Annotated in this window: 200 protein-coding genes and 2 tRNA genes (2 of these 202 only partly in view); 102 read left to right on the top strand and 100 right to left on the bottom strand. The window is 59.0% G+C overall.

Annotation, left to right across the window (positions count from 1 at the left end; translation table 11 throughout):
* Together QPL98_RS08865 and QPL98_RS08860 are read right to left on the bottom strand one after the other, a co-directional pair.
* Positions 1 to 126 carry the start of a hypothetical protein gene (locus QPL98_RS08865; RefSeq protein ID WP_011783800.1) on the bottom strand. Its footprint begins 486 nt before the window's first position, so the window shows 126 of its 612 coding nt (coding positions 1-126); it begins with the start codon at positions 124 to 126; its stop codon lies off the left edge, out of view.
* A 142-nt stretch (positions 127 to 268) separates the two neighbouring features.
* Positions 269 to 1,756: an amidase gene (locus QPL98_RS08860; RefSeq protein WP_303293105.1), complete on the bottom strand. Its 1,488-nt coding sequence runs from the start codon at positions 1,754 to 1,756 to the stop codon at positions 269 to 271.
* A gap of 97 nt (positions 1,757 to 1,853) precedes the next feature.
* Between QPL98_RS08860 and QPL98_RS08855 the strand changes: the two genes are divergently transcribed.
* Complete coding sequence (locus tag QPL98_RS08855) at positions 1,854 to 2,621, top strand: sulfite exporter TauE/SafE family protein (protein ID WP_141066765.1); 768 nt, start codon at positions 1,854 to 1,856, stop codon at positions 2,619 to 2,621.
* Here QPL98_RS08855 and QPL98_RS08850 read toward each other — a convergent pair.
* Entirely contained in the window at positions 2,618 to 4,972 is a 2,355-nt protein-coding gene (locus QPL98_RS08850) for a diguanylate cyclase (protein WP_303293104.1), read from the bottom strand. The two genes, QPL98_RS08855 and QPL98_RS08850, sit on opposite strands and share 4 nt — an antisense overlap.
* Before the next feature lie 169 nt (positions 4,973 to 5,141).
* Here QPL98_RS08850 and QPL98_RS08845 point away from each other — a divergent pair, with 169 nt between their 5' ends.
* The 11 genes from QPL98_RS08845 to QPL98_RS19445 all read left to right on the top strand — a co-directional run bounded on the left by QPL98_RS08845 (position 5,142) and on the right by QPL98_RS19445 (position 13,256).
* Positions 5,142 to 5,939 carry a MotA/TolQ/ExbB proton channel family protein gene (locus QPL98_RS08845; protein WP_303293103.1) on the top strand — a complete coding sequence of 266 codons (798 nt, stop codon included), beginning with the start codon at positions 5,142 to 5,144 and terminating at the stop codon, positions 5,937 to 5,939.
* Entirely contained in the window at positions 5,926 to 6,321 is a 396-nt protein-coding gene (locus tag QPL98_RS08840) for a biopolymer transporter ExbD (RefSeq protein WP_286893655.1), read from the top strand. Before QPL98_RS08845 ends, QPL98_RS08840 begins: the two co-directional genes overlap by 14 nt.
* The gene (locus QPL98_RS08835) at positions 6,318 to 6,728 is read left to right on the top strand and encodes a biopolymer transporter ExbD (protein ID WP_222447491.1); all 411 of its coding nucleotides are present in this window, start codon (positions 6,318 to 6,320) and stop codon (positions 6,726 to 6,728) included. Before QPL98_RS08840 ends, QPL98_RS08835 begins: the two co-directional genes overlap by 4 nt.
* A complete protein-coding gene (locus QPL98_RS08830; protein ID WP_303293102.1) occupies positions 6,725 to 7,486 on the top strand; it encodes a TonB family protein in 762 nt (253 codons plus the stop codon). The genes QPL98_RS08835 and QPL98_RS08830 overlap by 4 nt, the downstream gene beginning before the upstream one ends.
* A gap of 316 nt (positions 7,487 to 7,802) precedes the next feature.
* Positions 7,803 to 8,651, top strand: coding sequence for a formate/nitrite transporter family protein (locus tag QPL98_RS08825; RefSeq protein ID WP_303293101.1), 849 nt, complete (start codon positions 7,803 to 7,805; stop codon positions 8,649 to 8,651).
* Positions 8,652 to 8,709: 58 nt separating this feature from the next.
* Positions 8,710 to 10,449, top strand: a complete 1,740-nt coding sequence (locus tag QPL98_RS08820; RefSeq protein WP_141066760.1) for a bifunctional protein-serine/threonine kinase/phosphatase — start codon at positions 8,710 to 8,712, stop codon at positions 10,447 to 10,449.
* 207 nt (positions 10,450 to 10,656) lie between these two features.
* A complete protein-coding gene (locus QPL98_RS08815) occupies positions 10,657 to 11,175 on the top strand; it encodes an Hcp family type VI secretion system effector (protein ID WP_199451567.1) in 519 nt (172 codons plus the stop codon).
* 320 nt (positions 11,176 to 11,495) lie between these two features.
* Positions 11,496 to 12,005 carry a hypothetical protein gene (locus QPL98_RS08810; protein ID WP_199451566.1) on the top strand — a complete coding sequence of 170 codons (510 nt, stop codon included), beginning with the start codon at positions 11,496 to 11,498 and terminating at the stop codon, positions 12,003 to 12,005.
* Position 12,006: 1 nt separating this feature from the next.
* The gene (locus tag QPL98_RS08805) at positions 12,007 to 12,342 is read left to right on the top strand and encodes a hypothetical protein (RefSeq protein WP_199451565.1); all 336 of its coding nucleotides are present in this window, start codon (positions 12,007 to 12,009) and stop codon (positions 12,340 to 12,342) included.
* Between the two features lie 180 nt (positions 12,343 to 12,522).
* Entirely contained in the window at positions 12,523 to 12,981 is a 459-nt protein-coding gene (locus QPL98_RS08800; protein ID WP_228285423.1) for a hypothetical protein, read from the top strand.
* Complete coding sequence (locus tag QPL98_RS19445; RefSeq protein ID WP_199451564.1) at positions 12,978 to 13,256, top strand: type II toxin-antitoxin system HicB family antitoxin; 279 nt, start codon at positions 12,978 to 12,980, stop codon at positions 13,254 to 13,256. The genes QPL98_RS08800 and QPL98_RS19445 overlap by 4 nt, the downstream gene beginning before the upstream one ends.
* On the opposite strand, the gene QPL98_RS08795 is transcribed toward QPL98_RS19445, so the two are convergent.
* The 5 genes from QPL98_RS08795 to QPL98_RS08775 form a co-directional block, all read right to left on the bottom strand.
* Positions 13,231 to 16,500, bottom strand: a complete 3,270-nt coding sequence (locus QPL98_RS08795) for a type I restriction endonuclease subunit R (RefSeq protein WP_303293100.1) — start codon at positions 16,498 to 16,500, stop codon at positions 13,231 to 13,233. The genes QPL98_RS19445 and QPL98_RS08795 overlap by 26 nt on opposite strands.
* Positions 16,501 to 16,554: 54 nt before the next feature.
* Entirely contained in the window at positions 16,555 to 16,824 is a 270-nt protein-coding gene (locus QPL98_RS08790) for a CopG family transcriptional regulator (protein WP_303293099.1), read from the bottom strand.
* Positions 16,825 to 16,954: 130 nt separating this feature from the next.
* Entirely contained in the window at positions 16,955 to 17,596 is a 642-nt protein-coding gene (locus tag QPL98_RS08785) for a type IV toxin-antitoxin system AbiEi family antitoxin domain-containing protein (protein ID WP_303293098.1), read from the bottom strand.
* Positions 17,597 to 17,650: 54 nt separating this feature from the next.
* Positions 17,651 to 18,880: a restriction endonuclease subunit S gene (locus QPL98_RS08780; protein WP_303293097.1), complete on the bottom strand. Its 1,230-nt coding sequence runs from the start codon at positions 18,878 to 18,880 to the stop codon at positions 17,651 to 17,653.
* Positions 18,880 to 20,988 carry an N-6 DNA methylase gene (locus QPL98_RS08775; RefSeq protein ID WP_303293096.1) on the bottom strand — a complete coding sequence of 703 codons (2,109 nt, stop codon included), beginning with the start codon at positions 20,986 to 20,988 and terminating at the stop codon, positions 18,880 to 18,882. The genes QPL98_RS08780 and QPL98_RS08775 overlap by 1 nt, the downstream gene beginning before the upstream one ends.
* Positions 20,989 to 21,178: 190 nt before the next feature.
* Here QPL98_RS08775 and QPL98_RS08770 point away from each other — a divergent pair, with 190 nt between their 5' ends.
* Entirely contained in the window at positions 21,179 to 21,841 is a 663-nt protein-coding gene (locus QPL98_RS08770) for a hypothetical protein (protein ID WP_303293095.1), read from the top strand.
* 1 nt (position 21,842) lies between these two features.
* Here QPL98_RS08770 and QPL98_RS08765 read toward each other — a convergent pair whose 3' ends face one another.
* Entirely contained in the window at positions 21,843 to 24,518 is a 2,676-nt protein-coding gene (locus QPL98_RS08765) for a nitrate reductase (RefSeq protein ID WP_303293094.1), read from the bottom strand.
* Positions 24,519 to 24,994: 476 nt separating this feature from the next.
* On the opposite strand from QPL98_RS08765, the gene QPL98_RS08760 reads away from it, so the two are divergent.
* From QPL98_RS08760 to QPL98_RS08750, 3 genes are all read left to right on the top strand, one after another.
* Complete coding sequence (locus tag QPL98_RS08760; protein WP_273030805.1) at positions 24,995 to 26,359, top strand: CmpA/NrtA family ABC transporter substrate-binding protein; 1,365 nt, start codon at positions 24,995 to 24,997, stop codon at positions 26,357 to 26,359.
* Positions 26,360 to 26,372: 13 nt separating this feature from the next.
* Positions 26,373 to 27,365, top strand: coding sequence for an ABC transporter permease (locus tag QPL98_RS08755; RefSeq protein WP_113879596.1), 993 nt, complete (start codon positions 26,373 to 26,375; stop codon positions 27,363 to 27,365).
* A 233-nt stretch (positions 27,366 to 27,598) separates the two neighbouring features.
* Positions 27,599 to 28,459 carry an ABC transporter ATP-binding protein gene (locus QPL98_RS08750; protein ID WP_113879597.1) on the top strand — a complete coding sequence of 287 codons (861 nt, stop codon included), beginning with the start codon at positions 27,599 to 27,601 and terminating at the stop codon, positions 28,457 to 28,459.
* 44 nt (positions 28,460 to 28,503) lie between these two features.
* On the opposite strand, the gene QPL98_RS08745 is transcribed toward QPL98_RS08750, so the two are convergent.
* Positions 28,504 to 29,802 (bottom strand): nitrate regulatory protein, encoded by a 1,299-nt coding sequence (locus QPL98_RS08745; protein ID WP_113879598.1) that lies wholly within the window; start codon positions 29,800 to 29,802, stop codon positions 28,504 to 28,506.
* A 346-nt stretch (positions 29,803 to 30,148) separates the two neighbouring features.
* Here QPL98_RS08745 and QPL98_RS08740 point away from each other — a divergent pair, with 346 nt between their 5' ends.
* The 3 genes from QPL98_RS08740 to nirD all read left to right on the top strand — a co-directional run bounded on the left by QPL98_RS08740 (position 30,149) and on the right by nirD (position 34,458).
* Positions 30,149 to 31,378 (top strand): NAD(P)/FAD-dependent oxidoreductase, encoded by a 1,230-nt coding sequence (locus QPL98_RS08740; protein ID WP_303293093.1) that lies wholly within the window; start codon positions 30,149 to 30,151, stop codon positions 31,376 to 31,378.
* Positions 31,379 to 31,405: 27 nt separating this feature from the next.
* Positions 31,406 to 33,919 carry a nitrite reductase large subunit NirB gene (gene nirB, locus QPL98_RS08735; RefSeq protein ID WP_303293108.1) on the top strand — a complete coding sequence of 838 codons (2,514 nt, stop codon included), beginning with the start codon at positions 31,406 to 31,408 and terminating at the stop codon, positions 33,917 to 33,919.
* A gap of 170 nt (positions 33,920 to 34,089) precedes the next feature.
* The gene (gene nirD / locus QPL98_RS08730) at positions 34,090 to 34,458 is read left to right on the top strand and encodes a nitrite reductase small subunit NirD (protein ID WP_222447481.1); all 369 of its coding nucleotides are present in this window, start codon (positions 34,090 to 34,092) and stop codon (positions 34,456 to 34,458) included.
* Between the two features lie 19 nt (positions 34,459 to 34,477).
* Here nirD and QPL98_RS08725 read toward each other — a convergent pair whose 3' ends face one another.
* On the bottom strand, positions 34,478 to 35,143 hold the full coding sequence (locus QPL98_RS08725) for a nitroreductase (RefSeq protein WP_199452023.1): 666 nt from the start codon (positions 35,141 to 35,143) through the stop codon (positions 34,478 to 34,480).
* 136 nt (positions 35,144 to 35,279) lie between these two features.
* Between QPL98_RS08725 and QPL98_RS08720 the strand changes: the two genes are divergently transcribed.
* Both QPL98_RS08720 and QPL98_RS08715 read left to right on the top strand, forming a co-directional pair.
* Positions 35,280 to 37,157, top strand: coding sequence for an MFS transporter (locus QPL98_RS08720; protein WP_303293092.1), 1,878 nt, complete (start codon positions 35,280 to 35,282; stop codon positions 37,155 to 37,157).
* Positions 37,158 to 37,258: 101 nt separating this feature from the next.
* Positions 37,259 to 38,626 carry a wax ester/triacylglycerol synthase family O-acyltransferase gene (locus QPL98_RS08715; RefSeq protein ID WP_011783747.1) on the top strand — a complete coding sequence of 456 codons (1,368 nt, stop codon included), beginning with the start codon at positions 37,259 to 37,261 and terminating at the stop codon, positions 38,624 to 38,626.
* On the opposite strand, the gene QPL98_RS08710 is transcribed toward QPL98_RS08715, so the two are convergent.
* Positions 38,627 to 39,034, bottom strand: a complete 408-nt coding sequence (locus QPL98_RS08710; protein ID WP_011783746.1) for a TM2 domain-containing protein — start codon at positions 39,032 to 39,034, stop codon at positions 38,627 to 38,629. It abuts the gene before it with no gap.
* A gap of 107 nt (positions 39,035 to 39,141) precedes the next feature.
* On the bottom strand, positions 39,142 to 40,248 hold the full coding sequence (locus tag QPL98_RS08705) for an AraC family transcriptional regulator (protein WP_011783745.1): 1,107 nt from the start codon (positions 40,246 to 40,248) through the stop codon (positions 39,142 to 39,144).
* A gap of 219 nt (positions 40,249 to 40,467) precedes the next feature.
* On the opposite strand from QPL98_RS08705, the gene QPL98_RS08700 reads away from it, so the two are divergent.
* Positions 40,468 to 41,361: a metal-dependent hydrolase gene (locus QPL98_RS08700; RefSeq protein ID WP_011783744.1), complete on the top strand. Its 894-nt coding sequence runs from the start codon at positions 40,468 to 40,470 to the stop codon at positions 41,359 to 41,361.
* 13 nt (positions 41,362 to 41,374) lie between these two features.
* On the opposite strand, the gene QPL98_RS08695 is transcribed toward QPL98_RS08700, so the two are convergent.
* The 7 genes from QPL98_RS08695 to QPL98_RS08665 all read right to left on the bottom strand — a co-directional run bounded on the left by QPL98_RS08695 (position 41,375) and on the right by QPL98_RS08665 (position 51,767).
* The gene (locus QPL98_RS08695) at positions 41,375 to 44,122 is read right to left on the bottom strand and encodes a LuxR C-terminal-related transcriptional regulator (RefSeq protein WP_303293091.1); all 2,748 of its coding nucleotides are present in this window, start codon (positions 44,120 to 44,122) and stop codon (positions 41,375 to 41,377) included.
* On the bottom strand, positions 44,119 to 45,189 hold the full coding sequence (locus QPL98_RS08690; RefSeq protein ID WP_303293090.1) for a DUF2156 domain-containing protein: 1,071 nt from the start codon (positions 45,187 to 45,189) through the stop codon (positions 44,119 to 44,121). The genes QPL98_RS08695 and QPL98_RS08690 overlap by 4 nt, the downstream gene beginning before the upstream one ends.
* Positions 45,190 to 45,309: 120 nt before the next feature.
* A complete protein-coding gene (locus QPL98_RS08685; protein WP_011783740.1) occupies positions 45,310 to 46,086 on the bottom strand; it encodes a class II glutamine amidotransferase in 777 nt (258 codons plus the stop codon).
* 53 nt (positions 46,087 to 46,139) lie between these two features.
* The gene (locus QPL98_RS08680; RefSeq protein ID WP_303293089.1) at positions 46,140 to 47,246 is read right to left on the bottom strand and encodes a GGDEF domain-containing protein; all 1,107 of its coding nucleotides are present in this window, start codon (positions 47,244 to 47,246) and stop codon (positions 46,140 to 46,142) included.
* A gap of 91 nt (positions 47,247 to 47,337) precedes the next feature.
* Positions 47,338 to 48,153: an SDR family oxidoreductase gene (locus tag QPL98_RS08675; RefSeq protein WP_114434373.1), complete on the bottom strand. Its 816-nt coding sequence runs from the start codon at positions 48,151 to 48,153 to the stop codon at positions 47,338 to 47,340.
* 129 nt (positions 48,154 to 48,282) lie between these two features.
* Entirely contained in the window at positions 48,283 to 48,888 is a 606-nt protein-coding gene (gene yfbR / locus QPL98_RS08670) for a 5'-deoxynucleotidase (RefSeq protein ID WP_303293088.1), read from the bottom strand.
* 26 nt (positions 48,889 to 48,914) lie between these two features.
* Positions 48,915 to 51,767, bottom strand: coding sequence for a DUF748 domain-containing protein (locus QPL98_RS08665; protein ID WP_303293087.1), 2,853 nt, complete (start codon positions 51,765 to 51,767; stop codon positions 48,915 to 48,917).
* 178 nt (positions 51,768 to 51,945) lie between these two features.
* On the opposite strand from QPL98_RS08665, the gene pdxH reads away from it, so the two are divergent.
* From pdxH to QPL98_RS08640, 5 genes are read left to right on the top strand one after another with little or no spacing between them, the layout of a single operon-like run.
* Positions 51,946 to 52,581 carry a pyridoxamine 5'-phosphate oxidase gene (gene pdxH, locus QPL98_RS08660; RefSeq protein ID WP_303293086.1) on the top strand — a complete coding sequence of 212 codons (636 nt, stop codon included), beginning with the start codon at positions 51,946 to 51,948 and terminating at the stop codon, positions 52,579 to 52,581.
* Complete coding sequence (locus QPL98_RS08655) at positions 52,550 to 53,314, top strand: 4'-phosphopantetheinyl transferase superfamily protein (RefSeq protein ID WP_303293085.1); 765 nt, start codon at positions 52,550 to 52,552, stop codon at positions 53,312 to 53,314. Before pdxH ends, QPL98_RS08655 begins: the two co-directional genes overlap by 32 nt.
* An 18-nt stretch (positions 53,315 to 53,332) precedes the next feature.
* The gene (locus tag QPL98_RS08650; RefSeq protein ID WP_011783733.1) at positions 53,333 to 53,917 is read left to right on the top strand and encodes a DNA-3-methyladenine glycosylase I; all 585 of its coding nucleotides are present in this window, start codon (positions 53,333 to 53,335) and stop codon (positions 53,915 to 53,917) included.
* A 57-nt stretch (positions 53,918 to 53,974) separates the two neighbouring features.
* A complete protein-coding gene (locus QPL98_RS08645; protein ID WP_022992293.1) occupies positions 53,975 to 54,280 on the top strand; it encodes a DUF6482 family protein in 306 nt (101 codons plus the stop codon).
* Positions 54,277 to 54,732 carry a DUF3429 domain-containing protein gene (locus tag QPL98_RS08640; protein ID WP_022992294.1) on the top strand — a complete coding sequence of 152 codons (456 nt, stop codon included), beginning with the start codon at positions 54,277 to 54,279 and terminating at the stop codon, positions 54,730 to 54,732. Before QPL98_RS08645 ends, QPL98_RS08640 begins: the two co-directional genes overlap by 4 nt.
* A 1-nt stretch (position 54,733) precedes the next feature.
* Here the strand turns inward: QPL98_RS08640 and QPL98_RS08635 are convergent, their stop codons facing one another.
* The 8 genes from QPL98_RS08635 to QPL98_RS08600 form a co-directional block, all read right to left on the bottom strand.
* Positions 54,734 to 55,726 (bottom strand): RNA polymerase sigma factor RpoD/SigA, encoded by a 993-nt coding sequence (locus QPL98_RS08635; RefSeq protein WP_022992295.1) that lies wholly within the window; start codon positions 55,724 to 55,726, stop codon positions 54,734 to 54,736.
* Positions 55,727 to 55,964: 238 nt separating this feature from the next.
* A complete protein-coding gene (locus QPL98_RS08630) occupies positions 55,965 to 57,422 on the bottom strand; it encodes an aspartate kinase (RefSeq protein WP_023011982.1) in 1,458 nt (485 codons plus the stop codon).
* Between the two features lie 50 nt (positions 57,423 to 57,472).
* Positions 57,473 to 58,741, bottom strand: a complete 1,269-nt coding sequence (gene ectB, locus QPL98_RS08625; protein WP_303293084.1) for a diaminobutyrate--2-oxoglutarate transaminase — start codon at positions 58,739 to 58,741, stop codon at positions 57,473 to 57,475.
* A gap of 181 nt (positions 58,742 to 58,922) precedes the next feature.
* Entirely contained in the window at positions 58,923 to 59,438 is a 516-nt protein-coding gene (ectA, locus tag QPL98_RS08620) for a diaminobutyrate acetyltransferase (protein ID WP_011783727.1), read from the bottom strand.
* Between the two features lie 149 nt (positions 59,439 to 59,587).
* Positions 59,588 to 60,544, bottom strand: coding sequence for a hypothetical protein (locus tag QPL98_RS08615; protein WP_286714169.1), 957 nt, complete (start codon positions 60,542 to 60,544; stop codon positions 59,588 to 59,590).
* A 21-nt stretch (positions 60,545 to 60,565) separates the two neighbouring features.
* Complete coding sequence (locus tag QPL98_RS08610; protein WP_199452029.1) at positions 60,566 to 61,969, bottom strand: sodium:solute symporter; 1,404 nt, start codon at positions 61,967 to 61,969, stop codon at positions 60,566 to 60,568.
* Positions 61,970 to 62,000: 31 nt separating this feature from the next.
* Positions 62,001 to 62,972: a radical SAM protein gene (locus QPL98_RS08605; protein WP_286714170.1), complete on the bottom strand. Its 972-nt coding sequence runs from the start codon at positions 62,970 to 62,972 to the stop codon at positions 62,001 to 62,003.
* Complete coding sequence (locus tag QPL98_RS08600; RefSeq protein ID WP_153739745.1) at positions 62,938 to 65,148, bottom strand: FAD-dependent oxidoreductase; 2,211 nt, start codon at positions 65,146 to 65,148, stop codon at positions 62,938 to 62,940. The genes QPL98_RS08605 and QPL98_RS08600 overlap by 35 nt, the downstream gene beginning before the upstream one ends.
* Positions 65,149 to 65,397: 249 nt before the next feature.
* Between QPL98_RS08600 and QPL98_RS08595 the strand changes: the two genes are divergently transcribed.
* The 3 genes from QPL98_RS08595 to QPL98_RS08585 all read left to right on the top strand — a co-directional run bounded on the left by QPL98_RS08595 (position 65,398) and on the right by QPL98_RS08585 (position 66,972).
* Entirely contained in the window at positions 65,398 to 66,015 is a 618-nt protein-coding gene (locus tag QPL98_RS08595) for an RNA polymerase sigma factor (protein ID WP_226596846.1), read from the top strand.
* On the top strand, positions 66,009 to 66,269 hold the full coding sequence (locus tag QPL98_RS08590) for a zf-HC2 domain-containing protein (protein ID WP_199452033.1): 261 nt from the start codon (positions 66,009 to 66,011) through the stop codon (positions 66,267 to 66,269). Before QPL98_RS08595 ends, QPL98_RS08590 begins: the two co-directional genes overlap by 7 nt.
* A 94-nt stretch (positions 66,270 to 66,363) precedes the next feature.
* A complete protein-coding gene (locus QPL98_RS08585; RefSeq protein ID WP_222534194.1) occupies positions 66,364 to 66,972 on the top strand; it encodes a TetR/AcrR family transcriptional regulator in 609 nt (202 codons plus the stop codon).
* A 1-nt stretch (position 66,973) separates the two neighbouring features.
* On the opposite strand, the gene QPL98_RS08580 is transcribed toward QPL98_RS08585, so the two are convergent.
* The gene (locus QPL98_RS08580) at positions 66,974 to 67,825 is read right to left on the bottom strand and encodes a UDP-2,3-diacylglucosamine diphosphatase (RefSeq protein WP_153739741.1); all 852 of its coding nucleotides are present in this window, start codon (positions 67,823 to 67,825) and stop codon (positions 66,974 to 66,976) included.
* Between the two features lie 133 nt (positions 67,826 to 67,958).
* On the bottom strand, positions 67,959 to 68,585 hold the full coding sequence (locus tag QPL98_RS08575; protein ID WP_121208084.1) for a YbhB/YbcL family Raf kinase inhibitor-like protein: 627 nt from the start codon (positions 68,583 to 68,585) through the stop codon (positions 67,959 to 67,961).
* Positions 68,586 to 68,833: 248 nt separating this feature from the next.
* Here QPL98_RS08575 and QPL98_RS08570 point away from each other — a divergent pair, with 248 nt between their 5' ends.
* On the top strand, positions 68,834 to 70,144 hold the full coding sequence (locus QPL98_RS08570) for an NAD(P)/FAD-dependent oxidoreductase (protein WP_014420117.1): 1,311 nt from the start codon (positions 68,834 to 68,836) through the stop codon (positions 70,142 to 70,144).
* 1 nt (position 70,145) lies between these two features.
* On the opposite strand, the gene QPL98_RS08565 is transcribed toward QPL98_RS08570, so the two are convergent.
* Entirely contained in the window at positions 70,146 to 70,946 is an 801-nt protein-coding gene (locus QPL98_RS08565) for a class III extradiol ring-cleavage dioxygenase (protein ID WP_153739740.1), read from the bottom strand.
* A 15-nt stretch (positions 70,947 to 70,961) separates the two neighbouring features.
* Positions 70,962 to 71,405, bottom strand: coding sequence for a DoxX family protein (locus QPL98_RS08560; RefSeq protein ID WP_153739739.1), 444 nt, complete (start codon positions 71,403 to 71,405; stop codon positions 70,962 to 70,964).
* Between the two features lie 165 nt (positions 71,406 to 71,570).
* Here QPL98_RS08560 and QPL98_RS08555 point away from each other — a divergent pair, with 165 nt between their 5' ends.
* Entirely contained in the window at positions 71,571 to 72,479 is a 909-nt protein-coding gene (locus QPL98_RS08555) for a LysR family transcriptional regulator (protein WP_114434384.1), read from the top strand.
* A gap of 122 nt (positions 72,480 to 72,601) precedes the next feature.
* Here the strand turns inward: QPL98_RS08555 and QPL98_RS08550 are convergent.
* A tRNA-Gly gene (locus QPL98_RS08550) sits at positions 72,602 to 72,675 on the bottom strand.
* 72 nt (positions 72,676 to 72,747) lie between these two features.
* Between QPL98_RS08550 and QPL98_RS08545 the strand changes: the two genes are divergently transcribed.
* From QPL98_RS08545 to QPL98_RS08535, 3 genes are all read left to right on the top strand, one after another.
* Complete coding sequence (locus QPL98_RS08545) at positions 72,748 to 74,460, top strand: potassium/proton antiporter (protein ID WP_153739737.1); 1,713 nt, start codon at positions 72,748 to 72,750, stop codon at positions 74,458 to 74,460.
* Between the two features lie 119 nt (positions 74,461 to 74,579).
* On the top strand, positions 74,580 to 75,137 hold the full coding sequence (locus QPL98_RS08540; RefSeq protein WP_153739736.1) for a murein L,D-transpeptidase family protein: 558 nt from the start codon (positions 74,580 to 74,582) through the stop codon (positions 75,135 to 75,137).
* Positions 75,138 to 75,349: 212 nt separating this feature from the next.
* Entirely contained in the window at positions 75,350 to 75,631 is a 282-nt protein-coding gene (locus QPL98_RS08535) for an Lpp/OprI family alanine-zipper lipoprotein (protein ID WP_011783700.1), read from the top strand.
* A 65-nt stretch (positions 75,632 to 75,696) separates the two neighbouring features.
* On the opposite strand, the gene QPL98_RS08530 is transcribed toward QPL98_RS08535, so the two are convergent.
* The 8 genes from QPL98_RS08530 to QPL98_RS08495 all read right to left on the bottom strand — a co-directional run bounded on the left by QPL98_RS08530 (position 75,697) and on the right by QPL98_RS08495 (position 83,945).
* Positions 75,697 to 76,485: a slipin family protein gene (locus tag QPL98_RS08530; protein ID WP_153739735.1), complete on the bottom strand. Its 789-nt coding sequence runs from the start codon at positions 76,483 to 76,485 to the stop codon at positions 75,697 to 75,699.
* Between the two features lie 27 nt (positions 76,486 to 76,512).
* Complete coding sequence (locus QPL98_RS08525; protein ID WP_153739734.1) at positions 76,513 to 77,979, bottom strand: nodulation protein NfeD; 1,467 nt, start codon at positions 77,977 to 77,979, stop codon at positions 76,513 to 76,515.
* Positions 77,980 to 78,000: 21 nt separating this feature from the next.
* Positions 78,001 to 78,753, bottom strand: coding sequence for an SDR family oxidoreductase (locus QPL98_RS08520; RefSeq protein ID WP_041654424.1), 753 nt, complete (start codon positions 78,751 to 78,753; stop codon positions 78,001 to 78,003).
* A 24-nt stretch (positions 78,754 to 78,777) separates the two neighbouring features.
* Positions 78,778 to 79,827: a L,D-transpeptidase family protein gene (locus QPL98_RS08515; protein WP_153739733.1), complete on the bottom strand. Its 1,050-nt coding sequence runs from the start codon at positions 79,825 to 79,827 to the stop codon at positions 78,778 to 78,780.
* Positions 79,828 to 79,879: 52 nt separating this feature from the next.
* Positions 79,880 to 80,449: a TMEM165/GDT1 family protein gene (locus QPL98_RS08510; protein ID WP_011783695.1), complete on the bottom strand. Its 570-nt coding sequence runs from the start codon at positions 80,447 to 80,449 to the stop codon at positions 79,880 to 79,882.
* Between the two features lie 229 nt (positions 80,450 to 80,678).
* Positions 80,679 to 82,070: a DHA2 family efflux MFS transporter permease subunit gene (locus QPL98_RS08505; RefSeq protein WP_023008080.1), complete on the bottom strand. Its 1,392-nt coding sequence runs from the start codon at positions 82,068 to 82,070 to the stop codon at positions 80,679 to 80,681.
* A gap of 3 nt (positions 82,071 to 82,073) precedes the next feature.
* Positions 82,074 to 82,499 (bottom strand): MarR family transcriptional regulator, encoded by a 426-nt coding sequence (locus QPL98_RS08500; RefSeq protein ID WP_303293083.1) that lies wholly within the window; start codon positions 82,497 to 82,499, stop codon positions 82,074 to 82,076.
* Positions 82,500 to 82,661: 162 nt separating this feature from the next.
* A complete protein-coding gene (locus QPL98_RS08495) occupies positions 82,662 to 83,945 on the bottom strand; it encodes an MFS transporter (protein WP_023008081.1) in 1,284 nt (427 codons plus the stop codon).
* A gap of 245 nt (positions 83,946 to 84,190) precedes the next feature.
* Between QPL98_RS08495 and QPL98_RS08490 the strand changes: the two genes are divergently transcribed.
* From QPL98_RS08490 to QPL98_RS08475, 4 genes are all read left to right on the top strand, one after another.
* Positions 84,191 to 85,093 (top strand): YafY family protein, encoded by a 903-nt coding sequence (locus tag QPL98_RS08490; protein WP_153739873.1) that lies wholly within the window; start codon positions 84,191 to 84,193, stop codon positions 85,091 to 85,093.
* 9 nt (positions 85,094 to 85,102) lie between these two features.
* A complete protein-coding gene (locus tag QPL98_RS08485; protein ID WP_303293082.1) occupies positions 85,103 to 86,863 on the top strand; it encodes an ExeM/NucH family extracellular endonuclease in 1,761 nt (586 codons plus the stop codon).
* Between the two features lie 96 nt (positions 86,864 to 86,959).
* Positions 86,960 to 87,850 carry an alpha/beta fold hydrolase gene (locus QPL98_RS08480; protein ID WP_153739731.1) on the top strand — a complete coding sequence of 297 codons (891 nt, stop codon included), beginning with the start codon at positions 86,960 to 86,962 and terminating at the stop codon, positions 87,848 to 87,850.
* Between the two features lie 124 nt (positions 87,851 to 87,974).
* Positions 87,975 to 89,018: an AraC family transcriptional regulator gene (locus QPL98_RS08475; RefSeq protein ID WP_022991831.1), complete on the top strand. Its 1,044-nt coding sequence runs from the start codon at positions 87,975 to 87,977 to the stop codon at positions 89,016 to 89,018.
* A 1-nt stretch (position 89,019) separates the two neighbouring features.
* Here the strand turns inward: QPL98_RS08475 and queE are convergent, their stop codons facing one another.
* Both queE and queC read right to left on the bottom strand, forming a co-directional pair.
* Positions 89,020 to 89,676: a 7-carboxy-7-deazaguanine synthase gene (gene queE, locus QPL98_RS08470; protein ID WP_114434682.1), complete on the bottom strand. Its 657-nt coding sequence runs from the start codon at positions 89,674 to 89,676 to the stop codon at positions 89,020 to 89,022.
* Positions 89,676 to 90,341: a 7-cyano-7-deazaguanine synthase QueC gene (queC, locus tag QPL98_RS08465; protein WP_272998915.1), complete on the bottom strand. Its 666-nt coding sequence runs from the start codon at positions 90,339 to 90,341 to the stop codon at positions 89,676 to 89,678. The genes queE and queC overlap by 1 nt, the downstream gene beginning before the upstream one ends.
* A 152-nt stretch (positions 90,342 to 90,493) precedes the next feature.
* Here queC and QPL98_RS08460 point away from each other — a divergent pair, with 152 nt between their 5' ends.
* On the top strand, positions 90,494 to 91,006 hold the full coding sequence (locus tag QPL98_RS08460; RefSeq protein WP_022991828.1) for a hypothetical protein: 513 nt from the start codon (positions 90,494 to 90,496) through the stop codon (positions 91,004 to 91,006).
* Here the strand turns inward: QPL98_RS08460 and QPL98_RS08455 are convergent.
* A complete protein-coding gene (locus QPL98_RS08455; protein ID WP_153739730.1) occupies positions 90,975 to 91,211 on the bottom strand; it encodes a hypothetical protein in 237 nt (78 codons plus the stop codon). The genes QPL98_RS08460 and QPL98_RS08455 overlap by 32 nt on opposite strands.
* A gap of 553 nt (positions 91,212 to 91,764) precedes the next feature.
* On the opposite strand from QPL98_RS08455, the gene QPL98_RS08450 reads away from it, so the two are divergent.
* Positions 91,765 to 92,037: a hypothetical protein gene (locus tag QPL98_RS08450; protein ID WP_031209774.1), complete on the top strand. Its 273-nt coding sequence runs from the start codon at positions 91,765 to 91,767 to the stop codon at positions 92,035 to 92,037.
* Between the two features lie 34 nt (positions 92,038 to 92,071).
* Here QPL98_RS08450 and QPL98_RS08445 read toward each other — a convergent pair whose 3' ends face one another.
* The 3 genes from QPL98_RS08445 to QPL98_RS08435 are packed head-to-tail and all read right to left on the bottom strand — an operon-like array spanning position 92,072 to position 96,595.
* A complete protein-coding gene (locus QPL98_RS08445; protein WP_011783682.1) occupies positions 92,072 to 92,485 on the bottom strand; it encodes a response regulator in 414 nt (137 codons plus the stop codon).
* 26 nt (positions 92,486 to 92,511) lie between these two features.
* Positions 92,512 to 93,057 (bottom strand): hypothetical protein, encoded by a 546-nt coding sequence (locus QPL98_RS08440; RefSeq protein ID WP_011783681.1) that lies wholly within the window; start codon positions 93,055 to 93,057, stop codon positions 92,512 to 92,514.
* Entirely contained in the window at positions 93,047 to 96,595 is a 3,549-nt protein-coding gene (locus QPL98_RS08435) for a 7TM diverse intracellular signaling domain-containing protein (protein WP_303293081.1), read from the bottom strand. Before QPL98_RS08435 ends, QPL98_RS08440 begins: the two co-directional genes overlap by 11 nt.
* Before the next feature lie 101 nt (positions 96,596 to 96,696).
* Here QPL98_RS08435 and QPL98_RS08430 point away from each other — a divergent pair, with 101 nt between their 5' ends.
* A complete protein-coding gene (locus QPL98_RS08430; protein ID WP_011783679.1) occupies positions 96,697 to 97,701 on the top strand; it encodes a hypothetical protein in 1,005 nt (334 codons plus the stop codon).
* A gap of 4 nt (positions 97,702 to 97,705) precedes the next feature.
* On the opposite strand, the gene QPL98_RS08425 is transcribed toward QPL98_RS08430, so the two are convergent.
* The 3 genes from QPL98_RS08425 to QPL98_RS08415 all read right to left on the bottom strand — a co-directional run bounded on the left by QPL98_RS08425 (position 97,706) and on the right by QPL98_RS08415 (position 100,680).
* Positions 97,706 to 97,936, bottom strand: a complete 231-nt coding sequence (locus QPL98_RS08425; protein ID WP_041656059.1) for a hypothetical protein — start codon at positions 97,934 to 97,936, stop codon at positions 97,706 to 97,708.
* Positions 97,937 to 98,098: 162 nt separating this feature from the next.
* A complete protein-coding gene (locus QPL98_RS08420) occupies positions 98,099 to 99,385 on the bottom strand; it encodes a serine hydrolase (protein WP_153739728.1) in 1,287 nt (428 codons plus the stop codon).
* Between the two features lie 71 nt (positions 99,386 to 99,456).
* Complete coding sequence (locus QPL98_RS08415) at positions 99,457 to 100,680, bottom strand: sensor domain-containing diguanylate cyclase (protein ID WP_303293080.1); 1,224 nt, start codon at positions 100,678 to 100,680, stop codon at positions 99,457 to 99,459.
* A 135-nt stretch (positions 100,681 to 100,815) separates the two neighbouring features.
* Between QPL98_RS08415 and QPL98_RS08410 the strand changes: the two genes are divergently transcribed.
* The 5 genes from QPL98_RS08410 to QPL98_RS08390 are packed head-to-tail and all read left to right on the top strand — an operon-like array spanning position 100,816 to position 105,644.
* Positions 100,816 to 101,196: a cytochrome c5 family protein gene (locus QPL98_RS08410; RefSeq protein ID WP_041654417.1), complete on the top strand. Its 381-nt coding sequence runs from the start codon at positions 100,816 to 100,818 to the stop codon at positions 101,194 to 101,196.
* Between the two features lie 2 nt (positions 101,197 to 101,198).
* Positions 101,199 to 102,608: a D-arabinono-1,4-lactone oxidase gene (locus QPL98_RS08405; protein ID WP_303293079.1), complete on the top strand. Its 1,410-nt coding sequence runs from the start codon at positions 101,199 to 101,201 to the stop codon at positions 102,606 to 102,608.
* Between the two features lie 2 nt (positions 102,609 to 102,610).
* Positions 102,611 to 103,915, top strand: a complete 1,305-nt coding sequence (locus QPL98_RS08400; protein WP_222180480.1) for a DSD1 family PLP-dependent enzyme — start codon at positions 102,611 to 102,613, stop codon at positions 103,913 to 103,915.
* A 60-nt stretch (positions 103,916 to 103,975) separates the two neighbouring features.
* A complete protein-coding gene (ybaK, locus tag QPL98_RS08395) occupies positions 103,976 to 104,446 on the top strand; it encodes a Cys-tRNA(Pro) deacylase (RefSeq protein WP_011783672.1) in 471 nt (156 codons plus the stop codon).
* A 4-nt stretch (positions 104,447 to 104,450) separates the two neighbouring features.
* Positions 104,451 to 105,644, top strand: coding sequence for a cation:proton antiporter (locus tag QPL98_RS08390; RefSeq protein WP_121208062.1), 1,194 nt, complete (start codon positions 104,451 to 104,453; stop codon positions 105,642 to 105,644).
* A gap of 75 nt (positions 105,645 to 105,719) precedes the next feature.
* On the opposite strand, the gene QPL98_RS08385 is transcribed toward QPL98_RS08390, so the two are convergent.
* The 9 genes from QPL98_RS08385 to QPL98_RS08345 all read right to left on the bottom strand — a co-directional run bounded on the left by QPL98_RS08385 (position 105,720) and on the right by QPL98_RS08345 (position 119,029).
* Positions 105,720 to 107,963: an NADP-dependent isocitrate dehydrogenase gene (locus QPL98_RS08385; protein WP_011783670.1), complete on the bottom strand. Its 2,244-nt coding sequence runs from the start codon at positions 107,961 to 107,963 to the stop codon at positions 105,720 to 105,722.
* 465 nt (positions 107,964 to 108,428) lie between these two features.
* The gene (locus QPL98_RS08380) at positions 108,429 to 110,417 is read right to left on the bottom strand and encodes an acetoacetate--CoA ligase (RefSeq protein ID WP_199452048.1); all 1,989 of its coding nucleotides are present in this window, start codon (positions 110,415 to 110,417) and stop codon (positions 108,429 to 108,431) included.
* A gap of 16 nt (positions 110,418 to 110,433) precedes the next feature.
* Positions 110,434 to 111,213 carry a 3-hydroxybutyrate dehydrogenase gene (locus QPL98_RS08375; RefSeq protein WP_199452049.1) on the bottom strand — a complete coding sequence of 260 codons (780 nt, stop codon included), beginning with the start codon at positions 111,211 to 111,213 and terminating at the stop codon, positions 110,434 to 110,436.
* 56 nt (positions 111,214 to 111,269) lie between these two features.
* Positions 111,270 to 112,640: a TRAP transporter large permease subunit gene (locus tag QPL98_RS08370; protein WP_022991812.1), complete on the bottom strand. Its 1,371-nt coding sequence runs from the start codon at positions 112,638 to 112,640 to the stop codon at positions 111,270 to 111,272.
* A 17-nt stretch (positions 112,641 to 112,657) separates the two neighbouring features.
* Positions 112,658 to 113,275: a TRAP transporter small permease subunit gene (locus tag QPL98_RS08365; protein ID WP_014420064.1), complete on the bottom strand. Its 618-nt coding sequence runs from the start codon at positions 113,273 to 113,275 to the stop codon at positions 112,658 to 112,660.
* A gap of 78 nt (positions 113,276 to 113,353) precedes the next feature.
* Positions 113,354 to 114,439, bottom strand: coding sequence for a TRAP transporter substrate-binding protein (locus QPL98_RS08360; protein ID WP_014420063.1), 1,086 nt, complete (start codon positions 114,437 to 114,439; stop codon positions 113,354 to 113,356).
* A gap of 322 nt (positions 114,440 to 114,761) precedes the next feature.
* Positions 114,762 to 116,174, bottom strand: a complete 1,413-nt coding sequence (locus QPL98_RS08355; RefSeq protein ID WP_199452087.1) for a sigma-54-dependent Fis family transcriptional regulator — start codon at positions 116,172 to 116,174, stop codon at positions 114,762 to 114,764.
* A gap of 136 nt (positions 116,175 to 116,310) precedes the next feature.
* Entirely contained in the window at positions 116,311 to 118,413 is a 2,103-nt protein-coding gene (locus QPL98_RS08350; RefSeq protein ID WP_303293078.1) for a 3-hydroxybutyrate oligomer hydrolase family protein, read from the bottom strand.
* A gap of 253 nt (positions 118,414 to 118,666) precedes the next feature.
* Positions 118,667 to 119,029, bottom strand: a complete 363-nt coding sequence (locus tag QPL98_RS08345; RefSeq protein ID WP_141066730.1) for a DUF6164 family protein — start codon at positions 119,027 to 119,029, stop codon at positions 118,667 to 118,669.
* Between the two features lie 87 nt (positions 119,030 to 119,116).
* Between QPL98_RS08345 and QPL98_RS08340 the strand changes: the two genes are divergently transcribed.
* The 4 genes from QPL98_RS08340 to QPL98_RS08325 are packed head-to-tail and all read left to right on the top strand — an operon-like array spanning position 119,117 to position 123,616.
* A complete protein-coding gene (locus QPL98_RS08340) occupies positions 119,117 to 120,529 on the top strand; it encodes a DUF2868 domain-containing protein (protein ID WP_141066729.1) in 1,413 nt (470 codons plus the stop codon).
* On the top strand, positions 120,526 to 121,956 hold the full coding sequence (locus QPL98_RS08335; protein ID WP_303293077.1) for a GTPase/DUF3482 domain-containing protein: 1,431 nt from the start codon (positions 120,526 to 120,528) through the stop codon (positions 121,954 to 121,956). The genes QPL98_RS08340 and QPL98_RS08335 overlap by 4 nt, the downstream gene beginning before the upstream one ends.
* 50 nt (positions 121,957 to 122,006) lie before the next feature.
* On the top strand, positions 122,007 to 122,402 hold the full coding sequence (locus QPL98_RS08330; protein ID WP_114434665.1) for an ectoine synthase: 396 nt from the start codon (positions 122,007 to 122,009) through the stop codon (positions 122,400 to 122,402).
* 11 nt (positions 122,403 to 122,413) lie between these two features.
* The gene (locus tag QPL98_RS08325; RefSeq protein WP_199452054.1) at positions 122,414 to 123,616 is read left to right on the top strand and encodes a CynX/NimT family MFS transporter; all 1,203 of its coding nucleotides are present in this window, start codon (positions 122,414 to 122,416) and stop codon (positions 123,614 to 123,616) included.
* Positions 123,617 to 123,646: 30 nt separating this feature from the next.
* Here the strand turns inward: QPL98_RS08325 and QPL98_RS08320 are convergent, their stop codons facing one another.
* Positions 123,647 to 124,822 carry a type III PLP-dependent enzyme gene (locus QPL98_RS08320; protein WP_023008100.1) on the bottom strand — a complete coding sequence of 392 codons (1,176 nt, stop codon included), beginning with the start codon at positions 124,820 to 124,822 and terminating at the stop codon, positions 123,647 to 123,649.
* A gap of 170 nt (positions 124,823 to 124,992) precedes the next feature.
* Positions 124,993 to 125,811: a RimK family alpha-L-glutamate ligase gene (locus QPL98_RS08315; RefSeq protein WP_199452055.1), complete on the bottom strand. Its 819-nt coding sequence runs from the start codon at positions 125,809 to 125,811 to the stop codon at positions 124,993 to 124,995.
* Positions 125,812 to 125,964: 153 nt separating this feature from the next.
* Here QPL98_RS08315 and QPL98_RS08310 point away from each other — a divergent pair, with 153 nt between their 5' ends.
* Entirely contained in the window at positions 125,965 to 126,330 is a 366-nt protein-coding gene (locus tag QPL98_RS08310) for a DUF6746 family protein (RefSeq protein WP_113879427.1), read from the top strand.
* Positions 126,331 to 126,393: 63 nt separating this feature from the next.
* Here QPL98_RS08310 and hrpB read toward each other — a convergent pair whose 3' ends face one another.
* The 7 genes from hrpB to QPL98_RS08275 form a co-directional block, all read right to left on the bottom strand.
* A complete protein-coding gene (hrpB, locus tag QPL98_RS08305; protein ID WP_303293076.1) occupies positions 126,394 to 128,868 on the bottom strand; it encodes an ATP-dependent helicase HrpB in 2,475 nt (824 codons plus the stop codon).
* A 43-nt stretch (positions 128,869 to 128,911) separates the two neighbouring features.
* A complete protein-coding gene (locus QPL98_RS08300; RefSeq protein ID WP_199452058.1) occupies positions 128,912 to 130,114 on the bottom strand; it encodes a YbfB/YjiJ family MFS transporter in 1,203 nt (400 codons plus the stop codon).
* 82 nt (positions 130,115 to 130,196) lie between these two features.
* Positions 130,197 to 130,853, bottom strand: a complete 657-nt coding sequence (locus tag QPL98_RS08295; RefSeq protein ID WP_141066722.1) for an SCO family protein — start codon at positions 130,851 to 130,853, stop codon at positions 130,197 to 130,199.
* 32 nt (positions 130,854 to 130,885) lie between these two features.
* Complete coding sequence (gene cyoE, locus QPL98_RS08290; protein WP_141066721.1) at positions 130,886 to 131,806, bottom strand: heme o synthase; 921 nt, start codon at positions 131,804 to 131,806, stop codon at positions 130,886 to 130,888.
* Positions 131,803 to 132,909: a heme A synthase gene (locus QPL98_RS08285; protein ID WP_014420046.1), complete on the bottom strand. Its 1,107-nt coding sequence runs from the start codon at positions 132,907 to 132,909 to the stop codon at positions 131,803 to 131,805. The genes cyoE and QPL98_RS08285 overlap by 4 nt, the downstream gene beginning before the upstream one ends.
* 15 nt (positions 132,910 to 132,924) lie before the next feature.
* Entirely contained in the window at positions 132,925 to 133,566 is a 642-nt protein-coding gene (locus QPL98_RS08280) for a hypothetical protein (protein WP_141066720.1), read from the bottom strand.
* Entirely contained in the window at positions 133,547 to 134,296 is a 750-nt protein-coding gene (locus QPL98_RS08275) for an SURF1 family protein (RefSeq protein WP_141066719.1), read from the bottom strand. The genes QPL98_RS08280 and QPL98_RS08275 overlap by 20 nt, the downstream gene beginning before the upstream one ends.
* 97 nt (positions 134,297 to 134,393) lie before the next feature.
* Between QPL98_RS08275 and QPL98_RS08270 the strand changes: the two genes are divergently transcribed.
* Positions 134,394 to 134,597, top strand: coding sequence for a twin transmembrane helix small protein (locus tag QPL98_RS08270; RefSeq protein WP_011783646.1), 204 nt, complete (start codon positions 134,394 to 134,396; stop codon positions 134,595 to 134,597).
* An 11-nt stretch (positions 134,598 to 134,608) separates the two neighbouring features.
* Here the strand turns inward: QPL98_RS08270 and QPL98_RS08265 are convergent, their stop codons facing one another.
* From QPL98_RS08265 to coxB, 4 genes are read right to left on the bottom strand one after another with little or no spacing between them, the layout of a single operon-like run.
* A complete protein-coding gene (locus QPL98_RS08265; RefSeq protein ID WP_011783645.1) occupies positions 134,609 to 135,496 on the bottom strand; it encodes a cytochrome c oxidase subunit 3 in 888 nt (295 codons plus the stop codon).
* Between the two features lie 16 nt (positions 135,497 to 135,512).
* Positions 135,513 to 136,109, bottom strand: a complete 597-nt coding sequence (locus QPL98_RS08260) for a cytochrome c oxidase assembly protein (protein ID WP_199452064.1) — start codon at positions 136,107 to 136,109, stop codon at positions 135,513 to 135,515.
* Between the two features lie 13 nt (positions 136,110 to 136,122).
* Positions 136,123 to 137,706: a cytochrome c oxidase subunit I gene (gene ctaD / locus QPL98_RS08255; RefSeq protein ID WP_014420041.1), complete on the bottom strand. Its 1,584-nt coding sequence runs from the start codon at positions 137,704 to 137,706 to the stop codon at positions 136,123 to 136,125.
* A gap of 57 nt (positions 137,707 to 137,763) precedes the next feature.
* Entirely contained in the window at positions 137,764 to 138,888 is a 1,125-nt protein-coding gene (coxB, locus tag QPL98_RS08250; protein ID WP_303293075.1) for a cytochrome c oxidase subunit II, read from the bottom strand.
* 188 nt (positions 138,889 to 139,076) lie between these two features.
* Here coxB and QPL98_RS08245 point away from each other — a divergent pair, with 188 nt between their 5' ends.
* The 3 genes from QPL98_RS08245 to QPL98_RS08235 all read left to right on the top strand — a co-directional run bounded on the left by QPL98_RS08245 (position 139,077) and on the right by QPL98_RS08235 (position 141,729).
* Positions 139,077 to 140,423 carry an MATE family efflux transporter gene (locus tag QPL98_RS08245; RefSeq protein ID WP_303293074.1) on the top strand — a complete coding sequence of 449 codons (1,347 nt, stop codon included), beginning with the start codon at positions 139,077 to 139,079 and terminating at the stop codon, positions 140,421 to 140,423.
* 191 nt (positions 140,424 to 140,614) lie between these two features.
* Entirely contained in the window at positions 140,615 to 141,262 is a 648-nt protein-coding gene (locus QPL98_RS08240; protein ID WP_031211724.1) for a hypothetical protein, read from the top strand.
* An 80-nt stretch (positions 141,263 to 141,342) separates the two neighbouring features.
* Entirely contained in the window at positions 141,343 to 141,729 is a 387-nt protein-coding gene (locus QPL98_RS08235; protein WP_014420036.1) for a DoxX family protein, read from the top strand.
* A gap of 2 nt (positions 141,730 to 141,731) precedes the next feature.
* Here QPL98_RS08235 and QPL98_RS08230 read toward each other — a convergent pair whose 3' ends face one another.
* Positions 141,732 to 143,528 (bottom strand): diguanylate cyclase, encoded by a 1,797-nt coding sequence (locus QPL98_RS08230; protein ID WP_303293073.1) that lies wholly within the window; start codon positions 143,526 to 143,528, stop codon positions 141,732 to 141,734.
* A gap of 160 nt (positions 143,529 to 143,688) precedes the next feature.
* On the opposite strand from QPL98_RS08230, the gene QPL98_RS08225 reads away from it, so the two are divergent.
* Entirely contained in the window at positions 143,689 to 143,919 is a 231-nt protein-coding gene (locus tag QPL98_RS08225; protein ID WP_011783637.1) for a DUF1653 domain-containing protein, read from the top strand.
* A 114-nt stretch (positions 143,920 to 144,033) separates the two neighbouring features.
* On the top strand, positions 144,034 to 145,356 hold the full coding sequence (locus QPL98_RS08220; RefSeq protein ID WP_153739717.1) for a Na+/H+ antiporter family protein: 1,323 nt from the start codon (positions 144,034 to 144,036) through the stop codon (positions 145,354 to 145,356).
* A gap of 58 nt (positions 145,357 to 145,414) precedes the next feature.
* Here QPL98_RS08220 and QPL98_RS08215 read toward each other — a convergent pair whose 3' ends face one another.
* Positions 145,415 to 145,666 (bottom strand): YheV family putative zinc ribbon protein, encoded by a 252-nt coding sequence (locus tag QPL98_RS08215; protein ID WP_153739716.1) that lies wholly within the window; start codon positions 145,664 to 145,666, stop codon positions 145,415 to 145,417.
* A gap of 56 nt (positions 145,667 to 145,722) precedes the next feature.
* Positions 145,723 to 147,768: an oligopeptidase A gene (gene prlC, locus QPL98_RS08210; RefSeq protein ID WP_153739715.1), complete on the bottom strand. Its 2,046-nt coding sequence runs from the start codon at positions 147,766 to 147,768 to the stop codon at positions 145,723 to 145,725.
* 282 nt (positions 147,769 to 148,050) lie between these two features.
* Here prlC and QPL98_RS08205 point away from each other — a divergent pair, with 282 nt between their 5' ends.
* Positions 148,051 to 148,590, top strand: coding sequence for a gamma carbonic anhydrase family protein (locus QPL98_RS08205; protein WP_014420031.1), 540 nt, complete (start codon positions 148,051 to 148,053; stop codon positions 148,588 to 148,590).
* Positions 148,591 to 148,620: 30 nt separating this feature from the next.
* Here the strand turns inward: QPL98_RS08205 and QPL98_RS08200 are convergent, their stop codons facing one another.
* The 8 genes from QPL98_RS08200 to QPL98_RS08165 form a co-directional block, all read right to left on the bottom strand.
* Positions 148,621 to 148,938 carry a PA4642 family protein gene (locus tag QPL98_RS08200; protein WP_011783631.1) on the bottom strand — a complete coding sequence of 106 codons (318 nt, stop codon included), beginning with the start codon at positions 148,936 to 148,938 and terminating at the stop codon, positions 148,621 to 148,623.
* 124 nt (positions 148,939 to 149,062) lie between these two features.
* Positions 149,063 to 149,896, bottom strand: a complete 834-nt coding sequence (locus tag QPL98_RS08195; RefSeq protein ID WP_153739714.1) for a flagellar motor protein MotB — start codon at positions 149,894 to 149,896, stop codon at positions 149,063 to 149,065.
* 3 nt (positions 149,897 to 149,899) lie between these two features.
* Complete coding sequence (locus tag QPL98_RS08190; protein ID WP_014420028.1) at positions 149,900 to 150,673, bottom strand: motility protein A; 774 nt, start codon at positions 150,671 to 150,673, stop codon at positions 149,900 to 149,902.
* Positions 150,674 to 150,711: 38 nt separating this feature from the next.
* Positions 150,712 to 151,539 (bottom strand): shikimate dehydrogenase, encoded by an 828-nt coding sequence (gene aroE, locus QPL98_RS08185; protein ID WP_278351391.1) that lies wholly within the window; start codon positions 151,537 to 151,539, stop codon positions 150,712 to 150,714.
* Positions 151,532 to 152,458 carry an oxygen-dependent coproporphyrinogen oxidase gene (gene hemF, locus QPL98_RS08180; protein WP_303293072.1) on the bottom strand — a complete coding sequence of 309 codons (927 nt, stop codon included), beginning with the start codon at positions 152,456 to 152,458 and terminating at the stop codon, positions 151,532 to 151,534. Before hemF ends, aroE begins: the two co-directional genes overlap by 8 nt.
* An 8-nt stretch (positions 152,459 to 152,466) precedes the next feature.
* Positions 152,467 to 153,039, bottom strand: a complete 573-nt coding sequence (locus tag QPL98_RS08175; RefSeq protein ID WP_011783626.1) for an L-threonylcarbamoyladenylate synthase — start codon at positions 153,037 to 153,039, stop codon at positions 152,467 to 152,469.
* 15 nt (positions 153,040 to 153,054) lie between these two features.
* On the bottom strand, positions 153,055 to 154,272 hold the full coding sequence (dprA, locus tag QPL98_RS08170) for a DNA-processing protein DprA (protein ID WP_206854251.1): 1,218 nt from the start codon (positions 154,270 to 154,272) through the stop codon (positions 153,055 to 153,057).
* Positions 154,273 to 154,305: 33 nt separating this feature from the next.
* Positions 154,306 to 155,322: a LysM peptidoglycan-binding domain-containing protein gene (locus QPL98_RS08165; protein ID WP_011783624.1), complete on the bottom strand. Its 1,017-nt coding sequence runs from the start codon at positions 155,320 to 155,322 to the stop codon at positions 154,306 to 154,308.
* 464 nt (positions 155,323 to 155,786) lie between these two features.
* Here QPL98_RS08165 and def point away from each other — a divergent pair, with 464 nt between their 5' ends.
* The 6 genes from def (at position 155,787) to glyS (ending at position 163,254) form a co-directional block, all read left to right on the top strand.
* Complete coding sequence (def, locus tag QPL98_RS08160) at positions 155,787 to 156,293, top strand: peptide deformylase (protein WP_198324811.1); 507 nt, start codon at positions 155,787 to 155,789, stop codon at positions 156,291 to 156,293.
* Positions 156,294 to 156,373: 80 nt separating this feature from the next.
* Complete coding sequence (gene fmt / locus QPL98_RS08155; protein WP_011783622.1) at positions 156,374 to 157,309, top strand: methionyl-tRNA formyltransferase; 936 nt, start codon at positions 156,374 to 156,376, stop codon at positions 157,307 to 157,309.
* A 2-nt stretch (positions 157,310 to 157,311) separates the two neighbouring features.
* The gene (gene rsmB / locus QPL98_RS08150) at positions 157,312 to 158,613 is read left to right on the top strand and encodes a 16S rRNA (cytosine(967)-C(5))-methyltransferase RsmB (protein ID WP_141066715.1); all 1,302 of its coding nucleotides are present in this window, start codon (positions 157,312 to 157,314) and stop codon (positions 158,611 to 158,613) included.
* The gene (gene trkA, locus QPL98_RS08145) at positions 158,610 to 160,013 is read left to right on the top strand and encodes a Trk system potassium transporter TrkA (protein WP_014420019.1); all 1,404 of its coding nucleotides are present in this window, start codon (positions 158,610 to 158,612) and stop codon (positions 160,011 to 160,013) included. Before rsmB ends, trkA begins: the two co-directional genes overlap by 4 nt.
* A gap of 170 nt (positions 160,014 to 160,183) precedes the next feature.
* On the top strand, positions 160,184 to 161,170 hold the full coding sequence (glyQ, locus tag QPL98_RS08140) for a glycine--tRNA ligase subunit alpha (RefSeq protein ID WP_227499603.1): 987 nt from the start codon (positions 160,184 to 160,186) through the stop codon (positions 161,168 to 161,170).
* A gap of 2 nt (positions 161,171 to 161,172) precedes the next feature.
* Positions 161,173 to 163,254 carry a glycine--tRNA ligase subunit beta gene (gene glyS, locus QPL98_RS08135; RefSeq protein WP_141066714.1) on the top strand — a complete coding sequence of 694 codons (2,082 nt, stop codon included), beginning with the start codon at positions 161,173 to 161,175 and terminating at the stop codon, positions 163,252 to 163,254.
* Between the two features lie 57 nt (positions 163,255 to 163,311).
* On the opposite strand, the gene QPL98_RS08130 is transcribed toward glyS, so the two are convergent.
* Positions 163,312 to 164,757: a TrkH family potassium uptake protein gene (locus QPL98_RS08130; protein ID WP_189383312.1), complete on the bottom strand. Its 1,446-nt coding sequence runs from the start codon at positions 164,755 to 164,757 to the stop codon at positions 163,312 to 163,314.
* Between the two features lie 223 nt (positions 164,758 to 164,980).
* Between QPL98_RS08130 and QPL98_RS08125 the strand changes: the two genes are divergently transcribed.
* The 5 genes from QPL98_RS08125 to QPL98_RS08105 all read left to right on the top strand — a co-directional run bounded on the left by QPL98_RS08125 (position 164,981) and on the right by QPL98_RS08105 (position 169,491).
* Positions 164,981 to 165,057: transfer RNA gene (locus QPL98_RS08125), tRNA-Pro, on the top strand.
* A gap of 128 nt (positions 165,058 to 165,185) precedes the next feature.
* Entirely contained in the window at positions 165,186 to 165,506 is a 321-nt protein-coding gene (locus QPL98_RS08120; RefSeq protein ID WP_141066713.1) for a nucleotide pyrophosphohydrolase, read from the top strand.
* An 11-nt stretch (positions 165,507 to 165,517) separates the two neighbouring features.
* On the top strand, positions 165,518 to 167,713 hold the full coding sequence (locus QPL98_RS08115; protein ID WP_278351392.1) for a DNA/RNA helicase domain-containing protein: 2,196 nt from the start codon (positions 165,518 to 165,520) through the stop codon (positions 167,711 to 167,713).
* 150 nt (positions 167,714 to 167,863) lie between these two features.
* A complete protein-coding gene (locus QPL98_RS08110) occupies positions 167,864 to 169,003 on the top strand; it encodes an ImmA/IrrE family metallo-endopeptidase (protein ID WP_303293070.1) in 1,140 nt (379 codons plus the stop codon).
* Positions 169,000 to 169,491 (top strand): DUF4411 family protein, encoded by a 492-nt coding sequence (locus QPL98_RS08105; protein WP_141066710.1) that lies wholly within the window; start codon positions 169,000 to 169,002, stop codon positions 169,489 to 169,491. Before QPL98_RS08110 ends, QPL98_RS08105 begins: the two co-directional genes overlap by 4 nt.
* Before the next feature lie 42 nt (positions 169,492 to 169,533).
* Here the strand turns inward: QPL98_RS08105 and QPL98_RS08100 are convergent, their stop codons facing one another.
* On the bottom strand, positions 169,534 to 170,052 hold the full coding sequence (locus QPL98_RS08100) for a lipocalin family protein (protein WP_141066709.1): 519 nt from the start codon (positions 170,050 to 170,052) through the stop codon (positions 169,534 to 169,536).
* A gap of 125 nt (positions 170,053 to 170,177) precedes the next feature.
* On the opposite strand from QPL98_RS08100, the gene QPL98_RS08095 reads away from it, so the two are divergent.
* Entirely contained in the window at positions 170,178 to 170,549 is a 372-nt protein-coding gene (locus QPL98_RS08095) for a VOC family protein (RefSeq protein ID WP_141066708.1), read from the top strand.
* 42 nt (positions 170,550 to 170,591) lie between these two features.
* On the opposite strand, the gene QPL98_RS08090 is transcribed toward QPL98_RS08095, so the two are convergent.
* From QPL98_RS08090 to QPL98_RS08065, 6 genes are all read right to left on the bottom strand, one after another.
* A complete protein-coding gene (locus QPL98_RS08090) occupies positions 170,592 to 171,713 on the bottom strand; it encodes an ABC transporter permease (RefSeq protein ID WP_141066707.1) in 1,122 nt (373 codons plus the stop codon).
* A gap of 1 nt (position 171,714) precedes the next feature.
* Positions 171,715 to 174,444, bottom strand: a complete 2,730-nt coding sequence (gene rbbA / locus QPL98_RS08085) for a ribosome-associated ATPase/putative transporter RbbA (RefSeq protein WP_141066706.1) — start codon at positions 174,442 to 174,444, stop codon at positions 171,715 to 171,717.
* A complete protein-coding gene (locus QPL98_RS08080; protein WP_022992636.1) occupies positions 174,437 to 175,435 on the bottom strand; it encodes an HlyD family secretion protein in 999 nt (332 codons plus the stop codon). The genes rbbA and QPL98_RS08080 overlap by 8 nt, the downstream gene beginning before the upstream one ends.
* A gap of 121 nt (positions 175,436 to 175,556) precedes the next feature.
* Positions 175,557 to 175,949 carry a globin domain-containing protein gene (locus tag QPL98_RS08075; RefSeq protein WP_011783597.1) on the bottom strand — a complete coding sequence of 131 codons (393 nt, stop codon included), beginning with the start codon at positions 175,947 to 175,949 and terminating at the stop codon, positions 175,557 to 175,559.
* A gap of 129 nt (positions 175,950 to 176,078) precedes the next feature.
* Positions 176,079 to 178,331 carry an ATP-dependent DNA helicase gene (locus QPL98_RS08070; RefSeq protein ID WP_303293069.1) on the bottom strand — a complete coding sequence of 751 codons (2,253 nt, stop codon included), beginning with the start codon at positions 178,329 to 178,331 and terminating at the stop codon, positions 176,079 to 176,081.
* Complete coding sequence (locus QPL98_RS08065) at positions 178,328 to 180,028, bottom strand: VRR-NUC domain-containing protein (RefSeq protein ID WP_141066704.1); 1,701 nt, start codon at positions 180,026 to 180,028, stop codon at positions 178,328 to 178,330. Before QPL98_RS08065 ends, QPL98_RS08070 begins: the two co-directional genes overlap by 4 nt.
* A 156-nt stretch (positions 180,029 to 180,184) precedes the next feature.
* Between QPL98_RS08065 and QPL98_RS08060 the strand changes: the two genes are divergently transcribed.
* From QPL98_RS08060 to recD, 5 genes are all read left to right on the top strand, one after another.
* Complete coding sequence (locus QPL98_RS08060; RefSeq protein WP_023011924.1) at positions 180,185 to 180,652, top strand: hypothetical protein; 468 nt, start codon at positions 180,185 to 180,187, stop codon at positions 180,650 to 180,652.
* A 24-nt stretch (positions 180,653 to 180,676) separates the two neighbouring features.
* On the top strand, positions 180,677 to 180,898 hold the full coding sequence (locus QPL98_RS08055; RefSeq protein ID WP_141066703.1) for a hypothetical protein: 222 nt from the start codon (positions 180,677 to 180,679) through the stop codon (positions 180,896 to 180,898).
* Between the two features lie 162 nt (positions 180,899 to 181,060).
* Positions 181,061 to 184,654: an exodeoxyribonuclease V subunit gamma gene (gene recC / locus QPL98_RS08050; protein WP_141066702.1), complete on the top strand. Its 3,594-nt coding sequence runs from the start codon at positions 181,061 to 181,063 to the stop codon at positions 184,652 to 184,654.
* Positions 184,651 to 188,376, top strand: coding sequence for an exodeoxyribonuclease V subunit beta (gene recB, locus QPL98_RS08045; protein ID WP_303293068.1), 3,726 nt, complete (start codon positions 184,651 to 184,653; stop codon positions 188,374 to 188,376). The genes recC and recB overlap by 4 nt, the downstream gene beginning before the upstream one ends.
* Positions 188,373 to 190,625, top strand: coding sequence for an exodeoxyribonuclease V subunit alpha (gene recD, locus QPL98_RS08040; protein ID WP_303293067.1), 2,253 nt, complete (start codon positions 188,373 to 188,375; stop codon positions 190,623 to 190,625). The genes recB and recD overlap by 4 nt, the downstream gene beginning before the upstream one ends.
* A gap of 12 nt (positions 190,626 to 190,637) precedes the next feature.
* On the opposite strand, the gene QPL98_RS08035 is transcribed toward recD, so the two are convergent.
* A complete protein-coding gene (locus tag QPL98_RS08035) occupies positions 190,638 to 192,431 on the bottom strand; it encodes an ABC transporter ATP-binding protein/permease (RefSeq protein ID WP_303293066.1) in 1,794 nt (597 codons plus the stop codon).
* 226 nt (positions 192,432 to 192,657) lie between these two features.
* Between QPL98_RS08035 and QPL98_RS08030 the strand changes: the two genes are divergently transcribed.
* The 3 genes from QPL98_RS08030 to QPL98_RS08020 all read left to right on the top strand — a co-directional run bounded on the left by QPL98_RS08030 (position 192,658) and on the right by QPL98_RS08020 (position 196,671).
* Positions 192,658 to 194,430, top strand: a complete 1,773-nt coding sequence (locus QPL98_RS08030; protein WP_286714204.1) for an ABC transporter transmembrane domain-containing protein — start codon at positions 192,658 to 192,660, stop codon at positions 194,428 to 194,430.
* Positions 194,431 to 194,518: 88 nt separating this feature from the next.
* Positions 194,519 to 195,796 carry an aspartate aminotransferase family protein gene (locus QPL98_RS08025; protein WP_023011917.1) on the top strand — a complete coding sequence of 426 codons (1,278 nt, stop codon included), beginning with the start codon at positions 194,519 to 194,521 and terminating at the stop codon, positions 195,794 to 195,796.
* 107 nt (positions 195,797 to 195,903) lie between these two features.
* Positions 195,904 to 196,671 carry a VC0807 family protein gene (locus tag QPL98_RS08020; RefSeq protein WP_011783587.1) on the top strand — a complete coding sequence of 256 codons (768 nt, stop codon included), beginning with the start codon at positions 195,904 to 195,906 and terminating at the stop codon, positions 196,669 to 196,671.
* A gap of 99 nt (positions 196,672 to 196,770) precedes the next feature.
* Here the strand turns inward: QPL98_RS08020 and gyrB are convergent, their stop codons facing one another.
* From gyrB to dnaA, 5 genes are all read right to left on the bottom strand, one after another.
* Complete coding sequence (gene gyrB / locus QPL98_RS08015) at positions 196,771 to 199,185, bottom strand: DNA topoisomerase (ATP-hydrolyzing) subunit B (RefSeq protein WP_023011916.1); 2,415 nt, start codon at positions 199,183 to 199,185, stop codon at positions 196,771 to 196,773.
* 71 nt (positions 199,186 to 199,256) lie between these two features.
* Entirely contained in the window at positions 199,257 to 200,378 is a 1,122-nt protein-coding gene (recF, locus tag QPL98_RS08010) for a DNA replication/repair protein RecF (protein WP_014419999.1), read from the bottom strand.
* 103 nt (positions 200,379 to 200,481) lie between these two features.
* Positions 200,482 to 201,753 carry an AarF/ABC1/UbiB kinase family protein gene (locus QPL98_RS08005; protein WP_023011915.1) on the bottom strand — a complete coding sequence of 424 codons (1,272 nt, stop codon included), beginning with the start codon at positions 201,751 to 201,753 and terminating at the stop codon, positions 200,482 to 200,484.
* Between the two features lie 18 nt (positions 201,754 to 201,771).
* The gene (gene dnaN, locus QPL98_RS08000; RefSeq protein ID WP_023011914.1) at positions 201,772 to 202,875 is read right to left on the bottom strand and encodes a DNA polymerase III subunit beta; all 1,104 of its coding nucleotides are present in this window, start codon (positions 202,873 to 202,875) and stop codon (positions 201,772 to 201,774) included.
* 60 nt (positions 202,876 to 202,935) lie between these two features.
* Positions 202,936 to 204,399, bottom strand: a complete 1,464-nt coding sequence (gene dnaA, locus QPL98_RS07995; RefSeq protein ID WP_031211714.1) for a chromosomal replication initiator protein DnaA — start codon at positions 204,397 to 204,399, stop codon at positions 202,936 to 202,938.
* 642 nt (positions 204,400 to 205,041) lie between these two features.
* Here dnaA and rpmH point away from each other — a divergent pair.
* The 6 genes from rpmH (at position 205,042) to QPL98_RS07965 (ending at position 209,949) form a co-directional block, all read left to right on the top strand.
* Positions 205,042 to 205,176: a 50S ribosomal protein L34 gene (gene rpmH, locus QPL98_RS07990; RefSeq protein WP_008940054.1), complete on the top strand. Its 135-nt coding sequence runs from the start codon at positions 205,042 to 205,044 to the stop codon at positions 205,174 to 205,176.
* Positions 205,177 to 205,191: 15 nt separating this feature from the next.
* Complete coding sequence (gene rnpA / locus QPL98_RS07985) at positions 205,192 to 205,590, top strand: ribonuclease P protein component (protein ID WP_023011912.1); 399 nt, start codon at positions 205,192 to 205,194, stop codon at positions 205,588 to 205,590.
* On the top strand, positions 205,590 to 205,883 hold the full coding sequence (yidD, locus tag QPL98_RS07980; protein ID WP_011787297.1) for a membrane protein insertion efficiency factor YidD: 294 nt from the start codon (positions 205,590 to 205,592) through the stop codon (positions 205,881 to 205,883). The genes rnpA and yidD overlap by 1 nt, the downstream gene beginning before the upstream one ends.
* 4 nt (positions 205,884 to 205,887) lie before the next feature.
* Entirely contained in the window at positions 205,888 to 207,591 is a 1,704-nt protein-coding gene (gene yidC, locus QPL98_RS07975; protein ID WP_303293065.1) for a membrane protein insertase YidC, read from the top strand.
* 72 nt (positions 207,592 to 207,663) lie between these two features.
* Positions 207,664 to 209,034, top strand: a complete 1,371-nt coding sequence (gene mnmE / locus QPL98_RS07970; RefSeq protein ID WP_023011910.1) for a tRNA uridine-5-carboxymethylaminomethyl(34) synthesis GTPase MnmE — start codon at positions 207,664 to 207,666, stop codon at positions 209,032 to 209,034.
* Between the two features lie 165 nt (positions 209,035 to 209,199).
* Positions 209,200 to 209,949 carry an ABC transporter substrate-binding protein gene (locus tag QPL98_RS07965; RefSeq protein ID WP_023011888.1) on the top strand — a complete coding sequence of 250 codons (750 nt, stop codon included), beginning with the start codon at positions 209,200 to 209,202 and terminating at the stop codon, positions 209,947 to 209,949.
* 66 nt (positions 209,950 to 210,015) lie between these two features.
* Here the strand turns inward: QPL98_RS07965 and thpD are convergent, their stop codons facing one another.
* Together thpD and QPL98_RS07955 are read right to left on the bottom strand one after the other, a co-directional pair.
* The gene (thpD, locus tag QPL98_RS07960; protein ID WP_011787293.1) at positions 210,016 to 210,951 is read right to left on the bottom strand and encodes an ectoine hydroxylase; all 936 of its coding nucleotides are present in this window, start codon (positions 210,949 to 210,951) and stop codon (positions 210,016 to 210,018) included.
* A gap of 195 nt (positions 210,952 to 211,146) precedes the next feature.
* Complete coding sequence (locus QPL98_RS07955) at positions 211,147 to 212,967, bottom strand: acyl-CoA dehydrogenase C-terminal domain-containing protein (RefSeq protein ID WP_031211706.1); 1,821 nt, start codon at positions 212,965 to 212,967, stop codon at positions 211,147 to 211,149.
* A gap of 238 nt (positions 212,968 to 213,205) precedes the next feature.
* Here QPL98_RS07955 and QPL98_RS07950 point away from each other — a divergent pair, with 238 nt between their 5' ends.
* The 3 genes from QPL98_RS07950 to QPL98_RS07940 are packed head-to-tail and all read left to right on the top strand — an operon-like array spanning position 213,206 to position 218,058.
* Positions 213,206 to 213,790 carry a DUF3833 domain-containing protein gene (locus tag QPL98_RS07950; RefSeq protein WP_022992622.1) on the top strand — a complete coding sequence of 195 codons (585 nt, stop codon included), beginning with the start codon at positions 213,206 to 213,208 and terminating at the stop codon, positions 213,788 to 213,790.
* A 23-nt stretch (positions 213,791 to 213,813) separates the two neighbouring features.
* Positions 213,814 to 214,908 carry an efflux RND transporter periplasmic adaptor subunit gene (locus tag QPL98_RS07945; protein WP_272999306.1) on the top strand — a complete coding sequence of 365 codons (1,095 nt, stop codon included), beginning with the start codon at positions 213,814 to 213,816 and terminating at the stop codon, positions 214,906 to 214,908.
* 3 nt (positions 214,909 to 214,911) lie between these two features.
* A complete protein-coding gene (locus tag QPL98_RS07940) occupies positions 214,912 to 218,058 on the top strand; it encodes an efflux RND transporter permease subunit (protein WP_303293064.1) in 3,147 nt (1,048 codons plus the stop codon).
* Positions 218,059 to 218,082: 24 nt separating this feature from the next.
* On the opposite strand, the gene QPL98_RS07935 is transcribed toward QPL98_RS07940, so the two are convergent.
* Positions 218,083 to 218,247, bottom strand: coding sequence for a hypothetical protein (locus tag QPL98_RS07935; protein ID WP_303293063.1), 165 nt, complete (start codon positions 218,245 to 218,247; stop codon positions 218,083 to 218,085).
* A 386-nt stretch (positions 218,248 to 218,633) separates the two neighbouring features.
* Between QPL98_RS07935 and mnmG the strand changes: the two genes are divergently transcribed.
* From mnmG to glmU, 14 genes are all read left to right on the top strand, one after another.
* Positions 218,634 to 220,520, top strand: coding sequence for a tRNA uridine-5-carboxymethylaminomethyl(34) synthesis enzyme MnmG (mnmG, locus tag QPL98_RS07930; RefSeq protein ID WP_303293062.1), 1,887 nt, complete (start codon positions 218,634 to 218,636; stop codon positions 220,518 to 220,520).
* A 1-nt stretch (position 220,521) separates the two neighbouring features.
* Positions 220,522 to 221,166 (top strand): 16S rRNA (guanine(527)-N(7))-methyltransferase RsmG, encoded by a 645-nt coding sequence (rsmG, locus tag QPL98_RS07925; RefSeq protein WP_303293061.1) that lies wholly within the window; start codon positions 220,522 to 220,524, stop codon positions 221,164 to 221,166.
* 23 nt (positions 221,167 to 221,189) lie between these two features.
* Complete coding sequence (locus tag QPL98_RS07920; RefSeq protein WP_022992615.1) at positions 221,190 to 221,984, top strand: ParA family protein; 795 nt, start codon at positions 221,190 to 221,192, stop codon at positions 221,982 to 221,984.
* Between the two features lie 60 nt (positions 221,985 to 222,044).
* On the top strand, positions 222,045 to 222,920 hold the full coding sequence (locus QPL98_RS07915; RefSeq protein ID WP_022992614.1) for a ParB/RepB/Spo0J family partition protein: 876 nt from the start codon (positions 222,045 to 222,047) through the stop codon (positions 222,918 to 222,920).
* Between the two features lie 217 nt (positions 222,921 to 223,137).
* Entirely contained in the window at positions 223,138 to 223,530 is a 393-nt protein-coding gene (locus tag QPL98_RS07910; protein ID WP_036149719.1) for an ATP synthase subunit I, read from the top strand.
* A 15-nt stretch (positions 223,531 to 223,545) separates the two neighbouring features.
* Positions 223,546 to 224,400, top strand: a complete 855-nt coding sequence (gene atpB / locus QPL98_RS07905) for a F0F1 ATP synthase subunit A (protein ID WP_022992612.1) — start codon at positions 223,546 to 223,548, stop codon at positions 224,398 to 224,400.
* A 54-nt stretch (positions 224,401 to 224,454) separates the two neighbouring features.
* Positions 224,455 to 224,682, top strand: coding sequence for a F0F1 ATP synthase subunit C (atpE, locus tag QPL98_RS07900; RefSeq protein WP_014423137.1), 228 nt, complete (start codon positions 224,455 to 224,457; stop codon positions 224,680 to 224,682).
* Positions 224,683 to 224,768: 86 nt separating this feature from the next.
* Positions 224,769 to 225,239: a F0F1 ATP synthase subunit B gene (locus tag QPL98_RS07895; RefSeq protein ID WP_011787280.1), complete on the top strand. Its 471-nt coding sequence runs from the start codon at positions 224,769 to 224,771 to the stop codon at positions 225,237 to 225,239.
* A 12-nt stretch (positions 225,240 to 225,251) separates the two neighbouring features.
* Positions 225,252 to 225,788, top strand: coding sequence for a F0F1 ATP synthase subunit delta (locus QPL98_RS07890; RefSeq protein WP_183579563.1), 537 nt, complete (start codon positions 225,252 to 225,254; stop codon positions 225,786 to 225,788).
* Between the two features lie 28 nt (positions 225,789 to 225,816).
* Positions 225,817 to 227,361: a F0F1 ATP synthase subunit alpha gene (gene atpA, locus QPL98_RS07885; protein WP_011787278.1), complete on the top strand. Its 1,545-nt coding sequence runs from the start codon at positions 225,817 to 225,819 to the stop codon at positions 227,359 to 227,361.
* A 70-nt stretch (positions 227,362 to 227,431) separates the two neighbouring features.
* Complete coding sequence (gene atpG / locus QPL98_RS07880) at positions 227,432 to 228,295, top strand: F0F1 ATP synthase subunit gamma (RefSeq protein ID WP_011787277.1); 864 nt, start codon at positions 227,432 to 227,434, stop codon at positions 228,293 to 228,295.
* A gap of 52 nt (positions 228,296 to 228,347) precedes the next feature.
* Positions 228,348 to 229,742, top strand: a complete 1,395-nt coding sequence (atpD, locus tag QPL98_RS07875; RefSeq protein ID WP_303293060.1) for a F0F1 ATP synthase subunit beta — start codon at positions 228,348 to 228,350, stop codon at positions 229,740 to 229,742.
* Positions 229,743 to 229,780: 38 nt separating this feature from the next.
* A complete protein-coding gene (locus QPL98_RS07870; RefSeq protein ID WP_014423136.1) occupies positions 229,781 to 230,203 on the top strand; it encodes a F0F1 ATP synthase subunit epsilon in 423 nt (140 codons plus the stop codon).
* A gap of 151 nt (positions 230,204 to 230,354) precedes the next feature.
* Positions 230,355 to 230,686 carry the beginning of a bifunctional UDP-N-acetylglucosamine diphosphorylase/glucosamine-1-phosphate N-acetyltransferase GlmU gene (glmU, locus tag QPL98_RS07865; RefSeq protein WP_303293059.1) on the top strand. Its footprint extends 1,033 nt past the window's final position, so 332 of the gene's 1,365 nt are visible here — the first part of the coding sequence; the start codon lies at positions 230,355 to 230,357; its stop codon lies off the right edge, out of view.

Genomic DNA, 230,686 nt, shown 5'->3' with positions numbered 1-230,686 from the left:
GTTGATAGGAAGGTCGTAGCTCTGATCACTGGACAGGACGATCGCCATCATCGGGGCGTCCAGTTCCCCCATGGCTTCAGCCTGCGCTACGGATACCAGATCGTCGATTGCCATCGATTGGTTCATAAGATGCTCGCCTCCTCGATGCCATCAGGGTGGTCAGGAACCGGTGTCCCTGACTAACAGCATAGCCTGTTCCACATGGAAAGATAAACGTGGAGTTGGTCACCGCGGATCACAACCCCCGGAGAAGGTTTTTTCTTCGACCTCAGAAAGCATCCTCAAGGCGCTCGTAGTTGCTGAACCACGGATTCGCCTCTTCCAGTTGAGCAGCAACCTGCAGCAGGCGGTCTTCACCACCGTGGGCCGCCCCGAACTGCACCCCCACAGGCAGCCCGTCACGGGTCCAGTGCAGGGGTACCGACATCGCCGGCGTTCCCGTCAGGTTGGCCAGCTGGGTGAATGGCGTCCTGGCCAGGCTTTCCAGAGCCATCTGGTCCACCTGTCCACTCTTGTGCACCAACTTTCCGGCTTTCAGACCGAGCATCAGCCGGGCCACCAGTTTCAGGTGAGCCGGTGTGTCCATTTGCCCGATCCGGGCCGGTAACTGGCCGGTGGTGGGACACAGATAAAGATCAAAACGGTCGAAATAGGCCCCCAGAGCCCGGGCGAAATCGTTCCACTGCTGGCGCAGGCGAACATAGTCTGGCAGCGGCATGGTGCGCCCGAGCATGCCCAGCAGCCGGGTTTCCAGCTCAAAATCCCGATCGGTGGCGCCGAATTCGGTTTTCGCGCGTTCCATAAGCGCGGATACCTCACCGAAATACAGCGCCAGGTAGCAGCGGGCCAGGGCCAGCCCATCAAACTCCGGGCGGGCATACTCTACATCGTGGCCCAGGGATTCCAGCAGGCGTGCCGTTTCTTCAACTGCGGCGACGCATTCCGGCGCTACCTCGGTGTCATAGGGTGACGAGGTAAATACGCCGATTTTGAGGCGGCCCGGTGACTGCTGCATCAGGTCCGCCCATGGGGCCGATGGCTGTGGAATAGTAAACGGATCGCCACTGGCCGGACCGGACAGCACATCCAGCATCGCGGCGCTGTCCCGGACGGTCCGGGAAACCACATGATCGGTGGACGCTCCGGTCCAGGCCTCGCCAGCGTATGGGCCAACCGAAATCCGGCCCCGGGACGGCTTCAGCCCGAACAAGCCATTGTAGGCGGCCGGAATACGAATGGAGCCACCGCCATCGTTGGCACCCGCCATGGGCACAATGCCAGCCGCGACCGCAGCACCAGAACCGCCGCTGGAGCCGCCCGGCGTGCGCTCGGTATCCCAGGGGTTACGGCTGGGGCCCCACAACGCCGATTCGGTCACGGCCTTGAGGCCGAATTCCGGGGTTGCCGTGCGACCAAGAAAAACCAGCCCTGCCTCCCGGGCACGGCGCACAAACTGGGAATCCCGCGTAGCGACGTTCTTCAGCAGAGCCCGGCTGCCGTATGTACAGGGATGCCCGGCCTGCTCCTGTGCCAGATCCTTGAGCAACAAGGGCACCCCGGCGAAGGGGCCCTGTGCAGGAAAATCCTGATCCATGGCCTCCGCAAACTGCGGGTGGCAGATGGCATTCAGGCGCGGGTTCACGGCGCTGGCACGGTCGATAGCGGCCTCGGTCACTTCCCGGGAGGTGACTTCACCCCGGCGAATCAGATCGGCCAGGGCCGTGGCATCGTAACGGAGATATTCGGACGGTTTCATTGGCAACCCTGCTTGTTGTTCTTCGGCGAAAGTCCCCTGGACATTCCCGTTATAAACCGGAAACTCAGGAGCTTACGCCAATACCAGAGTGAGTTCCATGAGCCTGATCGTGTTTCCGGAAGCCCTGAGCACCAGCGTGATTGTGTTCCTGCTGATGGCTTCAGCGGTTACCTCCATGATCACCGCCACCTTGGGCGCCGGCGGCGGTGTCCTGCTGCTGGTACTGATGGCATCCTGGCTGCCACCGGCGGCGATCATTCCGGTGCACGGCATGATCCAGCTCGGTTCCAACAGTGGCCGGGCCATACTGACCTGGCATCATATCGACTGGAAGGTGATCGCCGCCTTCGCCCCAGGCGTGCTGGCAGGGGCCGGACTGGGTGCCTGGTTGCTGGTCGATCTGCCGGCTCATCTGTGGCAACTGAGCATTGCCCTGTTCGTGCTTTACCTGTGCTGGGGCCCCGGGTTGCCCAAGGCCTCTTTTGGCCCGTTCGGCGTGTTTATCGCTTCTGCCATTACCAGTTTCGTGAGTCTGTTCGTGGGCGCTACCGGCCCCCTGGTGGCGGCGTTTATCAAGCAGATTCACACCGACCGCTTCCGCACCGTCGCCACCTTTGGCACCGCCATGACCCTGCAGCACGCCCCCAAGGCCCTGGTATTCGGCGTGGCCGGTTTTGTGTTTTCGGAGTGGCTGCTCTTTATTCTGGCCATGATCGCCTGCGGCTTTGCCGGCACCTGGCTTGGATTACACCTGCTTAAATCCATCAATAACCGGTGGTTCCACACCGCCTTCAACCTGGTACTTACCTTGCTGGCGTTCCGCTTGCTCTGGCAGGCAGCGCGCTCTGCCGGCTGGCTTGGCTAATGCCGGTCGCCTTCGTCCGGCAGTGCAATCGATACTACGCAGTTCCGGCCCCGGGATTTGGCGATGTAGCAGCCTTCATCAGCCCGTGCCATCACCTCTTTCGGGCCGTTGTCGTGGGCTGAAACCGGCGTCAGGCCAATGCAGACGGTGACGCCAAACTGGCGACCGTCGTGTTCGATCTTCAACGCCTGCACCTTTGCCCGGATGCTTTCAGCCAGGGTTTCGGCACGCGCCATACCACAGGCTGGCAACAGAATGGCGAACTCATCACCGCCAAGTCGGGCTACCGTATCCGACTGACGCACGGCCTGTTTGAACACCTCCGCCAGCCGCTTCAGCAGATCATCGCCAACCAGGTGACCACCTTCATCGTTGACGGGTTTGAAGTGGTCCAGGTCGATCATCATCAGTACCGCAGGCACCGGTTGCCCGGGCGCATCCGCCAGCGCCTTGAGCAATGAGGCGGTGAACGCCCGCCGATTCACCAACTGGGTCAGTGCATCGTGGGTGGCTTCCCAGGATAATCGTTCTTCTTCCCGCCTGCGTTCACTGTCGTCCCTGAGTACAAACACCAGCCGTTCCTGCCGCTCGCCCCGTCGCAGATGCAGCATGGTCAGATCGATGTCGTAGATCCGTCCAGCCAGGTTTTCGAGGGTCACGTAGCGGTTGTCGATTTCATCGCCGGCCAAAAAGGTTTCATACAGCAGTTCTTCATTGTCATGACGGATGGTGACGGATTCGAAGAAGTTATGGCCAACACAGTCATCGTCCAGCGCCAGAAAACTGCAGGCAGCGCCATTGGCGTAGCGGATAGCGCCTTCGGTATCCACCATCAGCACCCCTTCCTGAAGCACATCGAGAATCGAATCCGCCCGTTGCTGTTCCTCACGAATGGCCCGTTCAAAGCGCATTTCCTGAGTCACATCCCGGACGGCGGTAATGGTGCCAATGGCCTGGTCCGGCAGGTCGATCACCGAGGTAATGACATCCACCCAGACATGACCGGGCAGACGATGGGTTAGCAACCTCAGCCGGCTCCTGAAAAAACTGCGGCGCACCAGAACATTGCGCCATCCTTTCATGGCCTTGTCCCGATCCTCGCTGGCAACGGTTTCAATCAGGTAACGATGGCGGAGCCAGTCCTCGGGGCGACCGACAATATCCAGAAACGCCGGGTTCACGAACTCTATACGGCCCAGGATATCGGTGTGTACGATGCCGATAGGTGCATTGCTGGTGAGGGACCGGAAGAAGGCCTCGCGTTCGGCCAGTGACCGGAAAATCTCATCCCGTTCCTGCCGCACCTGGTTGAAGACTTTGGCAACGTTGCGGATCTCCGACCCGCCCACCTCGGAAACAGGCTCCTCACGCTCACCAGTGTGTCGCTGATATATCTGAACCCCGAGATTGCGCAACGGCGCCAACAACCGGTAGAAGATCCAGAAAGCCAGAGGCGCCAGTATTGATACTACCGCCAGCAAAGCCCAGCTGAAGCCACCGGTCATCCTCAGTGCCGGAGCAAAGGCCTCACGCTCGGGCCAGACAGCGGCCACAAACCATGGCACCAGCGCCATTTGCGCATAGCCGGTTATGGTCCCGGTTTTCCGGCCCGGATGATCGTGGGATGTGCCCTCGAAACCGGACATCGCCTGCAGTAAAGAGGGAGACGATTTGCTTACGGGCACCATCACCTCTCCCGACAGACCATCAGCAAGTACGATGCCGTTTTGCGTTATCAGGCGCAGATAGCCGGTCTGGCCAACCCGGACACTGGCAAATTCACTCATGAAATTATCGCCCTGCAGCAGAATCAGCCCGCCAATCATGCCGATGAATCGCTGGTTTGCATCAAACAGGGGCGCGGCCACCATAACGCCGGGCTGCTCATCAATTACGGTAATGTAGGGAGCGCTGATAATGGGCGACATCCGGCTGACCAGATCGGTGAAGTAGGGGCGCTGCGAGGCATTAAAACCGGGTACGTAATACGACGCCGGGGAAGCTGCCAGTAACCGACCATCGGCATCGAGAATAAAGGTGGCATCGAAAAGCTGGAGCAGGGCATCCTGATTACGCAGCAGGACCCGGGCCCGGTTTTCCAGCACGATCTCGGTGGACGGAAATCCCTCGGCGACGAGGGTGAGAACCTCCAGCCGCTCCGACAGTTTCAGGTCCAGTTCGCGGGCCACCATTCCGGCAATGGTTTCCACCTGGTCATGGGCCATCTCCTCCAGCTCGGCCCGACTGAGCAGCCACCCGATGGCCGCAATGACAACAGCGGATGCCGCCACAAAAACCACCACCAGGGCGACGGCACGGTTCACCAGGCTGCCGAACCACTTTCTGACCAAATTAATAACTCCCGTCACTCAGGCTCTGGATGCCCGGCATGGATACCAATTAGTTGCAAATATCACCGAAAGTCTAACAAAGGCGGGCGGATACGTCAGATCGAGACTTGAAATTCTACTGATAATCGTTATTATTTAGGTCTATTTTCGTCTCGCCGGGAATATCTGTATGGATTCCATCACTGCCACTTCTGCATCGCTGTTCGACCAAGGGCCACTCGGCCAACTGGTCGAAATGGGCGGCCCAGTCATGATCGTTCTGATCGCCATAGCTGCCATTGGCGTGATCACGTTCTTTTACCTGATGCTGTTCGGAGCCTTCTATGCCCCGCGATTTACCCGAAAGTTGCGCTACCTGGTTCAGCAATGGCAGGCATCCCCGGCCCAGACTTCCCCGGAAAAGATCAGAGCCGACGCCGGCTTGCTCGGGCGCACCAATCCGCTGATGCATCTGCTGGTCAACACCATGACCGCCAGCAAGAGCAATCCGAACATCAGTGCGGTGCGGGAAACGGCAGTACGGGATGCACAAGCGGCGCTGGAACCGTTCGAGGCCCCGTTAAAAATCATCGAAGTGATTGCTGCTCTGGCCCCGTTGCTGGGCCTGCTGGGCACCGTAATGGGCATGATGGAGGCATTCAGCGCGATGGCGGCGACCGACGGCCGCGCCAACGCCAGCCAGCTTTCCGGTGGCATCTATGAGGCGCTGACCACGACGGCCGCAGGTCTGGTGGTGGCCATTCCCTTTGCGGCTCTGGCGGCGTGGATCGAATTCCGTCTACGCCGGATTCACAAAACCATCAACAGTGCCCTGGTCAGCGTCTTCAACGTTTTACCTGGCAACGAGCAGGCCGCTCAGGCCGAACCAGCTACACCGGTGGCCGAACCCCGCTCTAATAAAGCAGCAGAGACTGACCGGGGTTACTCGGTCGGCGATAATCAGCGGCTGGCTCATGCAGCTGGTTGACCCCCGGCCAAACCGCCCGATTCCCATCCGGATAACACCACTGATCGATGTGGTGTTCATCCTGTTGGTGTTCTTTATGCTCACCACCCGATTGCTACCGGTAGATTACCTGGAACTGGCGAACAATACCGGCCAGCAGAGCACTGCCACGGGCGAGCCTCTACCAGAACTCAGAGTCAATGCCGATGGCACGGTGCGCTGGAAGGAGAAGGATCACACCCTGGCGCAGTTACTGTCGACGCTGAACGTTGAAGGTGTGAGTGAAGCCAATCTGGCCACAACACCCGATACCAGCCTGGCCCATTTCACCCGGACCCTCAGTGCGCTGGATAACGCTGGCATTGAACCTCACTGGAAGCGTGCGAACACGCCTGACTCATGACAGAACTGGTTCCACCCCCATCAACCTCTGGCAAGGGCCTTCTGGAACGCGTTGAAGACGCATTGCTGCCTTTGATCAATCTGGTGTTTCTGCTGCTGATGTTTTTCATTGTGGCCGGACAACTCACCAACGAGCCACTGCCAGAACTGCCTGGCACCGAGCAGAGTCCGGATCAGCAGGCACCCGAAGCCGACATGATGGTTCAGGCCGATGGTCAATGGCAGGTCGAAGGCAAGCACCAGACCCGCGAGAGCCTGCTTGCGGCGTTGCCTGCTCCTGATGAAAACGCACCGCTGAAAATTGCTGCGGATCAAAGCCTGACCATGGCCGATCTGGAGGATTTGCTGAAAATATTGGAAGAGGGCGGTTATTCGGAAGTTCTGCTGCTCACGGAGCCTGCCACATGACAACAGCAGGTCGGCTACCCAAAGCCCTGTTCCTGATCATCGCCATGATCGCAACCGCCATTACAGCGGTCCTGGCCACGCCCGAGGAAACGCTGGAAATGCCGGTTCTGGGCGACAGCGCCGTGAACACCGCACCCGCAATCAAGATCAACCTCGCCGGCAAGAAAACGGTAGAGCCAAAGCCGGAAATCACCCCGGAACCCAAGCCCGAACCGGCTCCGGAGCCTGAACCCCAGCCCAAGCCTGTCCCCAAACCAGAGCCAAAGCCGGAACCGAAACCTGAACCGAAGCCGGAACCCGTTCCAGAGCCTGAGCCTGAGCCAATACCGGAACCTGCCCCCACACCGCAGGAACCAGAATCCAGCACCACCGAGGTCGTGGCAGAAAGTTCCGAACAACCTCAGGGCGAAGAAGCGGACAGTAACACCAACCAAAGCGCGGTACCTTTACAGAATGCCGGTCAGTCATCACAGGTAGACAGCTACCTGAGCAAGCTCAGCCGGCACCTGGCGCGCTATTACGAGTATCCTCGCCGTGCCCGCCGGCTAGGCCAGGAGGGTACACCGGTGATTGTCTTCGAGTTCCGGCGCGATGGCTCGCTGGTGGAACACTCACTGCGCGACAGTTCCGGGCACTCATTGCTGGACGATGCTGCTTTGGCCATGCTGGCGCAAGCTGCGCCACTGCCAGCCGTGCCGGACTCCATGCGCGGCAAGTCCTTTATCTACGCTCTGCCAGTCCGTTTTAATCTGCGCTGATTCACCCGCTGCAAGGCACCAAGGAAAGGCAGGGCGCACTCTGCCGGTGCGCTGGCCAGCAATGCAGGCACCAAACCGCAACCGACGCCCCCACTCAACCTGTTGATTCTTAAATCAAACCCTGAAAGCTTCCAACGCTGGCACGCTCTCTGCTCAGACATCCTCAGCAGATAGCCTGATCATTTTCATGCAGGCTGCCCGCGCACATTCTGTTCAGACGACGGCGTCTACTCATTCCTGTCCCTACCGGGCAGGCAATGAGGGCGCCGTTTTTTGTTGGCTCCAGACAACCAGAAAGCGATCAGGGGAACACACTATGTCTTACATCATGCCTTCGGAGTTCGTCACCAAGATGGTGGACGCCGGTGAATCAAAAATATACATGGCCACCCGGGATGTCCTCATCCGGGCCTTTATGGCCGGGGCCATCCTGGCACTGGCGGCGGTATTCGCCATTACCGTCGGCGTACAGACCAGCAGCCCGCTGGTCGGCGCACTGCTATTCCCAGTCGGGTTCTGCATGCTTTATCTGATGGGATTCGACCTGCTCACCGGCGTATTCATGCTGACCCCGCTGGCCTTGCTCGATCGGCGCCCCGGGGTGGATACCCGCGGCATCCTTCGAAACTGGGGCTGGGTGTTCCTGGGCAACTTCGGTGGAGCCCTGACGGTTGCCACCATCATGGCTTTTGTTTTCACCTACGGTTTCAACACGGAAGCCGGGGTGGTCGGCGACAAGATTGCCTCGATCGGCAAGGCCCGCACCCTGGGTTATGCCGAACATGGTGTGGCTGGCTGGTTCACCATCTTCCTGCGGGGCGTGCTATGCAACTGGATGGTGTCCATGGGTGTGGTGGGCGCGATGATCTCCACCACGGTCCAGGGCAAGGTACTGGCCATGTGGATGCCGATCATGCTGTTCTTCTACATGGGCTTTGAGCACTCCATCGTCAACATGTTCCTGTTCCCGTTTGCGCTGATGATGGGCGGCGAGTTCAGTATCATGGATTACTTCATCTGGAACGAGATCCCCACCGTTCTGGGCAACCTGGTAGGTGGCCTGTCCTTCACTGGGCTGACGCTTTACGCCACCCACGTTCGCACCGCACCCAAGCGCACCCTGACAACAGACTACCGCGAACCCGTCAGCGCCCGCAGCGCCTGATTACCACTAAGGCCCCGCCGGTGCCGCACACACCGGCGGGCTTCAGTGGCTCATATTCATGTCCAACTGCGAACAGCTCACGATAGAAGCCGGACAATTCAGCAGCGCCGGCCGGAAACCCGCCAATCAGGATTTCCATGGCCTGCTGATACCCGACAATCACCAGCGCCACAGCAAGGGAATTGCGGCAGGAATCGCCGATGGCATCAGCTCCAGCAATGTCAGCCAGATCGCCAGTGAAGCGGCGGTGGCCGGCTTCCTGAGCGACTACTACTCAACCCCCGAGAGCTGGTCGGTGAAACAATCGGCCGAACGGGTGCTGAGGGCAAGCAATGCCTGGCTGCACGCCCAGACCCGACAAAGCCGATATCGCTATGACCAGGACCGGGGCTACGTCTGCACCTTCAGTGCCCTGGTTCTGAAATCCGCAACGGCGCACCTGTTTCATGTGGGAGACGCCCGTATCTACCGGCTTCAGGGCAACACGCTGGAACAACTCACAACCGACCACCGGGTCTGGCTTTCGGCCGAGGAAAGCTGCCTGAACCGGGCTCTTGGACTGAGCCCGCAACTGGATATCGAGTATCGCAGTCTCGCCCTGCACCGGAACGACGTGTTTCTGATGATGACCGATGGTGTTTACGAACGGCTCTCGGCCGGTGATATCACCCTTTGCCTTGCCGACAACGGGGACGATCTGGATCACGCCGCCCGGTCGCTGGCCCAACTCGCCCTGGAAAGGGGAAGTGAGGATAACCTGACGGTCCAGGTATTGCGGGTAACCCGGTTACCCTCTCGGACACAGGACACCAGCGCCCAGAAAGCCTATCGCGAACTGCCATTCGCGCGCGAGCCCGCTCCCGGTGAGGTGCTGGACGGCTACCGAATCATCCGGGCCCTGCATATCAGCAGCCGAAGCCACGTTTACCTGGCCAGGGATGAGAGGTCCGGGAAGCAAGCCGCAATTAAGTTCCCGGCGATGGAGTTGCGGCAGTATCCGGATGAGCTGGAGCGATTCGTTACTGAACGCTGGATTGCCCAGCGCGTTCAGAGCCCCCATGTGGTTGCCATCTTTGCCCCGGAGCGTCCGCAAAGTTGCCTGTATCTGGCTACTGACTTTGTAGAAGGTTGTACCTTGCGGCAATGGATGCTTGATCACCCGCAGCCAGATCTGGAAACCGTGCGACAACTGGCCGAGCAGATTATCCGGGGGCTCAGGGCCTTCCACCGGCTGGAAATGGTGCACCAGGATCTGAAACCCGAAAATGTCCTGATCACACCGGATGGCCGCGCCATGCTGGTCGATTTCGGAGCCACCCGGGTCGCCGGTCTGGAAGAAGCGGGCAAGCCTGCCGCTTGCTATCCGGTTGGAGCCGCCCTCTACTCGGCGCCGGAGCTCTTTCTCGGCGAACCCGGCAGCTGGCAGTCGGACCAGTACGCCCTGGGCGTGATTATCTATCAACTATTAACCGGGCGCCTGCCCTACCATACCGATGTACCCCGCATCCGCACTCGCAAACAACTACAGGCTCTGACATACCGGCCCGCCAGGGCCTGGCGTGAAGACCTGCCGCCGTGGCTGGATGCCACCCTGGCCCGGGCTACCCATCCGGAGCCCCATCGCCGCTACCCGGCGTTATCGGAACTGCTCTACGAACTCCGACACCCCGGACGAGACTGGCGTGCCCGACACCATCCACCTCTCATGGAGCGGCACCCGGTGCGTTTCTGGCAAGGCGTCTCGGCCCTGCTCCTGCTGGCACTATTAACCTCCCTGGCCAGTGGCTCCTGGAACTGAGCCCCGGGCCATTTATTGCCCAGCCAGCAAAAGCTCGCCCGCCCGCCAAGCAACGCCTTGCCCGAAGACACTCAGACATTGCCCGAACTCCACGTAACTAGTTGTTATATCAATACATTCAACAACTGGCACGGCGATTGTTATCTATTATGCCGTCCAGGGAACATCCTTGGGACACTCATTCACAACATTGTCATGGAGCAGACTATGCCAACTCCTTGTTATATCAGCATCGAAGGCCAAACCCAGGGTAACATCACCGCTGGCGCGTTCACTTCCGATTCCGTAGGCAACATCTACGTTGAAGGTCATGAAGACGAAGTGCTGGTCCAGGAATTCAGCCACACCGTCTTGGTCCCAACAGACCCTCAGTCTGGCCAGCCTTCTGGACAGCGCGTTCATAAGCCTTTTGAGTTTACTGCAGCCCTGAACAAAGCCACCCCGCTGATGTACAACGCCCTGGCTTCCGGCGAAATGCTGCCGAAGGTAGAGCTCAAGTGGTACCGCACTTCGGTAGAAGGCAAACAGGAGCACTTCTTCTCCACCATTCTGGAAGATGCCACTATCGTTAATATCGACTGCAAAATGCCTCACTGCCAAGATCCTGGCAGCGCAGACTTCACTCAGTTGGTCACCGTTGCTCTGTCCTACCGTAAAGTTACTTGGGAACACACCGTAGCTGGAACTTCTGGCGCTGATGATTGGCGCGCCCCAGTCGAAGCCTAACCAATTCGGCGTCACCCAAGGCCTTGATTCAGGGCCTTGGGATCCTCAACTCCGAAGTAACCAGAAATGCTGCAATACCTTTCGGTTCTTTATTTTACTACTGTGCGATAAGATCTTGGCGGAAAAGCAGTTTGTGTATTGCCCGTTCAAACACTCATTAATAATCCGAGTCTTCAACGGGTAATAGCTGACAGCTATTTCGCGAGCAGGAAAGAGGCACCCTCATATCGGACTAGGCTAACCAGACCGCCGCAGTACCACCGCTCGCAATCACGAACCTGCCATTTTCTTTTAACAGTTAACCCAAAAGGACGTACTCAATGAAATTTGGAGCGATTCTATCCTTAACTATACTATTGACTGGGTGTGCAACCTCTCAAACCACAATATCTTATAGTGGCGAATTTAACCTTCAGGTTCCAACAAAGTTGCTTTCAGGATCCACCGTTTTCACTGCTGACGGATTATCAGTAGGATGGCCCGAGGGCAATTTAATTTCTGGGATCGTAATAACAAAAGAGCTAGAGTCTCTACCAAGTGACTTCGACCTAAAAGATTATCCAAAGTATCTTTTTAATATAAAAGATAAAACTGATCTTGATAAAAAAACTGCCGACATACTCAAGAACTCAACCATCGAAATTGATCATTCTTTTGGAATTGATAACCTCACTATAATATCAAAATTTGACACTGAAATTTATAGCGCTTGCAAAGATGAGAAATGCATTGCATTTATAATAAAAAACAATGTAACTGACCACCTATTATCAATTTATTCCCAAGGAATTACTGAAATAGAGTTTATTAGCTTAGCAGAAGGAATTTGAGATGCTGACCACTAGCGAAAAGGATGCGCTTTATATTTTAATAGCGGCAACTCTGGGCGATGATCTTTCGATTCGATCCCGAAAGTCCCAGTTTAACAATAGGACCGTTAATGTAGTTGAAGACATGATAATTGCAAACATGGATTGCAATGCTAATATGAGGGAACTTATTGTCAACTTATTGGACGGATCGTCCATGCTAACAAGGGGCTGGTTGAAAAAAATCCTCAAGACATCAAAAAACAAAATTAAAGAGATGGATCTACATGGATATGGCTGCTTGGTTTCGACAAAATCCAGATGGAAAAGTGCCATTATAACATCAGTTTTCTGGTAGCGCCCCGAACCAATACACCGATTTTTGAGCGCAGTGTGAGCAGCGCCAACATCTACAATGGACCAGATGGGTGCCAAACTTTTCGTCAACGTACGCATTAACATGATGTGCAAGCGTTTTCGCGCGGTTCAATTCAAGCCTCCTATTCTCGACTCTTTGAACTGAACAGGGATCCGTTTGATGCAGAAAACTATCGCTTTAGGGTTTGTGTTGGTCAGCCTGCTCTCTGGTTGTGCTACTACTGGCCAGACACCCATTGAGTTTCACACCTCCAATCACCTGACTTTTGAACTCGGTAGTGGTCGATTTAATACGATTGATGTGCAACCTTTTGAAACCCAGCTTTGGCTTGGTTCCGCAATGGTTGGTTCGTTGATGACCATGGAAACCAGTCCAGATTTTGATACCGCTGTCGACGAGGTCAGGCAAGGATTTAATGAAGCGCAAGGATCCTCCGGCAAGGTCGTTCAGCTGGATTTGGGTAACAGCGCCTACGGCTTCTCAGTCGCCGTCAATGGATACACCACTGCATTTATCGCCACCTCAAAACATCCAACTTCGTGGATTACCATCAGTACTCAGGATGACATTTTCGAAGAAGTTCTGTCTTCATTGTCTGTTAGCAAAACACGCGAATGATTTACCCTGTTTATGTTTGTTTAGGCGATGAAACAACTGCCCATGGTGCAGAGATACCAGATATCCCCGGATGTTTTGCTGCATCTGATGAGTGGGATGACCTACCGGCTCATATGCTTGATGCCTTTCGTTTGAGCATGGAGGGTACAGCAGAAGAGCCACCTGCACCCTCCACCATATCCTCACTTGAGGCGCGCTACGATTTTGAAGGGGGCATTTGGATGCTCTTTAATACAGAATCCGGGGAACTCAGGCCACCCACTTCCGACCACTAGCCGCAAACTCCACGACCAGCTCGAAAACGTTGTCACACTTCTCTTTGAAAGCCACTCGGTCGTAGCTTTCCGGCAGATCCTTATCGAGAACTTCTTCAATCGCTGCTTTTACCGCGCGCTGAGTCTGACCATCCTTCCACCAATCCTGAACCAGCACTTTCGGATGGCCCTCCAATAGCCGAATAATCAGATCCTTGGCAGCCAGCTTCACCTTTTGCTCTTCCCCCCTGGTGAGTTTGTCTTTCTTCAAGAGATCGTAAATCTCCAGCTCGTCTTCACTCAGGCCCTCGCGGATATGCCGTTCGGATTCTTCCCGAATATTACCAACGTACTGAACCAGATCTTCATAGTACGCATCCGCAGACGAACTGCCCGAATTGTACTTGTCGATGATCTCCTGTAACCGCTGGGCAAAATCTGTGCGGGTGTGGTTCTGCTCAAGAAGCTGCTGCAATTTGTCTTCGATAAAAGCACGCAACTCTGCGATCTCAATGTGCTTGTACTCGGCTTTCCTGAAATCTTCTCGAAGCTTGTCGTAGTTGATCTTACTCAGGTCCCAACCCTGGCCTTTTTGGACGATCTCATATTCAGCCCGGTGCTCCTTGATGTTAAACGCCTCGGCGTTGTCCACCACTACACTCTCGTCCAGCAGCTCCGAGATCTTTTGACTGACTTCATCAATATCAGCCTGCTCCACCAGCGCGTCCACCACCCCACGGAGATACTGAATCGCCGCTATACGCTGATTGTCATGCTGCTGGAAGATTTCCGGCTTGCAGGCCTCATAAAGCGCCGTCACGGTGTTCTCGTAAACGTTAAACTGCTTGCGCCAGTCTTCTTTGCTCAGGAGGGTATCCGCCGCCTGATTGAAAAACCCGATGTTCTTGAACGTATCCTGCTTCTCAAACACCGCATTCATCTCGATATCCCGCTCCCGGCAGAACTCAAGTGTTTGGCTAACCGCATCATCAAGTAACTCAAAGAGCTCAGACTTCTCCTGAACCGGCTGCTCCTCGCCATCCGCGCCCTGCGCGTAATCTTTCAGTGCTTTGCGCATGTTGCGGAACACGTTGTAATAATCGACGATTTCGCCGTTTTTCTTCTCGACCAGATCACCGCTGTGACCCTTGACGCGATAGGAAGCCACCCGGTTTGCCCGGGCAATGGTCTGCATCAGAGTGTGGCCCTTCATGGGCTTGTCGAGATAAAGCGTGGATATGGTGGGCGCATCGAACCCGGTTAGCCACATGGCGCACACGAACACCAACTGAAGAGGGTGCTCCGGGTCTTTGAAGTTATACTCAACATCGTGCATGTGCTCATCAAGCTGCTCCAGACGCTTGATGTGCGGCTTGATATCCAGGCCCTGCTTTTCGAATTTCTCCTCGTCCGCTTTCGGATCACTGATCACTACGGCCATCTCGACCGTTTTCATGTAATCCCTGATTTTCTTGTAACGGGCCTTTTCAACCTCGTTGGTCGATTCTTTGATCAGCTTCAGCAGGCGCTTCTGTTCGTCTTTCCAGTGCTGCTGCACTTTGTCGTACATGCGCACGGCGGTGAACTTGTCCAGCGTGATGACCATGCCCTTACCGAGATAACCACGGCGGGGAAAGTGATACACGATGTCTCGGGCAATGGTATCCAGGCGGTCGTCCCGCTTGATCACTTCCAGTTCACGGGCATACTTTTTCTCCAGCTTCTCTTGCTGCGCCTCGTCCAGGTTTTCGTCTTCCAGTAGCTCGTAGAACTCATCCCCCAGATCGTCGTTCTGGATCAATACCTTTGGCACCCGTTTCTCGTAGAACAGTGGGACGGTGGCGTTATCTTCCATCGCCTGCTGGAAGTTGTACTCAGACACGTAATCGCCAAACCAGCTGTTGGTCTTGCGGTCACGCCCCAACAGTGGTGTGCCAGTAAAGGCCAGGAAGTGCGCACCTTTCAGACCTGCCCGCATGTTCTCGGCAAGGTTCTTGTACTGGGTGCGGTGCGCCTCATCCACCATCACAATGATTTCCCGGTTTTCCTTTTCCGGGTCAAACAACCGGGGGTACTTCCGCCCCTTGTCGTACCGGAATTTCTGGATCAGGGTGAAGACCACCTTTTTGTTCTGACCCAGGAACTTGCGCATTTCCTCGGCATTGGCCGGTTGCGCTGCATCTTCTTTGCGAACCGTCTCCGTATTGAGGAAGTTCCGGTAGATCTGCCCGTCCAGATCCTGTCGATCAGTCACCACCACAAAGCTGAAATTACCCGTCGCTTTCCGGAAAATCTTGCGGGCGTAGAAAATCATTGAAAAGCTTTTACCCGAGCCCTGCGTATGCCAGAACACCCCGAGCTTGCCGTCGTATTCGCTGCGTTTACGGAAACGCTCATAGGCGTTGTTCACACCCAGGAACTGGTGGTTCTGGGCAATGATCTTGGTTTCGCCCTTATGGAAGAGGATGAAGTTCTCGACGTAATCCAGCAGGCGGGACTTTTCGCACAGGCCATCGGCAGCATGTTCCAGGCTGGTGGCCTGCTCGGTAATTTCCTTGCGGTTTACCGCCTCCTTCTCGCTCTCCACCCGGAACCAGTTAAAGAAGTGTTCCCAGCCAGCAGTGAAGCTGCCCACCCGGGTTTCCAGGGCATTAGATAGCACACAGAATGCGTTGCAGTGGAACAACTGGGGAATGTCGTGGCGGTAACTGCGCAGGTTATCCTCGAAGGCATTGCGCAACCGCACGTTGGAGTTCTTCAGTTCGATAAAGACCAGGGGCAGCCCGTTAACGTACAGGATGACATCCGGGCGACGGTAGGCAGCTTTGGGGGCCTGGCCCACTGATTTGATCCACAACTGGGAGACCGCCAGCCAGCGGTTCTGTTTCGGATCGTCAAAATGAACCAGCCGGACTTTCTCGTGCTGTTTGATGCCGCGCTCATCATCAAACTGCACCGGCACGCCATCCCGGATCAGGTCATACAGTTCCCGGTTGGCCGCAATCGGAGACATGGCTGCGCGCCGGTTCATCACCCGCTCAATGGCTTCGTCGATCTTGCTCTCAGGGATGCCAGGGTTCAACTCGAGGCAGGCGGTTTTTAACTCGACCGGGAAAATCACATCCCGCTTATCGGCACGGTGAGAACCATCGTTCGGTTCTTCCGGTTTTGCGGTATAGCAATCCAGTACATTAAAACCATGAATGTGCTGAAGGCGCTGCAAAAGCGCCTGCTCGATATTGTCTTCCGAAATAAAACTAGCCATCGGCCTGCCGACTCCATGGACCGGGTGGGTATTCTCCGGAGTTCTGCCGCTCCGTTAGTGGGCACCGCCTGCATTGTCCTGATTGAGTGGCTTGTTGGCGGCCTCCGCCTGCAAACGCTCAACCAACCAGACCTTGATGATAGATTGGCGGGTAACGCCAATACGCGCGGCCTCCCGATCCAGAGACTCTACGACCCAGGCCGGAAAATCAACATTGATTCGCTTTTGTTCCTGATTCACGCGCCGTGCAGAAGACAGATCAAGATCCTCAACAACGTCCTGCTGGGCTTCATCAAACTTCTTGTCGAAATCTTTAGCTTTCATAAAGCTCAACCTCTTTCTCCACAAAATCAATGCCGTGCTTGTCCAGATTGGCCTGGCTTTTGGTTCCGTCAAATTCAAACACATCCATGAGTACAAATTATTCCTTTTTTACTCAATCAACAAGAGAGTACTACAAAACCCTCACTGTCATCTCTCGTTTGGCTTCCAGATAGGGCGCCATCACATTGGCAACCCGGCAGATTCTGGCGTATTCCATCAGTTTGCCAGGACGAAAGGTTTTGCGAGTGCGATAAAGCTCCAGTGCCTCCAGCACCACATCCATGCCGATACGATTCCGGAACTTGAAGCAGTCCGCCAGGGTTTTCTCCGGGCTGTAGACATTCAGGGTGATTCCATCCACATCCACCTGTTCAATGCCTTCGCTAAAGGCCCGCCCGGAGAACCGGTATCCTGCCACCGGCGGATAGTCCAGTACCGGCAGGCGGGCATCCCGCTCCACCGCCAGATGCACCTGGTGGGGAATCTGTGTGGTTATGTCGTGCCAGTCCAGCGCGGAAATCAGGCAAAGCACCGCACTAGGGAACCGAGTAGCAGCGGCCACCAGATCCGGGTTTTCGATGGGCGGCAGATCCGCCAGCCGGTAAAGACCACGGCTGACCGGCTCAATCACCCCTTCGTCCCGAAGCTGATAGAACTGGTACCGACTATAGCCCCGGGCCAGCGCTTCGCTCAGGCGAAGCTGGCCGCCGTGCTGTCGGAACAGGGTTTGAAGTTGTGCCCGGGAGGATCGGGCAGAGTCGGAGTCAGACAAACTGTTACCACTTATTGATATCTGGTGACAGTTTGTCTGATAAGCGTTAAGGGTTCAAGCGGCGGCTTCGTCGGCGCTGTCTGACTCATCACTCTGCATGGAGGGCGGGAACTGGATATCCAGGTTTTCCACGGAGAGTTTGCCGGAGATCAGGCGGGGAAGGAGTTGGTTTTTGGTTTTCTCTAAGTTATCGTTCATTTTGATCAACGATCTTTTCTGATCGTAAAGCGGCTTCACCAGCTCTTCGAATTGCTCGATCAATCCGCTCTTCGGAACCAACACTTCGTTTGAATAGGCTTGTTTTCGATTTAACCCCGGTACGGCTGCATCGTTATTTATAAAATTAACGGAATGCAGGAGGTAATACAGGAAATGTTTGCTCAGATCAGACACAACGTAATAAACGGTGTCGATTGGGTAAAAGGCAACATCTGACCAATGAATCGCCCCTACATTACCCTTTCGACCCACGATAATCCCCGGCCGCTCAACGAGAGCTTCGTTGTGGAAACCAACAACGCCGCTTGAGCCATAAACAGGAACAGTGCCCTCAACACGATCCTCACTTTTAAGAGCTTTTCCATACTGAAGAACCAAGATGTCATTGAGCCTCTTGATCGACCAACCAGCCGGAAGGCCCTTCTCAAATTCTGCCTCCTGCCACCCCGGAAACCGGAACCGCACAAACCACTCGCGGTAGATTTCCTCGGCCATGTTTTCCAGCAGGGTGATGCGGCGTTTGTTGTTTTCGATCAAGTCGTCGTAGGTTGCCAATAAAGCTGCGACTTTTTCCTGAATATCTATTTCCGGCAAAGGAATTCGAAAATCGCCAATTTGCTTTCCGCTGATATGTGGGACATTCACGCCCGTAACGATCGGCTCTATGTACGATGCAAAGTACTTACTTGACACAAGATAACGGAGAAAGTCCTGCGACAAACCTCTCTTTGCCCGTAACCTAGCAACACGCTGCACTAATAAACACTTCGGATCGTGAGCTTTAATGAATGCCCATTTCAGCCCAGCATTGACCCAAGGTCGGTCCATAGCTACGACGATATCACCCGGTTCCAGAAGATAGTCTCGATAATCATCGACATCATCGGAATTCCAAAACTTCGCCTTTGTCCAGTCAATATATCCCTGCTGAACATTGTCACCCTTAACAAGTGGAATATCCGAGGATTTATCCGTGAATCGATCGCTCTTAAATGCGAAGCCCGGCTTAATTTCGGCATATTCTGAAAGGCGGACCATGGCAAACTTGGAAATATGAGTTTCCATCAATTCGTCTCCAAGATTTGATCTACGTTCACAGAAATCAATCTGGAGAGAGTGCTGGCCTCAGAGTTGAGCTGTCCGAGGGATTGGTTCCATTCCGCCAAGTCCGAAAGAAACTCCTCCTCAGTCTTCCCATCCTCCTCAATCACAACCCCCACATACCGCCCCGGATTCAAGGAATAATCCTGCTCCTTCACTTCCTCAGGTGTGGCCAGTTTGCACAGCCCGGTCACATCCTCGTACTCGGCATTCGGAAAACGCTCCTGCAGCCAGTGAATATGCTGGTAGTAGGCCTCGGCACTGCGAACCTCCTTGTGCAGTTCCTCCAGCGCCTCTTTCAAGCGGCGGGCGTTGCGGTCGGAGGTGGCGCGCTTGCCAGCTTGTCTGGCTTCTTCAGCTCTGGCCTTTTCGTGCTGGCGTACCACTTTGTCCAGTTGCTTCAGGCCGGTGTGCAGTTGCTGGAAGAAAGGATCAAATGTCGCTCTCAGTGCCTGCTGGGTGCGATTGGCGGTTTCGATGGCCTCCGGAGTGGTCAGGTGCAGGTCAGCGGCTTGGATGTAGGCATCGCTGGCCTGCTGCAGGGCTTTCAGGCCCTGCCACTGGCTGACCAGTTCGCCCACGGCCTGTTTGCCCTGGGTATCGTCCAGCACGTCAAGTAACTGCTCGCTGACCGGCTCCACTTTTTCACGGTTTGTCAGCAACTGTTCCATACCCTTGCGGAAGTAGCTGTCCACCAACCGGATAAAGTCCGCCCGCTTGCCCTTATGCAGCTTGCTGATAATGGCGATGTTCTGGACCTGTTCTTCGCTGAATTCCCGGTGTGCCCGGTCGATCTGAGTGAAAATGTTGCGGGCATCGATGAACAGGATGCGGTCGTCCTGCTTGTTCTTGTCGAAGAACCAGAGGGTGGCGGGCAGGGTGACCGTGTAGAACATGTTGGACGGCAGGGTGAGCATGCCGTAGATCAGGTTGTTCTCGATCAGGGTCTGGCGAATGTCCGCCTCGCTGTGGCGGGCATCGGAGGCGGAATTGGCCATCACCAATGCCGCCCGGCCGCTGTCCGGGGTGTTGTTCTTCAGGGAGGTGGCGAACAGATTGATCCACAGGTAATTGGCGTTGGGGACGGTTTCCTTGCCCTGCTCGCTGGCTTTGGCCTTGGTTTTCTTTCGGGGCAGGCCGTAGGTATTGAAACGTGGATCGTCTTCCACCGAGGCCAGGGGCACGTCGTCCACGTTAAACGGCGGATTGGCCATCACGAAGTCGAACTTGCCGAAGCCGTCAAACGGGTTTTCGGTGTAGCTGTTGGCCTGGCGAATCTCGCCCCGCAGGCCGTTAACCGCCAGGTTCATCTTCGCCAGCTTGACGGTATCCAGGGTCTTTTCCTGGCCATAGACGTAGAGCTGATCTTCTTCGTGGGCTTCGCCCAGTTCGTCCAGCTTCTTGCGGTGTCGCTCTACAAACTGCTGGGACTGCACGAACATCCCGGCCGATCCGCAGGCTGGGTCGTATACCGTGCCATGGTGGGGTTCGATGATTTCCACCATCAGTTTGACTACTGAGGTAGGGGTGAAAAACTCGCCGCCTTTCTGGCCTTCGCTCAGGGCGAATTTGCCCAGGAAGAACTCGTAGATTTTACCGAAAATGTCGCCATTGGCATCCGCCGGGATGTTGGAGAAATTCTTCAGCAATTCCGCCAGCAATGTGTTGCTGGTGCGGGTCAGGGCGAAGTATTCGTCCTTGGGCAGGATGCCATCCAGCTCGGGTTTGTATTCCTCGATGGCTTCCATGGCCTGTTTGATCTTTCGGGCCAGGTCTTCCTGCTCCGGCAGGCCCAGAAGGTAGTGGTAGCGGGCATGGTCCGGGAGGTAGAAACCGCATTTCTGGATGGCGATTTCGGAGATTGGTTTTTCCCGCCGGGTGCCTCTGAGCTCCGCAAACTCCCTGGTGATGTCCGGCTCGGCACGCTTGTACTTGTTGTCGGCGAATTTCAGGAAGATCAGGCCGAGTACCGGCGTGGCGTATTCGCTGGACTTGAGATCGGAGTTGGCCCGAAGGTTATCGGCGGCAGACCAAAGATCGTCTTCAAGCTGTTTGAGCTGTTCGGCATTCATGGTGGAAAGGTGTCTCCTGAAACTGCCACTACACAAAATGTGGAGAGACTCTAAACAACTCTGCCAACACGGGCCATAGCAATTTGTAAATTCGCTGGTTAGTCTATCCGTTCGAGCACGCTACTATTTTTTGACCCAGCCAGAATTCATGCCTCAACTATCCCCAAACTCACATGCCATCGGCACCCTCATGTGCCAGACCACCCGGGACATTCTCTGGGCACCGGCTGAAGGCTGGGTTCAGCAGAAAAACCCGGGCGCTAGGCTGGCATTGCGGGTTGGCTCGGGCCAGGCCACCTACCATCGTTTTGATCCCCGCAAGAAGCAACATCTGATCACCTACGGTGCCCGGATGATTGCCGCCAAGCACCAACCGGAAACCGCCCAGGGCTGGTTATCCACCCGGGAAATCCGGAGCCGCGGCTATTTTGAGGGGGAAGTGAGTGTGCTGAACCTGCTGGCGCACACCTGCTGCCATGAGTTCGCCCATTTGCTGCAGCACAGCGCCGGGCAACGGCATTACGGCTCGGTGCATAACCGGCATTTCTATGAAGCGCTGGATGAGTTGCACCACAGCGGTGCCGCAAACGCCACCCGGCTATACCTTGCGGAACAGGCCAGCGGCTGCGGGATCGAGCTATCCGCCGGGCCCTTTGAGTTTCCGAGTCCCACTGCGGAGCATCGGCACTGGCAGGTGGGGGATTCAGTGGTATTCGACGACGGCAGACGCGAAATTCAAGGCCAGGTGGTGCGCGTTAACCGCAAGACTTGCACCGTGACTGTCAGCCAGCATGCCCGGATCCTTCGTTACCGGGTGCCGCTGTCGCTGCTTCGGCGGGCTGCTGCGGCCTGACTCAGGCGGGTTCCCGGGCCCCGGTGCGAGCAAGCAGGTCCTGTATCTCCGGAAGGCAGGAGCCACAGTTGGTACCACACTTCAGGTGCTCGCCCAGTGCCTCCGGGCTGGCCATGCCCTGCTCAATGGCTTGGGCAATCTGGTGCTCACCCACGCCAAAACAGGTGCAGATAATCGGCCCCGCCGCCTCGCCTTCCACCGTCCCTGCTGCCAGTAACGACCGGCGTTGTTCCGACGCCAGCTCAACTTTGCCAAAACAACTGTCCAGCCAGTCCAGATCCGGCATGGTCTGGACACAGGGCTCAACCAGCAACACGGCGTCCAGTCGATCGCCACTAAGCCAGGCGGCCCGGTAGCGCTGTCTCGCCCGGTCTTCCATGACCAGTTCCGGTTCCCGCGAAAAACAACGTTGCCCCCATTCCCGCCAGTTCATCTCGTGGCCCCCGGCGAACCACCAGCCGTGACTGTGCGGCAGGCGCTGACAACTCCAGTAGGCAAGAGCGGTGTGGTCCAACGAGGCAAGGCGGGGATCACGCAGCAATAGCCTCGCCTGCCAGCGGGTCACCAGGGGCCGGATGGTCGCCACACCATGCTTGCCTTCTGGCTGACCGGAAATGGGATCCACAACCGGACGGATCAGGCTGGACGCCAAAGCGGAGGAGGCAAACCGGCCATTCCAGTGGATGGGCACAAACACTTCACCTGTGCGCTGGCCGGTGCTGCCCCGGACCCGGCCAACATAGCCCGCATTGCCCGGCCCACGCAGCACCGCCAGGGCACCTTCAATCAAACCAAAGCCGGCAATATCCGCCGGGTGCAACTCTATGAACGGCTCGCTGCGATGGGCAAACAGCCTGGGTGCCAGGGCCGTTCGGGTCATGGTATGCCATTGGTCACGGATTCGGCCGGTATTCACCACCAGCGGGTACCGGGGTCCAGGTAGCTGCCCGGGCGGCAAACTGGACACGGGCACCAATCGTGCCCGGCCATCCGGCGTGGGAAATTGCCCGTGCCCAAACAGCCGACGGGGTTGCAACCAGGCCCCGGGGTTACCCTCCGTGACCGGCCACTGCACCGGCGCCAGCTCGTCGTACTCCTGGTTGCTGAGTTGAGACAAGGCGGAGATATTGAACACACGCTCGCCTCCGTTACCATAGCCGGACAACACCGCATGTTCGCGAAAGATATCGGCAGGGCATGTGTAATCGAAAGCATGAGCATGGCCCAGCGAACAGGCAACGTCCCGAATAATCTGCCAGTCCGGCCGGACCTGCTCCGGCAGGGGCAAAAACCGGCGTTGGCGTGAAATGCGCCGTTCGGAATTGGTCACCGTTCCATCTTTCTCGCCCCAACCGGCAGCCGGCAAGAGAATATCGGCAAACTGCGTGGTATCGGTCTGGGCCACACAATCCGAGACGATCAGAGTCTGGCAACGGGACAGTGCCTGGTGAATACGTTCGCTGCCCGGCAGGCTGACTGCGGGGTTGGTGCCCATCACCCAGAGTACCCGGATCTCTCCCCGATGGACTGCCTCGAACAGGTCCACCGCTTTATGGCCGGGACCACGGGCCATCTGCTCGCTGTGCCAGAAATCCGAAACCCGGAGCAAGGCGCCCGGGGTGTCATAATCCATATGGGCTGCCAGAGTATTGGCCAGCCCGCCAACTTCACGGCCACCCATGGCATTGGGTTGTCCCGTCAGCGAAAACGGGCTCGCTCCCGGTCGGCCCACCCGGCCAGTAGCCAGATGGCAGTTAATGATGGCGTTGGCCTTGTCGGTACCAGCAACCGACTGATTAATGCCTTGGGAAAACGCGGTCACTGTCCGTCCGGTGTCTGCAAACCATCGATAGAAACACTCCACCTCTTCTACTGCCAGATCGCAGCCCCTGGCTACCGCTTGCACGGAAGGCGCACAGGATCGGGCGATCGCCAGGGTTTCCTCGAAGCCGTTACAGTGCTCGGCAAGGTAGTCCTCCGCCAGGGCCCCGTGATCGTGCAGCCAGACCAACAGGCCATTGAACAACAGGGTGTCGGTTCCGGGGCGAAGCTGAAGGTGCAGATCAGCGAGATCCGCTGTCGCTGTCTTTCTGGGATCGATGACCACCACTCTCCGTCCCTGACGGCGCGCAGCACTCATTCGCTGGTACAGTACCGGGTGGGCCCAGGCGACGTTGCTGCCCGCGAGCACCAGCAGGTCCGCCAGCTCAAGATCCTCGTAGCAACCGGGAACACAGTCCTCGCCAAAAGCACGCTTATGTGCCGCAACGGCCGAGGACATGCACAGTCTGGAATTGGTATCCACATGCGGTGTGCCGATGAACCCCTTGGCCAGCTTGTTGGCAATGTAATAATCCTCCGTGAGTAGCTGCCCGGAGAGATAGAAGGCCACGGATTCCGCGCCATGCTCACGCACCGAATCGGAAATGGCCCCGGCGACCCGGTCAATGGCTTCCTCCCATGTCACCTCATAGCCCGCGATCTTTGGCACCAGCAAGCGGCTGGTATCCTCCAGCGTCTCATGCAAGGCAGAACCTTTGACGCAAAGCCGCCCGCCATTGGCCGGGTGCTGATGATCGCCTTCGACATGGCCAGGGGCGGCCAGAACACCGCAGCCAACACCACAGTAAGGGCAGGTGGTGGCAATAGAGTCCGCTGGCGTGTCGTGGTGTTTCATGCTGTTCCTCGCTCTTGAACCAAAAAAGCCCACCACCCGGTTTCCGTTTCCAGAGCCGGGGGGCGGGCTTCGTTGCCTGTGTTGTCTGCCATAAAAGAAAGCAATTAGGGGGCCAGCGCACGATTTGATGTCTCCAAGGGCCTTGAATGGCGCCTGGTGCGCCTGTCGAAGCCAGTTGCACCGCTAAATAGCTTCCTTGAAAAGCCTATCGATGGGCGTTCACCTTGGTGCAAAGGGCGATTTTCTGCACCAAAACCACCCCGGCAAAGCACGGGCTTCCCCTGCTGGAACGACCAGGGCTCCCGCAACTTACTGAAATACATGAATAGTCCTGGATGGCACGGCTTGTGCTGAGTGATTAGTGAACCATCACGACATCACAGCTCTCATTTACAGGCATCGGCGCCTGCTCTCCGGCAACGGAGGCAGGCGCTTTTTTTTGCGCGTCTGAAATGAGAGAACCGAGAGGCATCACGATGAAGACAGTGAACCATTATGTTCGACCTTTACTGACCGCCACCCTGATCGGCCTAAGTTCCCTGGCCCAGGCCGATATTGGCCCGGCGGAGAAACCCGATCTCAAGCTTGGCTTTATCAAACTCACGGATATGGCGCCCCTGGCGGTTGCCTGGGAACAGGGCTACTTCATGGACGAAGGGTTATTCGTAGAACTCGAAGCCCAGGCGAACTGGAAGGTGCTGCTGGACCGGGTCATCACCGGTGAACTGGATGGTGCCCACATGCTGGCCGGCCAACCCCTGGGCGCATCCATAGGCTATGGCACCCAGGCCGATATCATCACCGCCTTCAGTATGGACCTCAACGGCAACGGTATTACCGTGTCCAACGACGTCTGGGAAGCGATGAAACCAAACCTGGAAATGGAAGGTGATCATCCGGAACACCCGATTTCAGCCAGCGCGCTGAAGCCGGTGGTTGAGCAGACCCGCGCCAACGGCGAGCGCTTCCGCATGGGCATGGTGTTTCCGGTGTCCACCCACAATTACGAGCTGCGTTACTGGTTGGCCGCCGGTGGCCTGAATCCCGGCTTCTACGCGCCCCAGCGCGGCGATACCAGCGGCACCATCCAGGCCGACGTGCACCTCTCCGTGACACCGCCGCCCCAGATGCCCGCCACCATGGAAGCAGGCACCATCCAGGGCTACTGCGTGGGCGAGCCCTGGAATCAGCAGGCGGTTTTCAAGGGCATCGGTGTGCCGGTGATTACCGATTATGAAATCTGGCCCAACAACCCGGAAAAGGTGTTCGGAGTCACCGAAGCCTGGGCCGAGCAGAACCCCAATACCCACCTTCGGTTACTGCGGGCTCTGATCCGCGCAGCTTACTGGCTGGACGAAAACCAGAATGCCAACCGGGAGGCCGCCGTGGACATCCTTGCCCGCCCCAGCTACGTGGGGGCCGACAGGGAAGTCATTGCCAACTCCATGACCGGTACCTTCGAGTATGAAAAAGGCGATGTCCGGGAAGTGCCGGATTTCAACGTCTTCTTCCGCTATCACGCCACCTATCCGTATCCGTCTGATGCGATCTGGTACCTGAGCCAGATGCGTCGCTGGGGCCAGATTCCCGAAGCACAATCCGACGACTGGTATATGAAGACCGCAGCCCGGGTGTATCGGGGCGATCTTTACGCCGAAGCGGCCCAGTCACTGATCGAGGACGGCCTGATGACCGCCAGTGATTTCCCGGACTTTGCCCAGGAGAATTTCGAACGTCCCATGCAGGGTGAGCTGATTGACGGCGTCCCGTTCACTCCGCGCGAACCCAATGCCTACATCAACCGTTTCAGTATCGGCCTGAAAGGGTCGGAGACGCCGTAAGGGAGGGCCCGACATGACGACGTTAAGCGCAAGAATCGGTCAGTCCATGGCCAGTGGCAGCCGCCAGCTACTTTCCGGTCTGCAACCGGGCGAATGGCTCAGCCAGGGCAAGCAACTGCTGTTACCACTGGTTGGTATTCTGGTCTTCCTGGGCTTCTGGCATCTGGCCGCACCACAGGTGGAAACCTCCCTGGGGGCCTTTCCCGGCCCGGTGCAAGTGTGGGAACAGTCCGGACAACTGTGGCAGGAGCATATCAGCCAGCGGGAGCGGGCCGATAAGTTCATCGCCATGCAGGAGGAGCGTAATGCCCGCATTCTGGCCGACAACCCGGAGGCAGACGTCCGTATTCGGGCTTACCCCGGCGCACCCACCTTTCTCGACCAGGTGGTCACCAGCCTGCTGACGGTGCTGGCCGGTTTCGCCCTGGCGTCGCTGATTGCAGTACCTCTGGGCATTGTGTTTGGCCTCAACCGGTATTTCCAGTCTGCGGTGAACCCACTGATACAAATCTTCAAACCGGTCTCTCCCCTGGCCTGGCTGCCGCTGGTGACCATGGTGGTATCGGCCACCTATGTCAGTGACGATCCAATGTTCGAGAAGTCGTTCCTGACCTCGATGATTACGGTCACTCTGTGCAGTCTCTGGCCAACACTGATCAACACCAGCGTTGGAGTGGCAGCGGTCAATCCCGACTTGCTGAACGTCTCCCGGGTACTTCGGCTGTCGTTCTGGACCCACGTTCGCAAGGTGGTTTTGCCTTCGTCGGTGCCGATGATCTTTACCGGCTTGCGGGTGTCGCTGGGCATTGCCTGGATGGTGCTGATTGCCGCCGAGATGCTGGCGCAGAGTCCGGGGCTGGGCAAGTTTGTCTGGGATGAGTTCCAAAATGGCAGTAGCCAGTCTTTGAGTCGGATTATGGTGGCGGTGCTGGCCATCGGGTTTATCGGGTTCTTGCTGGATCGGGTCATGCTGTTGATTCAGCGGAAGGTGGCCTGGAATGAGTGATCCCGTTCTGGAGCATGCCGCACCGGGTGGGTTACGCCTCCCGAAACACGCGGCGAGTACCCCGATGGGGTCCGGCCCGCAATCACAGATTGCGGTCGTAAAACTGTCGCGTGGAGCTTTGCTCCACAAGCGCTCGGTTTTACCCATGTACGCTCCGCAAAAACATCCATGTTTTTGAGGGTTTCGGGAGGCGTAACCCACCCGGCGCTCCGCTTGCTTTTGAGGTGAATTCCATGAGTAAACCACATTTAGAACTAACCGGTGTTGAAATGGCGTTTGATACGCCGAAAGGGCCTTTCATTGCCCTGGACAATGTGAACCTGAAGATCCAGAAAGGGGAGTTTGTTTCGCTGATCGGCCATTCCGGCTGCGGAAAATCGACGGTGCTGAACATTGTTGCCGGGTTACTGCAGGCCTCCAGGGGTGGCTGTGTGCTGGATGGGCATGAGGTAAATTCCCCCGGTCCCGAGCGGGCAGTGGTGTTTCAGAATCATGCCCTGATGCCCTGGTTAACGGTGTATGAAAACGTGGAGCTGGCGGTCCGGCAGGTGTTTCGCAAGTCGATGACCCGGCAGGAGCGCAAGGACTGGATCACCCATAACCTGGAACTGGTGAATATGGCCCACGCCGCCAACAAGCGGCCTGGCGAGATTTCCGGGGGGATGGCGCAGCGGGTGGGTATCGCCCGGGCACTGGCCATGAAACCCAGTGTGTTGCTGATGGATGAGCCGTTCGGGGCGCTGGATGCCCTGACACGGGCCCATTTGCAGGATTCACTGATGGAAATTCAGCAGGAGCTGAACAATACCGTGATCATGATTACCCACGATGTGGACGAGGCGGTGCTGTTGTCCGACCGCATTATCATGATGACCAACGGCCCTGCCGCCACGGTGGGGGAGGATCTGCACATTGATCTGCCAAGGCCTCGCAATCGTGTGGCCCTGGCGGACGATGCCCAATATGTGCATTACCGGCAGGAGGTGTTGTCGTTCCTGTACGAGAAGCAGCGCAAGCTGGAGTCACTGAACAGTCGCCGCGGCAGCAGTGCAAAACCCGAGGCGCCGGCAGCCAGGCATTCAGCTTCGGCCTGACTTTATGCCGGGGCGGGGCGCCCCGTCCCGGCCTGGTTCAAGTATCAGCTTAAGACCCCTGCCATGGATACCAGTGCCCGGGCGACTTCGGGCAGTCGCTTGCCCTGGTCCATGGCCAGCTTACGCAGCAGGCGGTGCGCTTCATCGTTGCTGATGTTGCGGTGTTCCATCAACAGCAAGACGGCCTTTTCCTGGGTACGGCGGTCTTCCAGGGCATCTTTGGCACTCTGCAATTCTTCGGACATCTGACGCAGGCGGCGGGTCTGTTCCTGAACCAGGTCAAAGATGGATCGGCCTGCCTGCTGCCCGACACCTTCCCCGGCCCATGCGTCGGCGGTTCCGGCATCTACACCGTTATCGCAGACCACCAGCACAGGCGTTGTGGAGGCATGGCGTTGTTCCAGCGAGGCCAGCAGGGTTTCCTGATGAGCCAGGGAGTGACGCGCTTCGGTATAGCGCTCCACACAGCGATGGTGGAAAGCGCTCTCAACCGAATCCTCAATCTTCTTCAGATCGTCCATGCGCTCTGTCATCAGATTGAACCAGCGGTCGGCCATGTCTTTATCCAGAGACTTATAGGGCCCGACCGAAACGGCCATCTGTCGCATCCGCTCAATTTCCAGTTCCCGCGGGTGAGCGCGCAGGGCTTGCCAGAGCGACAGGCTCTCCTCACTGGCGAAGCCGACAAACACCTCAAAACACCGCTCCTGCGCTTCAACCAGGTGCATCATGCGCCGTGACAGTGCGTTATCGAAGTGTCCGCTGGAGAACCCCGCGGAACCTGCGGCCCGCTCCTGACCACAATATTCCTTTCCGTTCATGACATGCACCATGGCCACAAGCAGTCCCGCAATCGAAGGCTCTGCCACGGTTTCTGCCGCTTCGAAAACGACCGTAATCAGTTGATGAATACTGTCGCAGAACCACTCCGTGGCCTCCGAAACACTGGCCTCCTGGTCATTCACCCGCTGCCGCAACCCGGGCAGTTGGTCGAGGCTGTGCAGGGCGCTGGCGATGTGCCCGAGCAGTGGGCTGCTGACCGGATGGGTGGTGAGATCCTCCTGAATGTCTGCCAATGCCCGCCGGAAGGTAGCGGCCAACTGGTCGTTTTCCTTGACCATGGCGGTACGTTCCCGGGCAAAGCGTTGGCAACCGGACCCCAGATAAAGATTGGTGGCGCCTCGCTCCCGTTGCAGGCCATGGACCAGATTGCCCACGCTCTGCACCAACCGCCCCATCTGCAGAAAGTACTCCAGATTACGGATCTCACACTGGCGGGAGGCCATCAGAAATTCCGCAGCAGTCGCTGTCGCGGTCATACGGGGATGGCGTTTGGTGTTCATGGTGCAGCTCCTGGTGTCGGTACACAGTTGGTTCCTTTCTACCCGGACTGCAGCAATTTACAGGCCAGTCATTCCGGCCCAATCATCGTGCGTTTCGCCCCATCCCGGGGCACTCTTTTGATGCCCACCAGCCGGCCTCTTTGAGCGGACTCGCCTAAGCTATTGAATAATAAAGCCTGAAAAAGTTGGCACGGAGATCGCTAACACTTAGGCAAGGACGACTGTCCCGGCCATGGAATCAGGCCGGACCATCAGATCATTGTTGTTGGCATTGGTGCCGGACCATCTGTTCTCTTCGGAGAGCATGATGCTCCGGCTTTTTTCGTTGCTGGAGGCACTCAGTTCCATGGAACACACACAGGATAACCCATTGGTGATCTGCGGCCATGGCATGGTCGCGCAGCGGCTGCTGGAGCAACTGGTAGCCCAGGGGCATCCGTTCAGCCGCATTGTGGTGTTTAACGGTGAGCCCTTCGCTGCCTACAACCGGATCCAGTTGTCGTCATTGCTGGCCGATCAGATTCAGGAAACCGATCTGGAACTGAAACCTTGGCAGTGGTTCCACAAGCACCGAATAGAGGTGCACCAGCATGAGCCTGTCACCCATATCAGTCCGGGCCAGCGCCAGGTAACAACCGCCTGTGGCCGCACCCAGTCCTATCACACGCTGGTGCTGGCCACCGGAGCACAGCCCTCCCGCCTTGGCCTTCCTGGTGAAGACCTTGACGGCGTGATGAACTTCCGGAATCTGGCCGACACTCGCACGCTGATCCGGCAGGCAAAGTCACACCGTCGCGCCGTGGTCATCGGCGGCGGCTTTCTCGGTCTGGAGGCGGCCGAAGGGCTCAGGACCCGGGGCATGGACGTTACGGTGCTGCACCGCAGCGGTCATCTGCTCAACCGACAGCTGAACCCGATCGCTGGCGATATCCTGAAGCAGAAGTTACAGCAGCGGGGGCTGAGTATCCGAACCGGCACCTCGCCGGTCTCCCTGCTCGGTCGGAATCAGGTCCGCGCCGTGGAACTGAGTGACGGCACGGTACTGGCCACGGACCTGGTGGTTATTGCTACCGGTATTGAACCCAACAAGGGATTGGCAGCTGACGCCGGCCTCAACTGTGACCGGGGTATTCGAGTTACTCCGAACCTGATGACGTCCAACCCGCATATCTACGCACTGGGTGAGTGCTGTCAGTTTCAGGAGCACACCTTTGGCTTGGTCGAACCCGGTTACGAGCAGGCCCGAATCCTGGCACAGCTTCTTTGCCAGGTGCCGGGAGCCAGGGCATTTGAGCCTGGAGAAGTGGCCACCCGACTGAAAATCAGCGATCTGCCCATTTTTTCCTGTGGCCGGGTAGTCCCCGGCGAGCATACCGAAATTGTTGAATGGCAGGACCGAACCCACGCGGTCTACGGCCAACTGCTGCTGGATGGCAACCGGCTGGCCGGCGCCATCCTGCTGGGAGATACCGCCAACGGGCCCTGGTACAGCGAACTGATTCGCTCCGGAGCCGATGTCTCCCGCTACAGGGACACCATCGCTTTCGGCAAAACCTATTGCGACGCAGCAGCCTGATAGGCTGCCAAGAGAGAGGACAGCATGATGAGTAAACAGACCCTGATCGTGATCGGCAACGGTATGGTTGGCCATCACTTCCTGGAACAGTTTAGCCAGTCCCCGGAGGCCGAGACCTACCGGGTGATCGTGTTCGGTGAAGAGAAGCAGCTGGCCTACGACCGGGTGCATCTGTCGGAGTACTTCACCGGTTCCACTCACGCGGACCTCGCCATGGGTACAGCAGACTGGTACGCGGAACAGGGCATCGATCTTCGCCTGAATGAGCCGGTCACCGCCATCGACCGGAACACCCGCGTGCTGACGACACCGAAAGGCAAGTACACCTACGATCAACTGGTGCTGGCCACCGGCTCCTACCCGTTCGTACCGCCCATTAAGGGCAACGATCAGGATGGCTGCTTTGTGTACCGAACCCTGGACGATCTGGATGCCATTCAGGCCAGTGCCCAGTCGGCGAAAACCGGTGTCGTGGTGGGCGGCGGTCTGCTGGGGCTGGAAGCGGCAAACGCCCTGAAAAGCCTGGGCCTGCAGGCCCATGTGGTGGAATTTGCCCCGCGCCTGATGCCTGTGCAGCTGGACGATCAGGGCGGCGCCCTGTTGCGCCAGAAAATTGAAGATCTGGGCGTACAGGTACACACCGAGAAAGCCACCACGGCCATTGTGCCGGGCAGCGACGCCCGGCTGAGGATGAACTTCGCCGACGACAGCCATCTGGAAACCGATCTGATTGTGTTCTCCGCCGGCATCCGTCCTCAGGATACCCTGGCCCGGGCCTGCGGCCTGGAGGTGGGCGAACGCGGCGGGATTGTGGTCAACAATCAATGCACCACCTCAGACCCGAACATTCACGCCATCGGTGAATGCGCGCTCTGGAACAATCGCATCTTCGGACTGGTGGCTCCGGGTTACACCATGGCGCGCACCCTGGCGGCCGCTTTGAACAAAGACACCGGTGCGGCCTTTACCGGTGCCGATATGAGCACCAAGCTCAAGCTGCTGGGGGTGGATGTGGGCTCCATCGGCGATGCCCACGGCCAGACCCCGGGTGCACGCAATATCCGTTTTCACGATGAGCAGGCCGGCCACTACCGGCGCATGGTGGTGAGCCAGGACGGTAAGACTCTGCTGGGCGCCATTCTGGTAGGCGACAACGGCCCTTACGATACCCTGCTGCAGTACGCCCTCAATGGCATTGAGCTGCCAGCCAACCCGGAGGCGCTGATTCTGCCGGAAAGCGAAGGAGGCGCGCCTGCCCTGGGGGCCGACGCCCTGCCGGACAGCGCCTCCATCTGTTCCTGCCACAACGTCACCAAGGGCGATATCTGCGGTGCCATTGACGCCGGCTGCACCGATCTGGGCGGCGTCAAGGCTGAAACCAGGGCCAGTACCGGTTGCGGCGGCTGTGCGGCTTTACTGAAGAAGGTGGTGGACAGCGAGCTGGAAAAGCGCGGCGTGGAGGTGTGTACCGACCTTTGCGAACACTTCCCCTACACCCGACAGGAACTGTTCCATCTGGTGAAGGTGAACGGTATCCGCACCTTCCGGGGCCTGCTCAAACAATACGGCAAGGGCCAGGGCTGTGACATCTGCAAACCAACGGTGGGCTCCATTCTGGCCACCTGCTGGAACGAGCACATTCTGGCCACCGACCACGTACCCCTGCAGGACACCAACGACACTTTCATGGCCAACATGCAGAAGAACGGCACCTATTCCATCGTACCGCGCATTCCCGGCGGTGAGATCACCCCGGACAAGCTGATTGTGCTGGGCGAGGTGGCCAGGGAGTACAACCTGTACACCAAGATCACCGGCGGCCAGCGTGTGGATCTGTTCGGCGCCACCCTGAGCGAGCTGCCGGAGATCTGGGAGAAGCTGATCGCCGCCGGTTTTGAGACCGGGCACGCCTATGGCAAGTCGCTGCGTACGGTGAAGTCCTGCGTCGGCAGCACCTGGTGCCGCTACGGCGTGCAGGACAGCGTGGGCATGGCGATCACGCTGGAGAATCGCTACAAGGGCCTGCGTGCGCCCCACAAGGTGAAGATGGCAGTGTCCGGCTGCACCCGGGAATGCGCGGAGGCCCAGAGCAAGGACTTCGGGGTTATTGCCACGGAGAAGGGCTGGAACCTGTATGTGTGTGGCAATGGCGGGATGCGGCCGCGGCATGCGGATTTGTTTGCCACCGATCTGTCGGATGAGGAGCTGATCCGCACGATTGATCGGGTGGTGATGTTCTACGTGCGCACGGCGGACCGGCTGCAGCGGACGTCGGTCTGGATGGAGAATCTGGAAGGTGGGCTGGAGTATCTGAAGCAGGTGGTGCTGGAGGACAGCCTCGGCATTGGCGAGGAGCTGGAGCAGCATATGGCGGATCTGGTGGAGACCTATCAGTGCGAGTGGAAGACCGCCGTGGAGGATCCTCAGAAGCGTAAGCGGTTCCGGGAGTTTGTGAATGCGCCGGAACAGAAGGATCCGGTGCAGCGTTGGACTTCGGAGCGGGGGCAGCGTAGGCCGGAACTGGAGGCGGTTTCTTCGTAGCCTTCTGGTTTTGGGGCGGAGCACGGGGGCCGGGGTAATTTTCTTCTGGAAAAAATAACTCGCTTTGCTCAGACATCTTTTTTCCTGCCAGAAAATTACCCCGGCCCCCGCGCTCACAGACTTGAGTGAGATAGGCAAGTTAAAGACATTGGGATTGAGGAGAACGTTTTATGAAAGCTCGGACTTGTTGGGAAGCGGTTTGTACGGTAGACGATCTGGTGGCTGACTCCGGCATTGCGGTTTGGACGGAGGACGGGCCGGTGGCGGTGTTTTATCTGCCGCACCGCCTGCCGGCGTTGTTTGCCATCAGCCATACCGATCCGTTCAGTGGCTCGAACGTGCTGGCCCGGGGGATTACCGGGGACATTAATGGCGAGCCGGTGGTGGCGTCGCCGTTGTACAAGCAGCATTTCAGCCTGCGCAGCGGGCAATGTCTGGAAGACGAGAGCGTACAGGTGAAGGTCTATCCGGTGTTGCTGGACGGCAACCGGATCCGGCTGGAAGTGCCGGTGGCTCAGGCGGCGTCGGTGGCCGCCTGAGATCTGAGAGACGCTTACGTCAGCTGATGAATTCGACGTTTTCTTCCAGCGGCGCCCTTGGGCTGGTGAGCTGGTTCACCGGGCTGTCGGGGTTGGCGTAGCCGATGGCCATGCCGGCGAAGACTTTGCGGTGTTCAGGCAAGCCCAGGAATTCGCTGATGGTTTTCGGGTACACCGACCAGGATTCCTGGGCGCAGCTGTCGAGGCCTTCGGCGCGCAGCAACAGCATGATGGTTTGCAGGATCATGCCCAGATCGGACCACTGGGGCGGGCCCATGTTGTCATCGACGGTACAGAACAGGCCAACCGGAGCGCCGAAGAATTCGAAGTTGCGTTTGAACCATTCGAAGCGGGCGGCTTTGTCTTCCCTGGGGATGTCGAGCCGGCGGTACATGAGTTCGCCGATTTCGAACCGGCGGTCGCGGTAGGGCGATTGCAGTTTTGGTGGGTAGATTTCGTATTCCGGCACTTCGTTGAAACCTTTGCTGACCTTCTCCTGCATCAAGGCTTTGAGTCGGGCCAGAGCATCGCCGGTGACAACGTGCAGATGCCAGGGTTGCAGGTTGCCTCCGGATGGCGACCGGGTCGCCGTTTCGATTACCGTTCGAAGCGTGGCTTCAGGCACCGGGGTATCCAGAAAGTCCCGCACCGAGCGGCGTGACACAACAGCCTGCTGAACATCCATAGGCAAGACTCCACATCATCCAGAACATTAAGTTGGGAACACTATCCGGCATCCAGTATGCGCACAACAGCCGCGCTTGACCACCTCCCGGGCGCCGTATAGTCTGCGGCGAACCCCATAGGGAGAGCCTCAGGTTATGGAAGATCACAGTCAGTTTCGCCTGCTATCCGAGCGACGGTTCCTGCCATTCTTTGTCACCCAGTTTGCCGGTGCCTTCAACGACAACCTGTTCAAGAATGCCTTGTTGCTGCTGGTGACCTACAGCGCCGGGGGCCTGTTTGGCCTGTCGTCGGATGTGGTGGTCAATCTCGCCGCGATGCTGTTTATCCTGCCGTTTTTCCTGTTCTCCGCCATCGCCGGCCAGGTGGCGGACCGGTACGAGAAATCCACGGTTATCCGCTGGATCAAATTCGCCGAGGTGGTGATCATGGGCATTGCCGCGGTCGGTCTCTGGTTTGGCTGGTACGAGGTGTTGTTCCTTCTGCTGTTTCTCACCGGCGTACAATCCGCGTTTTTCGGGCCGGTGAAGTACGCGATCCTGCCCCAGGCCCTGAAAGAATCCGAGCTGGTGGGTGGTAACGCGCTGGTAGAGATGGGCACGTTTGTGGCCATCCTGGTGGGTACCCTGATGGCCGGCGTGATGATGAAAGCTGCGGCTCCCGGCCCCGTGATTGCCATCGCCGTTGCGGTGCTGGCGGTGATTGGCCTGGTGGCCGCCTGGCGGATTCCCGGGGCCAAAGCGGCAGCGCCGGATCTGCGTATTCGTTTCCGGCCGCTGCAGGAAACCTGGAAACTGATGGCCATTGCCCGGGACAATCACAATGTGTTCCTGAGCATCATGGCGATTTCCTGGTTCTGGTTTCTGGGTGCCGCCTATCTGACCCAGTTTCCGAACTTCGCCAAGACTCACCTGATGGGTGACGAAACGGTCGTCACCTTGCTGCTGGCGATTTTCACCATCGGCATCGCCGCCGGCTCCATTGCCTGTGAGCGGCTGTCCGGCCACAAGATTGAACTGGGGATCGTACCCATCGGCTCCATTGGCCTGAGCTTCTTCGGCATCGATCTGTTCTTCAATATGCCGGAGCAGCCGATTCCCTCAGACTGGTGGCTGATCATAACCGATCCCCATTATCGCCAGGTCGCCATTGACCTGTTGGCCATCGGTATCTTTGGCGGCCTGTTTATCGTGCCGCTGTATGCTTATGTCCAGCAGGAAACACCACCGGCCACCCGGGCCCGCGTGATCGCCGCCCTGAATATTTTCAACGCCCTGTTTATGGTGGTCAGCGCGCTGCTGGGCATGCTCATGCTCGGCCTGTTCGGGCTCACCATTCCCGAATTCTTCCTGGTGCTGTCGATCATGAACCTGATGGTGGCGGCCTACGTGTACCAGCAGGTACCGGACTTTGCCCTGCGCTTTGTCATCTGGGTCCTGTCCCACACGATTTATCGGGTCACGCACCACAACCTGGACCGGATACCCGAGCAGGGCCCCGTGCTGCTGGTGTGCAACCACGTCTCCTACATGGATGCCCTGGTGATCGCCGGCGCGGTAAGGCGGCCCGTCCGATTCGTGATGGATCACAACATTTTCGCGACACCGGTCATGGGCGGTTTCTTCCGCCTGGCCAAGGCTATCCCCATTGGTCCGAAATCAAAGGTGCCGGAGATTTACGAAGCCGCTTTCGACCGCATTGATGAAGAACTCGCAGCCGGCCATGTGGTCTGTATTTTCCCGGAAGGCAAACTCACCAAAGACGGCGAGGTCGATACCTTCAAGCCCGGTGTCGACATGATTCTGGCCCGGCGACCGGTACCGGTGGTGCCAATGGCACTGCGCGGCCTCTGGGGCAGCTTTTTCAGCCATTGTGGCGGGCCGGCCTTCAGCCATTGGCCACGGCGGTTCTGGTCCCGGATTCATCTGCTGGCTGGTCTCCCGGTCTCGCCCCACGAGGCCAGTGCCGAGCGTCTGGAACAAAAGGTCAAAGCGCTGCGTGGAGATGCACAATAGTCTTTTCGCCGGGCTTTTTGGTGGTGCTGTTACCAAAGCCAATTTTTACCCGCTCGGAGTGGGGTAGTATCGGGGCATAAACCAAGAACAAGGATTGCCCCGTGACGCCCCTGAATCCCACTGACCAGCTCTTTCTCTGGCTGGAAAAACGCCAGCAGCCCATGCATGTGGGCGGCCTCCAGCTGTTTTCCTTCCCCGAAGGCGCGCCGGACGACTATGTCGCGCAACTGGCAGATCAGCTTCGGCAGAAGACGGAGGTGACCGCCCCCTTTAACCAGCGCCTGAGCTATCGCCTGGGCCAGCCGGTATGGGTGGAGGATGAGCACCTGGACCTTGAGCATCATTTCCGCTTCGAGGCGCTGCCCACACCCGGGCGTATTCGGGAGCTGCTGTCGTTCGTATCGGCGGAGCATTCGCACCTGATGGACCGGGAGCGCCCCATGTGGGAGGTGCACCTGATCGAGGGCCTGAAAGACAGGCAGTTCGCGCTCTACACCAAGGTTCACCATTCCCTGGTGGACGGTGTCTCGGCCATGCGCATGGCCACCCGGATGCTGAGTGAAAACCCGGACGAACACGGCATGCCGCCAATCTGGGATCTGCCTTGCCTGTCACGGGATAGGGGCGAGTCGGATGGACACTCCCTCTGGCGCAGTGTCACCCATTTGCTGGGGCTTTCGGGCCGCCAGCTCGGCACCATTCCCACCGTGGCAAAGGAGTTACTGAAAACCATCAATCAGGCCCGGAAGGATCCGGCCTACGACTCCATTTTCCATGCCCCGCGCTGCATGCTGAACCAGAAAATCACCGGTTCCCGTCGTTTCGCCGCTCAGTCCTGGTGCCTGAAACGGATTCGCGCCGTGTGCGAGGCCTACGGCACCACGGTCAACGATGTCGTAACTGCCATGTGCGCAGCGGCTCTGCGTACCTATCTGATGAATCAGGATGCCTTGCCGGAGAAACCACTGGTGGCCTTTGTGCCGGTGTCGCTACGCCGGGACGACAGCTCCGGTGGCAACCAGGTAGGCGTCATCCTGGCAAGCCTTCACACCGATGTGCAGGAGGCCGGCGAACGACTGTTAAAAATTCACCACGGCATGGAAGAGGCCAAGCAGCGCTACCGGCATATGAGCCCGGAGGAAATCGTCAACTACACGGCCCTGACCCTGGCGCCGGCCGCCTTCCACCTGCTGACCGGGCTGGCGCCCAAGTGGCAGACCTTCAATGTGGTGATTTCCAATGTCCCCGGGCCATCCAGGCCCCTGTACTGGAACGGGGCGAAACTGGAAGGCATGTATCCGGTGTCTATCGATATGGACAGACTGGCCCTGAACATGACACTGACCAGCTATAACGACCAGGTGGAGTTCGGCCTGATTGGCTGTCGCCGGACCCTGCCCAGCCTGCAACGGATGCTGGACTACCTGGAACAGGGTCTGGCAGAGCTGGAGCTCAACGCCGGTCTGTAATCAGGCCAGCTGATCGGCCCGGTTACGCTCGGAAATCTGGCTGTTCAGGGTCCAGAAATCGTACAGCACACCGATGAAAAACAGGCCGCCGGTGAGCAGGTACAGGATGCCGGTGAGCCATTTGCCCATATACATCCGGTGCACCCCGAAGACCCCCAGGAAGGTCAGCAGTATCCAGCTGATGTTGTAGCTGATCTGGCCATCCTGGAACCGGTAATCAGCTTCCTTGTCCATGGCCGGAATCAGGAACAGGTCAATAATCCAGCCGATAAACAGCAGTCCCAGAGTAAAGAACCAGATGGTGCCGGTCACCGGCTTGCCGTAATAGAAACGGTGCGAACCCAGGAATCCGAATATCCAGAGCAGGTAGCCGATCAGCTTGCTGTGGGTGTCGGGTCTTTCGATCATTGCGGCGTTCTTCCTGTTCACAGTTGGATTTGGTGTGTCACCACAGACGCAAAACGGACGCCTGATCAGATCAATATGGGGGCGAACGCTGGAATCACAAACGGCACTCAGGGCCCCAGATCCGGTGCCGGGTCCGGCCCGTCCTCGCGAAACTCACTGGCGGATTTACCCGTCCACTTGCGGAAAGCACGGCTGAAATTGGACAGATCGGCATAGCCCAGTTCATAGGCAATCTCACTGACTGACTGATTGGTGTAGCGCAGCAACTGGATGGCCCGATCTTTCAGCACGGCCTCGACAATCTCCCGATAACTAGTGTCCCGGTCCGCCAACCGCCGCTTCAGGGTGCGGGAAGACACGCAGAAGCGCTCGGCCATGGCCTCCAGGGAGGGCAAGGGGCCTGGGGTCATCCGCAGCATGTTGCGAATCGCCAGCACGATGTCGCCCTGCTCCTTGAGCGCCTTCTGCAACTCGAATTCACACTGGTCCCGAGCCATCCGGGAGGCTTCAGCATCCGCCAGGCGCATGCGCACGTCCAGCAGCTTGCGGGGGAAAATCAGCATTTCCTCGGGCTGGCCAAACTCGAAACGGACCGGCAACTGGGCGGCAAACCGCCGGTAATAGGCTGGCTCAGGGCCCCGCAGGTGTACCGACACGCCCGGTAATTTACCCTCTTCCAGGGCAAAACCCCGGGCCTCGGCATCGCTCCGGTCGAGTAGTTGTTCAGTGAGCAGAATCAACGTGGCGCTGACCGTCTCGGCCAGAAACTCGGAGATAGGCGGCAACGCAAACTCCGCGCACAGCTGAACCAGCACCTTGTCACCGGCTATGGACTGTTTCATGCTCAGAAAGGGCGCCCGCAGCTGAAGATAACGACGGACAGAGTCCAACGCACCCTCAAAGGTCGGGCTGGTGAGCGCGGCGAAGCCCAGGGTGCCATGGATGGTCAGCCGCAACTCTCTCGCCAGTATAAAGCTCAGGCCATCTTTGCCCGCCACCTCGAGCGCGCGCTGCGCCATCAGAGTGGCGTCAGTGACGAAAACCCGACTGTCGTTGGCTTTCAGGTCCTCATGTGTGAAATCCAGGCCCTGATAAAGCTGGCGGTCGTTGTAACCCAGTTGACGAACGGTTTCAGCCAGTACCCGCAGGTACACCCCGGGCACCAGGAACAACCCCAACATTTGCCGCTCGTTGTCTGCACCGGTACCTGCCATAGTGTGTCCCTGATTGATATTTATCGTGTTTCTGACTCTATCAGAACCGGATTGCCGCCACAGTGGGGCCCGCTGCCCCGACTCCGCTGTCGCCCGGGCCAATCCCCTGTCCCATTGTGGACGATGCCCGTCCCCTTCGCGCATTCAGTATCCGGATTGACTCCGCCACACTGGCTTCATGACATCAGCCAAAGCGTTCCGTCGCAAAGGAGTAGAACCATGCTGACCACCACACAAACGAACAAACCGGGCAAGGCCTCCCATACCCCGGACAATGTCTCCATCAAACCCCAGCGCATGGGTTTCGAGTTTGGCGAACAAGTCCCCAGATACTGGGTGGATAACAACTATCTGATCAGTCATACCATGAACGCCCTGTCTGTTTTGTTTCCCGAGGGTGAGCAGTTTTTTGTGGACTCGGTCCGGGCGTTTCGAGACCAGATCCAGGACAAGAAGCTGAAAGAGGACGTGCGCGGTTTCATCGGCCAGGAAGCCATGCACTCGCTCGAGCACATCGCCATGAACCAGCATGTCCGCGACCAGGGCATGCCGGTGGAAGAGATGGAGCGGGATCTGAAAGTGATTCTGGATGTGGCGCGGAAGCTGCCCAAACGCCACCAGCTGGCCATTACCTGCGCCCTGGAGCACATCACCGCCATGATGGCCGACATGCTGCTGGAGCGTGACGATATCCGCGAAGACATGCACGAATCCATGCGCCCGCTGTGGGTGTGGCACGCCATTGAGGAAACCGAGCATAAGGCCGTTGCTTATGACGTTTTCCTCCAGGCTGGCGGTACCTACACCGAGCGGGCATTTTACCAGGTCTTCAGTACCGTCGCCCTGGGTATTGTCGGCACCTGGTATACCGGCCGCATGGCCCTGAAGGACCGCAGCCACTTCTCCGTTAAGGACGCCGCCAAAGGTATGTGGCGCATGTGGGGCAAAAACGGCGCCTTCTCCAGTCTGATCCCGACCTGGCTGGAGTACTTCAAGCCCGGCTTCCATCCCTGGGACAAGGACAACAGTGAGCTGATCGGTCGCTTCAAGGAACAGATCCAGGACTACATCGCTCCCCAGTACAAGAACGGCAATCGGCGCACGCTGCAGTAATCGGACACCCTCTCTATGACATCAGGCCGAGTTCCCGGGCGCGAGCAACCGCTTGCATCCGGTTCTCGGCCTGAAGCTTGCCGTAAATATTGCTCAAATGCGACTTTACCGTGGCCACTGAGATCCCCAGCTGTTTGCTGATGGCCTTGTTACTGAGTCCCTCTGCCAGCAGATCCAGCACCCCCTGTTCCCGATCACTTAGCGGTTCATCAGGACCAGCGACTTCCGGGGTGCGAGCGCAGGTTTCGGCGTCCGGCTCCATCCGGGCCTGCCGGAGAGCCAGTATCCGGCTGGCTTCCACCTCCGACCACCCACGGGTAATACAGGCGTCGAGCAGACTATCCAGCCGGGGATCCGCATCCACAAAGGGGCGCACCAGACCACGGGGCACCCAAAGCGCCAACAGAGCATCTAGCTTTTTCACCGCTGCCTCAGGATCCTGATCTCCGAAGGCCTGAACCATCAGACTGACCAGATCAAGACGACACACCAGCTGAAGCAAACCCGCCTCTTCCGCCTCTGATCGCAGGGCTGCCAGTTCCCGGGCCACCGGCGAGGCCGCCAGCAACTGACCGATCAGTTTCAACAAGGTTTCGTTCAGGGTACAAAAGCGGTTACCTACAACCGGTTCCGGATCGCTCTGGACCCATAGAATCAAAGGGAAAGCGTTACCCTCCGTCAATCGCGCCAACGCCTCCAGTACCTCTGGGCGTGGAATGTTATGGTGCCAGTGCGACTGCCCCATGACCTGGTGCAACTGCTTAATCCGGCCGAGCTCTTGCTGCCAGAGCTCGGAGTCTCGCAAAACCATGCCCAGACGAAACCGCTCAAACGCCAGGTAAAGCTGATCCAGCGGCGTCAGATACTGGTCGGCGATCTGAACGGCCTCGCCCAGCCGTTTTGCCGCGTGTTCGAGATCGTGATGCTCCAGCGCCAACAAGCCCTCCAGATAGGCCAGAAGGCAAACCTGCTCCTTACTCACGGGCCCGTTGACAAGCTTCAACCGGGTCTGTTCATAGCAGCGGCGGGCATCGCCAATGCGACCGCCCTGCACCAGAACCGGAACCAGCATGACCAGACAGCGCAGGGCACAGGGGTTATCGCCACTCTTCAGGGCCCCTGCCAGCGCATCGGTCAACAAGGTGCGCGCCGGCCCCAATCGTGCCTCCATAAAGGCTTCAGTACCGAGGGTATACAGCCCCCAGTGTTGCAGGCCGGCTGGAGCGCTGGCCAACCGGGCCTGTATCTGAGTCAGGGACTGCTCGGCCTCTGCACGGTGGCCGGCAAACCGTGCCGAGGGCCAGCCCAACAACATGGAGACAAACTGCAGAGCCTCGGTGTCCGATGACGGGTCTGTCGACTGCAGAAGCCGGTCGGCCGCGGCCAGATGCTCAAGCACTACTCCGTACTGACCATCCATGAAGGCAAACAGCGCCTGCAGCAGAAGCAGCGCGGGAGAACACATCCGAACACTGTCCGGGAAGCGCGAAGGCAGTGACCGGTAGCCGCTCAGGTCCTCCGCCTGCAACAGCAACGGTACCAGGGCTTCCGCCTGGTCATAGCAGCCTTCGGCCAGAAAAAGCTCAAGGGCCTCCACAATCAGGCCCCGCTGGCGGAATGCCTCGGCCGCCCTGATTCGTATGGAGCTTTCCCCTTCAGGCTCCCGATCCTGCGCCTGAAGCCAGTCGATCAGCAGATCATGCAGGCGATACCAGTAGTGACCCTCTCCGTAACTCTGGAACAGCAGATTGCGTTCGCGCATGACTGCGATCCAGTCCGCTGCATCGCTATCATTCCGGGCTTCATCAGCAACCTCTTGTGAGAAAAGAGGGAGCAGGCTCATATCCTGGAGAAATCCCTGTAGCCCGGACTCAAGGCCAGCGAACACTTCCTCCAGCAGATAGTCACTCAGGGCTCTCTGACCAGGCCCGGGTACATGGCTTAACGGGTTTTCCGACAACGCCGAGAGCTGCAACGCCGCTGGCCAGCCGCCGGTGCGCTGATGCAACTGCAACATCTGTTCTTCGGAGAGATCAGTCCGGCGGGCCTGGACGAATTTTCGAGTCAACGCCAGATCAAAACGGAGCACCTCCGGCCCCAGCCGGACCATCTGTTGCCGGGCCAGCAACTGCGCGGTGCGAATGGGTGGGTCGAGCCTCGAGATACAGACAATGCGCAAAAACCCCGGAGCAAAGTCGATAAAGCGCCGGATCTGCTCCAGTAGTACTTGCTGGTCAAGCAGGTGAAAATCATCCAGCACCAGAACCAGGCGGCTGGGTGCCTGCCAGGTTCGGGAATAATCCGCCAGGCGGTTGATCAGCATGGTCACCGGGTCAACAGCGGCACCCGGTTCCAGCGCGGCCAACAAGGTACTCTCGCGAATGGCAAAGCGTGGGTTCACCCGCGCCAGTGCGCTGGCCACGGCATTCCAGAACAGGGCCGGCGCGTTGTCCCTTTGGTCCAGCGTCAACCAGGCATGCACCGGTTTTTCCTGTTCCAGCCACTGACTGACCAATGTGGTTTTACCAAAACCGGCCGGTGCCGACACCAGCACAAACGGCACCTGTTCAATACAATCAAGCGCCTGCAACCGTGAGGGCTCAAGCAACAAGCCTGAAGGCAGCCCGGGGCGGGTTAATTTGGTTTCGGCAACCATGGAGCTCACTACCGTTGGCAAATGAGCTTCAGCATAGTCAGTGCCGGTGTTATCAACCAGCCCCGGCACTCCAAACTGGGAGGCCTGTTCAGAAATCCGGGTCATGGCAGTGCGAGCAGACCCGTGCCCTTCATCAGCGTGGCAACCAGTCGGGTACTGCCCAGTTCCCGGGCACAGACAAACCAGGGAGTTTCCCGGCCACGGTAGCGTGATTTGTGGTACGCCAGAGGTTGGAAGGCGTAAAGGCGATTCCCATAGCGGTACAGGATATTCTGAAGGCGTCGCAGGCCAGGCCGGTCACCCGGGCAGTGGCGGACGCCGTGCAGGGGCGCAATGCCCAGCGACAGCTCAGGCACGCCTTCCTCACGAAACTGACTGGCCGCCTGCAGAATAATGTGGTCGAGAACGCCGAGCCGGTTCATTTCCGGCGACGCCCGCAGAATATTGGCGCAATAGCCCGCCAGTTCATGGTGACGGTACCAAGGATCAAAGAACACGTATCCGGCCAGCTCGCCCTCCACATAGGCGTAGAACTTGCGCACTCCCCATTCATCTGCAAACACCGGTGGCCGCGTGAGCAAACCCAATTCCCGTTCCTTGACCGCCTTGCCCAGGCGCCAGCGCTCCGAGATGCCCGCCACCTTGTGCCAGTTCACCTCATCTCCACCTTGCTCCCGCACCTCGATTCGGCACCGCCTGTCCAGATTGCGGGCATGGCGCAGCTGCTTCATCGCCTTGCCACGAAGCGAGAACCTGGTCAGATCAACCGAGAACTCCGTACCCATCACCGTGGCATCGTAACCAAGCTCGCCCAACGGCTCCAGCAGCGACTGATCGACGCCCACATACAGTGAGGGGCCGGGCACACTCTGCTCGAACGCCTGCAGTAGCCGGCCCATACTCTGTGCACCCGCCAGGGGTCTTGTGGGCACCACGTTTACCCGCTGCCCCAACACCTTTACCGGAACATACGGTACCAGCCCGAGACCGGGGCTGAGAAAGTGCCGGCAATCCGGCTGCAAGGCAAAATAGCTGCTGGACTGGCTCCCGTGCAGACGGATCAGGTGCTCGGCGGTGCGTTCATGGCAACGCCCGGGGTCCGGCACACTCGAGTTGATATTCCGGTCATCGGCAGCCGGGGCCACCGCCGCAGACAGATGAGAGGCAGGCATGGGTCATTCCCTTTGTTGTTCTGATACCGCTTTCCTGTGTTCAGAACAAAATGCTAAAGGCCGTGCCTCGGCCGGCCATCGGTCAAAGGGTTGAGTGCCTGGCGCCCCACCGGAACTGGGTCACAATTCCGAGCCCTGCATCACCACAACGCCCCGTCGCCACAAACGCCATTCACCCGGCTTGTAAATATCCCAGGTTTCGTCGCTGGTGAGGGGTTCGGTCACGATGACGCTGACAATGTCGTTGGGTGTGGTTTCCGATTCAAAATCCACGGTAACGTCGGCATCCTTGAGGCGGGCGGGGCCGAACGGCGCCCGCCGGGTAATACTGGCCATCTTGGTGGTGCAAAATGTAAACAGCCAGTCGCCGTTGCTTAGCAGCAGGTTGAATACCCCCTGGCGGGCGTAGTTCCGGGACAGCTGAACCAGCCGTTCCACCACCTGCTCGGTGGCAGTGTCTCGATCGCAATGACTGCGCAGGTGGTTCAGGATATCGCAGAACAGGGCTTCGCTGTCGGTGCTGCCAACGGCCTCGTAGAAGCCGGGCGCCGCGGAAAACTCCGAAAGCTGACCATTATGGGCGAAGACCCAGTAGCGGCCCCAAAGCTCGCGAATGAACGGATGGGTGTTGGCCAGGCAGATATCACCCACATTGGCCTGGCGTATGTGGCAGATGGCCACTTCACTCTTGATGGGATGGGTCTGCACCACTTCGGCAATGCGCGAGGAGGCACTGGCGTCGGCATCGTGAAAACAGCGCACCCCTTTACCTTCGTAGAAAGCGACGCCCCAGCCATCCTTGTGTGGGCCGGTGTCGCCGCCACGGCGAGTCAGGCCGGTAAAGCTGAAACAGAGATCGGTCGGGGTGTTGGCGCTCATGGCCAGCAGTTCACACATGGTTGGCGGTATCCTCAGCCTTGCTTCCGGGTGTATTCGCTAGGATACCCGAATCAACCGAGACCTCCAGCCATGGAACCGGCGGTTTTCGGAGGCTGTCCGGCACCGGCGGGCGCCACACGGTTCCGGCCTGCCCGCTTGCCGCTGTAGAGACAACGGTCTGCCACACAGAACAGGGTTTCCGCTTCCCTGCCGTGCTCCGGCCACTGGGCAATGCCAAACGAGGCGGTCACGCGGATACCCGCTTCGCCGTATTTCAGCTCCCGCCGGGCAATGCGCTCCCGCAACTCGTCCATCAGTTCAAAGGCATCCCCAGGCTTTGCATCCCTCAGAATCAGGCCAAATTCCTCGCCGCCCAGCCGGCCAACAAAGTCGGTCGTGCGCAGACGCTCGGTCAGGCACTGCCCGATGCTCCTCAATACGTAGTCACCGGCATCGTGGCCGAGGGTATCGTTGACCAGTTTGAAGTGGTCGATGTCCATAATCACCAGAGCAAAATCGGTTCCGCTGCGCTCACACTCGGCAATAGTGCGGGCCAGTGTTGACTGGAAATTGGAGCGATTGGCCAGGCCGGTCAGGGCATCGGTCTGTGCCATGTCGAACAACCGTTGCTCAGCCTCTTCCCGACGCACCTCGTACATGTGCATGAACACCTGCATCAGGGCACCGCACAGAACCATGTTGAGCAGATCGATCATCCGGTGGGCAGAACCCACATCACCGAGGAAGAAGTAGTAAACCACCCCGCCCACCAGCATAAAGGGCACACTCAGGATCATGCCCTCGTGCTTGCCGAGCAGAAGGTAGGCCAGAACCGGCATCATCAGCACCCAGACAAAAGCCGCAATGGAGGCCTCTGGCAACAGCAAGATGACGATGAAAAACGAAAACAGCGACACCAGATAGGCGTAGATCCACTGTTGCAGGTGAGCCGTGGTTTTCAGACAAAAAACGCCGTAGAAAAGCAGCCCACTGGCCAACAGCTCGACCAGCGCCACCCATGGATAACCGTTGAAAAATTGCAGACAGGAAAAAACGACCAGCGCAGAGCCAGTCACCAGAAACAACAGCCTGGTAAGCGAGCGACGGTGGTTATCCCGGAGTCCTGAGCGGCTTTGTTCCAATGCCGTCCCCAGATCCGGATGCTTTGACGTATTCATGCTGACTCTTCCCTGGATCAACCAGAGAGTATAGTCGGTCTCCGCTGGCTGTAAAACAACCAGCCAACGGAGATCAGGTTACCGCGAGCCCTCAGATATACAGGTTCTTGCGGGAGAACCGCTCCACCAACGGTTGATAGGCCGAGCCCAGCAACCGATTGATGGCGTCAATGCCCCAGGCATCCGGCCCCACCAGAATACGGGATTCGTTTTTGAGGATGCCTTTAACAATAATTTCAGCCGCCTTGTCCGGTGTGGTCATGGCCAGTTTGTCGAAGCCCTTGCGCTGGGCCTCGGCGTTTTCGGATTTGCCCATGCGCGCGGCATTGGCAATGTTGGTGCGGATGCCACCAGGGTGCACACAGCTGACCTGAACCGGCTGATTCTCCAGTTTCATTTCCTGGCGCAGGGACTCGGTAAACCCACGCACCGCAAACTTGGCAGCATTGTAGGCGCTTTGCTTGGGCACTCCGATCAGGCCAAACACACTGGAGATGTTCACCACATGACCATCGCCGGATTCAATCAGGTACGGCAGAAACGCCCGGGTACCGTGGGCAACGCCCCAGAAATCAATGTCCATCACCCACTTGAAATCGGCGTCGGTCATTTCCCGCACCGTGGCAGAGAGGGCCACACCGGCGTTGTTGATAATCAGGTTAACCTGGCCAAATTCCTTGCGGACCTGTGCGGCGTGGGCGTAGATAGCGTCCCGGTCGGAGACATCCAGGCGGTAGGTTTTCACCTCGACACCGTCCAGTCCGGCTGCGGTTTCCGCCAGCCCCGCCTCGTTAACGTCGGAAAGAGCCAGCCGACAGCCCCGGGCCGCGAGGGATTTGGCCAGGGATCGGCCGATACCAGAGCCAGCACCGGTGACGACAGCCACCTTGTTGTTCAGATCTTTCATGGCGGGAACCTCTTGTTGTGGTCTTTCAGTAAAGCAGCGCTTTCGTTATTCGCCACTTTAGAGAGCCACCAGAGGCAAACCTATGGCACTGGCCCCCTGGCGAGCCCGGCACCAGAGCCAGTCCTCCAATCAACCCAGCAGGTTATCCAGGGGCTGGTCATACCCGGGTGCAAACACCTCCAGGAAGTACTGCACTTCCGGCAGGCCATCCGCTTCCAGGCGTGCCCGGATCTGCTGCTCCGCGGGGCCGAACTCCGGATTGCCGGCACGCAGTTCGGCACGACATTTCAGCCAGGCCGAGAGACGGTCCGCCGCCTTGATCAGTTCCTTTTCTTCCGACCCCAGTCGGGATTCCCGCACATAGGGCGAAAAATCCTCCCGCAGGTCTTCCGGCAACAGCGCCAGCAATTCAGCTTCGGCCTTGTGTTCGATGTCGCCGAACGCCTCCCGCATCACCCGGGAATGGTATTTCACCGGGGTGGGCATATCCCCGGTGATCACTTCGGTGGCATCATGATAGAGAGCCGCTGCAGCGACACGGTCTGCATTCACCGTTCCGGCAAAATGCCGGTTGCGAATAAGCGCCAGGGCGTGGGCAACGGTAGCCACCTCCCAGGAATGGGTGGCCACGTTTTCATCAATAGCATTGCGCATCAGGCCCCAGCGTTTGATCCAGCGCAGGCGCGACACATAGGCAAAGAAATGGCTGGCCTTTCGGCCCGGGCTGTCGGTCATGGCTGCGGAACTCCGTGTATTCCGATTCAACGAACGTCCAGGGTAAACCGGACCATCACGTTGCCCTGGTCATCTACCGGCGCATCACGGGCCGGATCCAGCAGGAACAGCTGGCTGTCCGACACCTCATGCGTCGCCGTCAGCACCTGACGAACCGTTACCCCTCGCTCCGAGGCCAGGCTTCCAAGCGCTTCCGGCGGCAGGCTGCGCTCACCATCGCGCCAGGCCTGCTGCGCCTGCTCCCAGGCTTCGCCGGTAACGGCCTCACCGCGGGCCTGCATCTGCGCCTTCAGCAATGCCAGGGCATCGGCCTCAGGGGCAACAGCACCACGGATGTTGAGCAGAAGCTCCGGTCGCTCCCTTAGCGCCTGGGCCAGCGCGGACAGTTTCTCGGCCTCGTTATCCGCCAGTTGCACACTACCGGGGACAAAGCTGACCTGGCCCAGCTCTTCGCTGCTGAAGCCTGCCATTTCCGCCAGCGAGCCCAGCATACTGAACGGTGAGGCGGCCGCTTTCACCAACAGGTTCACGAACGCCCGCATGACAATCTGGCCAACGCTGAATTCGGGGGCTGACATGTCGCCCTGAATGGGCAAATTCACCTCGATAACACCGTCACGATCTGTGAGCAGAGCCAGACCCAGCTTGACCGGGGCGTTAATAGCCTGTTCGCTGGCCACCGCAGAGCCCAGTTGCATCCGGTCCAGGATCACTTCGTTGGACGCCTGAAGCCGGGTACCGGTTATCTGGTAATCCAGCGCCAGTTCCAGTTTGCCGCTGTCCACCGAATACCCCAGATAGCGACCGAAATAGGGCGACAGTACCGGCAACGCCATGTCTTTCATGGTGAGTTTCAGGTTGCTGGGCTCTTCGGTGCCCAGAGCGCCCAGGGTTCCGTCAAAACGAACCGGTGCCACCCCGGCCAGCTGGCCGCTGATCGCCACCCGCCCCTGTTGCGGAGGGACATTGCTGATGCCGGTCACCGATCCCGTGAGTTCCTGGAACGCGGTACTGAAGGGCGGCTCCAGCGTGCGGTCGGTGTAGGCCATGGAACCTTGCTCCACGACCAGTTCGCCAATGCGGAAAATAAAGCCTGGTTCCGAGACTTCCGACGGCTCCGTTGGGCTGGTTTCTGCCTCGGAGGCCCCGCCATCCTGAATAATCTGCTGCAGATTGTGCAGTCCGTCGGCCGCCCGGATGACATTAACCGCCGGGCTGTTCAGGGTCACGGTGCCGATTTCCAGCCGGGCGGGATTAAGGTTGAACTCCACCGGGGCCAGGCGCAGCAACTCCCAGGACACCAGCTCCCCGCCATTGCCCGGTAGCCGCGTGGCCAACCCGGCAATTTCAGCCGTGCCGCTGAAGGTGCCGGTCAGGGGTTCATCCTGGCCATCCAGGTCCAGATTGCCATCGAAACCCAGGCGCCCATCCACCAGTTCCAGGTTTGCGGCAGTGGCAACATAGGGTTGGATAACGGGCAACAGGATGTAGTTGCCGGACAAGGCGCCCTCAAAGGTAAACGGCGCCGGAGTCAGCTGGCCAATGGCGGTCACCCGGCCACCGGTGCCGAGTTCTGCGGAAATATCGTAGGAAACCGGTTCATCCAGGCGGTGGGAGAGACCACCCATGGTAATGGCCAGATTATTGACGGCAATCTCGGCGTCTGTTTCCGGCACCTGATCCCGCCAGCGAACCTGGCCGCCGGACAACTCGACACCCTGGACCGACCAGCGGAATGGCTCGCCCGAATCAGACGCCGGCTCCGAGGTTTCGGATTGATCGGTTCCGGCAGTTGCCAGAGACGCCTGCCAATCCACCTCGCCCTCGGCATTCCGGGTAGCAGCCAGCGACGGTTGCTGGATCGACACCATGCCAACGGTTGCCTCCCGGGCCGTCAGGTCGAAGCCAATACCCTGAATGGCAATCGTCTCTGTAGCAAGGGCGGGCTGGTCATCGGAAGGCGAGAGCGCCAGCGCCAGTTGCTGGATAGTGAGGTTGCCATCGGAGGTGATCAGTTCAACGCGATCGCCACCGGCCAGTTCATAGCGGGATTCCAGGGTTACGGTGCCAGCGCGCAGCTGCCACGGCAGATAGGGAGCCAGGAAGTGGGCGAGAGTATCATGGCGAAGCCCTGAAAGCCGGAGCCGCCCTTCAGAGTACAGCGGGGTAACGCTTAATTCCCCATCCCATTCGATCACCTGCTCACCCAGAGCGGCCATCACGGAATACTGACTGTCGCTGCCGTCCCGGGGCCAGGTGGCCAGATCGTTCAGGGTAAGATCCAGCGGCGCAACCCGAAACTCGGCAGGGTCGCCACCCTGAGAGAAGTCACGGAACAGCAGCTCACCACCATCGATGGTCACCTGCTGGAAATACAACTTGGGCGGATTACTCGACTCAGCGGTTTCAGGCCGGGTCGTGTCCTCTTTCTCGGGATTGGCACTGCGCCAGTCCCGGGCAAAATTGATGTCATGGTCCTGCAGCAAATCCAGGCGAACGTCCGGCTCCACCAGACGGATTTCCTCAAACCCGATGATACCCCGGAGCAAACTGAGGAAACTGAGATTCACCCGCAGGTGATCAAACGACGTCACCGGCTCCCCAGTCGTATCCTTTGCAGAAAAGGCGTCTGCTTCCAAGCTGAAGGCAAACGGATTGAACCGCACGTTCTCCACCTCAGCCTGCCAGCCCATGCGCTGGTCCATCTGTTCCGGCAACGACCGCTCCAGCCACCAGGGCAGAACCAGGAAGCCGGCCAGGGCATACAGACCCAACAACACGCCCAATGCGATCAGCAGGTTCCTGACCAGATGGCTCTTCCGGCGATTCACTACCCGCTGGCTTGCTACCTGGCTGTTCTCTGCCTCTTTCTCTGCCACAAGACTCTCCCTTTATCTACCCACGGCGCCGCGGCCGGCCATGGTGCAAGCATAGCGCCCGTGTATGGTGTTTGTCAGCGAATTCACCAGACCAGACACGAAACCTGACAGCGGCCACCGAACCCGATATGCTCCGCTGACGTATGACTCCCTGTGTTGATCAACGGAGACGAGCAGTATGGATATCGGCGATATGCGTCGGGATTTCGAAAGCGAAGGGCTGGATCGTGAACACCTGAACGAGGATCCGGTACAGCAGTTCCAGACCTGGTTCGAGGATGCCAGAACGGCGGGCATTCTGGAGCCCAATGCCATGTCACTGGCCACCACCGGTGCCGACGGCATGCCCGATCTCAGAACCGTGCTACTGAAGTATTTCGACAACCAGGGCTTTGTGTTCTACACCAACTACGGCAGTCGCAAGGCTCAGGAGCTTCAGGAGAATCCGCGGGGCGCCCTGCTGTTCCCATGGATTGGCCTGAACCGGCAGGTGCGTATTCAGGGTGCGGTAGAGAAGGTCAGCAAGGCGGAATCCCTGCGCTACTTTTCGTCCCGGCCCCGGGGCAGCCAGATTGGCGCCTGGGTCTCGGAGCAAAGCCAAGTGATTACTTCCAGAGGCCTGTTGGAGCAAAAAGTCGCAGAGATGAAACGCAAGTTCAGTTCCGGAGAAATTCCACTCCCCAGTTTCTGGGGCGGGTACCGGGTGGTTCCGGAGCGAATCGAATTCTGGCAGGGAAGGCCGAGCCGGCTTCACGATCGATTTGAGTACGTGAGAGAGGGCGATGGCTGGACAATCCAACGACTGCAACCCTGACCGGCCGGCAATCTGGCTGTGCCACCAGATTAACCGGAACCTGTCTCAGGCTCCGGCCTGGATGACCGCCGATGAAGGCGAAACCCTGGCGCGTCTGGAAGGGCCCAGGCGCCAGGAATACCTGACCAGCCGCTGGCTGATTCGCCAGGCCCTGGCCCGCGCCAGTGGTGAGGCTCCGGAAAGCTGTTACCCGGTACCGGGACGGCCCGTTGCCTCCGCCAGCCCGCAGGGCTGGCACCTGTCCCTGAGCCACAGCCAGGGACTGACCGCCTGCGCCACCGGCCGGAGCGCCCTGGGGATTGATCTGGAGCCGAGCCAGCGCCGGCCAGACTGGGCCAGAGTGACGACACGCTGGTTCACTCCCGTTGAGCAGGAATGGCTGCTGAAGGCGAACAATGCGTTCAGCTTCCTCAAGGTCTGGACCCTGAAAGAAGCCTGGCTTAAAGCGACCGGGCGGGGCATTGCCGGCAATCTGCAAACCCTGGAAGTACGGAAGAATTTCGAGCTGTACGGGGACCAGCCCGACCGACACTGGCAAGCCAGTTGCCTGTATGCCGAGGGCTTTCTGGTTACCCTGGTTTACCCCTGCGATGGCAGCCCGGATAAGACCAGCACCTGGCCGGAGATTACCTTGCTGGAACCACCGCCGGATGACTACAATCTGGGGCCGGCTTCCAGCCTCGACGTTTCCTGGGAGCCTCTGTTTCACCGGCTGATCAGAGCCCGACCATAGGTGATAGGCGAGGCCACTATGCCCCAGACCACCGGCCGCTGCCCCTGGTGCGGCACCGACCCACTGTACGTGCACTACCACGACACCGTCTGGGGGCGCCCGGAATATGACGATCAGGCGCTGTTCGAAAAGCTCTGCCTGGACGGACAGCAAGCCGGTTTGAGCTGGATTACCATCCTTCGCAAGCAGGAAAGCTACCGGCAGGCCTACGCCGGCTTTGACCCGGAGCAGATTGTCCGCTTTGATGAGGACGATATCGCCCGCCTGCTGGCAGACCCGGGCATTATCCGGAATCGCCTGAAAGTCCATTCCATCATCCGCAATGCTCGGGGGTTCCTCGCTCTGCGGGATCAGGGCATCTCGTTCTCGGAGTTTCTCTGGCAATTCGTCAACGGCCGGCCCATCCAGAACCGGTGGCAGACACTGGCCGAGGTCCCCGTCACCACGCCGGAATCTGAAGCCATGTCCAAGGCCCTGAAGAAAGCAGGCTTTAATTTTGTGGGCCCCACCATCGTCTACGCCTTCATGCAGGCCACCGGCATGGTCAATGATCATCTGGTGTCCTGCCATGCCCACACGGAGTGCCGGCAACTGGCACAATGATCTTACCGGGCCTGTTGATCGTAAGTTCCCCTGACACATCATTTCGGGAGCTTCACGGTGCGCATTACCCTCGACGAACTCAAAAACCTGGAACAACCGGTGATCGACCTTCTGGAGATCCTCTCCCTGGAGGGCCAACAGTACATGGCTCGCCTGCATGGCCCTGAAGGCATGAAGGTACTGTCGGACCATAAAGGGCAGACCCGGCTATTCCGTAGCGCCTGGCAGATTCAGGACACGCTTTCTGGCTACACCATCCGGGAAACCCAGGTGGTGCATCCCTCGGCGTACCACGAAATGGTTGGTATGGCGCCGGCAGACATCGAACCCATGCGGATACAGGTACAGAGGCAGAAGTCGTGATCTCAGTTGCTCGCCTGGCCGTTCTGGTCGGCATTGCCGGCCTGATTCCATTCATTCTTGGCACCGCTGGCCTGTTCCTGATGCCAGCCAACAGCGTTGCCATTCTGGCGTGGTTCTATATTTACAGCGCCGGTATTCTCGCTTTTATGGGCGGAATCTACTGGACCATTGCCATGCAGCTGGAAAACCGCTCCTACCCGCAATCGCCCCTGGTGACCATGCTGCTGAGCCAGTTGTTCTTCGTTGCCGCCGGTATCGGGCTATTACTGCAGACGCCACAGAAAATCCCGCTCTACATCGTCGCGTTCCTGTTGCTGTATCTGGTGGACGCCCGCTGGATGCGTACCTACTGGCCGGCCTGGTATCTGAAGATGCGATTGGTGCTGACCACCGTGGTACTGGCCTGCCAGCTAACGGTCGCTGCCTGGTTTTTCCTGCTGCACGGTGCCTGATTCAGGCACCGTCAGGATCTGTTCCAAACAGCGCCTGCAGTTTTCTCAGGGCCCCTTTCTCGATCTGTCGCACACGCTCCCGGCTCAGGCCCATCTGCTCCGAGATGGTTTGCAGAGTCTCGGGTTCAATCAAGCCAAGCCCGTAACGCCGGGTCAGGATATCCCGCTCCCGGTCCGACAGTTCCCCCATCATGCGCTCCAGCCGAATCATCCGGTCCCGCGCCCGAAACGGCTGATCCGGGCGGGTATCGGCACCCGCATCGAGACTGTCGGCCAGGGTCACCGATCCGTCTTCAACCAGCGGAACATCGGTCGACACTTCCCTGGACGCCAGGGCTCTCAGTTCGCCAATCCTGGAGGGTGTGGCCTCCATTTCCCGAGCCAGCTCGGACTGGGTAGGCTCCCGGCCAAGGGAGTGATGCAAGCGCATGGACACCTTCTGCAACTGGCGGATCTCCTCCACCACATTCTCCGGCGTATGCACCACACGCACACCCCGCTGCAGGCAGCGGCGCACTTCTTCACTGATCCACCAGTAGGCATAGGTGGAGAACCGGAAGCCCTTGCCCGGGTCGTAGCGCTCCACAGCCTTGATCAGACCAACATTGGCATCCTGAATCAGATCCGACATGGGAATACCATGGTGGCCGTAGCGCCGGGCAATGTGCACCGCCAGTCTCAGGTTGCTCTGGATCAGGCGGTGACGGCAGGCCATGGCAAGGTGATAGGCCCGGCGACAGCGGGCCGAAAAGGCGCAGGCATCGCCCAGGCTACCCACCACATCCCGCAGGGTTTGTGGTGTATCCTCGGGTAATGCCAGTTCGGTATGAATCACCTTTAGCGACCGGATCAGCTTTCTGGCCAGACGCCGTTCATCGGTTTCGCTAAGGAGGTCATGCCGGGACGCATCCCTGAAATACAACCCGACCAGGGAATCCCTTTCACCATCGTTGGGCAGCGTCGGAAGCGGTCCCGGCCGGCTCTGTATCTGCATGGCTCGGTACCGGTTTGATATTTACAGGGAATACGCAGATCAGGCAGGCATGGATTCCCCTGCAAACAGCGGGAAACCGAAATACGGAAAGGCAGATATGACAGTGAGAGGAAGGGATCGGTCACGCCCGGCCATGAAACCTCACAGGTTGTGAGACGGCCGACCGGGCGCCCGATCTGGAGGCAAGACTCCTCCATTACCCACAGGCGAAGCGACCGGTTCCGCCTGTGGGTAATTCCTAGCTGGCGGTGGTTGATGCCGCCACGATGGCGTATTCGTGGTTATGGGGCTCAATCAGCGCCCCATGCAGGGCCACAATCGCCTGGTCGTATTTGTCTTCATCAATCACAAACTGGATATCCACCTGACGCATGCACTGGTGGATCGCCAGCACGCTGATGTCCTTGTCAGCCAGTGATTTTACCGAACGGGCAAGAATGCCCGGCACCTTCATGTCACTGCCAATGGCAGACACCAGGGCCACTTTGCGGGTACTGATTTCGGCATTGGGGAACTCTTCCTCCAGTGCCTTGACCACCCGCTTCACGTGCTTGAGCGTGGTATCCACGTAGTGGGTAATGGTATTGGCATTGGTGTCCTTGGACATGAACCGCACTTTGAAACGGCTCAGTACATCCAGGATCCGGCGGTCAGAACCCGGTTCGCCCTGCATGTCCTGATCGAACACCTCAATGGCAAATACGCCTTTGGCACCCGCGACAATCTCCACCTGGGGTTTTTCACTGACGTAGTCGCCGGTGATCAGCGTACCGGTATGCTCCGGCTCGAAGGTATTCATCACCCGCAGCGGAATCTCGTTCTGACGCAGACCTTTACCGGCCCGTGGGTGAATCGCTTCCATCCCCAGGTTAGCTAGTTGGTCGGCTACGTCGTAGTTGGTACGCCCCAACGGAACCACCTTGTCTTCACCCACGATGTTCGGATCGGCAGAACTCAGATGGTATTCCTTATGGATGATTGCTTCCCGGGCATTGGTGATCACCGCCGTGCGGCTGAACGTCATCTCGCTGTAGCCCCGGTCGAAGGTACGCATCAGGCCTTCCTTGCACTGGGCATAACCGGTCACGATTGGCAGTTCCCGGCTCAGGTCGATGGCGTCGAAGGCCTGCTTGAGCTTTTCATCCAGCGGCAGTAATTCACTGTCGCGCCAGCCGGTCAGATCGACAAAGCGGGCGTTGATGCCTTCCTGCTGCAGCTTCAGGGCAGTATTGAATGCACTGTGGGCTTCACCGATCCCTGCCAGCATCTCCCGCACGGTGAGCAGGTGTTCTTCCAGCTGGAACTGGCCGTAGGAGCACAGCCGTTGCAGGTCGATCAGGCAGCCCCGGACACCCTCGATGCGATCAGTAATAAACTGGTCCGCCTGCTGCTTGAGCATCGGATCGGCAAACAGCTCACCGTTGATGTCCGTCAGCAGTTGAATCAGTTTGGTGAGGTCGTCGCCCCAGGCCCAGTCGGATTCGGCATCGGCAAACAGGGCATAGACGCCCGGCTCGCCGGTTTTCTTGTGTTCCAGCAGCTCGTTGGTCACGCCGCCGTAGGCAGAGACCACAAAAATCCGCTGGTAGAGGTCGCTCTTCTTGCGCTTGCCAATAATGATATTGTCGCGCACGGCCTCATAGTTACTCATGGAAGTACCGCCGATTTTCTCGACGGTATGTTGTGCCGTTGTCATGTCGTTGCCTTTGCTATCCTGCGGAATGTAAGTGTGGGATGGCGGGCGTCTTACGACGCCTCGCTAACACCTTCCTGCATGATCTCATCGACACTCTCGGCCAGGATTTTCACACCCAGGCGCAGATCATCTTCGCTGGTGGTCAGCGGCATCAGGCACTTGATCACCTCATCGTTCGGACCACTGGTCTCGATGATCAGACCGTGCTCGAAAGCACGCTTGGTGATCGGCCCGGTCAGATCTGCATGCTTGGCCTCGATACCGCGCATCAGGCCCCGGCCTTTCATCTTGAACTCACCCGGGTACTTGTCGCAGATGGCCTGCAGGGCATCGCCCAGCACCTTGGTCTTCGCCTTCACTTCGTTGGCAAAGGCATCGTCTTTCCAGTAGGTTTCGATGGCGGCACGGGCGGTGACAAACGCCATGTTGTTACCACGGAAGGTACCGTTGTGCTCACCGGACTCCCACACGTCCAGTTCTGGTTTGAACAGCACCAGTGCCATCGGCAGACCATAACCACTCAGCGACTTGGACACGGTCACGATGTCCGGCTTGATGTCGGCAAACTCGAAACTGAAGAACTCACCGGTACGGCCGTTGCCCGCCTGGATATCGTCCACAATCAGCAGGATATCGTGCTTCTGGCACAGCTCGGACAGACCTTTGAGCCACTCGGCACGAGCGGCGTTCAGACCACCCTCACCCTGCACGGCTTCAACAATGACAGCGGCCGGCAGTTCCACACCGGAAGAGCTGTCTGACAGCACCTTGTCCATGATGGCCAGAGTATCAACGTCCTCGCCCAGGTAACCGTCATAGAACATGAAGTCGACATGCCCCAGGGGTACGCCCACGCCACCACGGTGATGCTCGTTACCGGTGGCCGCTACCGCACCGGTAGTGACACCGTGGAAACCGTTGGTGAAGGAAATGATGTTGGTACGGCCTTTGACCTTGCGGGCCAGCTTCATGGCCGCTTCCACACAGTTGGTACCGGTGGGACCGGTAAACTGCATCTTGTAGTCCAGACCACGGGGATCGAGGATGTGCTTTTTGTACGATTCCATGAAGTCGTGCTTGGCGGTCGTGAACAGGTCCAGACCCTGGCTCACGCCGTCCGCTTCGATGTACTCAAGCAGCGCTTTCTTCAGGATGTCGTTGTTGTGGCCGTAGTTCAGGGAACCGGCACCGGCCAGAAAGTCCAGGTATTCCTTGCCATCTTCGGTGTAGAGATGCGCGTTCTTGGCGCGGTTAAAAATCACCGGGAAAGCACGGGAATAAACGCGAACTTCAGATTCAGTAGACTTGAAAATTTCCATTGTCTTGCCTCTTAGCATGTCAGGTTCGAGGTAAATGCGCGGGAGCCTGTCGGTAAAACGTGTCGGTCGCAACAGACCCGCCGAGCGTTGCTTTAAGCCGTATGGCAGGCCCACCCCGGGTGGCCTGCCGGCTACTACAATCTCGTCAGTGGTTCACGCCAGAAGGCGTGAACACAGGCTCTCAGACAGGGTTCGTGAAAGGCCCGATGCGCAGCAGGAACTCAGAATCGTGCTTGCCGCCAAAGTGGGTCTCTTTCTCGAAATGCTCGTGGTAGGTGAGCTCGGCTCCCAGGTCACGGGCGAAAGAGCGGAACAGCGCCCAGGAGGCCTCGTTGTCTTCGGTAATCGTGGTTTCCAGGTGCGTGACATTGCTGCACGCGTCCCGGCCAACGATTTCCTTCAGCATCCGCTTGGCGAGGCCCTGTCCACGACCTTTCTCGTGAACCGCCACCTGCCAGACAAACACGGTCTCGGGCTGTTGGGGAGGGATGTATCCGGAGATAAAGCCGACCAGATCGCCTTCCTTCTCCGCGGCCACGCCGGTCTCGGCAAAGTGGCTGCACTGCAACAGGTTGCAGTAAATCGAGTTGGGGTCCAGCGGGGGGCATTCCGCAACCAGCTGGTGAAGCCTGTAGCCATCATCCTTTGTCGGTTTACGCAGGGTGATGGCGGTGGTATTCGATCCTTCTGATGTCATAACGTGATCAATTCGCTGCCAAAAGTTAGTGTTGAATTATATAGACCACAAAATATATTTCAAGTCGACCCCGGCCAGCCACTCAACACGGCCCGGGCCCGATCGTTTCAGAATAGACCGGATTGAAGCATTTGCCAGTGACAAATTGGTTACCGGAAAGACGGAAAAATGATGCCCTCCGGCACAAGATGGGTGCCGTCAGTCAGGCGTCTTCGATAGGACACAGCGGCAGGAGACCCTTCGGGCCAAAGCCTGTCAAACTGAGCCAGCCAGGCATCGATATCGTAAGCCACCGGCATCAGGGAAACATGCAGACCGGGCCGCGCAATTGCCGCCAACGGCTCCATAAAAGGGCTTGTAAAGCCAATGCGGGTAACGAGCCCCCGGGAGTCGGCACGCAGATTCCCCATGCCGGCCGCACCGTTATTGGCCACGATCCGTTGTTTTTCATCCACTTTACCGGACCAGATCACCGGCAGACAGGTATGGGTGCAAGCAATCAGGTTGGCACCGGTGGCGCGAAACCAGTACGCCAGCTTTTCCTCGCTGCCCGAGGCAATGGATTCGTGAGCCAGCCCCCACCCGGCCAGAGACTCCGGATCACCATGCAAGACCAAAACCTTTAGGCCTCCAAATATCAGGCAACGGTATCGTGGCAATAATGAGAGTTTCTTTTGAATATCGGGGTGTCGGTCCGCCACCACCTGCAGCCGCCCCATCATCTGATTGGACCGCTCCACCACTCCCTGATCCACATACTCCGGGTAAGCGCAGCCACAGCCGGCGCCGGCATTGGGGACCGAGAGCTCATAATCCACGTTGCCGAGAATCGCTGTGTGGTCCAGGATCCGGCTGTTGATCTCCCGGAACAGAGTGTCGTCAGCGTTAAACCAGTTGAAATCGCCATTGAAGACCAGCTTCACCCGGTGGCCATGGCGCTCCTCTGCGCGCACCATGGCCTCGATTTCATCAAGGGCGAAGGCATTGCCGTAAAGACCACCGACGATGTACAGCACATCCTCAGAAACATGCGCCGGCTCTCTGCAAAGAGACTCTGGCTTGTAGCGGTATGCCAGCGGGCAGCTGCGCCCTTCCTTATCAGCCATGATCTGGCCCCTCCGTTCTGGTCAGGCACCTTCGGCGGCCACCGGCTTTCCAGCCAAACGCTTTAACAGCAAGGGCAGGAAGAAACACACCGTACAGATCAGGAAACCGTAAGCATTCACGCCCAGCAACATCGCATAGGCACCGTCACCAATCGCCCAGCTTGATGGGATGAGGCCCACCGCCAACAGAACACCAAGACCAAGCCCGGTCCAGAAGCTGAGATGGAAGCTCCAGGGCGACCACTGGGTAAAACCATAGAACAGGAAAACCGGCGCCAGCCCCATGACCATAGTGCCCGAGATGGTCGTCGCCTTGAGGATGTCAGTACCGGCGAACATGGGCAGGTTACCCAGGAAGGCAAAAATCACCATCACCACGGCCCCCACTCTCATGCTCGGCAGCTTGTCCGACGCACGCCGCGCCAGGCGAGGCAGATCCACCGCAAGGGACTTGGCCAGTGAGGTAAAGGTGGAATCGAGAGTGGAACCGGCCGAGGTCATCATCACCACGCTCATGAAGAACAACGCCGCCAGCCCCAGGGACTGGCCCACTGCTGCGGGAGCGTTCCCCATGGCCTCAATGCCGTTAACCCGGGCGTGAACGCCCACCAGACTGAAAATAAACACCGCCACAAAGCCCAACAATCCGGCGACCACAAAGCTCTTGAGCATGGTCTTTTCCTTGTTCACAAAGCCCCGGTCAGTCAGCACCGGATCGTGGAATGGATAACTGAACAGTTGCAACAGAGCCACCAACAGCAAGTCGAAACCAGCATTGAGCCGGAACTCACCATTAGTCAACAGGGCGCTGGTGTCGTTGGCAGGGATGATCAGGAACAATACCGCCCCCACAAAGAACACAAACACGAAGGCCTGAATCACATCGGTGAAGATCGAGGACCGGAGACCGCCCTTCAGACTGTAAGCCAGGGTAAACACCGTAAACAGCATCGCCGCCGCGTAATACTCCCACTCACCGGGCAACCCGAAGTAACCGCCCACCACCGCGGTGTTACTCCAGACCTCGTTATAGAGCCGGATAAGAACCGCCGCGGCAAACGCCAGACTGGCCAGCCTCCCGAAACGCGAGGTCAGAAAATCCTGCAGACTCCGGGCCCCGGTCTGGGTCCGGATCAGGTAAATCACATAGCCTGCCACCGGGATGGACAGCCAGTAACTGGCATAAGCCAGACCGCCCACCACACCATAAGCCGCCCCCAGATTCGCCGCATTAGTCACCGACTTGGCAAAGATCCAGCTGATAAAAATACTCGCCGTCAGCGACCACTGACCCACCGGGTTGCCCTGATCATCGGCGCCCTTATAAAAAGAGTTTGCGTTCTTGCTCTTGGGCGACAGCGCATACATAACCACGCCGTAGACCAGCAGGAATCCCCAGAACAGGGATGCTTCGGTAAAATTCATTGTCTTGTTCCTGGTTTACGGTTTAACGGATCTACGCAGGCGCCGAACAACTCGCCCCAAAGCGGTAGCACGAGAAACACCGGTGATGCCGCAGCATGATCCGCTCGTCCATACTCTCCGCCAGCGTGCCGCCAAGGTCATACTGCGGATCATCGTCCACCAGCGTGCAGGCATACACCCGCACCTGTTCGCCCTTCTTCACCAGCATCCGCGTATAGGTGCACATAAAGTGCGACCGGGATTCCTTCGTCGGATACTTCTCCATGCAGGTCTCGGTAATCTCCGGGCTGCCATCTTCCGAACCAGGCGTGCCCAGGTCCGGAAACGCGGTGAACGCCAGGCCCTCCGGAATGCCCCATTCCCGGAAGATTCCACGGAACGCGGCTTCGATATCAGCCGGAATTTCCTTCGGATCGGTCTGGCGGGCAATGGATACCTTGAAACCCTGTTCGATCAGCCAGCGGATGCCCTGCAAGGCCTCATCAAAGCTGCCCTCGCCGCGGTCCTTGTCATGCCGGGCGCGGTCGGGAAAATCCAGGCTCACCCGGAAGTGGATCGGATAGGGGTTATCCAATAAGGGCAGCACCTGGTGCTGGCGCCTGTGCAGCGGCTCAGTGGCGTTGGTGAGCACAAAGCAGGGGCGGTACTGGCTCGCGTAGTCCAGGATATTGACGAAATCCCGGATCACGAAGGGCTCACCACCGGTGAAGGAAAACTGCTCCACGCCCATGTCAATGGCTTCGTGGATAAACGGTTTCACGTCAAGGAGCTTCATGCCCGGGATGCGGCCATCACCGGGATGGGAACCCTCCAGGCAAAACGGGCAGGCCAGGTTGCAGGCGGTACCAGTGTGTATCCACAGCTCTTTTAGCCTGTCGGCATCGATGTATCCCCGGGGATCACCGTTGCGGGTGCGGGTCCAGCGATCACGGGCCCGGGGTTCCAGAACTTCCACGGCCGGAATGCGTTTAGCGCGGGCCGGTCGGGTTTTGGTCAGGGGCATAGTGGCTCCTTGGTGTATTCGTCTTTTTCCCACGGCGCCAGCCATGGAGCTTCTCCAGCAGCTTCAGAATGCCTTCAGGGGCATGAGAGCGCTTCCATTCACCGGCCGCGTACTTGGCCGACTCGTTCCAGGTCGGGTAGGGGTGAATGGTGCCCAGGATCTTGTTCAGGCCCAGACCGTGTTTCATCGCCAGGGTGAACTCGGCCAGGATTTCCCCGGCGTGCGTGCCCACCACCACAGCGCCAAGAATCTTGTCTTTGCCCGGCGCTGTCAGCACCTTGATAAAGCCATTGTCCTCGCTTTCGGCAATGGCCCGGTCCAGGTCATCCAGGCCGTAACGAGTGACCTCGTAGGCCACACCCTTTTCCTTAGCCTCATTCTCACTCAACCCAACCCTGGCCACTTCCGGCGAGGTAAAGGTGACCCAGGGCATTACCCGATAATCCACCTTGAAGCGCCTGAACTGCCCGAACAGTCCGTTAACGGCCGCGTACCAGGCCTGGTGGGCCGCAGCGTGAGTGAACTGGTACGGGCCGGCCACATCGCCACAGGCAAACACATTCGGGTACCTCAGGCTCATGTCCTCTTCCACCGGTACCGTTCCGTTTGGCAGGGTTTCCACACCAATACGCTCCAGATTCAGGCCGGCGGTGTTGGCTGCGCGGCCAACCGCCACGAGAACCTGATCGAAAGGAATGCGTACCCGCTCACCTTCATGCTTACAGTAGGCAACCTTCTCCCCTTCCTCTATACGAAACTCGGCGGCAGAATGTTTCAACCGAACGTCCACGCCGTCTGCCCGAAACTGTTTCAACACCAGTTCAGAGACATCGGCATCCTCTTTCGCCAGCAGGCGCTCACCCATTTCCACCTGCGTCACCTGACTACCCAGCCGCGCAAACGCATGAGCCAGTTCCGAGCCAATCGGGCCACCGCCGAGCACCAGCAGACGGTCAGGCTGTTCTTCCAGTTGCCACAGGTTGTCCGAGGTCAGCGGCTCCATGTCTTCCAGACCAGGAATTGAAGGTACCGCCGGCTTGCCACCAGTGGCCACGACGATGCTGCGGGCGGTGAGGCGCTCGGTGCGGCCATCGTTGTGCCTTACTTCCAGTTCCCAGGGCGACACAAAGCTGGCTTCACCAGCAATGCAGTCCACACCCAGTTTTCGGTAACGCTCGGGAGAATCGTGGGGCTCAACTTTCGCAATCACCTCCCTGACGCGGTTCATGATGTTGTTGAATGAGCCTTTGACCGGCACCGATTCCAGCCCGTACCGATTGGCATGGCGCAGCGTATCCGCCGCCCTGGCGCTGCGAATCAGGGCTTTGGAGGGCACGCAGCCGGTATTGAGGCAATCGCCGCCCATCTTGTGCTTTTCTATCAGGGCAACCTTCGCTTTCACCGCCGCCGCTATATAGGCAGAGACCAGACCGGCGGAACCACCGCCAATGACCAGCAGGTTGTAGTCGAAATGCGCGGGTTTCTGCCAGCCGGCATACACTTTGCGGCGGCGGATGAAGCCCACCACAAACTTGGCAATCAAGGGAAAGAGACCCAACAATGCAAAGGACAGCAGCAGGTCAACCGAGACAATGTCACCGGTGGACTGAATCTGCCCCAACTGGGTGCCGGCGTTTACGTAAACAAACGTGCCAGGCAACATGGCAACCCAGCTCACCACGGCATAGGTGCGCAGCTTCATGGCGGTCAGGCCCATGGCCAGGTTGATCAGGAAAAAAGGGAACACCGGTACAAGCCTCAGGGTGGCCAAGTAGAAGGCACCATCTTTTTCGATGCCACGGTCCATTTTCGCCACTGTGTCTCCGTAACGTTTGCGCAACGAATCCCGCACCAGGAAACGAGCAGCCAGGAACGCCAAAGAGGCTCCAACGGTCGAGGCTAAAGACACCGCAGCAAATCCGTACAGGTTTCCGAAGAAAGCCCCTCCTGCCAGAGTCATGACCGTTGCCCCCGGCAAAGACAATGCGGTAACCAGTACATAAACCACCACAAAAGCGGAAAGCGCAATCAGTAGATTCGAATCAATCCAGTCGCCAAGACTCTGCTGATGTCTCTTCAGGTTTTCCAGTGTCAGAAGTTCATTTCCGCCAGCTGCGATAAAGCCGATCACAACAATCGCAATGGCGAAAACAAGAATCCACTTTTTCAATGTCATGAAAGAAACCCTTTAAACACTTATCGTTTACCTTTGAGACACATCAGCTCTACACCTGTTACACCTCGCCCACCTTTTAAACATGCCTATTGGGTTTTACGTCATCGTGCCCTGCCAGATGTCATCAAATACACACGATTGTTTAACAATTCAGTCACAAGTTGTTAGTGCATACAGTCAGGGAAACTTCTCGACACATCGGGCGCCTTACCGCTATTCTTGAACGACCGCTCACGAAAGAGAATAACCATGACTCACACAGCCCCTCCACACGAGCAGGCGCTAGTATGCGGGCTGCGTGACGGAGACAACCTCGCCTTTCGGGAAGCTGTGCGCAGCTTCACGCCCGGTATGCTCGCGGTCGCCAGGTTTTACCTTGATGAGGCGGCCGCCGAAGACGTCGTGCAGGACTGCTGGGTCGCCGTCATCGATGCCATTCAGAAATTTGAGGGCCGTTCGGGGCTAAAAACCTGGTTGCACCGCATTGTCGCCAACCGTTGCAAGAATCGGCTGCGGGCAAGTAAACGGGAAGTCCCTCTCGAAGACTCAGACAGCCTGGAGCCTGCTCTGGCGGAACGCTTCAACGCCAGAGGCCACTGGCAATTACCCCCCAGGCTGAAGTTTCATGAATCTGCCGATACGCTGATGGAAAATGGCGCTCTTAACCAGTGCCTGGACAAACATCTCTCTGCGTTGCCGGAAACCCAACGCTCCGCCCTGATTCTCTACGAGGCGCACCAGCACAAATCAGACGACCTCTGTAACATTCTCGGTGTCAGCGCGTCCAATCTTCGGGTGTTGTTACATCGTGCCAGGCAGAAGATCTTTCTGATGGTAGAAACCTTTCAGGAGACCGGCGAATGCTGAAATGCAGCGAGCTGGCCAGGATCGCCAGTGACTACATCGACGGCGAACTGGGTACCCGGCGGAATCTGTCGGTGAAAACACATTTGATGATGTGCAAACACTGCCGAACCTTTATCGGTAACCTGCGCGCCAGCAATGAGTTGCTGGGTGCCCACGCCTCGGCACGAACCGAGGAGGCGTTTCTGCGCAAGATTGATGAACGGGTAGCCGAAGCCTTGAACGCCCGAAGAGGCAAAGATGTAGATGGCGACTGACAGCCCACCCTGCAATTCAATCGCAGCTATTTTTGAGCGAACACTCACGTTATGATTGCCCGAATATTCATTGAAAGACCCAGCGGGGAAACAGATGCCCAGACCTCCAAGCTATGATCGGGAAACTGCCCTTGCCAGCGCGGTCGGCCTGTTCTGGCACAAGGGCTACCATGGCAGCTCCATGAAGCAGATTGAGCGGGCTCTGGACATGCGCCCGGGCAGCATCTACGCAACATTCGGCAGTAAAGACGGGCTGTTTTCGGAAGCGCTGGCAAGGTATGCGCACCAGGCAGGCGAAGATCTTGCCTGCCACATGGCCGGCTACAACAACGTGCTGGATGGCCTGCAGGCTTTTCTGGTCAAGATCGCCAGGAGCTGTTCAGAGCCAGACAGCAGCACCCCGGCGCGGGCCTGCCTGATTGTGAAAACGCTGCTTGAATCCAGCAACACCAACACCGCGCTCCATCAAGAGGCAAAGGCCTTACTGACCGCCATTGAAAATGCCTTTACCGAGTTACTGGAAGCCGCCAGAAAGCAGGGCGAGCTGGCGCCCGACACAGATTGCCGACGCCTGGCCAGACTGTATCAGAGTCAGATCATGGGGCTTCGTTCCATCGCCGAACGGGAGCTATCTCGGACCGACCTCGAACAGTTGGGTCAGGATATGGCGGCTATCCTGGAGCCCTATCGGGTCCACAACTGAATCACCGGGCGGGACCGTTGATTTGCTCCAGAAACGCCGCCGGTAACGCATCAATCACGGGCCGGGCGTCACCGGCCAGCTCCGGGTTCGGCGTCTCCGGTTCCTGACTCAGGGTCACAGGCGATTCGGACCAGTGCAGCAGTTCCAGCCGACCGTTTTCCCGCTCCACCAGTGCGGTGCAGTGTTCCACCCAGTCGCCATCGTTACAGTAGAGACCCTCTTCGCTGCGCAGGAAGCCCGCCGAGTGGATATGGCCGCAGATAAAACCGTGATAGTGGCCTTTTTCCGCCGCGGTCAGCGCCGCCAACTCGAAACGGCGGATAAAGGTTCTGGCCTTGCCAATCCGGCTTTTGATCCAGGCCGCCAGCGACCAGTAGGGCTTGCCCTGTAATCGCCGCAGGGCGTTGAACCAGCGGTTCAGACGCAGCAACAACCCATGGGCGCGGTCTCCGACCAGCAGCATCAAAGGGCTGCAGCGCACCACCTGGTCAAACTGGTCGCCATGGCAGACCAGAAACTGACGGTCGTCGGCGGTGGTATGCACGGCCTTGTACTGCAATTCGATGCCGGAAAATGTCTGGCCACAGAAACGCCGGAAAAATTCATCGTGATTGCCCGGGATGTACACCACCCGGGTTCCCGTTGCCGCCAGCTCCAGCAGCTTGTGGATAATCTGTCGGTGGCTGTCTGGGAAATGAGCCCGTCGCTGCATGGCAATCAGGTCGACGATGTCGCCTACCAGGTAAAGTGTCTGGCATTGAATGTTATTCAGGAAATCCAGCAGATAGTCCGCCTGGCAATCGGCGGTACCCAGATGGACGTCGGATATGAATACGCTTCGATACTGTCGCATGGTGCCTCCGGTGAGAACAGGCCTGCTTTCAGGATCCTGACATCACCTTGGCAACACCCGGTGACACCGGGGTGACAGCACCAAGACAATTTGATGAAAGCGGAGCCGATGTGGCCGGCTCCGCTGGCTGCAACTACTGGCGAAGGGCGGGATTAAGCGTGTAGGTGCCGGTTACCCGGGCACTGGCCAGCACATGTCCGGCCATGGCCTGACGCACGTCGTTGCCGTCAAATTCACCCTCCAGGCCCAGGGTGTCTACATCCAGAGCATGCACTTCAAAGTGGTAGTGATGGATGATTTCATCGTTCCAGGGCGGGCAGGGGCCGTCATAACCGGCATAGGTGCCGGCCATGTCCGGATTGCCGGCCAGAAACTGGGTGTAATTGTTCACACCACGGACACCAATCGGGCCAGGTCCATAATCCTTGCCCTTGGGACTGACACCATCGCTGTCTTCACCTTCCGGGATCCGCTTTGTGCCAGCGGGAATATCCACCAGCAGCCAATGGAAGAAATCGACGCGTGGCAGGTCGGCCGGTACGGTCTTGCCTTCCTGATTGACGTCGTCGGCGACGCTGGGCACATCCGGGTCAAACATCATCACCACAAAGCTTTTGGTGCCCTCCGGTGCACCGTCCCAGACCAGCTCTGGATTCCGGTTGGGACCAAAACTCATGTGGTCCTGCTCACTGAACACACCGAAGGCAAATTTTTCCGGTACCGGCTGGCCTTCCTCAACACCTCGAACCTGCAGTTTCACGTCGCTTTCTCCTGTCTGTTCTTCAAGTGGATGAGAAGTTTGTAGCAGCGCCAACGGCTCTGTGTCCAGCCCGACAATACTAACGATGGAGCCAATAGGTACTTGGGCTCAATTGTCTCGCTTCAACATCGGCGGTAGTATACGCCCCTGTATTAGCTCCCTAATCATAGACATTCAGGCCAGTGACGACAGCCAAGCGCTTTCATCCGAGAGCGTTTGGCTCTCATCACTTAAAGGTCTGAAACGTTATGGAAAACCTTCATCACATAGTCGTGGTCGGCGGCGGAGCCGGCGGTCTGGAACTGGTCACCAGTCTGGGCAACAAGCTTGGCAAAAAAGGCAAAGCCCGTATTTCCCTGGTCGACGCCGGTCTTACCCATGTTTGGAAACCCCTGCTGCATGAAGTGGCCTCCGGCTCGCTGGACGCCAGCGCCAACGAAATCAATTACCGCGCCCACGCCCGCAAGCACCATTACGAGTTTCAGCTCGGCCGCATGAGCGGTCTGGACCGGACCAATAAAGCGATCGTGATTGCCCCGTTCCGGGATGAAGAAGGCCAAGAAGTAGTGCCGGAACGGCGCCTTCATTACGACACCCTGGTGATTGCTGTTGGCAGCACCGCGAACGACTTCGGCACCCCCGGCGCACAGGACCACTGCCTGTTCCTGGACAGTCTGAAGCAGGCTCGCCGCTTTCATAACCTGATGCTCAATGCCTTCCTGCGCAAAAACCACGAAGCCCTTCAGGGCCAGCCCCATGCCCTGAACATCAGCATCATTGGTGCCGGAGCCACGGGCGTGGAACTGGCCGCCGAACTGAGACTGGCATCCCGCGAATTGCCCATCTACGGCATGAACCACCTCAAATCTTCCGATGTTTCCATCAGCGTGATCGAGGCGGCCGACCGCATATTGCCTGCGCTGCCCGGGCGCCTTTCCGCCGCAGCCACCCGGGAACTGGAACGCCAGAAGGTCAAGGTATTGACCGGACAACCTGTAAGCGAGGTGCGCGAGAACAGTCTGATCATGAAGGACGGCACTGAACTGCCCTCGGAAATGACCATCTGGGCCGCTGGCATCAAAGCACCGCCGTTCCTGGCGGAACTGGACGGCCTGGAGACCAATCGCGGCAATCAGCTGCTGGTGGAACAGACCCTGAAAACCACCAAAGATGCGGATATCTTCGCGTTTGGTGACTGCGCCGCCTGCCCGCAGCCGGAATCCGACCGGCCGGTGCCACCACGTGCCCAGGCCGCACACCAGCAGGCCGATGCCCTGTTCAAAACCCTCTGCAACCGGCTGGAAGGCAAAGAAGCCGTTCCCTTCGTGTACAACGACCATGGCTCACTGATCAACTTCAGCAAATACACCACCGTCGGCAACCTGATGGGTAACCTGTCCGGACGCAGTATGTATATCGAAGGGAAAGTGGCCAGGCTGTTCTACGTGTCGCTGTACCGAATGCACCAGGTGGCCTTGCACGGTTTCCTGCGAACCGGCGTGATCTGGCTGATGGACAAGATCAGTCGGGCCATGCAGCCACGGTTGAAGCTGCACTGATTCAGCCCCAGTAAAACATCCCCGACTGTTTCCCGAGGATGGTTGCGGCAATGTGCCGGTCGCTGGCTTTGTTGGCGAGGCCATAGCACACGTGCAAGGGCAGGAGGTGCTCTTCCCGGGGGTGACAGAACCGGGCATGGGGCGCTTGCTCCCAATCTGCCAGGCGCTTCGCCCGCTCCGGCTCCGACAGGGAGCTGTCGCTGCAGGTCTGTTCCAGCCAGTCCTCAAAGGCCAGGTTACGGGCCTGGATTTCCGGTGTCTGTGCAGCAAAGAAGGCCCGCATGTTGTGGAACGAGAAGCCTGAGCCAAGCACCAGCAGGTGATCGTAATCCAGTGCCTGCAATGCCCGGCCAATCGCAAGGTGCGTACTGGCGTCCAGAGTGTTGACCAGTGAGAGCTGAATGCAGGGAATCTTTGCCTCCGGATACATCAGTTTAAGCGGCACGAACGCGCCGTGATCCAGGCCCCGCTGGTCATCCAGGCGGGCCTGGATACCAGCCTGATCCAACGCCTGGGCGACCTGCTGCGCCAGCACTGGCTCACCCGGGCAGGGGTATTCGATCTTGTAGGCTTCCGAAGGAAAACCGTAATAATCGTAAATCAGCGACGGCGTAGTACCTGAGGTAATGGTCGGGATCGCCTCCTCCCAGTGGGCGCTGATCACCAGTATCGCAGAGGGTTTGCGCAGGTCAGCCGCTAGCTCTGTTAACCGGTCCACCATGTCCTGGTGCCCGGGATCTCCCAGCAGCGGCATGGGGCCGCCACCGTGGGAAACAAACAGTACATCGGTCGCTTTGCTCATGGCGTTCTCCCCGGTTCAGCTTTCTTTATGCAACAGATTATCGACAGCGAACCGGCCTGCGCCCTGAATCGCCAGAGCGACGGTGGCGGCAAACAGCGTGAGTGCATACTCGTAACCATTATTGGCCATAAACAAGCCATTACCGATATGCACCGCGAAAATGGCCACCAACATGGTAAAAGCCGCAACCACCGCCGCCGGACGTGTCAGTAGCCCGAGCACCAGTGCCAGACCGCCAAAGAATTCGGCACCACCTGCCAGCAAGGCCATCAGGTAGCCAGGCTCCAGGCCAATACTGGCCAGCCATTGTCCGGTACCTTCCAGCCCGTATCCGCCAAACCAGCCGAACAGTTTCTGGGCACCATGAGCGGCCAGGATCAGCCCCACCGGAACCCTCAGTACCAGTGCGGCAAAGCCACCATTGGATTGGAGTAATGCCTTTGTGAATTGAGCGTTCATATTCGTCACCTTAAGTCTTTCTCTGATTGGTTTATCCCGAAGCCCTGGCTTCAGGCTATGGGCTCACTTTACTATCACCAATCTCAAAGACTAAGATGACTCTTGTTGCTATATTATCGTCATTTTATTGATAATCATCAGCACAACTCAGATCAGGACACCGCCATGGATCGTATTGAAGCCATGCGCACCTTCGTGACAGTGGTCAACGAAGGCAGCTTCACCCGAGCCGCTGACCGCCTGGACACCTCGCCACAACTGGTCAGCAAATACGTGTCTCAGCTGGAGACGCACCTGGGCGTTCGGTTGCTGAACCGCACCACGCGCAGGCTCCACCTGACCGAAGCAGGCAGGCAATATTACCCGCGGGCCCAGCAGGTGCTCAGCGATATTGATGATCTGGAAAATCAGCTCGGCGACCTGCAAACCGAGGCCCAGGGCCTGCTGCGCATCAGTGCCCCGGTTTCTTTCGCCATTCGCCACATGCCGGCCCTGCTGACCGAGTTCCAGCGAATGCACCCCGCCGTGGGTATTGACCTGCAACTCAATGACCGGAAAGTCGACATAGTCGAGGAAGGCTTCGATATCGCGCTGCGCATCGGCCGCCTGCAAAGCTCTTCCCTGATCGCCAAGCGGGTGGCGCCGGTGCGGCTGGTGCTGTGTGCCTCTCCAGCTTATCTGGCACGATACGGCAGCCCCGGCAAACCGGAAGACCTCCGGGACCATCAGTACCTGCGCTACAGCTACATGGACCCGGATTCCAACCATCCCCCGCAGAAGTGGCTCCAGGACAACCGCAGTGACAACCTGCAGGGAATGGTCAGCAACAACGGCGACGTGCTTGTCGAGGCAGCCATTGCCGGGGCCGGGATTGCCCTGCAACCGACCTTTATCGCGGGCCCCGCCATTCAGGAAGGCAAGTTAATGATCGTCCTGCCGGAACATGAACCGGAGCCGCTGGGGCTATACGCCGTCTACGCTCACCGCCAGTTACTGGCAAGCAAGGTCCGCAGCTTCATCGACTTCATCGACGGCTATTTTGGTGATCCGCCCTATTGGGACAGGTTTGAGTAGCTGCAATGCACCGTCAATCAAAAGACGCGCGGATATACACCGAGCACAACGTCATTGGACATTTTCAAGTTGTTGGAAAGCGGATATTTAAGGAGATTCTGAGATATTTGCGGGGATCAACCTGGAGCGGGCGATGGGAATCGAACCCACGTCGTAGGCTTGGGAAGCCTCTGCTCTACCATTGAGCTACGCCCGCCTGCATAATGATTGCCACAGCAATATAAGCCCGGGCCCTGCGTTCGGGCAAGCCCCTTTGGTCTGGAGTCTGATGGATCCCACACTTACCCTGATTGGCGCCTTGATGCTGGTGATCAGCATCGTTCTCAGCCCGCTTTCCAGCCGCGTTGGCATGCCCGTGCTGCTGATCTTCCTGGTCGTGGGCATGATGATGGGGGAGGACGGCCCGGGTGGTATCGAATTCGACAACTTCGAGCTGGCCTTCCTGATCGCCAATCTGGCGCTGGGTGTGATTCTGCTGGATGGCGGCATGCGTACCCGGGTGGAAACGTTCCGGGTAGGTCTGCGGCCGGCACTGGTACTGGCCACCCTTGGCGTTGGCCTGACCGCCGGTGGCGCCGCACTGGTTGCCTGGTGGGTGTTCGACCTGCACTGGCTGATGGCTTTGTTGGTCGGCGCCATTATTTCCTCCACCGATGCCGCCGCCGTCTTCTCACTACTCCAGGGCCGGGGCCTGCATCTGAACGAGCGGGTCAGCGCCACGCTGGAAATCGAATCCGGCAGTAACGACCCCATGGCCATTTTCCTGACTCTGCTGCTGGTTACCCTGATTGGCAGTTACGAAGAGGGGGCATTGGCCAAAGGCCTGATGATGCTGGTACAGCAGTTCGGCATCGGCACGGTGGCCGGCCTCCTTGGTGGCTTTGCCGTGGTTCAGCTGGTCAACCGAATACGACTGACCCCGTCGCTTTACCCGCTGCTGGTAGCCGCTGCCGGCATCGCCGTGTTCTCCTCAACCAACGCCATCGGCGGCAGTGGCTTTCTGGCGATTTACCTCACCGGGGTGGTGATTGGTAACCGGCATGTTCGGATGATGCCGATGATTCTTCAGGTGCATGATGGCCTGGCCTGGCTGGCACAGCTTTGCCTGTTCCTGATGCTGGGCCTGCTGGTTAATCCATCGGATCTGGTGCCGCTGGCCGGTGGCGGTCTGATTCTGGCACTGGCGCTGATTTTCGTGATCCGGCCGGCCACCGTGCTACTCACGCTTTGGCCTTTCGCGTTCAATCGGCGGGAGTTGGGGTTTATCAGTTGGGTGGGCCTGCGTGGCGCAGTGCCGATCGTGCTCGCCCTGTTTCCGATTATTGCAGACCTTCCGGATGCCCAACTGGTGTTCCATGCCGCCTTCTTTATTGTGCTGGTATCGCTGCTGGTACAGGGCACCACCATGGCACCATTGGCGCGCAAACTGAAACTGGAGGTGCCTGCAGGGGAAGATCCGTACCGCAGGCTACCTCTGGATGTGCCTGCCGCAGGTGATCACGAACTGATGCTGTTTCCGCTGCGCGGCAAGAATTGGGAAAGCCCCCGGGCCCTCGGCCAGCTCAGGCTACCCGACAATACCGCCGTTGCCGGTATCTTCCGGGATCGCAAATGCCTGCAACCGACCCGGGAACTGGAAGTTGCCTCAGGCGATGTGGTGGCCATGTTTGCCACGCCAGCCTTGCTGCCGGATCTTGGCAAGGCCCTTAGCGGCAGGCAGGCGCCGAAGCATCTGGCAGAACGGGCATTCTTTGGGGATTTTGTGCTCAATGGCGATGCCCTGCTGGGGGATGTTGAACAGGTGTACGGCATCGAATTTGACGAGCTGCCGCCCGAACTCTCCCTGGCTGAGTGTTTTGCCAGGCGTACCAAGGGCCACCCGGTGGTTGGTGACAAGGTTGTGCTGGGGCCCGTTACCCTGGTCGCCAGGGCCACCGACGCTGACCGGGTGACCAAAGTAGGCATGAAAATGGATTCCTGAATGGGATCCCGGTCAAGAAAAGCCAAACTCTGTAACAGAACCCCTTATCACCCCGTTACCAGGCTATGGTATAAACAGCATGAACAAAGTTTAACCATTTACCGATTTGTGCGAGTTTCATGATTGTTCGAGTTCTACTGACCATCGCCCTGATTGCCTCCCCTCTGATGGCGTCAACCTCTGAGCTTCTGGCCCGGGCCGACACCCGCATGATGCCGAGCCCACCGGAACCGGCGTTAATGGAAGGCCTGCTGGAGATTACCCAGGTACTGGTCAACAAAGGAGAACGTCGCCTTTACCTGCTCAGCGGTGATGAAACCGTACGCCAGTACCGGATCTCCCTCGGCGACAATCCCGTCGGCCACAAGCTGTACGAGGGGGATGAACGCACACCCGAGGGTGACTATGTACTGGACTGGCGCAATGCCAGCAGCGACTTCTATAAATCCATCCACATTTCCTACCCCAGCCCCCGCGACCGGGAACTGGCTGAAGCCTGGGGTCTTGATCCCGGCGGCAGCATCATGATCCATGGCCTGCCCAACAATGCCGGCGACATGGCCTTTGCCTACACCGGGCTGGACTGGACCAATGGCTGCATTGCAGTGAGCAACGAAGCCATGGATGAAATCTGGCAACTGGTCCAGAATGGAACCCCCATCCGCATCGTTCCGTGATTCGTTCTGCTTGGTGACAACGCCATGAAAGCCGGATTAAGTTGTTGTCATAAGCTAAGAAAATTTACGTATCCTTAGTTAACATTTTGTCTCTGAGTGTTTTACACTGTTTAACGACTCCGGTAGTCACTGCCTATCGGGCCTAGCAGAAGGGAGCTGTCTGACCGGCTTCCGGATCACAGGAAATAAAACGACCAATAAGGGGATTTACAATGCGTAAACTGACGATCGCCGGGTTTGCACTGGCTACTGCTCTGACTGCAGGTTGTGCCACTACTGAACAAGCTGCTATCGACGAAGCAAATGCAACTGCCAGCTCCGCTGAGCAGACTGCCAACAACGCCCTGAACACAGCTAACAGCGCCGCCAGCAGTGCACGCACTGCCCAGCAGACTGCTGAAGAAGCTCTGGCTGCAGCCCGTGCTGCCCAGAAAGCTGCTGACGAAGCAAACGAGCGCGCCAAGCGTATGCTCGAGCGTGCCAGCCAGAAGTAAGGCTGTCAGCTAGCAAAAAAGGCCGGTTAATCCGGCCTTTTTTGTGGCTGTCTGCCCCCCCGGCTTTACTGGTCTGGTTTGTCCGGCCCTTTGTTAGCCGACTGGTTGTCCAGGAAGTTCTTGATCATATCCATCGGCAGTGGGAAAACAATGGTCGATGAGTTGGTGTTGCTCATATCCGCCAAGGTCTGCAGATAACGCAACTGCATAGCCCCCGAGTTCGCCGACATGACTTCTGCTGCCTCCACCAGTTTCTTCGACGCCTGAAGCTCGCCTTCAGCGTGGATAACCTTGGCCCGGCGCTCCCGCTCGGCTTCCGCCTGACGGGCGATGGCGCGGATCATGGATTCGTTCAGATCCACATGCTTGATTTCCACATTCGCCACCTTGATACCCCATTCTTCGGTCTGGGCATCAATGATCTCCTGAATGTCGGCGTTCAGCTTGTCCCGTTCGGATAACATCTCGTCCAGGTCGTGCTTGCCCAGTACAGATCGCAGTGTCGTCTGGGCCAACTGGCTGGTAGCGGCACCATAATCTTCAACCCGGATAATGGCTTTTTCCGGATCCACCACCCGGAAGTACAGCACCGCATTTACCCGCACGGTAACGTTGTCTTTGGAGATCACGTCCTGGCTGGGGACATCCAGGGTGATCACCCGAAGGTCAACTCGCACAATCTGCTGGATACCGGGAATGACGATGATCAGTCCCGGGCCTTTCACGCCCTGGAACCGACCCAGAAAAAAGACCACGCCACGCTCGTATTCCGGCAGGATCTTGATTGCTGACCCCAGGATCAGCAGCAGCACCACCGTCGGTGCAATATAGGGAATAATGTCACCGAGATTCATACGGCCTCCTTGATTTGCCGTTGATGTTTAATCTGTGCGCTCTGCCGGTTCGTCGTTGCCGGGCTCCACCAGCAGAGTCAGGCCGTCCATACCATTTACCCGCACTTGCGATCGGGCGGCAATGGCCACCTGACTCCGGGCGTTCCAGCGTTCGCCGCTGACCCGTACATGGCCCGCGTAGGCATCATACGTGGGGACAAAATCATCCAGTGCCATACCGTGCTCGTGGACCAGCTGCTCACTACCCGAGACCGGGTGGCGCCGCCGAAGACCGATGAACCGGGTAACGGTCCAGAGAATAAAGCCCCCAGCCACCACCGCCGTGCCACCAATCGTGGGCAGCGAAATGTCCTGATGGCTGCCGTCCATCAGGATGACGGAGCCAGTGACAAACGCCACGATGCCACCGATGCCGAGGATGCCGAAACTGGGCACAAACGCCTCGCCGACAATGAAGGCCAGCCCCAACAGGATCAGCGCCAGGCCGGCGTAATTCACCGACAAGACCTGGAAGGCGAACAGGGCCAGAATCAGGCTGATGGCGCCAATGACACCCGGCACCACCGCGCCGGGATTGGCCAGTTCGAAAAGAATGCCGTAAAAACCGATGATCATCAGGAAATAGGCCACATTCGGGTCAGTAATCACCGACAGCAGTTTGGTGCGCCAGTCCGGCTCGGCCCGCACCAATTCCAGTTGCGCGGTTTCCAGTACCCGATCACCGGCGGCCATGCGCACAGTGCGACCATCAATTTCGCTTAACAACGCCCGGAGGTTCGGCACCACCACGTCCACCACGTTACGCTCAAGGGCTTCGGTAGCCCCGAGATTGACCGCCTCCCGAACCGCCTCTTCCGCCCAGTCGGCATTACGACCGTGGCGCTCTGCCAGGCCGCGGATGTAGCTCACGGCATCTTCCAGTACCTTGCGCTCCATAGCAGTGTCGCCACGACGTTTGTCGGCCGATTCGCTCTGGTCGGTGTCCTCCGAAGATTCTTCAGGGGCAGATTCAGAAGGGGACTCAGGTTCTGTGGAGCCGGGCAGGCCACCCATTTGCACGGGTGTGGCTGAGCCAAGGTTGGTGGCCGGAGCCATGGCGGCAATGTGGCTGCCGTAGAGGATATAGGTACCGGCACTGGCCGCCCGGGCACCCTGGGGTGAAACGTAGGTCGCCACCGGCACATCGGAAGCGAGAATGGTCTTGATGATTTCCCGCATGGAATCCATCAAACCGCCCGGGGTGTCCATTTCAATCACCACCAGGCCGGCGCTTTCCCGCTCCGCCCGGCGAATACCGCGGGTCACATAATCCATGGTGGCCGGGCCAATCGCACCTTCAACCGAAAGCACCAGGGCCTGACGGGGCGATTCCTGTTGCGCAAAGACTTTCAGGGAAAGACTGAACAGGGCCAGCAAGGCTCCGGCTACAAACACCAGCGCCCAGAGCTTTACTCTGGGGGTGAGTGTCGATGTCCTGAAGTGGCTTGCACGCATCTCAACCTCCCACGGGAGTGATCAGAACAGCTTTGCCAGAACCGACTCCGGTAACCGCCTTAGCACAAAACCGATCGGGGCCCAGGGCCAGGCGGGCACAAAATGCTCGGCTTTTCCGGCTTCTATGGCTTTCACCATAGCACGACAGCCGGTTTGTGCGTCGACGATGAACGGTGTGTTTTTCACCTTCTCATTGATTTCAGTGCGAATATAGCCCGGATACAGGGTAGTCACACGGATCGGGGACCGGCGTTTTTTCAACTCGATGCGCAGTCCTTCACAGAGTGCTGCCAACCCGGCCTTGGTGGCGGCATAGGTGGTAACGTTGCCCGGCATACCGCGCACTGCCGTTACCGATGATACGGCCACCAGGTGGCCCCGGTTCTGTTCCCTGAAAATTTCCATCGCCGCTTCAATCTGGGCGAGGGCGGCGACAAAGTTGGTTTCTGCGGTCTGCCGGTTAGCATCAAAGCGCCCGGTTCCGAGTGGCTGGCCCTTACCGATACCGGCATTCACAATAATCCGGTCCAGTGCTCCAAAGTGCGCCTGAAAAGCCCGGAACACCTCCTGCACCTGAACATGATCATTCACGTCGAGTGCCATCACCTGAATCCGGATACCCGGATACTGCTGTTCAAGCTCCGCTTTCAGCACCTCGAGCCGCTCAGTTCTTCGGGCGCAGAGCGCCAGGTTATCTCCGCGGGCGGCAAACTCTCGGGCCATGCCCTCGCCAAGGCCAGAACTGGCGCCGGTGATCAGAATGCTCCTGCTCATTGCGGTGTTCCTTTACCAGGGGGACTAGAAATACAGGGTCTGTTCCGGATTGCCCTGTTTCTCGGATTCTGCCGGTTCAACCGAATCCTCGGATGCCATCCGGGTCAGCTTCTCGCCGATCATGGTGGGCAGACCATCGGCCTGATCCACCGCCAGCTCAATGGAACGGCGGCGAAGATCCACATCCGGATGCTGCTGGCGGAAGCTCTCTACTTTTTCAAATACCTGAGCCCACAAGCGCTCCCGGTCGCGGGCCGAATAGTCCTCATGGGGCCGATGCACTTCCAGCCACACCTCACCACCGGCCATACCGATCTTGACCGGCTCACGAATCACCTGAACCGGCGTGCCTTTCTCCACCTGATAGACAAACCGTGAAATATCTTCGTTGTACATGCGGAAACAGCCGTGACTGACCGGCATACCGACACCGAACTGTTTGTTGGTGCCGTGAATGAGATAGCCTTTCTCACTCAGCATGAGGGCATGGGTACCCAGGGGATTGCCCGGGCCTGGCGGGATCATTTTCGGCAGATAGTCTCCCGACGCCTCATATTCGGCACGAATGCTCGCTGGCGGGTACCAGGCCGGGGACTCCAGTGGCATGGTTACTTTGGCATTGGTCAGCGGCGACGGGTTTTCCTCAGTGCCCACACCAACCGGGTACACCTGCACCCCGCCATCCGGTGTGAAGTAATACAGCCGGTATTCAGCCAGATTAATCACGATGCCCTCGCGCTCAACATCGGGCAACACATACATGCGGGGCAGAGTGATCATGGTGCCTTCGCCCGGCAGCCAGGGATCAATACCGGGATTGGCCTTCACCAACTCCAGGTACCCCAGGGCCAACTTGTTACCAATGCCGGCAAAGGTGTCCTCATAGACGGTATTGAACACCTGCAGCTCTCCCGCCAGGTCACCGTCGGGCTGAAAGGTAGGAACCCGCGGGGAGCGGTCCGGCGCCCGTTCTGATGCCTCCGGCCCGTTTGTGTCCCGGGCGGCCTGCACTGAGGAAAACGGCCACAGCAGACTGACACCAATGACAACAAGCAACCAGCTTTTCCACCGCATAAGATTGGGTTCCCGTAACAACATTTCTCACACTCAATGACCGGCGTCCGGCTCAGGAGTTCATTACCGTGGCCCAGACCGTCACCACGGCCAGGGCCACAAACAGAATACTCGCACTGATTCGCGCCATGGCCAGTGGCAGGCGTTCCATCAGCCAGCGACCCGCCATGATAACCGGCACATTGGCCAACAGCATACCCACCGTTGTACCCATGATAACCCAGAACGTGTCGGTATACCGTGCGGCCAGGACCACCGTGGCAATCTGGGTTTTATCACCAATTTCCGCCAGGAAGAACATGATGGTCGTGGCCATGAAGGCACCCATACCCAGGAATTTCGAGTCCTCCGAATCATCCTTGTCTGGAATCAACAGCCACAGGGCAATGGCAACAAAGCTGACGGCCAGGATCCAGGGCAGCCAGGCTTCCGGAATCCATTGCGCAACCCAGGCGCCCAGCCAGGCAGACAGGGCATGGTTGAGTACGGTAGCAATCAGAATCCCGAGGATGATAGGGGTACGCTTGGCGTATCTGGCAACCAGAAAGAGAGACAACAGCTGGGTTTTATCGCCAATTTCAGCGATGGCAACGGCAAGCGTCGAAGCGAGAAAAGCATCCATTCAGCAGAACCTCAGGGCGGAGACAATTCAGACATGAGACAGCCCACCTTCCGCCCATTGGAGGTGATCTGCCTCAGGTCTTGCCAATTCCTGTTCAGGAACACGATGGCCATGCAGATTGAGCTGCAAGTATGTTGACCACCGTCTGCCCGGATCACCGGTGCAGAGGCTACTCCCCCGAAGGTGCAGCCATAGTAATGAATAGCGGCAAACAAGGCAACTCCCGGCCTCAGGCCCGCATTTTCCAGATCGGCACCGCCGCCAGCGCCACGCATACCGCAACCAGCCACCAGGCCGAGGCAAAGGCTGAAACGGTTGGCAGCCCGCCTTCGTGTTCGCCGAACTCGATGGTGAGGGCAACGATATTCACCCCGAGCGCACCACCCAGCTGACGGGCGAAATTGATCGTACTGGAACCTGCACCCAGCTGTTCCGGCGCGAGCGGGTTCAGAGCTCCCGTCGACAGCGCCGGCAACATAAAGCCTATACCGATTCGGCCCACAACTGCCCACAATGCCAGCCAGACAAACCCGACCAGCGCCCCGGTAGCGGCAAACAACACCGCCGAACAGGCAAACATGGCAATGCCAAACAACACCAGCCCACGGGCACTGCGTTTGTCGGCAAGCCGGCCGGCGACGGGGAACACCATGCCCAGTACGACGCCTGCGGGTAACATCAGCAAGCCCGCTTCTGTGGCCGAGAAGCCCAGCGAAGTCTGCACAAATAACGGGATCAGATAGGTAGAGCCGAACAGCGCCAGACCCAGTGCCATGGCGCCCAGGGTTGCGTACAGAAACACCGGCTCTCGCAGTAACGCCAATCGGACAAGCGGATGGGCGGCACGACGTTCACGTACGATAAATCCAATAATCAGAATCGCAGCCAACGCGCCCTGCCAGGCAATACGCACAGAGTCTCCGGGCCAGTCCTGCAGACGGTTAAGCGTTTCCAGGGTGACAGCAACCGCGGCCCCCAGCAGAACCATACCGGACAGATCGAACATGTAGGGAGCCGGACGGGACCGTGGTGACGGCAGAAAGCGCAAGGCCATCCACACACCCAGCAGGGTGACCGGAGCCGGGGCAAACATCACCCAGCGCCAGTGGAACTGATCCACCAGAAAACCACCGAGGACCGGGCCCAGAGCCGGCGCGAGAATCACACCCATGCCATAGATGCCCATGGCGCGGCCGCGCTGGTCCGCCGGAAAAATCCGGAACACCAGATACATGCCCATGGGCTGCATCAACCCGGCCATGGCCCCTTGCCCAATCCGGGCGGCAATCAACAATTCTGGCGTGGGCGCCAAGCCACCGGCGAGGGAAATCAGCGTGAACATGGCCATGGCGGCACTGAGGGTCTTGCGGACACCGAAGCGGTCCAGCAGCCACGCCGAAGCCAGCATGGTGGTGGTCATGGCGGCAATGAAACCGGTCGCCAGCCAGTGAACCTGGCCCTGGCGGATACCGAACTCCACCATGATATCGTGCAGGGCAACGTTGACCACCGTGGCACTGAGCACCGTGGCCATGGTGCCGAGCACCACGGTAAGCACCGCCAGCCAGCGCCAGCGGTCACCATATCGGGCCCGCAGGCCCTCTACGGATTGATCAGCCAAGACTCACTTCTGCTTCTCGGCGTTTTCCATGATCTTGTGGAAAACCTTGAGCGATGCCTCAATGTCTTTGTCGGAAATGCCGTCAAGCATCTCCTCTCGGAGCGTGGCCGCGCGCTCGGACAACTCATCCATGAACTCGACACCGACTTTGGTCAGGTGAAGGCGACGGGCGCGACGATCGTTGGGGCATGGGCGGCGCTCAATCAGCCCCTGTTGCTCAAGACTGTCCAGCAAACGTACCAGGGTCGGGTTTTCAATGGCCATCAGGCTGGCCAGTTCGCGCTGGGTCAGGCCTTCACCACCTTGCTGCAGATACACCATGGTGCTCCAACGCGCCTGGGTAACACCCAGATCTTTCAGGCGTTCATCGAGCATTTTGCGCCAGCGGCGGGTTACCCGGGCAACGGCAAACGGAAACTGATCTCTCATGGTTCATTACTCCTGATGGTGATCCGGCATGGGACAAGCAAACGCCACCCCGAAAACCGACAAAAGACTTACCTTATTGGAAATTCACCAATAGTAAGCTAACCATTGAAATAAAAACAGATGTGAAGACAAAAATATAATTGGGGAAAACCGAAAGCTGCGTCAACCGGCCTGACGCAGCTCCTCCTGCATTTCTTCCACTTCCGGTGATTCGTGAAACTCGGTGTTCCGGGGATCCATCTCGGTCAGCACCGGTGAGGTTTCCGGCATGGCCGGAACGAAATGCTCCTGCTCGTCCACCGGAACATCTTCGGTGTGGCTGATGCGGTAGCTGGTAATCACCGCCAATACCAGCAGGAAACCGGCATTGCCATAGAACAGACCGGCCGGACCCAACAGGCTGATCAGCTTGGCCATGGCAATAGGGCCGATGACACTGCCAATACCATAGCTCAGCAGCAAGGTCGCACTGGCGGAGACTATCCGGTTGCTGTCCATACGGTCGTTGGTGATCGCCACTGCGATTGGATAGATGGTGGCCGAAAGGCCGGTAAACAACCCCACCAACAAGGTCAACAACGCCAGGTTGCTCGCACCGAACACCGCGACACCGCCCGCGGAAGCCGAGGCGGCCATCGCCACCCAGAACATGACCCTGCGCCGGTCAAAGCGGTCGCACAGCCGTCCCAGCGGCCAGGCCAGAAGCATGGCCGCCACAATCGCGCTGGCCATAAAGGTAGAGGTGCGCGCCACATCCAGGCCAACCAGCGTGGCGTAAACCGGCCCAAGGGCATAGAAGCCACCGATCATCACCCCACAGATCAGCGCCCCGGCAACGCCCGAAAACGACTCCCGCGCCAGCTTGAACACCGACATGCGACTGGCCTGTTCAATAACCGGCGCCTCCATCCGGGTCAAAGACAACGGAATCAATGCCAGCGTCAACAACATGGCCGCCAGCGAGAACGGCAGGAAGTTGGCCGGGTCACCGACATTGACGATCAACTGGCCGCCGGCGGCCGAAAGATAGAAGACAATCTGATAGACCGCGAAGAGTGCGCCGCGATTAGCGTTGGTGGCCCGACTGGAAAACCAGCTCTCAATGACCACCAGCACCCCGGCAATACTGAACCCGGACAGCACCCGCAGCACGGCCCAGAACACCATGGAAATAGCCATCGGATACATCAGTGCGGTGACCGCCGCCATGGCTGCGAACACCGCAAAGGCACGGATGTGACCCACCCGGCCAATAATCTTGTGCACATACAAGGTGCCAAGCACAAAACCGATGGAGTAACACACCAGCACCCAGCCGATCACATCTGGCGAAATCTCTTCAATACTCAGGCGAATGCCCAACAGAGTCATCAGAAAGGCGTTGCCACTGACCAGAAGGACAATACTGAGTATCAGCGCTGATAAAGACGCAACCATTCGGGTCATCGGAATTCTGCCTGTCGCGATTACAGTGGGTAACAAAAAGAAAAGATAACAACATTATAGATTGTCTGCTGGCGAGCATTTAACCAACCTCTTTATAGCCGCGCCACTAGGGAGTTGCCGAGACCCCGAGCCCGCACTGGCAGGCCGTTTGACAATGTTTTACATTAATGGGTCGTAACAGACCCGATTGGCGGGAGCAGGTAACATATTTGCCATGCAATCTACTGGACCGTGAGCGCCTGGCTATGAAGAAAACGGACTGGCCCATTCGTTGGGATTTACTGCTTCGCTATCGCCTGATCGAGATTATCGCCCTGTGGGAGGGTCGACTGACCACCAACCATATCTGTCACAGCTTTGGTATCGGTCGACAGCAGGCTTCCAAGGACATCAATACTTATCTTCGTGAACTGGCTCCCGGCAATCTGGTCTACGACCGGCACCTGAAAGGCTATGTCCCCTCTGCCAATTTCAAGCCGGTGGTCACCCGGGGCGCCGTATCCGAGTATCAGGATCTTCTGGCCCGCCAGCAGAATCTGAGTGATACCTTCTCCGATCTTGAACTGGGCCTGCCCGGCAACGCCGTCATCCCGGAGGCGGCCCGGCATATAGACCCGGAAGTTATGCGGGCCGTGGTGACCGCCACCCGTTATCATCGCCAGCTGAAGGCGAGCTACGTATCACTGAGCCGCCCGGAAGCCGCCGAGAGTGTGCTGGAACCCCACGCTCTGGTCAGTGCCGGCAACAGCTGGCACATTCGGGCCTGGTGCAGCGCCAACCGGGAATTCCGGGATTTCGCCCTGAGCCGCTTCCACGGCCGTATTGAGGCCCTGCGCCAGAAAGCCCGGCACAACGCCCAGCAGGATGACGACTGGCAGCGGCAGGTGACACTGGAGATCACCCCGGACCAGCGTCTGACCGAAGCCCAGCAAAAGATCATCGCCCGCGACTACGGCATGACCAATGGCCTGCTGCACATCGAAACCCGAGCCGCCCTGGCGCCCTATGTGCTGTCCCGACTGGGCATCACCTACGAAAACAGCCATCCAGACCCATTGGTTCAGCAGCTCGAACTGGCCAACCCGGACCAGCTCGGTTTTGGCAGCAAACGCGAGCGGGCACTCAAGGCGGTGGCCGGTCTCTGCTAGACTGGCCCCGTGACCAGACCGCTCCAGACCTTTACTGCCCTTCTTTGCCTCGGGCTTGTGTTATCGGCGACGCCACTCCAGGCGCAAGCCGATAACCGCTGTGGAGCTTCCGCCACGCCCATCCATCAGGTACAGGGCACCGGCAACCAATCCCCACTGATCGGCCAAACCGTGACCGTAGAAGGCATCCTTGTACTGGATGCCCGAAAACCTGGCGGCTTTTCCGGCTTCTATCTGCAGCAGGCCGATCACCAGACCGATGACAATCCAGCCACCTCCGAAGCACTGTTTGTCTATACCCGCAAAGCCGGTGGCAGCGTGGGTCAGCGGGTGCGGGTTACCGGCACTGTCAAGGAGTTTCACGGCCTGACCGAACTGGCACCGGTGCACAACCTTTCAGTATGCGGCCAGGCATCCCTGCCAGCGCTGATCAACGTATCGCTACCCTGGTCGCAACCACCCGAAAGCCTGGAAAACATGCGGGTGCGTTTCGATGAGCCCCTGACGGTCATCGATAACTACAACCTGGCCAGGTACGGCGAGCTGGCATTGGCGGCCAGCGATCAGGTGATTGCCACAGAACAGTTAGCGCCAGGTCCGGCTGCCCGCACACTGGAACAGCAAAACCTGGCGCAACGGATAACCCTGGACGATGGCCTGGGCAAGCAAAACCCGACGCCGGTGCCCTGGCTATCAGAACGCGATACCGTTCGGGCCGGCGATATCGTGTCAGAACTGGAGGGCGTACTGGATTACCGCTTTGGCCAGTGGCGGGTTCAACCGGGCGCTGTACCACGTTTCCAGGCCCGTAACCCCAGACCACAAGCGCCGACCAAATCAACGGACAGTATCCGGATCATGACCCTGAACCTGCAGAACTACTTCAATGGCGACGGGCAGGGCAAGGGCTTTCCCACGCCACGGGGCGCATCATCGCTCGAGCAGTTTCAGACCCAGAACCGTAAACTCGCCCGAACCATCCAGGACGCGCACCCCGACATCCTTGCCGTGACCGAACTGGAAAATGACGGCTACGGCCCAGACAGTGCGGCGGCTGGCCTGGCCCGGACGCTCGGCGCTGATTGGGCAGTCGTACAGACGCCGGGCAGGGACGGCAACGATGCCATCCGCACTGCCTTGCTGTATCGGGAATCCCGGGTCCGCCCCACTAGCCCGGCTTACAGGCCCGGACCAGGCGAACTTCCAGGCGCGTCCCGCCCGCCACTCGCCCAGGCATTCCGTGCCCGGGGAAGCGAGCTGACGTTCTGGGTGGTGGTACCACATCTGAAATCAAAATCCTGCCGGCATGCAGCGGCCCGAGAACAGGATCAGGGCGACGGGCAGGGCTGCTACAACCGGCAGCGGACCCTCAGCGCCAACGCTATCGTGATCTGGCTCCAGGCACTGGCCGGAGATCCCGAAACCACACCCGTACTGATCACTGGCGATCTCAATAGCTATGCCCGCGAGGCGCCGGTCGAACAGTTCCAGGAAGCCGGTTTCACCAGCCTGGTACACCAGTATCACCCTTGCTTGCCAATGCAGTGCGAGCACTATACCTACCGGTACCAGGGCCAGAAAGGTACCCTTGATTACGCGCTTGCCAGCCCGGCACTGATGCCTTGGGTTGAGCGGGCGCAAACCTGGAACATCAACGCCGATGAGCCCCGGGCGCTGAGCTACCATCAGACCCCGGATCAGTCGGACCCGTGGCGATCGTCTGACCACAATCCCGTGCTGACCGATCTGAACCTCAGCCCCACCCGCTGACTTGCTGCACCGCCTCCGGAGTCCGGCAGCCGGGCAATAGCGCACGGCTCGTGCCGCGTTAAACTGACAAGGCATTCACAGTAATGAGGTGTGCCCGTGGCATCGATCCCTGTACCCGATCTCTGGCCCATAGCCCGAACCGGACAACGCTGGCTACTCAGAGCCAAACGCCGGGAAGCCGGTGTGGACGGTCATCGCATGATTTTTCTGGAACGCGGCCGGCCCGGTCCGGGGCGTCCGACCCTGGTGCTTATCCATGGCTTTGCCTCCATGAAGGAGAACTGGGCGCTCTGGATGCAGAAGCTGCCTTCGGACTGGCATCTGCTGATTCCGGACCTGCCGGGGCTGGGCGAAAGCCAGTATCAGCCGGCGGCCAGCTATCGCTACGAACGCCAGGCAGAGCGGCTGAGGGATTGGCTGTCTGAATACCCGGGCGACAACCTGCATCTGGCGGGCAGTTCCATGGGCGGTGCCATTGCCGCAATCCTTGCCCATAAGCTGAACCAGCCACCCCGCTCGGTCACACTGCTCAATAGCGCCGGCATCCCGGAACACCCGGATGTGGATATCAACGCGCCCTTCAAGTCTGATCGCGATGCCATTCTTATTCCTGGCGACTGGGCCGGCGTTTACCGCATGTTCAACAGCGTCGGGAATGGCAAGCCCACGGTACCCGGACTGGCCATGACCGGTCTGCTGGGGCCTGACCTGCTCAAACGGCAAGCGTCGCTGCGGCACATTTTCAACGATATGCTGGCCGATGCCCTGGCGCCCGCGCGATTTCTTGGCCCAGACACTCCACCCCTGCAAGTGCAATGGGGTGATCGCGACGTGATCACACCAACCCGTTGCGTAGACTGGTTTCGTACCGCCACACCCAATGCTGAAGTTCACGTGTTCCCGGGTGTCGGCCACCTGCCCATGCTGGAACGCCCGGGCCAATCCGCCAGGGTGTTGCAGGAGTTTGTTCAACGACAGGTGAGATAAAGCAATTGGCCTCTCTGGCCCATTGACCCGTCAGCGAAGTCATGGGGCTCAACCGTGCAAAGCGCCATAATCGGTTCCAACGAGCTCCCTTACATAACAACAACACACGCTGACGAGGAACATCATGCGCGCCTCTGTTTCCAATTCTCAGGATCTGGGCATGCCGGCCATCTACCTGCATACCCTGGCCGAGCTGCTTCATACCATTGGTGTTGATGAACGGGACCTGATTCTGAGAGTCGGTCTGGATCCCACCCGGCTCAATTCCACCGAACTTCGGGTCAGCCAGGCCCAGGCCAGCGAGTTTGTGACCCGGGCCATCATTGAAAGTGGTGAGCCGGGGCTTGGCATTCTGCTGGCAAGGGAACTCAAGCTGCCCCTGCACGGTGCACTGGGTACCGCTGTCATGAGCAGCCGCACGCTGGCCGAGGCTCTGGAGCTGATGACCCGTTATCTCACCTTGCGGGCACCGCATCTGAAGGTAGAGAAGCGAGTCGCAGGCAGCAATGTCTGGTACGCGGTCAAATGCGATATCGAGCTAGGCCCATTGCAGGGATTCGTTCTGGATGCGGTGCTGTTCGGCTGCGTTTCCATGGGGGCACAACTCACTGGCAGCCCGGTGCCCGGAACGCAGGTTTTGCGCCGCGGCCCGGAACCCAATCACTTTCACCGGTTCCGACGCTCCATCGGGGTGCCGGTGGACTATGGTGCCAGTGAAGATGCTCTGGTGATTCCTGCCAGCCAGCTCAATCTGCCGGTGCAGTTCAGTAACGATCAGTTGGCGGTCAGTTCGCGGGAACAATGCGAAACGGCACTGAAACAGCTAAAAGAAGATGCCGGGTTTGCCTGCCGTGTTCGACGGGTGATCGAAACCAGCCACCCGTTTCCGCCAAAACTGGCCCGGGTGGCCTCCACCCTGTATGTTTCAGAGCGCACCCTGAAACGCCGGCTGCAGGAAGAAGAAGCCAGCTTCCAGGCCCTGGTGGACCAGGTGCGCCTGGAGCGCGCGCGGGATCTGCTGGCCAGCACCACCATGAATCTGAGCCAGATTGCCGACAGCCTGGGCTATGCCGACGCCGCCAATTTTACCCGGGCGTTCAAACGCTGGACGGGGCTGAGCCCCAGCCACTTTCGCAACCGGGAACTGCAGACCGCGGAAACCGCCTGACTCAGTCGATGCCCAGAATCTTGTGCATCTGCAAGGTTAACCGCCATTGCGGATGCGCCAGGCAGTAGTCCGTGGCTTTGCGGGTATTGCTTTGCTTGATGGCATCCGGCCCACCCTCCGGCACAGACGGTGAGGCCATGGGTGACAGGAAGTAATGCCTCGCCTGGATGTGCAGAAATCGCTCCGGTGGCGCCAGCGGCTGCGGGTAGACCAGCTTCAGCTCATCACACTCGGCAATGACCACCTCGGCATCGGCTTTCGGGCTGACACACAGCCAGTCGATACCTTCGGGCGCAGGCAATGTGCCATTGGTTTCCACCCCAACCTCAAACCCGGCCCGGTGAAAGGCCCTGATCAAAGGCTCATCCAGTTGCAGCAGAGGCTCACCACCGGTACAGACCACATAGGGCCGGCCAGGAGCATCGGGCCACAGTGACCGGATATGGGCGGCCAGGGCCTCCGGGGTGTCGAAGCGGCCGCCATTCTGGCCATCGGTACCGACAAAATCTGTGTCGCAGAAATTGCACACCGCATTCGCCCGGTCTTTCTCACGCCCCGTCCAGAGATTGCATTTGCTGAACCGGCAGAACACCGCCGCGCGTCCAGCCTGGGCACCCTCACCCTGGAGAGTGTAAAAGGCTTCCTTGACGCGGTACATTAGGCAAGACGCTCGTAGGTCAGTGGATCGGTGACGCCGTTGGCGGCAAAGGCCTCCAGCCGCTCGACGCAGGAACCACAACGTCCGCACGCCTTGTCGCGGCCGTTGTAGCAGGTCCAGGTCTGGCTGTAATCGAGGCCCAGCTTGAGCCCTTCAGCCAGGATCTGGCCCTTGTCCATGGCCATAAAGGGTGCCTCAATGCCCACGGGCTCGTAGTTGGCCACCCGGCACACAGCATCCATTTTTTCAACAAACTCCGGCCGGCAATCCGGGTAAATGGCGTGGTCCCCGCCATGGGCTCCATACCAGACCGCGCCCGCCCCGGTAGTCACCGCATACCCGGTCGCCAGCGATAACAGGATCATATTGCGATTGGGCACAACCGTGGCTTTCATGGTGCCTTCTTCATAATGGCCTTCAGGCACTTCGATGTCGGACGTCAGAGAAGAGCCGGACATCACCTCACTCATGGCACGGATATCAATCACTTTGTGGGGGATACCTTCAGCCCGGCAAACATCGGCGGCCACATCCAGTTCCCGCACGTGGCGCTGGCCATAGTTGAAGGACAGGGCATGTACCTTGAGCCCCCTGGCGCGGGCCAGGTGCAACAGTGTGAAAGAATCCATACCACCGGAATAGATAACGACAACGGAGTCAGTCATGAGGGGTCAGCACCAGTTTTTCAGAAGGGTGTGTCATCGGGCTTTTACAAAGCGTGGCCATATTGTAACAGTGACAAACCGAGTTGGGTTCGCGTCCTGGCAAGATCAGGGGTAAACTCGAAAGAAAACGACAAAGCACCAGCACCGATTCAATGAGCTCAGACTTCAGCCCGGCCTTTATTGACTTTGAGGCGTCCAGCCTCGACCTGATCGCCAGCTACCCGATTGAGGTAGGCATCTGCATGCCCGACGGGGCACTGCACAGCTGGCTGATTCAGCCCCATGTGCTCTGGCAGGACTGGTCTGAAAGCGCGGAAACCATTCACGGAATTTCACGGCAACGGCTGTTGCAGGAAGGCATGCCGGTTAGCGAGGTGGCTCAGCAATTAAACAAGTTGTTGCCGGAGCAGGTATTCTGTGACGCCTGGACTTTCGACAGCTTCTGGCTACACAGGCTATTCCGGGCCGCCGGTGAGGTTCCGGCGTTTCAACTGGAATCCATTTCCATGCTGCTCGACCCGGGCCAGGTACGCCACTGGTCAGGCATCCGCCAGCAGGTGATTGCCGAACTCGGGCTGCCCGTGCATCGGGCAGCCAACGATGCACTCATCCTGCACAAAACCTGGGAACGGGTTATTTGCCGGGGCGAAGCCGCAGTGCAATAACTTCCAGGCCATCTCGGATGGTATGGAGTGTCCAGTAGGTGGCCAGTGCCATCAGCGCGGCACCAGTAAGCGTAAAGGACAGGTTCTCACCCACCACTTGCCCCTGCGCCATCACCAGATAAACGGCAACCGCTACAATCAGGGCAATCTCGACAATAAAATCAGAACGGAACTTGTTACGGGCAGGTCCGGGTTCTTCGGGCATTTTCTTCGGTTTCAACCTCTGGATATCAATTGGATAACTGGATGTATTGAGTGGTTGAATTATCGCCAAAGCCGCCATAAATGGCTGTACGAAGTAGTGGCTACGAACTTACCGAGATGGCAAAAAAAAAACGCAGCCCATCGGGCTGCGTAGAAAGGAGAGATCCATTCGATACCTGCCAGGCAGGTACCGCGGATTGCACAACGTAAAAACACGTGACAGGGAGAAGTATGAGGATTTCCCGCCGGTGCGTCTGTACGGGTTTGCCGAATGAGCTGGGCTATTGCAAACCGTCCAATTGCCTATACACTGATGACTGAACCGAATCCACAGAGCCGATATGACCAGGATGATTTCAAAGCACACCGTATACTCAGCCGCCGGTTGCCAGATTGGGCAGGCCGTGCGTGCCATGGTGAAAGACAGCTAACGGCTTTCGGTCAGTCCCGGGAGCCGTTGCGGCAACCGGGGCAGCTTCTCCGCCAGACCCCGGTTGCCTGTGAGGCTCCGGGGTTTTCTGTTTTTGCAGCCGCAAAACGACAAGGAGAACATCATGAGAAGACATCCGACATCACGTGCAGCGAACCAGCCCATGGCCAATCGTCAGGCTCCGATCAAGCGCCCGGAGAAGCTGCCGCTGCTGGATGCAATCTGCAAGAAACTCAATCAGCGAGTCAACCTGGATGACGAGCAGCGGGTGCTGGGTCTGTACGAGCGGGGCTGGATTTTCAAAGGCGTACTCAGCAATCTGGACGGCGCCGAAGCCCGATATGTCCGGGCTCTTGCGACCCGCTACAACTCCTGGATTGCCCGCCAGGTAGCCTGATCAGGCTTGCCGTCACGACCGCAGGCTGGACCGGTCAATGATGCCGGTTCAGCCCATCCATCATCGACAGATCACCGCCATGGACCATGGCGTAGTTGTTCACCACATCGTAAATCTTTTCCTGGGAATAGGGCTTCACTACATAGCCATTGGCGCCGGCACTGATGGCACGTTGAATACTCTCAATGGAATCGTCTGCCGTGACCAGCACAATATGCTGGTTCTCCCGAACCTGTTTGAAACGGGTCATCAGTTCGTGACCGTTACCATCCGGCAGTCCCAGATCCAGCAGAATGATCTGGAACTCACTGGCCTCGAACGCCGCCCTGGCAGACGCAGCGTCCGCACATTCAGACACGCTGGTAGCACCGGCTTTGTAAAGCATGTCGACCAGACGCTCCCGCATCACCGGCTCATCTTCGACCACCAGTACTCTGAGATCACTCATTACACTCTCCTGTTCTGTGCCCTGGCTCAGTAGGTATCGTTGCCGGTTCGGCGCGGCAAGTCCAGAGGTGCGGGCCCGGGGCGGACATCAACCGGTTCATCACCGGTGGGCCCGCCATGGTCACCGACGGACGGTGGCGCGGTCACCCGGGTGAGAATATTGGCAATGCTGACTGCCGTTGTATAGAGGGAAATGGAGACAATCAGCAGTACCGGCTGCACAAAGGCCACAAAGCCCGGAATCTCCGCGTTCCCGGTCATACTCAGGATCAGGATGATGGCCGGCCCAAGGACCACGAACAGCGTCAGGGCAATAAAAAACACAATCCGCTCTTTGTAGCGCCCCAGATCGCGATTGGTCACCAACCCCAGCACAAATTTGCCGATAGCCAGGCCGGCCAGAATCGCCGCAGCAATACTCAGGTCGGGCCGCATCAGGGACTGGTACAGGTTGCCATCCCAGAGCCGCTGCATGGCAATGACAAGAAACGGAAACAGTACGAACAGTATGTCGGCGTATGTGCCATACATCATGCTCAGGGAATAATGTTCCTGTTTTTGGTTATCGCTCATTGGCCTGTTCCTTTGTGGTTTTCGACGACCTCTGGTGGCCCTCAAGGGCCCGGTCAATCATGGCGTTCAGGGTGGTCAGTTCCTGTCGAATCATCCCCCTCTCTCCGGGGCTTGAGCGTACACATCGCTCAAGTATCCCTGCCTGTTCTGTCATCAACGGATAGCCCATGGCACCGGCGGTGCCCTTGATCTGATGGCTCTCGGACTGCAATTGCTGCAACTGTCCCTGGGCCAGTGCGGCTTCCATGCGCCGCTTTCGCTCAGCCAGGCCATCCAGGAAACGGTTCACCAGCGGACCAATGTCATCGTCAACCGCCTCGCCGACCCATTGTTCCACCGGCAGATAGCGATCCAGCAGGGCCTGCAGGTGGGCATGGTCAATGGGCTTGTTCAGCACCCCGTCGCAACCGGCCTCCAGCAAGGCTTCATTCTCTGCCTGATCACCAGCGGTAAAGGCAATGATCGGCCGCCGGAAGCCCGCCTGGCGCAAAAGCAGGGTGGCCGCAACGCCGTCCATGCCGGGCATGTGGCGATCCATAAGCACCAGTTTCACGGTTTCCGACAGGGCCCGGCGAACCGCCTCTTCCCCATTGGTCACCAGCAAGGGCTCTGCGCCGGTGCGGCGGAGCATCCGCTCCACCAGCCCACGGTTATCATCGTTGTCTTCGGCCACCAGCACCTTACCGCTGTACCGGTGACCCGAACCCACCGCCGTTTCCGCCGACAACGCCAGGTAACGGGCCAATACCTCGTAAAAGCGCTGCTTGTCGATGGGTTTGGCCAGGTGATCATTGCATCCCGCCAGACGATATTCAGCGATATCCTCGGCCATGACATTGGCCGTAAGCGCAACCACCGGGGTGTTAACACCTGCTTCCCGCAACGCCAGGGTGGCATCCCGGCCATTCATCACCGGCATCTGGATGTCCATCAGAATCAGATCGAAGTGCTCGCGGGTGGCGCGCTCCAGGGCTTCCGCGCCATTACTGACATGCACCAGCTCGGCACCGGTGCGCCCCACCAGCAACGACACCAGCCGGCGGTTTACATCGTTATCCTCGGCACAGAGGATGCGGCCCGACAACCGGGGCGCCATGACCATGGCAATGGCCCGGCGCCGCTGGCTGAATTCCGAGGCATCCCGCAGGAAATGAACCTGCGCGAGTTCACCGGTGCTGATGCACACTTCAAATTCACTGCCTTCACCATAGGTGCTGGACACCCGGATATCGCCGCCCAGCAGTTCCGCCAGCCTCCGGGATATACTGAGGCCGAGCCCCGTGCCGCCATACTGGCGGGAAATTGCGGTGCTGCCCTGGGCAAAGGGGTCAAACAGACGGTCCAGCTGTTCAGGCTTCATGCCAATCCCGGTATCCACCACCCGGGCGTAAAGCTTCTCGGCGCCCCGGTCACAGCGAATAATCAGGGAGATAGACCCATTTTCCGTGAACTTCAGGGCATTTCCGCACAAATTAATGATAATTTGTCGGTAACGGGTTGGATCGGTCCGGATCTTCTCGGGCAGGGGATAATCGCAGATGATACTGAAATCCAGGCCCTTTTCCCGGGCCCGGGGGGCGAAGAAGGCGCGGATTTCATCCAGTAACTCCGGCAGATTGACCGGCACCACATCAACATCCAGCTTGTTGGCGTCGATCTTTGAGTGGTCGAGGATATCGTTCACCAGCTCCAGCAGGTGACGCCCGCTGCGAACCACCGTTTCAGCGCTGCTGCGTTTCTCGGTTTCGTTCAGATCCGGGTCCAGCAGGGTTTCGCCATAGCCGATGATAGCCGCCAGCGGGGTCCGGATTTCATGACTCATATTGGCCAGGAACTGGCTCTTGGCCTGAGCGGAATTCCGGGCCAGCTCTTTTTCCAGCCGCTCCTGCTCCCGCTCCCGCTCGATCTGCAGGCGCTGATGGCTCTCGGTGGCGTCAATACAGGTGCCTTCGAGATGCATGGGCAGGCCCTCGGCATCATACACCGTGTGCAGGGAAATGGTGGCCCAGCGTTCCTCGCCCTGACGGGTCAGGTAACGCGCTTCAATACCCTTCACCGTACCCCGGGCCTCCAGTTGCTCGACCACCAGACGCCGCAACCGCTCATCGGCAATGCAGGTTTCCAGCACATCCGGATTACGCGCCAGCAGCTCACGGCTGCTGCTGTAGCCCAGCAACTCGGCCATGGCCGGGTTGGCGGTTACAAACCGCCGTTCCGGTGACATCTGGAACACGCCCTCAATGGCGTTATCAAACAGTGACTGGTAACGCCTCAGGTTCGCCAGAGCGCGCTGGTTCCAGGCCAGGGCCTCGCCCTGAACCTGCTTGATTCGGTCAGCCAGGGCAAAGGAAAACAGGATGATCTGGGCCGTCAGGCCGAACTGTGGCGAATAGCTGGTAAAGGTATTCAGCGGCAGGTAACCCATCACCGTCAGCGCATAGATACCAAACCCGATCAGGGCCAGGGTCCAGGCAAAGAAATAAGAGCGTGCTGCCGGGTTGTAATAGCGCCAGGACAGATAGCTGACCACAATCAGAATGATACTGAGCAGAATCGAGCCGACCACAATCCATTCCATGGCCACCGAATAGGGCATGAAAAACGACAAACCAAAGGTGGTGACGACAGAGGTCAGACATAACCGGAGTACATGATCCAGATCGGGCGAGCGTTGCCGGGTTTCCAGCAGCGAACGGGCCATCAACAGGCCAAAGAACCAGGTCAGGATAATCTGGAAAGGGAGGTATTCCTTGTTGAGCAAGGCTGGCCGGCTATCCAGCAACTGAACCCCGTGCACCTGTTCGGTACCGATGAATACCGCCGCACATACCAGGTAGAGCACGTAGTAGATGTTGCTGCGCTCCCGCACCGATACCGCCACAAACAGGTTGTAAGCCAGGATAGCCAGGATGGCACCCAGCAGCAGCCCGCGCACGGCTTCGTCGATGGAGACCTTTTCTATGTAATTGTCCGGGTGCCAGAGGGTAATCGGCAGGCGGAAGGTGTTGGTGTTGGTAATGCGCAGGAAAACCGTGGTGACGGTGTCTGGCGACAATCTGAGCCGGAAGGTCGGGTTTGGCACGGCCAGATCCCGTTCGTCCCAGCTGTCCAGATACCCGGTCTGGCGTTGTTCCACCAGTTGCCCATCCCGAACCAGATACAGCCGAACGTCGTCCACCAGTGGCAGCGCCAGCTCCAGTATCCAGTCCGACCGCGAGGTTAAACGGCGGGTGCTCAGGTCGAAGCGGGTCCAGTAGGCCGAGCCGGTATAACCGAAGTTAAGCACTCCACCCTGGTGACGGGTCAGCGTGTCCTCGCCTGCGGCGCGAACCTCATCAATCGTCAGTGACTGCTCAGGATCTTCCAGGTACCAGAGGCACTCGCCCAGATCCGGAATGCTACCGGTGTTGTGATCCAGCATGATCTGCCCATCCCGGCAGGCATTCTGGGCCTTCGCCACAGATGGCAAAACCAGAACGGCCAGAAACAGGAGCAGAACCACCGTCCGCACCGGGATATGGGCAAACCGTTGCTGCAAAATGTGATCTCCGCGCGGGTAGCTGCGTGCTTTATCGTTTATTGTCAGCACTTGTCACTTTAGCCGTTCACACGCTTTTTCGCACCCCGGGGTCACCTGAAATGAGACATTCCTGCCTTTTTGCTGCTGTTTCACTCACGTTACTGACACTCAGCGGGTGTCGGGTCGACAGTGGCGGCGATTCCTCGTCGACGTTAAATCCGGCCAGTAATGTCGATCTCACCTTTTCCAGCTTTACCTTGAAGGAGCAGACCAGCAACACTCTGTTTGCCGACCTTGTCCGGGCCGTGGAGCCGGATGCCGGCACCCCCGATTTGGCGGAAGCGGAAGACGTGGCCACCAGCATCCGCACTCAGGTTGGCCTCTTTGCCGGGCTGGACTACACCAGCGACGAACCGCCTCGCATAGGCTCTGTCAGAAATCCTCTGGATCTTATTCGTCGCGTAATTGGCGAAAACGAGGTAGCCAATTTCCAGGAAGGGCGCCAATACATGGTGCGCCGGATAGAACGGGGTGAGGCCGGGGAATACAACAACCGCACTAATCGGGTACAGGTTCGCTTTACCGACCAGACTGCTGCTCTGGAAGGCAAGCCGGTACAGGAATACAACTGGCAGTACCCGATCGTGAAGTGGGTTTATACACCGGATTCTTCTAACCGGGTAACACGTGTGCTTACCTGGGCAGCTTCCGGCACTTTTCCCGAGGAATCCACACGGCCCAGTGCGACCCTGGCGACCCAGTTCACTCCCGCCAGTTTTTCCTCAACCGGATACAACGACGGTGCCAGAACACAAACCGAGGGTTCAATCGTCATTGAAGGTGAGCGTGAGCTGTCTTTCACCCGAACCTATGAGGGGCTCGATTCAGACACCCTGATTATTGACGGCACCACGATAGGCACCAAAGACAACAGTGAAGGCGGGCCGGAATTCGAATTTGCTGGCGAACTCGTCGACTGCGTGAAAATCCGCATGGATTACGATGCCCCGAAAGTAATGGTATTCACCTCATATAATGAGGCGCCCGGCTCCAGCAATTACTGTTCTGAGAAAACGGAGGCGGACTACCAATATGCCACCATGCACACCGGCCTGAGGCCCTGATTGTTTACTGCAGATCCCAATTCTGCAGAAAGCCCTTTTTTCGGCAGATCATCCGTTCATACGTGGAAATCATGATGGCTGCGTGGGGGGCCTTGGTCAGGCGCAGGGTTTCAATCCGGCGCTCCAGGCGCTGCACTTCATCGCAGATCTGCTGCTGTACGTGGGAACGAACGCTGTCATGCTGATCAAGCTTGACGCTACGCTGCTCAGGCGGGGGAAATTGCGGCTTTTCCATAGTTAACCTCGTCCAATGAGTGTGGAAAACATCCTTATTGATTAATGCCAAGTGTGCCGAACTGTCAGACAAAGTGCAATTAGAATGAACAAGCTTTCACTTTTTTTGACAGATCCTGATCTCAGGCCTTGAGCGCCAAGGCCTGACACCTTAATGAAACGCTCAGGCCGCCACCAGTCTCCGCTGGTTTTCCGGCAACACCGGGAACTGCTTGCACACAGTGTAGACGAAACGGGCCAGGGCCGGTAAGTGATGGCCCACAATCGGAAAACCGGTGTTCAACAGGCTGACGGAAATATCCCGGGCCGGGTCCGCCCAGCACAGTTTGTTGATCAGCCCGACATGGCCAAACGCATAACGGCTTTGCTGGCCCCACAGGCCTACAGGATTGCTGCCCAGCATCATACCGGCACTGAATCTCATGGGCACCAGCATGGTTCTGTCCATCTGCAATGAGCCAAATTGCTGAATGGCACGGCGAACCGTGAGTTCACTGCAGATGCGCTTGCCATTCCAGATTCCACCATTGAGCATCATCTGAAAGAAGCGCCCCATTTCTTCGGCTGTGCCGCACAGATTTCCGGCGGGGATCACCGCCTCCTGGAACCGGGGGTCGTTGGTGACTCTTTCAACCGTGCGGATATCACCGCCCAGCGCGCGGTTCACCACCCAGGACACCGGAAATCGGGGCGTCGGGCCGGTCGCATAATTGCTGGCCAGCTCATGCAGGTGTTCGGGGGCGATGCCGTAGGTAAACCACTTCATACCCATGGGTCGGCGCAGGTAACGATCCAGGTAGTTTTCAATGGTGTCCCCGGTCACCTTTTCCAGAACCCGCTGCAACACAAAGCCACCGGTAATGGCATGATAGGCCACCTTGGCGCCGTCCACTTCCACCGGCCTGGCGGCGCAGAGCAGCCGCCAGATTTCGTCGCGGTCCCAAAGCACGTCGATCGGGGTTTCCCGGGGTATCGCAGGGATACCGCCACGGTGAGAGAGAATCTGGTGCACAGTAATCGTACGCTTGCCGTTACGGGCAAATTCCGGGCAGTAGTAGGACACCGGGTCCATCAGGTTGACCAGCCCCTGCTCGGACAACATGTGCATGAGCAGCGCGGTGACCGCTTTGGAGGCGGAAAAGAAACAGATCGGGGTATCGGTAGTCATGGGAATGCGCGGCAACGAGGCCGGATCGCGAGGACCATTACCCCGGGCGTGCCCGATCGACCGGTGCAACACCTGCTCGCCACGATAACGCAGGGACAACTGAATACCTGGATGCACACCCGTTCTGTAAAGGGCCTCAACACTGCGCCAGACGGCTTCGGCGGCATTGCTGTCGAGCCCGACCCGATCCGGATGTTCACCGGCGGTGTCGCAAAATGTCACCGGGTTCAGGTCCCGAGGCACATTACAGGTATGCAGGGCACGGCGGGCGAGTGAATGCATGATAAACGCCTTATCAGTCTTGTTATTGGTTGGTGCGCCAGAGGTTTTTCGAACGGGGCCGGAAAACGTGACTATCTGAAACCATTATGGACTGGCTGAACCGCCTGTGCCATGGCGATACAGTTCCGACCCTGTTTTTTGGCCCGATACATCGCCTTGTCGGCGGCAGCGCAAAGTGCATCCAGGGTATCGCCATGGTCGGGAAAGACCGCCACGCCAATACTGATGGTCAATCGAATGTTGTGGCCGGATTCCAGGGCCACCGGCTGATTACAGACACGCTGGCGCAACCGCTCTGCCGTTTCCTCCGCTTCCGCAACGTCCATTTCTGGCAGAATAAGGACAAACTCCTCGCCCCCGAAACGGCCCAGGGTATCAACACTGCGGACGCTGTCCTCGAGCAGACTGCTGATGGAACAGAGCACGGAATCCCCTGCAGCGTGACCCCAGGTATCGTTGATTTCCTTGAAGTGGTCAAAGTCGATCCACAATAACGCGAGGGGACGGTTGTACCGACGCGCCCGCTCCAGCTCTTCGATCAGCACCCGTGAGCACTCCCGGCGGTTGAGCACGCCGGTCAGTGAGTCCCGCGTCGCCAGTGCTTCGAGCTCGTTTTCCAGTTGCTTGCGGTCGGAAATATCCAGAATAATGCCCTCAAGCACCATGGTGCCGTCATCATCCAGCACACCGCAGCCCCGCTCCCAGACCCATATCTTCCGGCCGTCCTTGCGGGTAATGGCGTACTCGACGGAAAAGGACTCATCTTTGCGGACCGCCGCTTCCACGTCCTGCGCGACCTGTCCGGCGTCTTCCTCATCCATCAGGGCCGCGTAGCTGGTGATTCGATTACGAATCAGCTCCTCAGGTTGATACCCCGTGAGATCGGCACACCCGGCCGATACGAACAACATGGTCCAGTCTTCGTCGGGCAGGCAGCGGTAGGCCATACCGGGCAGGTTATCCATCAGCACCGTCAGCTGTCGTTCACGGCGACGGAGCGCCCGGCGCTGGTCGGCTTGCAGGGACAGCAGCAGGCGATCCTTGTTGAGCTGGCGCAGAATCACCGTGAACAGCACCAGGCCGGTCACCACCACAAACAGAAACCCTTTCCAGGTCTGAACCAACGACAACATGCGGGGATCTGGAAACCAGAGCTCGACGATACGATCCGAGAAAGTAATCCAGATAAACCCGGCCACCAGATACACCAGTGTTGTCCACAGCGCCCGTCTTCGCGGACTGTGGCTTTCCTTCAGTCGGGTCAGCCCCGGATAATCCGGCCGTTCTGGCTGCATGCCAATTTCCTTGTCGCCTCAAGCTTCCTATACAAAAAATAGACAGTTACGGCTCATGAGTCGAGAAGGATTTGCAGTTTCAGTCGGGATCGATGACACTAAACGTGACACATGATCGCGTTATGGATAACAAGAATGAGATTGCACCAGCATCTGCCTCGGGCCATTGTGGCCACCATTACCATCGGCCTGGCTGCCTGTAATGGCGGTCACAGCCCATCCGCTGCCGTTCAGGCCCATGCCGCCAACAGCAGCCCGGCGAGCCCGGAACTGGCCGCGGTTTACCAGCGGTCCTGCCAGGCCTGCCACGCCCGAGGCACCTCGGATGCCCCCTTGACCGGCCACGGCGAGGCCTGGCAGCCAAGGCTGGCCAAAGGCATGGAAACCCTCGTGGATAACGTGGTCTCTGGTATCGGTGGCATGCCACCCTACGGGCTCTGTATGGACTGCAACGCCGAGCAGTTCCGCCAGCTGATTCGCTTTATGGCCACACCCGCCGAAGCGGAGGACCACTGACGATGCAACGGCGCCATTTCCTGCAGTTACTGGTCAGCACTGCCATCGCCAGCCATCTGACCGGTGCCACCGCCAGTGAGAGCGCATTGCCGGCTGCGGGCGAGCCATCACAAAGCCCTTTGCCCTGGCGAAACTGGTCCGGCTCCCAGACCTGCCTGCCCGAAAACCGGATTGCTCCGGCCAACATTGACGAGCTCCGGCATCTGCTGCAGCACTCTGACCATGCGGGGACTACCATACGGCCCGTGGGGTCCGGGCACTCATTCTCGGCCCTGGTACCCACCGACGGCATTCTGGTCTCATTGGCGCGCATGACCGGTGTTCTGAGCCACGATGATCAACAGTGCCAGGCCCGCATCGCTGCCGGAACTCTGCTGGGGCAGGTGGGCCGGCCGCTGGACGCCATCAACCAGGCATTGTTCAACATGCCGGACATCGATCAACAGGCATTGGGCGGGCTGTTGGCCACCGCGACCCACGGCACCGGCGCCGGGTTGATGAGCCTGTCCGGCTATGTCGAAGCCCTCACGCTGATGACTGCCGGGGGCGAGCTGCTGGAATGCAGCCGGCACCAGCACCCGGAGATTTTCCACGCCGCCCGGGTTGGCCTCGGCTGCCTCGGCATTGTGACCGATGTGACCCTGCAGAACACCCGACCTTACCGGTTGCGCAAGACCACCGAGTGGCTACCGCTGGAGGATATTCTGGATTCTGCCGATGCCCGCGCCGACCAGCATCGCAACTACGAGTTCTATTACATTCCATTCTCCGGCATGGGTTTTACCAGCCAGCATGATCTGACCGACGAACCGGTATCGGCCACCGCCCAGATGGACCAGAACGACGGCGCCCGGGATCTTCAACGGGCGCGGGACTACCTGGCCTGGTCGCCCCGGTTACGCCGGCTGATCCTGGGCGGCTATATCCGCTCCCTGGACAAAGAAGTGAAAGTGGCCGCGTCCTGGCAGAACTACACCAGCGACCGCAATGTCCGTTTCAATGAAATGGAATACCATTTGCCGCGGGAAAACTGGCAGGCGGCCTTCCGGGAGATTATGTCTGTAGTGGAAGCACAGTTTCCCGAGGTGTTCTTTCCCTTCGAGGTTCGCTTTGTGAAGGCCGACGATGCCTGGCTGAGCCCGTTTTACCAGCGTGATTCCGTTTCCATTGCGGTACACCGGTTCTTCGAGGAAGACTATCAACCCATGTTCACAGTGCTGGAGCCGATTTTGCTGCGGCACGGCGGCCGGCCCCACTGGGGCAAGCTCAACACCCTCAAGTCCGGTGATTTCCGGGCCCTGTATCCCAGGTGGCGGGATTTTCTGGAGGTGCGGCGCAGCCTGGACCCGGGCGGGCGGTTTCTCAATCCTTACCTGGCCGGCCTGTTCGAGACGACGGGGGAGAGCACGTAACCATGGCCCACAGTGATGCCTTCGTTCGACAACGTCGCCGGCTTCTGCTCGGCGCCACCGCCCTGGGTGCCGCCGGCGCCCTGGCCTGGTTGCGACCAGAAGCCCGCCGGGACGGACATAACCTCTATTTCCGGGCTCTGGACGTTGCCCTTACTGAAGCCGGCCAGGCAACCCCCACGCTGGTGCTGGATCAGGCCAGGCTGGAGCACAACCTGTCGGCCCTGAACAGCCACCTGAACGGCGAATACCATTACCGCATTGTGGTCAAATCACTGCCGTCACTGCCGCTTCTGCAACGAATCATGGCGGCCACCGGCAGCAACCGGCTGATGGTTTTCCACCAACCCTTTCTCAACACCGTGGCCGAGGCCCTGCCTCAGGCGGATGTGCTGATGGGCAAGCCGCTTCCGGTGGCCGCCGTTGACCGTTTCTACCAGCAGCTCACATTCAGTACCAGCGGCTTCCGGCCAGAACAGCAACTGCAATGGTTGGTGGATTCCCGGCAGCGGCTTGAGGCCTATGAAGGTTTCGCCCGGGCACAACAACGCCGGCTGCGGATTAACCTGGAGATCGATGTTGGCCTGCATCGTGGCGGGTTTACCGACACCGGTGACCTGGCTCGGGTCCTGACCATGATTGAACGCTCGCCCTGGCTCAGTTTCAGCGGGTTCATGGGCTACGAACCTCATATCATAAAAGCACCGGGGCCAGCGGCCTGGCTGCGGGACCGGGCCATGGCGCGGTATCAGGATTACGTGTCCACCGCCGAGCAACACCTGGGTCGCTCACTGACAGACCTGACACTTAACACCGGGGGGTCCACCACCTATCAGCTCTATCGCGGGCTGTCCGGCGAGCTGCCCGTGAATGAGCTCTCCGCCGGTTCCGGCCTGGTAATGCCCACGGATTTCGACCTGCCAACACTGTCTGACCACCGGCCCGCGGCGTTCATTGCCACGCCGGTCCTGAAGCTGCTGGAAAGCACACGAATTCCCGGCGCACCCGGGCTGGGCAGGCTGCAGGCACTGTGGAACCCGAACCGGGCCCGCACGGCTTTCATCTACGGCGGCAACTGGCCGGCAACGCCGGTGTCACCGGCAGGATTAACCGATAACCCGGTCTACGGCCGATCCAGTAATCAGGAAATGCTGAATTTCGCCGATGGGCTCGATCTGGCAGAGGGCGACCGGGTGTTCCTGCGGCCGCACCAGAGCGAATCGGTCTTCCTGCAGTTTGGAGACCTGGCCGTCTTCGATCCGACCCGGGGAGCGATTACCGACCGCTGGCCGGTGTTCCGGGAAGGATGAACTCGTTGGCGGCACATGCTTTAATCGGTGCTACGTTCGATCCAACCAACAGGAACCGTCATGACCCCCGCAATCAACGCCGCCAAACAGGCCCGGGTGAATTTCATCATTCACGAGTATGAGCACGATCCGGCTGCGGAAAGCTATGGCGAGGAAGCGGCGGAAAAAACCGGTGCGAACCCGGCCCAGGTGTTCAAGACCCTGGTAGTCAGCCTCGATGGTAAGAATCTGGCGGTGGGCATCGTACCGGTCACCGCCATGCTCGGTTTGAAACAGATTGCCAAGGCTGCCGGCGCCAAGAAAGCCGTCATGGCCGACAAACAGCTGGTGCAGCGCACCACCGGCTATGTCCTGGGTGGGGTCAGTCCCCTGGGCCAGAAAAAACCTCTGAAAACCTTCATCGACCAGTCTGCCGAGGGCTTCGAAACGGTCTTTGTCAGTGCTGGCAAACGGGGCTTGGAAATCGAACTGGCACCCGCCGATCTGGCCCGACTGACCCAGGCCCGGTTCGCTCCGCTGCAACAGGAGTAAGGGGGTGAATCACGCCAGCGACCTGATCCTTATCGGTAGCACCCTGCTGCTGGCACTCGCGGCCCACGCCGTGGGCCAGAAGGTACACGTGCCCCGGGTGACCCTGCTGCTGTTGCTGGGCGCCCTGGCTGGACCGGATCTTCTTGACCTGCTGCCGGATAACGCAGACCAGAGCTTCAGCCTGATTACCCAGTTAACCCTGGCGATGGTGGGGTTTCTGCTGGGTGAACGAATGTCGGCACGGGATCTCAGGCAGGGAAAGGAAGCGCTGATTGTCAGCCTGGCCGTCACGTTGCTGACCGCCATGGCCGTCATCCTGGCGGTCTGGGCCGTAACCGGCAACCTGCCGGCGGCTCTGCTGCTGGGCGGCATCGCCACCGCCACGGCACCGGCAGCGACCCTGGATGTCCTGCGCGAAGCGGGCGCCAACGGTCCGCTCACCCGGCTGGTGTTTCAGGTGGTCGCCATCGACGATGCCTGGGGCGCCATACTGTTCAGTGTTCTGTTGGTGGCGGCCGGTCTGTTGCTGGGCAACGGCGACCTGAGCGGGCCCACGGCCATGTTGCACGGGCTCTGGGAAGTGGCAGGCTCGGTGCTGCTGGGTATGGTACTGGGGTTTCCCATGGCCTGGCTGACCGGGCGGCTACGGCCGGGTGAACCCATGCTGCTGGAATCCGCCGGGTTTGTCTTTGTCGCGGCGGGGCTGGCCAGCTGGTTTGGCCTGTCGTACCTGCTGACCTGCATGACTCTGGGCATTGTGGTGGCGAACCGAGCCCGACATCACGTTCGGCCGTTCCGTTCCATCGAAGGCATTTCCGAGCCCTTCCTGGCACTGTTTTTCTTCATGGCCGGCTACCAGCTCGACTGGCTGGCGCTACCCACCCTCGGTGCGCTTGGCCTGGCCTATGTACTGGCCCGCATTGGCGGCCGGCTGGCCGGTGGTTACCTGGGCGGCCTGCTCGCCGGCTCCGCTCCGGAAACCCGGCAACGTATCGGTGCCTGCCTGATGCCCCAGGCCGGCGTTGCCCTGGGCCTCGCCCTGGTGGCCACCGAACGGCTGCCGGAGCTTGGCTACATTCTGCCTCTGGTGATTGGCGCTACGGTGGTATTCGAGTTGATCGGCCCGCCAATGACGCTGCTTCAGCTACGCAAGGCCGGTGAAACCGGACAGGGCTACCAGGAAGAGCCAGACCAATAAAAAACCCGGTGAGCTTCAAGCGCACCGGGTTTCGGGGATTCATGCCGGGCCCGTGGCCCGGCTGAAACACTGGCCTTACTTCACGGAATCCCGTGCCTCGGCCAGGATCTTGTTGAAAGTGGCGCTCGGCTGCATAACCTCGCACACCTTCTCCATGGGCGGGTGGTAGTAACCACCGATATCGGCCGGATGGCCCTGCACCACGGTCATTTCTTCCAGGATCTTGTCCTTGTTCTCCTCCAACTGGGCAGACAGCTTGGTGAAGAATTCTTTCAGTTCCTTGTCTTCATCCTGTTTGGAGAGCTCTTCCGCCCAGTAGCGGGCCAGGTGGAAGTGTGAACCACGGTTATCCAGCTCGCCGGTTACCCGCGACGGAGACTGGTTGTTTTCCAGCAGTCGCTCGGTGGCCTTGTCCATAGTCTGGCCCAGCAGGCGGGCACGCTCGTTGTTCTGCTTCTCGCCCAGCTCGTCCAGGGACACCGCGGTGGCCAGGAACTCACCCAGGGAATCCCAGCGCAGGTGGTTTTCCTGAATCAGCTGCTGTACGTGCTTGGGTGCGGAACCGCCGGCACCGGTCTCATACAGACCACCGCCGTTCAGCAGCGGCACGATGGACAGCATCTTGGCGCTGGTGCCCAGCTCCAGGATCGGGAACAGGTCGGTCAGGTAGTCACGCAGCACGTTGCCGGTGACAGAGATGGTGTCCAGGCCGCGAATCAGACGCTCCATGGTCCAGCGAATGGCGCGAACCGGAGACATGATGCGAATGTCCAGACCTTCGGTGTCCAGTTCAGCCAGGTAGGTTTTGACCTTCTTGATCAGCTGGGCATCGTGGGCACGCTCATCGTCCAGCCAGAATACGGCCGGCATGCCGCTGGAGCGGGAACGGTTAACCGCCAGCTTGACCCAGTCGCGGATCGGCAGATCCTTGGTCTGGCAGGCACGCCAGATATCGCCTTCCTCAACCTTGTGCTCGGTCAGGACAGTGCCGTCTTCGGCCACAACGCGCACGACACCGTCTTCCTTCATTTCGAAGGTCTTGTCGTGAGAGCCGTACTCTTCGGCTTTCTGTGCCATCAGGCCCACGTTCGGAACGGTACCCATGGTGGTGGGGTCAAACGCGCCGTGGGTCTTACAGAAGTTGATCACTTCCTGGTAGATGGTGGCGTAGGTGGACTCCGGCATCACCGCCTTGGTGTCCTTCAGCTTGCCATCACGGGCCCACATCTTGCCGGAGTTACGGATCATCGCCGGCATGGAGGCGTCGACAATGACGTCGCTCGGCACGTGCAGGTTGGTGATTCCTTTAACAGAATCGACCATGGCGATTTCCGGACGGTGCTCGTAGCACGCGTGCAGGTCTTCCTGAATCTGCTCCTGCTTGGATTCCGGCAGTTGCTTGATCTTCTCGATCACGGACGACAGGCCGTTGTTCGGGTTAACGCCGATTTCCTGGAACAGCTCACCGTACTTGTCGAACAGCTCCTTGTAGAAAACCTTCACCGCGTGACCGAACACGATCGGGTGGGAGATTTTCATCATGGTGGCTTTCACGTGCAGGGAGAACATCACGCCGGTGTTCTCACAGTCGGCGATGGCGTCCTCAAAGAACTTCACCAGCGCCTTCTTGCTCATGAACATGCCGTCGAGCACTTCGCCTTCCTGCAGCGGCAGGTCGGATTTCAGAACGGTCTGTTCGCCCTTTTTGTTCTCGAACACGATGCGGGCGTTGGTGGCCTTGTCCAGGGTCACGGACTGCTCGCTGGAGTAAAAGTCGCCACCGCGCATGTGCGCCACGTGGGTACGCGAGGCCGGACTCCATTCGCCCATGGTGTGCGGGTACTTACGCGCGAAAGCCTTGACCGCGGCCGGCGCGCGACGATCGGAGTTACCTTCACGCAGCACCGGATTAACGGCACTGCCCAGCACCTTGCTGTAGCGGGCGTGAATTTCTTTCTCTTCGTCGGTCTCCGGGTGCTCCTTGTACTCGGGCACCTTGTAGCCTTGCTCGTTCAGTTCTTTGATCGCGGCACGCAGCTGCGGAATGGACGCGGAGATGTTCGGCAGTTTGATGATGTTGGCGTCCGGATCCTTGGTGTACTCACCCAATTCAGCCAGGGCATCCGGAACCCGCTGGTCTTCCTCAAGGTAGTCCGGGAAGCCTGCCAGAATACGCGCCGCGAGAGAGATGTCGCTGGTTTCGAAGTCGATGCCAGCCGGCTTGGCGAAGGTTTCCAGGATGGGAAGCAGTGACCGGGTCGCGAGGGCGGGGGCCTCGTCGGTCAACGTGTAGACAATCTTGGCTTTGGATGATGTCATTTTCGTCCTCAGGCTATTGGGTGGGTTCAGGACGGTCATGGCGCGGTCGGGCGTCTTGTGAACGTCCGGTCGGGCCAGTGACTGATTCGGAACTTTTGATAGACCTACTAAGATAGCATTTTTTACAAAATTTTGGTTACGATCTTAGTATAAGAACGGACTTAAAATGCCTGATCTTCCGTGACAGGACGATGAAATGGCGGGAATTTACGAAACTTTCTAACATTTATCAGGTATGGGGTAAGCGTGACAGGGGGAGAGCTTTCCAAAACACGCTGTGAATACCTCCCTGTACGCTCTGCTCCGCCATCCATGGCTCCGCAAGGTTTTGGAAAGCTCTCCCCCTGCCACGCCCAAACGATGTACGGGTAGTCCAATTTCATCGTCGCAGAGTTCGCAAATATGGGCTGTTTTGTCGACAAAACAGCCCATATCGGCACACTTCACATTCCCCTTTATCCAGAATCAGTCGGGCAACAACCCTGCTTGCGCCAAACGTTCCCGAATCCGGTCCAGCGCTTCCGGGTTGCCCAGTGCATCCCGGTTGTCGGCTTTCCTGGAGCCGTTGATCAGCCGGGCCACCGCGAGTTCCACTTTTTTGCCGCTACGGGTGTAGGGAATGTCCGGCACCTCGACAATGTGTTTGGGCACATGTCGGGGGCTCGCGCCTTCGCGGATTCGGGTTTTCAGGGTTTTGACCAGGTCATCGGTGACGTTCTGGCCTTCGGCCGGAACCACGAACAGCACCACTTCCACGTCGCCGTCGATCTGGCGTCCGACCACGAGGCTGTCTTTAACCGCGTCAACGGTTTCCACCTGACGGTAGATTTCGGCGGTGCCGATGCGCACGCCGCCAGGGTTGAGGGTGGCGTCGGAGCGGCCGTAGATAATGGCGCCGCCGTGTTCGGTGAATTCAATGAAGTCGCCGTGGGCCCAAACTCCGGGGAAGCTGTTGAAGTAGGCATCGCGGTAGCGTTCACCGTCCGGGTCCTGCCAGAAGCTGACGGGCATGGAGGGCAACGGCTGGCGGCAGACAAGTTCGCCCCGGCCTTCGCTGACCGGCTGGCCGTCGTCGCCGTAGGCGACCGCGTCCACGCCCAGGAAGCGGCACTGGATTTCACCTCTTCGCACCGGTAACAGTGGTGTTGATCCCACAAAGCAGCCGCAGATGTCGGTACCGCCGGCGATGGAGCCCAGCAATACGTTGGGAGCACCGTCGGTATAGATCCAGTCGTAGTCTTCCGGCAACAGCGGGGAGCCGGTAGAGAACACCACACGCAGGTGGCTCTGGTCCAGGTTTTTCGCCGGTTGCAGTTCAGCTTTGCGGCAGCCGGCGATGAAACGGGCGCTGGTGCCGTAGTGGGTGACCCGTTCTTTCGCTACGGTATCCCACAGGAAATCGAGACTCGGGTAACCCGGGGAGCCGTCGACGGTGATCACGGCGGCGCCGGTCATCAGGGCAGAGGCCTGCCAGTTCCACATCATCCAGCCGCAGGTGGTGAAATAGAGGAAGCGGTCTTCCGGGCCCACGTCGCCATGGAGCATCAACTCCTTGGCGTGGTTGACCAACAAGCCGGCGGTGCCGTGCACGATGCACTTGGGTTTGCCGGTGGTGCCGGAGGAGTAGAGGATGTACACCGGGTGATCCGGATCGACCGGGGTGAACGAGGGCGCCTGGCCTTCACCGGCCTTCAGGGCATCCTCCCAGGTGGTAACCAGTTCGCCGGGGATCGGTGCTTCATCGGGCAGTTGGGCAATGCTGACCACCACCTTCAGGGAGGGCAGGCCAGCGATCAGCTCGGCGAAGTCGGCCTGGCGCGCGAACACTTTGCCGCCATAACCGTAGCCGTTGACCACAACCAGGGCTGAGGGCTCGATCTGGCCGAAACGGTCGTTGATGGCGCCGATGCCGAAGTCCGGTGATGCGGAGCTCCAGATCGCGCCCAGGCTGGTGGCCGCCAGCATACCCACCAGGGCTTCATAGCCATTGGTGACCACACCCGCCACCCGGTCGCCCTTGGTAATGCCCTTGCTGCGCAGGAAGGCTTCCAGAGCACCGGCGTCGGCTTTCAGTTCGGCGTAGGTCTTGCGCAGTGCCGGGCGGGTTTCGCAGTAGGCCACCACCGCTTCTCTATCAGCATGGTCGCCGTCCGCCAGCCGCAGCAGGTTGGCGGCAAAATTCAGTTTCATGCCCGGGAACCATTCCGCACCCGGCATTTCCCGGTTGCCAAGCACCTGTTGGGCCGGTGTCTCGCAGACCAGGCCGCAGTAGTCCCAGACCTTCTGCCAGAAGGTGTCCAGTTCGGTGATCGACCACTGGTGCAGGGCGTGGTAATCATCAAAGGGGCCAAAGCCCTGTTGCTCCAGCCAGGCCTTGAACTGGCCCATGCGGGAACGGGTGAGGGTGTCCTGGTCCGGGGTCCAGACAACCGGTGATTGTTCTGTGTTGCTCATCCGTCTCTCCAGAAAATTACTGCATATGCCAGCCGTGGCTGACCACGATCGACTGGCCGGTCAGGGCAGCGGACGGGAAGGCTGCCAGATGCACCGCCAGTTCTGATACGTCTTCCAGGGTGGTGAACTTCCCGTCCACGGTGTTCTTGAGCATGACCTTGCTGATCACTTCTTCTTCGGAAATGCCCAGCTCTTTGGCCTGCTCCGGTATCTGCTTGTCCACCAGCGGTGTGCGTACAAAGCCGGGGCAGATAATGTTGCTGCGTACCCCATGCTCGGCACCTTCTTTCGCCACCGCCCGGCACAGGCCCAGCATGCCGTGCTTGGCGGCGACGTAGGGCGCTTTCAGGGGCGACGCTTCCACCGAGTGTACCGAGCCCATATAGAGCATAGTACCCCCACCTTGGGCGTACATCTGGCGCAGGGCCGCCCGGGTCACCAGGAAGGCACCGTCCAGGTGCACGTTCATCACCTTGCTCCAGTCGGCGTAGGCCAGCTTGTGCACCGGGTCGATGTGCTGGATACCGGCGTTGGCCAGGGCAACATCAAGCCTGCCCCATTGTTCAACAATGCTGGCCACGCCCTGGTCGACCGCCTGTTCGTCGGTGACATCCATGGCCAGGGCCAGGGCCGTGCCGCCGGCCTGTTCAATGGCAGCCACGGTGTCGGCGGCACTTTCGAGGGTCAGGTCTGCCACCGCCACCCGAGCCCCTTCACGGGCGTAATGTTCAGCAATGGCGCGGCCAATGCCCCGGCCAGCGCCGGTAATCAGGGCAACTTGATTGTGAAGACGCATGGTCACAGTCTCCTTTCAGGATTGGAATTGTTATTGGAATCCGGAGAGAGGGCCGGTCAGCCCCCTCCGTATACCTCGTTGGGCAGCCAGGTGGCCAGCGGCTCGAACCAGAACACCAGGGCCAGCGCCAGCAACTGCAGGGCAATAAACGGAAGCACGCCCAGATAGATATGCCGTGTGGTGATGCCCGGCGGGCACACGCCCTTGATATAGAACAGTGAGAAACCCACCGGTGGCGTCAGGAACGAGGTCTGCAGACAGATGGCGAACATGATGGCAAACCACACCGGCTCCACGCCCATCTTGAACAGCACCGGCGCCACCAGCGGCAGGATGATCAGGGTGATTTCCACCCAGTCCAGGAAGAAACCGAGCAGGAAGGTGATGAACAGCACCGTCAGCAGGACCCCGGTGGTACCGAAAGGCAGCCCGGTAATGGCGCTTTCAATCACCTCGTCACCACCCAGGCCACGCAGCACCGAGGCAAACACCGTGGCACCGATAAAGATGCCGAAGATGAAGGCCGAGGTGCGGCTGGTCTGGTACAGTGATTCTTTCAGGGTGGCCATGTCCAGGCGCTTGCTGACAAAGGCCATCAACATGGCGCCACCAGCACCCACGGCCGAGGCTTCTGTGGTAGTGGCAATGCCGAAGAAAATGGAGCCCAATACGGCAATGATCAGGGCCATCGGTGGCAGCACCGCCTTCAGCACATCCAGCCAGGCCCGAGCATCCAGCGGCTCCCGGTTCTTCGGCGCAGGCGCCAGGTCTTTTTTCAGGAACGACGCTATCAGAATGTACAGGATGTACATGGCCCCGAGCATGATGCCCGGAATCAGCGCCCCCATGAACAGTTTGCCAACCGAGGCATCTGAGGTACCCAGGCGATCCGCCATCAGCACCAGCATGATACTGGGTGGCACCAGGATACCCAGGGTACCCACGGAACAGGCCGTGCCCACGGCCAGGGATTTGTTGTAGTTGGCCTGCATCATCGGCCCCAGGGACAACATGCCCAGCAAGACCACGGAGGCCCCGACAATACCGGTGGAGGCGGCCAGCAGCACGCCGACAATCACCACGGTAATGGCATAACCGCCACGCAGCGGGCCAAGCACCCGCACCAGGCTGTGCATCAGTTTCTCGGCAATGCCGGAGCGGTCCAGCATGATGCCCATGAAAATGAACATCGGCAGCGCCACCATCAATTCATTGGCGACAATGCCGTAGATTCTGGCATCCAGCACCCCCATGGTGCCTTGCCAGGTAAACCAGAGCGGGGAGTCGAAATACTCCACCATCACGTGTCCGACAATGGCGAACACAAGACCAATACCCGCCAGTGACCAGGCTACCGGGAACCCCAGCAGCAGGAGCACCATGAAGCTGGCGAACATGGCGATAACAAGAATCGCTTCTACACCCATGACGTCTGCCTCGTGATTCAGGGATTGGGATGGCCGGTAGACCGGCGATCGTCTTCAGGGGGCGTTACGGCCCGGGGGAACCCGAACAGGAACGTGGCGCAACGCAGGAACCGGGAGAACAGCGCGATCATCACGAAGATCAGTCCCAGCGGCAGCATGCTTTTGAAAATGAACCGGTACGGCAGACCACTCGGGGCCTGGGAACGCTCGCTGTATGTCCAGGCTTTCCAGGCGTAGGGCACCAGCACTTCCACCATCAGGTAGATCACCGGCAGCGCAAGCAGGGCAATGCCCAGCAATTCAATGACGGCCTGGGCCCGGGGCGGGAACTTTTCTTTCAGCACGTCGACCCGCACGTGGTCGTCACGCACCACGGCGTAGCCCAGGGTCAGCATGGTGGCAGTGCCGAACAGGTGCCAGGACAGCTCTTCCAGTGCAATGGAACCCTGAGACAGCACGTATCGTGAAAACACGTTGATAAGCACCACCACCAGTACACCGATCCACAGCCAGGAAGCAAAACGGCCGACCGCCACCACCAGGCGATCCAGGCGCCAGGCCAGGGCGTTGGTGGGCAGAAAATCCTCGCCCGGTGCCGGGGACTGCTCACCCCCGGAGACATTGGTATCAGTCACAACAACCTCGAATAGTCCGGATGCAGAGAGGGAATGCAGGCGGCATCAACGCCGCCTGCCATGATCATCATCCGCTGATCAGTCGTACTGGTAGAAATCCCGGGGCAGGTAGCCCTTGGAGTGCCAGATGGAGTGATGTTCCATGAACTCACGCTGGCTGGTGAGAACGCGCTTGAACATTTCGTCCTTGGCGGCGATTTCGTCCAGCACCTCGTTGGTGACCTTCTGCAGCTCCCGCAGGACAGGCTCCGGCAGGGTCTGGGCGGTTACGCCTTCTTTCTCATAGTCACGCAGGGCGGTTGGCTGGGCCCACTCGCTCTCGGCAAACCCCTTGAGAGTGGCCGACTCACAGCCCATTTCGATGAGGGCACGGGTTTGCGGCTCCAGCTTGTCCCAGGTGTCCTTGTTGACCAGCAGGTGCGAGGTGGTCAGGGTCTGGTGCCAGCCAGGCATGATGTAGTTCTTGATGATCTGATCCAGGCCCAGCATCTTGTCGATGGCCGGCTGGGAGAACTCGGTGGCATCAATGGTCTTGCGCTCCAGGGCCTGGTAGATCTCGCCACCCGGCACCATGGTTACCGATGCGCCCAGCTTCTCCAGGACCTTGCCGCCAATGCCGGCAAAGCGGATCTTCAGGCCGTCAAAGTCGTCCATGCCCTCGATGGGCTGCGCGAACCAGCCAGCGCCTTCCGGGCCGATGATGGAACACAGCATCGGGTGGATGTTGCGCTCCGCGTAGATTTCTTCCAGCAGCTCGCGGCCATCGCCCTCGTAGTACCAGGCCAGATACGCCGGTGGCTCCATGTTGAAGGGTGCGCCGGAATACAGCGGCAACGAAGCAATGGTGCCCTGGTCATAGCCGACCCAGGTGTAACCGGCGGGGTATTTGCCACTGCCAACGGCGTCCATGATTTCGAACGGCGGCACCAGTTCGCCCGGCTCGTAATAACGCAGCTGGATATCGCCACCGGAGATATTCTTGAGATTCTCGGTAAGGTGCTTGACCGGTGTGGTCAGACCCACGAGATGGGATGGAAACGCCAGAGGAACCTGCCAGCGAACCTTCTCTGCGGCCACGGCGTCCGCACTGGCCAGACCACCGGTGATAACCGCGGCGGCGGTAATGCCATAGGTCAGTTTTGAAAGCTTATGCTTGATCGACATGAAATGGATCCTTTTTGTTGTTGTCGTACAGCCACCGGTTCTTGCCGGCGGGCTACGTCTGAAATTGATCAGACAACGCAGGAAACCATAGCTGACTTTGGGTCGGGTCCAACGAGTTTGCGCCAGCTTTGTTTTCTTACGTTGTTCTGACGTCCTGCAAACAGGCTATAGCAGACACCGTGCCACAGCCGATAATGCCTTTTATTTCATGCAGATAGATATTTTAGGCAGTTCTGGAGTCAAGGCAGCTGTCCGGCAATCCGGACACTCATCGACAATGGTCGTAGGTTATTGTACGGATAACGGGACAGCCGTCCGGAAATCAGGACAATCTGGCCAACTTCTCGTAGAGCACGGAACGGGAAATCCCCAGCAGCCGGGCGGCCTTGGTACGGTTGCCACGGCAGGTCACCAGGGCCTCTTCAATGGCCTGGGCTTCGGCCTCAGCTACAATGCGGGCCAGCGGGCGCACAGAGCGGGCGGGAACCGGAGAGACCAGACGCTGGCCAGCACGGGGTAACACTTTGAAGATAGCATCGGCATCCAGCAGTTCACCGTCTTCGCTCATGGTCAGGGCCCGCTCCAGCACGTTGCGCAATTCCCGGATGTTGCCCGGCCAGTCGTAACTACCCAGGGCCGCGACGCCGGCATCGGTAATCTCGCCACGCATGTCCTGGCCCTCGCAGATTTCACCCAGCAGGGCTTCGCACAGCACACCCAGATCTGCCAATCGGTCCCGCAGAGGCGGGATATTGATCTCCAGCACATTCAGCCGGTAGTAAAGATCCGAGCGGAAGCTGCCTTCGGCAATCATGGCCTCCAGGTTGCGACTGGTGGCCGCAATCACTCTCACATCCACCGTCGTCACCGTGTTCGAACCCAGGGCCTCGATCTCGCCCTCCTGCAATGCCCGCAACAGCTTGGCCTGCAGGGGCAGCGGCATATCCCCCACCTCATCCAGAAACAGCGTACCGCCGTTGGCCAGTTGGAACTTGCCCTCCCGGGTACGACGGTCGGCACCGGTGTAGGCACCCGGGGCGACACCGAAGAACTCCGCCTCCAGCAGGTTTTCCGGCACCGCCGCCACGTTCACACCAACAAAGGGCTTATCTGCCCTGGGAGACACCGCATGGATAGCCTGGGCCAGCACCTCTTTGCCAGTGCCGGTCTCCCCCAGCAGCAGCACCGGCATATCCCGGCCTGCCGCCAGTCGCGCCCGGCGCTTCACCTCAAGGGCCGCCGGACTGCCACCGACAAAATCGCCCAGACTGTAGCGGGTGCCCCGGCTTTTCTTCGCCAATGCCTTGCGGGCCGCTGCCAGATCCCGGTGCAGGCGCCGGTATTTGGACACCAGCGGTGTCAGCGGTTGCAGATCATCATAGAGCACGAAGGCCACGGCACCGACAATGCCGCCCTGGTCGTCGTAATACGGCAGGCGTGTGACCACCAGTTGCTGCTTGTTGTGTTCCATGATGTCCAACAGCAGGGGCTTCCCGGTTTCCACCACCTCAGGCATCCGGGTCTGCGGAATCACCTTGCGCACCGGTTTGCCAATGGCGTGGGAAGGGTCCACCAGGCCCAGCAGCTGGGAATAGCTGCTGTTGATCCAGGTGATGTTGGTCTCACGGTCAACAGCGATGGCACCGGCACTGGCCTCCTCAAACATCGGGAACAGGGCTTCGATCAGGTCACGGGTCAGGCCGCTCTTGTTCTTGTTGGTAAACAACTCGCTCATAGTCCGCGTGCTCACGGGTGGGGATGGTTTCATGGGCAATCCTTGGGCGTCCGGATTTCCGGACGCCGTCACGGGAGTATAGGAAGCCCCCGGTGCGGGGGCAAACCTCCAAAGGTGGCATTTCAACCGTCGGTAATCAGTCCGGGATCTGCAACTGGTTACCGGTGAAGACAATCCGGTCCGCTTCCGCCGGTTCGGATTGAATGGGCGGCAGGTTCGCCAGGGTCAGGGGCGTGGTCAGGCTGCCCCGGGGCACCGTGCGCACCACCTGACTAGGCGGCAGCGGCTGCTTCTCGACGAGATGGGCCCACACCAGATCCAGTGCCTGGAAGTAGTAGTGATGCAACGGCACATAGCGGTCACCGATGCCCGGAAAGCCGTTGAGCACGTCCAGGTGATGGGCGTTGAGTATTTCGTAATAGCGCAGGTTGCTGTGGAGGCCTTCCACTGTCTGGTTCAGGCCGACATAGGGCCGGGAGGTGTGGTTGATGGGCAGGATGGCATCGGCCCGCCCGGTGACAAACACCGTCGGCTTGCGCTGCAGGTCTCCGCTGGCCCGCACCGCTGAAATGCCACGGCTAATGGCTTCATGCAGCTCGGCCCGATCGCCCTCGAGGGGCTCGCCGGTCACCACATCCCTGCCTTCGGCAAGACTTCTCAGGCACAGCAGGGCGTCCAGACCGTAATCCACCTGGCTGGAACTGGGCGAAGCGCTAACGGCGAGGTTCGTGGGCTGGCCCTCGGCGTTGTCGTAGACCAGATTCACACCGGCGGAGGGCGGAATGCCGTTACTCGCTGCAAACAGCGACGCCTCGGCCGCAGGCGCCAGTGGCACCACCGCACCGGCACTGCCGGTCGCTGCGAGGCTCAGGCCACACACCCGGTCTTCAACACCCGCGCGGCCGTAAGCATTGGCGTAGGTCATGGCAATGCTCTGGGCGACCGCCAGGCCAAAATGCACTGGCGCCAGCAGGTTCTGCTCCGGCTGCACGCCGAAGTCCTCGTTCAGGATCCGTTGCGCATCGAGGGCCCAGTCATCCTTGGTTGCGCCAGACACCAGCCCCTTGTTGAACAAGGAGTGGCAGATGTTCTGGCCAGTCGCCGGCGGGTTGAACATGCCGTTCAGGGGGGCAAGATCGCGGATGCCGGGGGCCTGGTTGGCACAACCCTGGTACACCGCCAGCGCGGTGGTGTAATCCAGCAGGCTGCGGCTGTGTTCCGTCAGTGCAGGGCCATTGCCCTGACGAATGCTGAAACTCCGGTCCACAGCCGGATTCACATTGGGCTCAGACACCGCCACACCATCAATCAGGCCTTTCTCGTCCTGTTCCGCCGCCCGCACCGAGGCTCCACCGCCGTTGGAAACACTGGAGGCAATCACCAGGGTGTTCCTCGGGTTGATGGTCCGGAGAATTTCACCATTACCCAGTTCCCGGCCATGGAGTGTGTTCAGCACATAGAAGCCGAACTCAATGGATTGCAACACATGCCGGCCCCAGTCTGCCTCCGGGTTCTGTTTGGAATGGGCGTGTTTCCAGGCGAAGCGATCCGGCCACTGGCTATTGAAATCATCCCGGCTCTGGGCGTCCAGATCCGCCCGGAACAAGGCTTCTTCAGGTTCTAGGGTGAGTGTTCCGTTCACGGACTGGGCGGTGTTTGTGGCGAGGTTATGGGCACCGGTACCGGTGCCCTTATCGGTATAAACCACTGCGCAGCCCTTTTTCAGGCCCCACTCCCCGGCGGTGCCAATGGCGCCGTAGATCCCGCGGGAACCCGAGGAGGGCGCGGTTACGATGCACGGAAAATCCGGATCAAAGCTGTCGGGCACCTGGGCCATTACCGTCACCGGCACAGTGGCGCCCGGCACCTGCATCAGCGCAATGAATTCCTGGCCCGGAATTCGGCCACTGGCGTTATCCACGGCCGGACCAAACAGGCTGCCATAGCCTCCGCCGGGTGCAGTATCCACCAGTGCCCGGTAATTGTTGTAGATGGCCAGCCGGCGCAACTCCGCCGGTGTCGGATTCAGGGCATCGACAAACGCCGGTGGTGTGGCACTGGCCAGACCCTCCGGCCCCAGGCCTGCGGTAAGAAGATCATCGGTATTGCCATCGTAATCGAACTGCTGGACATCACTCACCAGGAAATCAGGCAAGGAGTTGAACACCTCGTCCTTCTTGCAGGCAGTAAGCGTCACCGTGGCAGCACCTATCAGGGTGCAGAGCATCATTCGTTTCATGGTCGGTCCTTGTTTGTTGTTGTTGAATCGGCCCCATGGGCGCCACGGCCCATGCGGATCCTGTGCCAACCGGACAAGACCATGAATATATTTAGAAAAATGAAAAATTACTGGCACTTGAGAGGGGGCTATTCCGGAATTCCGGACAGCAATTGCGCATGCAATGGCATGGCAGGCGGGCAGGACCGCCGCTGGCCGCAGACTGTCCGGCAGACCGAACACTGTCTGAAAAACCAGACAACGGACAGTGAAACTAGCCTATTCGAACAAAGGGCAGCAAGCTGATTGCCGCAATTGCAGCGATGGCCAGGCAGGCCGCCAGAGTCCGCAGCGGATAGCGTCGAAACATGGAGCCGATACCACCGATTTCGCCGCGGGCCAGGCCTTGCTCATAGGCCTGGCGCTGCCTCTCGAAACGCTGACGCTGATACTCATCCAGCAACGCCTTGGCTCGCTCCGCCTCCTCCGCATCGTGAACCCAGAAGCCGCCCATGCTGATGCCCCAGCGGCTGGGCGGGGTCTCGTAGTAACGCACCCCATGGTCCTCAAACAAAGCCCGGATCTCCTCGGCCTCGTCATCAGGTACATGGCGCAGATTCATCAGGTGATGGGGCATGGCGCGTCCATTGGCTGGTATCAGGATCGTAATTGCCTATATGCTAACAGCAAAGCACCCACGACCGAACTTGCATCAGGACACTGCATGAGCCCGAACCCCCTTCGTCTGCTGCTGGATTTTGACGACCGCATCCAGCGGGACAGGGATCAGCCCCCCGCCTTTCTCCACCGCCGGGACCGGCGCTTTGCTCTGGACTGCGAGCAGCAGGGAATAAAGCCCAGCCCTTCGCGCTGGCTGGCGCACATGGATCGACTGTCCGGCCCCGGCGGCGCCGTGACGGCTGGCCGTCGGGAACTGAAACTCTGGCGCCGGGCAACCAGCGGCTTCACAGGTGCCGGCTGCCTGATGGGCATCGTGACCATGCTGGGTCTACTGTTCTATGACGGCGGCCAGCGCATCAACATCACCGTGATTCTGGCCTTTGTGCTGTTCCAGCTGCTGCTGGCACTGGCCACCACGGTACAGGCCATAGTCGGCTGGCAACCCTGGCGCTGGTTGCTGAAACGGCTGCACCTGGACCACGCCAGCCCGACCCGGGCCCGGCTCCAGCCACTACTGATGGCGCGGGCGGCCCACGCCGGCGGCGTTGCTTTTGGTCTTGCCGGCCTGGCCACGCTGCTGATCATGGTGGTGGTCCAGGACCTGGCCTTTGGCTGGAGCACCACTCTGGATACCGCCGCTTCAGGCTACCACCATCTGGTCAGCGCCCTGGCGGCGCCCTGGTCCTGGCTGTGGCCTTCCGCGGTGCCGTCTCTGGAGCTGGTGGAGGCAACCCGATTCTTTCGCGCCGCTCCCGTCACAACCGGAGTCGAGCCTTCACGCTGGGGCCTGTGGTGGCCCTTCGTGGTCATGTTATGGCTGACCTGGACGGTGATACCGCGTGTGCTGCTGCTGATTCTCAGCCAAAGCCTGCTGCGCCGCCGTGCCACTCGGCTGATGGCGGGCCATCCCGGCATGAAGGCCCTGTTATACCGGATGGAAACCGCCACCCTGGATACCGGCAGCAGCCACAACGATGCCTCCGACCTGCCAGACACCCGCACCCGGGCCCAGCCAGACCAACTGCCGGACACCCCGCTGATGATCTGCTGGGCCGGTGCCGGCGAACCGGAGTTGCCCCAACGCCTGCAGGCACCGGATTGCCGAATTTTCCGGGCCGGAGGCCGGGCCAGTCTGGCCCAGGATGAAGACGTACTGGCACAAGTAAGCGTCCATCTGGCCGGCCAGGAACATCCGGCAGTCATTGTCGTCACCCGCAGTTGGGAGCCGCCCACCGGCGAGCTGCACGATTTTCTGGAGACCGCCCGGGAGCGCTGGCCCTCGAATAGCCGGGTAACCCTGCTTCCGCTGGCAAGCGATCCGAACCAGCCACCGCAGGCCCACCTGGTTCAGCCCTGGCTTCGGTTTACCGAACGCCTGGCTCCGGGCTTTGCCTCGGTGGCCTTGCCACCTGTCGACGAGCCCAACCCCTATCTGACCGGGAGCGCACAACCATGACCAATGCTCCGGTATTCGCCGTGGTCGGCCACCCGAACAAGGGCAAATCCAGTGTCGTCGCCACCCTGTCCCAGAACGACGCTATCGCCATTGCCCTGGAACCCGGTACCACCCGGGCCCGGCAGGATTATCCACTGAGCGTTGATGGCCAGAAACTCTATACCCTGGTGGACACCCCCGGTTTCCAGCGCCCACGGCGGGTATTACAGTGGCTGGAAGCCCACAGCATTTCCGCCTCGGATCACCCGGAAACCGTGCGGGCTTTTGTGCTCCAGCACCGGGGCGACGACCGGTTTGTCGATGAATGTGAGTTGCTGGCACCGATCGTGGAAGGCGCCGGGATCATCTACGTGGTGGATGGCTCGGTGCCCTACAGTGCCGAGCACGAGGCGGAGATGACCATTCTGCGCTGGACCGGGCGTCCGAGCCTGGCGCTGATCAACAGTATCGGTGAGGATGATTACAGCGACACCTGGCAGGCTGCACTGGGCCAGTTCTTTCAGGTTGTCCGCAAGTTCGACGCTGTTCGCGCCCCGTTTGAGCAACATCTGAGCCTGTTACGGGCTTTCGGCCAGCTGGAGCCCGACTGGGAGGCGCCGCTGGAACGGGCCACCCGGTTCCTGTCCGAACAGCGCCGCCAGCGTCGGCGCCAGGCGGCAGGCCTGGTTGCCCGAGCCCTGGAAGACCTGATGTCCTACCAGGAACGACGCACACTGACGCTCAACCAGATCGCCGAAACCAGCGATGCCAGCCTCGCCGAGACCCTGCGGGATCGCTGGTACCGGCACCAACGCCAGCGGGAACAGACCCTCAGGATCGACATCGAGCACCTGTACCAGCATCAGCGCATCCGGCGCCAGGAAGCGGAACTGCAATGGCACAGCCAGCACGATCTGTTTTCCGAGGACACCCGCAAACACTGGGCGGTCAGCAAGCGCTATCTGGCCACCGCGGGCTTTGGCGCCGGAGCAGTGAGTGGTGCCGGCATTGATGCCGTAACATTTGGCTCGTCGCTGGGCACTGGCGCCCTGCTCGGGGGGCTGATTGGCGCTGCCGGCAGTTACTTCTATGGCGATCGCCTGGTTTTGCCGGCACTGAGCATCGGGCCCATGAAGGACGGGCTGAAAACCGCCAGCTTCGGGCCTGTACAGGACAGCCAGTTCGGCTATGTTGTGTTAGGGCGGGCGGTGGATCACTGGTGGCATATCAGCCAGCGAAACCACGCCGGGCGGGATTTGCTGGAACTGGAACCGGCCGACCATCACTGGCTGGAACAGCTCGACAAAGCCAGCCGGCGGGAAATCCAGAAAGCCTTCGAACGGTGCCGGAAACAGCGGTCTCTGGCCCATCAGCAGAGGGAACAATTTGCCGCCGCCATCGAGCAGGCCATGGCGGCATACGACGACTGGCGGTTGAATCGAGCCTGAGCCGCATGTTTATACTGTATGGCTATTCCATCACAAAATGAGGAATGCGAATGAAAATCGTACGAGTGCAAGACATTATCGGTACCGAGCGTGAAGTTCACGGCCCGGGCTGGACCAGCCGTCGCATGCTGCTGAAGAAAGATGGCATGGGTTTCTCCTTCCACGAGACCATCATCCCTGCCGGCGCCGAGTTGAATCTCTGGTACAAGCACCATCTGGAAGCGGTCTATTGCGTCGCCGGTAATGGCAAGATTCTGGACAAAGCCACCGGTGAAGTACACGAGATTACCGACGGCACCCTGTATGCACTCGACAAGCACGATCAGCATACGCTCTACGGCGGTACTGAAGACATGCGCCTGATCTGCGCCTTCAACCCGCCCGTAACCGGCCGGGAAGTGCACGACGAAGACGGTGCTTACCTGCCGGATACCAGCGAAGACTGATTCGCTCCGCCGTGGCATTTCAAACCGCCGCGACCACACCGCCACCGCCAGCCAGATTGCTGCCGGTGGCGGTGTTGCTTTGGCTGGCCGGTGTTTACCTGCGCATACCCGTGCTGGTGGCCCCGCCGTTGGCACCCTTCATTGGCGATGAGCTGGCCCTGACCCAGGCACTGACCGGCGCCCTGACCACACTGCCCATCCTGATGCTGGCCATTGGCGCCATGCCTGGTTCGCTGGCCATCTCCCGCATTGGCCCGAGGAACACCCTGGCGCTGGCCATGGTGATCATGGTGATCGGCTCAGCCGGCCGTGGTCTGGTACCGGACACCTTCACCCTGATGATAGCCAGCGCCGTCATGGGCCTGGGTGTGGCGATGATGCAACCAGCCCTGCCAGCCCTGCTGCCGCGCTGGCTGGAACCCCACCACATTGCCATGGGCTCTGCCATCTACATGAACGGCATGCTGATGGGCGAATTCATCGGTGCCGGTATTACCCTGCCGGTTCTCATGCCTTTGCTGGACAACAGCTGGCGCGCCACCATGCTGGCCTGGTCGCTGCCGGCACTGCTGGTGGCCGCCGCCCTGTTTCTGCCCAAACGGGACCTGGCCCGGCCCGCACGCAAAGCCGCCTGGCTGCCCGACTGGAAAAACCCGCTCACCTTGCGCCTGGGCCTGCTGCTGGGGCTTTCCGGCTCCATGTTCTTCGGCCTCAACGCCTACATGGGTAACCTGCTGGAACAACAGGGGCGTATCGGCCTGCTGTCCGAGGCCCTGTTCTGGTACAACATCGCCCAGGTCTTTGCCTCGCTGGTGATGCTGAAAATGGCACGGGCCTGGGTCGGCCGCCGTACCTTCATTGTCGTCATGGCGGTTCTCAGCATTGCCGGCACCGCCGGCACTCTGGTGCTCGAAGGCTGGTGGTTCATTGCCAGCGCCACGCTGATGAGCTTCGTGGCCGGCATTCTGCTGATCCTGTTGGTGGCGCTGCCGCCTTTGCTGGTGAACTCCGCCGAAACCGGACGGCTGTCTGCCGGCACCTTCCTGGTGGGCTATACCATGGCCTTCTCGGTACCCATGCTCGGCGGCCTGCTCGCCGACTGGACTGGCGACACCCGTCATGCCGTGATGGCCATGGTGGCCTACAGCCTGCTGGTATTACCCCTGGCTTTCACTCTGGACCTGAAACGAAAAAAGGATCAGCCCGCAAGCTGATCCTTTCTGAGATACCTCACTGACCTTCGGTCAGATATAGTAATCCTTCAACGGAGGAAAGCCGTTGAATTCAATGGCACTGTAGGTGGTGGTATAGGCCCCGGTCGACAGCCAGTACATCCGGTCTCCGATCGCCAGATTCAGCGGCAGCGGGTACTTGTGATGCTCGTACATGATATCGGCACTGTCACAGGTCGGCCCGGCGATCACACAATCCTCACCTTCACCGCTCTTCTCGGTCCAGATCGGAAACTTGATGGACTCGTCCAGGGTCTCGATCAGCCCGGAAAACTTGCCGACATCGGTAAACACCCAGCGGTGCAGGGCGGTACGGGATTTTCGTGAAATCAGCACCACCTCGCTCACCAACACACCGGCATTGGAAATCAGCGACCGGCCCGGCTCGATGATGATCTCGGGCAGGTCGTCACCAAAGTCCTCGTGCAGGAAACGGGCAATCTCCTCCGCATACACCCCAAGCTCATTGGTCCGGGTAATGTAGTTGGCCGGGAAACCACCGCCCATGTTGATCATCTTCAGCTCGATGCCGTCTTCTTCCTTAAGGCGCTCGAAAATCACCTTTACCTTGTTCAGGGCGGCGTCCCAGGCACCGATTTCGCGCTGCTGGGAACCGACGTGAAACGACACACCGTAAGGCACCAGGCCAAGATCACGAGCCAGGATCAGCAGATCCATGGCCATATCGGTCTGGCAGCCAAACTTGCGGGACAACGGCCAGTCGGCGGTCAGGGTGCCTTCAGTCAGAATACGCACATACACTTTTGAGCCCGGGGCAGCCTTGGCAATGTTGCGCAGGTCTGCCTCGGAATCCGTGGCATACAGGCGCACACCCTTTTCGTAAAAGGTGCGAATGTCTTTCGCCTTCTTGATGGTGTTGCCGTAACTGATGCGGTCGCCGGTCACACCCAGGGCCATCACCTTGTCCAGTTCATACACCGAAGCGATATCAAAATTCGCGCCTTTGTCCCGCAGCATGGTCAGAATCTGCGGGGCCGGGTTGGCTTTCACCGCATAATAGACCTTGGCGTAAGGAAACCCTTCCACCAGCTCTTCATACTGACGGTCAATGGTCTGGGTGTCGATCACCACAAACGGGGTTTCCTTGCCGTCGGCAAAGTCCTTGATCCGCTTGAAAGTCTCGGCACTGTAGTAGTCGGCGATATCGGCGTTAGGCGTCTGGATCATGGGTGGTGTGTCCCTCCACAGGGTAAACGGGCATAAAAAAAGGGTAGCACAGACTGGCTGTATTACCCGTGAATGGCGCGATCATCGGGCCTTTTTCCAATCACCGCAAATGCGCAGTTATACCCATAAATCCGGCGACCGAAACCGGACCTATGGCACAGTATTCTGTGTCACACCGCCACTGGCCACAGCGGCGTTGGCTCGGTGGGACCATCCGGGTCCTGGGGCCGACTCTGGCGCTGCAGATAATCCAAGATGGCGTCTTTCAGATCACTGCCCTGACCCAGGCCCTGATTGCCGAACAGGCGGTTGAATTCCAGCACATAGGGATAGCCTTCCACCAGGGCGATATCAAAGCCGGCATGGTCTACTTCCAGCTCCCGGGCCAGGCGCAGGGCCAGATCGGTAGCCACCGCCGGCACATCACCAGCCACAATCTGGCCGCCTCTGGCGACGTTGTTGTAGAACCCCTGCTCCGCCTGGGTACGCCAGTAGGCGGTCACCACCCGATCACCCACCACAACCACCCGCACATCCCGGTCAATCGGAAGGTATTCCTGCACGTAGAGAACGTCTGTGCGATCACAATACTTCAGCCATTCGGCCCGGGACTCGATCAACCACACACCTTCGCCCATGCTGGCCTTGGGGAGTTTGGCCACGAAAGGCAGGGCCATGGTGTCCCACAGCATGTCACGTTCCTGTGGACCATTGGCTTCAATCAAGGTCCAGGGTGTGTGTTCCGGTGCCACGGTCTGAAAGGCGCGGGTCATTTCCACTTTGTCGTGACCAATGCGATAACTGGCGATACTGGGGAACACCCGGCACTTCAAGCCATGCACCAGGGCGTTGATCTGCCAGTATTCCGGGAACAGCACCCAGTCCGCCTCCTGCAGCAGCGGCTTGTGGCGCAGGAAATGCTCGGGCTTCAGTACAGTGGTGTCGGGAAAGCCAAGGGTACGGAACACGTTGAATGAGACAAGGTGCATGGTGACAGCCGCACAGAGTGAAAATTGGCTGCATTTTATCCAGCTTTGGAACCCTGGCAAGGGTTATTTTGTCCGTAAATTGACCGATCTCATGGCGATAGTTAATGCTACTGACAATAATTCGCATTAGTTATCACTAATGAGGAACCGACCATGACAAAACACCTGATGCTGGCCACTGCCACCCTGCTGTTCACCCTTCCGGCCTTCGCCGATGATGAGTACGATCACTACAAAGGCGAACCCTCGAAAACCCTGGAGCAGGCGGTGGCCAATTTCTCCGAGTACAACAACCGGCTTGAGCAGGTGTTGGCCGGTGATCTGACACCAGAGGCGATGAGCGAAGTCCATCAGCTCACCTACACTCTGGAAAATGCCCTGGGCAAACTGGACCATGAGCTGGAAGACATTGCCGAGCGGCTGGAGAAAGTACACAAGGCTTCCGAGCACGCAGCCCCGGATACCGTGAAAGAGCAAGGCGCGGTGTATCTGGAAAAGAGCCGGTCCATCATCCGGTAACGGCCACGGGCTGCTAAGCTCCGGTTACTACTCGCTAATTTACCGGAGCCTGCCATGGGCGCGTTAGCCTGCGGAGCGTTTTTTTGTTCCCTGCTGAGCCTGGGCCGTGAGCGGATCTTCCGGCCAGGGGTGTTTCGGGTAGCGGCCCCGGAGTTCTTTTCGTACCTGTGGATAGGCGTTCTGCCAGAAGCTGGCGAGATCTGCCGTGACCGCCAGCGGGCGCTGGGCCGGGGACAGGAGGTGGGTTACCACTGGCACCCGGCCGGCCGCCACCGTCGGTGTTTCAGTCCAGCCAAACAGGGCCTGCAGCTTGGCAGCCAGCACCGGGCCGTTGTCGGCAGTGTAATCCAGCATCACCTTCTGGCCAGTGGGAATGGCCAGGGCTTTCGGAGCCAGTTCATCCAGTTGTTGTTGCTGTGGATAATCGAGCAGGCTGTTCAGGGCGGATACCAGATCTAGCCGGGCCAGATCCGACCACCGCTGCATGCCGACCATAAACGGCGCCAACCAGCTTTCCACACCGGCGAGCAGGGCAGAATCCGTCACATCCGGCCAGTGACCGGGGAACTGTGTGGCCAGTAACTGCACCCGGGCCTGCCACTGGCGGGCGGCCTCATTCCAGGGCAGCCGGTCCAGTCCTTTGCGACGGACGGCATCCAGCAAACCCTGCTGGATCAGTTCGGGGGCCACCTGTTGCAACGGCTTTTCCGCCAGTATCAGGGCGCCAAGCTTGCGTACGTGACGCGCCACCACTGTGCCCCGCTTGTCGTCCCAGAGGGCCTCTTCCCGTTCTTCTATGTGCGCAGCCAGGTCCTGCTCCAGATCTGCAAGGTCCACCGGCGCCGCCAGATAGATCGTGGCCTCCCGGGCCTTGCCGTCCAGATCCGCGGCCACCAGCCAGTCCTCCCGGGCCAGCGGATCATCGTCCCTCAGGCTCGCCCCCTTGCCATTACTGAGCTGGTAGCGCGGCGCCTCGCCCGAACGGCGGCGAGCAATGCGGTCCGGATAAGCCTGGGCTAAAACCCGGCCCACCTCGGTAGCAACGGGTTCGCTCCGTGACCCCCGCTCCCGGCACAACCGTTTCGCCGCCTGCCGTACCGCCTGTAACCGGGCCGTATCCAGACCACGGGGTGGCCGTTGTCCCCGTACCACCCGGATCCGTTCGTGCAAATCCGCACCGGAGCCTGGCCCCAGCAAATCACGCTCTTCCAGCAATGCCGCCAGCTCCGCCGCCAGCTGGCCAAATCCCAGGGCCCTGCCCCGGAGAACCATATGGGCCAGACGAGGGTGCATCCCCAGATCCCGGGCGGCCTTGCCGTGATCGGTAATAGCACCGTCAGCATCCAGCAAATCCAGCCACTGCAATAAATCCACCGCCTGCTGCCAGTGGGCTTGTGGCGGCGCATCAATCCAGGCCACCTGATCCGGTGAACGAGCCCCCCACTGGGCCAGCTCCAGTACCAGCGGCGCCAGGTCCGCCTCCTGAATCTCCGCTGGCGTGAACTCAGCCAGCCCAAACTGCTCCGACTCGCTCCATAACCGGTAGCACACCCCCGGTTCGACCCGTCCGGCCCGGCCTTTACGCTGCTCGGCAGAGGCTTTGGACACCCGGCCGGTGATCAGGCGGGTCATGCCACTGTTGGGATCAAACACGGCCCGGCGCTGCTGGCCGGCATCAACCACTACCCGAACACCTTCAATGGTGAGGCTGGTCTCAGCAATGGCGGTCGCCAGCACCACCTTGCGAGAACCGTCCGGGGCCGGCGCAATGGCCCGATCCTGTTCTTCAGACTTGAGGTTGCCATACAAGGGTGCCAACACCACGTTTTCCGGTAGTTGCCCCGCCAGCTGTTGCGCCACCCGGCGAATTTCACCGGCCCCGGGCAGGAACACCAGCACCGAGCCAGCCTGGTCTCCCAGGACCTCCAGCACCACCGCCGTTACGTGATCCACCATCCGGGCACTGCGGGACAGGGGCCGATAAAGGACATCCACCGGAAACGCCCGGCCTTCACTGGAAATCACCGGCACGTCCCCCAGCATCTTGGCAATGGGCGCGGTATCCAGTGTCGCGGACATCACCAGAAGGCGCAGGTCTTCTCGCAGGGCCTGCTGGCTCTCACGCACCAGTGCCAGCCCCAGATCGGCCTGCAGGGAACGTTCATGGAATTCGTCAAACAGAACAGCGGCATAGTCTTCCAGCATGGGGTCGGTCTGGATCAGGCGGGTGAGTATACCCTCGGTCACTACTTCGATCCGGGTGGTGCCGGAGACCCTGGTATCCAGTCGGGTGCGATAGCCCACCGTCTGCCCGGGCGCCTCTCCCAGTTGCCGGGCCATATACCGCGCTGCCGACCGGGCCGCCAGTCGGCGGGGTTCGAGCATCAGGATTTTGCGGCCATCGCGCCAGGGCGCATCCAGCAGCGCCAACGGTACCCGGGTGGTTTTACCCGCGCCGGGCGGCGCCTGGAGCAAAGCGGTGGTGGTCTTTGCCAGTGTGCGGGTCAGTTCTGGGAGGATGCCATCAATCGGGAGCATGGTACTGGGTGCTTGCCGGAATGTGGCCGCAGTTTACCATGCCTCAGGAGCGGGCATGCCAGGCTTCAGGCCGGGGCACGAAGAACGCGAATACCAGGCCAAACGCCAGCGCTGCCACCCCGATGCCGAAGGCCGACACCAGGGTGCCGCCGGCATCCAGCCACTGTTTGGTCAGCCAGGGGCCGACCATCTGGGTAAAGCCATACAGTGCCACCATTGCTGCCGACAGGCGCGGGCCCTGATGCGGATGCAGCGCGCGCCCGATGCGCTGGGTCAGCAATACCGTACCCAGGAAGGTGCTGCCGACCAGGGCGGCACATAACACCAAGCCCAAGGCGCCAGGCCAGACCACGGTGGCCAGCACACCGGCCAGTTGAATCAGAAAATTCAGGCGAAGGGCGGGCAAGTCTCCCATCAGGGCCCCCAGTTTGTTCCACAGCCAGGGCGCCGGGATGGTGAACAGGGCGACGATCACCCAGGTGCCGTCCAGCAAGGCGTGGCCCTCAGGCAGTTCCAGTTTTGCCAACAGGGGCAGGAAGGTCATGGGCAGGATGTAACCCAGGCCCGCCCCGGCATAGGACAGAAACAGCGGGATGCTGGCGCGATCCAGCAACGGGGTATTGACCACCGCCTTACCGGCGTCATCATGCTGGCGCACCGGTACCTCCAGTTGCCGTAACTGCATGGCACCCCACCAGGCCAGGGGAATCGACAACAGGGCAGCCGGCCACCAGCGCTCCGCGCCCTCCAGCAGGCTGGCGGTTCCGGTAACCAGGCCGCTGGACACCAGCAGCCCTACACCAACACCGATATAGACCAGACCGCTGAGAGAGGCCCGGTTGCGCAGTACCAGCCATTCCAGAATCAGGGCTGGCGCCTGGACGAATACCACGCCGTTAGCCACACCATTCAGCCAGCGGGTGACAGAAATCACCGTCAGCTGGTCGGTCTGGGTCACGATCAGCGTGGTGACCACATGAACCGCCAGGAAAAGAGGCAACATCAGCCGGATCTGGTCGATTCTGTGCCAACGGATGGCCAGCATTGCCCCCATCAGATAGCCGAGGTAGTTCCAGGTGGCCACCACAGCTCCATCCGGCGCGTTGAACTGGTTATCGGCCACCAGGTAGGGCAACAACGGGGTGTAGATGAATCGGCCAAGGCCGTGGACAACCAGCAAAACCAGGCTACCGGCGAGCAGAACCGTAAACAGTTGCCTGGGGGTGGGGGTGTTTGCAGAAGTCATGGCAGAGGCCCGGTCGTCAGGTTATCAACGGAAACCGGGTAGTGTAGGTGACTAACCAATGCTTGTCAGTGAGACCTTCGCCTCAGCCTGGCTGGCGATTGGCGTTGGCCCACTGGTAGATGCGCTCAAAGGCTTCGGCCAGCTGGTCCGGCTTGTGGGGTGGCTGGATCAGCGCCTGAACGTCGCCGTCCGGATTGAGCAAGGCAAAATGCCCGCTGTGGTCCACCAGCAACTCCCCATTCACCTGTCGGTGCACAAATACTGCGCTCACGCTCTTGGCGACCTGTCTCAGGGTGTCGAGATCGCCGGTCAGGCCGTGGAAATGCTCACCAAAGAAATCGGTATAGGCCTTCAGTTTCGCCGGGGTATCGTGCTCCGGGTCTGCCGAGACCAGCAGATAGTCCGGTTGGGGTAATTCCGGAGACAGCAACTGGTCGGTACGGCGCAGATTGGCCATGGCAGCGGGGCAGATGTCCGGGCAATTGGTGTAGCCCACGAACACGAAGGTCCACCGGCCCCGGAGATCTTCCCGGGTGACCGTCTCACCTTCCTCGTTGGTCAGAGAGAACTCCACCAGGGGCCGTGGCTGGTCGTAGACATAGGCGTTGTACTGGCTGAGATCCGGCGCCGGTGCCGGTTCGCCCCCCACCAGAAAGACCTGCCGTCCCACTGTCAGGCCGAACACCAGCACCACCAGCAACAACAGAACAAACAACGTGATCCGAATCGACCGCCCCATAGGGTCTCCCAACCAGGCTTAACCCCGGCCAGTCAGGCCGGGACAAAGACAAAATGATCCACCAGCAACACCACAAACAACGCCATCAGATAGGTGATGGAATATTTGAAGGTGTTCAGCGCTACCCGCCGGTCGTCGCCGCGCAGCAGGCGAACAGCATATTGCAGGAACCTCAAGCCTAGCGCCAGGGCGCCCACCAGGTAAATACCGCCGGACATGCCTGTGACAAACGGTAGCAGACTGACGGCCAGCAGCATCAGGGTATAGAGCAGAATATGCAGTTCGGTGTAACGATTGCCGTGGGTCACCGGCAGCATGGGAATACCAGCCTTGGCGTATTCCTCCTTGCGGTGGATGGCCAGAGCCCAGAAATGCGGTGGCGTCCAGGCGAAGATGATCAGCACCAGCAGCAACGCATGGCCTTCCACCTGGCCAGTGACCGCGGTCCAGCCCAGCAGTGGCGGCATGGCACCGGCCAGCCCGCCGATGACAATGTTCTGTGGCGTCGCCCGTTTCAGGAACAGGGTGTAAACACCGGCGTAACCCACGAGGGAGGCCAACGTCAGCCAGGCGGTCAGCTCGTTCACCTGCCACACCAGCACGACCATACCCAGGGCCGCCAGTACGGTAGCAAACAGCAGGGCGTCCAGCGGCGCAATCCGGCCAGTCGCCACCGGCCGTTTGCGAGTGCGGGCCATCACGGTATCAATCTTCTGATCCACCACGTGGTTCACCACCGCAGCCGCGCCGGCCAGCAGGGCGATTCCCAGGTTGCCGAACAGCAGCACGCTCCATCCGGGAACGCCTGGTGCTGCCAGCAGCATGCCGATCACCGAGGTAAGAATCATCAATGCCACTACCCGGGGCTTGGTCAGTTCCAGGTAATCGCGCCAGGAAATAGGGCTCGCATGCGTTGGATTCTGGATCGGCAGCGCCTTCACTTGCTCGCTCATGCCGTAACCTCCCGGTTTATGGTTGTTGTGTGAGGTGCGGGGGATAGTGCTGGCAGGGCCAGCTGATGATGCCGCCAGATCAGGTGCACCATCGACAGTAACAGGCCAGCGCCCATGGCGTTATGGGCAACGGCAACGATCAGGGGAATGTGCAGCCAGACGTTGGTCAGCCCCAGACAGAACTGGAGCACCAGGGCACCGCCCACCAGAGCGATAGCCCTGTCGAGACCGCTCTGGGCGCGCTGGCGCCACAGCAGCCCCAGCAATATGGCCAGATAACCCAACACAAGGACTGCGCCCAGGCGATGGCTGACGTGAATAGCAACCCGGCCATCGCTGGTCAGCTGGCCGCCCAGATAGTTGGGACCAACATGTTGGGTGATATCAAATCCATGCTGAAAATCCATGCCCTCGGGCCACCACTGACCCTGACAGGTAGGCAGATCGGTACAGGCAACGGCGGCGTAGTTGGCTGCCGTCCAGGCCCCCAGGGCAATCTGGGCAATGACCAGCAGCAAACCGCCATACAGCCAGGGTCGGAGTCTTGCCAGGGATGCCGCCATCGCCGGTCGCGGCGCCTCACTTTCACGTGCCCGCCGCCGGAGCCGCAGGGTCAGCAACAACAACAGGCTCAGGGTGGTAAATCCGCCCAGCAGATGCAGGGCCACCACCTGGGGCCAGAGCTTGAGGGTAACCGTCCACATGCCGAACGCGGCCTGCAACACGATAAAGCCGGCAATGAACAGCGGCAGTTTGACCGGAAGCCCCGCTCTGCGGTTGCGCACCGAGGCAATGGCCAGCCCGAATACCAGTAGTCCCAGGGTACCGGCGGCGTAGCGATGAATCATTTCGGGCCAGCCCTTGGAGACATCCACCGGGGTCTCCGGGAAACGGGCATTGGCAATGGCGATGCGGGTTTCATCCTGGGGCACGGTCAGAAAGCCATAACAGCCAGGCCAGTCCGGGCATCCCAGGCCGGCGTGAACCAGCCGTGTCCAGGCACCGAGCATAATCACCACCACTGCCAGCAAGCAGGCCAGGGTAGCCCAGAACGCCAGTTTCTTTGCTATTGCCCGGGATTGCTCCGGAGACATCGCCGTCATACCGCAGGCCTCCCGTTAGCCAATCTGTGACAGTTTCAGCAGGTGCTTCAGATCTTTAAGCAGCTGTTTGCCGGTGTGTTCGCTGCCATAGTGCATCATTACATTGCCAAACGGGTCGATCAGCAGGATTCTCGGTTGCTGCTCCGGGTTGATCCCGGCGGGCCATGCCGGTGTCTTGCCAGGGGCCGGTTGCAGGCGCTCCATCAACTGGTACTCATCAGACCAGCGCCGCTCCAGATCCGCCGGTACCGTGCCCAGATAGGCGGCACGACCAACACGCGGCGCGTTCTTGCCAAGCGCAACGTTAACCTGGCGAGCCAGATACAGCAGCTGCTCGCAGTCTTCCGTGCAACGTTCCGAAGCCACCAGCATCAGCCATTTCGGGTCGGCGACATCAACACCAAAGCGTGCCTGCAGGGGGTTCCCCGCAGCGGTTTGCAGATTCAGCTCTGCCACTGGCACCGGCGGTTGCACCAACTGCCCCTGATTGCTCTGACCGGCCGGATTAAGCCAGCCGGTGTAAAACATGACCGTCGCCACCAGCATGGGGCCGAACCCCACCGCAAAGAGCAACATGGCGGTGCGCCGGCCCCGCCTGACCTGAGCCGGGCTCGGGCCATCAGAATGAGAGAGAGAGTCAGCCGTTGTCGTTGTCATTGTCGGCTCCTGCCTTGGGTCTTTCGCTGTCTTTTTTATAACTCGCCACCAGAGTCAATATAGTCAGTGCTACCGCCAGTGCAAACCACTGGGCGGCGTATCCGTAGTGCGTCTGCGGGCCCATCACATCCGGCGCCCGGTCCGCCTGGTATGCACCCGGTTGCTGGCTGTCGGCAAGGTGAACAATCATCGGGGCCGGCGTGCTGCCCAACGCCCGGACCCGGCTCTCCGGCAACGCCTGGACCCGTCTCGGCCAGCCGGGTGTATCGGGCTCCTGCGCCCCCAGTACCGGCGGTTCCGGATAGGCCGCCAGCCGGCCCTGAAGGGTAAACAGAGGCTCAGGCGTCAGCACTTCCGGTAGTTGCTCACGACTGGCCGGTGCCGGCACCCAGCCCCGGTTGACCACCACCAAAGGGCCTGAGAGCGGCTCAAAAAGCGTCAGGACTTCGTAACCGGCGCGGCCGTCCCGGGTCCGATTGTCCAGCAACCAGGTCTGCTCCCGGTACCAACCGGTCAGGGTGACCGGTTGGCCCTCCTGCCATCCATCTGCAGCCGCCACATCCTGCCAGTCCCACCCGGCGCTTTCTGAATTCCAGGTCCGCAGCAGACTGGTTTTTTCCGCGGCGCGGTTCAGCTGCCAGACGCCCAGACTGATCAGCAGAGGCAGAAAGACACCGCTGAAGACCAGCAGGCGCCAGTCGAACTGCCAGCGGCGGGAGCTGAAACCCACTTAGCGCCGCTCTGCTATAGTGAAGTAACAAACCGGGGCGTTGTTCCCGGCACCAGAATGCTCAACAGGCTGCGGACCTGAAACAACCGGATTCCTCATGTTAAAACTTGCCATTGTCGTACTGCTGTTCGCCGTCATTATCAGCCTGTTCAGCGGGCTGTTTTTCCTGATTCGGGACGGCGGTAAAACCAACCGTGTGGTGAACTCACTGGCGGTGCGGGTCTCGCTCAGCGTGCTATTACTGGCCGTGGTGCTGATCGCGCTCTGGACCGGCGATCTCACCCTGAACCCGACGCCCTGACTTCACCTGCCTCAGAGCACATACACGAACACAAACAGACCCAGCCAGACCACGTCCACAAAATGCCAGTACCAGGCTGCCGCTTCAAAGCCGAAATGATTGTCGGCGGTGAAATGGCCTTTGATGATCCGGACCAGCATGATGGCGAGCATCAACGTACCCAGCATCACGTGGGCCCCGTGGAAACCCGTTAACATAAAGAACGTGCTGCCATAGATGCCGGACTGCAGGGTCAGGTCCAGGTCCTGATAGGCGTGCATGTACTCGTACCCCTGTACGAACATGAACACCACCGCCAACGCAATGGTGGCTCCCAGCCACAGCTTCACCTTGGCCCGGTGACCCGCTTTCAGGGCATGGTGGGCAATGGTCACGGTGAACGACGAGGTTACCAGCAGGATGGTGTTGATCAGCGGCAGGCCCCAGGGCCCGATCACTTCCTTCGGGCCCGGGTAGGCCTCAGGGTTAGGGTTGTTGACCAGAGGCCAACTGGCCTGAAAGCCTTCCCACAGCATGTTGCTACTGCCTTTATCACCCTCGCCCCCCAGCCAGGGCACCACGAACATCCGAACGTAGAAGAGCGCACCGAAGAAAGCCGCAAAAAACATGACTTCCGAGAAAATGAACCAGCTCATCCCCCAGCGGAAAGATCGGTCCATCTGGTCGCTGTATAGTCCGGCCCGGCTCTCGCGGATAACGCTGCCGAACCAGCCGAACAGCATGTACGCCATGATCAGGGCACCAATCCAGAACATGATCCAGGAACCGGTGGTGCTTTCACCCTGGTTGCCGTTCACCATGATGGCTGCCGCGCCATACAGGGTGACCCCCAGGCCAACGGTAGCGACAATGGGCCACTTGCTCTGTTCGGGAACGTAGTAGGTCTGGTGATCCGCCATAGCTGTCTCCGATGGCTTAGCCGTTATTGTTGGTTGTTTTTGCTGCCCCGGCGGCACCCGATACTTCGGCCTTCTGGCTCTGGTCGTAAAGGGTGTAGGACAGTGTCAGCTTGGTGATGTGTTCCGGCAGTTCCGGATCCACGATAAACACCAGAGGCATTTCTGTGCTTTCGCCGGCTTCCAGGGGCTGCTGGTTGAAACAGAAACACTCGGTCTTGTGGAAGTACAGGGTGCCCTCAGCCGGGGACAGGCTCGGAACTGCCTGTCCGACCATGGCCTGGTCGCTGCCATTTTCGGCGTAGAAATTGACGGTCACCGGCTCACCGGGATGCACCTTGATGCTGCGGGTCACCGGCCGGAATTCCCAGGACATACCCGGACCATTACTGGCCAGGAACTGGACCGTCACGGTGCGGTTGGCATCCACCTGGTTGGTGACCTGCGCTTCGTACCGGCCGCCGGTCTTGCCGTTGATACCGGTGATTTCGCAGAACACGTCGTACAGGGGCACCAAGGCAAAGCCGAAGGCAAACATACCGACCACGCCGGCCATGCACCAGGCAATCACCCGACCGTTGCTGCGTTTGCCGTGTTGCGGTTGTGGCTCTGCCATGGCGACCTCCCGGTTATTTCACTTCCGGCGGTGTCGAGAAAGTGTGATACGGCGCTGGTGAGGGCACCGTCCATTCCAGCCCTTCGGCACCATCCCAGGGTTTGGCGGTGGCCTTCTCGCCCCCTCGCACACACTTCACCACGATGAACAGGAACAGCAACTGACTGACGCCGAACATAAAGGCCCCGATGCTCGACACCATGTTGAAGTCAGCAAACTGCAGCGCGTAGTCCGGAATCCGCCGGGGCATGCCCGCCAGCCCCAGGAAGTGCATGGGGAAGAAAGCCAGGTTCATGCCGATGAACGACAGCCAGAAGTGGGTCTTGGCCAGGGTTTCGTCGTACATGTGGCCGGTCCACTTGGGCAGCCAGAAGTAGGCGGAAGCGAAGATGCCGAAGATGGCACCGGGCACCAGCACATAATGGAAATGCGCGACCACAAAGTAGGTATCGTGGTACTGGAAGTCCGCAGGCGCGATGGCCAGCATCAGACCGGAGAAACCACCGATAGTGAACAGAATGATAAAGGCCACGGCGAACAGCATGGGCGCCTCGAAACTCAGGGAGCCCCGGAACATGGTGGTGACCCAGTTGAACACCTTCACCCCGGTGGGCACGGCAATCAGCATGGTGGCGTACATGAAGAACAACTGCCCGGCCAGTGGAATACCCACGGTAAACATATGGTGCGCCCAGACCACGAACGACAACAGGGCAATGGCACCCACCGCATACACCATGGAGGCATAGCCAAACAGCGGCTTGCGGGAGAAGGCCGCAACAATGTGGGAGATGGCCCCGAACGCCGGCAGGATCATGATGTAAACCTCCGGATGCCCGAAGAACCAGAACACATGCTGGAACAGCACCGGATCGCCACCACCGGAGGCATCAAAGAAACTGGTACCGAAGTTGATGTCCATCAGCATCATGGTCACCACGCCGGCCAGCACCGGCATGACCGCAATCAACAGGAACGCGGTGATCAGCCAGGTCCAGACAAACAGGGGCATTTTCATCAGGGTCATGCCCGGCGCCCGCATGTTGAGAATGGTGGCAATGACATTGATGGCGCCCATGATTGAGGACACCCCCATGATGTGCACCGCGAAGATGAAGAACGTGGTGCTGGGTGGCCCATAGGTGGTGGAAAGCGGCGCATAGAAGGTCCAACCGAAGTTGGGGGCGCCGCCCTGCATGAACAGGGTGGAGACCAGAATCAGGAAGGCGCAGGGCAGCAGCCAGAAACTCCAGTTATTCATGCGCGGCAGTGCCATGTCGGGAGCGCCGATCATCAAGGGCAGCATCCAGTTGGCTAATCCGACAAAGGCCGGCATGACCGCCCCGAACACCATGATCAGACCGTGCATGGTGGTCATCTGGTTAAAGAACTCCGGCTGCACAATCTGCAGGCCGGGCTGGAACAGTTCGGCCCGGATGACCATGGCCATGCTGCCGCCGAGCAGGAACATGGCAAAACTGAACATCAGGTACATGGACCCGATGTCTTTATGGTTTGTGGTCAGCAGCCAGCGGCTGATGCCTTTGGCCGGGCCGTGGTGATGTTCCTGGCTGTGGGTATCTGCAACCGCACTCATGAAAACCCCCGTTACCGCCTTCTGATGTGGCTGGTGATTGTTGTTATCTGGCGTTGATTACTGCTGGTTCTTGTAATCAAAAATTTCCTTGGGCGTGACCATATCGCCGGTGTTGTTACCCCAGGCATTACGCTCATAGGTAATCACCGCGGCCAGGTCCACTTCGCTCAGCTGGTTGCCGAACGCCTGCATCGCCGTCCCGGACTTGCCGTTCACCACAATGTCGATGTGAGCCGTCATATCCCCGGTCGCAATCGGGCTACCCTTGAGCGCGGGGAACGCCGGGGGGGCCCCGCTGCCATCCGCCTGGTGGCAGGCCGCACAGGCTGTGGCGTAGGCCTTCTCACCACGCTCCATCAGTTCTTCCAGAGTCCAGTCTTTCTGGGTCAGCTGGCGCTCTTTCTCGGCTGCCTCGCGCTGCTCCGCCACCCAGGCGTTGTATTCCTCTTCCGGCACCGCCTCAACCACCACCGGCATGAAGCCGTGGTCCTTGCCACACAGCTCGGTGCACTGGCCACGGTAAATGCCCGGCTCATCCACCCGAGTCCAGGTTTCATTGATAAATCCGGGGATGGCATCTTTCTTCACACCAAACTCCGGCACCCACCAGGAGTGGATTACATCATTGGCGGTCAACAGAAAACGCACTTTCTTGCCGACTGGAATCACCAGCGGGTTGTCCACTTCCAGGAGGTAGTTTTCACCCTTGGCCTGGCGGTTCTCGATCTGGTCCCGGGGTGTGGACAGGCTGGAGAAATAACCGAAATCTTCATTGATATACTCATACTGCCAGCGCCACTGATAGCCGGTGACCTTGATATCCACTTCGGATTCGGTGGTGTCGTACATCTCCACCAGCGTTGCCGTGGCGGGAATGGCCATGGCCACGAGAATGGCGAACGGAATGATGGTCCAGAGAATTTCGACCACCGTGTTCTCGTGGAAATTGGCCGGTTTCGCGCCCTGGGATTTGCGATGGGCGAAAATGGACCAGAACATGACCCCGAACACCACCACACCGATGGCGACGCAGATCCAGAGAATGGTCATGTGAAGGCTGAAAATCTGATTACTGGTGCCGGTTACACCGGGCGTCATGTTCATGGTCCAGTCGGCCACGACCACAGCCGGTGACAACAGACCAGCGGCTAGGGCTACTGCCCGCTTGGCATGCACGCGCATACTGTGTCTCCACAGAGTGTTATTCTTGTCGGATTTTGCGTCATCCCTCCGAAATTTACCGATGGCACTCGCAACCGTCGGAAATCCCCGAGTGAAAGCCTGCTTATGGATACATCAAAATTGAGTATAGACACAGATCAAAAAAAGACTAAAAAATCCTTAAATCCAAATAAGATAAGCGCAGAGTTTTGAGAAGCATAAAGAATAAGCAGCGTGCGCCCGGCATCATTGACCGACGCCTGTGGGCACTGGCCTGGCCACTGATGCTGACCAATCTCACCGTGCCCCTGCTGGGCCTGGTGGACACCGCCGTGCTCGGCCATCTGCACAGTCCGGAATACCTGGGCGCGGTTGCCGTGGGCGCCAACCTGTTCAGCATCCTGTACTGGACTTTCGGTTTCATGCGCATGGGCACCACCGGACTGGCGGCGCAGGCCTGGGGCAAACGGGATGCCTTTGCTCAGGTCGCGCTGCTATTACGCTCAATCCTGCTGGCCATCGGCATCGGGCTGTTACTGATCCTGTTTCACCAACCGTTGATCCGAATCGGTCTGAAGCTGATGAATCCCAGCCCTGAGGTGGCCGCTCTGGCCGCAGAATACGCGGCTATCCGGATCTGGAGTGCGCCAGCGGTGCTGTGCCAGTACACCCTGGTGGGCTGGCTGATCGGTACCCAGTTCCCCCGCGGCCCCATGGTGATGCTGATCATCGCCAACGGCATCAACATTGTGCTGGACGTGTTCTTCGTTACGGTACTGGGCTGGAACAGCCGGGGCGTGGCCATGGCCACCGTGATGGCGGAATACGGTGCTGCCCTGATCGGGTTTGCCATCGTGCTCCGGAGGATGCCGGAAGGCCAGCGACTGACCCGCGCGCTGTTCGGGCAGCTGGCAGACTACCTGACCATTCTGCGGGTGAACCGTTACATCATGGTTCGCACCATTGCCCTGCTGCTGGTACTGGCGTTTTTCACCGCTCAGGGTGCCCGGCAGGGCGATGTCATCCTGGCCGCCAACGCCGTGCTGATCACCTTTTTGCTGGTGATTTCCAATGCCCTGGACGGATTCGCCAATGCTGCCGAAGCTTTGGTGGGTGAGGCCATTGGCCAGAACAGCCGGCGCCGGTTCCGCATGGTCTTCCTGAGCGCCCTGCGCTGGTCGATCTGGGGTGCGTTGCTGCTGACCGTTGCGTTCGTGCTCGGCGGCCGCTGGCTAATCAGCCTGCTGACCGGTCTGGAGGAGGTGCGAACTACCGCCTGGCAATACCTGCCCTGGCTCTGGCTGCTGCCATTTGCCTCGGTCTGGGGTTTTCTGCTTGATGGTGTGTTCATCGGCGCCACCCGCACCCGGGAAATGCAGAACACCATGCTGTTTTCAGCGCTGGCTGTGTTTCTGCCGGTCTGGTGGCTGACCACCGGGTGGGGCAACCACGGACTCTGGTTTGCGCTCATTACGCTGATGCTGGCGCGAGCCGGAAGCATGGGCTGGTTGTGCTGGCGCTATACCCGCGAGGACCGGTGGTTTGATGCCCGCTGAAGCCTGCTATACACACCGTAACCGTTAAATTTGCCAGTACAGGCAGCAAGGCAACAAATCTTGGCTACACTAGTCAGAAACGGCAGGCATGTTGCGGTAGCCAGCCCCTGCTTTCCTGCCTCCGGTTACTCCTTGATAGAACGGGAGGCGCCTTGCGACCTCAAATTGTTCAGACTTCGGCATCTCCTGAAATGACACCACAGGCCGTCCTTGAAATCATCGATCAGGCAAGGCGCCAGGAAGCACGATCCGGCGCCTTCTTACGCCAGATGAAAGAGAAAGCTGCCCGGCTGCCGGGTTCGGTGGTGGTGGATGGCTATCAACCGGCAACGTCCCTGTTCCAGTTCGCGGTGGAATACATTGAAATGGCGCCCAGGCTGGTGGAATGTGTTGACGCCTGTGCCCGGGAAGCCGGCATAACCGAACTGTTCCAACCCTTCATTGATGCCGCTACCCGCTACTTCACCCAGCCCTCGGTACTGCTGGTGCGCTACGATGGCCTGGACGGGCTGCTCATACGCGCCTACCTGTGTCACCGGTTGATGGAAGAAATGCACGATAACAACCGCTCTACCCGCGCCAGCGAACTGATTGACCTGGAAGCCACCCGGGCCAACCTGTTGGTGCACGAGCTCATTGGTGAACCCTTCGCCAATGAGCTGGACGATGCCATTACCGTTACCGTACTCCAGATTGCCGGCACCCCGGATTATTACGACCTGGACCTGGAACCCTTCATCGACCAGGTCAATAACCAGGCCTGGGACTGGATGCGACAGTACTGGGAAAACCTGCTGGAGCGGAACCACATCCGCTTCGCCCTCGGGCCGTCGTGCTGAGTTTAATAACAACACGTCACTGAATTGCCTCCGGAAAAACAGTATTCTTGCCCTCCCGAACAACACTGAGGAGGCCAAACGTGCTGGATAATGCCGATCTGGGAAAACTGATTGTACGGCTGACACTGGGCGGGTTACTGCTGTTCCACGGCATCGCCAAACTGCTCAATGGCATTGGCTTTATCGAAGGCCAGCTGGCCAGCCATGGCCTGCCCACGATCCTGGCCTACGGCGTCTATATCGGGGAAGTGATTGCACCGCTGATGGTGATTCTCGGATACCAGACCCGGATTGGCGCCCTGATCATTGTCTTCAACATGATCGTCGCCATCGCCCTGGTGCATGGCCATCAGCTGTTGACCCTGAGCAGCAATGGCGGCTGGGCGCTGGAACTTCAGGGCTTCTTCCTGTTCACCGCACTGGCGCTGATTTTCCTGGGGCCGGGCCGGTACAAGCTCAAGAACTGAGGTCAGCCGGTGGTGGGCGCAACCGCTTTCGGGTGCCAGACCACCACCCGGTTGCGCCCATCAGACTTGGCGGCGTAGAGCGCCTCATCGGCGCGGCGAATCAGTTCCTGACAATCGGATTGCCGGTTGGGGGTCAGTGTCGCCACACCCAGACTGATGGTCAGGCTGACCGGCGACATATGCTCGCCGCTGTTGACCGGCGTTCGGGCGACCGATAGCCGCATCCGTTCCGCCACTTGCTGCGCGCCGGCCACATCCGTGGTGGGCAGCAGAATGGCGAACTCCTCACCGCCGTAACGAGCCACCAGGTCTCCAGAGCGCTGGACTTCATCGGACAGAATTGCGGCCAGCGCCACCAGACAATCGTCTCCCACCAGATGGCCGAAGCGGTCGTTCACCTGCTTGAAGTGGTCAATATCCAGCAGAATCAGGCTCAATTCATGCTCGTGACGCAACGCCCGGTTCCACTCGGTTTCCAGTTTCTCATCAAACCGGCGCCGGTTGGCGACGTGAGTCAGGCCATCGGTCAGGCTGATGGCCCGTAACTGCTCGTTTGCCTGCTCCAGCTCCTCGGTGCGTTCCCGAACCCGGGATTCCAGGGTCAGGTTGGCCTGGCGCTGTATGTCCAGGGCATGCTCCTGGGCCTGTTGCCGGCGCCGGCGCTCCATGTTGATCCGGTAGGCCAGGGCAAACGACAGCAGAATCACCTCAACCGCCACCCCGGCCTGGGGCGCCAACTCGGTAAACGGACTGCGCGGAATCCAGCCCAGCTTGCTGACCGCCAGCACCAGATGCCCCAGCAGCAAGGGCGTCCAGGCAAGTACATAAAAGCCGCCCAGGATCTGGCCCCTGCGCCAGACATTGATACCAATCAGCCAGGCCACCGGGGTCGCGAACGCAGCCAGACTGCTTATCCAGATAATGCCCACCTGGTAAGAACCGAGGAAACCATAGATCAGACCCAACAGGTTGACCGCCAGCAGTGCCTGAAGAATCCGATAACCCCAGCGCGAGTAACTCTTGACCAACAGGAATTTCATGGTGAAAACAATGGCCGCAATCAGCGCGGCACTGACCACCGGCACAGTGAAGTAACGGTTGATCCACGGCACGTCAGGCCAGAACCACTGGAACAGCAGGCCATTGAAGTTGAGCTGCACAGCACCGGAACAGACAACCGTCAGCACATACCAGAGGTAGGTCTGGTGGCGGACAATCAGGAACAGAAACAGGTTATACAGGGCCAGAGCGACCACGATTCCCAGGAACATGGTCTGCCAGCCATAGGAAATCTGCTCGTTAGCAAGAAATTCGGCGGACGGGGTTACCGCGACGGGAACCTGAACCGAGCCCTGGGTCTGCACACGAATCCAGGCGGTGACCGGCTCGGTATTGGACGGCACCAGAAAGACGAAATTGCGGTGCACAATCGGCCGGCTGTCGAACGGCCGGGTGTCCCCGGTGTGATGGGATTCGATAATCCGGCCATCCAGTTCCCAATACACCGACACTTCATCGAGCAGGGGATAACCCACTTCCAGAACCCGGTTGGCGGGTTGCGACGGTACCCGTACCTGCAACCAGAATTCGTCGTCACTGAATCCCCGGTTCAGGGTCTGGCCTGCGGGAACCGTCTGCCACTGGTCAGGGCCGATGGCGCGGACCGCCTCGACATCCCTGGCCCCCTGAGGTACCGACAACCATTGGAAGGCTACCGGCTCGGCATGGGCAGCATTGAAGGCCAAGCACAGCAGCAAGGTAAGGAATATGCCTGTTCTGCGGGAAATGCGCCCGTTCATTCTTGTCTGTAATTTCCGGCCCGAGGTGCTTGAACTACACTGTTGTGTTCTGATGGGAAACACCATAACCAACCGTGCTTCACAAACAGTGTAGACGGATATCCCGCTCAAGTCCGACGAAATTAAGGGGTAAAGCCCCGCTACCACCAGAGAGGAAGACATGCCCGAACGCAGACACACGGTTCAGCCCGGCCGCTACCGGCACTACAAAGGCAAGGACTACGACGTGATCGGCGTGGCCCGCCACAGCGAAACCGAAGAGCCGCTGGTGGTCTATCGCTGCCTGTACGGCGACCATAGTCTATGGGTTCGCCCGCTCCCCATGTTTCTGGAAACCGTCGATGTGGCCGGCGAACAGGTTCCCCGTTTCATGCGAGTTGAGGACGAGTAACGGTTACACAACCGTTTTGACTGCGGCGGCCATTTCCTGCACATTAGCGCACTTTTCGTGCTGCCGGCGCCCAAAAGGTGCCGGTAAACCCTCGATTCCTATCCGGAGTTTGCCATGAATGCCGTAGTTGCCGCGGTACTGATCATGCTCGTACTGAGCCTGTGCCGCATTCACGTTGTTGTTGCCCTGATCATCGGCGCCATTTCCGGTGGCCTGGTGGCGGGCATGTCCCTTGAAGAGACCATCAATGCCTTCAATACCGGCCTGGGCGGTGGTGCCACCGTGGCCTTGTCCTATGCCACCCTGGGCGCGTTTGCCGTCGCAATCGGAAAATCGGGGCTGGCCCACGCCCTGGCCGACAAGGCCCTGGCCATGGTGGGCCGGCAGGATGAAGGGGGCGCTGCCACCGGCATCCGGTTCATGATCATCGGTCTGCTGCTGGCCATTGCCGTATCGTCCCAGAACATCCTGCCGATTCACATCGCCTTCATTCCGCTGGTCGTGCCGCCACTGCTGTACGTGATGGCGAAGTTGAACATGGACCGCCGGCTGGTGGCCTGCGTGCTGACCTTCGGCCTGATCACGCCTTACATGTTCCTGCCGGTAGGCTTCGGCGGTATCTATCTGAACGAGATCCTGCTGGCCAATGTGGCCGACAACGGCGTTGATGCCAGCAACCTGAACGTCATGTCTGCCATGGCGCTGCCGGCCCTGGGCATGCTCCTGGGCCTGCTGGTTGCGGTCTTCTTCAGCTACCGGGGCGGTCGCGGCTATGACCTCAAGCGTATCGAACAGACCGAGCGTGTGGATGTGAAATACAGCCCCAGAACGCTGGTGATGGCGCTGGTCGCCATTGCTGTGGCGTTCGTGGTGCAACTCTGGCTGGGCTCCATGATCCTGGGCGCCCTGGCCGGCTTCGTGCTGTTCAATGTCTCTGGCGTGGTGAAATGGAAAGAAGCCGACGACCTGTTCACCGAAGGCATGAAAATGCTGGCCATGATCGGCTTCATCATGATTGCCGCCAACGGCTTTGCGGAAGTCATGCGGGAAACCGGCGAAATCGCCACTCTGGTGGAAGGTTCGGTCGCCGCCATAGGCGAGAACAAGGCGCTGGCAGCATTGCTGATGCTGGTGGTGGGCCTGTTGATCACCATGGGCATCGGGTCATCGTTCTCGACCATCCCCATTATCGCCGCCCTGTATGTGCCACTGGCGCTGCAACTGGGCTTCAGCCCCCTGGCCATCGTGGCCCTGGTGGGTACGGCGGGTGCTCTGGGTGATGCCGGCTCTCCGGCATCAGACTCCACTCTTGGCCCCACCGCCGGCCTGAATGTGGATGGCCAGCACAACCATATCTGGGACACCGTGGTGCCCACGTTCCTGCACTACAACCTGCCACTGCTGGCCTTCGGCTGGCTGGCCGCCATGGTGCTCTGAGGCACCGGCAACACCCTCGGTTTGCCACCGGCCAAAGACGGCCAGGCAAGCCGGGGGATCAGTCTTCTGAACCGGACTTGAAGAACACCACCTGTTTTACCGTGTGATCATCCTTGTTGTCGCGCTTGTTCACCCGGGTCTCGATCTCCGGTGCCGCCGGCTGCTCCTGATCGGACATGGCATCGGTAAAACCGCATGCCACGCATTCGCGCACCTGCTCACCGTCGTCATCGGTAAACATCATGATCTTGTCCATCTCCGCACAACGGGGACAGACAGCACCGGCGATAAAGCGTTTCGGACTCGTCATAACTCAACTCCAGATAAGTCACCCGATGGCCAGTACGACCACCGGGCGTGATTGTATCAGGCCGCTTCGTCCGTAATGCCGGTCTGCTTCAGCAAGGCATCCACCTCGGGCTCCCGGCCCCGGAACGCCTTGAACAGCTCCATGGGCTCCTGCGAACCGCCTTTCTCCAGAATGTTGTGCAGGAAGGCCTTGCCGGTTTCCGGATCAAAAATACCATTCTCCTCAAACAGCGAGAACGCATCGGCCGCCAGCACTTCCGCCCACTTGTAGCTGTAATAGCCCGCCGCGTAGCCCCCGGCGAAAATGTGGGAGAAAGCATTCGGAAAACGATTGAACTCCGGCGCCTGAACCACGGCAATCTCTTCCCGCACTGTCCGGTGCATGTCGAGCGGATTGGTCGGCGCCTGCTCGCTGAATTCCGCATGCAACCGGAAATCGAACAGCGAGAACTCCAGCTGCCGCACCATGGCCATCCCGGACTGGAAGTTCTTGGCCGCCAACAGTTTCTGCAGCAGATCTTCCGGCAGCGGTTCTCCGGTTTCATGGTGACTGGCAATCAGTGCCAGCGACTCCGGATTCCAGCACCAGTTCTCCAGGAACTGGCTGGGCAACTCCACCGCATCCCAGGCCACACCGTTAATGCCCGACACATCCATCACCTCCACCTGGGTCAGCATGTGATGCAGGCCATGGCCAAACTCGTGGAACAGGGTGGTGACTTCGTCGTGGGTCAGCAGCGACGGCTTGCCGTCCACCGGCGGCGTGAAGTTGCAGGTCAGGAACGCTACTGGCAACTGCAACCGGCCGCGCAGATCGCGCCAGCGCACCCGGCAGTCCGCCATCCAGGCACCACCACGTTTGCCCTGGCGGGCATAGAGGTCCAGGTAGAACCAGGCAATCGGCTCGCCGTGGCGACTGATGCAGTAGGCCTGGGCATCTGCGTGCCAGGTTTCCACCTCCGGATGGGCTTCGATCTGAACATCAAACAGCTTCTCTGCCACCCGGAACAGGCCCGGCACCACCTTGTCCACCGGGAACCAGGGGCGCAGGGTTTCCGGAGAAATGTCATAACGCTTCTGGCGCAGCTTCTCGCTGTAATAGCCGACATCCCAGGCCTGAAGATCCTCGACGCCGTATTCGTCTTTCACAAACGCCTTCAGCTCGGCGAACTCCTTCTCCGCCTGGGGCTTGGATTTCGCCGCCAACTGATTCAGGAATTCCATCACCTCATCGACACTGCGGGCCATCTTGGTGGCCAGCGAACGCTCGGCGTAGTTGTCGAATCCGAGCAACTGGGCGAGGGCATGGCGACGCTTGAGAATCTCAGCCATCACCGGGGTATTGTCCCACTTCGCGGCATCCGGGCCCTGATCTGACGCCCGGGTAACAAACGCCTCGTACACTTCCCGGCGCAGGCTGCGGTTGTCACCGTAGGTCATCACCGGATAGAAACTCGGGAAATCCAGGGTAATCACATAGCCGTCCAGCTCCTTCTGCCGGGCCGCCTGCCTGGCGCCTTCAATGGCCGTTTCCGGCAGACCGGACAGCTCGTCCACATCGGTGATGTGCTTGTACCAGTGCTGAGTGGCGTCCAGCACGTTATCGCTGAACTTGTTGGACAGTTCCGCCAGCTCCCGGGACAGTTCCGCGTAACGCTTTTTCTTGTCCTCAGGCAGATCCACACCACCGAGCCGGAAATCCCGCAGGATGTTCTCGATGGACTTGCGCTGGGATTCGCTCAGATTGTGGAAATCATCGCGGGCGGCCAGTTTTTTATAGGCCTCACACAAGGCACTGTTCTGGCTGACTTCCGTGCTGTATTCGGTCAGTTTTTCCAGGCAGTTCTTGTACACTTTGCGCAGGTCATCGTTGTTCATGACACCGTTCAGGTGGGAGATCACCGACCAGGCATTGCTTAGCTTGTTTTCCAGCTCCTGCATGGGCTGAGCCAGAGTTTCCCAACTGGGATCCTCCTGCTGGGCCAGCGTCTGGATCTTCATCCGGTTCTCGCTGAGAATCTGGTCTATGGCCGTTTCCATGTGCTCGGTACGGATATGACCGAACTTCGGCAACAGATCGTCAGTCAGTAGCGGGTTATTCATAGGTCCCCTTCTCAGCCGTTCGTTAATGAGATAGCTTGCACCAACTTACGGGGTGCCGGTGGGGGATGGCTTTCAGAAACTGTGTGGAGCCAGGGATGGCGGAACTCAAGCGTCACAGGGGCTCCGCCGAGCGTTTATGAAGCGAAGCTTCATGCGACCGCTGAGCGACCGCAATCTGTGATTGCGGGCCGGACTCCGCAGGAGTGCCGAAGGAGCGTGTTTCTGAAAGCCATCCCCCACCGGCACCTTGCACCGCACTTGGACAGCATTGAGGTATATGTAATGGCGAATGTACGAACTCACAAGGGTATCACACCACAATTTGGCGAACGCACCTGGGTAGACGACAGCGCCGTGGTCATCGGAGATGTACAAATGGGGGAGGATTGCTCGGTCTGGCCCATGACCGTAATCCGAGGCGACATGCACAAGATCCGCATCGGCGACCGTTGCAGCATCCAGGACGGCTCGGTGCTGCACATCACCCACGCCAGCGACTACAACCCCGGCGGCTGGCCGCTGATCCTGGGCGACGACGTGACCGTTGGCCACAAAGCCCTGCTGCATGGCTGCACCATTGGCAGCCGGGTTCTGGTCGGCATGGGCTGTACCGTAATGGACGGCGCCGTGGTGGAAGACGAAGTCATTATCGGCGCCGGCACCCTGGTACCGCCAGGCAAACGCCTGGAATCCGGCTACCTGTACGTGGGCTCCCCGTGCAAGCAGGCCCGGGCCCTGAGCGACAAGGAAAAAACGTTCTTCAAATACACTGCCGCCAACTACGTCAAACTGAAAGACGAATACCTGAATCCCTCAGAATAAAAAGCAGCGGCAAGGCAGCCTTGCCGGGAATCAATTCCCGGCCGCTGCCTTTTTTTGTGCGCCGGCGTTTTCCAGGACGCGGGCATACTCTGCACTACGCCGGTGAAGAGCAACCCGATCCAGAATGGTTGCTCCGTGTTCGTCTTCAGCATTCAGGTCACGACCGGCTTCAACAAAAAAGCTGATAAAGCGCTCGAAGTCTTCGGCCCGCATAGATTCATAAGCCCGACTCAGCACGAAATAATCGGCATTGATGCTTCGGTCCCAGGGGGTCAGGTCGAGATAGCTCTTTACCCGCTCGTCACTCCATTCCTCACCAATGACTTTCGGTTTGTCCGGTCCGCTCATGCTGGCATCTCCTGCTGTGTGCAATTCAGGGCGCACAGTATAAGGCTTTGAATGGGCAGAGGTTATATGAATCCACTATGAGTATCTGCGCTGCGAGCATAAGGAGAGCGGAGATACCGGCGGCTCAGGGCAGGATTTCCACCGGCAGGTCTGCGGTGGGCACTTCATCACTGCATTCGGGGTTACGGATGGCGATTTCCACCCGGCGATTGATAGCGCGGTTTTCCGGGCTGGTGTTGGGGGCCAGTGGCCGGGTCTCGGCACGGCCCGCGGCAACGACCCGCTCGGCGGGGATATCCCGGTTGAGTACCAGTTCATGCACCACCGAGACCGCCCGGGCAGCAGACAGGTCCCAGTTTGAGCGGTACTGACTGCTGGAAATCGGTCGATCGTCGGAATGCCCGGAAACCACCACATCCCCGCTACAGGCAGACAGTACACTCACCACACGCTCGATGATCGGGATCATTTCCGGCTTGATGGTGGCGTCGCCAGAGCGGAAGGTCGCTTCCTCCGAGAACCGGATAACCACCTGATCCTCGTCGTAGTTCACATGCAGGGCTTCGGAAGCCACTTCCTCTTCCAGTTCCCGAACCAGACGCCCGGCCAGGTCCAGCACACCGCCGGGTATCTGCCGGGTTTCCGAGCGCTCGGTACGCTCATCAATAAACTCAGGTTGTTGTTGCAACGACTCCGACGGTTCGGGCAGCGAGACGGTATCCGATTCAACCAGGGTAATAGGGGAGCCACCCACGTCCTCCGCCACCACGTTGCTGGAGCCAAAGGCCAGCGACATGGAGTTGGCCATGGCCCGGTACTTTTCCACATCCATTTCGGCGAAGGACAGCAGCAGAATAAAAAACGTCAGCAGCAATGTGGCCAGATCGGCAAACGTCACGATCCAGTCCGGGGTGCCTTTCTTGCCCCGGTTCTTTTTCAGTGGCCGTGCCGGTTGCAAACCTCAGGCCTCCCGCTCGGGTTCGAGGTTGGTGCGGTGTTCCGGAGACACGTAGGAAGACAGCAGTTCGGTCATAACCCTGGGGTTTTCACCGCGCATGATGCTCTTGATGGAGGTAATGATCAGCATCTGGTTACGGGCATCGTCTTCCGCCTTCAGCTGCAACTTGTCGGCCAGGGGTAACGCCATCAGCTGGGCAATGAATGCGCCGTACAGGGTGGTCAGCAGGGCAATGGCCATGGCCGGACCAATAGAGGAAGGATCATCAAGGGTATTGAGCATTTGCACCAGCCCCACCAGGGTACCGAGCATGCCGATGGCCGGTGCCGATTCGCCAATACCGCGGAACACCCGTTCCGCCACTTCGTAGCGTTCGGCGGTCTGCTGGCTATCCTGCAACAGGGCCTCTTCCACCAGTTCCGGCGGGTGGCCATCGACACAGAGGTTGATGGCTTTCTGCAGGAACTCGTCCTTGGTGTCATGGTTCTCCAGACCCAGAATGCCCTCCTTGCGAACCACCCGGGCCAGCACGCCCACTTCCCGAATCAGTTCCGCCGGGCGCGCCAACCGGTCCGTAAAGGCTGCGCGGAAAGCCAGTCGGAAAGCACTCAGCACGGAGGGCATCCGGAATTTGATCAGGGTTACGGCAAACGTACCCCCGAGTACGATGGCCAGGCCTGGCAGGTTCAGAAAGGTAAGCACGGTTGCATTCGCCAACATGGCGAGCAACACAATCAGGGTTCCGGCTAGCAACCCGACAAGCGTAAGAATATCCATAACTGACCCTTATCGACGGCTCGGCTGCATCGCCTGCCTCAGTCTGTTCTCAGTTCCTCGATGACGGCCGAGGTTTCCGGGCGTACGCCCCGCCACACGAAAAAAGCTTCGGCAGCCTGTTCCACCAACATACCCAGACCGTCAAACACGTGTACGGCGCCATGATCCAGGGCCCACTGGTTAAACGTGGTGGTCTGCAGAGAATACATCATGTCGTAGACCACGGTATCTGCGCCGATCACATCTGCCGTAATGGCTGGCAAATCGCCCTTCAGGCTGGCGCTGGTGCCGTTGATCACCAGATCAAACGGTCCTTCGACCTGCTCAAAACCACAGGCCGAGAGTTCAATGCCACTGTGTTCCCGGCCGAACAGCCGGGCCAGCGCTTCGGCCCTGGCGACAGTACGATTGGCCACAACCACACTGGCGGGCTGCTCGTCCAGCAGAGGCCCGAGCACACCGCGCACCGCACCACCAGCGCCCAGCACCAGCACACGCGCGCCCTTCAGAGGCACGCCATGGTTGTCCCGGAGGTCGCGAACAATACCCACACCATCTGTGTTATCGGCCACCAGCTGGTCTTCTTGATCCAGATAGAGAGTATTGGCGGCACCTGCCAGCTCGGCCCGGTGAGTCCGGTGCTCGGCCAGGGTCCAGGCCTGTTCCTTGAACGGCACCGTAATGTTCAGACCCTTGCCGCCGTGGTCAAAGAAGTGATGAACGGTGCCGGCGAAATCCTCCAGCGGCGCCTGAATCGCGGTGTATTCCACGGCCTCACCGGTCTGTTGGGCAAACAGGCTGTGGATACGGGGTGATTTGCTGTGGCTGATGGGGTTGCCCACCACGGCATACAGATCGTTAGTCATTACATTCCTCCAACCAGTCACGGCCGGTCAGAAAATACTCGGTCAGCCGGGCTTCCTCAGTGCCTGGCTCCGGACGGCGGTCGTAATCCCAGCGCACCAACGGGGGCAGGGACATCAGGATAGACTCGGCCCGGCCGCCCGACTGCAGTCCAAACAGCGTGCCCCGGTCGTACACCAGGTTAAACTCGACATAGCGGCCCCGGCGGTAGAGCTGGAATTCCCGCTCCCGTTCCCCCCAAGGCTGATCCATACGCCGGCGCACAATCGGCTCGTAGGCCTCAATGTAACTGTCGCCCACGGCCTGCATAAAGGCAAAGTCACGGTCGAAATCGCCAGTGTTGTAGTCATCAAAGAACAGCCCGCCAACGCCCCGTGGCTCCTGCCGGTGTTTGAGGTAGAAATAGTCGTCGCACCAGCGCTTGTAGTCCGCGTAGACGGAGTCACCGAATGGCTGGCAGGCTGCCTTTGCGGTGCGGTGCCAGTGCACGCAGTCTTCCTCAAATCCGTAATAGGGCGTGAGGTCATAGCCACCACCGAACCAGTACACCGGAGCGCTGTCCTCCGGCGTAGCGATGAAAAAGCGCACGTTGGCATGAGACGTGGGCACGTATGGATTGTTCGGATGAATCACCAGCGACACCCCCATGGCCTGCCAGGGTGCGCCCGCCAGGTGAGGGCGGTGAGCCGTGGCAGACGCTGGCATGGTCTCGCCCATCACGTGGGAAAAGTTAACGCCGCCCTTCTCGATAACACCACCGTCGGCCAGTACGCGGCTGATACCGCCACCGCCTTCCGGCCGCTGCCAACTGTCACGGATAAACGATGCCTGGCCATCGACCGCTTCCAGCCGCTGACAAATGCGCTCCTGAAGACCGATGAGGTAGTCCTTGACGGCCTGGATATCCGGCTGCTGTGACATGAATTCTCCTAGCGAAACTGTTGACCGGTAACAATATCAATAATGCGACTGGGCTTGCGATTGCCGCCCAGCGCACCGGGGACAATACGATCTATGCGGTCGCCGAAATAGCGCCGCACCTGCCAGATGGCACGGGCCGGCTGACGCCCCGCCGGATTGCATGAGGTACTGACCAGCGGCATACCCGTCGCCTCACACAGGGCCCGCACCACCGGATGATCACTGACTCGAACGGCGATGGAACTGTGTTTGCCGCGGACCCACTCCGGCACCTGCTGGTTTACGTCCGGCAACAGACAAGTGACCGGCCCTGGCCAGTGGCGCAGAGCCTCGCTCTGAACGGCGTCGGGCAACGGATCCAGCAGGAAACGCACCTGTTCAACCGAGGCTGCCACCAGTATCACGCCCTTCTCCATGGGCCGCTGCTTGAGCTCAAGGATGTATTCGACCGCCTCCCGGTTCCAGGGATCGCACCCCAGTCCCCACACCGCTTCCGTGGGATAGGCGATTACCCCGCCTGCCAGTACCGTCTGGCGGGCAAGAGCCAGTTGAAGAAAACTCGGAGAAGATGTATCCGCCATCAGATATCGGCGCCCTCATGCAGAACAATGAACAAGGTCCCGACCGGTGCGCTGATAACCACCCGGGCAGGCATGGGCGAGGCCCTCAAGCTCCAGGATCAGTAGTGACTGCAGCAACTGATCCGCGGGCAAACCCGTGGCAAGGCCCAGTGCATCGGTAGACTGCGGATCATACCCCAAAGCCTCGAATACCGCGATTTCCCGGCTGTCCAGAAACGACAGGTCTGACGAATTCTCCGTTGCTTCCGGTTCTGCGGGCTGCGCCTGCATGGACCACCAGGTACCCAGTTCTTCCATCACGTCGTCGGCGGTCTCCACCAGCCGGGCGCCCTGGCGAATCAGTTGGTGACAGCCCCGGGCCACCGGGCTGTGCACCGAACCGGGAATGGCAAACACCTCCCGCCCCTGCTCGAGGGCGGTTCGAGCGGTAATCAGTGAACCGCTCCGGAGGCTGGCCTCCACCACCAGCACGCCCCGGGCGAGGCCACTGATAATGCGGTTACGCTGGGGGAAATAGGCGGCCCTGGCCTGGGTGCCCGGCGGGTACTCAGAAACAATCAAGCCGTTCTCAATGATGCGGTGGGCCAGGTTACGATGTTGGGCCGGATACAACCGGTCGAGACCACAACCCACCACCGCCAGTGTCGGATAGCCAGCATCCAGGGCGCCGGCGTGGGCTGCGCCATCTATTCCGAGGGCCAGACCGCTGGTGATCAGCAGCCCCCGCCGGCTGAGTTCGGCAGAAAACTGGCGGGCATGGTCCAGCCCCGCCCGGGTGGCGTTGCGACTGCCGACCACGCCCAGTTGGTCCCGTTGCAATAACTCAACGTTACCCAGGGTATAGAGCACCAGAGGCGCATTGTGGATATGGCGCAGGCATTCCGGGTAGGGCGCCTGGCCTTGTCCGAGCACGCCAATACCCCGTTCCCGACATTGGCGATAGATATCCAGTGCCCGGGCTATGACGCCCTGGCTGAGCTCCCCCGCCTGCCAGGCGACAATCGCCTCCACGGCATCGCCGCCAAGCCCCATGGCGCGAAGCGTGGCAGCATTCAGGGGCAGGATATCGGTGAGCGTATCAACAGAACCCAGAATCCGCTCCCTGAGGGGGATTCCGAACCGGGGCAGCAGTGACAGCAGCAGCCACTGGCCTGCCGGTGTTTGCAGAAATTCCTGATCTGACATTTTCTCTTCCTTGAAAACAACAATGGCCGGGCATTCCGGCCCGGCCATGTCTTATTCCTTCAACTCATCAAACGCGCGGCCTCAGGGATTGGTGACCTTGTCACCCACCGAGAGGGGCCGCGTTGCCTGCAGCACCAGACCGTAGCTCATTTTCTCATAGGCCTGGAACACCATCAGCAGGCCAGCCCGCTCAGACGGCAATTCAATGGTTTCGCCGGTGACCGGGTCACGAACCATGTTGCCCGCCTTCAGCACCGCCAGCACATTACCGGGCGCCAGGCCTTCGCGCTCACCACGGTTAATGGCGACCACATCGTACTGACCGATCTGGCTGACACCGCCATCGACAGAAATCATCTTGCCTTCGATCTCACTATCCGGCGAGCTGGGCACGAAGCTGGTGGTCAGCCGGCGATCTTCATTCACCAGCAACCGGTCGCCAATACGCACTTCTTCACTGGACTTGGTAATGCCTACGGTCAGCACATCACCGTTTTCGGCATTAACGTTACCGCGGGCAATGCTCCGGGCTTCCAGGCCAAGGAACTCGCCGGTGTCCGGATCCACAAATTCCTTGCTGCGACGGAAAATACCCACGCGATCGGCCGGCTTCTCGCCGCGAGCGTAAATACGGTCACCGGCACCGGTGATGATGCGTCCGTCCTCACCTTCAAGCACATAGGGCGCACCGTTAATTTCTTCCGGGCTGACAATACGGGTTTCGGTCAGGAAACTGGCGATGGCATCCAGGGGGATGGCCGGTATTGGTGTGTCGATGGCCTCGGAACGAACCTGGGGCGAGAGCTTCACCACATCGCTGGTCGCGACCTTGGTAATCCGGGGTTTGCCATCGATGTACACCAGTGCCAGGCGGTCACCGGGATAGATCAGGTGTGGGTTGGCAACCTGCGGGTTCACGTGCCAGATTTCCGGCCAGTACCACGGGTTGTTCAGGAATCGCGCTGAAATGTCCCAGAGGGTGTCCCCTTTGACGACAGTGTAACGCTCAGGATGATCAGACCTCAGCTCCGGCTGTGCCTGGGCCCAGGAGGTAAACAGCAGCGCAGAGGCTGCCAGAGCGTACAACAGTTTCCTCATTGTTTATGTCCTTGATCGCGTGCCTTGAATCTTTGCGTTCGGTAATGTCGCCGCAGAATCCCCGCAGCATATTACGTTGTTATTCCCGTTACTATAGAAGAAGTCCCGGAATTTGTGATGTTATCTTTTGTTCTTCGAGTGATTTCTGCAGCCATCGAAGCGCATTCGTGAAAGATTTTAACTATGAACTGATCAGTTTGTACTCAATCGGCGAATTATTGGATAATAGGCACCGTCAGGCGGACGTTATTACCTTGAACCCGGGAACTCTGCCAGCATTAACGGTTCATACTGTCGGAATCTCTGGATTCATCATAGGCAGACCAAGAAAATTTGCGCAGTACGCTGTCGCATTTCGGCAATCGGTTTCACAGCGTTACAAATGGTAAAATTCTGCGCTGGGCAGCCCGTAAAACAGGCTGACATTAGAGATTGCCCGATACACACAGGCCAGAAGCAAGAGCATTATGATTCGAGAAATTCTTGAGTATCCGGACCCACGACTTCGCACCATCGCCAAGCCGGTGGAGGAAGTGACCGATGACATCCGTACGCTGATCGACGACATGTTCGAGACCATGTACGATGCCCGCGGCATTGGCCTGGCCGCGACCCAGGTGGATGTGCACAAGCAGATCATCGTAATGGATCTGTCCGAAGATAAAACCGAGCCGCGGGTGTTCATCAACCCGAAAGTGGAAGTGCTGGATGGCGAGCTCGAAGCCATGCAGGAAGGCTGCCTGTCGGTACCGGGGTTCTATGAAGATGTGAAGCGCATCGAGCACTGCCGGATTACCGCCAAGGATCGCGACGGCAAGGAGTTTGTCCTGGAGGCTGAAGGCCTGCTGGCAGTTTGCATCCAGCATGAAATGGACCACCTGAATGGCAAGCTGTTTGTCGATTACCTGAGCCAGCTCAAACGTAATCGCATTCGCAAGAAGCTGGAAAAGCTGCACAAGCAGAGCGCCTGAGGCGCTGCCAGCATAGACCGAATTCAGGACCGGGTTACGACCCGGTTTTTTCGTATCAACGACACAGAGAAGCAACCAACGTGCGCATTGTGTTTGCCGGCACGCCGGATTTCGCCGCCACCGCCCTGAAAACCCTGCTGAATGCCGGTTACGACATCGTCGGCGTTTACACCCAGCCTGATCGCCCCGCCGGCCGCGGCCGCAAACTGATGCCCAGCCCGGTTAAACAGGTGGCACTGGATACTGGTATTCCCGTGTATCAACCGGTCAGTCTGAAGCCAGAAGAGGCCCAACAGGAACTGGCGTCACTGCAACCGGATGTGATGATCGTGGCTGCCTATGGCCTGATTCTGCCCAAGGCAGTGCTGAACATACCAACCCATGGCTGCCTGAACATTCACGCCTCCCTGCTGCCGCGATGGCGTGGCGCCGCCCCTATCCAGCGGGCGATTGCCGCCGGCGATGCCGAAACCGGAATCACCATCATGCAGATGGACGAGGGCCTGGATACCGGCGACATGTTGCTGAAACTGGACACCCCCATCAGCGCCGACGATACCGGCGGCAGCCTGCATGACCGGCTGGCCGAGATGGGCGGCAAGGCTATTGTGCAGGCCATGGAGCGGCTGGCCAAGGGCGATCTGACCGGCGAAGTCCAGAATGAGGCAGAGGCCAACTACGCCCATAAGCTGTCGAAGGAAGAGGGCCACATCGACTGGAGCCGAAGCGCGCAGGAAATCGAACGACTGATTCGCGCGTTCAACCCCTGGCCCGGTACCTTTACCGATCTTGGCGAGCAACGTATCCGTATTCATCAGGCCAGCGCCCTGAAGCAGGGCAGCGACAAGGGTCCCGGTACCGTGATTGCCCGGGAGCGGGACGGTGTAGACGTTGCCTGCGGCACCGGCACGCTCAGAATCACTTCCGCGCAGTTACCAGGCAGCAAGGCCCAGAGCATCAACGATCTGATCAACGGTGGTAAGCAGGTATTGCTGCCCGGCCAGGAGCTGAACTGACCATGGCCTACCAGCCCCTGCCATTCCGCGCCATTGCCGCCAACGTATTGCTGGCGGTGGAACAGGGCCAGTCGTTATCCCAATGCCTGCCCCCCGCCCTGAACCAGTTACCACCGGAACAACGGCCACAGCTGCAAGCTATCTGTTATGGCACCTGCCGCTGGTTTCACCGACTTGAGAGCGAGCTGAACCAGCGCCTGAAAAAGCCCCTGCGCAAGCCGGACCGGATCATTCACCACCTGATGCTGGTGGCCCTGTTCCAGTTGCGTTACAGCGAACAGGCCACCTACGCGGTACTGAACGAAACCGTGGAGGCTTGCCGGGCACTGGACAAGCCCCACCTGACCGGTCTGGTCAACGGAGTGCTGCGGGCCGCCGAAAGGGAAGGGGCGCCAGCGCCGAAAGACGATAGTGGCCGCTTCAGTCATCCGGTGTGGATGGTGGAGAAGCTTCGCCACAACTGGCCGGACGATTGGCAGGCCATCCTTGAAGCCAACAACCAGCAGGCACCCATGACCCTGCGGGTCAATGCCCTGCGCTTCAAACGCGACGAGTACCTGAACCTGTTGTCGGAAGCCGGCATCGAGGCCCACGCCACGCGCTTTGCCCCCAGCGGCATCCAGCTCCAACGGCCGGTGCCGGTGGACCGACTGCCCTGGTTCGAGGACGGCGCGGTCAGTGTTCAGGATGAAGCCGCCCAATTGTGTACGACTCTAATGGATCTGCAGCCAGGCCAGCGGGTACTGGATGCCTGCGCCGCGCCCGGAGGCAAGAGCTGCGCCATCCTTGAAGCCTGTGGCGAACTGGACGAAGTGGTGGCCATCGACGAATCCGCCGAGCGCCTGCCCCGGGTCCAGGAAAACCTGGACCGGCTCGACCTGCACGCCACCCTGACCCAGGCCGATGCCGCCGATATCGACAGCTGGTGGGACGGCACGCCCTTCGACCGCATCCTGCTGGACGTTCCCTGCAGCGCTACCGGCGTGATCCGCCGGCACCCGGACATCAAACTGTTGCGCCGGGAGTCCGACATCGTGCCTCTGGCCAGTATCCAGCTTGGCCTGCTGGAGGCCATGTGGTCTATCCTGAAGCCCGGTGGGCGACTGGTGTATGCCACCTGTTCGGTGTTTCCACAGGAGAACCACCGTATAATCCAGCGGTTCCTGAAGCAGCAGAATCAGGCAACGCTGAAGACCATCGACGCAGACTGGGGCCGGGACATGAACACCGGGCGTCAGCTGTTCCCAGACCCGGACAGCCATGACGGCTTTTTCTACGCCGTGCTGGAGAAACCTGAACCATGAAAATCCTGATTCTCGGCGCCGGCCAGGTCGGCGGCACCCTGGCGGAAAACCTGGCAAACGAAGCCAACGACATCACCGTGGTGGACAACGACAGCGCCCGCCTTCGCGAACTGCAGGACCGGCTCGACATCCGCACCATGCATGGCCGCGCCTCCTATCCCACGGTATTGCGACAGGCCGGTGCCGAAGATGCCGACATGATCATCGCGGTAACCAACAGCGATGAAACCAACATGGTGGCGTGCCAGGTCTCCAAGCTGCTGTACAAGACCCCCACTACCATCTGCCGTGTGCGTGCCGGCGCCTATCTGGCCAAGCCGGAACTGTTCTACAACCGGGATACGGTCAAGGACCTGGACAGCCTGAGAGGCTTCCCCCTGGACGTTCTGATCAGTCCCGAACATCTGGTAACCCAGCACATTACCCGGCTGATTGAATACCCCGGTGCCCTGCAGGTACTGGAGTTCTCCAAGGGCCTGACCCGACTGGTCGCCATTCGCGCCACCGAGGGCGGCCCACTGGTGGGGCACGAACTGTCCTACCTTCGCACCCACATGCCCAAGATCGATACCCGGGTGGCGGCGATTTTCCGCAAGGACCGGGCGATCATGCCCCAGGGCGATACCGTAATTGAAGACGGCGACGAGGTGTTCTTTATCGCCGCCGCCGACCATATCCGCTCGGTGATGAGCGAACTGCAACCGCTGGAGAAGCCCTACAAACGCATCTTCATCTGCGGCGGTGGCAACATCGGCTACCGGCTGGCCAACACCCTGGAAGACCGCTATCAGGTGAAACTCCTGGAACGGGACCATGAACGCTGCGTGATGCTGTCCGAGCGCCTGCGCAAGACCGTGGTACTGGAAGGTAATGCAGCCAACAAGGACATCCTGCTGGAAGAGAACATCGAGAATACCGATGTGTTCTGCGCCGTCACCAACGACGACGAAGCCAACATCATGGCCTCGTTGCTGGCCAAGCGACTGGGTGCCCGCAAGGTCCTGACCCTGATCAACAACCCCGATTACGTGGACCTGATCCAGGGCGGCGATATCGACGTGGCCATCTCACCCCAGCAGACCACCATCGGCAGCCTGCTTACCCACGTGCGCCGTGGTGATGTGGTGAACGTGCACGCCCTGCGCCGGGGCGCGGCCGAAGCCATTGAGGCCATCGCCCACGGCGACCACCGTTCCTCCAAGGTGGTTGGCAAACGCCTGGACGAAATCAATCTGCCATCCGGAACGACCATTGGTGCCATTGTCCGGCACAACGAAGTGCTCATCGCCCACGACCACCTTCGGGTGCAACCAGACGACCACGTGATCCTGTTCCTGGTGGACAAGTCGCGCATACGGGACGTCGAGAAACTGTTCCAGGTGGGCCTCACGTTCTTCTGATTGATCTCAGGCAAAACAACACCCTGGCTGGCACTTAGAAATGCGGCGCCGGCCAGCGTATAATGCGCGTTTTCAAATTTTCGGAGTGCCCCGGAACCGGGGCCCACACACAGACTGACCAGCAGGCAAACGTCGTGACAGACAAGGCAACCAACAACTCCGCGCCGGACATCAAGACCTTCCAGGGTCTGATCCTGGCATTGCAGAATTTCTGGGCGCAGCACGGCTGCGTGGTTCTCCAGCCCCTGGATATGGAAGTGGGCGCCGGTACCTTCCACCCGGCCACCTTCCTGCGATCCATCGGTCCGGAAACCTGGAACTCCGCCTACGTCCAGCCCAGCCGCCGCCCCACCGACGGCCGTTACGGCGAGAACCCCAACCGCCTGCAGCACTACTACCAGTTCCAGGTGGTTCTGAAGCCGTCTCCGGACAACATTCAGGAGCTGTACCTGGATTCTCTGCGCGCCCTGGGCCTGGACCCGTTGGTGCACGACATCCGCTTTGTCGAAGACAACTGGGAATCGCCGACCCTGGGCGCCTGGGGCCTGGGCTGGGAAATCTGGCTGAACGGTATGGAAGTGACCCAGTTCACTTACTTCCAGCAGGTAGGCGGCCTGGAATGCTATCCGGTCACCGGCGAGCTGACCTACGGCCTTGAGCGTATCGCCATGTACCTGCAGGGTGTGGACAGCGTGTATGACCTGGTCTGGACCAATGGCCCGGATGGCGTGGTTACCTACGGCGACGTGTTCCATCAGCAAGAGGTGGAAATGTCCACCTACAACTTCGAACATGCCGACACCGAGTTCCTGTTCCACAGCTTCGATGTCTATGAGCGGGAAAGCGCCCGCCTGATCGACGCAGGTCTGCCACTGCCGGCCTATGAGCAGGTGCTCAAGGCCTCCCACACATTCAACCTGCTGGACGCCCGTCACGCCATCTCCGTGACCGAGCGCCAGCGTTTCATCCTGCGTGTACGTACCCTGGCTCGCTCCGTGGCCCAGGCCTACTTCGAGAGCCGTCGCAAGCTGGGCTTCCCGCTGGCCCCGGAACACCTCCGCAAGGAAGTGCTGGCCGCCGCTGAAGCCGCCGACGCCAAGGCCAGTAAAAAGGGCAAGAAAGCCAACAAGGCACCGCAGGAACAGGGGAACGCATAATCATGGCAACTCAGGATTTTCTGGTCGAACTGGGCACCGAGGAGCTGCCTCCGAAAGCTCTCAAGCCCCTCTCTGACGCTTTCACCCAGGGCATTGTCAAAGGCCTGGAAGAAGCCGGCGTAGCCTTTGGTGCGGTGGAAAGCTTCGCAGCACCCCGTCGTCTGGCGGTACGTATCCGGGACCTGGCCGATGCCCAGCCGGACAAATCGGTCGAGAAGCGCGGCCCGGCCGTGAAAGCAGCGTTTGATGATTCCGGTAACCCCACCCGGGCGTTGACCGGCTTCGCCACCTCCCTGGGGATTACCCCGGATCAGCTCGACACCATGGAGACCGACAAGGGTGCCTGGCTGGTGTACCGTACCGTTGAGAAGGGCAAGCCCACCGTAGAACTGATGCCGGATCTGGTGGACAAATCCCTGGCCGCCCTGCCCATTCCCAAACGCATGCGCTGGGGTGCCTGGAAGACGGAATTCGTGCGCCCGGTACACTGGCTGATTCTGTTGTACGGCAACAAGGTGATTGAAGCACCGGTGATGAACCTCAAGCCCGGCAACAAGACCCGTGGCCACCGGTTCCACTGCCCGAAAGAGCTGATTGTGCCCACCCCGGCCGACTACGAAGTGGTGCTCAAGCAGGAAGGCTACGTACTGGCAGACTTCGCCGAGCGTCGTGAGCAGATCCGCGCCGGCGTGGCCGCGCTGGCGGAGAAAGAAGCCGGCGGCAAGGCCGTAATCGACGAAGACCTGCTGGACGAAGTGACTGCCCTGAACGAATGGCCGGTACCATTGATGGGGCGCTTCGAGGAGCGCTTCCTGGATGTACCGGCCGAAGCCCTGATTTCCTCCATGAAGGAGCATCAGAAGTACTTCCACGTAGTGGATGCCGGCGGGAAGATGCTGCCGCTGTTTATCACCGTGGCCAACCTGGAGAGTAAAGACCCGGCCCAGGTGATTTCCGGTAACGAGAAAGTGATTCGCCCGCGCTTGTCCGACGCCGCCTTCTTCTACGACACCGACCGCAAGACCAGGCTGGAAGACCGCATCGAGGCACTCAAGCCCATCGTGTTCCAGGACAAGCTGGGCAGCATCTACGACAAATCTGTACGGGTAGCAGCCCTGGCCAAAAAGATTGCCGAAGCCATCAACAGCGACCCGGCCCTGGCCGAGCGTGCTGCCATGCTGGCCAAGACCGATCTGGTCACCGAAATGGTGCTGGAGTTCACCGACCTGCAGGGCATTATGGGCCAGTACTACGCCGCCAACGACGGCGAACATGCCGATGTCGCCAAGGCCCTGAACGAGCAGTACATGCCGCGCTTTGCCGGCGACGACCTGCCCACCACCCTGACCGGTTGTGCGGTGGCCATTGCTGACCGCATCGATTCCCTGGTCGGCCTGTTCGGCATCAACCAGCCGCCGTCCGGTACCCGGGACCCGTTCGCTCTGCGCCGTGCTTCTCTCGGTGTGCTGCGCATCATCATCGAACGTGAACTGCCACTCGACCTGCAGACGGTCTGCGAGTGGGCGGAAGAAAACTTCTCCGTGCTGACCGAGAAGAACACCGCCAGCACCGTGGTGGACTACATGCTGGAGCGTTTCCGTGCCCACTATGATGAGCAGGGCATCGGCGCCGAAGTGTACCTGGCGGTGCACGCCCGCCGCCCGACCCGCCCGCTGGACTTCGACCGCCGGGTAAAAGCCGTGGAAGCCTTCCGCCAGCTGCCAGAGGCCCAGGCCCTGGCCGGCGCCAACAAGCGGGTTTCCAACATCCTCACCAAACAGGGTGGTGACCGCATCGGCGAGACCGTAGACACCGCGCTGTTGCAGGATGCTGCCGAGAAAACTCTGGCGGCGAAGGTGGAAGAGCAGGCACAGCAAGTACTGCCGATGTTCGAGCAGGGTGACTACGCCAGTGCGCTGACATCGCTGGCCAGCCTGCGTGAGCCGGTAGACACCTTCTTTGATGAAGTGATGGTGATGGCCGACGACGAAGCCGTGCGCAACAATCGTCTGGCACTGTTGAACCGCCTGCGCAACCTGTTCCTGCGGGTTGCCGACATCTCCCTGCTGCCCACAGCAGGCTGAGGCACACAGGCCGCTGGTTCACAATAAACCAGCCGCCTGCCTATCCTGCTTTTCCACTCAGCTGCGCCAGAAGTCCGGCGACAACATCACAAACACACTCAACAGCTCCAACCGGCCCAGAATCATGGCGCCCATCAGAACCCATTTGGCCGCATCCGGCAAGGTCTGGAAATTGCCTGCCGGGCCGATGGTATCGCCCAGTCCTGGCCCGACATTCGTCAAAGCCGTAGCGGCTCCGGAAAGACTGGTCACCAGATCCAGCCCCAGCGCCCCCAGAATCGCCGTCACCAGCGCCAGCGTCGCCAGAAAAATGAAAGAGAAGGCGACACTGGAGGCCACGATATCGTCACCAATCACCCGCCCGTTGTAGTTGCGGGCAAACACCGCGTGAGGGTGCAGCAAACGACGTACCTGCTCCCTGAGCAATAGCATGGACAGCTGGAACCGGAAGATTTTCATGCCGCCAGACGTGGACCCGGAACACCCGCCGACAAAGGTAATGAACAGGAATACCACCACCGCAAACGGGCCCCACAAAGAGTAATCCGTGGAGGCGAAGCCGGTTGTGGTTACCACAGACGTGACATTGAACAGCGCTGAAACAAAGGTCTCAAACGGATCTACCGGCTCCCTCAGAACCCGGTAAATGGTCAGCAACGCAGCGACAATCACCAGGAACCGGAGAAAGAAACGAACCTGCTGATCCCGCAACAGTGGCTGTCGCTGTCCGTGAATAAACCGTACAAACAGAAAGAACGGCATGGCGCCCATGGCCATGAAAACCGTCGACGCCAGTAGAATGGACGGCGAATCAAACTGCCCCATGGAGCTGTCCGAGGTGGAATAGCCCCCGGTCGATACTGTAGTCAACGCGTGATTCAGCGCCTGAAAGAAACTCATCCCCAGCAGCCAGTAGGTGAGCACGCAACCGAGCGTCAAGCCCAGATAGATGAGTACCAGGCTGCGGGCCAGGTGGCTGGTGCGGGGCACCGCTTTCTCGTTCCATTCGGACGATTCGGTCGCAAACAGCCGCATACCGCCAATCCGGAGAAACGGCAGGATGGCAACCGCCATACCGATGATCCCGATACCGCCCATCCATTGCATGATCGAACGCCAGAGCAGAATGTCGTCCGGCAGATGATCCAGGCCGGTAAGAACGGTGGAACCCGTAGTGGTCACGCCGGAAATGCTCTCAAAGAAAGCATCGGTCATGCTCAGCTTCATGTCACTCAGCAGCAGCGGCAAACTGGAGAATAACGGAATCACAACCCACGCCGACACCGTCAGCATGAACATCTGCTGCTGGCGTAGCGCGTGTTTCCGCCGCCCCGCCAAAGCCAGAGCCGCGGCACCAATGCTGAAACAGACCACCGAGGATTTCACGAACGCCAGCCAATCCGGCGTATCACCGAATACCAGCAGGTTAACCGGAAGGGTCATGAGGAAACTGAGCAGGATGAGCAGAAAACCGAGGATCTGAACAATGGGGATAATGTTCACAGGGCAGGGGGCTCCGATGTCCGGACACAGGCCAGTCGCAACGCCTTACAAGGCAAGGCGGCATCCACGCCGCTGTTATACGCCCATTCAACCGGGTTTACCACTGCCAGGGCGAGGCTTCTGCTTGCCACCGATCCGGACAATCCACGACAGAATTTTTGAATTCCAGCCCGGGGAAGGGGTAGCAAAACCGCCGCCAATGCGTATAATACCGGCCGTTGATCGGCGTGTGGCGCAGCTTGGTAGCGCACTTCGTTCGGGACGAAGGGGTCGCAGGTTCGAATCCTGCCACGCCGACCACTTTCCCTTCTTGATTTATCTTTCCCTATTTCAGTTTTCCAATAATATTTCATTCTGGGTTGTTACACCCCAGCCCAATGAATTTCTGTATCCTTAGTCAATCTGCTCATGATTAAAGGGGTGTTTTGATGAATGAGGCGATCGCCCGGCTGCGTCAATTCCGGGATGACAGAGACTGGAAGCAGTTCCACAACCCGAAAGATCTATCGCTGGCCCTGAGTATCGAGGCTTCGGAACTGCTGGAGTTATTTCTATGGAAATCTCCCGAACAGGCCGATGTCAGCAAAGTAAAAGAAGAACTCGCCGATGTGATTGCCTATGCGTTACTGCTGGCAGACAGCTATGAGCTGGATGTGGAGCAGATTGTGCTCGACAAGATTGCCCTGAACGAAAAGAAATACCCGGTCAGCAAAGCCAGGGGAACCGCGAAGAAGTACACCGAGCTATGAGCCAATCGCCGATGGCTGAGATTCAGCGCTACCCCTTCAGCAAGGACGCCCTGAACGATTTGCGCGACAATGCCTTTGCTGCGGGTAACTGGCCCTTGGTCTACGTACTCAGTGACGAAAAGCACGGGCGTGCCTACATCGGCGAAACCACCGACACGCTCACCCGCATGAGCACCCACCTCAAACACGACGAAAAGCAGCTGCTGACCGCGGTTCACCTGATCACCAGCGAGTATTTCAACAAATCCGCAACGCTGGATGTGGAATCCCTGCTGATCAAGTACATGGCCGCCGATGGCAAGTACACCCTGCTCAACGGCAACCTGGGGCTGGCCGACCACAACTATTACCAGCGCAGCGCCTTGTATGAAGAAGTCTTCCGGGAAGTCTGGAACCGGTTAATAGCCAAGGGCGTTGTGTCCCGCACCCTGGACCACCTTGATAACTCCGATGTCTTCAAATACTCGCCCTACAAATCCCTGTCCTTCGATCAGCGTCAGGGACTTCTCACCATACTGCATGAACTGACCAACCCCGGTGTCCAGAATATTGTGGTGGAAGGGGGAGCCGGAACCGGCAAGTCGGTCCTGGCCATTTTTCTGTTCAAACTACTAACCTCCGAAGATCACCAGATCAGCCTGCGGGAATTTTCCGACGAGGAGGCTGAGATCCACGCTCTGCTAAAACCCCTCAGAGAAACACTGCCCAAACCCAAAATGGCGCTGGTGGTGCCCATGACCTCCTTCCGAACCACCCTGAAGAATGCGTTCAAGCACGTTGCCGGGCTTAGCTCCGACATGGTGATCAGCCCGTCCGAGCTGACCAAACAGCGCTACGATATTGTTCTGGTTGACGAATCCCACCGTCTGCGCAAGCGCAAGAATCTGGGTGCCTATTTCGGCAGTTTCGACAAAGCCTGTCAGGCTCTGGATATGGACAAGCATACCTGCAGCGAAGTGGACTGGGTGTGCCAGCAAGCCAACAAGGCGATTTTCTTCTACGACGAAGGCCAGTCCATCAAACCCTCCGACGCCGATGTCGAAGTGTTCCAGCTCCTTAAAGCTGCCAAGGGCTCGGTGACCCACCGGTTACTCTCCCAGTTCCGGGTCAAGGCCGGGCAACCCTATGTGGAGTTTGTGGATAAGTTACTGAAAGGCGGTGTTGATGACGGCGTGGTGTTCACCGCCAAAAACTACGAATTTGAAGTATTTGATTCGCTCAGTGACATGGTCAGTACAATTCACGAGAAAGAGCAGCAGGTCGGACTGTCCAGACTGATCGCCGGCTACTCCTGGCCCTGGGCCTCGAAGAAGGATTGTGAGGCCTACGACATCGTGATCGATGACGTTCAGCTCCGCTGGAACAGCACCAATACCGACTGGATCAACAAGGCAGGATCGCACCGGGAAGTCGGCTGCATTCACACCACCCAGGGTTACGACCTGAACTACGCCGGCATTATCTTCGGCGAGGAGATCCGGTACGACCCGGAAAGCCAAGTCATTGTCATAGAGAAAGGCAACTACCACGACCGCACCGGCGGCCAGGGCATCAAAGACCCAGAAGAACTGAAGCAGTACATCATCAACATCTACCGTACCATCATGCTCCGAGGTATTCGCGGCACTTTTGTCTACGCATGTGATGATGCGCTAAGGGATTACCTGAAACAGCACATTCCCGTTCATAGTTCTGGCCAACCAGAGCCTGAAAACACCAACGTGGTGGAGCTTGAACCTTACGTAAACGCTGTGCCGCTGTTCGATCTGCAAGCGGCTGCGGGAGGGTTCGGAGAACTTAGTGAGGTTAGCGAGCTTGACCCCAATAGGCACTTAGACTGGGTTGCTGTGCCCGAAGGAGTCCGGGTGCGCAAAGACATGTTTGCCTGCCGGGTGTTCGGCGAATCCATGAACCGGGTTATTCCGAATGGTGCCGTGTGCCTGTTCCGAACCGACCGTGGTGGTTCCAGAAACGGGAAGACCGTACTGGTTGAATGTATCGACAGTGTTGATGCCGAGTCAGGTTCACGCTACACCGTGAAAGTCTATGAAAGCTATAAGGTTGATGACGAACAAGGCTGGCGTCATACCCGTATTCAACTGAGCCCCAACTCTTACGATGACAATTTTCAGCCCCTTGAGCTGACAGATGAAGAAGCACTTAAATATCGGGTGGTTGGGGAATTTGTTGGCGTCATTGATGATTAGCATTCAACTCGATGGTGTTTGACAACCCAACTCCGCCATATCAGACTTCAAATCACATCCGCCCCTTGGCAGTAAGCCTCCCTCAACTATCCCGAGGGTGTGCCGAGCCCTTGGGGCTTTTTCTTTTTTTGAGTATTCCGGAACGCCACAATGACCACGGCAAACATCAACACAGACATGTTGACCTGGGCGCGGGAGCGCTCTGGTATCTCTGTGCCTGATTTTGCCCGGCGCTGCGGTATTTCTGAGGAGCGACTTCGGGAATGGGAGTCCGGCGAACGAAAACTGACGTTCAACCAGGCAATGCGATTCGCTGAAAAAGCGCATGTGCCGTTTGGCTATCTGTTCTTGGCAAAGCCACCTGAGGAAGTCTTACCCATTCCGGACCTGCGCACCCTCGAAGGCCAAGGTGTACAGCGCCCGAGCGCAGAATTGCTAGACCTGGTCAAACTGATGATGCAACGCCAGGAATGGTACCGGGAGTACCTTCAACAGCATTTTGCCGAGGCCAACCCCTATGTCGGCCGCGCTTCCTATTCTGACTCCGTGGAGTCCATTGTCGAAGACATCCGCGCGTGCCTGGGTGTTGAGCCCCACCCAACCAGAGGTAAATGGGATGATTACTATCGGGATTTAGTCCAGCGTATTGAATCCTTGGGGATTCTCGTTATGCGTCAGGGTAATCTTGGGCACCATAGCCGTCCGCTCAACGTTGAGGAATTCCGTGGCTTTGCGATTGTTGATGAGTATGCTCCGATCATTTTTGTGAATCACAGCGACGCACTGGGTGCGCGCCTTTTCACACTGATTCATGAACTTTGCCATATCTGGATTGGCCAATCCGGGATCTCTGACGGCAACACCAACACCCATCGTCAGGAAGAGGTTCTGTGTAACGCTGTTGCTGCAGAATTTCTGGTGCCTGCCCAGGAGTTCAGGGCACTCTGGCAACAAGATTCTGAAAGCTGGGAAGACAACCTGCCGCCGCTTGAGGCTCATTTCCACGTAAGCACCTGGGCGCTAGCCAGGCGTGCTTTAACGCTCAATTTTATTTCCGAGCAAGAGTATGGCCGCTACATTTTTGAGCAGAAAATGCGCCACGAACAGCGGAAAGGAAGCGGTGGCCCGACTTACTACCAAACCAAAAAGGCACAGATTAGTCGCCAATTCTCCCAGGCCGTTGTCGGTGAAGCCTTGAGTGGCCAACTGTTGCTGCGGGCAGCAGGTGAACTTCTGGGTGGAATCAAACCGGGGAAAATTGAGACGTTCGCCAGGGAGTTAGGCGTTTGAGATATTTGCTGGATGCGAATACCTACATACAAGCCAAGAATCAATACTACGGCATGGATATCTGCCCCGCGTACTGGGACTGGCTGGACTTACAGTTCGAGCAAGGCCTGATCGGCAGTGTGGATATGATCGGCCGGGAGCTGCGGGACGGCAACGATGACCTGGCAGACTGGGTGCGAGAAAGACCTGGGCATTTCATCAGCAATGACGACGAAGCAACCCAAAGTGCCTTTGCCGCCATTGTGCAATCCGTCATGGAAGGTGATTACAACGCCGGTAATCGTGATAGTTTTCTGGCAAAAGCCGATCCCTGGATTATTGCTAAAGCACAATGCCTCGGGGCAACTGTCGTCACTCATGAATCGGTAGTTGCACCAAACGCCCGGAAGGTAAAAGTTCCAAATATATGTCAGCAGTTTGACGTTACCTGCATCAATACGTTTCAGTTCCTTCGAGAGTTAAATGCCCGATTTGTGCTGGGGACATAAGCAACTCAAACGGTTTCAGGCTTTGCCAGGCAGCCACCACGGTTAGCGCGACTGCTCCACCACAATCAACTCCCCAAGCTCAAACCCCTCCGCCTCGGCCCGGGCCTTGAACGCCTCCAGCACCTCGTCGCTCACCTCCGGCGTGCGCGACATCAGCCACAGGTAATCCCGGTTGTAGCTGGTCAGGTAAGCCGTGGTGTAGTCGTCATCCAGCCCGAACACCACGTAAGAGCCATAGAAAGGCCCGAAGAAGGACACTTTCAGGTGGCCCACATCACTGTCACCGACAAACTTTGCCCGGCCTTCGGCCTCTTCCCATTCGCCTTTTTCTTCGTTATAGCCCCTGTTGATAACTTTGACGCTACCGTCGTCGTTCAGGGTGTATTCGGCGGTAACCTGGCTCAGGCCCTCTTCGAACGAGTGATCCAACCGGGCGATCTCGTACCAGGTGCCCAGGTAGCGCCGCTGGTCAAAACCGGTCACCGGCTCAATGCCTTTGGGCACACCGGTGCAGCCCGTCATCAGAAACAGTAACACGATTACAGCCAATCCAGTCTTCATGACAAACTCCCAAAGAACAGTCGTGAACCAACGCAAAGCCACAGGCAAAGATCGTCAAACAGGTGTTAAGCTCTGAAACACCCTGGCGCTCGTATACCCAGCGCTAACCAACCAAGGAGTCGAATATGATCGGATACGTCACACTCGGAGTCAGCGATATGGGCCGGGCCAAGCAGTTCTACACGGATCTGCTGGCAGATCTGGGCGCCAAGGTGCTGATGGACATGGACCGAATTGCGTTTATTGGCAAGAGCATGGGAGCCCCCATGCTGGCCGTCTGCACCCCGTTCAACGGTGAACCTAACCATCCCGGCAACGGCAATATGGTGGCCATTCCGGCGGGCTCCAAAGAAGCCGTGGATAAGTTGTACCACAAGGCCATTGAACTGGGCGCCACCTGCGATGGCGAACCGGGGCAGCGTATTCCGGAGATGTTCTACGGCGCCTATGTGCGCGACCCGGATGGCAACAAGCTGGCGTTCTTCGAATTCGGCTAAGCGTCGACCGCCACCACCCCGGTTGGGTGGTGGCTTACTGACTTACACCGAGAGATGGCGACGGAAGAGCAACAACGCCGCCGTGAAGAACACCCCGCCAATGGCCATCAGAGCCAGCATCTGTGGCCACACCACCTCCAGCCCCGCACCGCGGTACAGAATGGCCTGGGCCATGCTGACAAAGTGGGTGGTGGGCGACGCCAGCATCAGATCCTGCACCAGCTCGGGCATGCTTTCCCGGGGCGTGATTCCGCCCGACAGCAACTGCAAGGGCAGAATGGTGAGAATCAGCAGCAGGCCAAACTGGGGCATGGTTCGGGCCACGGTGCCGATCAGAATGCCGATGGCGGTGGTGGAAAACAGGTGAATCAGGGCGCCGAGCAGAAACAGCAACACTGACCCTGCCACCGGCACCTGTAGCCAGCCCTGGATCACCAGCGTTACCGACAGCGCCGCGGCCAGTAACACCACCAGACCATTGGCCCACACCTTGGACGCCATGATTTCGAAAGGCCGCAACGGCATCACCATCAGATGCTCCACAGTCCCGTGCTCCCGCTCCCGGATCAGTGCTGCCCCGGTAAGAATGATGCTGATCAGGGTCACCTGGGTGATCAGCTCCATGACACCGCCAAACCAGGTTCCGTCCAGATTGGGGTTGTAACTCACCCGGGTGACCAGCTCGATCGGTAGCCCGGTGCTGGCAGAGCTACCCGGTTGCAGAAACTCCGCCACTTCTGCCATCGCAAAGCGCTGAATGTAATTGGTGCCAATAAAGGCCTGGCTCATGCGGGTGGCGTCGATGTTCAGCTGCAACGCCACCGGGTTGCCCTGCCGGACATCCCGCTCAAAGCCCTCGGGAATCACCAGGGCAAAGGTATGGCTGCCCTTGTCCAGCAGGTCGTCGATGTCGCCGTAGGCCACCAGATCCGGCTTCAGGAACCATGGCTGCTGGAGCGAATTGATGATGCGGCCAGACAACACCGTCTGATCTTCGTCCACCACGGCGATCGGTGCGTTGTGAAGCTCCATGGAGCCGGCGGAACCTGCGGTGTAGATCATCACCGTAAACGCCACCAGCACAAACACCATCAATGCCTTGTCCTGCCACAGACTGCGCAGTTCCTTGATGCCGAGGTGCCAGATGTTGCGTAAGGAATTCATGTCAGCGCCCCTGTTTTCTGAGCAACGCCACCGCCATTACGGTCAGCACCGGAACGAACGCCGCCAGGGCCAGGAACGCGCCCTGCATATCCGCCAGCGACAGGCCTTTGGTAAACACGCCACGGCTGATCTGCAGGAACCAGGTCGCCGGCCAGACGGGACCGATCAATGCGCCGGCACCGCTCAGGGACGACACCGGTTCGGTCAGGCCGGAGAACTGCACGGTCGGCAGGATGGTGAGAATCGCAGTGGCCGCCAGGGCGGCAATCTGGGTCGAGGCAAAGGTCGACATTACCTGACCCAGGGCCGTGGTGGCCGTCACAAAGAGCAGGGCGCCGAAGGTGAGCGTCAGCAGGCTGCCTTTGATCGCGACATCAAACACGTACACCGCCAGCAAGACCAGGCTCACGTAGCTGATCATGCTGAACGCGATGTAGGGCAGCTGTTTGCCCAGCAAGAACTCCACACGGGTAACCGGAGTGACGTACAGGTTGGTGATGGAGCCCAGTTCCTTTTCCCGAACAATGCCCAGGGCCATCAGAATGGCCGGAATAAAGATCAGCAGAATGGGGATAACCGCGGGCACCATCGCATCCAGGCTCCGGAAGTCCTGGTTGTAGCGATACCGGTCCTCCAGCGTGACCAGTGTCAGTGTGGGTACCACGCCCAGAGTGCGCTGGGCCAGCTCCGTCAGGTAACTGATGTGCATGCCTTCAACGTAACCCAGGATGGTCTCGCCCCGGAAAGGCATGGCACCATCCACCCAGACCGCCATTTCAGTCGGTCGCCCCCGTTTCAGGTCTTTGCCGAAGCCCGGCGGAATCTCAATAGCCAGGCTTAGCTCGCCGGAGCGCATGCGTTGTTCCAGCTCCTGGATATTCTGCAACTCCGGTTGTTGCAGGAAATACCGGGAGCCGGACACCGCCGCAATGTAATCCCGGCTCTGGGGTGTCTGGTCCCGATCCAGCACGGCGAACGACAGGTCTTCGACATCCAGGGTAATGCCGTAACCCAGGATCAGCATCAACAACGCGGAACCGATAAAGGCGAAGGCCATTCGAATGGGGTCCCGCAACAGTTCCCTCGCTTCCCGGGTGGCGTAAGCGAGCAAGCGCCGGGGACTGAACACGGTCGGCCGGTCACCATGACTGGCGGGCTCCAGAGCCAGTTGGTCGGCGCCGGTCTCCGGCTCTTTATCCACCGCTTCCAGGGTTTTCATGAACGCGCCTTCCAGGCTGTCGGTGCCAGAGGCTTCAACCAGTCGATCGGGCGTATCGCAAGCCAATACTTCGCCCGCGTGCATGAGCGAAATCCGGTCGCAGCGCTCACCCTCGTTCATGAAATGAGTGGAGATAAAAATGGTCACGCCATCTTCCCGCGACAGGCGCATCAACAATTGCCAGAACCGGTTGCGGGCCCCCGGGTCGACGCCTGAGGTAGGTTCATCCAGGATCAGCAATTCGGGCTCGTGCACCACAGCCACGGCCAGGGACAGCCGCTGGCGAACCCCAAGTGGCAGGGCGCCTGCTCGCTGGTCCAGTACATCTTCAAGACCGAACTCCCGAACCAGCACCGAAATACGCTCCGGGATTCTGGTGTCCGGCAGGTGAAACAGCCGGGCATGCAGATCCAGGTTCTGGCGCACGGTGAGCTCGCCATAGAGCGAGAAGGCCTGGGACATGTAGCCCACCTTCTGCCGGGTGGCCAGGTCTTTGGCATCCAGTGGTTCACCGAACAGCCGGACTTCGCCTTCCGTTGGAGTCAGCAATCCGGTGAGCATTTTCATGGTGGTGGTCTTGCCACAACCGTTGGATCCCAGAAAACCGAAGATTTCGCCTTTCGGGATGGAAAAGCTGACGTTACGAACCGCCGTAAAGCTGCCAAACCGCAGGGTCAGATGCTCAGCCTCAATGGCCGGCGTCTGGTTTTCCCCGGTTGGCTCTCGCTGCGCAGCAATAGCCGTATCGCCGCTTTCCTGCACCTGCCGGTTTTCGGGTAACAGCGCGATGAAGGCATCGTCCAGCGTCTCGGTATTGGTCTGCTCACGGAGTTCGGCCGGTGAGCCTGTGGCCAGTACCTTGCCCTCGTCCATGGCCACCAGCCAGTCGTAACGTTCGGCTTCTTCCATGTAGGCCGTGGCCACCAACACGCTCATACCGCTGCGTTGTCGGCGAATGGTATCGATCAGATCCCAGAAACGCTTGCGGGAGAGCGGGTCCACGCCGGTGGTGGGTTCATCCAGAATCAGCAGATCGGGGCTGTGGATAAGGGCACAGCACAGCCCCAGCTTCTGTTTCATACCGCCGGACAGCTTGCCGGCGGGACGGTCCCGGAAAGACAACAACCCGGTAGCTTCAAGCAACCGGTCAATCTGATCCTTCCTGGAGGGGCCTCGCAAACCAAACAGATCGGCGAAGAAGGCGATGTTCTCGTCCACCGTCAGCGTATGGTAGAGATTACCGCCCAGTCCCTGGGGCATATAGGCAATGCGGGGGGCGACCCGGTTACGAAACCTCTGGCTGCGCATATCGCCGCCAAGCACCTGCAACTCGCCGGTCTGCAACTCACGGGCACCGGCAAGCAGGCCCAACAGTGTGGATTTGCCCACCCCGTCCGGGCCGATCAGCCCAACCATGCAGCCAGACGGAAACGTCAGGGATAGTTCAGACAGCGCATCGGTTTCCCCGTAGCGATGGCTGACTCCTTCCAGCCGGGCCACGGTCTCAGTCATTGGGCAAAGCCACTTTCAGGCTCTCGGGCCAGGGCTGGCCCTCATCCAGTCTTACGTAGGCTTCGCCCGGTACGCCGGTTTTCACCCGGTCCCGATAGGCTTTGAGCAACTCCGGATCAATCCGGATACGAACCCGGAACATCAGCTTCTCCCGCTCGCTGCGGGTTTCCACAGACTTCGGCGTGAACTGGGCTTCGGCGGCGACGAAGCTGACTTCCGCTGGCACCACATAGTCCGGCAGGGCATCAAGAACGATCCGGGCTTCAGAGCCAACCCGGACTTTGCCCGCCTGGGCTGTGGGCAGGAAGATGGTCATGTACACATCGGTGACATCCAGTACCGTGGCTACTTTGCCACCGGCGGCCAGCACCTCGCCCGGCTCCGCCAGCCGATACAGAACCCGGCCACCCACCGGCGTGGTCAACTGACTGTCATCAATATTGGTCTGGATACGGCGGGCACTGGCTTTGGCAGCTTCGATACTGGCATCGGCAGACGCCACTTGTACTCTGGCGGCCTGCAATGCCGCCTCGGCGGTTTCCGCCGCGGTACGGGCGCGGTCCAACTGCTCCTGAGAGGCATGGCCCCGATCGGCCAGCGATTCAATACGGGCCAGTTCGGCTTGGGCATACCGACGCTCGCTTTCCCGTTGGGCCACCACGGCCTCGGCCAGTCGCCGGCTCTGCTCGGCCTGGTGCAAACTGGCTTGCGCCGCTGCCAGGCTGGCCTCAAGTTCGTCGGTATCCATCACAGCCAGCAACATGCCGGCTTCAACCATGTCGCCCTCGCGGACTTCGAAGGATTCCAGGCGTCCGGGTATTCGGGTGGCAATATCGACTTCGGTGGCTTCAATACGACCGTTACCAGAGCCAATATGCTCCGGCACCTGATCGCCTTTCGGCATCAGGTACCAGGCTGCAACGGCAATCAGGGCCACGATCAGCACAACGAGAAAAAGTTTGGGAGCGGTGTTGGTGCTTTTCTGGGCCATGTGTCGTCCTTGAGGGGAAGAATAGGTATGACAGGGTAAGTATAGAGCAGAAGTGTAACGTTCAGGCTGACGGGAATCAAAATAGCTTCCAATCTATCCCGCCCGTCAGCTTGCCACGAACTCAGTAAGCGCCGCGGATCAGGTCGATACCGGGCTTGAGCACGCTACGCCACGCCTCTCGGAGTTCGGGCGTGTATTCCGGATCGTGAGCGCGGACCGTTTTCAGCAATGCCTCCTGCCAGAGGTCGTACCACTCAGGCTGAATATTGTAATTGTGGCGATTATGGCTTTCTCCCAGATCCCGCAATTTGCGGTCGGACATACCCCGGGCAACCAGGATGATCTGCATCACACCGTTACGCAGCAGATGGCGCTGAGCAGACATATCCGTGTTCAGAAACCGGTTGCGGATGGCATCGGAGCTGGACATAAAGAAGTCGTAGAAATCCACAAAGAATTCATCCTTGCGGCAGCAGCGACCATAGCTCTGGAAAACAAGATCGGTCGGGTTCATTTGCAATCAGTGTCCTTGATCATCGGGGGGGTTGTCATTAAGGGCCACGGATTCTAAGCAAGCGAACAGGTTTTTCCATAGTGATATGTAACAACTGACGTCGATCGCGACAATTTGACGCTCTCTGAATCAGGTGTTGGTGAACCACCAGGTCGGCAACAGGCCACGCACCGGTCGTTTCAGAAAGCGGTCATCAATCAGCCAGATTACGCCCCGGTCGTCCGGGGTGCGGATCACCCGGCCGGCGGCCTGGGCCACTTTCTGCAGGCCGGGGATCACGTAGGTGTAGTTATAGCCTTCGCCAAATCGTTGTTGCAGGCGCTCTTTGAGGATTTCATGCCAGGCATCAAACGGTGGCAGGCCCAGGGTGGCCACAAAGGCGCCAATCAGCTGGTCACCAGGCAGATCGATGCCTTCGCTGAACACGCCGCCGAGTACCGCGAAAGCGATGCTGCCTTCAGGCTTCCGAAAGTCAGCCAGGAACTGCCGACGCTGCTCCGCACTCATCCCCGGTTGCTGTGAACGCTGGGGAATATCAGGTGCCTGTTTTGCCAACGCATCGCTCACCTCTTTGGCGTATTTAAAGCTGCTGAAGAACGCCAGGTAGTGGCCCCGCCGTTCCCGGTACTGTTTGGCGATCAGTTCGGCGACGGGCTGCAGGCTGGCTTCACGATGCACCTGCCGGGTGCTGATGCCGGGTGTGAACTCAACCTTCAGTTGTCCGGCGCTGAAAGGGCTGGGCAGGGACGTGAAGCGGGCGTCTTCCGGCAAACCAAGCAAATCCCGGTAATACACGCCGGGGCTGAGGGTTGCGGAGAACAGCAGTACCGAGTGCGCGGCCTTGAAGCGTTCAGTGAGGAAATCCGCCGGGATCAGGTTCTGGATGGTCAGGCGGGCCCGGCCACGGCCGCTGCGCTGAAATTCGCACAGGGAGTGGTCGCCGAAGCTGTCCGCCAGTTTCATAAAGGCCACGATTTCGAACAGGACTTCCTGCAGGGCGAGGTCTGGCGGGTTGTCAGCCAGGTAGTCAGTGATCACCGAGACCAAGGCCTGCAATGCGCCCAGCAGTTGCGCCGGCAGGGTGGCCAGGAACACCGGTTGCGCCTGTTCACCATGGTCCCGAATCAGCGCCTGCCAGGCCCGGGCAGTGCGGTCCAGCGCTGCTTTCACCGGTTTCGGGGCGGTCTTCTTCAGCTTCAATAACCGCTGTTGTTCCAACTGCACCGAGTACATGCCTCGGGCACGATCCACCAGGTTGTGGGCTTCGTCCACCAGCACGCTGGCCTGCCAGTTGTTCTGACGGATCAGGCCGTGCAACAGGGCCGACTGGTCGAACAGGCGGTTGACATCGCCAATGATCAGATCGCACCAACGGGCCATTTCCTGGGCAAGAAAATAGGGGCAAATATCATGATCTGCGGCGATTTTCGCCAAATTCTCCTGATTTAACGGTTCTTTGCTCTGCACCGCCTCGGCCCGGGCGTCCGGCAGGCGGTCGAAAAACCCTTTCGCCAGCGGGCAGGATTCGCCGTGGCAGGCTTTGTCCGGGTGTTCGCAGGCGTCGTCTTTTGAAACCAGCTCCAGGGTACGCAGCGGCCAGGGTTGTAGCTCATCCTGGGCGTGTCGCAACTTATCCACAGCATCCAGCGCCAGCTGCCGGGCGGTGTTGCGGCAGGTGAGGTAGTACAGCCGGTCCTGCTTTGCCGCGGGCATGGCCATCAGGGCCGGAAACAGGGTGCCCAGGGTTTTACCCAGGCCGGTGGGCGCCTCCAGCAGCAGGGTGCCGGTTTTGACCGAGTTCTTGTACACGGTTTCCGCCAGTTGCCGTTGCCGGGGCCGGAAGTCCGGGAACGGAAAGCGCAGTTTGGCCAGCAGCGCATCACGCAGCTCCCGGTGGTGTTCTTCCTGCTCGGCCCAGGCCTTGTAAAGGCCACACAGGGTTTCCAGTTCCTGCCACAGTTCGCCCGCGGTGGCGGTTTCGGTGAGCACGGTTTCCTTGTCGCGGCCGGTGTCGTAATACACCAGCGCCAGTTCCACGTTTTTGCGGTTTTCCTGTCGGCACAGCAGGGCGCCGTAAGCCCGTAACTGGGCCCGGTGCAGGGCGCGCTGGTGGGGGCGAATGCGGGACACATCGCCCCGGTGGGTTTTGATTTCTTCCAGCCGGTTCTTGTGCGGGTGGTAACCATCGGCCCGACCGGAAAGCTGCATTCCCAGAACCTTACCGGTCAGTGAGTACTCGCTTTTATAGCCGTAACCGCGTTTAGCCTGGATCGCCTGGTGGCCGGCAATGCCCTCTTCGCTGCTGGGCGCCGGGGTGTAGCGGAAGTCCAGGTCGCCGTGGCGGGCGGCGAACTCACACAGGGTGCGAACGGCGACTTTCACCCGCGAGCCTCATCATCCTGCCATCGCACATAGCATACGCTGGCCGGGATGCCTTGCCGGGCGAAGAACTGCAACCAGCGCACCTGGTGGTCCTGCAGGCGGTCGCCGGGGCCTTTTACTTCGATCATTTCATAACGCTGTTCGGGTTGCTCCGCGTCCGGTACAAACCGGATCAAATCCGGAAAGCCGCTGCGGTGTTCCTTGATGTTGTTCAGCAGGCGCCGGAACAGGGCCTCCAGGTGGCCAGAGGGAATGCAGTGCAGGGCCAGCTCTAAAAGAGCTTCATCCAAAACCGGCCAGAACACGAAGGGATTGGCGATGCCCTGCTTGTTCTTATAGGTGTCGAGGATTTCCCTGCGATAGGCGCCGGTGCCCAGCAAACGGAACCTTTGCTCGAACGCCTGCTGGCGACGGGCAACGAAGTCTTCCCGGGTCAGGTCTGCCGGGCCAATATGGAACGGATGAAAGAAGGCGCCGGGCAGGGGCTGGAAGATCACCGGCCAGCACAGCAGACCGAACAGGGCGTTAATCAGGGTGTTTTCCACATAGAACACCGGGGCGTCATCCGTGCCCAGATGCTGCAGCGCTGCCAGCTCCACCGTACCGGTGTCCGGCTTCGGCAATGTGAGGGTGAATTCCTGCAATGGGGGGTTATCCACAGGCTCGGGCTGGTCGGCCCCCACTTTCGGTGCCAGCCGTTTCAACAACCGGCTCAGGCCCTGGGCTTCGGCATCGCTCAGTTCCGTGGCCTGCCACTGGCAGGCTATGGCCCAGGCCTCCTCAAAACGCTTCATCCGTTCCAGTAAGCGAAGCTGTTTCAGCTGCGCTTCCCGGTGACCGCTGTTTTCCAGGACCTCAAGTGCCAGTTCCCGTTCGCCCTGGCGCTCCGCCTGCCGGCCCAGTTCCAGCAATAAACGGTCCCGTCGGCTGGCAAGCCAGGGATTATCCACAGGGCCCGGGACATCGGGCCAGACGTCCACCGCCGGTTCGCCATTTTCGAGCCGTTCCCGGCATTGGTGCATCTGCAGGTAGCAATCCACCTCGGCCCGCTGCTGGAAGGCCCGGGATGCCGGGGTAAATGGCACAGACTCGAACTGCTGAACGCCCAGTTCCACCAGCACAAAGTCGGTCCAGCTCTGGCGCAGATTGCCGAAGAACATCAGGCGGATGCGATCGAACAAGGCCATGTCCTGCAACCGGACCACAGTCGAAGCCTCACCGCCACCAGGCAGCCAAGCCCCCAGGGCTCTTGGTGCATTGAACGGTTCCGCCAGCAGCTCCCGCATCCGGGCCTTACCCAGCGTTTTCGGGTGACCCTGCTGTTGCAACCAATCGGCGAACTCCGGCCGTAATTCTGCCAGGGTAAACAGCCGGAACAGGTCGTCCACGCTTAGCTCCGGCGCAGGATCCAGCCAGCCCGCCTGCACCAGTGTCCTGAGTGCTTCCGATTCCGGCACCGGCAGTTCGGGATAACGCAGCTTGTCGGCCCGGAACAGCTCTCCGGTACGCATTACCATGCGGGTCAGCAGCGCCCGGGGCCCGGTGGCCAGGCCGCTGAAGGCCGCCAGCCGGTTTCGCTCCTGTTCCGTTAACAGGTCCGCGTGGTGGTTCGCGACCCAGGCCACCAGAATATCCATGTTCTCCAGATAATAGAGCGGATCATCCAGGCTGGCGGGAACCGGTCGGTGCTTGATCATAGGAATGCAGACGTTGGATTGGCAGAGAGGCACAAACTTTACGCCGGATGGCGGGCAGGCTCAAACCTGTTCCATGCACAAAAATTAATCATCACGAGCCTTGCCAATTTATTTAATGATAACTATTATCATTTGCATCAAGACAAGGAGGACGCCATGAAATTTCTCTGCCCACGCCACCGCCGGATGTTTGCCAGTCTTTCCCTGAACGAGAAAAATGATCTATGGCTGCTCTGGATGGAATATGCCTTTACCTTCAGCGAAAACCAGGATTCCGACAAGCTGGTGGCCGCCACCGGCAGTGCTTTCGATCTGGCGTGCCTGGCCCGCAAACATCACCCGGACTGCATGCAGGTAGAGCTGACCCTGGCGGCGATACTGGTGTGCCGGGCGCTGCGCGACCGTGGCGACATCAGCGCCGCCGAGCATGTGCTTTTCCGGGCTCTGGACAGCCTGCAATCCAGCGAGCCCTGCCCGGGTATAACCGGTCGATGCAGCACCGATGAGTGTCTGGAGGTATTGCTGGATCATCGTCGCCATTCGGCATTCTTTGCCGAGTACCTGAACTGGCCCTCGTTCCCGTTCACAACGCCGACAACACGTCCGGCGATGGCCATGCACTGACAGGTTTACGGAGGAGCTATGGGTATGCCCTTCACACGCCCGAACCCGGTTCAGGCGCACAAGATTGAAGATCTGAGCTGGCTGGAGAGCCGGCATCATGACCGGGTCTGCATCAGTATCGATGCCGGGAGCCTGGCCAGGCTGATGCAAAACAGGCAGTTGCACGCCGAGGATTTCTCCTGTCTGGATGCGTCCTCCCAGAGTCTGGTTCGTCATCTGCTTCTGGCTTGTCTGCGGCATTCCTGACCCGGCCGACATCCGGATTCGCAACCTCTGTCTTTTGAACAATCACGACTGCCCGTGTCGCTCCGTCAGGTTACGATGGAGTACGCCTGACGGTCCGTATTCTCGGCCAACTGCGGTAAGCTGTGGCCCGAGGATTGAATTGTTCATCAGACAAGGAAAACCATGGCCGACTCCACAGCCATTGAACCCGGCTTTCACGCCATCCATGCCAACCATCTGGAAGACCTGCGCCGCGCCGTGGTCTATATCTGCCGGCAGAACCCCATGCCGCCGCTGCAGAGCGAGACCTTTCTGGTGCAGAGTAACGGCATTGCCCAGTGGCTGAAGCTGGCGCTGGCGGAGAAGCGCACCGAGGATGGCGTGGAAGGCGGCCTGGGCATTGCCGCCGGCATGGATTTCCTGTTTCCTGCCCGGTTCATCTGGCAGGCCTATCGGGCGGTGTTGCCCGACGGCGAAGTACCGGAGCAGTCCCCCTTCGACAAGCGCCGCCTGGTCTGGCGGCTGTACCGATTGCTGCCGGAGCTTGTGGGGCAGGATGAGGCGTTTACGCCACTGGCCCGATTCCTGGACGGCCGCGATACCGACCTGCGCAACTTTCAGCTGGCCGAGAAAGTGGCCGACCTGTTCGACCAGTACCAGGTGTTCCGGGCCGACTGGCTGGCGGCCTGGGAGCAGGGCAAGGATGTGGTAATCACCGCTCGGGGCGAGGAGAAAGCCCTGGATGCGGAAACCCGCTGGCAGCCGCTGCTCTGGCGCAAGCTGGTAGCAGATACAGGCAGCGAGGCCCACACCAGCCGCTCGCAGATTCACACCCGCTTTATGGAACAGGGCCAGCGCATCAGCGAACCGGCTAACCCAGCCCGCCTGCCCAGACGCATCGTGGTGTTCGGGGTCTCGTCTTTACCCCGGCAGGCGCTGGAAGCCCTGTATGTCCTGAGCCGGTTCAGCCAGGTGGTACTGTGTGTTCACAACCCCTGCCAGTTCTACTGGGCCGACATCATCAGCGACCGGGAACTGTTAAAAGCCGAACGCAAGCGGGGCGCAGCACACCCGGTGTTGTCGCAAATTGACGACCCGGACCAGTTGCACCAGCACGCCAACCCGTTGCTGGCGGCCTGGGGAAAACAGGGCCGGGACTACATTCGCCTGCTGGATGAGTTCGACAACCCGGACGACTACCGCGCCAGTTTCCAGACGCCGGGCCAGAAGATCGACATCTTCACCGACCATGGCGATGTGGATAACCCCTGCCTGCTGCACCAGTTGCAGAACGATATCCACAACCTGACGCCGCTGCAGGAAATCCGCCAGCAGCAGCGCACGGTGGATCTGACCCGCGACCATTCCGTCGTGTTCCACGACGCCCACGGCCCCCAGCGGGAAGTGGAGATTCTGCACGACCAGCTGCTGGCTGCGTTCAATGCCGATCCGACACTGCGGCCCCGGGATGTAATTGTGATGGTGCCTGACATCAACGTGTACGCGCCTCATATTCAGGCGGTGTTCGGTCGCTACTCGCCGGGCCGCAAGCGCCACATTCCGTTCACCATTTCCGACCAGGGACAGCGCCACCACGAACCCGTGCTGATTGCCCTGGAAACCCTGATGTCATTGCCCCGAAGCCGCTTCGGTGTGAGCGAAATCATCAGCTTGATGGAAGTAGCCGGCATCCGCGACCGCTTTGACATCAGCGAAGACGACATCCCTCTGGCCCGGCGCTGGGTGGAAGGCGCCAATATTCGCTGGGGCCTGCATGGCAAGCACCGGGAAAGCCTGGACCTGCCGGCAGAGCTGGATCGCAATACCTGGCAGTCCGGGCTGCGCTCTATGCTGCTCGGTTACGGCATGGGCGATGACGAACCCTGGGGCGGGGTAGAGCCCTATGGCGAAATCGGCGGGCTGCAAGCCAGCCTGGCCGGGCGCCTGGGCGAGTTCGTACACCAGCTGGAAACCCTGTGGCAGGCACTGCAGGCCACCCGCACGCCCGGGGAATGGGAAGCCCTGTTCTCCGCCATGCTGGAGCAGTTTTTCCACAAGGTGGAAGGCCAGGACCTGCTGTTGCTCAACCGCTTCCGCCGTCAGTTGGAGCAGTGGCTGGACGATGCCCTGGCCGCCGGACTGGAACAGCAACCGCTTCCCCTGAATATCGTCAAGGATGTGCTGCTGCAGGGCCTGGATGAGGGCGGCCTGAACCAGCGTTTCCTGGCCGGCAAGGTCAACTTCGCCACCCTGATGCCGATGCGGGCCATTCCGTTCCGCAAGGTGTGCCTGCTGGGCATGAACGACGGCGATTACCCTCGCTCCCGGCCGCCGGTGGATTTCGACCTGATGGCCCAGGATTATCGGCCGGGGGACCGCTCCCGCCGGGAAGACGACCGCTACCTGTTTCTGGAAGCCTTGTTGTCCGCCCGGGAACAGCTGTACATCAGCTGGGTGGGGCGCAGTATCAGGGACGACTCCGAACGGCCACCCTCGGTGCTCATCGGCCAGTTACAGGACCACCTGAACAGTCTGTGGACCGTGGCGGGGCAACCGGATGGTTCTGTTACCAAGGCTCTGACCACCCAGCATCCGCTGCAGCCTTTCAGCCGGGACTATTTCCCCAGAACCAACGGCGTGGGCGAGGGTGAAGAGACCCAACCCAAACCCCTGGCCGACGTGCTGCAGGCCCGGGGACTGTTCACCTATGAACGGGAATGGCGCAGCGCTCATGCCGTGGATAACCCGGAGCAGAGCCGGGAAGCGCTGCCGTACCAGACGCCCGAAGAGCCCATCAGCCTGAACGAGCTGGCGAATTTCCTGAAAAAGCCCATCGACACCTTCTACCAGCGCCGGTTGCAGGTGCGCTTTGAAGCGGTGGAAGAAGACGACACCGATAACGAAAACTTCGACCTGAACGGCCTGGACCGCTGGCGCCTGGACAACGAGCTGATCCAGGAGGGTGTCGTCAAAGCCGCCAGCGAAGAGGAATTGCACGAACGCCTGGAAGCCACTCTGGACCGCATGGCCCGGCGGGGCGACCTGGGTATGGGGGTGACCGAACATCGCCTGCGCACCGAGCTGGCCGGCCGCCTGCCAGACCTGTTTCAACGCTATCGCGGCGCGCTGACCGAGTGGCCGGAAGCAGTGGCCGAGCCCTTACCGTTCGAGTGTCGGTACTCGGATAGCACAGGCGCCGTGGAGGTGGTCGATTTAATCGACAATCTGCGCTGCAACCCTTCAGGACAACTGTGCCGACTGGTGATCGCCAACGCCGGTCTGCTGACCGGCTCCGGTTACTCTAAAAAAGTCCGCTACGCCAACCTGCTGCGAGACTGGTTGATTCATCTGGCCGGGCAACTCAGCGGCCAGCCCTTTGAAACCCTGATCCTCGGTAAGGAAGAAGGCCGTAAATTCCACTTCCCGGTCATGGCCCCGGAGCAGGCACAAAAGCACTTCGAAGCCATTCTGGGCCGCTGGATGGAAGCCACCACCCGGACCCTGCCCATTCACTGCGAAGCCGGCTTTGCCTGGATCACCAGTTTCTATGGCGGCAAGAAATTTATCGGCGACCACGAACGGGCCATCAGTGAAGCAGAACAGGCCTATTCCACCGCCCTGGACCGGGACACCGGCTACCTGCTGGGTGCCTTCGAAAGTCCCGAGGCACTGATGGCGAGCGGCGAGTTTGAAGCCCTGCTGCATCAGCTTTATGTGCCTCTGTGGGAAGCCGAACAGGGCAAGTCGGCGGCGGAGCAAATCGGGAGCATGGAATGACGGAACAGAGAACCAACCGAAACCCGAATCTGAACCCACTGGCCCTGCCCCTGAACGGCAGCGCGCTGATCGAGGCCAGCGCAGGCACCGGCAAAACCTTCACCATCGCCATCCTTTATGTGCGCCTGGTGCTGGGCCATGGCCAGGCAGAAGACAGCCCGCTGCAGAACCTGTTGCCGCCTAACCTGCTGGTGGTCACCTTTACCGACGCCGCCACCAAGGAGCTGCGGGACCGCATCCGCACCCGGCTGACCCAGGCCGCCGAGGTGTTTTCCGACGCCGCTGACCACCTCGAACCCACCCCGGAAACCGCACTTATCCACAAGCTGCGGGATGACAGTTACCCAGACCCGGCCAGGTGGCCTGACTGCCGCAAGAAACTGCTGCTGGCCGCCGAATGGATGGACGAAGCGGCGGTATCCACCATTCACGGTTTCTGCAACCGCATGCTCAGCGAACACGCCTTCGACAGCGGCAGCCTGTTCAAGCTCACCCTGGAAACGGACCAGAGCGAACTGCTGGACGAGGTGGCAAGGGATTACTGGCGCACCTTCGTTTACCCCTTACCACCGGCCCTTATGGACGAAGCCCTGAGCCACTGGAAAACCCCCACCGACCTGCGCAAGGCGGTACGTAACCTGATCGACGACCCGGATGCTCTGGGTACACCGCCCCAGAGCGTACACGAAGCCATTGACCAGGTGGTCAGCGAACGGCTCGCGCGGGCCGGTGAACTGAAAGCCCACCCTTGGGCCCAGTGGCAACAGGAAGTCACTGACCTGCTGAACGATCTGAACAAAGGCAAGCGCCTGCACGGCGGCAGCAAGAACGCCATGCTCAAGGTGTGGGAATTTCTGGTCGCCTGGGCCGAATCCGACGAGCTGTTGCCGGAGAAGCTGGACAGCGCTGCCGGTTACAAGAACCAGACCCCCGAGGGTCTGGACAACATCCTGAAAGGCGACGACCCGGCACCCCATCACCCGGCGTTTGACGCCATCGACGCCTTGCTGGCCTTCGGCCAGAACCCGCCCAGTGCCAAGTCCGACATCCTGCGCCACGCCAGCCACTGGATTGCCGGGCGACTGGAAGCGGAAAAGCAGCAACGCTCGGAAATGGGTTTTGATGACCTGCTCACCCGCCTGGATGACGCGCTGCACGGCCCCCGGGGGGACCAACTGGCCGCCACCATCCGCCGCCAGTTTCCGGTAGCGCTGATTGACGAGTTTCAGGATACCGACCCGGTGCAGTACCGCATCTTCAACCGGATCTATAACGTAGAAGGCAACCAACCGGACACCTGCCTGCTGATGATCGGCGATCCGAAACAGGCCATCTACGGTTTCCGGGGCGCCGATATCCACACCTACCTGCAGGCCCGCCTGGGTGTGCAGGCACGCACTTACACCCTGGGCAAAAACTTCCGCTCCGCCGAAACCATGGTGAGCGCCGTCAACCGGGTGTTTGAGCACAGCGACCAGTTCAGCGCCAGAGGCGCCTTCCTGTTCGGCAAGGGCGACAGCACGCCGCTGCCGTTCCAGGGCGTCGATGCCAACGGCACCAGGCGGCTGTGGTCGGTGCAGAGTGAAGTCCAGCCCAGCCTGGTGTTCTGGACCCACGAATCCGGTGAAACCGACAAAGAGGGCAACCCAAAAGGCCTCGCCAAGGGCACCGCCACGGCCGAAATGGCCGAAACCTGCGCCAGTGAAATCGCCCGATTGTTGACCCTGGGGCAGGGAAGGCAGGCCGGCTTTGCCTTGCCAGACAGCCCGGACGACCTCGAACCCGTTGAACCCAGCGACATTGCCGTACTGGTGAATAACCGCAACGAAGCGGCTGCGGTGCGGGACGCCCTCGGCCGCCGGCGTATCAAAAGTGTGTACCTGTCGGACCGGGATTCAGTATTGACCTCCCGGGAGGCGAACGAGGTACTGTGCTGGCTGCGCGCCTTTGCCGAACCCCGGCAGTTGGCCTTCATCCGCGCCGCGCTGGCCACACCGACCCTGGGCCAGAGCTGGCAGGCACTGGATCGGCTGCTCACCGACGAGCTGATACTGGAACGGGAAATCGAGCGCTTCCAGCGCTACCAGCAACAGTGGCAGAGCCAGGGCGTACTGCCCATGCTGCGTAGTTTTCTGATGGACTTCGAGGTTCCCGGCCGCCTGCTGCAACGCCCTGACGGTGAGCGAAGACTGACTGACATCCTGCACATCGCCGAACTGCTGCAGCAGGACAGCCTGCAACTGGACGGCGAACATGCCTTGGTGCACCACTTCACCCAGATCCTGCGGGCGGCAGACGAAGAAGACGAACACCGCACCCTGCGCCTGGAAAGCGACGCCGGTCTGGTAAAAGTGATCACCGTGCACAAATCCAAGGGCCTGGAATACCCGCTGGTATTCCTGCCCTTCGGCACCGCCTTCCGGGCAGAGAACCCGAAGCAGGCGTATGTTCGCTACCACGACGACACCGGCAAGCTGGTGACCGTGTTCGATCCGACTCCGGAAGACATTGAAAGGGCCGGCCAGGAACGCCTGGGCGAGGACATCCGTAAACTCTATGTGGCCCTGACGCGGGCCCGGTTTGCCACCTGGGTGGGCGCGGCGGCTGTGGATAACTGGTATCAGAGCGGCCTGGGCTATGCGATTGCCGGAACACCGGAGCAGTCCATCAGCCAGGCTCTGGCCTCACTGGCCCAGGGCCGCCCGGAAATCCGGATTTCCCCGCTGCCGGAAGCCGGAAACACAATATTCACCGAAATGGCCCCGGACGCCCTGGGCCCGGCGCTGATCTCCACGCGGGAAGCGAAGGAAGACTGGTGGATCGCCAGCTACTCCACCATCGAATACACCGGCATGACCGGCACCGGTATTACCTTCACCGGCGAGGTGGAAGACGCCCAGACCCAGAACCTGCTGGAAGAAAGCGCCCAGAATGACACCGGGGAGGCCCCCGCCGTACCCGCCGTACGCAACCACCATCATTTCCCCAAAGGCGCGGGACCCGGCACCTTCCTGCACGAATTGCTGGAATGGTGCACCGCCCAGGGCTTCCAACGGGTTGTGGATAACCCGGAGCTGTTGCACGAGCAGCTGGCCCGCCGCTGCTCCACCCGGGGCTGGGGCGACTGGATCGAGCCCCTGCAACAGTGGCTGTTGGGGCTGATCCGCAAACCACTGCGACTGGATCGCAATGGCCAGGATGCCGCCAGCCTGGCGCAGTTGGCCAATCTGCGCCCGGAGCTGGAGTTCTGGTTTGAAAGCCGTAACGTCAGCATCCATACACTGGACAAACTGGTCACCCGTTACACCCTGAACGGCGCGGACCGGCCCCGGGCCGAGGCCAACCGCTTCAATGGCATGCTCAAGGGCTTTATCGACCTGGTGTTTGAACACAAGGGGCAGTATTACGTGCTGGACTACAAATCCAATGCTCTGGGCGAGGACGACGACGCCTACACCGACCAGGCCATGGGCCAGGCGATTCTGGACAAACGCTACGACCTGCAATACATCCTCTACCTGCTGGCCCTGCACCGGTTGCTGAAGGCCCGTTTACCGGGATACGACTACGACCAGCACATTGGCGGCGCGGTGTACCTGTTCCTGCGAGGGGTGAACTCCGCCAGCGGCGGCGCCTTTACCGACAAGCCCCCCAGGGTGCTGATCGAACAACTGGACGCCCTGTTCGATGGCGAGCCGGTGTCCGGGGAGGTGGCTGCATGAGCCGTACCCGCCATACCGAAAACCAGTTTGCCCTGGACCTGGGTGACGACACGCCAGTGAACCGGGCGGCCACAGAATCACCGGAGGCTGTGGATAACTCCCAGCTGCTGGCCCATCCTGACGACACCGAGGCGCTGTTAGGGCAATGGCAACAGGCCGGCTGGATTCGCCCGCTGGATACCGGCTTTGCCCGGCTGATCAGGGAACTCAGCGAAGAGCAGGGCGAAGGCCCGCAACCACTGGTGCTGCTGTTGGCGGCACTGACCTCGCACCAGGTGGGCCGGGGGCACGTATGCATCGATCTGGCCACGCTACTCGACGATGCCGGCCAGACCCTGGCGCTGCCGCCGGAAGAACCGGCCAATACCGGCCTGTCTGAGAGCGAGGTGGCCAACCTGCAAGGGCGTTATCCACAGGAACTGCTGTCACGGGTACAGCTAACCGATTGCCTCGCAGCCCTGCAGGGTTCTCTGGCCGTGAGCGATGGCTCCGTGCCGGCACCGCTGGTACTGAACGGCACCCGACTGTACCTGCGCCGGTTCTGGCGTTACGAACAACGCATTGCCGAGGGCATTCAGCAACGACTGGCCTTGCCATCGCCGCTGGCCGACCCGCAATCGGCGGCCTCCCAAACCTTATCCACAGCGCTCAGCAAACTGTTCCAGTCCACAGAGCCGGTGGATTACCAGAAACTGGCCTGCGCTCTGGCCGCCCGTAACCGCTTCGCCGTGATCACCGGTGGTCCGGGTACCGGCAAGACCACCACCGTGGTGAATCTTCTGGCAGCCCTGCAGGCCGTGGCCGGGGAAAGCCCGGAGCGGGCAGGGCGCAAGTACCGTATCCGCCTGGCCGCACCCACCGGCAAGGCCGCCGCCCGGCTGAACGAATCCATTGGCGGTGCGGTCAGCAAGCTGCCACTGGCCGACCTGCCCGGCTCCGTGAAACTGGAGGACATTCCCACCAAGGTCACCACCCTGCACCGGCTACTCGGTAGCCGGCCAGACACGCGCCAGTTCCGACATCACCGAGACAATCCGTTGCTGGTGGATATCCTGGTCATCGATGAGGCATCCATGGTGGATGTCGACCTGATGGCCTCGGTATTCGATGCCCTGCCCGCCAGCGCTCAGCTGATCCTGCTGGGCGACAAGGACCAGCTGGCCTCAGTGGACGCCGGTGCGGTGCTGGGGGAACTGTGCCAACGGGCCCTGGACGCCCACTACACGCCGGATACTGCCCGTTGGCTGGCTGCCATCACCGGCGCGCAGGTGCCGGATAGCCTTGTGGATAACTCCGGCCAGCCACTCGACCAGGCGGTGGCGATGTTGCGCAAGAGCTACCGCTTCGGACAGGACAGTGGTATCCGTCAACTGGCAGAAGCCGTAAACACCAGCGAGCTCACCAGCCAGGTACTGGGTCATATCCGGGACGCCGGGTTTGATGATGTAATCTGGCTGAACGGCCAAACACCAAAACCCGATCCGGATCAGACACTTGAGCTGATCTGCCACCACGCCATCACCGGCTCACCGGAGGCTTTCCGAAACGCCGGCCAGGGCCGGGTGGTGAATGGCCAGGCGCTGCCAACACCGGTAGGCTATAGCCATTATCTGGAAGTTATCCACAGCTGTGATTTGACCGCCGACAGTCCCCGGGAAGCCTGGGATGCCCACGCCGCTGAGGTGTTGGAAGCCTTCAACGATTTCCAGGTGCTGTGTGCGTTACGCAAAGGCCCCTGGGGCGTGGAGGGCTTGAACCAGCGTATCGCCCAGAAGCTGCTGGCTGAAAAACTGATCGACAAAACCGACGGCTGGTACGCCGGCCGGCCGGTGCTGGTCACCGGCAACGACTACAACCTCGGCCTGATGAACGGGGATATCGGCCTCACCTTCAGTGTACCCTGGGATAAGACCGAAACCGGCGAGCCAAAAGCGACCCTTCGGGTAGCCTTCCCGAGCAGTGACAGCACCGGCGGCATTCGCTGGATTTCCCCCAGCCGTTTGCAGCAGCTGGAAACGGTATACGCCATGACGGTGCATAAGTCCCAGGGTTCCGAATTCAACCACACCTGTCTGGTGCTGCCGGATCGCCTCAGCCCGGTACTGACCAAGGAACTGGTGTACACGGGCATCACCCGGGCCAGGAACTGGTTCAGCCTGATTACCGGCGATGCGCAGGTGTTCAAAGACAGCGTAAGCCAACAGGTGGTGCGGGCTTCAGGACTGGCGCTTCGGCTCGGAGAGCAATAATGGCCACGGGCATCAGTTATCCTCAGTCCGATGTTGCTGTTCCCAAAGACGGGCGTAATGACCATCGCGGGCCAGCAACTCGTGATGGCTGCCACTTTCGACAATCCGGCCCCCGTCCATCACCAGAATGCTATTGGCATCGCGAACTGTGGATAACCTGTGGGCAATCACCAGGGTAGTACGCTGGTGGCTGACCTCTTTCAGGGCACCGAGGATGGCCTGTTCGGACAAGGAGTCCAGGGAGGAGGTTGCCTCGTCCAGGATCAGTATTGGCGGGTTCTTCAGGATAACCCGGGCAATGGCCACCCGCTGTTTTTCGCCGCCAGACAACTTGAGGCCGCGCTCGCCGACTTTCGTTTCGTAGCCTTCTGGAAGACTGTGGATAAAGTTTTCCAGATGGGCCATTTTCGCCGCCCGGTACACCTCTTCCTCGGTGGCCTCAGGCCGGCCATAGGCCAGGTTTCGGTAAAGGGTGTCGTTGAACAGCACGGTATCCTGCGGCACCACACCGATGGCCGAACGCAGGCTGTCTTGGGTGACCGATCGGATATCCTGGCCATCAATCCGGATTGCGCCCTTATCGACTTCGTAGAAGCGGAACAGCAACCGGGCGAGGGTAGATTTGCCCGCGCCGCTGGCGCCCACCACCGCCACGGTGTGGCCGGCGGGAATGGTAAAGTTCACATCCTGCAGAATGGGACGGTCGGGCCGGTAGGCGAAGTGGATGTGTTCAAAGCGCACTTCACCGTTATCCACAGCCAACGGCCTGGCATCCGGCGCATCCTGGATTGCCGGCTCATCACCCAACAGCTTGAACAGCCGCTCCACATTCACCAGCGCCTGGCGGATTTCCCGGTAGACAAAGCCCAGAGCATTCAGGGGAATGAACAGCTGGATCAGGTAGGCGTTGATCATGGTGAAATCACCCAGGGTGATTTCACCGCTGGCCACTTCGCCCACCGCCATGGCCATAATGACGATCAGCGCCACGCCGATGATCAATGCCTGGCCAGCGTTCAGGGTGGCCAGCGACAGGCGGTTCTTCAACCGAGCCTTTTCCCACTCATCCAGGTCCTGATCGTAAAGCTCGGCTTCATAACGTTCGTTGTTGAAGTATTTGACGGTTTCGTAGTTGAGCAGGCTGTCGATGGCCCGCGAGTTGGACTGGTTGTCCCGGGCATTGGCTTCCCGCACGAACCTGGTTCGCCACTCGGTGATCCTGATAGAGAACACCACATACACAACCACCGCCACCAGAATGGCGACGACATACCCGACGTTGAACACCACCAGCAGGATGCCCGCCACCAGCAGGATTTCCAGGATGGTAGGCACAATGTTGAACAGGGTGAAGCGCAGCAGAAAGCTGATACCGTTGGTGCCGCGTTCAATATCCCGGGCCAGGCCACCGGTTTTACGGTCCAGATGAAATCCCAGTTCCCTCTGGTGCAGGTGTTCAAACACCCGCAATGACACCCGCCGCATGGCCCGTTCCGCCACCCGGGCAAACACGGCATCCCGCAGTTCGCTGAACAGGGTGGCGCCAAAGCGCAGGCTACCGTAGGCCACCACCAGCACGACCGGAATCCACAGCAGCATGTCGGCACCGCGGTTCTGGTCCAGGTAGTCGACAATGTATTTCAGTGCCACCGGGGTGGCGACGGTGGCCAGCTTTGCCAAGACCAGCATCGCCATAGCCAACGCGACCCGCCCCCTGAATTCCAGAAGATACGGCCACAGCCCGGAAATAATCGACCAGTCTGGCTTATGATCGGCGGGGTAGTCGTTGTCGGCGTAGGCTCTCAATGCAATATCCTTGAACTTTTGGAGATGTCGAGCGCCCGAGATGGGGAGCCTTTCCGGGACACGCTGTAAATACATCCCTGTACGCTCGACAAAAGCCATCCCTGGCTTTTGACGGTCCCGGAAAGGCTCCCCATCCCGTGCACTCTTGCTAACAGCTATGATACGTCTTCATCTGAGGACAAATCGTAAAAGAAACGGCTTAATTAAACTTTGATCGATCAGGAGAGTGACCATCAGCCCCAACCATCGTAAAGCTCTAAGACTTGTCATCGAGTTTATCAGTCCCTATCGACGCGCGGTTGTAGGGGCACTGGTGGCACTGGTTATTACTGCCGGCATCACTCTTGGTCTGGGCCAGGGCCTGCGCATTCTGGTCGATCAGGGCCTGGCCACGCAGTCTCCGGAAAACCTCGCCAAAGCCATCGGCCTGTTTTTCGTGCTGGTACTCGGCCTGGCCTTTGGTTCGTTTGCCCGATTCTACCTGGTGTCCTGGATTGGCGAACGGGTGGTGGCAGATATTCGAAAACGGGTATTCAATCACCTGATCGATCTCACGCCCAGCTTCTTTGAACAGAACCGGGCCCTGGAGATTCAGTCCCGGTTTACGGCTGACACCACCGTACTGCAATCGGTGATTGGCTCCACCGTCTCCATCGCCCTGCGCAACACGCTGATGCTTATCGGCGGGCTCATTCTTCTGTTTGTCACCAACGCCAAGCTGGCCAGCATCATCCTGCTGGGATTTCCGCTGGTGATTGCGCCGATCCTGTTTTACGGCCGCCGGGTGCGGGCGCTGTCCCGACTGAGTCAGGACCGGGTGGCGGATGTTGGCAGTTATGTCGGGGAGAATCTCAGCCAGATCAAAACCGTACAGGCCTTCAATCATCAGCCTCACGACCGCCGCTATTTCGCCGAGGTTTCTGAAAAAGCCTTCGATATTGCCCGGCAACGGATTCGGCAGCGCGCCTGGCTGACCACATTGGCGATTTCCCTGGTGATGGGCGCCGTCGGTATTGTCATCTGGATTGGCGGGCTGGATGTGATTCATGGCCGAATCTCACCGGGTGAGCTGGCAGCCTTTGTGTTCTACAGCCTGCTGGTGGGGGTCGCGGCTGGAGCCATCAGTGAGGTGATTGGCGAATTGCAGCGCGCCGCCGGTTCCGCAGCTCGCCTGTTTGAGCTGCTGCAGACCGAGCCGGAGCGGCGTCCCGAGACAGGAACGGACCGGCTTCCGGGCACAGTGACCGGTGCAATTACTCTGGATAACCTGAGCTTCAGCTACAGCGGGCGCACGGAACGGCCAGCGCTTGCCAGGGTCTCTCTGGAAATCCAGCCGGGTGAAACCCTTGCCCTGGTCGGACCGTCCGGTGCCGGTAAATCCACGTTGTTTGATCTGCTACTGGGTTTCTATCCGCTACAGGACGGTTCTATCCGGTTGGAGGGCATAGACACCGCCAAGGTTCCACTGGCTGACCTGCGACGGTGTTTCGCTCTGGTGCCGCAGAATCCCGCCCTGTTTCATGGCACTGTCGCCGATAATCTGCGCTACGCCCGGCCCGAGGCCAATCAGGCTGAGATCGAGCAGGCCGCCCGTATTGCCCACGCCCACGAATTTATTCAGGCCCTGCCACAGGGTTACGACACGCCCCTGGGTGATGCCGGCCAGGGCCTTTCCGGTGGCCAGAAACAACGACTGGCGATTGCCCGTGCGCTGTTGGCCGACGCTCCGATTCTGCTGCTTGATGAAGCCACCAGCGCCCTGGATGCGGAAAGCGAGCACCTGATTCAGCGGGCCATGCCGGCGCTCACGGAGGGCCGGACTACCCTGGTGATTGCTCACCGGCTGGCAACGGTGCGGGATGCCGACAGGATCGCGGTATTTGACGAAGGCCGACTGCTGGCAGTGGGCAGTCACGACCAGTTGATCCGCGATAACCCGCTGTACCGGCGCCTGGCCAGCCTGCAATTCCGGGACACCGGGAGCCAGACAGAACACTGAGTGCCCCGTTGGTCGGTTTGTGTGTTGGGTGCGTACTCCCTACACTGGTACTAGAAATTCCTAATCCTGACACAGGGAGACACGCAAAGTGAGCAACAAAGAATTGCAGGCACTCAAAGAGCGATACGTCGCCGCGGGCGCAGCAAGCCCCAATGATCAATTTGCAGATCACGCCCTGAACGCAGAGGTCTGGGACGCAGATGGCAAACGCATGATCGATTTCGCCGGCGGTATCGGCGTATTGAACATCGGCCATCGACATCCCAAGGTGGTTGAGGCCGTCAAGGCGCAGCTCGACAAACTGATGCACACCTGCCAGACGGTGATGCCCTACGAGGGCTACGTGAAGCTGGCCCAGAAACTGAGCGAAGTGGTGCCGGTAAAAGGCCACGGCAAGGTCATGCTGGCCAACTCCGGCGCCGAGGCATTGGAAAACGCGGTCAAGATTGCCCGCGCAGCCACCGGCAAAAACAACGTTATCTGTTTTGACGGCGGCTACCACGGCCGCACCTTCTTCACCATGGCCATGAACGGCAAGGCCGCCCCTTACCAGACCTCCTTCGGCCCCATGCCCGGCCTGGTGTACCGCGCGCCTTACCCGGTGCCTTACCATGGCATTTCCGAAGAAGAGGCTCTGCGGGGCCTGGCGATGACCATGAAAGCCGATTCCCCGGCCCACGAAACCGCCGCCATCGTACTGGAGCCGGTTCTGGGTGAGGGCGGTTTCTACCCGGCACCGACAAGTTTCCTGAAAGCCATCCGCAAGATCTGCGATGACAACGACATCATGATGATCGTGGATGAAGTGCAAAGTGGCTTTGGCCGCACCGGCAAGCTGTTCGCCATCGAGCACAGTGGTGTTGAGCCGGACATCATGACCATGGCCAAGTCCATGGCCGATGGCATGCCTATCTCTGCCATTGTCGGCACCGACAAGGTGATGGACTCCTCCGGCCCGAACTCCCTGGGCGGCACCTACACCGGCAGCCCCACTGCCTGTGCCGCAGCTCTGGCGGTGTTTGATGTGATCAAAGAAGAAGACATCCTTGGCAAGAGCCAGCGCCTGGGCGAGAAACTCAGAGCCCGGTTCGACCAATGGCAGGAGCAGTTCACCCATGTGGACAACGCTCGCAATCTGGGCCCCATGGCGGCCTTTGAGCTGGTGGAAAGCAAGGATAGTCACAAGCCCATGCCAGAACTGGCCGGGGCCATTACCAAGAAGGCAAAGGAGAAAGGACTGATCCTGCTGAGTTGCGGTATGCACGGCAACACACTGCGGTTCCTGATGCCGGTGACCATCGAAGACGAAGTGCTGGAAGAAGGGCTGAATATTGTTGAGGAATGCCTGAAGGAAGTGGGCGCCTGAACCAGGCGGTTACGTCTGACTTCCTATTCGTCGTATACTGCCGGAAGCTCTTTCCGGCAGTTTCCCCCCTCGGGTTCTGCCGTTGATTCACCGATCAGGCGGTAACCATGACGTCCCAGAGTAATTCTCCCACTCCCGACCACCAACCCAGACCCTGGATCGATCTGCTGGTCAGTATCATCATTCCCTCGGTGATTCTGATGAAGTTCAGTGGTGACGAACACCTGGGCAGCGTCAATGCACTGATCATCGGCCTGGCGTTTCCCCTCGGCTGGGGCCTGTTCGAGCTGGTGCGCTACCACAAGAAAAACTTCATCGCCTTGCTGGGCCTGATCAGTGTCGGCCTCACCGGCGGCATTGGTTTGCTGGAACTGGATGCCGGCTGGCTCGCCATCAAGGAAGCGGCCGTGCCCGCCGTCATTGGTCTGGCGGTACTGGTGTCTACGCGCACCAGGTACCCCCTGGTCCGTACTCTGCTTTATAACCCGAATGTGCTGGACGTGGACAAGATTCAGGCCTCACTGGAAGAAAAGAACTGCGTGGAGGAGTTTGAAGGGCGGCTACTTAAGGCCAGCTATTTCTTTGCCGGCACCTTCCTGTTCTCGTCCATCATGAATTATGTGCTGGCGAAATGGATTGTGGTGAGCCCTTCGGGCACCCAGGCCTTCAATGAGGAACTGGGCCGCATGACCCTGGTGAGCTATCCGATGATTGCCATCCCCTCCATGGTGATGATGATGCTGATCTTCTATTACCTCTGGCGCACCATCCGACGCCTGACGGGGTATACCCTGGAAGAGGTGATGGCGCCACATCTGATTGAAAAGGAAAAAGAAAAGGAACGGAAGAGGGCAGAGTCAGGGTCCTCGAAATAGGTTATTACAACACCGGTTTCCGGGTTCCCCGGACACCCATAAAAAACGGTGGCATCCTCAAGGAGCCACCGTTTTTTATTGCCAACAAGGTTGGTCTGATCAGATATCCAGGTTGGTCACTTCCAGCGCGTTGCTCTGGATGAAGTCCCTCCGTGGCTCCACATCATCCCCCATCAGTGTGGTGAAGATCTGGTCCGCGGCAATCGCATCCTCAATGGTGACCTTCATCATCCGGCGGGTTTCCGGATCCATGGTGGTTTCCCACAACTGATCCGGGTTCATTTCACCCAGCCCCTTGTATCGCTGGATGTTCAGGCCACGCTGGGCTTCCTTCATCAGCCACTCCAGGGCGCCCTCGAAGGACAGCACAGACTGCTTGCGCTCGCCACGCTGGATGTAGGCGCCATCCTCAATCAGCCCCTCCAGGGTCTCGCCCAGACGGGCAATGGCCCCGTAGGACGAAGACTCGAAGAAGTCATGACTGAACACATGCTCATGGGGAATGCCATGCACAAAGATGGTGACTTTGGGCAGGTACAGGCCCCGTTCCTCATCGCGGGTAACGGAGAAGGTGTACTTGGTGCCCGTGCGGGTATCCAGATCCAGACCTTCACCCAGGCGCGCCACCCAACGGGCCACTTCAACCTCTTCCTTCAGGTGTTCCGGCTTGAGCGTACTGTTGTAGACCATCTGCTGCAGTACCTTGGCCGGATAGGCCCGGGACAGGCGATCGATCATCGCCATCACTGCCTGATAATCCTTCACCATGGTTTCCAGGGCGGAATCCTTGATGGCCGGTGCTTCCGGGTTCACATACAGCTGGGCGCCTTCCAGGGCCGTCTGGGTCAGATAGGCTTCCTTCGCCTTCTCGTCCTTCAGGTATTGCTCCTGTTTGCCACGCTTGACCTTGTACAGCGGCGGCATGGCAATGAACACATGGCCGCGCTCGATGATTTCCCGCATCTGGCGGAACAGGAAGGTCAGCAGCAGGGTACGGATGTGTGAACCGTCCACATCGGCATCGGTCATGATGATGATGGAGTGATAACGGAGTTTGTCCGGGTTGAACTCTTCGCGGCCGATGCCACAACCCAGTGCCGTGATCAGAGTGCCAACTTCCGCGGAAGACAGCATCTTGTCAAAACGGGCTTTCTCGACGTTCAGGATCTTACCTTTCAGGGGCAGGATGGCCTGGGTCTTACGATCACGGCCCTGCTTGGCACTGCCACCCGCAGAATCACCCTCCACAATGAACAGTTCGGAGAGGGCAGGGTCTTTTTCCTGGCAGTCCGCCAGCTTGCCGGGCAGGCCGGCAATGTCCAGGGCGCCCTTACGGCGGGTCATATCCCGGGCCTTACGGGCTGCTTCCCGGGCACGGGCCGCTTCGATCATCTTGTTAACGATCTGCTTGGCTTCGTTGGGTTGCTCCTGCAGGTACTCCGCAAAGCTCTGATACAGTTCCTGCTCCACCGCCGTCTTCACTTCCGAGGACACCAGCTTGTCCTTGGTCTGGGAGGAGAACTTGGGATCGGGCACTTTCACACTGATGATAGCGGTCAGGCCTTCCCGGGCATCATCACCGGAGGTCGCTACCTTGGCTTTCTTGCCCAGGCCTTCATGATCAATGTAGTTGTTCAGAGAGCGGGTCAGTGCTGCCCGGAAACCGGCCAGGTGAGTACCACCATCCCGCTGGGGAATATTGTTGGTGAAGCAGTAGATGTTTTCCTGGAAGGCATCGTTCCACTGCATGGCCACTTCTACCGCAATGCCATCTTCCCGCTCACGGTTGAAATGGAAGACACGGTTGATGGCCGTCTTGTTGGTATTCAGGTGCTCAACAAAGGCCCGCAGACCACCTTCATATTCAAAAATCTCCTCCTTGCCTGAACGCTCATCCGTCAGGCGGATACGCACACCACTGTTCAGGAAAGCGAGTTCCCGCAGGCGCTTGGCCAGGATGTCGTAATGGAACTGGATATGAGTGAAGGTTTCCGGAGAGGGAATAAAGTGAACCTTGGTACCGGAGGCATCGGTTTCACCGACTTCGCCCAAGGGCGCATTAGGTACACCGTGGGTGTAGCTCTGCTCATAGACCTTGCCATCCCGGCGGATGGTGAGGGTCAGCGAGGAAGACAGGGCGTTGACCACAGACACACCCACACCGTGCAGACCGCCGGAGACCTTGTAGGAGTTGTCGTCGAACTTACCGCCGGCATGCAACACAGTCATGATGACTTCGGCGGCCGAAACACCTTCCTCTTCATGTAGATCGACCGGGATACCGCGACCATTGTCTTTTACGGTAATGGATTCGTCCGGGTGGATGATGATGCCGATTTCAGAACAGTAACCAGCCAGAGCCTCATCGATGGAGTTATCCACCAACTCAAAGACCATGTGATGCAGGCCGGTGCCATCGTCGGTATCACCGATGTACATACCGGGCCGTTTACGCACCGCGTCGAGTCCTTTGAGGACTTTGATACTGGAGGAATTGTAGTTCGATTCACTCATTAAAAGAGACTCCTGGAGGTGAGCCCAGCCCTGGCGACAGACACGATCATTCGCGAACCCGCCCGGCTCAGCTATTCTTCCGTCAATTGTCCATGTTCCACGTGGAACATTCTGTATTCAGGTGTATCCCCATCGTGCCACAACGTGTCCGGTTCCGGATGCTCAATGGAGGTGATAAACACCTGACAACGCAGTTCCTGTAAGTTGCGAGCCAGCATAACGCGATGACGAACATCCAACTCGGCGTTGATATCGTCCAACAGAAACGTCACCTGTTTGCCAAGATCACTCAACACCTTGCCCTGAGCAATCTTCATCAGGATCACCAGTGTCTTTTGCTGCCCCCGCGAGAACGTTTCCGCCACCGGACGACCACCAAACTTCAGACGGATATCCGCCCGGTTCGGGCCGTACAAGGTGTGGCCCATCCGACGTTCTTGTTCACGATGGTTGACCAATACTTCGGTCAACGCTGTGCTTCGATCCCAGCCCGGATAAAAGTCCATCTTCAGACCTTCCACCCAGGGCGCATCCAGCTCCGCCAACACCGATTCAAAAGCGATCTTGAAGCGTTGGAAAACAGTTTGCCGGATGTCACTCAACGACTCCGCCAAGGCGCCGTACTGGGAATCCCAGACCCGCATCAACGATTCGTCCAGTCTACCATTTCTCAGCATTTGATTCCGCTGTGACGTGACTCTCTGAACCTGTTGCCACAGGGAAGAAAAGGAAGGTTCCACGTGGAACACTAACCAATCCAGAAACTGCCGACGCTTACCCGGGCCACCAGCAACAATGTCGAATACCCCGGGATCAATGACCGAGACCGGCAGATGCATCGCCAGAAACGAAAGACTGCGAACCGCCTCACCATCTACCCGCAACTGGGTTTCCTTGAGGCTGACATCCCGGGAAATACCAATTCTGTGCTCAACCTTCTCTGAAGACTCTTGCGCCAACAGACCTGAATCCAGTGCCCCGAAGACAGTCAGTTTCGATTGCCCATGAGCCACGACTGCCTGATGCCGGCTGACCCGAAACGACCGACCAAGACCCAGATAGCCAATCGCTTCCAGAACACTGGTTTTACCGCTGCCATTGGCGCCATAAAGAAGATTGAAGGACGGTGAAAATTCTACAGGCGCAGATAACAGGTTTCGGAAGTGCTGTGTCTGGAGTTTGACTAGCGCCATAGGTTAACGGAGTGCTCAGGCTGAAAATTCGGACGACCAAAACGAGAAAGGGCGATACCGTTTCCGATATCGCCCTAGTGTACTAGAAACCCCGGTAGACCGGTTAATGAAGCATGGTTAGCCGCTCGTCCATGAACACATCCATCTCTGGCGCCAGGATGTGAACATAGCGGTCGAAATACAAGAACTGCTTGAGCAGCAAGGCGAATTCACGGGGGAAATGCAAACCATGACTTTCGCCAACCTTTACCATGTCCATCAGGATATTATTCACGTCGTCCTCGGCCTGTTCCGCTTGATAGGGCACATCATCCGGAACCATACGATCCATCTGACGATACAGACGCTGAAGATCCGCAGACAGATCGTCCACCCGCACGGTGTGCCGGGTGACGCCAATCCGGATCATGGCGTCGGCCATACCATCAAAATTGCCCACCATAATCGCGGAAATGAAATCACTCACGGCCTGCCAGGTATCCGGTCTGATACGCCCGACAATGCCGAAATCGATAAAACCAACCCGACCATCCTCAAGCACCATCAGGTTACCGGCATGAACGTCTGCGTGAAAAAACTCGCATTGGGTCAGGCTGGCAAACCAGGTGTTCATGGCGGTTATCAATGTCCGCTCCGGATCACGGGAAAAGCCTCGAATACTCTCAAGATCCGTTAATGGGACCCCGCGGAAACGTTCCATGGTCAGAATCCGGCGAGTACTGCAATGCTCGTACACCCGCGGCACGGTCGCATCTTCATTGTGAGTATTCTGCAAAAACTCCCGGAAGACTTTCAGGTTGTTGGCCTCTTTGATGAAATCGCATTCTTCCATCATGGTTTTCTGGATTTCATCAACAATGCCGGACATGGAGGTCCAGGACAGTTTCGGGGCCAGCGTCTCGAGCATTCGGGCAGACAGGTAAAGGAAGTTGAGGTCCGTCAGCAGAATGTTTTCCACACCCGGCTTCTGAACCTTGATCACCACTTCTTCACCCGTTACCAGGCGAGCAGCATGAACCTGGGCAATGGATGCCGAAGCCAGTGCAACCGGATCAATTTCCGAATACACCTGATCAATAGGGCGACCAAGCTCGTCCCGGATGATCTTCTTGATTACGCTGAAGGGAAGGCTCGGGGTCTTGTCGAGGCAGAACTGGAACTCCTCCACATATTCCTTCGGGAAAAAGGTCGGCGAGCTGGCAATAAATTGTCCCAACTTGATGTAGGTTGCGCCCAGGCTTTCGAAGGTCTGCCTTAAAAGTCTCGGGGCAGGGGGCCGATCGCCCCGAACCCAGTTTACCCCGGTGCGGCCAAGCACAGACAGGGTCTGACCGATCCTGAACGCGCCTTTGATTCCATTCGTTACAGCACCCATAGAGCCCTCCAAACCTGATTACAGTCGCATCGGCATGACAACATACAGGCAGCGGTTGTCGTTCTGAGCCTCAATCAGCGCACTGCTGTTGGGATTCGACAACGTAATCTTCACCTGGTCATCATCCAGTGCATTCATGACATCTACCAGATAGCCTACATTAAACCCGATCTGCAGTGATTCGCCCTGATACTCCACCGGCAACGCATCTTCAGCCTGTTCCTGATCAGGGTTATTGGCGAACACCTGCAACTGGTTGGGAGAAAGGTTCAGGCGCACACCACGGATGTTCTCGTGCGACAGAATGCCCGCCCGCTGCAGGGTACTTTTCAGCGTTGAACGATCCGCCAGTACGGTTTTGTCACCGCCTCGCGGGATCACCCGGTTGTAATCCGGGAACTTGCCTTCAATCAACTTGGAGGTAAAGGTATAGCTGCCCACCGTCGCCCGCAGATGATTGTCACCGATGACCAGCGTAACCGGCGATTCTTCATCATCCAGAAGCCGGGCCAGTTCCAGTACACCTTTACGAGGCACAATAACCTGCCGCAACTCCGGACACCCGGTATCCAGATCGAACTGGGCCATGGCCAGACGATGACCATCGGTAGCCACAACCCGGGCATGATTAACATCCACTTCCAGCAACAACCCGTTCAGGTAATAACGCACATCCTGCTGGGCCATAGCGAACGCAGTGGCATCCAGCATGCGACCGAGCTCTTTCTGGGGTAATGCCAGGCGGAAGCTTTCCGGCTCATCTTCGACATTGGGAAAGTGCTCCGCTGGCAGCGTCGACAGGGTGAAGTGGGAATTGCCAGAACGCAGATGCAGACGATCGCCTTCCAGTGCCAGATCGATAGGCGCCTCATCCCCCAGAGCCCGGCAGATATCAGCCAACTTCCGCGCCGGAACCGTGATACGACCAGGCTGATCCACATGGACTGGTGCTACCCGAGCCACCAGCTCCACTTCCATATTGGTACCGGTCAGTGTCAGCGTATTGTCTTCCGCTTCCAGCAGGACGTTGGACAACACCGGCATGGTCTGTTTCTTTTCCACAACGCCCGCGATGCTTTGCAGCGGGGTGATCAGTGATTCACGGCTGATGGTCAGTTTCATGGCACTCGGCTTCAGTTATCGGAAGTGAATGTATGTGTTGTTCGTACGGGCCACCTTCAATCAGGTGGTCAGCAATCTCATAAAATTCTGATAATCCTCACGGATACCGGGATCGGTTTCCTGCAATTCAACAATCTTTTTACAGGCATGCAGAACGGTGGTGTGGTCACGCCCACCGAACGCGTCGCCAATCTCCGGCAGGCTATGGTTGGTCAGTTCCTTGGCCAGGGACATAGCCACCTGGCGCGGCCGGGTGACTGTGCGAGTGCGGCGTTTGGACAGCAGATCCGCGACCTTGATCTTGTAGTACTCAGCCACCGTGCGCTGGATATTATCGATGCTCACCTGCTTTTCATGCAGGGCCAGAAGATCCTTGAGGCTCTCACGGATAAACGGCGGGGTAATCTCCGAGCCAGTGAAGTGAGCATTCGCTATCACCAGACGCAGCGCCCCTTCAAGCTCACGAACGTTTGACCGGATTTTCTGTGCAATAAAGAACGCGGCCTCGCTGCTGAGTTTCACATTGGCCTGTTCCGCCTTCTTCATCAGGATCGCCACCCGTGTTTCCAGTTCCGGAGGCTCGACCATCACCGTCAGGCCCCAGCCAAAGCGGGATTTCAGCCGCTCCTCCATATCAGAGATTTCTTTCGGGAAACGGTCACAGGTCACGATCACCTGCTGGCCACCTTCAAGCAACGCATTAAAGGTGTGGAAAAACTCCTCCTGAGAGCGTTCCTTGCGGGCAAAAAACTGGATATCGTCGATCAGCAACGCGTCCACCGACCGGTAATACCGCTTGAATTCATTGATCGCGTTCAGCTGCAGTGCCTTGACCATATCGGCCACAAACCGTTCAGAACGCAGATAGGCCACCTTCGCGCGCGGGTTGCGGCGCACAATCTCGTTGCCAATGGCGTGCATCAGGTGGGTTTTACCCAGGCCCACGCCGCCATAGAGGAACAGCGGGTTATAGGCGCCACCGGGGTTTTCCGCCACCTGCATGGACGCAGCCCGGGCCAGCTGGTTCGATTTACCCTCGACAAAGGTATCGAAGGTGAAGGTTTCGTTGAGAAAACTCTGGTGTTTGATATCACCTTCTACCTGCACCGGACGGCGCTCGGTCTGGGCCTTGGGTGCCGGAGCGGCCATCGCTCTTGGCGCCGAATCGGAAACGGTAGCGGCAACACTTCTTTCTTCTTCAGTAACGGTCTGCTCAGTTTCTTCCGAGACCCGGACCGGCGGTGCCACTTCAGAGCGAACCACCGGGTCCGCAGGCTTGGGCGCAGAGCCCACTTTCATCATGACTCGTGGCGCCTGACCACCATTCAGATCCTTCAAGACTTCTTCTATACGGTGGAGGTATTTCTCGTTGACCCAGTCCATCACAAACCGGTTTGGAGCGAACAGCATGAGCTGCCCCTCCCGATGATCAGACTGAAGAGGTCTCAACCAGGTATTGAACTGCTGTGCGGGAAACTCATCCCGGAGTACTTCAAGACATTGATGCCACATACTGTTCGGCACGACCGCCTGCTCCCGAAAACCTGACTGATGAGACACCGTTAAACCAACGCCACCGGTGCCTGAAGTGACCGGAGATTCTAACCCGCACGGGCCTTCAGTAAAAGGCCGGAAACCTTTGTCATAAACACCCTGTGGAAACTTTTCCCTATATTTTTCAAATTGTTTCAGACATATCTACAAGCTTGTGTACAGAAAATGCCTGAAAAAAAGTTATTCACAGGACCCTGTGTAAACCCCGGGTTCAACTCTGTGAGAAAGATCTTGACCGATACTTGCATAACTCGGTTCAACATCCTCAATCGCACTTGTGCACAATCCGTGCTGACGAAATCCACAGAGCTCACCGGCATCTGTCACAAGCTTTGTCATTGCTTCAGATTATTGATTTATTTTATGAATTTTTCCTTATCCACAGAAATCAACGTGCTTAACAGCAGTAATAAATATCTTTGAAAGAATTTTAAAAAGACCTAACAGATTCTATTACTCGCCATGTCGGTTAGTACCCATGCCAGAATCTTGCCTGACCAAACCATAACCATTGAACTTGCACCGGTATTTGACTAGAATGCCGCTCCTGTTTTGGCTGTCTATTTTCCAGCCAGTGATCAATGTCCATCGACGATTTGTGAGAACATCACCATGAAAAGAACATTCCAACCGAGCGTCCTGAAGCGCAAGCGCGTTCACGGTTTCCGTGCCCGTATGGCGACAGCCAATGGTCGCAAGGTACTGTCTCGTCGCCGTGCCAAGGGCCGTGCACGCCTGTCTGCGTAATCTGAAGCCTGCCTCATGAAGGCCTTGACGTTTCCGAAGTCTCACAGACTGTTGAAACCTTCGGATTACAGCAGGGTCTTCAATGACGTAACGCTGAAAGTTCCGCACAGGAATTTTCTGATCCTGGCCTCTGCCAATTCATTGGGACACGCCAGGGTCGGATTGATCTTCTCCAAGAAGAATCTTCGGCTCGCCGTTCAGAGAAACCGGATCAAGCGTCAGGTAAGGGAAACCTTCCGGCTCCAATCAGATCTGCCAGGCCTTGATATCATTGTGCTCGGCCGCCAGGGGCTGGATCGGCTGGATAACGATACGGTCCGTTCCTCACTGAATGATCTTTGGCATCGGGTTAAGAAAAAATACCGGCAGTCCACGCCTGATCAATCCGTCGGCAATCCCAGAGGTACGGAGTAATGCGTCAACTCCTGCTCTTGCCCATCCGGTTCTACCAGTATGCCATCAGTCCGATGATGGCCAGCCATTGCCGTCATTACCCTACCTGTTCACAATACGCCGTCGAGGCCATCCAACATCACGGACCTCTTAAAGGCGGTTACCTGGCAACAGCCCGGCTACTCAGGTGTCATCCCTGGGCAGAAGGCGGTTATGATCCGGTACCGGGAACGGAACTGAATACGGCGCCTCGCTCCGGCCAGGCCTGCAATCCGACAGAAAGCACTCATTCCACTACTCAGACCAGACACTAAGTTTATGGATATTCAACGCATCGTTTTGTTTGCCGGCCTCGCCATTGTCAGTTACCTGATGGTACTTGCCTGGAACGAGGATTATCACCAGCCTCAAACAGAACAGGTTGCCGAGGCGCAATCTTCCTCAGACAGCAGTGCTACCAACAGCACCGATGACATGATCCTGCCTGAGGATAACAACGCAGGCGGCGAAGAGTTTGCAACACCGGAGACCGGCTCACTGGCGTCAACCTCCGCCAACAGCGATCAAGATCTGGCAGATCGTTTTATTACCGTGACCACGGATGTTTACGAACTGAAGATCGACCGCGTAGGCGGTAATGTGGTTGACAGTTCCCTGTTGCAATACGACGAGTCTCTGGACAGCGAACAACCACTGAAACTGCTGACCAATACCCGCACCCGCACCTATCTGCTGGAAAGCGGCCTGATCGGTCGCGATGGCCCGGATGGCAGCCAGGCCGGTGAAGCTCCGGTATTTCAGGCAGAAACCGGCAGTTACCAGCTCGCGGAAGGGGAAGATGAACTGACCATCAACCTGGTGTACACCACTGACAGCGGTGTAGCCATCACCAAACGCTATCATCTGGCCCGCAACAGCTATCAGATTGATGTCAGCTACCTGATCGACAACCGTTCAGAAAGCCCATGGCAAGGTAACTTCACCGGCAAGATCGTGCGTGATCAGGCGCCGGATCCGACCTCCCAGGCCAGCATGGGAATCCGGGCTTATCTGGGCATGGTGATCAGTACCCCGGAAGATCCGTATGAGAAGTACGATTTCGAGGATCTGTCAGAGAAGCGCGTCAATCAGTCGGTCACTAATGGCTGGCTGGCCTTCCTGCAGCATTACTTCCTGACCGCATGGGTACCCGAGCGGGACCAGAAAGCCCAGTTCCAGACCACCCGACGGGGCGATCTCCATGTTATGGGCTTTGTTTATCCTGCCACGACGGTAGCACCGGGTGAGACCGCAGAAGTGGGCGCCACTGCTTATGTCGGTCCCAAGATCATTGATCGGCTGGAAGCTCTGGCTCCGAACCTGGATCGCACCGTTGATTTCGGCTGGCTGTTCTTCATTTCCCTGCCGCTGTTCTACATTCTTGAATGGTTCTATGGTCTGGTCGGTAACTGGGGTGTCGCTATCATCCTGCTGACGGTGTTGGTAAAAGCGGTGTTCTTCCACCTCTCCGCCACCAGCTATCGCTCCATGGCAAAAATGCGCGCGGTCGCTCCGCAACTGACCCGGCTGAAAGAGCTCTATGGCGACGATCGCCAGCGCATGTCCCAGGAAATGATGGCGCTGTACAAGCGCGAGGAAATCAATCCGCTCGGGGGCTGTCTGCCAATACTGGTGCAGATGCCGGTGTTCATCTCGCTTTACTGGGTACTGTTTGAAAGTGTCCAGTTGCGTCATGCGCCGTTCATGCTGTGGATTCAGGATCTGTCCCAGATGGACCCGTACTTCATCCTGCCGATCCTGATGGGCGCCAGCATGTTCATCCAGATGAGCCTGAACCCGACGCCCCCGGACCCCATGCAGGCCAAGATCATGAAGCTGATGCCGCTGATCTTCACCGTGTTCTTCCTGTGGTTCCCGGCTGGTCTGGTTCTGTACTGGCTGGTGAACAACATTCTTTCGATCTCCCAGCAGTGGTACATTACCCGCAAGATCGAAGCGGAAACGGCAGGCAAGAAGTACTGATTCAACAGTGCTTCTGACCTGACAAAGGCTCCCTTGTGGAGCCTTTGTCATTTCTATTTCAGGAAAACCAAGATGCAGCCAGCGACTGACACCATTGCCGCCATCGCCACTGCCCCGGGCCAGGCCGGGGTGGGGATTGTCCGGGTGTCCGGACCCAGGGCCATGGCCATTGCCCGCACCATGCTGGGCTTTGAGCCAAAACCCCGATACGCCCACTACGGCCCGTTCCGGGATCGTCAGGGAGAGCTGATTGATGAGGGCATCGGTCTGTACTTTCCCAACCCGCACTCCTTTACCGGCGAGGATGTGTTCGAGCTTCAGGGCCATGGCGGCACGGTGATTCTGGATATCCTGTTACGGGAAGTCTGCAGCCTGGGGGCCCGGCTGGCCCGGCCCGGTGAATTTTCCGAACGAGCGTTTCTCAATGACAAACTGGACCTGGCCCAGGCTGAGGCCATTGCTGATCTGATTGAAAGCAGTTCGGAACAGGCGGCCCGCTGTGCCGTGCGTTCCATGCAGGGGGTGTTCTCCAAACGTGTGGATAACCTGGTGGAGGCCATCACCCATCTGCGCATCTACGTGGAAGCGGCCATCGATTTTCCGGAGGAAGAGATCGATTTCCTGGCCGATGGCAAAGTTGCTTCTGACTTGCAGGGCCTGCTGGAGCAGGTGCAGCAGATTCTCGGTGAAGCCCAGCAAGGCACCATTCTGCGGGACGGCATGAAAGTGGTTATTGCCGGCCGGCCCAATGCCGGCAAATCCAGCCTGCTGAACGCCCTCGCGGGGCGGGAGGCTGCGATTGTCACCGCCATCGAGGGCACGACCCGGGATGTGTTGCGGGAACATATCCACATCGATGGTATGCCGCTGCACATTATTGATACCGCCGGCCTGCGGGACAGCCCGGACGAAGTGGAACAGATTGGTATTGCCCGGGCCTGGGAAGAAATCCGACAGGCTGATCGTATTTTGCTGATGGTGGATGCCACCACCACCGACAAAACCGAGCCCCATGAAATCTGGCCGGATTTTATTGATCAACTGCCCAGGAGTGCACCGGTGACAGTGATCCGGAACAAGGTGGATCTGTCTGGTGAACCGGTGGGTATCAGCGCCGAGTCGCATCAGACCGCTCCGGTGATTCGTCTGGCAGCAAAAGCTGCGGAGGGCCTGGAGGTTCTGCGTGAGCATCTGAAAGAATGCATCGGCTTTGCCAGCACCACCGAAGGTGGCTTCCTGGCCCGGCGCCGGCACCTGGATGCACTGGAACGTGCCCGGGATTCCCTGCTACAGGGCCAGACCCAGCTGGAAGGTTACGGGGCAGGCGAATTGCTGGCCGAAGATCTGCGGGCCGCTCAGGATGCCCTGGGGGAAATCACCGGGCATCTGACGCCGGATGAGCTTCTGGGTAAGATATTCAGCAGTTTCTGTATCGGGAAATAATTCAGGAAGAAGCCCTCAGCCCGCTCTGGCTCTCGGGTGTTCCCTTACGAAAACAAACAGTTTATCTGTAAAACAACGTTAAAAGCTCGGGTAAACTCCACCACTGTCTCATCGTGCCGCTGCCTGTGCAGCGGACCAAGTCATTCGTGGTAAAGGAGATAACCCGTGCGCAAGTTGGCCTCTTTGTTAGCTGCCACGCTGGTGTTTGCCGGCGTTTCTGTGCCCGCCCTGGGCTCAGACAAACTCTACATATACACTGAGAACTTTCCCCCGTACAACATGAGTTCCACCGGCCGTGCGTTTGAGCACAACGGCGATGGAATTGATGGTCTGTGTACCGAGATGGTAAAAGCGGTGCTGCAGGCGTCCGGGCTGGACCATGTGATCAAGCTTCGGAACTGGGATTACGGTTACAACCGGGCCCTGAACAAGAAGAACCACGGCATTTTCTGCACCACCTATACCGAAAGCCGGGCGCCCCAGTTCAAGTGGGTGGGGCCACTGGCCAACAACCTGTGGACCATCTTTGCCCCGGCCGGCACCAACCTGCAGATCGACGATCTGGAAGATACCCGGGGTTTGCTGTATGCCGGCTATCGCGGTGACGTCATGACCGAATACCTGCTGGAGCGCGGCTACAAGGTCTCGGAGATGGAAAGCGACGATCTGAACCCGAAGCGCCTGGAACTGGGGCAGGTTGACCTCTGGATTGCAGACCAGTTGGCCGGGCCTTATTTTGCGTCCCAGCAGGATGTGGAAGGCTTGGTTCCGGTGTATTCGTTCAACAAGACCGAACTGTACCTGGCCATGAACATGGAAACGCCGGACGAGGTGATCCAGAAACTGAATCAGGGCCTGGAAACCATCAAGAACAACGGCATCTATGAGGCTATTGAGACCAAGTACGGTCTCTGATCAAAGCGTCGCTCTGTTGCAGGAGGGGAAGCCGATCGCTTCCCCTTTTCGTTATTGGGCCATCGCTTAACCAGTGCGGCGCAGATCCGGTGAACGAACCGGGCGCAGGGCCTCGGTATGGCTGCGATTGCCCAGAAAGTCGGGCCGCGGTTTGTTGCCGCAGAATGGCTGTTCCAGACGGTTTTCCACACTGTTGTAGACGAAGAACAGATTGCTGCGGGGCCAGGGTGACATATTGGCATTGGAGGCATGCAACGTGTTGCACTCGAATATGATCAGAGAGCCCGCTGGCCCGGTAGGCGCCTGGATGCCGTACTGATCGGCCATCTTCTGCAGGTCCTGCTCGTTGGGGACCCCCAGCTCCTGCTTTTTCAGTGAGGACTGGTAGTTGTCCTCGGGCGTGCGGCCGACACAGGGCACAAACGTTTTGTGGGAGCCGGGAATCAGCATCAATGGGCCGTTGAATGGTGTGTTGTCGGTGAGGGCGATGGAAAAGCTGACGGCCCGCATGCGCGGCATACCGTCCTCGGCGTGCCAGGTCTCGAAATCCGAATGCCAGTCAAAGCCCTTGCCGTGGAAACCGGGTTTGAAATTGATGCGTGACTGGTGGATGTAGGCATCACTGCCCAGTAGCTGGTGCACCATATCCAGCAGGCGGGACTCCCGGGTCAGTCGGTCGAAGCGATCAGACAGTTCGTGGATCCCGAAAATAGAGCGGATTTCCTGCTTGCCCGGCTCAGTAATAGTGCCTTCGGAACGCAGGATGCTGTCGTCATTCTCATAGGCTCGCAGGTCGTCCCGGAAACGTTTGACCGTTTCCTGATCCAGAAAGTTGTTAAATACCAGAAAGCCGTCCCGTTCATACCGGGCCAGTTCAGTTTCGCTCAGCGGCCCATTGTGGCGGTCGGTTCCCTGGCTGTGGATAACCGGGTCCTTGCGCTCGAAACTCTCTGCCGGGCGCTCGAGGCGGGTGGGATAAAAGTCGTCAGTACGATTGTCCATTTTCGAACCTCCTTCTTTTATACGCGAGAATGGTGATGTCTCTAAAAGTCGTTAAACCTCAGTGCATTGTGAGAAAAGTGGTAAGGCAGGGGGAAAGTTGAGGTCGTATCAACGGGATTTCAACCCCGGTTTCCGGATGGTCATGAACAGGCAAAAATGTCCCGGGCAGCGCCCGGGACGGGAAAATACCGGAGGTTAACCGGTAAAGGCCATCTCTTCCGGCGCCACCTGCATGAGGTTGCGGGTCGGGCTCAGCATGCTGGTGGCGTGGGCCTGGGCCCGGGGCAGCAAGCGCTCATAATAGAACTCGGCGGTCGCCAGCTTGGTGCGGTAAAAGGCGTCAGATTCATCGCCGCCGTTTTCCAGTTTATCGCTGGCCACCGCCGCCTGGCGTAGCCACATATACGCCATGGTCACGTAGCCGCTGTACATCAGGAAGTCGTTGGCGGCGGCGCTGACCACGTCGCGATCCTTGCGTGCTGCCAGCATCACGCGCACGGTCAGCAGGTTCCACTGGGCGGTCAGTTTCAGCAGCTCCACCGCCATCGGCCGCAGTTGTTTGTTGGTCAGGTGCTTGCGGGCAAAATTGGCCACCTTGAGGGTGAATTCCCGCACTGCTCCGCCCTGGGTCATCAGCAAGACCTTGCGCCCGAGCAGGTCCAGCGCCTGGATGCCGGTTGTACCTTCGTACAGGGTGGCAATACGGGTATCCCGGACAATCTGCTCCATACCGTGTTCGCGGATGTAGCCATGACCGCCGAACACCTGCATGCCCAGGTTGGTGGCCTCACAGCCTAGTTCGGTCAGGAATCCCTTAAGGATTGGCGTCAGGAAGCCGAGTTTGTCGTCATATTTCTCAACCTTGGCGGTATCGCCTGCGGTATGCGCTTCCACCATATGGTCCGCGATCTTGGCGGCGTAATAGAGCATGGAGCGGCCGCCTTCCGCGATGGCTTTCTGGGTCAGCAGCATACGCCGGACATCGGCATGGTGAATCAGGCTGTCTGCAACCTCATCCGGCTCTTTCTTGCCGGACAGCGCCCGCATGGAACGGCGCTCCCTGGCGTAATCCAGAGCCCACTGATAGGACAGCTCGGCGGGGCCAACCCCCTGAATTGCCGTACCGATGCGGGCTGTGTTCATAAAGGTGAACATGCACTCCAGGCCCTGATTCTCCGGGCCGATCAGATAGCCGGCGGCGCCATCGAAATTCATCACACAGGTGGCCGAAGCCTTGATGCCCATTTTCTTCTCCAGCGCGCCGCAACTGACGGCGTTGCGCTCACCGACACCGCCCTGGGCATCGGGCAGGAACTTGGGCACGATAAACAGGCTGATGCCTTTGGTGCCTTTCGGGGCATCCGGCAGACGGGCCAGCACGATGTGAACGATGTTTTCGGTCAGATCGTGCTCGCCTGAGGAAATGAAGATCTTGGTGCCTGTGAGTTTGTAGCTGCCGTCGGCCTGGGGTTCGGCCCGGGTTTTGACCTGGCCCAGGTCGGTACCGCACTGGGGCTCGGTCAGGCACATGGTGCCGCCCCAGCGGCCTTCGGTCAGCGGCGCCAGATAAGTCTGTTGCTGCTGCTCATCGCCGTGCAGATAGATGGTGTTCATGGCCCCCAGGGACAGGCCCGGGTACATGGAAAAGGACCAGTTGGCGGTGCCCATCATTTCCTGCTTCAACAGGCCCATGGAGGCCGGCAGGCCCTGGCCCCCGAATTCCTCCGGTGCCGACAGGCCCTGCCAGCCGCCCATCACATATTGCTCGTAGGCTTCTTTATAGCCCTTGGGGGTGATCACTTCACCGTTTTCCAGGTGGCACCCTTCTTCGTCGCCGGACTGATACAGCGGGCTCAGCACCTCTTCGCAGAAACGGCCGCATTCGCTCAGAATGGCGTCGACAATGTCGGGCGTGGCGTTCTCACCGGAGGCCAGTGTCTGGTAGTGCCGCGGGTAATCGAATACGTCATTGAGCAGGAATTTCATGTCCCTCAGGGGCGCTTTATACACAGGCATAGCCAGTCCTCACATGCATTGATCATCCGGAATTGGTTGGGCCAGAAAGGCCACTGTGTGTGCAGTTGTACGGTATTCCCGGCGGGCTGCCATTGACGGAAAGCGCTGGTGCTGATGTCAGAATGGACAATTGGCTGAAATGACGGTTGGGCCCGGGGACTGATCGGGCACGGTCATGGGACCGTAATGCTGTAAACGTTCTGTTGCTATCCGGTAGTCGCCAAGGAGTGTAAAAGTCATGCAAACGCAGCCTTTCCCCGGTCTTTTCCATGGTCTTCGCAGCGGTGGTCTTATACTGTTAATGACCCTGATGCTGGCAGGGTGTGCCGGGCCGAATCTGGAGGATTATCAGGGCCAGGCACCGGAGCTGGTGCCCTCGGAGTTTTTCCGGGGCGAACTTTCGGCCCGGGGTGTGGTCAAGGACTACGCCGGCCAGGTTATCCGTACCTTCGACGCAGACATTGTGGCCAGTTGGGATGAAAACGGTGTCGGTACGCTGGATGAGGTGTTCCGTTTCAACGACGGCGAGGTCCAGACCCGGATCTGGACGCTGACACCGGACAACGGCAGCTATCACGCCAGCGCCGGCGACGTGGTGGAAGCCGGCACCATGCGCTGGCAGGGCAACGCCATACACATGAATTATGTCCTGCGGGTGGCATACGGCGATGGCACGATCGATGTCCGGATGGACGACTGGATGTACCTGGTTACTCCCGACACCCTGATCAACCAGACCACCATGAGCAAGTGGGGTGTCGATGTGGGTGAAGTGGTGTTGGTGATTCAGAAACATGAAAGCGGGGCTGTCCCGCAGAACTGAACTCGGAAAGGTTTGCGATACCCATGTGGAAGCAATGGCTGATTGCGGTGGTACTGGTTGCAGCGGGTGCCGGAAGTGCGGTGTTCTTTTTGGCGATGGATTCCTCGTCCACAGAACAGGCCGGTGAGGAGCCGAGGGCCAGCAAAGTCAGTGCAGTGGCGCCCAGATTGCAGCAGGTCAGGGATGAGATTCGTTCGGTGGCCAACCTCAAGGCACTGAATGCCGTGGAACTGACCACCGAAGTCACCGGTCGGGTGGTGCAGATCAACCTCGAACCCGGACAGAAAGTATCTCAGGGCGATGTCCTGTTACGTCTCGACGATCGTCAGGCCCGTGCCGATCTCCAGGTGATTGAAGCCCAGCTGGCCGATGCCAGGCGGCAACTGGAGCGGGCCCAGCGTTTGCGCTCCAACAATAGCGTGTCCCAGTCCCAGGTGGATGAACTGGTCACCGCCGTGAGTGTGGCTGAAGCCCAGCGACAGGCTGCCCGGGTGCGGCTGGAAAACCATCGCATTGAAGCGCCGTTCTCCGGTGTGGTGGGCCTGAGCGACATCAGCGTGGGGGCATATCTGCAAGCGGGCACCACCATTACCACGCTGGACACCACCGATCGAATGGAAATGGGTTTTGCGGTTCCGGAACGTTTTGTCGGCCAGGTTCGGGTAGGCCAATCGGTGATTGCCTCCTCGCCGGCATTCCCAGACGAGGTCTTCCGGGGAGAGCTGGTGGAACTCGCCACCCGCATCAGCGAATTGAGCCGAACCCTGTCGGTGCGAGCCTTTATCGATAATCCGGACGGTCGTCTGCGGCCGGGCCAGTTCATGTCGGCGTCACTGACCCTGCAGGAACGGGAAGGGCTGGTGATTCCGGAGCAGGCAGTGATGATTCGTGGCGACGACAAGTATGTGTTTGTTGCCGAAGACGGCGTGGCACGCCGGGTATCGGTGGCGACCGGTTCGCGCATGCCCGGTCTGGTGGAAATTACCTCTGGCCTGACCCTGGACGATGCCGTGGTAGTAACCGGGCAGGATCGCCTGAGTACCGGCGACCGCATTGAAGTACAGAGTAACGACCAGGCGATTCCGGAAAACCGGTTTGCCCGGACCGTGGAGTCCTGATCCATGGTGCTGTCCGATGTCTCCATCAAACGCCCGGTGTTTGCCACCGTTCTGAGCCTGCTGATTGTCGTATTCGGCGTGGCCGCCTTGCTGGGCTTGCCGGTTCGGGAGTATCCGGATATTGATCCGCCGGTGGTTTCGGTGTCCACCGATTACACCGGCGCTGCGGCGGAAGTGGTCGACACCCAGATTACCCAGGTGATTGAAGGGGCCATCAGTGGCATTGAAGGCATTCGCTCCATCGAATCCTCAACCGAACAGGGTGAATCCCGAACCTCAATAGAATTTGATACCTCCCGGGATGTCGACATTGCCGCCAACGACGTACGCGATGCGGTGTCCAGGGTTCTGAACCAGTTGCCGGATGAGGCCGATCCCCCGGTGGTTCAAAAAGCCGATTCCGATGCCCGGCCAATGATGTGGATAACTCTGATCAGTGACGTCTGGGACAGTGCCGAACTCAGTGACTTTGCCGATCGGGTTCTGGCAGACCGGTTATCGGTTCTGGACGGTGTTGCCGATGTCCGGATTGGCGGTGAACGCCGTTACGCCATCCGGGTCTGGCTCGACCGCACCCGCCTGGCGGCCCGCAACATAACCGTTGCCGAGGTGGAGCAGGCACTGCGGCAGAACAACGTGGAGTTACCGGCCGGTTCAGTGGACTCCTCCACCCGCAACTTTACCGTGCGCGCGGAAGGGCGGTTGTCAAATGTGGAAGATTTCCGCAATCTGGTGATCCGCCGGGATGGCAACGACCTGTTGCGCCTGGGCGAGGTTGCCAATGTTCAGGTCGGGGTGGAATCGGATGTTGGTCGTTTGCGGGCCAATGGCGAAACCGCTATCGGGATGGGGGTAATCCGCCAGTCCAAGGCCAACACGGTAGCGGTGTCGGATGCGGTGAAGGCGGAGCTGGTGAAGATTCGCGAGACCTTGCCGCCGGAAGTGCGTATTGCCGAGAGCTATGACGAATCGGTGTTTATCCGGGCTTCGATCAAAGAGGTTCTGACCACGCTGGCGATTGCGGTATCGCTGGTGATACTGGTTATTTTCCTGTTCCTGCGCTCCTGGCGCGCAACCCTGATTCCGGCGGTCACCATTCCGGTGGCGGTGATCGGTGCGTTTATCGGCCTGGGTTTCCTGGGCTTTTCCATCAACGTACTTACCCTGTTGGCCATCATTCTGGCCATCGGCCTGGTGGTGGACGATGCCATTGTCATGCTGGAGAACATCCAGCGTCGCATTGATGAAGGCGAACCACCGTTGCTGGCGGCCTACCGGGGCGCCAAGCAGGTGGCTTTCGCGGTGATCGCCACCACGCTGACTCTGGTGGCGGTGTTTGTGCCCATCTCGTTCATGGGCGGCAACGTGGGCCGGTTGTTTGCGGAATTCGGCTTCACTCTCGCGGCTGCCGTGGTGGTCTCCAGCCTGGTTGCTCTGACCCTGGCGCCGATGCTCTGTTCCAAGTGGCTCCGGCACAGTCCCGAAAGTGCCGAGGGGCATCGGCTCTGGGCCTTCAGTGAACGCATCCTGAATGGCCTGACGAATGGCTATCAGAGAATGCTTCGCTTCTCCCTGAACCAACCGGGGCTGTTGCTCGGGCTCGGTATCGTCGGGCTGATCATCGCTGTGGTGATTTTCCCCCGGTTGCCCCAGGAACTGGCCCCGACCGAAGACCGCGGCGTGATCATCATGCCCGTCAGCGCGCCCCGGGGTTCGACGGTTGAATTCACCGATCACTTTGTCAAACAGGCCGAAGAGCGGCTGTTGCCCTACCTGGATGACGGTATCTCTGAGCGATTCCTGTCCATCGTCGGATTCCGGGATGAAGAAGACAATGCCTTCATGATCATGGGGCTGGTGCCCTGGGAACAGCGGGATATCAAGCAGCAGCAGGTCACCACCGAGATTCGCGACAAGCTGTCTGACATTTCCGGGGTGCGGATCAGTGTCATTAACCCGCCGGGGCTTGGCCAGCGCGGCTTCAATCAGCCAGTGGAGTTTGTCATTGCCGGCCCCGACTACGAGTCGGTGCAGGCCTGGAGTGAGGAGATCGTTGAACGGGCAAAGGAAAACCCGAATCTGCTGAATGTCGACACCGATTTTGAGCTGACCCGGCCGGAACTGAAGGTCAACATTGACCGCGACCGGGCAGCGGATCTGGATATCACCATCGAAGACGTAGGCCTCACCCTGCAGACCATGCTCGCTTCCCGGCAGGTAACCACCTATCTGGATCGGGGCCGGGAATACGACGTCATTATCCAGGCGGACGATGCCGACCGGGCCACGCCCGGTGATATGGAGCAGATCTTCCTGCGGCCTCGGGCAGGTGGGGAACTGATTCCGCTCAAGGCTCTGGTATCTGTGGAAGAGATCGGGGCCAATCCGGATCTGCGCCGGATTGACCGGCTGCCGGCGGTGGTGGTGAGTGCGTCCCTGGCCGAGGGCTATGACCTGGGTTCAGCGCTGACCTACCTGAATAACCTGGCTGTGGATAACCTGCCGCCGGAGGCCCGGCTCAGTTACAAGGGCCTGTCCCAGGAATTCCAGGATTCCTCGGCGGCCATCTACCTGACCTTCGGGCTGGCGTTTATTATCGTGTTCCTGGTGCTGGCGGCCCAGTTCGAGAGCTGGATCCACCCGCTGATTATCATGCTGTCGGTGCCGCTGGCGGTGACCGGTGCGCTGATCGCGCTGGCCTGGTCGGGCATCAGTCTGAACATCTACAGCCAGATTGGCATCATCATGCTGCTGGGACTGATGGCCAAGAACGGAATTTTGATCGTGGAATTTGCCAACCAGCTTCGGGACAAGGGCTACGAGGTGAAAGAAGCCATTCTGGAAGGCGCCAGCCTGCGCTTCCGTCCGGTACTGATGACCACCATATCTACGGTGTTCGGGGCGGTTCCGCTGGTGATTGCCACTGGTGCCGGGGCCGAGAGCCGGGCGGCTATCGGCATGGTGATCCTGGGTGGCCTGATTTTCGCCACCACCCTGACTCTGTTCATTATCCCGGTCTTGTACAACCTTCTGGCCCGCTTTGCGAAATCCTCGAACGCGGTGGAGCAGGAGCTGGAACGCCTGGCAGCGGGCCCATCCGGCGGTAGCAGTTCGGCGGCGGTGCCACAGCGCAAGGCGGACGATTTCTGAACCCGACCGGGTGAAATCCCGGTATCAAAGGGTGTCCGGGAACAGAACCTGACCGTCCAGGACCTCATCCGGGTGGATATCCACGCAGAAGATCCGGTGGCCCTGGGCCTGACGACAGCGCTGGCGAGCCTGCGTGGAAACTGGCCCTTTGTTGGTGCACTTGCGTTCAGGGGTACCGGTTTTTTGCACCGTATATAGGCATTTGCTAAAAACGCTGTGGATAATTACTGGGATAATTTTCGAATAATGCCAGGGCAATTTAATTAAATTTTTATTTAACAAATAGTTACCGACATTTTTGGCTGTAAGTGAAGGCATCAATTGTGTGGATAACTTTTTGAAAAGTTTTTTGAACAATGAATGACAAGGCTATGAAATCCTGAAACTTTCGGTTTTTCCTTATCCTGCACGCACCCTTTCAGAGAGCCGTGGCGCCCAGATAATCGTCTATGGCCAGCTGACAGGGTTTTTATTCACCTCGTTGCTGGTTAAAATTTGCACATTCTGACTGCAATTTACCGGGCGAGGCGTTATACTCGCCGCCCTGATTTTTTCCCCGATTTCCGAGGTGTAGTGTGGAGTTTCCGACCCGTTTCGATGTCATTGTCATTGGTGGTGGCCATGCCGGTACTGAAGCCGCCCTGGCGGCTGCGCGCATGGGTTCGCAAACCCTGCTGCTGACCCATAACATTGAGACTCTGGGGCAGATGTCCTGCAACCCGGCCATCGGTGGCATTGGCAAGAGCCATCTGGTAAAGGAAATCGACGCCCTGGGCGGCGCCATGGCCCGGGCCACCGACCAGGCTGGCATCCAGTTCCGGGTGCTGAACAGCCGTAAAGGCCCGGCGGTGCGCGCTACCCGCGCTCAGGCGGACCGGATTCTGTACAAAGCCGCCATTCGCCATATGCTGGAAAACCAGCCCAATCTGACCCTGTTCCAGCAGGCGGCCGATGACCTGATTGTGGAAAACGACCAGGTGGTGGGCGTGGTGACCCAGACCGGCATCCGCTTTAACGCCAAGACCGTGGTCCTGACCACCGGCACCTTTCTGGGTGGGGTTATCCACATCGGTATGCAGAATCACGCCGGTGGTCGCGCCGGTGATGCGCCGGCCAATGCCCTGGCCAAACGCCTGCGGGAGCTACCGTTCAACGTTGGCCGCCTGAAAACCGGAACACCGCCGCGCATTGATGCCCGCACCGTGGATTTCTCCGCGATGCAGCAGCAGTGGGGAGACGATCCGACACCGGTGATGTCGTTTATCGGCAGCCGTGATGAGCATCCGGAGCAGATCTGCTGTTACGTGACCCGCACCACCGAAGAAACCCACGACATTATCCGCAGTGGGTTTGACCGCTCGCCCATGTTCGCTGGCAACATCGAAGGCGTGGGCCCGCGCTATTGCCCGTCCATCGAGGACAAGGTCAACCGCTTTGCCGACAAGGATTCGCATCAGATTTTCGTAGAGCCCGAAGGCCTGACCACCAACGAGCTGTACCCGAATGGTATTTCCACCAGCCTGCCGTTTGATATCCAGCTCAAGGCCGTGCGCTCGATTCCGGGTTTCGAGAACGCCCACATCCTGCGCCCGGGCTACGCCATCGAGTATGACTACCTGAACCCGCAGGACCTGCGCCACACCCTGGAAACCAAGTTTATCCAGGGCCTGTACTTTGCCGGCCAGATCAATGGCACCACCGGTTACGAAGAAGCCGGTGCCCAGGGCTTGCTGGCGGGCATCAACGCTTCGCTGCGTGCCCAGGATAAAGACGAGTGGTACCCGCGCCGGGATGAAGCCTACCTGGGCGTACTGGTGGACGACCTGATCACCATGGGCACCCAGGAGCCGTACCGCATGTTCACCAGCCGCGCCGAATACCGGCTTATCCTGCGGGAAGACAACGCCGACCTGCGCCTGACCGAAACCGGCCGCCAGCTGGGCCTGGTGGACGACGAACGCTGGCAGAAGTTCAGCGAGAAGTGCGAAGGCATTGCCAAAGAGCGTAGCCGCCTGGAAAGCACCCGTATCCATCCGAACACCGAGGCGGGTGAGCGAGCCAATGGCTACCTGAAACAGCCGATGACCCGTGACCAGTCTCTGGCGGAGCTGCTGCGCCGTCCGGAGATTGTCTACGATCACATCGCCGAGATCGGGGCCGAACGGGCGGAGGACCCGAACGTAGCCGATCAGGTGGAAATCGAGATCAAATACGAAGGCTACATCTCCCGCCAGGCGGATGAGATCGAGCGCCTGCGCAAGAACGAGAACACCGCATTGCCGCTGGATCTGGATTACGACGTCATCGGTGGCCTGTCCAACGAAATCAAGCAGAAGCTCAAGGACGTGCGCCCGGAAACGGTGGCTCAGGCGTCCCGTATCCAGGGTGTGACCCCGGCGGCGGTCAGCCAGATTCTGGTTCATCTGAAAAAGCGCGACCTGTTGAAAAAGCAGAGCGCCTGAGATGAGTTATCCACAGTGGCCCGGCCAGCTTCGGGACGGCCTCGCGGCCATGAACCTGTCTTTGTCCGACAGCCAGCAGCAACAGTTGCTGGCTTTTCTGGCTCTGCTGAACAAGTGGAACAAGGCCTACAACCTGACCGCCGTGCGGGATGAGCGGGTCATGGTCTCCCGCCAGTTGCTGGACAGTCTGAGCATCCTGCCCTGGGTGACCACAGACCATTTGCTGGATGTGGGCGCCGGCGGCGGCCTGCCGGGTATTCCGCTGGCCATTGTGTTCCCGGAAAAACGCTTTACCCTGCTGGACAGCAACGGCAAGAAAACCCGATTCCTGAATCAGTGTGTGCTTGAGCTCGGGCTGGACAACGTTGAAGTTATCCACGGCCGGGCGGAAGACTGCCAGCCCGATCAGCCCTTCTCCCAGATCAGCAGCCGGGCCTTTACCGCGCTGGAAAACCTGGTGACCTGGTGTGGCGGTCTGCTCGCGAATGACGGCGAGTTCCTTGCCATGAAAGGCCAGTATCCGGATGATGAAGTAGCTGCCCTTCCGGCGGACTGGCAGGTAGAATCCAGCTATTCCCTGACCGTCCCCGGAGCCGACGGTGAACGGCATTTACTGATCGTCGCCCGGGCTGAACGACACCGGTAACCCTCAACAGCAGGAGGCAAAGCATGGCGCGCGTGATTGCAGTGACCAATCAGAAAGGCGGTGTGGGCAAAACCACCACCTGCGTCAATCTTGCCGCGTCTCTGGCGGCCACCAAGCGCCGGGTGCTGCTGGTGGATATGGATCCCCAGGGCAATGCCACCATGGGCAGCGGTGTGGATAAAAACTCCCTGGAGCTGTCCGGATACGATGTGCTGACCAAACGGGCTACTCCGGCGGACGTGATCGTCCACGCTGAAGTCTCCGGTTTTGACCTGCTGCCCGCCAACGGTGACCTGACCGCCGCCGAAGTGGAGCTGATGAACGAGATTGGCCGGGAACACCGGTTACGGCTGACCCTCAACACCGTTCGGGAAAACTACGACTACATCCTGATTGATTGCCCGCCTTCACTCAGTCTGCTGACCGTGAATGCTCTGTCTGCCGCGGATTCGGTACTGATCCCGATGCAGTGTGAATATTATGCCCTGGAAGGGCTGGCGGCACTGATGAACACCGTCCAGCAGATTCAGGAAACGGTCAATCCCAATTTGGAGATTGAGGGTATCCTGCGCACCATGTACGACCCCCGCAATAGCCTGACTCTGGATGTCTCCGGTCAGCTCAGTGAATATTTCGGTGACAAGGTTTACCGGGCGGTGATTCCCCGTAATGTCCGGCTGGCAGAAGCGCCCAGCTACGGCATGCCGGCACTCAAGTATGATCGGGTGTCCAAAGGTGCGGTGGCTTATCTGGCGTTGGCTGGCGAGATGGTACGCCGGCACGGATCGAAAAAGACATCGCCCGCGGTTGCGGTGTAACATAGATCGCCGTCAGGCAACCATGCACCCACTATTTCAACAGGAAGAATGACAACTACCATGGCGGCGAAGAAGCGAGGCTTGGGCGAACGGGGACTGGGGGCACTGCTCCAGGGCTCGAAGGTGAATCTCAATCAGGAGACCAGTGATCACGATGGTGAACTGCGTGAGATCCCGGTCGACCTGATCCAGCGTGGTCGTTATCAGCCGCGCCGGGATATGGACCCCGCCGCTCTGCAGGAACTGGCAGACTCCATTCGTCAGCAGGGCGTGATGCAGCCGGTCGTGGTGCGTCCGGTGTCGGAAGGCCGTTATGAACTGATTGCCGGTGAGCGCCGCTGGCGTGCCACCCAACTGGCAGAACTGGACCGTATTCCCGCCATTGTCCGCGATGTCCCGGATGAAGCCGCCATTGCGATGGCGCTGATCGAGAACATCCAGCGCGAAAACCTGAACCCCATTGAAGAAGCCTTCGCCCTGCAACGCCTGCAGGACGAGTTCGGCCTGACCCAGGCCCAGGTGGCCGAGGCGGTGGGCAAGTCCCGAACGACGATCACCAACCTGTTGCGGTTGATCGGCCTGACCGAAGACGTAAGGGTAATGCTGGAGCATGGTGATCTGGAAATGGGCCACGGCCGTGCCATGCTCACCCTGCCACCGGAGCAGCAGATGCAGGTGGCCCGTCAGGTGGTCGCCAAATCGCTGTCGGTACGCCAGACCGAAGCCCTGGTGCGCCGGGTTCAGCAGGAAAAACCGGAAGACAAAGACAACACCAAGCCGGCTCTTGATCCTAACATCCGGGCCCTGCAGGACGATCTGTCTGACCGGCTCGGTGCCCGGGTGGCGATCAATCATGGTAAACGCGGCAAAGGCAAGCTGGTGATTGAGTACAGTTCACTGGACGAGCTTGACGGCATTCTGGGCCACATCCGCTAGTCGGCCCGATAAAACCTGAAAATCATCCTAAAGGCCCGTCTGGTGCCGGAAACACCACATGTGGTTGTGGTGATCGATGAGCAACACAACCTGTGTAAAACTTCAGGTTTCGGCGGCAAAATCTGCTCACTTTTTCGCCAATTTTTCCGTGCGGTTATGTTGAACACCTATCGGTTAACACATATAATTCCGCGCGCTTGGAATGACAGCTGGTGATATGAACCGTTCTTCTAGAGCCATCACGTACGTACCACTTGGCAAGTGGTTGATTATAGAGATGGCGGTTCTGCTGATTCTGAGCCTGTTGTGGTTGTTGGAAAGTCGTTTGGCCGGGTATTCCGCCCTCATTGGCGGTCTTATTTTTGTCATACCAAACGCGTACTTTGCTCACCGCGCTTATCGTTATCAGGGTGCCCGACAGATGCACCTGGCAGTGAGCAACATATTCAGGGCAGAGAGCATCAAGCTGGCCCTTACCGCAGTGTTTTTTGCGGCCGTTTTCACTTTAATGGAGCCAGTCCACGTACCGGCTCTGTTATTCACTTTTGCTGTGATGGTTGTGTTGGGTACGGCATTGCGCTGGCTCATCCGGCCGCGACCACAGCGATGACTGGACGAGAGCAGTATGGCAGCTGATACCCCAGTAGAGTATATAAAACACCACCTCACCAACCTTACCTATGGCAAGCTCCCGGAAGGCTATGAGCGCGCGGATGGCAGTGTCGTGCAGGAGGCCACCTGGACCTTCGCGCGAACTGGTCAGGAAGCCACAGATATGGGCTTCATGGCAGTCCACGTCGATACCCTCGGCTGGTCAATCGCCATGGGTATTCTGTTCCTGGGCCTGTTCCGCTTTGTGGCCAACCGGGTCACCGAAGGCACGCCGAGCGGCTTGCAGAACCTGATCGAGATGACCTTTGAATTTGTTCAGGGCATCGTGCGCGACGTTTTCCACGGCAAGAATCCGCTGATTGCGCCCTTGGCGTTGACGATTTTCGTCTGGATTCTGCTGATGAACATCCTGAAGCTGATCCCCATCGACTATATTCCGTCGATCGCTCACGCGCTGGGGCTTGAGTACTTCAAGATTGTTCCGACCACCGATCCGAATGCTACCTTCGGCATGTCGATTGGTGTGTTCCTGCTGATTCTGTTCTACAGCTTCAAGGTGAAAGGCGTCAGTGGCTTCAGCAAAGAGCTGGCCTTTAACCCGTTCAATCATTGGATCATGATCCCGTTCAACCTGCTGCTGGAAATCCTGGCACTGATCATCAAGCCAATCAGTCTGGCGCTGCGTCTGTTCGGTAACATGTACGCTGGTGAAGTTGTGTTTATCCTGATTGCGCTGTTGCCACTGTGGATTCAGTGGACGTTGAACGTTCCCTGGGCGATCTTCCACATTCTGGTTATTCCGCTTCAGGCCTTTATTTTTACGGTGCTTACTGTGGTTTACCTCAGCGCGGCACACGAAGATCACTGATTAACCCTTAAATAAACAAACCCTTAACTATCTGAAAAAACTGAGGAGTCTTCAATGGAAATGGTATTTATCGCAGCTGCGTTGATCATCGGTCTGGGCGCTCTGGGCGCTGGTATCGGTTTCGGTCTGCTGGGCGGCAAACTGCTTGAGTCCACTGCCCGTCAGCCGGAAATGGCCAACCAACTGCAAACCAAAGCCTTCATCATGGCTGGTCTGCTTGACGCGGTTCCCATGATCGGTGTTGGTATCGCGATGTACCTGATCTTCGTTGTTGCTGGTTAATTAAACCGAGAGCTGTGGGCGCCGGCTAAGGCCGCGCCCCTCCTTCCGGAAACCAGGACGCAACGAATAGCAAGAGGTATATCGCCGTGAATATAAACCTTACGTTGATAGGGCAATCGATTGCCTTCGCTATTTTCGTCTGGTTCTGCGTCAAATATGTATGGCCGCCGATTACGGCTGCCATGGAAGCGCGCCAGAAGAAAATTGCAGATGGCCTATCCGCGGCCGATCGGGCATCACTCGATCTCGAACTGGCCCAGGAAAAAGCCACCAAAGAACTGCAAAAGGCGAAAGAAGAAGCTGCAGCCCTGATTGACCAGGCCAACAAGCGTGCCGCCCAGATTGTGGAAGCCTCCAAAGAGGATGCCCGCAAAGAAGGCGAAAAGCTTATTGAGCAGGCCAGGGCGGAAATTCAACAGGAGCGTGTTCAGGCTCGCGACGCACTCAGAGCAGAAGTGGCCACCCTGGCCGTTGCCGGTGCCGAGAAGATTCTGGAAACCTCTGTAGACGCCAAAGCTCACAGCGAGATGCTGGAAAAGCTGGCCGCAGAACTCTAAACGAGGGTCATCATGGCAGAACTTACAACGTTAGCCCGACCCTACGCGAAGGCCGTTTTTGATGCCGCGCAGGACCAGAACGCCGTTGATCAGTGGGATCAGGCTCTGGCTTTTGCCGCTCAGGTTGCGGCTGACCAAGAGGTAAAGAACATCCTGGCCAACCCCGGCCTGTCTGAGCAACGCAAGGCGGAACTCTTCGCAGAGTGTTTTGAAGAGCCGCTGCCTGAAGCACTCAGAAACTTCCTGTTGATTCTTGCTGAAAACAAGCGTCTGGCCCTGCTGCCGGAGATTTCTGCTTTGTTCCGTTTGTACCGTGCAGACCTTGAGAAGTCTGTGCACCTGACAATCGATACCGCATTCGACTTGTCTCCAGACGAACAGCAGAAACTGATCGACGCACTGTCCAAAAAGCTGGAGCGCAAGGTCGAACTCGAGACCACCGTGGATCAGTCCCTGATCGGTGGCGTGATCGTACGAACAGGCGACCTGGTTATCGACGCTTCAGTCCGTGGCAAACTGGCCAGAATGGCCAGGGCTCTGGGCTCCTGATTTCAGCACAAGGTTTGAGGACAAAGGCATGCAGCAACTGAATCCATCCGAGATCAGTGACATCATCAAGAAGAGAATCGAGAAACTCGACATCTCTTCCGAAGCAAAAAACGAAGGTACGATCCTGTCTGTATCTGACGGTATCGTGCTGATCCACGGTCTGGCCGACGTTATGTACGGCGAGATGATTGAATTTGCCAACGGCACCTACGGCATGGCGCTTAACCTGGAGCGTGATTCTGTTGGTGCGGTTGTTCTGGGTGACTACGAAGGTCTGGCCGAAGGCCAGAAGGTACGTTGTACTGGTCGTATCCTGGAAGTACCCGTTGGTAACGAACTGCTGGGCCGTGTGGTTGACTCCCTGGGTAACCCCATCGACGGTAAGGGCGAGCTGGGCAACAGCCTGACCTCCCCGGTCGAGAAGGTTGCACCGGGCGTTATCGCCCGTCAGTCCGTTGACGAGCCGGTACAGACTGGTCTGAAAGCCATCGATACCATGGTTCCCATCGGCCGCGGCCAGCGTGAGCTGATCATCGGTGACCGTCAGATCGGTAAGACCGCGGTTGCCATCGACGCGATCATCAACCAGAAGCACACCGGCATCAAGTGTATCTACGTTGCCGTTGGCCAGAAGCAGTCTTCCATTGCCGCCGTTGTGCGCAAGCTGGAAGAGCACGGTGCCATGGACCACACCATCGTGGTTGCTGCTGGCGCCGCCGATCCGGCCGCCATGCAGTTCCTGGCTCCGTACGCCGGTACTTCCATGGGTGAGTTTTTCCGCGACCGCGGTGAAGACGCCCTGATCGTATACGATGACCTGTCCAAACAGGCCGTTGCCTACCGTCAGATCTCCCTGCTGCTGCGTCGTCCGCCAGGACGTGAAGCATTCCCGGGTGACGTTTTCTACCTGCACTCCCGTCTGCTGGAGCGTGCGTCCCGTGTAAATGCTGACTACGTTGAGCAGTTCACCAACGGCGAAGTGAAAGGCAAGACCGGTTCCCTGACCGCGCTGCCGATCATCGAGACTCAGGCTGGTGACGTGTCTGCGTTCGTACCGACCAACGTAATCTCCATTACCGATGGTCAGATCTTCCTGGAAACCAACCTGTTCAACTCCGGTATCCGTCCGGCCATGAACGCCGGTATCTCTGTATCCCGGGTAGGTGGTGCAGCCCAGACCAAGATCATGAAGAAGCTCGGCGGTAACATCCGTCTGGCCCTGGCCCAGTACCGGGAACTGGCGGCGTTTGCCCAGTTCGCTTCTGACCTCGACGAAGCAACCCGTAAGCAGCTGGAGCATGGTCAGCGCGTCACCGAGCTGATGAAGCAGAACCAGTACAGCCCGATGACCGTTGCGGAAATGGGTACCGTACTGTTCGCAGCGAACGAAGGCTTCCTGGACGATGTGGATGTCAACAAGGTTGTGAAGTTCGAAGCCCAACTGCTGGACTGGATGCGGTCCGAGCAGAAGGAACTTCTGGACAAGATCGGCCCTGAAGGTAACTTCAACGACGACATCACTGCCGGCCTCAAAGCTGCTCTGGAGAAATTCAAGACCACTCAGAGCTGGTAAATCCAAAAGGCCCGCCGTTGTGCGGGCCTGCTGGTCCATTTGAGTGTCTAACTTGAAAAGGCAGTGACATATGGCCGTCGGAAAAGAAATACGTAACCAGATCGGAAGCATCAAGAGCACGCAGAAGATCACGTCTGCCATGGAAATGGTAGCCGCGAGCAAGATGCGTAAGGCTCAGGAGCGTATGCAGGCAACCCGCCCGTACGCTGAAAAGATGCGCCAGGTAATCGGACACATTGCGAAGTCCAACAAGGATTACCGCCATCCGTTCATGCAGGAGCGCGAGGTCAAGCGGGTAGGCTACATTGTGGTCTCCTCTGATCGCGGTCTTTGCGGTGGTCTGAACACCAACGCGTTCAAGCTGCTCGTCAGAGAAATGCGTGAATGGAAACAACAAGGTATTGAGACCGATATCTGCGCTATTGGCCAGAAGGGCGCCTCCTTCTTCCGCAACTACGGCGGAAACGTGGTGGCAGCCGTGACGCACCTGGGCGATAGCCCGAGTGCAGATCAGCTGATCGGTAGCGTCAAGGTGATGCTGGATTCGTTCGTGGAAGGCAAGATCGACCGCCTGTTCCTGATCAGCAACGAATTCGTCAACACCATGACCCAGAGCCCGAAGGCGTTGCAGTTGCTGCCGCTGCCGGAAGGCGATGATGAAGAAATCGGTCACCAGTGGGATTACATCTACGAGCCGGATTCCCGTCCGATCCTTGACGGGCTGATGCCACGTTATATCGAATCCCAGGTGTATCAGGGTGTGGTAGAAAATCTGGCCTGTGAGCAGGCTGCCCGGATGATTGCCATGAAGAGCGCGACAGATAACGCTGGCAGCATCATTGACGAGCTTCAACTGGCCTACAACAAGGCCCGTCAGGCAGCGATCACACAAGAGATTTCGGAGATTGTGAGCGGCGCGGCATCTGTTGGTTAACGCTCACAGACCTACTGGTTTTATTGACTATCAAGATAACGAGGAACCGAGCATGAGTAGCGGACACATCGTTCAGATCATTGGCGCGGTTATCGACGTGGAATTTCCACGTGACTCCGTTCCAAGCGTTTACGACGCACTGCTGCTTGAAGGTGGCGAAACAACTCTGGAAGTCCAGCAGCAGCTGGGTGACGGCATTGTTCGTACCATCGCCATGGGCAGCACTGAGGGCCTGAAGCGTGGCCTGAAAGCAGAAAACACCGGCAAGCCGATCTCTGTACCTGTTGGTACACAGACTCTGGGCCGGATCATGGACGTTCTGGGTCGTCCCATCGACGAACAGGGCGACATCGGCGAAGAAGAGCGCTGGGCTATCCACCGCAAAGCACCGGGCTATGCCGATCAGGCAGCGTCTGCCGACCTGCTGGAAACCGGCATCAAGGTTATCGACCTGATCTGCCCGTTCGCCAAGGGTGGTAAGGTTGGTCTGTTCGGTGGTGCCGGCGTAGGCAAGACCGTAAACATGATGGAACTGATCAACAACATCGCGAAAGAGCACTCCGGTCTCTCCGTATTCGCAGGTGTTGGTGAGCGGACCCGGGAAGGTAACGACTTCTACTACGAAATGAAGGAGTCCAACGTTCTCGATAAGGTTGCCATGGTTTACGGCCAGATGAACGAGCCCCCTGGAAACCGTCTGCGTGTGGCCCTGACCGGTCTCACCATGGCTGAGAAGTTCCGTGACGAAGGCCGTGACGTACTGCTGTTCGTTGACAACATCTACCGTTACACCCTGGCCGGTACCGAGGTATCTGCACTGCTGGGTCGTATGCCTTCAGCGGTAGGTTACCAGCCGACCCTGGCGGAAGAGATGGGTCAGCTGCAGGAGCGGATCACCTCTACCAAGACCGGTTCCATCACTTCTATCCAGGCGGTCTATGTACCGGCGGATGACTTGACTGACCCGTCTCCGGCCACCACCTTCTCGCACCTTGACGCGACCGTGGTACTGAGCCGTGACATCGCGTCCAAGGGTATCTACCCGGCGATCGATCCGCTCGACTCCACTTCTCGTCAGCTGGATCCGCTGGTGATCGGTGAGCAGCACTACAACGTTGCCCGTGGTGTTCAGAACGTTCTGCAGCGCTACAAGGAACTGAAAGACATCATCGCGATCCTGGGTATGGACGAGCTGTCTGAAGACGACAAGCTGACTGTAGCCCGTGCCCGTAAGATCGAGCGTTTCCTGTCGCAGCCGTTCCACGTTGCTGAAGTATTTACCGGTTCTCCGGGTAAGTACGTGTCTCTGAAAGAGACCATCGCCAGCTTCGAAGGCATTCTCAACGGTGACTACGACGACATGCCGGAGCAGGCGTTCTACATGTGCGGCGGCATCGAAGAAGCGATTGAGAAAGCTAAGGCAATGAAAGAGAAGGAAGGTAAGTAAGACACCTTTTTTCCTTTCAGACCCAAGAGGCGTAAGAAATGGCTATGACCGTACATTGTGACGTCGTAAGTGCCGAGGAAAAAATCTATTCGGGCCTGGTGGAGATGCTGATCGCCACCGGTACCGAAGGTGAGCTTGGCATCCAGTATGGCCATGCTCCGCTGCTGACCGAGCTGAAGCCCGGCGCAGTGCGGATCATCAAGCAGGGTGGCAGTGAGGAAATTCTGTACGTATCCGGTGGTTACCTGGAAGTACAGCCCAATCTGGTTACTCTGATGGCCGACACCGCCGTTCGTGCCAAGGATGTGGACGAAGCAGCGGCCCTGGAAGCCCAGAAGCAAGCCGAGAAGGCACTGGCGAACAAGACAGGCGAGTTCGAGTACTCGCGTGCTGCTGCCGAGCTGGCCGAAGCGGCCGCTCAGCTGCGCACCATCCAGAAGCTGCGCAAGCACCTGCGTTAAAGCAGAGCCTGTGTCAGCGCCCGGATTGGCCTGACAGTGAACCGCATCCTCAGGTGGAGGGCCCGGTATTCCGTAAACGGAGTGTCGGAGATTCCACCGGGACGCGGTTTTTTCATTTATGGACGTTTTGAATACCGGAGCTGATTGCCCCATGAGCCCGTTACACGTTGTGATCCTGGCCGCCGGCCAGGGCTCCCGCATGAAATCCTCCCTGCCCAAGGTGCTGCATCCGGTGGCGGGTAAAGCCATGCTGCACCATGTGGTTGATACCGCAAAACAACTGGGCGCGGAGAAAATTCACACGGTGATTGGTCACGGAGCCGATCAGGTTCGGGCGTCTCTGGAAGACGACTCGGTGAACTGGGTATTGCAGACCGAGCAACTGGGCACCGGCCATGCCGTGGCCCAGGCTCTGCCGGCACTGCCGGATGATGCCCGGGTGCTGGTGTTGTACGGTGACGTCCCTCTGACCCGCAAAGACAC

This window comes from Marinobacter sp. ST-43, assembly GCF_030541085.1.
Lineage (GTDB): Bacteria > Pseudomonadota > Gammaproteobacteria > Pseudomonadales > Oleiphilaceae > Marinobacter > Marinobacter nauticus.
Note: the sequence above shows the minus strand (reverse complement) of the source record. Positions and strands in the feature narration are given on the sequence as shown.

Excerpts from the sequence above, each read along its gene's own strand:
- QPL98_RS08535 (WP_011783700.1), top strand. The coding sequence starts at position 75,350 with ATGCGTAAACTGACGATCGCCGGGTTTGCACTGGCTACTGCTCTGACT.
- QPL98_RS08110 (WP_303293070.1), top strand. The coding sequence starts at position 167,864 with ATGACCACGGCAAACATCAACACAGACATGTTGACCTGGGCGCGGGAG.
- QPL98_RS08595 (WP_226596846.1), top strand. The coding sequence starts at position 65,398 with ATGACTCACACAGCCCCTCCACACGAGCAGGCGCTAGTATGCGGGCTG.
- QPL98_RS08400 (WP_222180480.1), top strand. The coding sequence starts at position 102,611 with ATGGCCCACAGTGATGCCTTCGTTCGACAACGTCGCCGGCTTCTGCTC.
- pdxH (WP_303293086.1), top strand. The coding sequence starts at position 51,946 with ATGGATATCGGCGATATGCGTCGGGATTTCGAAAGCGAAGGGCTGGAT.
- QPL98_RS08810 (WP_199451566.1), top strand. The coding sequence starts at position 11,496 with ATGAAATTTGGAGCGATTCTATCCTTAACTATACTATTGACTGGGTGT.
- QPL98_RS08060 (WP_023011924.1), top strand. The coding sequence starts at position 180,185 with ATGAAATTTCTCTGCCCACGCCACCGCCGGATGTTTGCCAGTCTTTCC.
- QPL98_RS08450 (WP_031209774.1), top strand. The coding sequence starts at position 91,765 with ATGAGAAGACATCCGACATCACGTGCAGCGAACCAGCCCATGGCCAAT.
- QPL98_RS08615 (WP_286714169.1), bottom strand. The coding sequence starts at position 60,544 with ATGGCTGATAAGGAAGGGCGCAGCTGCCCGCTGGCATACCGCTACAAG.
- QPL98_RS08590 (WP_199452033.1), top strand. The coding sequence starts at position 66,009 with ATGCTGAAATGCAGCGAGCTGGCCAGGATCGCCAGTGACTACATCGAC.
- QPL98_RS07910 (WP_036149719.1), top strand. The coding sequence starts at position 223,138 with ATGAACCGTTCTTCTAGAGCCATCACGTACGTACCACTTGGCAAGTGG.
- QPL98_RS07950 (WP_022992622.1), top strand. The coding sequence starts at position 213,206 with ATGCAAACGCAGCCTTTCCCCGGTCTTTTCCATGGTCTTCGCAGCGGT.
- QPL98_RS08580 (WP_153739741.1), bottom strand. The coding sequence starts at position 67,825 with ATGCGACAGTATCGAAGCGTATTCATATCCGACGTCCATCTGGGTACC.
- QPL98_RS08205 (WP_014420031.1), top strand. The coding sequence starts at position 148,051 with ATGGCGAATGTACGAACTCACAAGGGTATCACACCACAATTTGGCGAA.
- QPL98_RS08360 (WP_014420063.1), bottom strand. The coding sequence starts at position 114,439 with ATGTCGATCAAGCATAAGCTTTCAAAACTGACCTATGGCATTACCGCC.
- QPL98_RS08610 (WP_199452029.1), bottom strand. The coding sequence starts at position 61,969 with ATGAATTTTACCGAAGCATCCCTGTTCTGGGGATTCCTGCTGGTCTAC.
- QPL98_RS08680 (WP_303293089.1), bottom strand. The coding sequence starts at position 47,246 with ATGAATACGTCAAAGCATCCGGATCTGGGGACGGCATTGGAACAAAGC.
- QPL98_RS08380 (WP_199452048.1), bottom strand. The coding sequence starts at position 110,417 with ATGAGCAACACAGAACAATCACCGGTTGTCTGGACCCCGGACCAGGAC.
- QPL98_RS08420 (WP_153739728.1), bottom strand. The coding sequence starts at position 99,385 with ATGCATTCACTCGCCCGCCGTGCCCTGCATACCTGTAATGTGCCTCGG.
- recB (WP_303293068.1), top strand. The coding sequence starts at position 184,651 with ATGACGGAACAGAGAACCAACCGAAACCCGAATCTGAACCCACTGGCC.
- atpD (WP_303293060.1), top strand. The coding sequence starts at position 228,348 with ATGAGTAGCGGACACATCGTTCAGATCATTGGCGCGGTTATCGACGTG.
- QPL98_RS08080 (WP_022992636.1), bottom strand. The coding sequence starts at position 175,435 with ATGGCCCAGAAAAGCACCAACACCGCTCCCAAACTTTTTCTCGTTGTG.
- yidC (WP_303293065.1), top strand. The coding sequence starts at position 205,888 with ATGGATATTCAACGCATCGTTTTGTTTGCCGGCCTCGCCATTGTCAGT.
- QPL98_RS08630 (WP_023011982.1), bottom strand. The coding sequence starts at position 57,422 with ATGACAACGGCACAACATACCGTCGAGAAAATCGGCGGTACTTCCATG.
- QPL98_RS08570 (WP_014420117.1), top strand. The coding sequence starts at position 68,834 with ATGGAAAACCTTCATCACATAGTCGTGGTCGGCGGCGGAGCCGGCGGT.
- QPL98_RS08385 (WP_011783670.1), bottom strand. The coding sequence starts at position 107,963 with ATGACATCATCCAAAGCCAAGATTGTCTACACGTTGACCGACGAGGCC.
- QPL98_RS08440 (WP_011783681.1), bottom strand. The coding sequence starts at position 93,057 with ATGAGCGATAACCAAAAACAGGAACATTATTCCCTGAGCATGATGTAT.
- QPL98_RS08165 (WP_011783624.1), bottom strand. The coding sequence starts at position 155,322 with ATGAGGAAACTGTTGTACGCTCTGGCAGCCTCTGCGCTGCTGTTTACC.
- QPL98_RS08815 (WP_199451567.1), top strand. The coding sequence starts at position 10,657 with ATGCCAACTCCTTGTTATATCAGCATCGAAGGCCAAACCCAGGGTAAC.
- QPL98_RS08200 (WP_011783631.1), bottom strand. The coding sequence starts at position 148,938 with ATGAGCGGACCGGACAAACCGAAAGTCATTGGTGAGGAATGGAGTGAC.
- mnmE (WP_023011910.1), top strand. The coding sequence starts at position 207,664 with ATGCAGCCAGCGACTGACACCATTGCCGCCATCGCCACTGCCCCGGGC.
- QPL98_RS08710 (WP_011783746.1), bottom strand. The coding sequence starts at position 39,034 with ATGATCGAAAGACCCGACACCCACAGCAAGCTGATCGGCTACCTGCTC.
- QPL98_RS08830 (WP_303293102.1), top strand. The coding sequence starts at position 6,725 with ATGACAACAGCAGGTCGGCTACCCAAAGCCCTGTTCCTGATCATCGCC.
- QPL98_RS08605 (WP_286714170.1), bottom strand. The coding sequence starts at position 62,972 with ATGCCCCTGACCAAAACCCGACCGGCCCGCGCTAAACGCATTCCGGCC.
- QPL98_RS08375 (WP_199452049.1), bottom strand. The coding sequence starts at position 111,213 with ATGCGTCTTCACAATCAAGTTGCCCTGATTACCGGCGCTGGCCGGGGC.
- QPL98_RS08230 (WP_303293073.1), bottom strand. The coding sequence starts at position 143,528 with ATGAACGGGCGCATTTCCCGCAGAACAGGCATATTCCTTACCTTGCTG.
- thpD (WP_011787293.1), bottom strand. The coding sequence starts at position 210,951 with ATGGACAATCGTACTGACGACTTTTATCCCACCCGCCTCGAGCGCCCG.
- QPL98_RS08280 (WP_141066720.1), bottom strand. The coding sequence starts at position 133,566 with ATGACAACGACAACGGCTGACTCTCTCTCTCATTCTGATGGCCCGAGC.
- QPL98_RS08525 (WP_153739734.1), bottom strand. The coding sequence starts at position 77,979 with ATGCGTGCAAGCCACTTCAGGACATCGACACTCACCCCCAGAGTAAAG.
- cyoE (WP_141066721.1), bottom strand. The coding sequence starts at position 131,806 with ATGAGCGAGCAAGTGAAGGCGCTGCCGATCCAGAATCCAACGCATGCG.
- atpA (WP_011787278.1), top strand. The coding sequence starts at position 225,817 with ATGCAGCAACTGAATCCATCCGAGATCAGTGACATCATCAAGAAGAGA.
- QPL98_RS08190 (WP_014420028.1), bottom strand. The coding sequence starts at position 150,673 with ATGGATATTCTTACGCTTGTCGGGTTGCTAGCCGGAACCCTGATTGTG.
- QPL98_RS08720 (WP_303293092.1), top strand. The coding sequence starts at position 35,280 with ATGGAAGATCACAGTCAGTTTCGCCTGCTATCCGAGCGACGGTTCCTG.
- QPL98_RS08685 (WP_011783740.1), bottom strand. The coding sequence starts at position 46,086 with ATGTGTGAACTGCTGGCCATGAGCGCCAACACCCCGACCGATCTCTGT.
- yidD (WP_011787297.1), top strand. The coding sequence starts at position 205,590 with ATGCGTCAACTCCTGCTCTTGCCCATCCGGTTCTACCAGTATGCCATC.
- QPL98_RS08845 (WP_303293103.1), top strand. The coding sequence starts at position 5,142 with ATGGATTCCATCACTGCCACTTCTGCATCGCTGTTCGACCAAGGGCCA.
- QPL98_RS08855 (WP_141066765.1), top strand. The coding sequence starts at position 1,854 with ATGAGCCTGATCGTGTTTCCGGAAGCCCTGAGCACCAGCGTGATTGTG.
- recC (WP_141066702.1), top strand. The coding sequence starts at position 181,061 with ATGGCCGACTCCACAGCCATTGAACCCGGCTTTCACGCCATCCATGCC.
- prlC (WP_153739715.1), bottom strand. The coding sequence starts at position 147,768 with ATGAATAACCCGCTACTGACTGACGATCTGTTGCCGAAGTTCGGTCAT.
- QPL98_RS08700 (WP_011783744.1), top strand. The coding sequence starts at position 40,468 with ATGCTGACCACCACACAAACGAACAAACCGGGCAAGGCCTCCCATACC.
- dnaN (WP_023011914.1), bottom strand. The coding sequence starts at position 202,875 with ATGAAACTGACCATCAGCCGTGAATCACTGATCACCCCGCTGCAAAGC.
- QPL98_RS08370 (WP_022991812.1), bottom strand. The coding sequence starts at position 112,640 with ATGGGTGTAGAAGCGATTCTTGTTATCGCCATGTTCGCCAGCTTCATG.
- QPL98_RS08760 (WP_273030805.1), top strand. The coding sequence starts at position 24,995 with ATGAAGACAGTGAACCATTATGTTCGACCTTTACTGACCGCCACCCTG.
- QPL98_RS08585 (WP_222534194.1), top strand. The coding sequence starts at position 66,364 with ATGCCCAGACCTCCAAGCTATGATCGGGAAACTGCCCTTGCCAGCGCG.
- QPL98_RS08175 (WP_011783626.1), bottom strand. The coding sequence starts at position 153,039 with ATGGCGGATACATCTTCTCCGAGTTTTCTTCAACTGGCTCTTGCCCGC.
- QPL98_RS08675 (WP_114434373.1), bottom strand. The coding sequence starts at position 48,153 with ATGAAAGATCTGAACAACAAGGTGGCTGTCGTCACCGGTGCTGGCTCT.
- recD (WP_303293067.1), top strand. The coding sequence starts at position 188,373 with ATGAGCCGTACCCGCCATACCGAAAACCAGTTTGCCCTGGACCTGGGT.
- QPL98_RS08840 (WP_286893655.1), top strand. The coding sequence starts at position 5,926 with ATGCAGCTGGTTGACCCCCGGCCAAACCGCCCGATTCCCATCCGGATA.
- QPL98_RS08215 (WP_153739716.1), bottom strand. The coding sequence starts at position 145,666 with ATGACGAGTCCGAAACGCTTTATCGCCGGTGCTGTCTGTCCCCGTTGT.
- QPL98_RS08800 (WP_228285423.1), top strand. The coding sequence starts at position 12,523 with ATGCAGAAAACTATCGCTTTAGGGTTTGTGTTGGTCAGCCTGCTCTCT.
- QPL98_RS08120 (WP_141066713.1), top strand. The coding sequence starts at position 165,186 with ATGAATGAGGCGATCGCCCGGCTGCGTCAATTCCGGGATGACAGAGAC.
- QPL98_RS08740 (WP_303293093.1), top strand. The coding sequence starts at position 30,149 with ATGGAACACACACAGGATAACCCATTGGTGATCTGCGGCCATGGCATG.
- QPL98_RS08805 (WP_199451565.1), top strand. The coding sequence starts at position 12,007 with ATGCTGACCACTAGCGAAAAGGATGCGCTTTATATTTTAATAGCGGCA.
- QPL98_RS08655 (WP_303293085.1), top strand. The coding sequence starts at position 52,550 with ATGGCTGGACAATCCAACGACTGCAACCCTGACCGGCCGGCAATCTGG.
- QPL98_RS08540 (WP_153739736.1), top strand. The coding sequence starts at position 74,580 with ATGATTGTTCGAGTTCTACTGACCATCGCCCTGATTGCCTCCCCTCTG.
- dprA (WP_206854251.1), bottom strand. The coding sequence starts at position 154,272 with ATGGCCGGGCCGGAATGCCCGGCCATTGTTGTTTTCAAGGAAGAGAAA.
- QPL98_RS08410 (WP_041654417.1), top strand. The coding sequence starts at position 100,816 with ATGAGATTGCACCAGCATCTGCCTCGGGCCATTGTGGCCACCATTACC.
- QPL98_RS08475 (WP_022991831.1), top strand. The coding sequence starts at position 87,975 with ATGCGCGCCTCTGTTTCCAATTCTCAGGATCTGGGCATGCCGGCCATC.
- atpE (WP_014423137.1), top strand. The coding sequence starts at position 224,455 with ATGGAAATGGTATTTATCGCAGCTGCGTTGATCATCGGTCTGGGCGCT.
- coxB (WP_303293075.1), bottom strand. The coding sequence starts at position 138,888 with ATGCGCGTGCATGCCAAGCGGGCAGTAGCCCTAGCCGCTGGTCTGTTG.
- queC (WP_272998915.1), bottom strand. The coding sequence starts at position 90,341 with ATGACTGACTCCGTTGTCGTTATCTATTCCGGTGGTATGGATTCTTTC.
- QPL98_RS08765 (WP_303293094.1), bottom strand. The coding sequence starts at position 24,518 with ATGAAACACCACGACACGCCAGCGGACTCTATTGCCACCACCTGCCCT.
- QPL98_RS08340 (WP_141066729.1), top strand. The coding sequence starts at position 119,117 with ATGAGCCCGAACCCCCTTCGTCTGCTGCTGGATTTTGACGACCGCATC.
- QPL98_RS07955 (WP_031211706.1), bottom strand. The coding sequence starts at position 212,967 with ATGCCTGTGTATAAAGCGCCCCTGAGGGACATGAAATTCCTGCTCAAT.
- yfbR (WP_303293088.1), bottom strand. The coding sequence starts at position 48,888 with ATGACCGACAGCCCGGGCCGAAAGGCCAGCCATTTCTTTGCCTATGTG.
- QPL98_RS08560 (WP_153739739.1), bottom strand. The coding sequence starts at position 71,405 with ATGAACGCTCAATTCACAAAGGCATTACTCCAATCCAATGGTGGCTTT.
- QPL98_RS08355 (WP_199452087.1), bottom strand. The coding sequence starts at position 116,174 with ATGAGCGAGTTGTTTACCAACAAGAACAAGAGCGGCCTGACCCGTGAC.
- QPL98_RS08545 (WP_153739737.1), top strand. The coding sequence starts at position 72,748 with ATGGATCCCACACTTACCCTGATTGGCGCCTTGATGCTGGTGATCAGC.
- QPL98_RS08490 (WP_153739873.1), top strand. The coding sequence starts at position 84,191 with ATGAAGAAAACGGACTGGCCCATTCGTTGGGATTTACTGCTTCGCTAT.
- rnpA (WP_023011912.1), top strand. The coding sequence starts at position 205,192 with ATGAAGGCCTTGACGTTTCCGAAGTCTCACAGACTGTTGAAACCTTCG.
- rpmH (WP_008940054.1), top strand. The coding sequence starts at position 205,042 with ATGAAAAGAACATTCCAACCGAGCGTCCTGAAGCGCAAGCGCGTTCAC.
- QPL98_RS08600 (WP_153739745.1), bottom strand. The coding sequence starts at position 65,148 with ATGACATTGAAAAAGTGGATTCTTGTTTTCGCCATTGCGATTGTTGTG.
- QPL98_RS08220 (WP_153739717.1), top strand. The coding sequence starts at position 144,034 with ATGAATGCCGTAGTTGCCGCGGTACTGATCATGCTCGTACTGAGCCTG.
- QPL98_RS08345 (WP_141066730.1), bottom strand. The coding sequence starts at position 119,029 with ATGCCCCATCACCTGATGAATCTGCGCCATGTACCTGATGACGAGGCC.
- QPL98_RS07940 (WP_303293064.1), top strand. The coding sequence starts at position 214,912 with ATGGTGCTGTCCGATGTCTCCATCAAACGCCCGGTGTTTGCCACCGTT.
- QPL98_RS08095 (WP_141066708.1), top strand. The coding sequence starts at position 170,178 with ATGATCGGATACGTCACACTCGGAGTCAGCGATATGGGCCGGGCCAAG.
- QPL98_RS07870 (WP_014423136.1), top strand. The coding sequence starts at position 229,781 with ATGGCTATGACCGTACATTGTGACGTCGTAAGTGCCGAGGAAAAAATC.
- QPL98_RS08500 (WP_303293083.1), bottom strand. The coding sequence starts at position 82,499 with ATGAGAGATCAGTTTCCGTTTGCCGTTGCCCGGGTAACCCGCCGCTGG.
- ybaK (WP_011783672.1), top strand. The coding sequence starts at position 103,976 with ATGACCCCCGCAATCAACGCCGCCAAACAGGCCCGGGTGAATTTCATC.
- QPL98_RS08100 (WP_141066709.1), bottom strand. The coding sequence starts at position 170,052 with ATGAAGACTGGATTGGCTGTAATCGTGTTACTGTTTCTGATGACGGGC.
- QPL98_RS08335 (WP_303293077.1), top strand. The coding sequence starts at position 120,526 with ATGACCAATGCTCCGGTATTCGCCGTGGTCGGCCACCCGAACAAGGGC.
- ectA (WP_011783727.1), bottom strand. The coding sequence starts at position 59,438 with ATGACATCAGAAGGATCGAATACCACCGCCATCACCCTGCGTAAACCG.
- QPL98_RS08775 (WP_303293096.1), bottom strand. The coding sequence starts at position 20,988 with ATGAATGCCGAACAGCTCAAACAGCTTGAAGACGATCTTTGGTCTGCC.
- QPL98_RS08755 (WP_113879596.1), top strand. The coding sequence starts at position 26,373 with ATGACGACGTTAAGCGCAAGAATCGGTCAGTCCATGGCCAGTGGCAGC.
- aroE (WP_278351391.1), bottom strand. The coding sequence starts at position 151,539 with ATGACTAACGATCTGTATGCCGTGGTGGGCAACCCCATCAGCCACAGC.
- QPL98_RS08695 (WP_303293091.1), bottom strand. The coding sequence starts at position 44,122 with ATGACCCGGATTTCTGAACAGGCCTCCCAGTTTGGAGTGCCGGGGCTG.
- QPL98_RS08090 (WP_141066707.1), bottom strand. The coding sequence starts at position 171,713 with ATGAATTCCTTACGCAACATCTGGCACCTCGGCATCAAGGAACTGCGC.
- QPL98_RS08300 (WP_199452058.1), bottom strand. The coding sequence starts at position 130,114 with ATGACTTCTGCAAACACCCCCACCCCCAGGCAACTGTTTACGGTTCTG.
- QPL98_RS08635 (WP_022992295.1), bottom strand. The coding sequence starts at position 55,726 with ATGCAGATACAGAGCCGGCCGGGACCGCTTCCGACGCTGCCCAACGAT.
- QPL98_RS08725 (WP_199452023.1), bottom strand. The coding sequence starts at position 35,143 with ATGGATGTTCAGCAGGCTGTTGTGTCACGCCGCTCGGTGCGGGACTTT.
- QPL98_RS08770 (WP_303293095.1), top strand. The coding sequence starts at position 21,179 with ATGTGCCAGACCACCCGGGACATTCTCTGGGCACCGGCTGAAGGCTGG.
- QPL98_RS08055 (WP_141066703.1), top strand. The coding sequence starts at position 180,677 with ATGCCCTTCACACGCCCGAACCCGGTTCAGGCGCACAAGATTGAAGAT.
- QPL98_RS08520 (WP_041654424.1), bottom strand. The coding sequence starts at position 78,753 with ATGAGCAGGAGCATTCTGATCACCGGCGCCAGTTCTGGCCTTGGCGAG.
- QPL98_RS08260 (WP_199452064.1), bottom strand. The coding sequence starts at position 136,109 with ATGGCAGAGCCACAACCGCAACACGGCAAACGCAGCAACGGTCGGGTG.
- QPL98_RS08555 (WP_114434384.1), top strand. The coding sequence starts at position 71,571 with ATGGATCGTATTGAAGCCATGCGCACCTTCGTGACAGTGGTCAACGAA.
- QPL98_RS08265 (WP_011783645.1), bottom strand. The coding sequence starts at position 135,496 with ATGGCGGATCACCAGACCTACTACGTTCCCGAACAGAGCAAGTGGCCC.
- QPL98_RS08075 (WP_011783597.1), bottom strand. The coding sequence starts at position 175,949 with ATGAACCCGACCGATCTTGTTTTCCAGAGCTATGGTCGCTGCTGCCGC.
- QPL98_RS07945 (WP_272999306.1), top strand. The coding sequence starts at position 213,814 with ATGTGGAAGCAATGGCTGATTGCGGTGGTACTGGTTGCAGCGGGTGCC.
- QPL98_RS08820 (WP_141066760.1), top strand. The coding sequence starts at position 8,710 with ATGTCCAACTGCGAACAGCTCACGATAGAAGCCGGACAATTCAGCAGC.
- recF (WP_014419999.1), bottom strand. The coding sequence starts at position 200,378 with ATGGCGCTAGTCAAACTCCAGACACAGCACTTCCGAAACCTGTTATCT.
- QPL98_RS08690 (WP_303293090.1), bottom strand. The coding sequence starts at position 45,189 with ATGCCTGCCTCTCATCTGTCTGCGGCGGTGGCCCCGGCTGCCGATGAC.
- QPL98_RS08455 (WP_153739730.1), bottom strand. The coding sequence starts at position 91,211 with ATGCCCGAAGAACCCGGACCTGCCCGTAACAAGTTCCGTTCTGATTTT.
- QPL98_RS08065 (WP_141066704.1), bottom strand. The coding sequence starts at position 180,028 with ATGATCAAGCACCGACCGGTTCCCGCCAGCCTGGATGATCCGCTCTAT.
- QPL98_RS08020 (WP_011783587.1), top strand. The coding sequence starts at position 195,904 with ATGACGTCCCAGAGTAATTCTCCCACTCCCGACCACCAACCCAGACCC.
- QPL98_RS08460 (WP_022991828.1), top strand. The coding sequence starts at position 90,494 with ATGAGCTCAGACTTCAGCCCGGCCTTTATTGACTTTGAGGCGTCCAGC.
- QPL98_RS08285 (WP_014420046.1), bottom strand. The coding sequence starts at position 132,909 with ATGACGGCGATGTCTCCGGAGCAATCCCGGGCAATAGCAAAGAAACTG.
- atpB (WP_022992612.1), top strand. The coding sequence starts at position 223,546 with ATGGCAGCTGATACCCCAGTAGAGTATATAAAACACCACCTCACCAAC.
- QPL98_RS08320 (WP_023008100.1), bottom strand. The coding sequence starts at position 124,822 with ATGATCCAGACGCCTAACGCCGATATCGCCGACTACTACAGTGCCGAG.
- QPL98_RS08310 (WP_113879427.1), top strand. The coding sequence starts at position 125,965 with ATGACAAAACACCTGATGCTGGCCACTGCCACCCTGCTGTTCACCCTT.
- nirB (WP_303293108.1), top strand. The coding sequence starts at position 31,406 with ATGAGTAAACAGACCCTGATCGTGATCGGCAACGGTATGGTTGGCCAT.
- QPL98_RS08835 (WP_222447491.1), top strand. The coding sequence starts at position 6,318 with ATGACAGAACTGGTTCCACCCCCATCAACCTCTGGCAAGGGCCTTCTG.
- trkA (WP_014420019.1), top strand. The coding sequence starts at position 158,610 with ATGAAAATCCTGATTCTCGGCGCCGGCCAGGTCGGCGGCACCCTGGCG.
- QPL98_RS08240 (WP_031211724.1), top strand. The coding sequence starts at position 140,615 with ATGACACCACAGGCCGTCCTTGAAATCATCGATCAGGCAAGGCGCCAG.
- QPL98_RS08225 (WP_011783637.1), top strand. The coding sequence starts at position 143,689 with ATGCCCGAACGCAGACACACGGTTCAGCCCGGCCGCTACCGGCACTAC.
- rsmG (WP_303293061.1), top strand. The coding sequence starts at position 220,522 with ATGAGTTATCCACAGTGGCCCGGCCAGCTTCGGGACGGCCTCGCGGCC.
- QPL98_RS08415 (WP_303293080.1), bottom strand. The coding sequence starts at position 100,680 with ATGCAGCCAGAACGGCCGGATTATCCGGGGCTGACCCGACTGAAGGAA.
- QPL98_RS08650 (WP_011783733.1), top strand. The coding sequence starts at position 53,333 with ATGCCCCAGACCACCGGCCGCTGCCCCTGGTGCGGCACCGACCCACTG.
- QPL98_RS07920 (WP_022992615.1), top strand. The coding sequence starts at position 221,190 with ATGGCGCGCGTGATTGCAGTGACCAATCAGAAAGGCGGTGTGGGCAAA.
- queE (WP_114434682.1), bottom strand. The coding sequence starts at position 89,676 with ATGTACCGCGTCAAGGAAGCCTTTTACACTCTCCAGGGTGAGGGTGCC.
- QPL98_RS08860 (WP_303293105.1), bottom strand. The coding sequence starts at position 1,756 with ATGAAACCGTCCGAATATCTCCGTTACGATGCCACGGCCCTGGCCGAT.
- rsmB (WP_141066715.1), top strand. The coding sequence starts at position 157,312 with ATGGCCTACCAGCCCCTGCCATTCCGCGCCATTGCCGCCAACGTATTG.
- QPL98_RS08295 (WP_141066722.1), bottom strand. The coding sequence starts at position 130,853 with ATGGGGCGGTCGATTCGGATCACGTTGTTTGTTCTGTTGTTGCTGGTG.
- QPL98_RS08515 (WP_153739733.1), bottom strand. The coding sequence starts at position 79,827 with ATGCGGTGGAAAAGCTGGTTGCTTGTTGTCATTGGTGTCAGTCTGCTG.
- QPL98_RS08565 (WP_153739740.1), bottom strand. The coding sequence starts at position 70,946 with ATGAGCAAAGCGACCGATGTACTGTTTGTTTCCCACGGTGGCGGCCCC.
- QPL98_RS08425 (WP_041656059.1), bottom strand. The coding sequence starts at position 97,936 with ATGGAAAAGCCGCAATTTCCCCCGCCTGAGCAGCGTAGCGTCAAGCTT.
- QPL98_RS08750 (WP_113879597.1), top strand. The coding sequence starts at position 27,599 with ATGAGTAAACCACATTTAGAACTAACCGGTGTTGAAATGGCGTTTGAT.
- QPL98_RS08795 (WP_303293100.1), bottom strand. The coding sequence starts at position 16,500 with ATGGCTAGTTTTATTTCGGAAGACAATATCGAGCAGGCGCTTTTGCAG.
- QPL98_RS08780 (WP_303293097.1), bottom strand. The coding sequence starts at position 18,880 with ATGGAAACTCATATTTCCAAGTTTGCCATGGTCCGCCTTTCAGAATAT.
- QPL98_RS08530 (WP_153739735.1), bottom strand. The coding sequence starts at position 76,485 with ATGAATCTCGGTGACATTATTCCCTATATTGCACCGACGGTGGTGCTG.
- QPL98_RS07915 (WP_022992614.1), top strand. The coding sequence starts at position 222,045 with ATGGCGGCGAAGAAGCGAGGCTTGGGCGAACGGGGACTGGGGGCACTG.
- hemF (WP_303293072.1), bottom strand. The coding sequence starts at position 152,458 with ATGTCACAGCAGCCGGATATCCAGGCCGTCAAGGACTACCTCATCGGT.
- QPL98_RS08745 (WP_113879598.1), bottom strand. The coding sequence starts at position 29,802 with ATGAACACCAAACGCCATCCCCGTATGACCGCGACAGCGACTGCTGCG.
- QPL98_RS08115 (WP_278351392.1), top strand. The coding sequence starts at position 165,518 with ATGGCTGAGATTCAGCGCTACCCCTTCAGCAAGGACGCCCTGAACGAT.
- QPL98_RS07890 (WP_183579563.1), top strand. The coding sequence starts at position 225,252 with ATGGCAGAACTTACAACGTTAGCCCGACCCTACGCGAAGGCCGTTTTT.
- QPL98_RS08510 (WP_011783695.1), bottom strand. The coding sequence starts at position 80,449 with ATGGATGCTTTTCTCGCTTCGACGCTTGCCGTTGCCATCGCTGAAATT.
- QPL98_RS08495 (WP_023008081.1), bottom strand. The coding sequence starts at position 83,945 with ATGACCCGAATGGTTGCGTCTTTATCAGCGCTGATACTCAGTATTGTC.
- glyS (WP_141066714.1), top strand. The coding sequence starts at position 161,173 with ATGGCAACTCAGGATTTTCTGGTCGAACTGGGCACCGAGGAGCTGCCT.
- QPL98_RS19445 (WP_199451564.1), top strand. The coding sequence starts at position 12,978 with ATGATTTACCCTGTTTATGTTTGTTTAGGCGATGAAACAACTGCCCAT.
- rbbA (WP_141066706.1), bottom strand. The coding sequence starts at position 174,444 with ATGACTGAGACCGTGGCCCGGCTGGAAGGAGTCAGCCATCGCTACGGG.
- QPL98_RS08825 (WP_303293101.1), top strand. The coding sequence starts at position 7,803 with ATGTCTTACATCATGCCTTCGGAGTTCGTCACCAAGATGGTGGACGCC.
- QPL98_RS08005 (WP_023011915.1), bottom strand. The coding sequence starts at position 201,753 with ATGGGTGCTGTAACGAATGGAATCAAAGGCGCGTTCAGGATCGGTCAG.
- QPL98_RS08315 (WP_199452055.1), bottom strand. The coding sequence starts at position 125,811 with ATGCACCTTGTCTCATTCAACGTGTTCCGTACCCTTGGCTTTCCCGAC.
- ctaD (WP_014420041.1), bottom strand. The coding sequence starts at position 137,706 with ATGAGTGCGGTTGCAGATACCCACAGCCAGGAACATCACCACGGCCCG.
- QPL98_RS08430 (WP_011783679.1), top strand. The coding sequence starts at position 96,697 with ATGAGACATTCCTGCCTTTTTGCTGCTGTTTCACTCACGTTACTGACA.
- QPL98_RS08790 (WP_303293099.1), bottom strand. The coding sequence starts at position 16,824 with ATGAAAGCTAAAGATTTCGACAAGAAGTTTGATGAAGCCCAGCAGGAC.
- QPL98_RS08330 (WP_114434665.1), top strand. The coding sequence starts at position 122,007 with ATGAAAATCGTACGAGTGCAAGACATTATCGGTACCGAGCGTGAAGTT.
- QPL98_RS08705 (WP_011783745.1), bottom strand. The coding sequence starts at position 40,248 with ATGGCAGGTACCGGTGCAGACAACGAGCGGCAAATGTTGGGGTTGTTC.
- QPL98_RS08350 (WP_303293078.1), bottom strand. The coding sequence starts at position 118,413 with ATGAAACGAATGATGCTCTGCACCCTGATAGGTGCTGCCACGGTGACG.
- ectB (WP_303293084.1), bottom strand. The coding sequence starts at position 58,741 with ATGGAAATTTTCAAGTCTACTGAATCTGAAGTTCGCGTTTATTCCCGT.
- atpG (WP_011787277.1), top strand. The coding sequence starts at position 227,432 with ATGGCCGTCGGAAAAGAAATACGTAACCAGATCGGAAGCATCAAGAGC.
- hrpB (WP_303293076.1), bottom strand. The coding sequence starts at position 128,868 with ATGCTCCCGATTGATGGCATCCTCCCAGAACTGACCCGCACACTGGCA.
- nirD (WP_222447481.1), top strand. The coding sequence starts at position 34,090 with ATGAAAGCTCGGACTTGTTGGGAAGCGGTTTGTACGGTAGACGATCTG.
- gyrB (WP_023011916.1), bottom strand. The coding sequence starts at position 199,185 with ATGAGTGAATCGAACTACAATTCCTCCAGTATCAAAGTCCTCAAAGGA.
- QPL98_RS08405 (WP_303293079.1), top strand. The coding sequence starts at position 101,199 with ATGCAACGGCGCCATTTCCTGCAGTTACTGGTCAGCACTGCCATCGCC.
- QPL98_RS08445 (WP_011783682.1), bottom strand. The coding sequence starts at position 92,485 with ATGAGTGATCTCAGAGTACTGGTGGTCGAAGATGAGCCGGTGATGCGG.
- QPL98_RS08270 (WP_011783646.1), top strand. The coding sequence starts at position 134,394 with ATGTTAAAACTTGCCATTGTCGTACTGCTGTTCGCCGTCATTATCAGC.